Origin of the sequence: Candidatus Tisiphia endosymbiont of Ceraclea dissimilis (assembly GCF_964030735.1) — a bacterium.
GTDB lineage: Bacteria > Pseudomonadota > Alphaproteobacteria > Rickettsiales > Rickettsiaceae > Tisiphia.
The window spans coordinates 1,326,444-1,557,129 of the sequence record NZ_OZ034917.1 but is presented as its reverse complement, the minus strand read 5'-3'; the positions used below and the strand labels follow the sequence as shown (position 1 = coordinate 1,557,129).

At 33.2% G+C, this 230,686-nt stretch carries 207 protein-coding genes, 1 tRNA gene and 5 pseudogenes (2 of these 213 only partly in view); 88 read left to right on the top strand and 125 right to left on the bottom strand.

Annotated features, from left to right (window positions below; translation table 11 throughout):
* Both ACQH1V_RS07360 and murA read left to right on the top strand, forming a co-directional pair.
* On the top strand, positions 1–648 hold the 3' end of the coding sequence (locus tag ACQH1V_RS07360; protein WP_341748974.1) for a 30S ribosomal protein S1. The gene continues 1,083 nt to the left of window position 1, outside the view; 648 of the gene's 1,731 nt are visible here — the last part of the coding sequence; its start codon lies off the left edge, out of view; the stop codon is at positions 646–648.
* Positions 649–1,029: 381 nt separating this feature from the next.
* On the top strand, positions 1,030–2,304 hold the full coding sequence (murA, locus tag ACQH1V_RS07355; RefSeq protein WP_094648791.1) for a UDP-N-acetylglucosamine 1-carboxyvinyltransferase: 1,275 nt from the start codon (positions 1,030–1,032) through the stop codon (positions 2,302–2,304).
* A gap of 105 nt (positions 2,305–2,409) precedes the next feature.
* Here murA and thyX read toward each other — a convergent pair whose 3' ends face one another.
* From thyX to ACQH1V_RS07315, 8 genes are all read right to left on the bottom strand, one after another.
* On the bottom strand, positions 2,410–3,306 hold the full coding sequence (gene thyX / locus ACQH1V_RS07350; protein ID WP_094648792.1) for an FAD-dependent thymidylate synthase: 897 nt from the start codon (positions 3,304–3,306) through the stop codon (positions 2,410–2,412).
* Positions 3,307–3,319: 13 nt separating this feature from the next.
* Complete coding sequence (locus ACQH1V_RS07345; RefSeq protein WP_425360317.1) at positions 3,320–4,300, bottom strand: FKBP-type peptidyl-prolyl cis-trans isomerase; 981 nt, start codon at positions 4,298–4,300, stop codon at positions 3,320–3,322.
* Positions 4,301–4,594: 294 nt separating this feature from the next.
* The gene (locus ACQH1V_RS07340; RefSeq protein ID WP_425360316.1) at positions 4,595–5,695 is read right to left on the bottom strand and encodes a tetratricopeptide repeat protein; all 1,101 of its coding nucleotides are present in this window, start codon (positions 5,693–5,695) and stop codon (positions 4,595–4,597) included.
* A 28-nt stretch (positions 5,696–5,723) separates the two neighbouring features.
* On the bottom strand, positions 5,724–6,719 hold the full coding sequence (gene ruvB / locus ACQH1V_RS07335; RefSeq protein WP_341748971.1) for a Holliday junction branch migration DNA helicase RuvB: 996 nt from the start codon (positions 6,717–6,719) through the stop codon (positions 5,724–5,726).
* Positions 6,712–7,314 (bottom strand): Holliday junction branch migration protein RuvA, encoded by a 603-nt coding sequence (ruvA, locus tag ACQH1V_RS07330; protein WP_425360315.1) that lies wholly within the window; start codon positions 7,312–7,314, stop codon positions 6,712–6,714. Before ruvA ends, ruvB begins: the two co-directional genes overlap by 8 nt.
* Positions 7,311–7,556 (bottom strand): Holliday junction ATP-dependent DNA helicase RuvA, encoded by a 246-nt coding sequence (locus ACQH1V_RS07325; RefSeq protein WP_341748970.1) that lies wholly within the window; start codon positions 7,554–7,556, stop codon positions 7,311–7,313. Before ACQH1V_RS07325 ends, ruvA begins: the two co-directional genes overlap by 4 nt.
* Before the next feature lie 311 nt (positions 7,557–7,867).
* Positions 7,868–9,187, bottom strand: coding sequence for an MFS transporter (locus ACQH1V_RS07320; protein WP_425360314.1), 1,320 nt, complete (start codon positions 9,185–9,187; stop codon positions 7,868–7,870).
* Between the two features lie 407 nt (positions 9,188–9,594).
* Complete coding sequence (locus ACQH1V_RS07315) at positions 9,595–10,455, bottom strand: DUF1189 family protein (protein WP_094649082.1); 861 nt, start codon at positions 10,453–10,455, stop codon at positions 9,595–9,597.
* 193 nt (positions 10,456–10,648) lie between these two features.
* On the opposite strand from ACQH1V_RS07315, the gene ACQH1V_RS07310 reads away from it, so the two are divergent.
* Positions 10,649–12,733, top strand: coding sequence for a transketolase family protein (locus tag ACQH1V_RS07310; RefSeq protein WP_425360313.1), 2,085 nt, complete (start codon positions 10,649–10,651; stop codon positions 12,731–12,733).
* Positions 12,734–12,839: 106 nt separating this feature from the next.
* The gene (locus ACQH1V_RS07305) at positions 12,840–12,998 is read left to right on the top strand and encodes a hypothetical protein (RefSeq protein ID WP_425360312.1); all 159 of its coding nucleotides are present in this window, start codon (positions 12,840–12,842) and stop codon (positions 12,996–12,998) included.
* 25 nt (positions 12,999–13,023) lie between these two features.
* Here ACQH1V_RS07305 and ACQH1V_RS07300 read toward each other — a convergent pair whose 3' ends face one another.
* The 7 genes from ACQH1V_RS07300 to ACQH1V_RS07270 all read right to left on the bottom strand — a co-directional run bounded on the left by ACQH1V_RS07300 (position 13,024) and on the right by ACQH1V_RS07270 (position 18,633).
* Positions 13,024–13,386 (bottom strand): hypothetical protein, encoded by a 363-nt coding sequence (locus ACQH1V_RS07300; RefSeq protein WP_425360311.1) that lies wholly within the window; start codon positions 13,384–13,386, stop codon positions 13,024–13,026.
* Positions 13,387–13,675: 289 nt separating this feature from the next.
* Positions 13,676–14,557: a hypothetical protein gene (locus ACQH1V_RS07295; protein ID WP_425360310.1), complete on the bottom strand. Its 882-nt coding sequence runs from the start codon at positions 14,555–14,557 to the stop codon at positions 13,676–13,678.
* A gap of 120 nt (positions 14,558–14,677) precedes the next feature.
* A complete protein-coding gene (locus ACQH1V_RS07290) occupies positions 14,678–14,818 on the bottom strand; it encodes a hypothetical protein (protein WP_157905652.1) in 141 nt (46 codons plus the stop codon).
* Positions 14,819–14,891: 73 nt separating this feature from the next.
* A complete protein-coding gene (glyA, locus tag ACQH1V_RS07285) occupies positions 14,892–16,163 on the bottom strand; it encodes a serine hydroxymethyltransferase (RefSeq protein ID WP_425360309.1) in 1,272 nt (423 codons plus the stop codon).
* A gap of 135 nt (positions 16,164–16,298) precedes the next feature.
* Positions 16,299–16,952, bottom strand: a complete 654-nt coding sequence (locus ACQH1V_RS07280; RefSeq protein ID WP_094649077.1) for a dienelactone hydrolase family protein — start codon at positions 16,950–16,952, stop codon at positions 16,299–16,301.
* A gap of 189 nt (positions 16,953–17,141) precedes the next feature.
* Complete coding sequence (locus ACQH1V_RS07275) at positions 17,142–17,879, bottom strand: sugar phosphate nucleotidyltransferase (RefSeq protein WP_341748964.1); 738 nt, start codon at positions 17,877–17,879, stop codon at positions 17,142–17,144.
* Between the two features lies 1 nt (position 17,880).
* Positions 17,881–18,633: a YebC/PmpR family DNA-binding transcriptional regulator gene (locus ACQH1V_RS07270; protein ID WP_341748963.1), complete on the bottom strand. Its 753-nt coding sequence runs from the start codon at positions 18,631–18,633 to the stop codon at positions 17,881–17,883.
* Positions 18,634–18,807: 174 nt separating this feature from the next.
* On the opposite strand from ACQH1V_RS07270, the gene coxB reads away from it, so the two are divergent.
* The 3 genes from coxB to ctaD all read left to right on the top strand — a co-directional run bounded on the left by coxB (position 18,808) and on the right by ctaD (position 22,258).
* The gene (coxB, locus tag ACQH1V_RS07265; protein ID WP_425360308.1) at positions 18,808–19,755 is read left to right on the top strand and encodes a cytochrome c oxidase subunit II; all 948 of its coding nucleotides are present in this window, start codon (positions 18,808–18,810) and stop codon (positions 19,753–19,755) included.
* A 138-nt stretch (positions 19,756–19,893) separates the two neighbouring features.
* Positions 19,894–20,511 carry a CatB-related O-acetyltransferase gene (locus ACQH1V_RS07260; RefSeq protein WP_425360307.1) on the top strand — a complete coding sequence of 206 codons (618 nt, stop codon included), beginning with the start codon at positions 19,894–19,896 and terminating at the stop codon, positions 20,509–20,511.
* Positions 20,512–20,692: 181 nt separating this feature from the next.
* A complete protein-coding gene (gene ctaD, locus ACQH1V_RS07255) occupies positions 20,693–22,258 on the top strand; it encodes a cytochrome c oxidase subunit I (RefSeq protein ID WP_425360306.1) in 1,566 nt (521 codons plus the stop codon).
* A 166-nt stretch (positions 22,259–22,424) separates the two neighbouring features.
* Here ctaD and ACQH1V_RS07250 read toward each other — a convergent pair whose 3' ends face one another.
* A complete protein-coding gene (locus tag ACQH1V_RS07250) occupies positions 22,425–22,682 on the bottom strand; it encodes a type II toxin-antitoxin system RelE family toxin (RefSeq protein WP_094649631.1) in 258 nt (85 codons plus the stop codon).
* Positions 22,682–22,927 carry a hypothetical protein gene (locus ACQH1V_RS07245; protein ID WP_133062958.1) on the bottom strand — a complete coding sequence of 82 codons (246 nt, stop codon included), beginning with the start codon at positions 22,925–22,927 and terminating at the stop codon, positions 22,682–22,684. The genes ACQH1V_RS07250 and ACQH1V_RS07245 overlap by 1 nt, the downstream gene beginning before the upstream one ends.
* A 251-nt stretch (positions 22,928–23,178) precedes the next feature.
* Between ACQH1V_RS07245 and ACQH1V_RS07240 the strand changes: the two genes are divergently transcribed.
* The 5 genes from ACQH1V_RS07240 (at position 23,179) to queF (ending at position 29,409) form a co-directional block, all read left to right on the top strand.
* Entirely contained in the window at positions 23,179–24,840 is a 1,662-nt protein-coding gene (locus ACQH1V_RS07240) for a proton-conducting transporter membrane subunit (protein WP_425360305.1), read from the top strand.
* 7 nt (positions 24,841–24,847) lie between these two features.
* Entirely contained in the window at positions 24,848–26,902 is a 2,055-nt protein-coding gene (locus tag ACQH1V_RS07235; protein WP_425360304.1) for a S9 family peptidase, read from the top strand.
* Between the two features lie 563 nt (positions 26,903–27,465).
* On the top strand, positions 27,466–27,831 hold the full coding sequence (locus ACQH1V_RS07230; RefSeq protein ID WP_341748958.1) for a hypothetical protein: 366 nt from the start codon (positions 27,466–27,468) through the stop codon (positions 27,829–27,831).
* 389 nt (positions 27,832–28,220) lie between these two features.
* Complete coding sequence (locus ACQH1V_RS07225) at positions 28,221–28,577, top strand: DUF4870 family protein (protein ID WP_425360303.1); 357 nt, start codon at positions 28,221–28,223, stop codon at positions 28,575–28,577.
* Position 28,578: 1 nt separating this feature from the next.
* Positions 28,579–29,409: an NADPH-dependent 7-cyano-7-deazaguanine reductase QueF gene (gene queF / locus ACQH1V_RS07220; protein ID WP_425360302.1), complete on the top strand. Its 831-nt coding sequence runs from the start codon at positions 28,579–28,581 to the stop codon at positions 29,407–29,409.
* A 50-nt stretch (positions 29,410–29,459) separates the two neighbouring features.
* Here the strand turns inward: queF and ACQH1V_RS07215 are convergent, their stop codons facing one another.
* A complete protein-coding gene (locus tag ACQH1V_RS07215; RefSeq protein ID WP_425360301.1) occupies positions 29,460–30,518 on the bottom strand; it encodes a hypothetical protein in 1,059 nt (352 codons plus the stop codon).
* A 312-nt stretch (positions 30,519–30,830) separates the two neighbouring features.
* Here ACQH1V_RS07215 and hflK point away from each other — a divergent pair, with 312 nt between their 5' ends.
* From hflK to ACQH1V_RS07195, 4 genes are all read left to right on the top strand, one after another.
* Entirely contained in the window at positions 30,831–31,886 is a 1,056-nt protein-coding gene (gene hflK / locus ACQH1V_RS07210; RefSeq protein ID WP_425360300.1) for an FtsH protease activity modulator HflK, read from the top strand.
* Positions 31,887–31,892: 6 nt separating this feature from the next.
* Complete coding sequence (hflC, locus tag ACQH1V_RS07205) at positions 31,893–32,750, top strand: protease modulator HflC (protein ID WP_094649661.1); 858 nt, start codon at positions 31,893–31,895, stop codon at positions 32,748–32,750.
* A gap of 178 nt (positions 32,751–32,928) precedes the next feature.
* Positions 32,929–34,464, top strand: coding sequence for a Do family serine endopeptidase (locus tag ACQH1V_RS07200; RefSeq protein WP_425360299.1), 1,536 nt, complete (start codon positions 32,929–32,931; stop codon positions 34,462–34,464).
* Between the two features lie 179 nt (positions 34,465–34,643).
* Entirely contained in the window at positions 34,644–35,399 is a 756-nt protein-coding gene (locus ACQH1V_RS07195; RefSeq protein WP_425360298.1) for a rhodanese-like domain-containing protein, read from the top strand.
* A 7-nt stretch (positions 35,400–35,406) separates the two neighbouring features.
* On the opposite strand, the gene ACQH1V_RS07190 is transcribed toward ACQH1V_RS07195, so the two are convergent.
* On the bottom strand, positions 35,407–35,544 hold the full coding sequence (locus tag ACQH1V_RS07190; protein WP_425360297.1) for a hypothetical protein: 138 nt from the start codon (positions 35,542–35,544) through the stop codon (positions 35,407–35,409).
* Positions 35,545–35,598: 54 nt separating this feature from the next.
* Between ACQH1V_RS07190 and ACQH1V_RS07185 the strand changes: the two genes are divergently transcribed.
* The 3 genes and pseudogenes from ACQH1V_RS07185 (at position 35,599) to ACQH1V_RS07175 (ending at position 39,064) form a co-directional block, all read left to right on the top strand.
* Complete coding sequence (locus tag ACQH1V_RS07185; protein ID WP_094649174.1) at positions 35,599–35,958, top strand: Na+/H+ antiporter subunit C; 360 nt, start codon at positions 35,599–35,601, stop codon at positions 35,956–35,958.
* A gap of 5 nt (positions 35,959–35,963) precedes the next feature.
* Positions 35,964–37,238, top strand: a pseudogene (locus ACQH1V_RS07180) (proton-conducting transporter membrane subunit); the annotation flags it as partial.
* A gap of 317 nt (positions 37,239–37,555) precedes the next feature.
* The gene (locus ACQH1V_RS07175; protein ID WP_425360296.1) at positions 37,556–39,064 is read left to right on the top strand and encodes a proton-conducting transporter membrane subunit; all 1,509 of its coding nucleotides are present in this window, start codon (positions 37,556–37,558) and stop codon (positions 39,062–39,064) included.
* Between the two features lie 23 nt (positions 39,065–39,087).
* On the opposite strand, the gene ACQH1V_RS07170 is transcribed toward ACQH1V_RS07175, so the two are convergent.
* The 3 genes from ACQH1V_RS07170 to ACQH1V_RS07160 form a co-directional block, all read right to left on the bottom strand.
* Positions 39,088–39,843 (bottom strand): class I SAM-dependent methyltransferase, encoded by a 756-nt coding sequence (locus ACQH1V_RS07170; RefSeq protein WP_425360295.1) that lies wholly within the window; start codon positions 39,841–39,843, stop codon positions 39,088–39,090.
* A 25-nt stretch (positions 39,844–39,868) separates the two neighbouring features.
* The gene (locus ACQH1V_RS07165) at positions 39,869–40,381 is read right to left on the bottom strand and encodes an RNA pyrophosphohydrolase (RefSeq protein ID WP_094649164.1); all 513 of its coding nucleotides are present in this window, start codon (positions 40,379–40,381) and stop codon (positions 39,869–39,871) included.
* 97 nt (positions 40,382–40,478) lie between these two features.
* On the bottom strand, positions 40,479–41,837 hold the full coding sequence (locus tag ACQH1V_RS07160) for a PleD family two-component system response regulator (protein ID WP_094649165.1): 1,359 nt from the start codon (positions 41,835–41,837) through the stop codon (positions 40,479–40,481).
* Between the two features lie 716 nt (positions 41,838–42,553).
* Between ACQH1V_RS07160 and efp the strand changes: the two genes are divergently transcribed.
* The 6 genes from efp (at position 42,554) to ACQH1V_RS07130 (ending at position 46,729) form a co-directional block, all read left to right on the top strand.
* Entirely contained in the window at positions 42,554–43,120 is a 567-nt protein-coding gene (efp, locus tag ACQH1V_RS07155; RefSeq protein ID WP_425360294.1) for an elongation factor P, read from the top strand.
* Positions 43,121–43,126: 6 nt separating this feature from the next.
* On the top strand, positions 43,127–43,858 hold the full coding sequence (locus ACQH1V_RS07150; protein ID WP_425360293.1) for an inositol monophosphatase family protein: 732 nt from the start codon (positions 43,127–43,129) through the stop codon (positions 43,856–43,858).
* A 242-nt stretch (positions 43,859–44,100) separates the two neighbouring features.
* A complete protein-coding gene (locus ACQH1V_RS07145; RefSeq protein ID WP_341748947.1) occupies positions 44,101–44,409 on the top strand; it encodes a DUF2610 domain-containing protein in 309 nt (102 codons plus the stop codon).
* Between the two features lie 402 nt (positions 44,410–44,811).
* Entirely contained in the window at positions 44,812–45,507 is a 696-nt protein-coding gene (locus ACQH1V_RS07140; protein WP_094649169.1) for a phosphatidylserine decarboxylase, read from the top strand.
* 37 nt (positions 45,508–45,544) lie between these two features.
* Entirely contained in the window at positions 45,545–46,309 is a 765-nt protein-coding gene (locus tag ACQH1V_RS07135; protein ID WP_341748945.1) for a CDP-alcohol phosphatidyltransferase family protein, read from the top strand.
* Between the two features lie 105 nt (positions 46,310–46,414).
* Positions 46,415–46,729 carry a hypothetical protein gene (locus ACQH1V_RS07130; RefSeq protein WP_425360292.1) on the top strand — a complete coding sequence of 105 codons (315 nt, stop codon included), beginning with the start codon at positions 46,415–46,417 and terminating at the stop codon, positions 46,727–46,729.
* On the opposite strand, the gene ACQH1V_RS07125 is transcribed toward ACQH1V_RS07130, so the two are convergent.
* Positions 46,686–47,372: a Tim44 domain-containing protein gene (locus tag ACQH1V_RS07125; RefSeq protein WP_425360291.1), complete on the bottom strand. Its 687-nt coding sequence runs from the start codon at positions 47,370–47,372 to the stop codon at positions 46,686–46,688. The genes ACQH1V_RS07130 and ACQH1V_RS07125 overlap by 44 nt on opposite strands.
* Positions 47,373–48,015: 643 nt before the next feature.
* On the bottom strand, positions 48,016–48,915 hold the full coding sequence (locus tag ACQH1V_RS07120; RefSeq protein WP_425360290.1) for an Rpn family recombination-promoting nuclease/putative transposase: 900 nt from the start codon (positions 48,913–48,915) through the stop codon (positions 48,016–48,018).
* A 183-nt stretch (positions 48,916–49,098) separates the two neighbouring features.
* Here ACQH1V_RS07120 and ACQH1V_RS07115 point away from each other — a divergent pair, with 183 nt between their 5' ends.
* Genes ACQH1V_RS07115 through terL form a run of 3 tightly spaced genes read left to right on the top strand, consistent with a single transcriptional unit; the run spans position 49,099 to position 51,925 of the window.
* On the top strand, positions 49,099–50,265 hold the full coding sequence (locus tag ACQH1V_RS07115; RefSeq protein ID WP_425360289.1) for a phage portal protein: 1,167 nt from the start codon (positions 49,099–49,101) through the stop codon (positions 50,263–50,265).
* Entirely contained in the window at positions 50,262–50,525 is a 264-nt protein-coding gene (locus ACQH1V_RS07110; RefSeq protein ID WP_341749493.1) for a hypothetical protein, read from the top strand. The genes ACQH1V_RS07115 and ACQH1V_RS07110 overlap by 4 nt, the downstream gene beginning before the upstream one ends.
* A complete protein-coding gene (terL, locus tag ACQH1V_RS07105; protein ID WP_375333853.1) occupies positions 50,522–51,925 on the top strand; it encodes a phage terminase large subunit in 1,404 nt (467 codons plus the stop codon). Before ACQH1V_RS07110 ends, terL begins: the two co-directional genes overlap by 4 nt.
* Positions 51,926–52,110: 185 nt before the next feature.
* On the opposite strand, the gene ACQH1V_RS07100 is transcribed toward terL, so the two are convergent.
* From ACQH1V_RS07100 to pgeF, 3 genes are read right to left on the bottom strand one after another with little or no spacing between them, the layout of a single operon-like run.
* Positions 52,111–53,445 (bottom strand): hypothetical protein, encoded by a 1,335-nt coding sequence (locus ACQH1V_RS07100; RefSeq protein ID WP_425360288.1) that lies wholly within the window; start codon positions 53,443–53,445, stop codon positions 52,111–52,113.
* A gap of 19 nt (positions 53,446–53,464) precedes the next feature.
* Positions 53,465–54,346, bottom strand: coding sequence for a class I SAM-dependent methyltransferase (locus ACQH1V_RS07095; RefSeq protein ID WP_425360287.1), 882 nt, complete (start codon positions 54,344–54,346; stop codon positions 53,465–53,467).
* A gap of 16 nt (positions 54,347–54,362) precedes the next feature.
* Positions 54,363–55,103 carry a peptidoglycan editing factor PgeF gene (gene pgeF, locus ACQH1V_RS07090; protein ID WP_094649672.1) on the bottom strand — a complete coding sequence of 247 codons (741 nt, stop codon included), beginning with the start codon at positions 55,101–55,103 and terminating at the stop codon, positions 54,363–54,365.
* Between pgeF and ACQH1V_RS07085 the strand changes: the two genes are divergently transcribed.
* Positions 55,104–56,099, top strand: coding sequence for a glutamine synthetase (locus tag ACQH1V_RS07085; protein WP_425360286.1), 996 nt, complete (start codon positions 55,104–55,106; stop codon positions 56,097–56,099).
* A 77-nt stretch (positions 56,100–56,176) separates the two neighbouring features.
* Here the strand turns inward: ACQH1V_RS07085 and ACQH1V_RS07080 are convergent, their stop codons facing one another.
* The gene (locus tag ACQH1V_RS07080) at positions 56,177–57,058 is read right to left on the bottom strand and encodes an Rpn family recombination-promoting nuclease/putative transposase (RefSeq protein ID WP_425360285.1); all 882 of its coding nucleotides are present in this window, start codon (positions 57,056–57,058) and stop codon (positions 56,177–56,179) included.
* Positions 57,059–57,161: 103 nt separating this feature from the next.
* On the bottom strand, positions 57,162–57,338 hold the full coding sequence (locus ACQH1V_RS07075; RefSeq protein ID WP_341748929.1) for a hypothetical protein: 177 nt from the start codon (positions 57,336–57,338) through the stop codon (positions 57,162–57,164).
* 234 nt (positions 57,339–57,572) lie between these two features.
* Between ACQH1V_RS07075 and gyrA the strand changes: the two genes are divergently transcribed.
* Both gyrA and queA read left to right on the top strand, forming a co-directional pair.
* Positions 57,573–60,239, top strand: coding sequence for a DNA topoisomerase (ATP-hydrolyzing) subunit A (gene gyrA / locus ACQH1V_RS07070; RefSeq protein WP_425360904.1), 2,667 nt, complete (start codon positions 57,573–57,575; stop codon positions 60,237–60,239).
* Between the two features lie 114 nt (positions 60,240–60,353).
* Positions 60,354–61,445: a tRNA preQ1(34) S-adenosylmethionine ribosyltransferase-isomerase QueA gene (gene queA, locus ACQH1V_RS07065; RefSeq protein ID WP_425360284.1), complete on the top strand. Its 1,092-nt coding sequence runs from the start codon at positions 60,354–60,356 to the stop codon at positions 61,443–61,445.
* A 191-nt stretch (positions 61,446–61,636) separates the two neighbouring features.
* On the opposite strand, the gene ACQH1V_RS07060 is transcribed toward queA, so the two are convergent.
* Together ACQH1V_RS07060 and ACQH1V_RS07055 are read right to left on the bottom strand one after the other, a co-directional pair.
* Positions 61,637–62,296 (bottom strand): hypothetical protein, encoded by a 660-nt coding sequence (locus ACQH1V_RS07060; RefSeq protein WP_425360283.1) that lies wholly within the window; start codon positions 62,294–62,296, stop codon positions 61,637–61,639.
* Complete coding sequence (locus tag ACQH1V_RS07055) at positions 62,293–64,368, bottom strand: ankyrin repeat domain-containing protein (protein ID WP_425360282.1); 2,076 nt, start codon at positions 64,366–64,368, stop codon at positions 62,293–62,295. Before ACQH1V_RS07055 ends, ACQH1V_RS07060 begins: the two co-directional genes overlap by 4 nt.
* A 382-nt stretch (positions 64,369–64,750) precedes the next feature.
* On the opposite strand from ACQH1V_RS07055, the gene ACQH1V_RS07050 reads away from it, so the two are divergent.
* Positions 64,751–65,485, top strand: coding sequence for an outer membrane protein (locus tag ACQH1V_RS07050; RefSeq protein WP_425360281.1), 735 nt, complete (start codon positions 64,751–64,753; stop codon positions 65,483–65,485).
* Between the two features lie 90 nt (positions 65,486–65,575).
* Positions 65,576–67,144 (top strand): annotated as a pseudogene (locus tag ACQH1V_RS07045) (methyltransferase regulatory domain-containing protein); the annotation flags it as partial.
* A 122-nt stretch (positions 67,145–67,266) separates the two neighbouring features.
* Here the strand turns inward: ACQH1V_RS07045 and ACQH1V_RS07040 are convergent.
* The 8 genes from ACQH1V_RS07040 to ACQH1V_RS07005 all read right to left on the bottom strand — a co-directional run bounded on the left by ACQH1V_RS07040 (position 67,267) and on the right by ACQH1V_RS07005 (position 77,882).
* Positions 67,267–69,813 carry a hypothetical protein gene (locus ACQH1V_RS07040; protein WP_425360280.1) on the bottom strand — a complete coding sequence of 849 codons (2,547 nt, stop codon included), beginning with the start codon at positions 69,811–69,813 and terminating at the stop codon, positions 67,267–67,269.
* A gap of 368 nt (positions 69,814–70,181) precedes the next feature.
* Complete coding sequence (gene mutS, locus ACQH1V_RS07035) at positions 70,182–72,848, bottom strand: DNA mismatch repair protein MutS (RefSeq protein WP_425360279.1); 2,667 nt, start codon at positions 72,846–72,848, stop codon at positions 70,182–70,184.
* A 189-nt stretch (positions 72,849–73,037) separates the two neighbouring features.
* Positions 73,038–73,967, bottom strand: coding sequence for an Rpn family recombination-promoting nuclease/putative transposase (locus tag ACQH1V_RS07030; protein WP_425360278.1), 930 nt, complete (start codon positions 73,965–73,967; stop codon positions 73,038–73,040).
* Positions 73,968–74,086: 119 nt separating this feature from the next.
* A complete protein-coding gene (locus tag ACQH1V_RS07025) occupies positions 74,087–74,329 on the bottom strand; it encodes an HU family DNA-binding protein (protein WP_094649538.1) in 243 nt (80 codons plus the stop codon).
* 3 nt (positions 74,330–74,332) lie between these two features.
* Complete coding sequence (sppA, locus tag ACQH1V_RS07020; RefSeq protein WP_375333903.1) at positions 74,333–75,247, bottom strand: signal peptide peptidase SppA; 915 nt, start codon at positions 75,245–75,247, stop codon at positions 74,333–74,335.
* A gap of 57 nt (positions 75,248–75,304) precedes the next feature.
* On the bottom strand, positions 75,305–75,766 hold the full coding sequence (gene smpB, locus ACQH1V_RS07015) for an SsrA-binding protein SmpB (RefSeq protein WP_425360277.1): 462 nt from the start codon (positions 75,764–75,766) through the stop codon (positions 75,305–75,307).
* A complete protein-coding gene (gene dapA, locus ACQH1V_RS07010; protein WP_094649535.1) occupies positions 75,753–76,631 on the bottom strand; it encodes a 4-hydroxy-tetrahydrodipicolinate synthase in 879 nt (292 codons plus the stop codon). Before dapA ends, smpB begins: the two co-directional genes overlap by 14 nt.
* A 348-nt stretch (positions 76,632–76,979) precedes the next feature.
* Positions 76,980–77,882, bottom strand: coding sequence for a branched-chain amino acid transaminase (locus ACQH1V_RS07005; RefSeq protein WP_425360276.1), 903 nt, complete (start codon positions 77,880–77,882; stop codon positions 76,980–76,982).
* A gap of 53 nt (positions 77,883–77,935) precedes the next feature.
* Between ACQH1V_RS07005 and ACQH1V_RS07000 the strand changes: the two genes are divergently transcribed.
* The 9 genes from ACQH1V_RS07000 (at position 77,936) to ACQH1V_RS06960 (ending at position 86,849) form a co-directional block, all read left to right on the top strand.
* On the top strand, positions 77,936–78,616 hold the full coding sequence (locus ACQH1V_RS07000) for a response regulator transcription factor (RefSeq protein WP_094649533.1): 681 nt from the start codon (positions 77,936–77,938) through the stop codon (positions 78,614–78,616).
* Positions 78,600–79,910: a sensor histidine kinase gene (locus tag ACQH1V_RS06995; protein WP_094649532.1), complete on the top strand. Its 1,311-nt coding sequence runs from the start codon at positions 78,600–78,602 to the stop codon at positions 79,908–79,910. The genes ACQH1V_RS07000 and ACQH1V_RS06995 overlap by 17 nt, the downstream gene beginning before the upstream one ends.
* Before the next feature lie 403 nt (positions 79,911–80,313).
* Positions 80,314–81,003: a polyprenyl diphosphate synthase gene (gene uppS / locus ACQH1V_RS06990; protein ID WP_425360275.1), complete on the top strand. Its 690-nt coding sequence runs from the start codon at positions 80,314–80,316 to the stop codon at positions 81,001–81,003.
* The gene (locus ACQH1V_RS06985; RefSeq protein ID WP_425360274.1) at positions 80,963–81,688 is read left to right on the top strand and encodes a phosphatidate cytidylyltransferase; all 726 of its coding nucleotides are present in this window, start codon (positions 80,963–80,965) and stop codon (positions 81,686–81,688) included. Before uppS ends, ACQH1V_RS06985 begins: the two co-directional genes overlap by 41 nt.
* Entirely contained in the window at positions 81,666–82,007 is a 342-nt protein-coding gene (locus ACQH1V_RS06980; RefSeq protein WP_094649264.1) for an FtsB family cell division protein, read from the top strand. The genes ACQH1V_RS06985 and ACQH1V_RS06980 overlap by 23 nt, the downstream gene beginning before the upstream one ends.
* 9 nt (positions 82,008–82,016) lie before the next feature.
* The gene (locus tag ACQH1V_RS06975; protein WP_341759876.1) at positions 82,017–82,628 is read left to right on the top strand and encodes a ribonuclease D; all 612 of its coding nucleotides are present in this window, start codon (positions 82,017–82,019) and stop codon (positions 82,626–82,628) included.
* A gap of 81 nt (positions 82,629–82,709) precedes the next feature.
* On the top strand, positions 82,710–84,923 hold the full coding sequence (locus ACQH1V_RS06970) for an ATP-dependent DNA helicase RecG (protein ID WP_425360273.1): 2,214 nt from the start codon (positions 82,710–82,712) through the stop codon (positions 84,921–84,923).
* Positions 84,924–85,094: 171 nt separating this feature from the next.
* Positions 85,095–85,373: an RC1041 family protein gene (locus ACQH1V_RS06965; RefSeq protein ID WP_425360272.1), complete on the top strand. Its 279-nt coding sequence runs from the start codon at positions 85,095–85,097 to the stop codon at positions 85,371–85,373.
* Between the two features lie 150 nt (positions 85,374–85,523).
* Positions 85,524–86,849 carry an MFS transporter gene (locus ACQH1V_RS06960; protein WP_425360271.1) on the top strand — a complete coding sequence of 442 codons (1,326 nt, stop codon included), beginning with the start codon at positions 85,524–85,526 and terminating at the stop codon, positions 86,847–86,849.
* A 19-nt stretch (positions 86,850–86,868) separates the two neighbouring features.
* On the opposite strand, the gene ACQH1V_RS06955 is transcribed toward ACQH1V_RS06960, so the two are convergent.
* Positions 86,869–87,531: an HD domain-containing protein gene (locus tag ACQH1V_RS06955; RefSeq protein ID WP_425360270.1), complete on the bottom strand. Its 663-nt coding sequence runs from the start codon at positions 87,529–87,531 to the stop codon at positions 86,869–86,871.
* Between the two features lie 998 nt (positions 87,532–88,529).
* Between ACQH1V_RS06955 and ACQH1V_RS06950 the strand changes: the two genes are divergently transcribed.
* From ACQH1V_RS06950 to ACQH1V_RS06925, 6 genes are all read left to right on the top strand, one after another.
* Entirely contained in the window at positions 88,530–89,789 is a 1,260-nt protein-coding gene (locus tag ACQH1V_RS06950; protein ID WP_425360269.1) for a hypothetical protein, read from the top strand.
* A gap of 3 nt (positions 89,790–89,792) precedes the next feature.
* A complete protein-coding gene (locus ACQH1V_RS06945; RefSeq protein WP_425360268.1) occupies positions 89,793–90,452 on the top strand; it encodes a hypothetical protein in 660 nt (219 codons plus the stop codon).
* Positions 90,453–90,473: 21 nt separating this feature from the next.
* The gene (locus tag ACQH1V_RS06940) at positions 90,474–91,115 is read left to right on the top strand and encodes a hypothetical protein (protein ID WP_425360267.1); all 642 of its coding nucleotides are present in this window, start codon (positions 90,474–90,476) and stop codon (positions 91,113–91,115) included.
* Positions 91,116–91,414: 299 nt separating this feature from the next.
* Positions 91,415–92,743, top strand: coding sequence for an MFS transporter (locus ACQH1V_RS06935; protein WP_425360266.1), 1,329 nt, complete (start codon positions 91,415–91,417; stop codon positions 92,741–92,743).
* Positions 92,744–93,191: 448 nt separating this feature from the next.
* Positions 93,192–93,602, top strand: a complete 411-nt coding sequence (locus ACQH1V_RS06930) for an MFS transporter (protein WP_425360265.1) — start codon at positions 93,192–93,194, stop codon at positions 93,600–93,602.
* Positions 93,603–93,614: 12 nt separating this feature from the next.
* On the top strand, positions 93,615–94,532 hold the full coding sequence (locus tag ACQH1V_RS06925) for an MFS transporter (RefSeq protein WP_425360264.1): 918 nt from the start codon (positions 93,615–93,617) through the stop codon (positions 94,530–94,532).
* Here ACQH1V_RS06925 and ACQH1V_RS06920 read toward each other — a convergent pair.
* Positions 94,495–95,184, bottom strand: coding sequence for an HD domain-containing protein (locus ACQH1V_RS06920; protein WP_425360263.1), 690 nt, complete (start codon positions 95,182–95,184; stop codon positions 94,495–94,497). The genes ACQH1V_RS06925 and ACQH1V_RS06920 overlap by 38 nt on opposite strands.
* A 544-nt stretch (positions 95,185–95,728) precedes the next feature.
* On the opposite strand from ACQH1V_RS06920, the gene ACQH1V_RS06915 reads away from it, so the two are divergent.
* Positions 95,729–96,184 (top strand): hypothetical protein, encoded by a 456-nt coding sequence (locus tag ACQH1V_RS06915; protein WP_425360262.1) that lies wholly within the window; start codon positions 95,729–95,731, stop codon positions 96,182–96,184.
* On the opposite strand, the gene ACQH1V_RS06910 is transcribed toward ACQH1V_RS06915, so the two are convergent.
* A tRNA-Gln gene (locus ACQH1V_RS06910) sits at positions 96,152–96,225 on the bottom strand. The two genes, ACQH1V_RS06915 and ACQH1V_RS06910, sit on opposite strands and share 33 nt — an antisense overlap.
* Positions 96,226–96,422: 197 nt before the next feature.
* Between ACQH1V_RS06910 and ACQH1V_RS06905 the strand changes: the two genes are divergently transcribed.
* Together ACQH1V_RS06905 and ACQH1V_RS06900 are read left to right on the top strand one after the other, a co-directional pair.
* The gene (locus ACQH1V_RS06905) at positions 96,423–97,016 is read left to right on the top strand and encodes an Eco47II family restriction endonuclease (protein WP_425360261.1); all 594 of its coding nucleotides are present in this window, start codon (positions 96,423–96,425) and stop codon (positions 97,014–97,016) included.
* Positions 96,973–97,113: a palindromic element RPE2 domain-containing protein gene (locus tag ACQH1V_RS06900; RefSeq protein WP_341748902.1), complete on the top strand. Its 141-nt coding sequence runs from the start codon at positions 96,973–96,975 to the stop codon at positions 97,111–97,113. Before ACQH1V_RS06905 ends, ACQH1V_RS06900 begins: the two co-directional genes overlap by 44 nt.
* A gap of 108 nt (positions 97,114–97,221) precedes the next feature.
* Here ACQH1V_RS06900 and ACQH1V_RS06895 read toward each other — a convergent pair whose 3' ends face one another.
* A complete protein-coding gene (locus ACQH1V_RS06895; protein WP_425360903.1) occupies positions 97,222–98,043 on the bottom strand; it encodes a DNA cytosine methyltransferase in 822 nt (273 codons plus the stop codon).
* Positions 98,044–98,150: 107 nt separating this feature from the next.
* On the opposite strand from ACQH1V_RS06895, the gene ACQH1V_RS06890 reads away from it, so the two are divergent.
* Together ACQH1V_RS06890 and ACQH1V_RS06885 are read left to right on the top strand one after the other, a co-directional pair.
* Positions 98,151–98,693: a helix-turn-helix domain-containing protein gene (locus ACQH1V_RS06890; protein ID WP_425360100.1), complete on the top strand. Its 543-nt coding sequence runs from the start codon at positions 98,151–98,153 to the stop codon at positions 98,691–98,693.
* On the top strand, positions 98,645–99,202 hold the full coding sequence (locus ACQH1V_RS06885) for an IS630 family transposase (RefSeq protein ID WP_425360101.1): 558 nt from the start codon (positions 98,645–98,647) through the stop codon (positions 99,200–99,202). The genes ACQH1V_RS06890 and ACQH1V_RS06885 overlap by 49 nt, the downstream gene beginning before the upstream one ends.
* Here ACQH1V_RS06885 and ACQH1V_RS06880 read toward each other — a convergent pair.
* A complete protein-coding gene (locus ACQH1V_RS06880; RefSeq protein WP_425360260.1) occupies positions 99,168–99,725 on the bottom strand; it encodes a DNA cytosine methyltransferase in 558 nt (185 codons plus the stop codon). The genes ACQH1V_RS06885 and ACQH1V_RS06880 overlap by 35 nt on opposite strands.
* A gap of 178 nt (positions 99,726–99,903) precedes the next feature.
* On the opposite strand from ACQH1V_RS06880, the gene ACQH1V_RS06875 reads away from it, so the two are divergent.
* The 7 genes from ACQH1V_RS06875 (at position 99,904) to ACQH1V_RS06845 (ending at position 104,048) form a co-directional block, all read left to right on the top strand.
* A complete protein-coding gene (locus tag ACQH1V_RS06875) occupies positions 99,904–100,599 on the top strand; it encodes a VirB8/TrbF family protein (RefSeq protein WP_094649370.1) in 696 nt (231 codons plus the stop codon).
* Between the two features lies 1 nt (position 100,600).
* On the top strand, positions 100,601–101,347 hold the full coding sequence (gene virB9, locus ACQH1V_RS06870; RefSeq protein ID WP_094649371.1) for a P-type conjugative transfer protein VirB9: 747 nt from the start codon (positions 100,601–100,603) through the stop codon (positions 101,345–101,347).
* A gap of 189 nt (positions 101,348–101,536) precedes the next feature.
* Positions 101,537–101,911: an NADH-quinone oxidoreductase subunit A gene (locus tag ACQH1V_RS06865; protein ID WP_094649372.1), complete on the top strand. Its 375-nt coding sequence runs from the start codon at positions 101,537–101,539 to the stop codon at positions 101,909–101,911.
* A 4-nt stretch (positions 101,912–101,915) separates the two neighbouring features.
* Positions 101,916–102,437: a NuoB/complex I 20 kDa subunit family protein gene (locus ACQH1V_RS06860; protein WP_341748900.1), complete on the top strand. Its 522-nt coding sequence runs from the start codon at positions 101,916–101,918 to the stop codon at positions 102,435–102,437.
* Position 102,438: 1 nt separating this feature from the next.
* Positions 102,439–103,053 carry an NADH-quinone oxidoreductase subunit C gene (locus tag ACQH1V_RS06855; protein WP_094649374.1) on the top strand — a complete coding sequence of 205 codons (615 nt, stop codon included), beginning with the start codon at positions 102,439–102,441 and terminating at the stop codon, positions 103,051–103,053.
* A 354-nt stretch (positions 103,054–103,407) separates the two neighbouring features.
* Complete coding sequence (locus ACQH1V_RS06850; protein ID WP_425360259.1) at positions 103,408–103,650, top strand: AbrB/MazE/SpoVT family DNA-binding domain-containing protein; 243 nt, start codon at positions 103,408–103,410, stop codon at positions 103,648–103,650.
* Between the two features lie 23 nt (positions 103,651–103,673).
* On the top strand, positions 103,674–104,048 hold the full coding sequence (locus tag ACQH1V_RS06845; protein ID WP_425360902.1) for a type II toxin-antitoxin system VapC family toxin: 375 nt from the start codon (positions 103,674–103,676) through the stop codon (positions 104,046–104,048).
* Between the two features lie 87 nt (positions 104,049–104,135).
* Here ACQH1V_RS06845 and rsmD read toward each other — a convergent pair whose 3' ends face one another.
* The 4 genes from rsmD to ACQH1V_RS06825 form a co-directional block, all read right to left on the bottom strand.
* A complete protein-coding gene (gene rsmD, locus ACQH1V_RS06840; protein WP_425360258.1) occupies positions 104,136–104,693 on the bottom strand; it encodes a 16S rRNA (guanine(966)-N(2))-methyltransferase RsmD in 558 nt (185 codons plus the stop codon).
* Positions 104,690–105,403: a pseudouridine synthase gene (locus tag ACQH1V_RS06835; RefSeq protein ID WP_341748897.1), complete on the bottom strand. Its 714-nt coding sequence runs from the start codon at positions 105,401–105,403 to the stop codon at positions 104,690–104,692. Before ACQH1V_RS06835 ends, rsmD begins: the two co-directional genes overlap by 4 nt.
* Positions 105,404–105,436: 33 nt before the next feature.
* The gene (locus tag ACQH1V_RS06830) at positions 105,437–106,666 is read right to left on the bottom strand and encodes a multidrug effflux MFS transporter (protein ID WP_425360257.1); all 1,230 of its coding nucleotides are present in this window, start codon (positions 106,664–106,666) and stop codon (positions 105,437–105,439) included.
* Positions 106,667–106,792: 126 nt separating this feature from the next.
* Positions 106,793–107,503 carry a winged helix-turn-helix domain-containing protein gene (locus ACQH1V_RS06825; RefSeq protein WP_094649702.1) on the bottom strand — a complete coding sequence of 237 codons (711 nt, stop codon included), beginning with the start codon at positions 107,501–107,503 and terminating at the stop codon, positions 106,793–106,795.
* A gap of 476 nt (positions 107,504–107,979) precedes the next feature.
* On the opposite strand from ACQH1V_RS06825, the gene rpsF reads away from it, so the two are divergent.
* Genes rpsF through rplI form a run of 3 tightly spaced genes read left to right on the top strand, consistent with a single transcriptional unit; the run spans position 107,980 to position 109,224 of the window.
* Positions 107,980–108,354 (top strand): 30S ribosomal protein S6, encoded by a 375-nt coding sequence (rpsF, locus tag ACQH1V_RS06820; RefSeq protein ID WP_094649701.1) that lies wholly within the window; start codon positions 107,980–107,982, stop codon positions 108,352–108,354.
* Positions 108,355–108,374: 20 nt separating this feature from the next.
* Positions 108,375–108,659, top strand: a complete 285-nt coding sequence (gene rpsR / locus ACQH1V_RS06815; RefSeq protein ID WP_094649700.1) for a 30S ribosomal protein S18 — start codon at positions 108,375–108,377, stop codon at positions 108,657–108,659.
* A 13-nt stretch (positions 108,660–108,672) separates the two neighbouring features.
* The gene (gene rplI / locus ACQH1V_RS06810; protein ID WP_341748894.1) at positions 108,673–109,224 is read left to right on the top strand and encodes a 50S ribosomal protein L9; all 552 of its coding nucleotides are present in this window, start codon (positions 108,673–108,675) and stop codon (positions 109,222–109,224) included.
* A gap of 361 nt (positions 109,225–109,585) precedes the next feature.
* Here rplI and ACQH1V_RS06805 read toward each other — a convergent pair whose 3' ends face one another.
* From ACQH1V_RS06805 to ACQH1V_RS06700, 22 genes and pseudogenes are all read right to left on the bottom strand, one after another.
* Positions 109,586–109,810 carry a DUF2674 domain-containing protein gene (locus ACQH1V_RS06805; protein WP_425360256.1) on the bottom strand — a complete coding sequence of 75 codons (225 nt, stop codon included), beginning with the start codon at positions 109,808–109,810 and terminating at the stop codon, positions 109,586–109,588.
* A 161-nt stretch (positions 109,811–109,971) separates the two neighbouring features.
* Positions 109,972–110,919, bottom strand: a complete 948-nt coding sequence (locus ACQH1V_RS06800; protein ID WP_425360255.1) for a lipid A biosynthesis lauroyl acyltransferase — start codon at positions 110,917–110,919, stop codon at positions 109,972–109,974.
* On the bottom strand, positions 110,903–111,877 hold the full coding sequence (lpxK, locus tag ACQH1V_RS06795) for a tetraacyldisaccharide 4'-kinase (protein ID WP_425360254.1): 975 nt from the start codon (positions 111,875–111,877) through the stop codon (positions 110,903–110,905). Before lpxK ends, ACQH1V_RS06800 begins: the two co-directional genes overlap by 17 nt.
* Positions 111,878–111,972: 95 nt before the next feature.
* Positions 111,973–112,290: a DMT family transporter gene (locus tag ACQH1V_RS06790; protein WP_094648854.1), complete on the bottom strand. Its 318-nt coding sequence runs from the start codon at positions 112,288–112,290 to the stop codon at positions 111,973–111,975.
* Between the two features lie 4 nt (positions 112,291–112,294).
* A complete protein-coding gene (locus ACQH1V_RS06785; protein WP_425360253.1) occupies positions 112,295–113,305 on the bottom strand; it encodes an RP853 family protein in 1,011 nt (336 codons plus the stop codon).
* Between the two features lie 4 nt (positions 113,306–113,309).
* Positions 113,310–113,951 carry a hypothetical protein gene (locus ACQH1V_RS06780; protein ID WP_094648849.1) on the bottom strand — a complete coding sequence of 214 codons (642 nt, stop codon included), beginning with the start codon at positions 113,949–113,951 and terminating at the stop codon, positions 113,310–113,312.
* Positions 113,952–113,954: 3 nt separating this feature from the next.
* A complete protein-coding gene (locus ACQH1V_RS06775; RefSeq protein WP_425360252.1) occupies positions 113,955–115,490 on the bottom strand; it encodes a hypothetical protein in 1,536 nt (511 codons plus the stop codon).
* 232 nt (positions 115,491–115,722) lie between these two features.
* The gene (gene ppdK / locus ACQH1V_RS06770; protein WP_425360251.1) at positions 115,723–118,389 is read right to left on the bottom strand and encodes a pyruvate, phosphate dikinase; all 2,667 of its coding nucleotides are present in this window, start codon (positions 118,387–118,389) and stop codon (positions 115,723–115,725) included.
* A gap of 311 nt (positions 118,390–118,700) precedes the next feature.
* Complete coding sequence (locus ACQH1V_RS06765) at positions 118,701–119,234, bottom strand: acyloxyacyl hydrolase (RefSeq protein WP_425360250.1); 534 nt, start codon at positions 119,232–119,234, stop codon at positions 118,701–118,703.
* A gap of 5 nt (positions 119,235–119,239) precedes the next feature.
* The gene (locus ACQH1V_RS06760) at positions 119,240–120,628 is read right to left on the bottom strand and encodes a S41 family peptidase (protein ID WP_341748886.1); all 1,389 of its coding nucleotides are present in this window, start codon (positions 120,626–120,628) and stop codon (positions 119,240–119,242) included.
* Between the two features lie 7 nt (positions 120,629–120,635).
* Positions 120,636–122,618, bottom strand: a complete 1,983-nt coding sequence (gene parE, locus ACQH1V_RS06755; RefSeq protein WP_341759340.1) for a DNA topoisomerase IV subunit B — start codon at positions 122,616–122,618, stop codon at positions 120,636–120,638.
* Between the two features lie 36 nt (positions 122,619–122,654).
* Complete coding sequence (locus tag ACQH1V_RS06750) at positions 122,655–122,831, bottom strand: HIG1 domain-containing protein (RefSeq protein WP_341748884.1); 177 nt, start codon at positions 122,829–122,831, stop codon at positions 122,655–122,657.
* Between the two features lie 399 nt (positions 122,832–123,230).
* Positions 123,231–123,695: a peptidoglycan-associated lipoprotein Pal gene (gene pal, locus ACQH1V_RS06745; protein ID WP_425360901.1), complete on the bottom strand. Its 465-nt coding sequence runs from the start codon at positions 123,693–123,695 to the stop codon at positions 123,231–123,233.
* 280 nt (positions 123,696–123,975) lie between these two features.
* Complete coding sequence (gene alaS / locus ACQH1V_RS06740; RefSeq protein ID WP_425360249.1) at positions 123,976–126,663, bottom strand: alanine--tRNA ligase; 2,688 nt, start codon at positions 126,661–126,663, stop codon at positions 123,976–123,978.
* A gap of 242 nt (positions 126,664–126,905) precedes the next feature.
* On the bottom strand, positions 126,906–127,217 hold the full coding sequence (locus ACQH1V_RS06735; protein WP_341748882.1) for a type II toxin-antitoxin system RelE/ParE family toxin: 312 nt from the start codon (positions 127,215–127,217) through the stop codon (positions 126,906–126,908).
* The gene (locus ACQH1V_RS06730; RefSeq protein WP_341748881.1) at positions 127,204–127,470 is read right to left on the bottom strand and encodes a type II toxin-antitoxin system Phd/YefM family antitoxin; all 267 of its coding nucleotides are present in this window, start codon (positions 127,468–127,470) and stop codon (positions 127,204–127,206) included. The genes ACQH1V_RS06735 and ACQH1V_RS06730 overlap by 14 nt, the downstream gene beginning before the upstream one ends.
* 149 nt (positions 127,471–127,619) lie before the next feature.
* Positions 127,620–128,192 carry a ribonuclease HII gene (locus tag ACQH1V_RS06725; RefSeq protein WP_425360248.1) on the bottom strand — a complete coding sequence of 191 codons (573 nt, stop codon included), beginning with the start codon at positions 128,190–128,192 and terminating at the stop codon, positions 127,620–127,622.
* A gap of 354 nt (positions 128,193–128,546) precedes the next feature.
* Positions 128,547–130,022 (bottom strand): sensor histidine kinase, encoded by a 1,476-nt coding sequence (locus ACQH1V_RS06720; protein WP_425360247.1) that lies wholly within the window; start codon positions 130,020–130,022, stop codon positions 128,547–128,549.
* A 213-nt stretch (positions 130,023–130,235) separates the two neighbouring features.
* Positions 130,236–131,222 carry an SPFH domain-containing protein gene (locus ACQH1V_RS06715; RefSeq protein ID WP_341759013.1) on the bottom strand — a complete coding sequence of 329 codons (987 nt, stop codon included), beginning with the start codon at positions 131,220–131,222 and terminating at the stop codon, positions 130,236–130,238.
* A gap of 388 nt (positions 131,223–131,610) precedes the next feature.
* Positions 131,611–132,609, bottom strand: coding sequence for an efflux RND transporter periplasmic adaptor subunit (locus ACQH1V_RS06710; protein ID WP_425360246.1), 999 nt, complete (start codon positions 132,607–132,609; stop codon positions 131,611–131,613).
* A 13-nt stretch (positions 132,610–132,622) separates the two neighbouring features.
* Positions 132,623–133,384: a DUF2608 domain-containing protein gene (locus tag ACQH1V_RS06705; protein WP_375329745.1), complete on the bottom strand. Its 762-nt coding sequence runs from the start codon at positions 133,382–133,384 to the stop codon at positions 132,623–132,625.
* Positions 133,384–134,132 (bottom strand): annotated as a pseudogene (locus ACQH1V_RS06700) (alpha/beta hydrolase). Before ACQH1V_RS06700 ends, ACQH1V_RS06705 begins: the two are co-directional and overlap by 1 nt.
* A gap of 16 nt (positions 134,133–134,148) precedes the next feature.
* Between ACQH1V_RS06700 and ACQH1V_RS06695 the strand changes: the two are divergent.
* The 4 genes from ACQH1V_RS06695 (at position 134,149) to ACQH1V_RS06680 (ending at position 137,677) form a co-directional block, all read left to right on the top strand.
* Positions 134,149–135,318: a glycosyltransferase family 4 protein gene (locus ACQH1V_RS06695; RefSeq protein WP_341748877.1), complete on the top strand. Its 1,170-nt coding sequence runs from the start codon at positions 134,149–134,151 to the stop codon at positions 135,316–135,318.
* Positions 135,319–135,527: 209 nt separating this feature from the next.
* A complete protein-coding gene (locus tag ACQH1V_RS06690; RefSeq protein WP_425360245.1) occupies positions 135,528–135,713 on the top strand; it encodes a palindromic element RPE2 domain-containing protein in 186 nt (61 codons plus the stop codon).
* Positions 135,714–135,728: 15 nt separating this feature from the next.
* Positions 135,729–137,537, top strand: coding sequence for an AAA family ATPase (locus ACQH1V_RS06685; protein WP_425360244.1), 1,809 nt, complete (start codon positions 135,729–135,731; stop codon positions 137,535–137,537).
* A gap of 17 nt (positions 137,538–137,554) precedes the next feature.
* Positions 137,555–137,677 carry a hypothetical protein gene (locus tag ACQH1V_RS06680; RefSeq protein WP_425360243.1) on the top strand — a complete coding sequence of 41 codons (123 nt, stop codon included), beginning with the start codon at positions 137,555–137,557 and terminating at the stop codon, positions 137,675–137,677.
* Between the two features lie 37 nt (positions 137,678–137,714).
* On the opposite strand, the gene tyrS is transcribed toward ACQH1V_RS06680, so the two are convergent.
* From tyrS to ACQH1V_RS06645, 7 genes are all read right to left on the bottom strand, one after another.
* The gene (gene tyrS / locus ACQH1V_RS06675) at positions 137,715–138,956 is read right to left on the bottom strand and encodes a tyrosine--tRNA ligase (RefSeq protein WP_425360900.1); all 1,242 of its coding nucleotides are present in this window, start codon (positions 138,954–138,956) and stop codon (positions 137,715–137,717) included.
* Between the two features lie 233 nt (positions 138,957–139,189).
* Complete coding sequence (locus ACQH1V_RS06670) at positions 139,190–139,768, bottom strand: hypothetical protein (RefSeq protein WP_341748868.1); 579 nt, start codon at positions 139,766–139,768, stop codon at positions 139,190–139,192.
* An 84-nt stretch (positions 139,769–139,852) separates the two neighbouring features.
* Positions 139,853–140,521 (bottom strand): glutathione S-transferase family protein, encoded by a 669-nt coding sequence (locus tag ACQH1V_RS06665; protein ID WP_341748867.1) that lies wholly within the window; start codon positions 140,519–140,521, stop codon positions 139,853–139,855.
* A 15-nt stretch (positions 140,522–140,536) separates the two neighbouring features.
* Positions 140,537–141,634, bottom strand: a complete 1,098-nt coding sequence (gene ychF / locus ACQH1V_RS06660) for a redox-regulated ATPase YchF (RefSeq protein ID WP_425360242.1) — start codon at positions 141,632–141,634, stop codon at positions 140,537–140,539.
* Positions 141,635–141,883: 249 nt separating this feature from the next.
* A complete protein-coding gene (locus tag ACQH1V_RS06655) occupies positions 141,884–142,318 on the bottom strand; it encodes a GNAT family N-acetyltransferase (RefSeq protein WP_425360241.1) in 435 nt (144 codons plus the stop codon).
* Positions 142,319–142,321: 3 nt separating this feature from the next.
* Complete coding sequence (gene pth, locus ACQH1V_RS06650; protein ID WP_425360240.1) at positions 142,322–142,966, bottom strand: aminoacyl-tRNA hydrolase; 645 nt, start codon at positions 142,964–142,966, stop codon at positions 142,322–142,324.
* A 331-nt stretch (positions 142,967–143,297) separates the two neighbouring features.
* On the bottom strand, positions 143,298–143,909 hold the full coding sequence (locus ACQH1V_RS06645; RefSeq protein WP_094648826.1) for a 50S ribosomal protein L25/general stress protein Ctc: 612 nt from the start codon (positions 143,907–143,909) through the stop codon (positions 143,298–143,300).
* 138 nt (positions 143,910–144,047) lie between these two features.
* On the opposite strand from ACQH1V_RS06645, the gene ACQH1V_RS06640 reads away from it, so the two are divergent.
* The 5 genes from ACQH1V_RS06640 to ACQH1V_RS06620 all read left to right on the top strand — a co-directional run bounded on the left by ACQH1V_RS06640 (position 144,048) and on the right by ACQH1V_RS06620 (position 150,566).
* Complete coding sequence (locus tag ACQH1V_RS06640) at positions 144,048–146,384, top strand: WH2 domain-containing protein (RefSeq protein WP_425360239.1); 2,337 nt, start codon at positions 144,048–144,050, stop codon at positions 146,382–146,384.
* A gap of 461 nt (positions 146,385–146,845) precedes the next feature.
* Positions 146,846–147,496, top strand: a complete 651-nt coding sequence (locus ACQH1V_RS06635) for a nucleoside 2-deoxyribosyltransferase (protein WP_425360238.1) — start codon at positions 146,846–146,848, stop codon at positions 147,494–147,496.
* A gap of 324 nt (positions 147,497–147,820) precedes the next feature.
* The gene (gene asd / locus ACQH1V_RS06630) at positions 147,821–148,834 is read left to right on the top strand and encodes an aspartate-semialdehyde dehydrogenase (protein ID WP_425360237.1); all 1,014 of its coding nucleotides are present in this window, start codon (positions 147,821–147,823) and stop codon (positions 148,832–148,834) included.
* Positions 148,835–149,084: 250 nt separating this feature from the next.
* A complete protein-coding gene (locus tag ACQH1V_RS06625; protein WP_094649778.1) occupies positions 149,085–149,537 on the top strand; it encodes a 23S rRNA (pseudouridine(1915)-N(3))-methyltransferase RlmH in 453 nt (150 codons plus the stop codon).
* A gap of 84 nt (positions 149,538–149,621) precedes the next feature.
* Positions 149,622–150,566: an LD-carboxypeptidase gene (locus tag ACQH1V_RS06620; RefSeq protein WP_425360236.1), complete on the top strand. Its 945-nt coding sequence runs from the start codon at positions 149,622–149,624 to the stop codon at positions 150,564–150,566.
* Between the two features lie 373 nt (positions 150,567–150,939).
* Here the strand turns inward: ACQH1V_RS06620 and ACQH1V_RS06615 are convergent.
* The 9 genes and pseudogenes from ACQH1V_RS06615 to yidC form a co-directional block, all read right to left on the bottom strand.
* A pseudogene (locus ACQH1V_RS06615) lies at positions 150,940–154,164 on the bottom strand (type IV secretion system protein); the annotation flags it as partial.
* 26 nt (positions 154,165–154,190) lie between these two features.
* On the bottom strand, positions 154,191–156,845 hold the full coding sequence (locus ACQH1V_RS06610) for a type IV secretion system protein (RefSeq protein ID WP_425360899.1): 2,655 nt from the start codon (positions 156,843–156,845) through the stop codon (positions 154,191–154,193).
* 223 nt (positions 156,846–157,068) lie between these two features.
* Positions 157,069–159,978, bottom strand: coding sequence for a type IV secretion system protein (locus ACQH1V_RS06605; protein ID WP_425360235.1), 2,910 nt, complete (start codon positions 159,976–159,978; stop codon positions 157,069–157,071).
* Between the two features lie 337 nt (positions 159,979–160,315).
* Entirely contained in the window at positions 160,316–162,358 is a 2,043-nt protein-coding gene (locus tag ACQH1V_RS06600; RefSeq protein ID WP_425360898.1) for a type IV secretion system protein, read from the bottom strand.
* A 292-nt stretch (positions 162,359–162,650) separates the two neighbouring features.
* Positions 162,651–165,698, bottom strand: coding sequence for a type IV secretion system protein (locus tag ACQH1V_RS06595; protein WP_425360234.1), 3,048 nt, complete (start codon positions 165,696–165,698; stop codon positions 162,651–162,653).
* A gap of 7 nt (positions 165,699–165,705) precedes the next feature.
* Entirely contained in the window at positions 165,706–168,120 is a 2,415-nt protein-coding gene (locus tag ACQH1V_RS06590) for a VirB4 family type IV secretion/conjugal transfer ATPase (protein WP_425360897.1), read from the bottom strand.
* A gap of 26 nt (positions 168,121–168,146) precedes the next feature.
* A complete protein-coding gene (locus tag ACQH1V_RS06585; protein WP_094648608.1) occupies positions 168,147–168,434 on the bottom strand; it encodes a VirB3 family type IV secretion system protein in 288 nt (95 codons plus the stop codon).
* Positions 168,435–168,994: 560 nt separating this feature from the next.
* Positions 168,995–169,603 carry a ribosome biogenesis GTP-binding protein YihA/YsxC gene (gene yihA, locus ACQH1V_RS06580; RefSeq protein ID WP_094648607.1) on the bottom strand — a complete coding sequence of 203 codons (609 nt, stop codon included), beginning with the start codon at positions 169,601–169,603 and terminating at the stop codon, positions 168,995–168,997.
* Positions 169,593–171,284 carry a membrane protein insertase YidC gene (gene yidC / locus ACQH1V_RS06575; RefSeq protein WP_425360233.1) on the bottom strand — a complete coding sequence of 564 codons (1,692 nt, stop codon included), beginning with the start codon at positions 171,282–171,284 and terminating at the stop codon, positions 169,593–169,595. Before yidC ends, yihA begins: the two co-directional genes overlap by 11 nt.
* 400 nt (positions 171,285–171,684) lie before the next feature.
* On the opposite strand from yidC, the gene clpB reads away from it, so the two are divergent.
* From clpB to ACQH1V_RS06560, 3 genes are all read left to right on the top strand, one after another.
* Positions 171,685–174,264, top strand: a complete 2,580-nt coding sequence (gene clpB / locus ACQH1V_RS06570; protein WP_425360232.1) for an ATP-dependent chaperone ClpB — start codon at positions 171,685–171,687, stop codon at positions 174,262–174,264.
* Between the two features lie 15 nt (positions 174,265–174,279).
* The gene (locus ACQH1V_RS06565; RefSeq protein ID WP_425360231.1) at positions 174,280–175,287 is read left to right on the top strand and encodes a mitochondrial fission ELM1 family protein; all 1,008 of its coding nucleotides are present in this window, start codon (positions 174,280–174,282) and stop codon (positions 175,285–175,287) included.
* Between the two features lie 68 nt (positions 175,288–175,355).
* Positions 175,356–176,180, top strand: coding sequence for a TatD family hydrolase (locus tag ACQH1V_RS06560; protein ID WP_425360896.1), 825 nt, complete (start codon positions 175,356–175,358; stop codon positions 176,178–176,180).
* Between the two features lie 232 nt (positions 176,181–176,412).
* On the opposite strand, the gene ACQH1V_RS06555 is transcribed toward ACQH1V_RS06560, so the two are convergent.
* The 23 genes from ACQH1V_RS06555 to ACQH1V_RS06445 all read right to left on the bottom strand — a co-directional run bounded on the left by ACQH1V_RS06555 (position 176,413) and on the right by ACQH1V_RS06445 (position 194,895).
* Positions 176,413–177,072, bottom strand: coding sequence for a GNAT family N-acetyltransferase (locus ACQH1V_RS06555; protein WP_425360230.1), 660 nt, complete (start codon positions 177,070–177,072; stop codon positions 176,413–176,415).
* Positions 177,073–177,332: 260 nt separating this feature from the next.
* Entirely contained in the window at positions 177,333–178,019 is a 687-nt protein-coding gene (locus ACQH1V_RS06550; protein WP_341748849.1) for a hypothetical protein, read from the bottom strand.
* Between the two features lie 63 nt (positions 178,020–178,082).
* Positions 178,083–179,159 carry an undecaprenyldiphospho-muramoylpentapeptide beta-N-acetylglucosaminyltransferase gene (gene murG / locus ACQH1V_RS06545; RefSeq protein ID WP_094648600.1) on the bottom strand — a complete coding sequence of 359 codons (1,077 nt, stop codon included), beginning with the start codon at positions 179,157–179,159 and terminating at the stop codon, positions 178,083–178,085.
* On the bottom strand, positions 179,156–180,304 hold the full coding sequence (gene ftsW / locus ACQH1V_RS06540) for a putative lipid II flippase FtsW (RefSeq protein WP_094648599.1): 1,149 nt from the start codon (positions 180,302–180,304) through the stop codon (positions 179,156–179,158). The genes murG and ftsW overlap by 4 nt, the downstream gene beginning before the upstream one ends.
* Positions 180,297–181,688: a UDP-N-acetylmuramoyl-L-alanine--D-glutamate ligase gene (gene murD / locus ACQH1V_RS06535; RefSeq protein WP_425360229.1), complete on the bottom strand. Its 1,392-nt coding sequence runs from the start codon at positions 181,686–181,688 to the stop codon at positions 180,297–180,299. The genes ftsW and murD overlap by 8 nt, the downstream gene beginning before the upstream one ends.
* 25 nt (positions 181,689–181,713) lie before the next feature.
* Positions 181,714–182,634 carry an Rpn family recombination-promoting nuclease/putative transposase gene (locus tag ACQH1V_RS06530; RefSeq protein ID WP_425360228.1) on the bottom strand — a complete coding sequence of 307 codons (921 nt, stop codon included), beginning with the start codon at positions 182,632–182,634 and terminating at the stop codon, positions 181,714–181,716.
* A gap of 40 nt (positions 182,635–182,674) precedes the next feature.
* Positions 182,675–183,607: an Rpn family recombination-promoting nuclease/putative transposase gene (locus tag ACQH1V_RS06525; RefSeq protein ID WP_425360227.1), complete on the bottom strand. Its 933-nt coding sequence runs from the start codon at positions 183,605–183,607 to the stop codon at positions 182,675–182,677.
* 40 nt (positions 183,608–183,647) lie between these two features.
* The gene (locus tag ACQH1V_RS06520; RefSeq protein WP_425360226.1) at positions 183,648–184,580 is read right to left on the bottom strand and encodes an Rpn family recombination-promoting nuclease/putative transposase; all 933 of its coding nucleotides are present in this window, start codon (positions 184,578–184,580) and stop codon (positions 183,648–183,650) included.
* Positions 184,581–184,759: 179 nt separating this feature from the next.
* On the bottom strand, positions 184,760–185,713 hold the full coding sequence (gene fmt / locus ACQH1V_RS06515; RefSeq protein ID WP_425360225.1) for a methionyl-tRNA formyltransferase: 954 nt from the start codon (positions 185,711–185,713) through the stop codon (positions 184,760–184,762).
* A complete protein-coding gene (gene def, locus ACQH1V_RS06510; protein WP_341748842.1) occupies positions 185,710–186,237 on the bottom strand; it encodes a peptide deformylase in 528 nt (175 codons plus the stop codon). Before def ends, fmt begins: the two co-directional genes overlap by 4 nt.
* Before the next feature lie 131 nt (positions 186,238–186,368).
* Positions 186,369–188,225, bottom strand: a complete 1,857-nt coding sequence (locus tag ACQH1V_RS06505) for a patatin-like phospholipase family protein (protein WP_425360224.1) — start codon at positions 188,223–188,225, stop codon at positions 186,369–186,371.
* Between the two features lie 234 nt (positions 188,226–188,459).
* Positions 188,460–188,906, bottom strand: a complete 447-nt coding sequence (locus ACQH1V_RS06500; protein ID WP_094649503.1) for a DUF2335 domain-containing protein — start codon at positions 188,904–188,906, stop codon at positions 188,460–188,462.
* On the bottom strand, positions 188,893–189,066 hold the full coding sequence (locus tag ACQH1V_RS06495; protein WP_250310584.1) for a hypothetical protein: 174 nt from the start codon (positions 189,064–189,066) through the stop codon (positions 188,893–188,895). Before ACQH1V_RS06495 ends, ACQH1V_RS06500 begins: the two co-directional genes overlap by 14 nt.
* Before the next feature lie 141 nt (positions 189,067–189,207).
* Positions 189,208–189,981 (bottom strand): DUF2163 domain-containing protein, encoded by a 774-nt coding sequence (locus ACQH1V_RS06490; protein ID WP_341759022.1) that lies wholly within the window; start codon positions 189,979–189,981, stop codon positions 189,208–189,210.
* Positions 189,978–190,568, bottom strand: coding sequence for a phage distal tail protein, Rcc01695 family (locus ACQH1V_RS06485; RefSeq protein ID WP_341759021.1), 591 nt, complete (start codon positions 190,566–190,568; stop codon positions 189,978–189,980). The genes ACQH1V_RS06490 and ACQH1V_RS06485 overlap by 4 nt, the downstream gene beginning before the upstream one ends.
* Positions 190,565–190,717, bottom strand: a complete 153-nt coding sequence (locus ACQH1V_RS06480; RefSeq protein WP_157905688.1) for a hypothetical protein — start codon at positions 190,715–190,717, stop codon at positions 190,565–190,567. Before ACQH1V_RS06480 ends, ACQH1V_RS06485 begins: the two co-directional genes overlap by 4 nt.
* A 167-nt stretch (positions 190,718–190,884) precedes the next feature.
* Positions 190,885–191,061, bottom strand: coding sequence for a nucleotidyltransferase domain-containing protein (locus ACQH1V_RS06475; RefSeq protein WP_341748839.1), 177 nt, complete (start codon positions 191,059–191,061; stop codon positions 190,885–190,887).
* Positions 191,062–191,187: 126 nt separating this feature from the next.
* Positions 191,188–191,433, bottom strand: coding sequence for a Txe/YoeB family addiction module toxin (locus ACQH1V_RS06470; protein WP_341759019.1), 246 nt, complete (start codon positions 191,431–191,433; stop codon positions 191,188–191,190).
* 5 nt (positions 191,434–191,438) lie between these two features.
* A complete protein-coding gene (locus ACQH1V_RS06465; RefSeq protein WP_341748838.1) occupies positions 191,439–191,735 on the bottom strand; it encodes a type II toxin-antitoxin system Phd/YefM family antitoxin in 297 nt (98 codons plus the stop codon).
* A 152-nt stretch (positions 191,736–191,887) separates the two neighbouring features.
* Positions 191,888–192,322, bottom strand: a complete 435-nt coding sequence (gp17, locus tag ACQH1V_RS06460; RefSeq protein ID WP_239832760.1) for a tail completion protein gp17 — start codon at positions 192,320–192,322, stop codon at positions 191,888–191,890.
* A complete protein-coding gene (locus tag ACQH1V_RS06455; protein ID WP_094649739.1) occupies positions 192,312–192,650 on the bottom strand; it encodes a phage head closure protein in 339 nt (112 codons plus the stop codon). The genes gp17 and ACQH1V_RS06455 overlap by 11 nt, the downstream gene beginning before the upstream one ends.
* Before the next feature lie 19 nt (positions 192,651–192,669).
* Entirely contained in the window at positions 192,670–193,206 is a 537-nt protein-coding gene (locus ACQH1V_RS06450; RefSeq protein WP_425360223.1) for a head-tail connector protein, read from the bottom strand.
* Between the two features lie 18 nt (positions 193,207–193,224).
* Positions 193,225–194,895 carry a phage major capsid protein gene (locus ACQH1V_RS06445; RefSeq protein ID WP_425360222.1) on the bottom strand — a complete coding sequence of 557 codons (1,671 nt, stop codon included), beginning with the start codon at positions 194,893–194,895 and terminating at the stop codon, positions 193,225–193,227.
* Positions 194,896–195,353: 458 nt separating this feature from the next.
* On the opposite strand from ACQH1V_RS06445, the gene ACQH1V_RS06440 reads away from it, so the two are divergent.
* Entirely contained in the window at positions 195,354–195,617 is a 264-nt protein-coding gene (locus tag ACQH1V_RS06440) for a hypothetical protein (RefSeq protein WP_425360221.1), read from the top strand.
* A 712-nt stretch (positions 195,618–196,329) separates the two neighbouring features.
* Here ACQH1V_RS06440 and ACQH1V_RS06435 read toward each other — a convergent pair.
* Positions 196,330–197,130 carry a polysaccharide deacetylase family protein gene (locus ACQH1V_RS06435; protein ID WP_425360220.1) on the bottom strand — a complete coding sequence of 267 codons (801 nt, stop codon included), beginning with the start codon at positions 197,128–197,130 and terminating at the stop codon, positions 196,330–196,332.
* A gap of 294 nt (positions 197,131–197,424) precedes the next feature.
* Here ACQH1V_RS06435 and ACQH1V_RS06430 point away from each other — a divergent pair, with 294 nt between their 5' ends.
* The 4 genes from ACQH1V_RS06430 to cydB all read left to right on the top strand — a co-directional run bounded on the left by ACQH1V_RS06430 (position 197,425) and on the right by cydB (position 203,396).
* Positions 197,425–198,168, top strand: a complete 744-nt coding sequence (locus tag ACQH1V_RS06430) for a hypothetical protein (RefSeq protein WP_425360219.1) — start codon at positions 197,425–197,427, stop codon at positions 198,166–198,168.
* Positions 198,169–198,173: 5 nt separating this feature from the next.
* On the top strand, positions 198,174–199,688 hold the full coding sequence (locus ACQH1V_RS06425) for a tetratricopeptide repeat protein (protein ID WP_425360218.1): 1,515 nt from the start codon (positions 198,174–198,176) through the stop codon (positions 199,686–199,688).
* Between the two features lie 46 nt (positions 199,689–199,734).
* Positions 199,735–202,293 (top strand): UvrD-helicase domain-containing protein, encoded by a 2,559-nt coding sequence (locus tag ACQH1V_RS06420; RefSeq protein ID WP_425360217.1) that lies wholly within the window; start codon positions 199,735–199,737, stop codon positions 202,291–202,293.
* 83 nt (positions 202,294–202,376) lie between these two features.
* Positions 202,377–203,396 (top strand): cytochrome d ubiquinol oxidase subunit II, encoded by a 1,020-nt coding sequence (gene cydB, locus ACQH1V_RS06415; RefSeq protein ID WP_341749476.1) that lies wholly within the window; start codon positions 202,377–202,379, stop codon positions 203,394–203,396.
* Between the two features lie 119 nt (positions 203,397–203,515).
* Here cydB and ACQH1V_RS06410 read toward each other — a convergent pair whose 3' ends face one another.
* Together ACQH1V_RS06410 and ACQH1V_RS06405 are read right to left on the bottom strand one after the other, a co-directional pair.
* Complete coding sequence (locus ACQH1V_RS06410) at positions 203,516–204,253, bottom strand: 16S rRNA (uracil(1498)-N(3))-methyltransferase (RefSeq protein WP_094649128.1); 738 nt, start codon at positions 204,251–204,253, stop codon at positions 203,516–203,518.
* Positions 204,254–204,591: 338 nt separating this feature from the next.
* Positions 204,592–204,819, bottom strand: coding sequence for a hypothetical protein (locus ACQH1V_RS06405; RefSeq protein WP_425360216.1), 228 nt, complete (start codon positions 204,817–204,819; stop codon positions 204,592–204,594).
* Between the two features lie 386 nt (positions 204,820–205,205).
* Here ACQH1V_RS06405 and ACQH1V_RS06400 point away from each other — a divergent pair, with 386 nt between their 5' ends.
* Together ACQH1V_RS06400 and secF are read left to right on the top strand one after the other, a co-directional pair.
* Positions 205,206–205,442 carry a DUF2312 domain-containing protein gene (locus tag ACQH1V_RS06400; protein ID WP_094649130.1) on the top strand — a complete coding sequence of 79 codons (237 nt, stop codon included), beginning with the start codon at positions 205,206–205,208 and terminating at the stop codon, positions 205,440–205,442.
* A 17-nt stretch (positions 205,443–205,459) separates the two neighbouring features.
* Positions 205,460–206,368 (top strand): protein translocase subunit SecF, encoded by a 909-nt coding sequence (gene secF, locus ACQH1V_RS06395; RefSeq protein WP_425360215.1) that lies wholly within the window; start codon positions 205,460–205,462, stop codon positions 206,366–206,368.
* A gap of 186 nt (positions 206,369–206,554) precedes the next feature.
* Here secF and ACQH1V_RS06390 read toward each other — a convergent pair whose 3' ends face one another.
* The gene (locus ACQH1V_RS06390) at positions 206,555–207,019 is read right to left on the bottom strand and encodes a type II toxin-antitoxin system RatA family toxin (RefSeq protein ID WP_094649132.1); all 465 of its coding nucleotides are present in this window, start codon (positions 207,017–207,019) and stop codon (positions 206,555–206,557) included.
* A 22-nt stretch (positions 207,020–207,041) separates the two neighbouring features.
* Positions 207,042–207,128, bottom strand: a pseudogene (locus tag ACQH1V_RS06385) (DUF1674 domain-containing protein); the annotation flags it as partial.
* Between the two features lie 527 nt (positions 207,129–207,655).
* Here ACQH1V_RS06385 and ACQH1V_RS06380 point away from each other — a divergent pair.
* The 4 genes from ACQH1V_RS06380 to ACQH1V_RS06365 all read left to right on the top strand — a co-directional run bounded on the left by ACQH1V_RS06380 (position 207,656) and on the right by ACQH1V_RS06365 (position 213,452).
* Positions 207,656–208,540, top strand: coding sequence for a M15 family metallopeptidase (locus tag ACQH1V_RS06380; RefSeq protein WP_425360214.1), 885 nt, complete (start codon positions 207,656–207,658; stop codon positions 208,538–208,540).
* A gap of 764 nt (positions 208,541–209,304) precedes the next feature.
* Positions 209,305–210,060, top strand: coding sequence for a M48 family metallopeptidase (locus tag ACQH1V_RS06375; protein ID WP_425360213.1), 756 nt, complete (start codon positions 209,305–209,307; stop codon positions 210,058–210,060).
* Positions 210,061–210,210: 150 nt separating this feature from the next.
* Positions 210,211–212,397 carry a tetratricopeptide repeat protein gene (locus ACQH1V_RS06370; protein ID WP_425360212.1) on the top strand — a complete coding sequence of 729 codons (2,187 nt, stop codon included), beginning with the start codon at positions 210,211–210,213 and terminating at the stop codon, positions 212,395–212,397.
* Between the two features lie 341 nt (positions 212,398–212,738).
* Positions 212,739–213,452 (top strand): HD domain-containing protein, encoded by a 714-nt coding sequence (locus ACQH1V_RS06365; RefSeq protein ID WP_425360211.1) that lies wholly within the window; start codon positions 212,739–212,741, stop codon positions 213,450–213,452.
* Here ACQH1V_RS06365 and ACQH1V_RS06360 read toward each other — a convergent pair.
* The 3 genes from ACQH1V_RS06360 to ACQH1V_RS06350 all read right to left on the bottom strand — a co-directional run bounded on the left by ACQH1V_RS06360 (position 213,346) and on the right by ACQH1V_RS06350 (position 215,311).
* A complete protein-coding gene (locus tag ACQH1V_RS06360; RefSeq protein WP_425360895.1) occupies positions 213,346–214,215 on the bottom strand; it encodes an MFS transporter in 870 nt (289 codons plus the stop codon). The genes ACQH1V_RS06365 and ACQH1V_RS06360 overlap by 107 nt on opposite strands.
* 35 nt (positions 214,216–214,250) lie before the next feature.
* A complete protein-coding gene (locus ACQH1V_RS06355) occupies positions 214,251–214,703 on the bottom strand; it encodes an MFS transporter (protein ID WP_425360210.1) in 453 nt (150 codons plus the stop codon).
* A 431-nt stretch (positions 214,704–215,134) separates the two neighbouring features.
* Positions 215,135–215,311, bottom strand: coding sequence for a hypothetical protein (locus tag ACQH1V_RS06350; RefSeq protein WP_425360209.1), 177 nt, complete (start codon positions 215,309–215,311; stop codon positions 215,135–215,137).
* Positions 215,312–215,647: 336 nt separating this feature from the next.
* Between ACQH1V_RS06350 and ACQH1V_RS06345 the strand changes: the two genes are divergently transcribed.
* On the top strand, positions 215,648–218,527 hold the full coding sequence (locus tag ACQH1V_RS06345; protein WP_425360208.1) for an RAP domain-containing protein: 2,880 nt from the start codon (positions 215,648–215,650) through the stop codon (positions 218,525–218,527).
* A 180-nt stretch (positions 218,528–218,707) separates the two neighbouring features.
* Positions 218,708–220,567 (top strand): AAA family ATPase, encoded by a 1,860-nt coding sequence (locus ACQH1V_RS06340; protein WP_425360207.1) that lies wholly within the window; start codon positions 218,708–218,710, stop codon positions 220,565–220,567.
* A 624-nt stretch (positions 220,568–221,191) separates the two neighbouring features.
* Here ACQH1V_RS06340 and ACQH1V_RS06335 read toward each other — a convergent pair.
* The 8 genes from ACQH1V_RS06335 to ACQH1V_RS06300 form a co-directional block, all read right to left on the bottom strand.
* Entirely contained in the window at positions 221,192–221,641 is a 450-nt protein-coding gene (locus ACQH1V_RS06335) for a type IV secretory system conjugative DNA transfer family protein (RefSeq protein WP_425360206.1), read from the bottom strand.
* A 118-nt stretch (positions 221,642–221,759) separates the two neighbouring features.
* Positions 221,760–223,520, bottom strand: coding sequence for an ankyrin repeat domain-containing protein (locus ACQH1V_RS06330; RefSeq protein ID WP_425360205.1), 1,761 nt, complete (start codon positions 223,518–223,520; stop codon positions 221,760–221,762).
* 348 nt (positions 223,521–223,868) lie between these two features.
* Positions 223,869–224,780, bottom strand: coding sequence for a signal recognition particle-docking protein FtsY (ftsY, locus tag ACQH1V_RS06325; RefSeq protein ID WP_425360204.1), 912 nt, complete (start codon positions 224,778–224,780; stop codon positions 223,869–223,871).
* Entirely contained in the window at positions 224,777–225,763 is a 987-nt protein-coding gene (locus ACQH1V_RS06320) for an L-threonylcarbamoyladenylate synthase (RefSeq protein WP_375333292.1), read from the bottom strand. The genes ftsY and ACQH1V_RS06320 overlap by 4 nt, the downstream gene beginning before the upstream one ends.
* Before the next feature lie 189 nt (positions 225,764–225,952).
* On the bottom strand, positions 225,953–228,049 hold the full coding sequence (gene glyS, locus ACQH1V_RS06315; RefSeq protein ID WP_425360894.1) for a glycine--tRNA ligase subunit beta: 2,097 nt from the start codon (positions 228,047–228,049) through the stop codon (positions 225,953–225,955).
* A gap of 44 nt (positions 228,050–228,093) precedes the next feature.
* Positions 228,094–228,975: a glycine--tRNA ligase subunit alpha gene (locus tag ACQH1V_RS06310; protein ID WP_425360203.1), complete on the bottom strand. Its 882-nt coding sequence runs from the start codon at positions 228,973–228,975 to the stop codon at positions 228,094–228,096.
* Positions 228,976–229,267: 292 nt separating this feature from the next.
* On the bottom strand, positions 229,268–229,726 hold the full coding sequence (locus ACQH1V_RS06305; protein WP_425360202.1) for a DNA polymerase III subunit chi: 459 nt from the start codon (positions 229,724–229,726) through the stop codon (positions 229,268–229,270).
* 184 nt (positions 229,727–229,910) lie between these two features.
* On the bottom strand, positions 229,911–230,686 hold the 3' portion of the coding sequence (locus ACQH1V_RS06300) for an Npt1/Npt2 family nucleotide transporter (protein WP_094649768.1). Its footprint extends 724 nt past the window's final position; the window shows 776 of its 1,500 coding nt (coding positions 725–1,500); its start codon lies beyond the right edge, outside the window; its stop codon occupies positions 229,911–229,913.

The window sequence follows — 230,686 nt, the reverse complement described above, 5'->3', positions numbered from 1 at the left end:
ATATCTTTAAGTATTAAACAATGTCAAGATAACCCCCTTATTGAGTTTGCTAAGCGTAATCCAATAGGTAGTATAATTAAAGCTCCAATACGAAATATTACTGACTTTGGTATGTTTGTAGCACTTGATGACAATATTGACGGCATGATTCATGAAACGGATATAAGCTGGGACGGTAATGGTATTGAATTGTTAAAAACATATAAAAAGAATGACCAAATAGAATGTAAGGTTTTATCAATTGATATTGAAAAGGAACGTATAAGTTTAGGTATTAAACAATTAACTGAAGAGACGCAGCAAGATGAATTTGAGCTGTATAAAAAAAATATGATCGTTACTTGCTTAGTCACTGCAGTTCAAGATGATAGAATAGAAGTGGCTTTAGACGATAAAGTATCGGGCTTCATCAAGAAGGCTGATCTTTCTAGTGAAAAAACCGAACAAAAAACTGAAAGATTTGCCCCTAATGACAGAATTGATGCAAAAATCATCACCATTGATAAAGCATCTCGTAAAGTTACTTTATCAATAAAAGCCCTTGAAATAGACAGGAGAGAAAAAGCTATCAAAGAATATGGTTCTGCTGATAGTGGTGCTAGTCTAGGAGACATACTTGGAGCAGCTCTTGACGATAGTAAAAAATGATAAATTGTTTAAAGTCGAGGTAAAAACACCGACGTTATTGTGCATAAGCGTTGGTTTAAGAAAATAAAGTAGAAAAGTTGTCATTGCGAGCCACCGTAGGTGGCGTAGCAATCCATAAAAGAGTGGATTGCTTCGTCGGCTCACGCCTCTTCTCGCAATGACGATTTTAGCTTCCAACGTCATTGCGAGACCGCGTAGTGGTCGCAGCAATCCAAATTTAATCACTTTTCTGGGTTGCTTCGTCGACCTAAAGCCTCCTTGCAACGACAGTTTTTCAATTATTGTTTTCTTAAACTGACGCTTATGCTTTGGCTTACGCCTTCTCGCAATGACGTCAGTTTGTTATATTCAATTCAGATTATTATATATTAAGGAATTCCTATGGACAGTTTAATAATTAAAGGTGGTATTCCCCTTGAAGGTAATATTAGCATTAGCGGAGCTAAGAATTCGGCATTACCGATTATGACAGCTGCACTTCTTACAGATAAGCTTAGTATTAATAATATTCCAAAGCTTACCGATATTCTCACAATGAAGAAATTACTTGAGAATTTAGGCAGTGTTGTTACGGTAACTGATCATCAAGATTACTTAAGCATGGATATCGATAGTAGCAATATTAATAATTTTACTGCCCCATATGATATAGTACGTAAAATGCGTGCTTCTATTTGGGTTCTTGGACCATTACTCTCTAGATTCTCTAAAGCTAAAGTTTCCTTACCTGGAGGATGTGCTATAGGGGCTCGACAAGTGGATTTACATATAGCAGCATTGCAAGCTATGGGAGCAGATATTGATGTGGATCATGGCTATATTAATGCTAAAATCACAGGCAGATTAAAAGCTGTACATTTTGTTTTTAAACAAATATCTGTTGGAGCAACAATTAATTCTATAATGGCTGCTACTTTGGCTAAAGGGGAAACGATATTATCTAACTGTGCTAGAGAACCAGAAATTGTTGATCTATGCCATTGCCTTAACAAAATGGGGGCAGAAATAAATGGAATTGGTACAAGTGAAATAACAATTATTGGTAAATCTTATTTAAAACATACCAACTATTCGATCATGCCGGATCGTATTGAAGCTGGTACCTACATGATGGCTGCTGCCATTACTAAAGGCAGTTTAAATATTTATGGAATTAACGGCAATATTGTTGAAAATATAGTATTAAAACTCATTGAAGCTGGCATAAAAGTTGAACCCATTGATAATGGTTTAAGAGTTTCTTATGTAGATAAATTAAATCCTGTGGATATTCATACAAGTCCATATCCAGGTTTTGCAACAGATTTTCAAGCTCAGTTTATGAGTCTTATGACCCTTTGCAGCGGGTCTTCTACCATCACCGAAACTATTTTTGAAAACCGTTTTATGCATGTTCCTGAATTATGCCGAATGGGGGCAAATATAATAATTAAAGGAAATAGTGCTATAATACACGGAGTACCTTTTCTGACGGGAGCTGAAGTTATGGCAAGCGACCTCAGAGCATCGGTATCTCTAGTATTAGCTGGACTTGCCGCCAACGATACAACAAAAATACGTCGAATCTACCACTTAGATCGTGGATATCAAACATTGGAAAAAAAATTAAGTAACTGTGGGGCAAATATAGTACGAGTTACAGGAGATAATGTTTAAAAACCAGATATAGTCAATTAATGAGAAGGTGGTGATGTTGCCACTCGTCACTCCTGCTACCCAATTTCCCTGAATTGACTGTATCTAAACACCTCCTTTATTATTTTATCCACCAATAACTTGCATTAATTCATCCCATTCTCTTTTGGTCATACCACTAGACTCTAGCGTGACATCTTCTTTATTAATTAGTCTTTTTATGACAGCCAGTCCTTTTTTAGAAATATTATTACCCTCTAGCCTATATTCCTTAAAGGCATCATAAGTAAAAGGTACCCAAGCTTGTACTATTTCTAGCATTTTTTCTGCATATACTCTGATTTCATATTGGGCATGAGAATCGGCTCGGAGTAGCAGAAAATTTAATAAATTATGCAAATTAATTTTCCAATACCATTCTGTATAATAGTTCAAAGTTAAATTCATTCTTGCCAGTTCCCTAGTAATACCTAAGGTATTTTCATCAATAATATTGCCATGTTCATCCTGATTCATCATTTCAGTATAATGCTGATAGCATATTTTAGCATCTTTTTCTAGTAGCACTAATACTTTATCTGCAATTTTTTCTGGAATTTTTTCATCACTTCTTCCTTGCTTATTTATTGTAGATTGAGCAGCAAGATTCTGTTTCTCTGGTAAATAAAATTCATTTCCTAATATAGAATATCTAGCTGAATATTCATTAACACTAGCAGTTCTATGACGTATCCACTGTCTTGCAACAAAAATAGGTAGTTTAATATGAAATTTGATATCACACATTTCAAATGGTGTGGTATGTTTATGACGCATCAGGTAATTAATTAGCCCCTTATCTTGGCTTAGTTGTTTTGTCCCTTTACCATATGATACTCGTGCTGCTTGTACTATGCTACTATCATCCCCCATATAATCAATAACTCTAATGAAACCATGATCTAGTACTTTTATCGGTTCAAATAATAATTGTTCGAGAGCTGGTACAGTTGCTCTTTTAGTATTATAAGTAGTATCGTGCATTTTTTATCCTCAATTAATCTGTTTGAAAATTTGTTAATTCCAGCATTAAATATTCATCCACAGGAATCTTACTTTGATTAAGCATTTTATTGATATTAGAACCAAGGGCTTTAAATAACTTACCTTTAGCAATTACTGTTCTAGTGCCAACTGGTACTTTACCATGTAGAGCATATGATACAATTAATGGGTAATTAATATCACCAATTTTTATATCTAGCTTTTTCCCTTCTTGTGTCGAGTCATAAAGTACCTGCCCATTCGATAATTTAGTAATCTTTGCGTCAATTCCTACTTTATCTCCACATAATAATGGCATCCTATAAGCTATTTCATCATCAAATATCTTTACTTCATTACTATTAACAAAATTATTAGGTAATATTGAATTTAAGACAATATTAACCCTATAAGGTGCATCATAGTCTTTATTTTCTTCGTTAGAAGATGTATATTTTGTAGGAAATATAGCTTGTCTGGTTTGTCCAACCATCATCCCTACTACTACAGAATCAATTCCTGGCATGATCGCCCTAGAACCAAGAGTAAAGGTTTTAGTATTTTCGCTGAGTAAATTATTGTTAATATCCAATAATTGGTAATGTAATGTAACTACATGACCACAAGTCGCTGGACCGACAGTCCCATTACCAAAGGTGTTAATCTTAAACATTGGCTGAATTAAATCTCTATTAACCTCTATAGTATATTTACCATCAGCAATAGGTTTGTTAGTTGGTTGTAGTAAATTTTCAAAGAATAGTCGACCTTCTTCTGTTTTAAGAGCATTGATCAAAACTTTTGAAACAGTCTTTTCAAGGAAATTACCAGTTAATGGTATATTTGCTTGCTCAGGGGTATTAGTATTGTTATTACTTTCAGCTTCACTTGTCTGAACCTTAGGGGCATTTTCCTCAGGCGGAGATTGCATTTTCATTTGTACAATAGAGTAAATAATTGCGGCAGCAATTATAAAAGTTAGAGCTTTTTGCATATAATATTTCTTCTTTAAGTATCTTTTAGTTTGGTTTTATAGCTAACCATGCCTAACATTATTCCGTCATTGTGAGCCACCGTAGGTGGCGTGGCAATCCATAAAAGAGTGGATTGCTTCATCGGCTTTCGCCTCTTCGCAATGACGATTTTAGCTTCCAAGGTCATTGCGAGGAGCTACTTCAGTAGCGACGAAGCAATCAATTTTTGATCATTTTTTGGATTGCCACGACCTACTTGCGTGGTCTCGCAATGACGGAGTAATGTTAGTAGGGTTAGCATAATTCTATAGTTTTTAGTGTTTTATCTCAAATTGCTCTGCTTTGCTAAATGCTTCCTTTGCCTGCGAGTATTTACCTAGCTGCTTCAAGGCAATACCTTTGTTATAATAAGCATCAGCAAAATCAGGCTTATGTTTAATTGCTAAATCAAAGGAGTCAATTGCATCCTGCAATTTGCCTAACTTGCCTAAAGCAGTACCTTTATTGTTGTAAGCATCAGCAAGATCAGGCTTATGTTTAATTGCTAAATCATATGCTATAATAGCTTCCTGCAATTTACCTAATTCCTTTAAAGCTATACCTTTGTTATAATAAGCATTAGCAAAATCAGGCTTATGTTTGATTGCCAAATCATAAGCAACAATTTCTTCCTGTAATTTACCTAACTTGCCTAAAACTACACCTTTGTTGTAATAAGCATCAGCAAGATCAGGCTTATGTTTAATTGCTAAATCAAAGGAGTCAATTGCATCCTGCAATTTGCCTAACTTGCCTAAAGCAGTACCTTTATTGTTGTAAGCATCAGCAAGATCAGGCTTATGTTTAATTGCTAAATCATATGCTATAATAGCTTCCTGCAATTTACCTAATTCCTTTAAAGCTATACCTTTGTTATAATAAGCATTAGCAAAATCAGGCTTATGTTTGATTGCCAAATCATAAGCAACAATTTCTTCCTGTAATTTACCTAACTTGCCTAAAACTATACCTTTGTTGTAATAAGCATCAGCAAGATCAGGCTTATGTTTAATTGCTAAATCAAAGGAGTCAATTGCATCCTGCAATTTGCCTAACTTGCCTAAAGCAGTACCTTTATTGTTGTAAGCATTAGCAAAATCAGGCTTATGTTTAATTGCTAAATCAAAGGAGTCAATTGCTTCCTGCCATTTGCCTAACTCATACAAAGCTGTACCTTTGTTATGGTAAGCTTCAGCAAGATCAGGCTTATATTTAATTGCCAAATCATAGGAGTCAATTGCTTCTTGCCATTTGCCCTCCATTGTTAAAGTATTTGCTTTCTCAAAATGTTGTTGACTATTGGCAACCACTTTGCTAAAGGGGAGTAAAATTAAAGTCAGCAGGATCGTTAGTTGTTTTATGTTAATTATTTTCATAAATTACTTCTTTATTAACTATAGATTGTTATATTCCCAGATGGTCAAAAGCATTTTTGGTAATAACTCTGCCTCTTGGGGTACGTTGTAATAACCCTATTTGTATTAGATAGGGTTCGATAGTTTCTTCAACAGCATCGCGTTGTTCTGATAGAGCTGCGGCAATTGTTTCTATACCGACCGGACCCCCATCATAATTATCAGCGATAAACTTTAAATATCTATAATCATTACTGTCTAAACCTATTTTGTCAACTTCTAATCGATTCAGCGAGAGATTGGCAATATTCCTATCAATTTCTAGCTGATCATCGACAGAAGCGAAGTCTCTCACCCGTCTAATTAGCCTAAGGGCAATTCTTGGAGTTCCTCTACTACGCTTTGCTATTTCTTCTAACGCCTCATCGGTTACATTAATTGCCAGCAATTTACTAGCTCTACTCAAAACAAGTTTTAATTCAGCCACATTATAAAAATGTAAACGTAGTGGTATACCAAATCTATCTCTTAAAGGGTTACTCAATAGACCTAGTCTAGTAGTTGCTCCAACTAAAGTAAAATTGGGTAAATTGATTTTTACTGACCTTGCGGCGGGACCTTCTCCAATAACTATGTCCAAAGCAAAATCTTCCATTGCTTGGTACAATACTTCTTCAATATTGGTGCTAAGACGGTGAATTTCATCAATAAATAACACATCATTATCTTGCAAATTGGTAAGTATAGCAGCTAAATCAGCTGCTTTTGATATAGCAGGTCCTGAAGTGGATTTAAAATTTACTCCCATCTCCTTAGAAATAATTTGGGCAAGAGTGGTTTTACCAAGTCCAGGCGGTCCATAAAATAAGGTATGGTCTAAATGTTCTGACCTATTTTTAGCGGCTTGGATGAAAATAGATAAATTCTCTTTGATCTGTTGTTGCCCAACAAATTCTTTTAAATAGCTAGGTCGTAGAGAGAACTCTTGATCGTTTGGCAATATATCAGCTGATAAAACATTTTTAGAAACTGGGTTTTTAGACATTGGAACTACGGGCCTTTAGTGCGAGTTTAATTAGCTCATTAATAGAGATATCAGGATCCTTTGCAATAATTTCCTGTACCAAATTATGGGCTTCAGTTCTATTAACTCCAAGTGAGGTTAAAACTAATGTAGCATCAGATGATATCTTAGATAAATCACTATCATTCTTATCGATGGGAAGATTGGTAGTAAGGTTAGTTAAGGCTTTATCCTTTAACTCTATGATAATTCGTTCAGCTAATTTTAGTCCAACACCGGAAACGGCTTTAAAAGCTTCTTTATCCCGCCTAGCTATCGCTGATTGAATTTGCTCAGGTGATAAATTTGATAAAATAGCTAAAGCCATCCTTGTCCCAATACCGTTTACTGATTGTAATAAATTAAAAACAAACTTTTCTTCGAGTGATAAAAAGCCATAAAGATTAATATGATCTTCTCTTACATGCGTTTCGATAAATAATTGACAAAACTCATTAACCACTAATTTATTTAGAGTTTTACTACTACAATACACTAAATATCCAACACCATTAACATCAATAATGACATAATCATTAAAACATGCATCTATTGTGCCTTTTAGTTTACCAATCATAATTTTTTAGTATCAGATTTTGTTTTCAGCTTACAATTTTTCGTACATATATACGTTATCACTGGGGCTGTAGTTACTATCAAAGCCAAAATATAATGTAGTAAGGCTGGAGTTTCGGAGCAGTGACATTGCCCATCATCTGGGAATGTTGATATAAGTATAATTTTTGCGATAATCCAAGTGACCACCCCATATATAAGCAAGTATACTATACATTTAACTTTTTTACAGATATCTTTCATTGTGGCGTCCTCTTCTATTTAATATAATAACAATAATAGAATATTTGAATAAATGATAGAGAAAGTAAACTCTAACCCAGCAATTCTAATTATTCAATAATACACTAAATATTGCACACACTAATACCAATAATGATATAATAAGTAAAATATTTCATTTATTTTACTTTATCACTTACCTTACGCATAAACCCCATGACAATTTAAAAATTCCAGAAAAGTACAAGACGCTATTAGCGAGATTACTACGTGAGATTGCTTCAATGCTACTAAAGTAGCTTCTCGCAATGACACAGGCGGGTTAGCTATAACTACATATTGCGTAATCTCTCTAATGTTTCAAAATGATACAAGCCAAATCCATATGCCACCATGAATGGCACAAAAAACATTGCTATTCCCCAATTACCAAAATATTTTATTAAATAAACTAATCCAAAAGAAACAACAACATACATTATTGCTTTTACCATAGCGAATGAGATGCTGACACATCTAAAACGTTTAAACACAGGAAATTGCTTATAAAATATTGAGGCGGCTGGAAATGATCCTGTCTGAAATAGCAATATAAAAGACTGTAATAATAACAAATAAGAAGGAGAGGGGATATTAGTTAATATATATGGCAAAAATATAATAATACTAGCAAAGATTCCTAATCTTACTTTTAAAATTTTTAGTGGATATATCTTATAACTCAAATAAGTATATAGGATGCTGATAAGTAGCTCTGTTATTTTAACAAGCAAGTTATGGATAATAATTTGTTCAAAACTATAATTGAAGGTGTTTTTAAGTATGATACCACAATAGATATATATCAAATAAAAGATAATTGGAGAAGGCGATTCAATTGCTAAATAAGCTAATATAGTTTTGATATTAACTTTCTCATTTAACATCTGCCAATTGGCACTACCTTCTTTTCCAATAATATCCTTTTTCTTTAAACCAAAAAGTTTCAGGTTATTTATCAATCTTTTGGTTGCATCAGCAAATTCTGGTGTTTCTCTAAGCTGTGTTCTTGCCATCGTTCCCACCATAGCAATCACTGATCCAAATAAAAAAGCATACCGCCAATTAAAGCCATGTGAAGTAGTCAGTACTGCAACACCTAAAGCAAATACTGCCCCTAGATCAGCAAATATTGAAATAAAACCAACAACAGGATATTGTAAGGGTGGTTTGATCATTTCCGTTAAATATAATTCAGCCCCTATTGCTTCTCCTAAGGATGACATACCTTGCATTATCTGACAAATGCTAATTAATATCGAAGCAGTAATACCAATCTGTGCATAAGTAGGTAAAATAAACATCAGTAAACAAGAAAATGCCATCATAAAAGTTGTGATAACTATCGTAACTTTACGACCTATTTTATCACCTATCCAACCAAATAACACAGCCCCAATTGGTCGAAAAACAAAAGTAGCACAGAAGGTGAGAGTCGATAGAAGATTAGCAGTTTGTGGATCACTTTGTGGAAAAAATAACTCATTCAACAATACTGTCATATGTACATAAAGCATCAAGTCAAAATATTCTAAAAATGTTCCAATTGACAACAAATCAATCGCTTTTTTTTGTTCTATTGTTAGAACTCTATGGTCTTGATATACTATCAATTTTTTTACCGTTACTTTAATATTAATAGATTGATAATTTGCTTAATAATGGCAAAAAAATATGAAAAATTGAAAATAATAAATTTTGGGTTATAACAATATCAGTAATACTCAGAAAAATCTAATATGTTCTAAGTAATAAATTTCCCAACTTTAAGGCATAAATTTAAAGGAAATTACGACAGATAGGATAGAGGAAAGATTATAGTCAATTAATGAGAAGTTGGTGACGTCGTCACTCAATGCTCGCCTATTACTTATACTCGATAATCAAGTTTTTTTGCAGATTTTAATAAAATATAGGACAATGCTTGTCACCCCTGCGTAAGCAGGGATATAGATTCCGCACCGAAGCGGGAATGATGAAAAAGTTAGATGTCACCCCTGCGTAAGCAGGGGGCTTATTCCTATTTATTTCGTATTTGCAACATTGCTAAAAGCACTAACAAACTGGTGAACATCTGTATAAAAAATATAATACTACTAAATTCTGGCAAAAATATAACCATCATAGGTTGTAATAAAATTGCTATGCCACTTGAAAATAAGGTTATTCTAATACAGGTTTGCCAAGAGGACTTAGGACCAAAATAGTTAGTTAACAAATATACTAAGATGATAATAAAGCTTTTTTCAAATAAAATTGTTATAAAACGAAAGGCTATTATTATAGGCATTAAAATATAAATAAATATCTTCGGTGCTTGTGTTAGGATTTTGGCAAAATGCTTTTTAATGACTTCTTCAGTGAGGATTTTTTGATCAGGAGTAAATAATTTAGCATATCCAATATTAAACACACTCTTTTTTTTATCGGTTATTTCTACTGTAGTAAGGGTTATATTGTTACTACTAAATAGGACGGGAACTTTAAGTTTTTCCCCATAAGATAATTGATTTTTTGAGTCTATAGCCGCAAGCTTATTGCCATTCTCATCGAATAAATATATAGGTTCATCCTGATCAACTGAAATTTTACTACCATCATAATAGATTTCCGGTAATTGTTTAAATATATATTCGATAGTTATTGTGCCTTTTGTTAAACGATTCTCAGTAAAGTAATCGGTGAGGACTAACAAGTAATTAAATATAACAATACAATAGATCAATGATGATATAAAAGACACAGCAAATATATACTTAATCCCATATCCTTTATATGATTTATAAACATCTTGGTAGAAATTTACTGAACTAATTGATAACCACAATTGATGCAATAACGTGCTAAACCATGAAAAAAAGGGTAATAGTTTTGTTGTCATAATATCTATTTTGATGTAGATTCATAAAAAATTTTTATAATTAACCCCTAACGTCATTGCGAGACCATGTAATGGTCGAAGCAATCCACACTTATTGGATGTTTCGTCGGCTCACGCCTCGTCGCAATGACGCGTAATGTTAATCTGGTTATCTATATCAATATCTTTTAACACAAAATTAATATTTATTATAATGAAGTTTAATAAAATCCCCAAATATTCAGAAAAATATTCTAAATTAAGTAACTGTATTAGAGTTTTAGCAAGTGATAGTATAGAATATGCTCAATCAGGGCATCCAGGTATGGTTCTTGGTATGGCAGATGTCATGACCATACTAGTATTTAATTTTCTAAAATTCAATCCTAATGATCCAACTTGGTTTGACCGTGATCGCCTGGTTCTATCAGCTGGACACGGTTCTATGTTGCTGTATAGTTTTTATTATTTAACAAATTATAAAAATTTTCATCTAGAAGATTTAAAACAATTTCGAAAATTACATTCAAAAACTCCTGGACATCCAGAATATGGGGCATATGAAGCTATTGAGGCTACTACAGGACCTTTAGGGCAGGGGTTTGGTACTTCAGTTGGGATGGCGATTGCCCAAAAAAAATATCAACAAAAATTGGGCAAAGATCTTAGTGCACACAAAATTTATTGTATAATTGGAGATGGATGCCTAATGGAAGGTATAAGCTATGAAGCTGCTTCTTTAGCTGGGCATTTATGCCTAAATAACTTAATAGTTTTATTTGATGATAATAAAATTTCCATCGATGGCTCTACCGACCTTACTGTATCTGAAAACCATCTGCTGAAATTTGCCGCCATGGGCTGGAATACCGAATCTATTGATGGGCATGATTTTGAGCAAATTAATGCCAGCCTAATTAAGGCACAAAATTCTGATAAACCATACTTGATTGCCTGCCGTACTTTAATTGGCAAAGGCTCTATTAACAAGGTGAATTCAAATGCCGCCCATGGCTGCCCGCTTGGTAAAGATGAGGTTAAACTTCTTAAAGAAAATTTAGGTTTTAATGATCAGGCGTTTACTATACCAAAGGAATTACAAGAGATATGGGGTACAGCTTGGTTAAGAAATCAAGCGAGTTATACTAATTGGCAAGAGAAGTTTGCTGATATAACTCCAGAGCAAAAAGCCTATTGCAATAAAGCTGATATAGATTGCTCTTTTCTTGATAATATCCCTATTCCAGAAAAAGCTGAAGCAACCCGTTGTTCATCTGGTAGAGTTATAGAATATCTAACCAAACTATCAGATAAAATTATTTTTGGCTCAGCTGATTTATCATTATCCAACAATATCAAAAATACTGCTAGTAACATAATTAATAAAGATGATTTTACTGGCAATTACATCCATTATGGGGTTCGTGAAAATGTTATGGGGGCTATCATGAACGGACTCGCATTATCAGGCTTCTTACCCGTAGGGGCTACTTTTCTAGTATTTTCTGATTATATGAAGCCAACTATGCGGCTTTCTTCTATTATGCAGCAGCAAGTGATCTACATCATGACCCATGATTCAATTGGGGTAGGAGAAGATGGCCCTACTCACCAACCAATAGAGCATCTAGCATCCTTTCGAAGCTTACCAAATATGATGGTATTACGCCCGGCAGACTATCTTGAAACAGTTGAATCTTGGCGAATTGCTTTAGCTAATAAAGATGGCCCTTCTGTTCTTGCTTTAACCAGACAGTCAGTATCTCAAATAGTTATAGTTAATTCAGGAGGATTTGGTGCTAGGAGCGATGGAGCGACGCCTATAAGTAATAGGCGAGCGACGAGTAACGACGTCACCAACTTTTCCTCAATTGACTATAGCCGAAATATTTCGCAAAATTTATGTTCTAAAGGTGGGTATATACTGTCAGGGAATAATCAAGAAACAGTAGATGTTGCTATCTTCGCCACCGGTTCTGAATTGTCAATAGCATTAGAGGTAAAAGATATACTAAGCAAAAATGGCTTTAGTACCAATGTGATTTCAATGTTATGTTTTGAGTTGTTTTTTAAACAGCAGCCTAGCTATATCCAAAATATCCTATCCAATGCCAAATTAAAAGTTGCTATAGAAGCTGCAAGTAGCTTTGGCTGGCATCGAATCATCGGAGAGAACGGGATGTTCTTCGGAATGGAACAATTTGGACTCTCTGCTCCCTCTAATGATTTATACTCATATTTCGGTCTTACTCCATCAAATATTTCCGAAAAGATTATGGCAAGAATCCAAAAAAATTAGAAATGGATTGCTTCGTCGGCTAACGCCTTCTCGCAATGACGTTATCTGTCATTGCGAGCCACCATAGGTGGCGTGGCAATCTATCTCTATAGTCAATTCAGGGGAATTGGGTAGCAGGAACGATGGAGCGACGCCTATAAGTAATAGGCGAGTGACGACGTCACCAACTTCCCATCAATTGACTATAATCACTTCTCTGGATTGCTTCGTGACCTTACGGTCTCCTCGCAATGACGGTTTCTCAATTATTGTTTTCTTAAACTAACGCTTATGAAATACTAATGGGCTAGCTATATCATAGCACTTTCAGCTCCTGTTAAATTAACAGTGTCGCTGACATCAAGATTAACTGTATTGGGGTAAGAATTAACTTCATCATGGTTAGCAGAATAACCATCATTATGATTAGTTCGAGTAAAAATATCTTTCAAGGAGTCCCAAACTTTTGTACGCCATCCGATTGGTTTTGCTTGTACTACTACCTCATCATCTTCTTCATCTGTTTTTTCTTCATAGTTAATTATTTCAGTTACAAGTGGATATTTAAAAGATACTTTTTTACTTGGAAGGTCTTGCGATTCAATGTAATGTTGGTTCTTATTGAGAGCTTGTATATTAGAGTTAGATTTACTCTTAAATATCTTCCGCTTCATAAACTTTACCTGTTTTAAAACTATTGTAACGGATTGTAAATTGTCATTCCCGCGTAGGCGGGAATCTATATCCCGCACTGAAGCATAAGCGTCAGTTTAAGAAAATAAAGTAGAAAATCGTCATTGCGAGCCACCGTAGGTGGCGTGGCAATCTATTTCTAATAGCTTTTCTGGATTGCTTCGTGACCTTACGGTCTCCTCGCAATGACGGTTTCCCAATTATTGTTTTCTTAAACTGACGCTTATGAAATACTAACGGGTTAGCTATACATTACTACTTACTTAAATTCTAGTCGTTACTCATATCATCCACACACCCTAAAGCATCAGTATCTTCTTGGAACATATCCTCTTTTGTAACATAGAACTTTGAAGAATAGTAGTCCTTAGTAGTATTATGATTAAATAATGAAGTCAATGTATCCTTCATAGTTGTAAAAGCATTAGATATCTTTGCGAAGAACGATGTTGGTTTTATTTTTACACTTTTTATATCATTAGGTGAAATAGTAGCAGGATTTTCTTGGTAACTTGTATAAAAACTTTCTAGTACTACATTTACAGAATTATTTACAGAATCATCTACAAAATCATCTACAGAACCATCTACAGAATCATCTGATAGCAGCGATTCTACCGATTTAGTCAATTCTAGCTCTACTAACCCCTCTTTTGCTTCTTCCGCTTTATCTACTAGCTCTACCACTGGAGCTGCTTTTACTAGCTCTTCTACCACTGGAACTTCTTCTACTACATTGTCTTCTTCTAAAGCTAGTGATGTTGTAGATTTAGATGAATCAGTTAAATCACTTGCTGACTTATCATTTTGCACATTAATAGGTAAGAAATCAGCAAGTTTATCGACTTCTTGTCCTAACCTTTTGCTCTCCTCAATATACCTAAATGCTTCATTCCACGGCCCATTATTAGCCTCGACAACAAGCAGCTCTTTTCTAAGAGCAATCTTTTCTACAAAAAACTTAAGCCCCTTATCAGTAATATTACCATGTTCGCGTGGTAATTGAATGGACCAAACTGTATTGTTATTCTGAAGAACTTTTCCTAAAGCTTCAACTTCCTCATCTCCTATATTCTCCTCCCGTAAGTTAATAATACCCTCAGATGTATTAGAGTTTATTCTTTCTAGCAAATAATTATTAAAAACTGTCATAAATTCTCCTTTAATTAAATCGTTACGAACGGACAATAGCAACTTCCTATAACCTGTCAAGAAGATTTTAAAAAATTATTAAAAATATAAAAAATTACGTCATTACCTATGGGTGTCAACTTAAGAAAATAGTGTTCTTTTAGTTAGCTCAACTGCATTATTATTTATACTCGAAATGGCTTGCAACTCTATAGAACGTGAGTTATCATTGGGAGCTTGTATATCAGATTTAGATTTATTCCTACCTGTATAAAACCTCATAAACTTTACCTTTTTAAAACGTTATAACGGATAGCAATAATTTCTTATAGCCTGTTAACTTATGGTTTATAGCTTAAACGTAAACTAGGAAAGCATCTACTAATCTTTTAACTTGTTGGAAAGTTTTTGTCTCACAATCACTATTATCTTGCCCATCATTTTTATCTTTCAACCCATCCAATACATCGCTAATCATATTACCAACTTCTATAAACTCTTGTTCTTTGAATCCTCTAGTGGTGCATGCTGAAGTGCCAAGCCTAATACCAGAAGTAATAAATGGTGAAGTGGCATCAAACGGTATCGCATTTTTATTGCAAGTTATACCGGCTCTTTCAAGCGAATCTGCTGCCACCTTACCAGTTATACCATATTTTCGTAAGTCCACTAATACTATATGATTATCAGTACCATTAGTTAAAATATCATAGCCTCTTGCCATTAAACTATTAGCAAGAGCTTTAGCGTTACTAACAACCTGTTTTATATAAAGATGATATTCTGGTTGTAAATTTTCCAAGAATGCCACTGCCTTTGCTGCAATAATATGCATTAATGGTCCACCTTGCAACCCAGGAAATAAAGCGAGATTTATCTTCTTACCCAATTCCTCATCATTTGACAGAATAAGACCACCTCGCGGACCACGTAGGGTTTTATGAGTAGTGGAAGTCACAATATGAGCATAAGGCAAGGGACTTGGATGTTCACCTACCGCAACCAGTCCAGAAATATGAGCAATATCTGCTAGTAAATACGCTCCTACTCTATCAGCAATTTCCCTAAATTTAGCAAAATCTAATTGACGCGAATAGGCAGAATAACCAGCTATAATCAATTTTGGCTTATGCTGAACTGCCAATTGCTCTATTTGGGCATAATCAATTAGATAACTCTCCTTATTTACAGAATAGAACACCGAGTTAAACCATTTGCCAGACAAATTAGGTGGAGCACCATGTGTCAAATGCCCCCCTGTATCTAGCGACATACCAAGTATGGTGTCATGTGGTTTTAATAGAGTTAAAAATACTGCCTGATTAGCCTGAGATCCGGAATGAGGCTGAACGTTAGCATATTTACAATTAAATAGTGTTTTTACCCGCTCTATAGCCAAAAGCTCAGCCTTATCAACCTCACTACACCCGTTATAATAACGTTTTCCCGGGTATCCTTCAGCATATTTATTGGTCAAAATCGAGCCTTGAGCTTCTAATACTGCCGGGCTTACAAAATTCTCAGAAGCAATCAATTCAATAAAATCATGCTGACGTTTTTTTTCACCATCGATAATTTGATATATTGCATTATCTGTTTCAGATAATTTTTTAGTAAAGATATTCATTAATTTAACCTACTATTTAATGGGCAGTTTAAAAGTCATAAAAAATAACCGTGCCTACACAAAAACAACATTTTCCGCTTTATAATTCTTAATCACAAAGTCCAGAACATTTTAGCTTGCATGTTTCAAATGATCTCAGTCTATGTAATAACCTATTTTGATAAACTTAATGGCAAACTGTATCCCCCTATCATCAATAGAATGTGTAAGATTTGGTATTTTGTATTTACTATAAGGAATATCATATTTCTCTAGATATTCTACTGTTTCATCCATACTACTTACATCAACCACATCGTCTAATTCGCCATGTATCACGCAAACTGGTGTAGTTTTATTGATACATTCTTGTGGGGCAATTAATCTGCCAGAAAACCCTACCATAGAATCAAAAGGTTCTTTTTGTATAAAATTCAAATATAACCCCATCATGGTACCTTGCGAAAAGCCAATTAGGATAGTATCTTTATTAGTTAAATTTAATTCTGCTTGTTTCTTTTGGATTATGTCAGTAACTAAGCCAGTATTTTTAGCAACTAATTCCCTAACATAATCAGGGTTACGGTTATTTAAACTAAACCATTGTCGACCATAAGGTGCACTATCAAATTTTTCAACGCCATGTGGGGCAATAAAGTGACAATCGGGGAATTCCCTAGACATCAAGGGAGCCAATCCTATTAAATCATTTCCATCTGAACCAAGCCCATGTAACAATACCACAAGTTTTTTACATTGGCTGTCCAAACTTTTTACTTCCGGATAGGATAATATTTCATTTTTAGTCATTTTTTTAAGCTCTTAATTAAGTTATTAATTTAATACCAATCGTCATTGCGAGGAGGCGTAAGCCTCAGAAGCAATCCATTTTAATCGTTTTTTTTGGATTGCTTCGTCGCCCACTAAAGTGGCTCCTCGCAATGACGCTGAAGCTAAATACTAATCGGATTTATAACGTTGCCAATTCAAGTTAATTCACTATATCCCTGCTAACTTAGCAATAGTTCTATTAGCTTCTTCTAGCTCTTGTTTAGTATTTACTCCGACCACTATGTCGTGGTTGGCGGATAGCAAATACGATACTTTTTCGCCATTATCCTTAACGATTTTTACCAGTTCCGTTAAATACAACTCTTTTGATTTATCAGGATTCTTAAAAAAAATAGTAGGTAAATATTTTTTTAACACACCATTGGCAAAAGCCATAATACCAGAATTACAAGTTGTTATAGCTAATTCTTCACTCGTTGCTTGTTTAAATTCAACAATTTTCAAAAAATTTCCTAGTTTATCAGTAACTATTCGCCCATATTGCCCAGGATTATCTCGCTCAAAGCACAAGGTTGTTATGGCAGAATTTGTCGAAACTAGATGTTTTAGTAAATCATTAATAATCTCTGGCGTAATTAAAGGATTATCTCCATAAAGTACGGCTACAATTTTATTGTCATCAATTAAGTCCAAAGCACTATATACCGCATGAGCAGTACCAAGGGGTTCTGGTTGTAAAACAAATTTACAACTATCTTTATAACAAGCAATATGTTTTTCTAATTGCCAGGAGTGGACTAAAATAACTTCATTGCTAACTTGTTGGGCATTGGTTATTACCCTATCAAGCATCGATTTACCACCAACTTTATGCATTACTTTTGGTAAGGTAGATTCCATTCTTCTACCATTACCTGCAGCTAGAACAATAACTTGGCAATCCATATTAAACGTCCTTCATAGTTTCATAAATTGCATCAGATAATTCATAATTACCAAAAACTTTTTGCACATCATCACTTTCTTCTAAAATATCCACTAATTTTAACAACTTCTCGGCTTTATCATTCTCTTCTATAATTATGGTATTTTTAGGCACCCAACCTATGTAAGATTCTTCAGGATGTCCATATTTACTGGTCAGAAATTCAAGAGCTTGCACAAAGTTCTCAATATCTGTATAGATTAAATATGTATCTTCTTCAGAAATCATATCTTTTGCTCCAGCCTCTAGGCTACTTTCAAACATAGCCTCGGTTGTTGCTAAATTTGCTGGATATTGTATTACTCCGAGATGATCAAACATATAGCTGACACTGCCCGTTTCACCTAAATTGCCACCAAATTTGCTAAAAGCCGCCCTAATTTCTGCAGCCGTACGATTTTTATTATCAGTTAAAGCCTCTATTATTATTGCAATTCCACCGGGAGCAAAGCCCTCATATCTAATTTCGGTATAATTTTCGTTGTTATTCGAATCACTTGCCGCACTTATTGCCTTATCTATTCGATCCTTTGGCAAATTTTGACTCCGAGCGGCAGCTATGCTACTCCGCAACCGTGGATTATTACTTATATCAGCCCCTAATTTAGCAGCAGTAATAATTTCTCTAACTAACTTAGTAAAAATTTTTGCCCTTTTTTTATCTTGTGCACCTTTTCGATGCTGGATATTTTTAAATTTTGAATGACCTGCCATGTTGTAATCTTAAATCATTATTGAGTAAGCCGAATGTATCAGAAGGCAATTTAAAGTCAATAGTAAATTCCTCAAGTTTTTTCACCATACTTTATTTTTTACTTTAATAAAACTGTATATCGTTTTATATTGTCTAACTATAACATATAGAATTGAGTCCACTAAGTACTATTTATGAAAAAATTTATAATAGACTTGCTGCATAAGTCAAAAATAGTTGAAGGATTTTTAGGAGAAACGAAGCCGAGTACCGCAGTGTACATAAACGTACATGAGGAGCGAAGGCGAGTTTCGACGACAAAATCATCAACTAGATTGACTTATGTAGCAAGTCTAATTTTATATCTCTTATTTGCTCACGATTGCCTAGCATCAGAACCTCAGGCATGGCAAATGCTGTTACAGACTCCAGCCAGTCATCTTATGGAAGAGCTTCAGGAGTTTCATAATTTCCTACTGCTCATATCAGGAGGAATAGTTGCTTTTATCATTGTTTTATTAATTTATGTTTGCATCAGATTTAATGCCAAAGCCAATCCTATTCCAGCAAAATTTTCTGATAATATATTGGTTGAAATTATTTGGACGATAATTCCTATAGTTATTTTAATTATTATTGCTGTACCATCATTTCGTGTTGCACGTATTGCAGAAGATATTCCTGAAATAGACATGACGGTTAAAGTTGTAGGATATCAGTGGTATTGGCACTATATCTACCCTGATCATAATAATCTTGAATTTGATAGTTGTTTAATTACTGATGAAAACTTAAAACCTGGTCAAAAAAGATTATTAGAAGTTGATAATCGTATTATTATACCAGAAAATACTACCGTAAAATTTTTAATTACTGCAGGGGATGTTATACATAGTTTTGCAGTACCAGCATTAGGTATAAAGCTCGATGCTGTGCCTGGCAGAGTTAACGAAACCTGGACTAAAATTAGTAAAAAAGGTGTGTATTATGGTCAGTGTTCAGAGCTTTGTGGTGTTAATCATGGCTTTATGCCTATTGCCATTGAAGTAGTAAGCAAAGAAGAATTTCAAGATTGGTTGATTGCGGCAAAAACAAAATTTTCTATGAAAGTAAAGACAAACGTTATTGCGATGAAACCATGAGGACGACGAAGCAATAAATTGTCATTTTCGTTTCGGTGCGGAATCTAAGACCCCTGCTTACGCAGGGGTGACACTAAGTCGAGCAGGTATGACACTAAGTCGAGCAAGGATAACATTAACTAAATGAACAAGAGCCATATGGTACACTCCAACAATCACTATCCACATATTTACCAAAAACATGTTAAAGAAATTATATTTTTAAAACATTTTATTCATAATCCTAACATAATGGTAGGTGATTATACTTATTATCATGATCACCGATATCCAGAACATTTTGAATGTAATAACGTTGTAGGATATTATCAGTGTAAATTAATTATTGGTAAGTTTTGTACTATTGCTAGAGGAACTACTTTTATTGCGGATGATGTCAATCACCCAATGGATGGTTTTTCTACTTATCCATTTTTTATTTTCGAAGGTTGGAATAATTATATACCAACTCTTAATAAAGGAAGGAGTACAATAGTTGGTAATGATGTGTGGTTTGGTACTAATGCAGTCATTATGCCGGGAGTCACAATAGGAGACGGAGCAATTATTGGAGCATATGCAGTGGTTACTAAGGATGTACCACCTTACTCTATCGTTGCAGGTAATCCTAGTAGAATTATAAAAAAAAGATTCTCCGATGATATAATTAATGAGTTAGTACAAATAAAATGGTGGAATTGGGATTATGATAAAGTTACTAGAAATATCAAGCTCATAGTAGGAGCAGATATTGAGCAACTTAAAAAGTGTGAATAGGTATAGTCAATTGATGAGAAGTTGGGGACGTTGTCGCTCGCCTATTACTTATAGGCGTCACTCCATCGCTCCTAGCCCCAAATTCTCCTGAATTGACTATAAAACGTAGACGCCTATGCGAAATATGCTACTCTTTATGACTTTTCTGCTATAATAATCTCAAGATAGAAAAGGATAATTTATGAATCAAACAACAGATCATCACCAAACCCCTAAAGGTATAAAAAGATGGATTTTCTCTACCAATCACAAAGATATTGGCATAATGTATATTATATTTGCCATATTTGCTGGGATTGTTGGAGGGTTATTTTCTGTTATTTTTAGGCTAGAATTAGCAATGCCCGGTGGGCATATATTAGGGGCAAATTACCAACTATATAATGTATTAATTACTGCTCATGCGATAATTATGGTATTTTTCATGATTATGCCAGCTTTATTTGGTGGGTTTGGTAATTATTTTGTACCAATTTTAATAGGTGCACCGGACATGGCTTTTCCAAGGCTAAATAATATAAGTTTTTGGCTGCTTGTTCCTGCTTTTATGTTATTAATGCTTTCGGCTTTTGTTGATGGTGGTGCAGGTACTGGCTGGACGCTTTACCCCCCTCTAAGTACTCTAGTGGGACATCCTGGGGCAGCAGTCGATATGGCTATTTTAAGTTTACATATTACAGGACTTTCTTCTATTCTTGGTTCAATCAATATGATTGTTACTATCTTTAATATGAGAACCGATGGTATGGGGTTATTTGAAATGCCTCTATTTATTTGGTCAATTCTGGTTACTGCCTTCTTGCTGATACTAGCAATTCCAGTATTAGGTGGTGCAATAACCATGTTATTGACTGATCGAAACTTTGGTACTACTTTCTTTAAACCTGAAGGGGGCGGAGATCCAGTATTATTTCAGCATTTATTTTGGTTTTTTGGTCATCCAGAAGTATATATCGTAATATTGCCAGGGTTTGGGATAGTTAGTCAGGTTCTTTCTACTTTCTCTCGTAAGCCGATATTTGGTTATTTAGGTATGGTGATAGCTATGGTAATTATAGGGTTTGTCGGTTTTATAGTTTGGGCTCATCATATGTTTACTGTTGGTCTTTCATACAATACATTAATCTATTTTACCGCTGGTACAATGATTATCGCGGTGCCTACTGGTATTAAAATATTTAGCTGGATTGCCACAATGTGGGGAGGATCAATTACTTTTGAAACCCCTATGTTGTTTTCCATAGGGTTTATCTTGTTATTTACTATTGGTGGAGTTACCGGCATAATATTATCAAATTCGGCAATCGATAGAATTTTACATGATACATACTATGTGGTAGCACATTTTCACTACACTATGTCGCTTGGGGCTTTATTTACTGCATTTGCTGGATTCTATTATTGGTTTGGTAAAATATCAGGAAGACAATATCCTGAAATGATGGGCAAAATTCATTTTTGGATTACGTTTATCGGCGTTAATTTGACATTTTTCCCTCAGCATTTTCTGGGATTAGCTGGGATGCCAAGAAGAATACCGGACTATCCGGATGCTTTTGCCGGCTGGAATATGGTATCATCTATCGGAGCAGTTATTTCCTTTATTGCGGCTCTTTACTTTGTATTCATTGTTATTTACACTCTGAAATATGGCAAAAAATGCCCAAATAATCCTTGGGGCGATGGGGCTAATACTCTCGAATGGACAGTATCTTCTCCTCCACCATTCCACACTTTTGACGTATAGTCAATTCAATTCAGGAGAATTTGGGAGCTAGGAACGATGGAGCGACGCCTATAAGTAATAGGCAAGCATTGAGCGACAAAGTCACCAACTTCTCATCAATTGACTATAAAGGGAAAGGCTGAAATTAAAGGTGATATACTTAACCCAATTGATGAAAGGTGGGAGGCTAATGATTATAGCAATCTTTGCGGTGTTGAATTATTAATATCTTAATTGTCGTATCTATTATTTGATAAATCACTCTATAATCACCAATCCTGAGGGAGCGACAACCTTTGAGGCTATGTTTTAAAGGTTTGCCAAATTTTATTGGATCAGATAATAGCTTTTTTTCAATGGTTATTTTTATTAAAGATTTTACTAGTGTAGGAAGCTTAGAGATATCTTTGTGTATAACTTGATCTGAATAAAGAAGATTATACATTATTTCCAACTGTCCATATGACTAATCCATTCCTTAGTATTATCTATTCGTTCATCTGCTAATTTAGCTAATATTTTGTCCTCTTGAAGTTCTAAACTAGTTATAATAAGATCCTTTGCTATTTTAGATAGGGATTCATTGTTGATTTTAGCAATATCAACAATTTCATTAAATATTTTCTCGTCTAAAGACACTAATAATCGTTTAGCTGCCATAAGATCGCTCCAATTGTATTTATTATTCAATAGCATCACATCTGATACAGAATGTCAATAAGGGGAGTTGACATAGCAATTATACGTTAATATGAATTTACTATATTATACGATCAATATACTATATGATTATTAGTATCTGATTAGCTAACCAGAATAAGTTTTTGATACTACTCTAAGCCCCCCTAAACGTCATTGCGAGAAGCAGCTTTGATTCGTTGCTACTAGGAGGAATTATCAAAACCTTAACTGATCAGCTATATAAAACCATAATCTAGTTAATGATGATTTACCCTACCTTACTTATTCTTTTGTTTATCCTGTTTCTCTATTTTAAATTTAGAAAGACATTTTATATTACCTCAATAATCTATCCAATAATTGCTGGTATATTATTAATTAACAACCAAAATGAGGCGGTAATTAATCTATATAATAATAGTTTTATTATTAATTTTAGTAATGAAAATAAATTAATAGCACTTGCTTTTATGGTGATAACGTTGGGGACTAACCTATATGCCATTAGCCAAAACAGAAAATTTGAGGTATTGATAGGTAGTTTATACTCAGCCTCTTCCTTGATCTGTTTATTTGCTGGGGATTTTATCTCGATGTTTGTTGCTCTAGAAATGATGATGATATGTGCCACTTTGTTAATTTTTTACGGTAATTGTAAAAATAGTATTAGGGCGGCAAGACAGTATTTCCTTACGCATCTTATAAGTGGTAGTCTTATCTTAATAGGGATTAGTTATATAATCACCAATAGTTCTAACATACAAATTATTTCTCTTAGCCAATTGATAGAGAACAGAGATGCTTCTTTTATCTTTTATGTTCTAATACTTAGTGGTTGCTTAATTAATGTAGCGAGCATACCTTTTTCCGGATGGATTGTTAATTGTTATCCATTTGTCTCAACTTCAGGGATGATATATTTAACCAGCTTTACTAGTAAAATATCGATCATTATACTTCTTAAATTATTTAGTGGTTTAGAAATACTTAAATTCTTTGGATTATTAATGATTATATATGGTGGGGTTTATGCTTGTATAGAAGATAACATCAAGAGATTAGTCTGTTATCTTACTGTTTCTCAGCTTGGATTCATGGTGATTGCCATTGGCACAAAATCTCAACAAGCAAATTTAGGAATCATAGTTTTTCTTTTTGTCCATATATTGTATAAAGCTTTATTTGGTCTATATGTTGCTATATTAATAGATAAAGGTAATGTAGAAAATTGCTCTGAGATAAAAGGGCTTTACTCATGGAGAAGCCCTTTATTGCTTGGTAGTTCAATAGTTAGTGTATTATTCATTATAGCCTTACCTCCTCTTGCTAGTTTTGTTAGCAAAATTATTGTGACCAATGTTTTGAATCAGGATATTAATTATTATGCTATTTTCCTATTAAAAATTATAACATGTGCGGCTTTATTTTCTACGGTTAAATACAAATCTCTGACTAAGGACTTTTACCCTATAGTGAATATTTTGAGCAAAGTCAGCTTATTGGTCATGCTATCATTTGTATTGGCAACTAATTTCTTTTTAGAGCAAGGCTTAAAATTAGTATGGTCATCTTATCCTGTTGAAACACTTGATATAAATTGGTTGGATATAGTAAAGCAAATAGTAATAATAATAATAGGTATATTGCTTAGTGTGGTTTTTAGTAAAAAGATTTCTAGACGTTCAACTGCTAACATAAATTTAGATTTATTTCAGTTTGTTGAAAATAATTTTCGTCGTATTTATTACAAATATCACTTAGTGGGACACGATTTTAATGATAGACTAGGGGCGGAATACCCTGTTTTGAAAAGAGTAGAAAAAAATGCTTTACGTAAGATAAAATCTTTGCATAATCAATCAACAAGTCTATTAGTCGTAATTATATCGTTAATTACTTTTATAATAATAAGCACTAAATGAGGGCAAAATGCAGCCACCTATAGCCGATAAGATCGATTACAGTTTTACATTGCACGGTAAAAAATTTACAGATCAATATAACTGGCTTAGAGATATCGAATGGCCTAATGTTAGCGATAAAAAAATCATAGAATATTTACAGGCAGAAAATAAATATTCCGAGCAATTTTTTGAGCCATTACAAAAAGAAAAAGATAAAATATTTGAGGAGTTAAAGGGCAGAATTAAACTTGCTGATCAGTCAACTTACGTAAAAAAAGATAATTACTATTATTATACCAGAACTGAAGAAAATGCTGAATATCCTATATATTGCCGAAAAATTGGGTCAATAGATGCTCCGGAAGAAATTATATTAGATATCAATGTTATTGCTAAAGATAATAAATTTACTGATCTAGGTCTAGTATCAATCTCTCCCGATCATATGCTACTAGCTTATAGTGTTGATTTTACCGGGGATGAAAAATATACAATTAAAGTCTATAATTTAAAGACCAAAGAATATTTACCAGATGAAATACATAATGTGAGTCGCACTATAATTTGGCATGAATATCTGAAAGGGTTCTTTTATATGCCGATTAATGAGAATTTTCGTCATGATAAATTAATGATTCACTTCATAGATCATGCAATTTCCGATGATAAGTTAGTACATCATATAACAGATCCATTATATCAGTTGAACGTTAGTAAGTCATCCAGTCGACAATATATTTTCGTTGATGTATCTGGTCATGATGCAAATGAAACATATGTTCTAGCAATGTGGGATCATAGCTTTGAGCCTAAGCTTCTTAGACCTCTAAAGGGAGGAGTTTTTTATGATGTTGAGCATAATGGTGATAATTTTTATATTAATACCAATGAAGGGGCAAAAAACTTTCGCATAGTGTTAGTAAATGTGCGTAATTTTCAAAATGATTTATGGGAAAATAATTATATACCAGAAGACCCAACTAAATATTTAGCTAGTTTTAATATTACTAACAATTATTTAATAGTTAATTATCGTGATCAAGGATTACCAGTTATTAAAATAAAGCATCTTAAAGAGCAGAATGAAAAAATTATTCATTTCCCGGATGCTGCTTTTACTGCTTCAGCCTTCTCTACTAATTTTGATGAAGATGATATTCGAGTAAATTATTCTTCGCTTGCTAGACCGAACACCACTTATAGTTATGATTTTAACAGTGAGCAACTATCAATATTGAAAGTACAGGAAATACCAAGTGGCTTTAATCCTGAAGAATATATGGTGGAAAGAATATTTGCTGATAATGATGGGGTTAAAGTACCAATTACCTTATTATATAAAAAATCATTATTTAACAAGGATGGGAAGAATCCTTTATATTTATATGGTTATGGTTCATATGGTATCAGCATACCAGTATCCTTTAGGAATACCGCTATTTCTCTTGTAGATCGTGGGTTTGTTTATGCTCTTGCTCATATTAGAGGTGGAGACGATCTTGGGCATGATTGGTATCAAGCTGCTAAATTCCTCAATAAAAAAAGAACTTTTGATGACTTTATTGTTTCTGCTAAACAGTTAATTAAAGAAAAATATACTAGCCAGGGTAATATAGTAATTTGTGGGGGAAGTGCAGGGGGGATGTTAATTGGAGCGGTCATTAATGAACAACCAGAATTATTTAAAGCAGCCCTTGCCCATGTGCCTTTTGTTGACGTATTAAATACTATGCTCGATGAAGAACTGCCATTAACCCCTAGTGAATTTAAGGAGTGGGGCAATCCTAAAGAGCTAGATTATTTTAACTATATTAAGTCTTATTCTCCGTATGATAATATAAAAGCTCAAAACTACCCGAGTCTATTTATCACGGCTGGAATTTCTGACCCTAGAGTTGGGTATTGGGAAGCAGCTAAATGGGCAGCAAAGATTCGAGCAACAAAAACAGATAATAACATATTATTGCTAAAAACTAATATGGATTCAGGGCATAAAGGCTCTTCTGGTCGTTTCGATTATCTAAAAGAAGCAGCCGATGAGATAATATTTATATTTAGGGTTTTTGATATAGTCAATTGATGATAAGTTGACTATATTTAAACTTGTCATTCCCGCTTCTTCCCATTGTCATTCCCGCATAGGCGGGAATCTAGACCCCTGCTTACGCAGGGGTGACACTAAGTTATAAATTGTCATTCCCGCGTAGGCACATAGGCGTCAGCTTAAGAAAATAAGTCGTCATTGCGAGCCACCGTAGGTGGCGTGGCAATCTATTTCTAATCACTTTTCTGGATTGCTTCGTTGACCTTACGGTCTCCTCGCAATGACGGTTTTTCAATTCTTGTTTTCTTAAATTGACGCTTATGTGAGTATGTGGCAATCTAAGATCCCTGCTTACGCAGGGGTGACGGTATAGTAAAGCAGGGGTGACAACCATTATCCTATATTTTATTCAAATCTGCAAAAAAACTTGATTATCGAGTATAAGGTGAGTTATACCACATAATATCTATAAATATTAAGATAATTTAAAATATTTACAAATTTTTATCTCGAAACTATTAGTACAACCATAAAAATCATTATACTTCTTAGGTTCTGCATGCAGAACCTAATTGAAATCAATATATGGTAATAAATTTATGGTAAACAAAATAAATATATCTAATGTTATTAAATTCCCTTCCCCATTTGAACGCCTTAAATCATACACTAGTTCACCTGATGTCATCTTACGTAAAGCTATTATTACCCAAGCAATTATTGATGCAACCAATATATCAGAATTACGTGTTGCAAAAAAGCTTGAACTAGAAGCAAAATCATGGATTTTTGGTGGTAGCGAATCTTTTAAGACAACTTGTATGGAAGGTGAGATTGAACCAGCTTTTGTAGTAAAGGTAACCAAGGAAATTATAGAGCTACATAAGAGCAAATCTAACTTTAGAAAGCAATCGCAACAAAAATCAGTAAATAGTAAAAAATCATTATTTAAAACAAAATTATAGGTAGATTTATTATCTATCAAATATTATAATAAATATGTTATAATTCAGGTATAATTACGACTAGAGCCTCGTCTTTTAGTTAATTATCAGTTGGTATAAGCATCTCAGGGTAATGAAGCTGCTTATATTTTAGTTAGAACAATCATCAAGCCATTATAAAAATTTAAAATAATGGCTTGAAATTCATATGATTATATACTAGTTGTATAATTATAGGCAACCCTATTAGCATTACTCTGCTATTAGCGAGGGGGTGATGAAACAATGTTGTTTTGTCTCATACCTGCAGGGATTCCTGCCATTGTTAAGAATGACAACTTACAATTGCTTTGTCAACCTACGCTCTTTCTTGCAATAACGGTAGATATACTAATTTTAAAGAGATGAAAATGGATAAGGAAGTTAGAAAATATATAGCAGCCGGAAGAACTAATCTAGTGGTAATTTATATATTATTTTTGTGTGGAATAGTTGCTCCGTTATTACCTATTATTGGTGCAGTTTTTTCCTATATTAATAAGGATATTAAAAATAAATATTTATCTAGCCATTATATTTTTATATGGCGGACTTTTTGGATAGGATTCGTTGGTATGATGATATCTATAATAACCACTATAATACTAATTGGACCTGTATTGTATATATGTTTGTTGGTGTGGTTTATATTAAGGATTGCTATGGGTTTCAAATATTTATTAAATGGTGTAGAACATCCGAATTACATGACTTACTGGATAAAATAAAATGGATTTTGAAACTATACTCGGCAAGCAAACTGCGTATATAGATGTGTACGATAATAGTTTATTACAGCCAATTAGTCGTAAATTTGCTAGAGAGCAATTACAGATAATAGGTGATTTACCTTTTTATGGCTTTGATATTTGGAATTGTTATGAGGTCTCTTGGCTAAACCAAACTGGTAAACCTGAGATACGGATATTGGAATTTATGGTGAGTAGCGATTCACCTAATATTATAGAATCAAAGTCACTAAAACTTTACTTAAATTCTTTTAGTAATACTAAGCTTAACAGTTCAGAGCAAGTAATAGAGTTAATTACCAGGGATTTAGGTCTAATATTTGGGTCAGATGTAATAGTGTTTTTAAAAGATTTAGAGTCATATGATGGCACTAGGCTGCAGTCTTTTTCAGGTATAAATCTCGATAAATTAGATGTGACAATTACTAGTTTTGAAATTAGTCAAAATTTGCCAAAATTATTGGAAGATAATACGAAGATCGTCGATGAGGTACTATATTCTAATTTGCTCAAATCAAATTGTTTAGTGACTAATCAACCAGATTGGGCATCAGTACAAATTAGCTATCGAGGCAAAAAAATTAACCATAGTTCTTTATTAAAATATTTGGTGTCATTTCGTAATCATAATGAGTTTCATGAACAATGTGTTGAGCGTATTTTTTGTGATATTAGTAAGTTTTGTACACCCGATGAATTAACTGTTTATGCCAGATATACAAGACGTGGAGGCATAGATATTAACCCTATAAGGTCTAGTAGCAATCTAGATGTTACAAAAATTAGCAATTTAAGACATATTCGTCAATAATTACTGAGTAGCTAATGATTTAAATGCACACGATTAAAAAAATATTAGTACTAAACATTTGTTACCCCGTCATCACCAACTAAATCAACAGTAGAATCATTATAATTATCACCATTGCCTGATTTGAAATGTTTATAGCAGCAAGCAGCAATACTACCCAGCAATGCTGCCCCCACTCCCAGAAATGTTAATGTAAGGGGAAGTGAAAATGAATTTGTAGTATTTTGCTTGGATGGGGTTGCTGTAAAATCAAGAAATTCCTCAAGTTCTTTATTAGGCTCTGTAGTATCTGCAGCAGATTCTTGCTGAGTGGTAGAACTTTCTAAAGAATTTGTTTGTTGATGCGATTGTAGTATTTGTTGAATCGCTTTGTATATAGGCAAATTTTTATCAGTTATACCTTTGATATTAAGAGAGATAATATCAGTCTTTTCAACGGCTGATAGAAATTCTCCTGAATTTTCTAGATCGAGTGGATTTATATTGTTTTTTGATACCTTCAATTCCTTAATTTTACTGCCTTTAAGCCCTAATATAAGATTTGTTAGTTCTTGAGCTCTTACATGGGAGTCTGATATCTCTAATGTAGCAATGTTGGTTTTTGCTATTTCTTCAGCAATTTTATACAAATCATGAGTATTTAGACTATTTGGTTTAAAAACCAAGTTAGTAATATTAGTCTTTTGCAATTCTTGTAGAAATTGTACTACCAGTTCTGTGTCTATGTTGGGAATAGACACAGTTAGCTCACTAATTGTAGTATTTTCACACGCTTGTATAATCTGTTTTATTTCTTGGTATCCTAGATTCTCCAATAAAACCAACTTATTAAAAGTGTTATTTTTTACTTCCTTTGTAAAAATCTCTATATTAAATCCATTCTCTCTAATAATTATAGCATGATCTCCGGATTGATGAAATAGCCAATCATTATCTAATGTTTCATGCGTAATTAGCAAGTGAGGGTTATTTTTGGCTATAGCATTAAGGCTATAATTGTCTAGGGTTGTATTATTGGTGAAATTGCTAGAGTTCTTAAAAAACCTTCCGGCAGCAGCATTTGCAACAGCACAGAAGGTGATAAGATAACTAAGGGAAAAATATTTCATAAAAATCGCGTCCTATTTGTAAATATTAATTAATGTTTAATTTAACAAAAAAGTTAACATAAACTATTAAAATTGATAAAATAGCTTTTTTATATAGAAGTCAAGATTTAATTTCAAATATATTATGATCCATTCTTTACTTTTGAATTTATAATTGCTGTTTTTTTTTGGTAACGAACTTGACGCAGTTAGAGATACAAGATATAATTAATTAGTTATCGCAGACCGCCTCCTAATTTATTTTATAAGGTATTAGTGCTAACTATATTTAGTGATATAATATACAAATTAACAAAATAGCAATAGCATAAAATGTTTAATCAAATTTTAAAAAAATCCCCTTGGGGAGATTCTGAAGAGGATGAAAAAGGTGAATATAATATATTTACTAGACCAAGGAAAAAAAATAAGTTTAATTTCCAGGAATTTTTTAATAATTTTGGTTTCAACAACAACATAATGATATTAGTGTGTTTATCATTAGTTGCCATTTGGTTTGCTTCCGGAGTTTATGAAGTTAAGGAGGGCGAAGAGGCAGCCGTAATGAGGTTTGGTCAATTTGTTCGCAAAGGGTCTCCTGGTTTGAATTATCACCTTCCTCTGCCATTTGAACAGGTAGTAGTTGAGAAGGTAAACCAATCTCGGAGAATTGAGATTGGTTATAGATCGGCAAATAACCTTAGATCTAATACGGATAATACAAAAGCTATAATGGCTGAAAGCACTATGCTTACAGGTGATGAGAATATTGTTGCACTAAATTGTGACGTAATGTGGCATATTAGCGATTTGGAAAAATATATTTTTAATATTGTCAATCCAGAAGAGTCGGTAAAAATAGTTGCTGAAAGTGCGATAAGAGAAGTGATCGGCAATACCCCTATCTCTTCAATATTATCAGACCAAAAACAAGAAATTACTAATAAAATTGAGGCTTTAACCAGGGAAATCCTTGTTCATTATAATGCTGGTGTTGAAATTGAAAAAGTACAACTACTAAAAGCTGAGCCACCAGTTGAAGTAATCGATGCTTATAGGGATGTACAAACTTCTAAAGCTGATAAAGAACGGGAAATAAATCAGGCGCTATCCTATAATAATGATATTTTGCCTAAAGCAAGGGGTGAAGCTGCTAGAATATTGCAAGAAGCGGAAGGTTACAGGCAAGAAGTTATCTCAAAGGCTGAAGGGGATAGTAAGAGATTTGCTGCTGTCTATACACAATATGTTGCTAATAAATCGATAACTAAGGATCGTCTTTACTTAGAAGCTATAGAAAAAATTCTAACGGATACCAGTAAGGTTATTATGGGTACTAATGGCGTTTTGCCGCATATGGCAATTCAGCAAAATAAAATTAAGGAGTAGTACTGGATGAAGACAATTTATTATATAAGTTTTGTAGCTCTTGGATTATTCTTAGCAGTTATTAGTGCTTTGTTTACTGTTGATCAACGTTATTCTGCTGTGGTATTTCAATTCGGTGAAGCAGTAAGGACAATTGAAAAACCTGGATTAAATATCAAAATTCCATTTATTCAAAATGTTGAGTTTTTTGATAAACGTATCTTAAACGTAGAGGCAGAGGCAAAGGAGCTAACTGCTTCTGATGGAAAAAGGGTAATCGTTGATGCTTTTGCCAAATTTCGTATTACTGATCCTGTGATGTTTTATAAAACTGTTCATAACTACCAGGGCGTTAAAATTAGGCTTAATAAAAACCTAGAATCTTCAATGAGAAAAGTTATAGGTAGATTACCTTTAACTAGCCTTCTTACCAATGAGAGATCTGAGATAATGTCAAATATCCTAAATCAAGTTAATCAAGAGGCAAGAAATTTTGGACTTGATGTAATTGATGTTAGAATTCTAAGAGCTGATTTACCGAAAGAAAATAGTGCGGCAATTTATCGTCGTATGCAAACTGCTCGTGAAAAAGAGGCAACTCAAATAAGAGCTGAAGGGCAAGAAGAAGGATCTCGAATAAGATCAAGAGCTGATAAAGAAAGTAAAATATTGCTTGCTGAAGCTTATATGCAATCTCAAATTATTAAAGGAGAAGGAGATAGGGAGTCAGCCAAGATATATAACCTTGCTTATTCTGTTGATCCAGAATTTTATAAATTCTATAGATCGTTGGAAGTATATAAAAATACTTTAAAGAAAGAGGATACTTCTTTTGTGTTGTCTCCAGAAGCCGAGTTATTTAAATATTTAAATTTGGGGAAATAATAGTTAATTGATGACGTTTGGTTTACATATATGTCATTGCGAGACCACATAGTGGTCGTGGCAATCTATTTTAATCACTTTCCTGGATTGCTTCGTCGACCTTGCGGTCTCCTCGCAATGACGGTTAGTTATTTTCAGTTTTTCGTAATGACGTTTTACAGTTAATTAAATAGATGATATGGTTCAAAATATTATTAAGTATAATAATTTACTAAAATATTTATTTATAGCTTTTCTGATGAGCCTATGGTTGGCATCATCTGTTTTTGCTGAAAATATTCCATTAAATCAAATTTCGTTAACTAAGGATGCTGCTACTGAGGAATCTAGTGTACCATCAATAAAAGCCTCTGAATCTCCTCGCTATAGTTTTGCCGATATTGTTGAGCCACTTATTCCAGCTGTGGTAAATGTTTATACCGTACAATATAGTCAAAAGTCAGAAGATTTTCATAAAAAATCTTTTGAATATTTTCCGTTTGATTATTTAAATGAACTTTTGGAGCGTTTTAATTTACCTTTTAATTTTGATGAAATGTATTCAAATCCTAAATCTGTTCCGCTTGGTTCTGGTTTTATTATAGATGCGGCTGGTTTTATTGTTACTAACCATCATGTAGTTGCTAATGCGGATGAGATTCACGTAAAATTAACTGATAATAGAGAAATGTTAGCTAAATTAGTAGGTAGTGATCAAAAAACCGATCTTGCTCTTTTAAAAATTGAGGCAGAAAATCCTTTGCCTTTTGTAAAATTTGGGGATTCTGGTAAAGCTAGGGTAGGGGATTGGGTTATTGCTATCGGTAATCCTTTTGGTAGACTTGGAGGAACTGTCACTGCTGGTATCATATCTTCAAAAGGGCGTGATATTGATAGTGGTATAGTAGATGATTTTATACAAACTGATGCGGCTATCAATAATGGTAATTCCGGTGGACCAATGTTTAATATTGATGGTGAAGTTATAGGAGTCAATACCGTAATGTTCTCACCTTCTGGGACTAATATTGGTATTGGATTTGCCATTCCATCTAATACCACCAAATCAATTATCAACCAACTAAGGCAAAATGGAAAAATTAATCGTGGTGGTCTTGGGATAATAATTCAAGAAGTAACTAATGAAATAGCTGAAGGATTTGGGTTAAAAGAAGCCTATGGAGCATTAGTAGTGGAAGTGCAAAAAGATGGTGCAGGTGAGAAATTTGGTATAAAGCCTGGAGATGTAATAATAGAGTTTGCTGGACAACCAGTAAAAAGTTCAAGAAGGTTACAGGTAATGGTTGCTGAAGCTACCGTTGATCAAGAGGTAAAAATTGTAGTCGTACGTGATGGTAAGAATCACGAGCTAAGTGGTAAGATTAGTCAAGAAGAGGAACCAGAGGCTAGAATAGCAAGCGATAAGGTGAGTGATAAAACCTCTATTGTAAAAAATAATATTACTTTTAGTAATTTAACCGATAATTTTAAACAAAAATTCGCCATTGGCAATAAAGCTAATGGTATTATTGTAACTGATCTTGCTAAGGATGGAAAAAATTATAAATTTAAAGTTGGTGATTTAGTAATAGCATGTAATCAACAACCAATAATTTCAGTAGAGCAGTTAAATTTGTTGTATGAAAATGCCAGAGCTATGAAGAAACAAAATATAATCTTATTGGTACAGAGGAGGGGTGTTTCTATGTTTATAGCTTTGCCGGTAACAAATTAGATTTGGTATTTTTATAAAAAGATGTCACCTCTGCTTGACTTAGTGTCACCCCTGCTTCGGTGCGGGGTCTTAGATTCCGCACCGAAGCAGGAATGACAATTTAACTTGGAATTACAATAGTTGTGGGAGACTGTTGGAAATAAATATGCTTTTTAAATTTAAAAAATATAATGTTTACTATGGATAATAATGTTAAAATATCAGTATTAAGTTTTTATAGTTTTACTAAACTAGAAAATCTTGAAGTTTTGCTGCCAAAGATTTTATATCTTGGCAAGAAAAGAGGGGTTAGGGGGACTATTCTTTTAGCTCCTGAAGGGTTTAATGGTTCAATTTCTGGAGCAAAAGAACAGGTAAATTTTTTATTAGATGAAATTATTAGCCTTACGTTAGCGGAAGATGTAAATATTAAAATAAATTACTGTGATATTCATCCTTTTCAAAAATTGAGAATAAAGCTTAAAAAAGAAATTATTGCTATGGCAGTTGGCGATATTGATATTGCCAATCTTAAGGGAGAGTATATTGAAGCAAAAGATTGGGACAAGTTCATTAGCCAAAATAATGTGGTAGTAATAGATACTAGGAATGACTATGAAGTGTGTATCGGTACTTTTAAAGGTGCTATAGACCCAAAAACAGAGACATTTAAGCAATTTCCAAAATGGGTAGAACAAAATAAAGACCTACTTGTTGGCAAGAAAATAGCGATGTATTGTACTGGTGGAATTAGATGTGAAAAATCAACAGCCTATCTAAAGAAACTTGGTTTTAATGATGTTTACCATCTTAAAGGTGGTATCTTACAATATTTAGAAGATACCCATAATCATAGCAATTTATGGCAAGGAGAATGTTTTGTATTTGATGATAGGAGAGCTGTGGCAAGTGACCTATCGCCGGCTGAAGGGCATTGGTTGCAACGCGGTGATTAATATATAGTCAATTGATGAGAAGGAACGTCATCGCTTGCCGTTCTCCTATTACTTTAGGCGTCGCTCCATCGTTCCTAGCCCCAAATTCTCTTGAATTGACTATACGCATGGCATAAAAGTAATAGAAAAAACAACCTGACGTCATTGCAATGATATTGGGTGTATTAATTAAGGAACAATGTTTTTAGAAGCTATATATATCTCAAAAATTTTATATTTTTTAACACTGCTCGTATTAACTAGTGGTTTGTTTATAATGTTAATCAGTGATAATTATGTTCGTAAAATCATAGGGCTTAGTGTTATGCAAAGCTCTGTGCTAATTTTTTACCTGATGCTTGGTAAGGTAAATGGGGGTATTGTGCCAATTGAGCGTAGTTTACTGCAGAATTCTCAGCTTTATGTAAGCCCATTACCTCAGGTGCTAATGCTCACGGCTATTGTTGTTGGTTTTGCTACATTGTCATTAGGGCTTAGCTTGATTTATCGTATTTCTAAGCAATTTAATACTATATCGGAGCATGAAATTAATTTTAGCGAAGCGACTCCGAATGATTGAAATAAATGATATTAATTAAACATTTTCCAGCTTTACAAGTATTGTTGCCATTTTTTGGGGCATTATTTTCAATACTAACTTTTCGTTATGTGCGTGTCACTCGAATTATAGCAGTTATTTCGATTGCACTAAGTTTATTTTTAAGTATTTATGGATTATCGGTAATTAATAAAGGTACCATATCATATGATTTTGGTAATTGGCATGCCCCCATAGGTATTGAATATAGACTAGACTACCTGAATCAACCTATAATTACCTACATTAATGGCGTATTATTATTTTTTCTAATTTTCTGTAACAAATTGCTGGCAACTACCGTACTTAAATTTATTGATCAAAAAAGGCAATCGTTATTTTACGCACTTTTATTATTTGCCCATAGCGGATATCTCGGTATATTGAGTACTAATGACCTTTTTAACCTTTATGTATTTATTGAAATATCTTCATTAAGTGCTTATGCCCTAATAGCACAGGGTAATAACCCCAAGGCTGTTATCGGTGCTTTCGATTATCTTATGCTCGGTACAGTCGGGGCAACTTTGATATTAATAGCCATTGGATTTTTATTGAGTAGTACTGGTAGTCTCAATATGTCAGATGTTTCAATGTTACTTCAAACAAATTATGACTGTAAAATAGTCAAGCTAGCTATTAGTTTTTTTCTAATTGGAGCTATATTAAAAACGGCTTTTTTCCCGATGCATTTTTGGATGATTCGAAGCTATTCTTCGGTTGCTCCGGTCATTTTGACGTATCTTGCCAGTATCTCTAGTATAATGGGTCTTTATATAATATTGAGGTTCATTCATTTTACCATTGATTACAGTATAATCATTAATGATTTAGCAATTTTTATCAAACCGATCGCTTTGGTAACTATTATTTTATGTACATATTTTGCTTGCCGAAGCAAAGAAAAAGTCAGAAATATTGTGATATATTCTTCGGCAGTACAAATTGGTTATATATTTTTGTTATTAGTCGTTCCTAGAGGTGAATTAATCCTAACTCCATTTTTGTTAGCTGATAGCCTTAATAAGATTGCTCTATTTCTAATCATTGCTTATTTTGATACTCATAGCATACCCAGTACCAGTATGTTATGGCGTGTCTTGGTAGTATTTAGTCTAATTTGTAGCTGTGGTTTGCCAATAAGTAGTATGTTTTTCATTAAGCTTTCTATTTTTGAGTTGTTGATTGTTGAAAATCTGTGGCTCGAGTTGGTGATTGTTGTTATCAGTTCTGCTATGTCATTACTTTATCATTATAAGATTGCCAAAAAACTATGTTGGCATCACTCTAATTATACAGCTAACCCGACTAATATCACGCCAAATTCCCAGTTGTCATTGCGAGGAGCTACTTATAGTAGCGACGAAGCAATCCAAGAAAACAATAAATTTGGATTGCTTCGTCGGCTTACGCCTTCTCGCAATGACGCCAGTTTACTATGGTTAAATGCTAATCACTCTAATTATACACTATTACAGTCTAGCACTAAGTATAAATATTATGGGCTAATTTTTGTTAGTGTAATACAACTTCTCCTACCAATATTCTTAAACCAATTACAACTATTAGGAGGGCGTTAATGTACCCTTCTGTTACCCCTAGTTTTTTGATTATATCAACTTTACTTTTAGCTATGTTAAATTTAGTTACACCTTTTATCAGTAATAGTGATAATAATACACGTAACTCTTTATTAATTACCATTAGTAGCTTCTTTTTTGTCAATATTTTAATTATTGATTGGTTATTTCTGAAGGGCGTAAGAGCCAATCTATCAATAACCATCTTTAGTAATTTTGCTATTGGACTGCATTTAGAAGCTCTCAGTCTCATTTTCTTAACCTTACTGAGCTTCTTATGGATTTGTGCATTAATTTACACCACTAAATATTTGGCAATTAATAATATTGATAATTCTAGTCGTTTTCTATTCTTCATTAATCTAAGCGTATTATCTGGGGGGATGGTAGCATTATCTTCAAATCTCTTTACGATGTTTATTTTTTATGAAATATTAACATTATCAACTGCTCCATTAATTGGTCATAGTGGTGGAGATAAAGTTATGGCAGGAGTCTATAAATATTTAAAAATATTGATGATCTCAGGGATATTACTATTCTTGCCAGCTATAATAATTATTTATGCTAAAGCAGGGCATGGTAACTTTACCTCCCAAGGTTTTATCGAGCATTATTTTTCCAAGAATCAAACCATAATTTTGTTATTAATGTTTATTTTTGGCACATCAAAGGCAGCCTTATATCCTTTGCATCAATGGTTACCAGCGGCAATGGTAGCACATTACCCTGTAAGTGCTTTGCTACATGCAGTGGTAGTTGTTAAAACTGGACTTTTTTGTATTTATAAAATTCTGATATATATTTTTGGTCTTAAATATTTACACTCTATTTTTGCCGAATTTAATTGGATCATTTTCTTACCTATTATCACCATATTTTATAGTTCCTTTAAGGCATTAACTAGTGATAATATTAAGAAGATTCTAGCCTACTCTACGATTAACCAATTAGGGATAGCTTTACTTAGTAGCTTGATGTTTACCTCAAAATCTATAGGAGCAGCTATCCTACATTTATCTTCACATTCATTTACTAAAATCTGTTTATTTTATGGAATGGGAAGTATTTATAGCTTAAAGAAGACTAACCAGATATCTAACCTAATCAATGCTGGTAAAGAAATGCCAAAAACTAGCTTTATGGTATGTATTGCCAGTTTATCGTTAATCGGCATTCCCCCCTTTGGTGGTTTTATTAGTAAATTTTATATTATGCTTGCCGCTGCTGAGCAAAATCAAATATTAGTTATGGGAGTGCTAGCTTTAAGTACTTTATTCTCTGCACTTTATTTAGCAAAGCTTGTGATATTTATTTATAAGCCTGTAAATTGTCATTCCCGCGAAAACGGTAATCTAGAACCCCACCTATGTAGGGATGATATGAAAATTTCAGAAAATAAATTGCCCAATTCCATGATGCTTAGTCTAATTATATGTTCATGTTGCATCATATTATTTTATTTTATACAGATTTTTATTAAGAAGTTTTTTATATTTATATGGTAAATATAGCTATGCACTCATTGTAACTATCTATCGTGCTGTTCGTTCTTCTTAGCAACAATCTGAATTTCGATGCATAGGCTAGGAATTAGTTTACCTAATTTATGGTTAAAATCTAACCACCATTTATGATTTTCAAGTGGTCGAAGAATACCTCCTGAAATAACTCGAAATCCTCTATGCTCTAAAATTTCCAATTCAGTATATTTATGAAGTAATTTTGTAAATGTAATTAATGAAAATGCTTGAACATGACCTCTAATTTTTTTTACTCGACATATTTTATCAATTAAAGGCACTAAATATCGACGTACTAAATGTATTCCATGAGGGAAAATTGGAACCCCCAGAAATAACGTCCCGCCAGGCTTTAATACTCTTTCTATCGATTTAAAAGCAAGTTCTAATTCATCTAAATGCTCTAAAACTTGTTCACAAATTACAATGTCAAAACTGTTGCTCGGAACATTTAACATTCCTTGCATTAAATCAGCTTGGTATAAACAACTATAAGATTCCTTCTTATATATATCATCTCTTATTTCAATATCTGCTCCATAATAATCTATTACTTCATTATTTGGTTGATTTTCGATATAACGCCGAGACACACCAGAAGCAACACCAATATCTAATAACTTTACTCTTTGGTTTTTAGATTTAATTTCACTTACAATACGACTAACATCTTTTGAAATAACGTAATATCTACTTTGACGCAAACTATATTTCTCGCATCTACGAGAATCTACACCAAAAGCCAACTGTTTTTTATTAGTCATAATACCAAATTTAATTTCTAATTTCTTACTTTACAGAACATAGTGTATCATTAATGATCGGAGAAAATTCTTTAACTACAGCTTTATAAAGTTTTCGTTTAAAGGGAATTATAATTGACAATAATTCGTCAAATTTAACCCAACGCCATTCCTCAAATTCTGGGTTACTAGTGTTAATATTAATGTCTTCATTAGTGCCTTTAAACCTAATTAAAAACCACTTTTGTTTTTGCCCTCGGAAATTACCATTCCATAATTTAGGTATTAAAATTTTAGGTACGTCATAACTATACCAATATTTGCTTTCTGCAAGAATATCACCTTTATTACAACCTATTTCTTCTAGCATTTCCCTAAGAGCTGCAACACTGGGTGTTTCTCCCAAATCTATACCGCCTTGGGGCATTTGCCAAGCCGATATTTTAGTGTCGATTCTTTTACCAACAAACACTCTATTAGTACCATCAATTATCATCATACCTACACTTGGTCTGTATGGTAATTCATGGTAACATTTACGAAGAGTTTTATTTTTCATATTCTTAAGTTTTGTATGAAAGGCAGATTTGCAAAATGCCCATCTCTCAACCTATTATACCTGATTGCTCTTCATTTGTGTACCTAAATTATTAATCTTAAGTTATTTTAATCACTCTATTTCTCCCTTGTTCCTTTCCTTGATAAAGAGCTTTGTCGGCACGCTCTATAAAATCACTAATAGTTTCTCCAGTTTTATATTCAGTTACTCCTATTGAGATAGTTTTTTTAATAGGATTTTCTTGAGTTTTAACTTTAAACTCAATAGATTCCACTCTTGTTCTTACCCGCTCCGCTACATACATAGCCTCGTCAATTGTTATATCGTTTAACAGGACAGCAAATTCCTCACCTCCATATCTAGCAATTAAGTCTGTAACCCTAAAAATATTCTTCAGAACATTAGCAACGGTTTTTAGCACTACGTCTCCCGCTTGATGACCATAATTATCATTAACTTGTTTAAAATAATCAATATCACACATTAGTAAGCATAAAGGTCTTTTGCTATCATCAGCTTTTTTTACCATTTGCTTTATATGCGTATCAAAATAATGACGGTTAAATATACCAGTCAAACCATCTTTAATAGATAAGTTTACGCTTAATTCTAAATCATTGCGTAATTTATCTTGATAGTGTTTTCTTCTCAGTTGAGTTCTAATTCTAGCTAACAGCTCATTCTTATCTACTGGATACATAAAATAATCATTAATACCCAGTTCTAAACCTTTGATAACTGTTGCTCTATTTTCTTCTTCAGCTTGTAATATCAGCACTATATCATGAAATTTAGTATTAGAGCGTAACATCACGCTTATTCTCAAAGGGTCTCCTTGTTCTAATTGACAGCTAATAATTACTAAATCTAGAGTATCTTCACTATCTTTCTCCAATTCATTGATATCAGATATTATTTTGATATTGGGGGTAAGAGTTAGAAGCATTTTATTGATATTTCTTGCCTGTACTATATCATCGTTAATTAACAGTATTTTACTATCTGAAAAATTATCTTGTATTTCTATGACAGAGCCACCTAATTCAGCATTAGTAGTATTTCTTAGTTTGAGTTCATCAATAACCGCCTTCATTCTAGCAAGAGATCGTACCCTGGCAAAAAGAGCAGTATCATCAATAGGTTTTGTTAAGAACTCATCAGCTCCAGCTTCCAGACCTTTGATGCGATCTTCAGTATCAGAAAGGGCTGTAACCATAATAACTGGTATATGCATGGTAGAAATATTAGACTTAATTCTTCTACAGGTTTCAAATCCGTCCATATCAGGCATCATGGCATCAAGCAATACAATATCAATTCTATTAATGGCAAGAACATTTAGAGCGTCTTTGGCGTTATTGGCAGTAAAGACAGTGTAATATTCCCCTAAAAGTTTAGCTTCCAGTAATTTAATATTTGCTTCTATATCATCAACTACTAGTACATTGGCAGTCATAAAATAAATATATTCTCTTTATGTTTTTTATAATATTAGACCTCTTGCATAACCTAAAGATAATTGAGGAATTTTTAGGAAAAACGAAGTCGAGTACCGCAGCGTACTAAGATGTACGTGAGGAACGGAGACGAGTTTTGACAACAAAATTACCAATTAGATTAGGTTATGCAATAGGTCTATTGTGATTGTATCATAATTTTTTATAGCACTAAGTAATTTTACTAAATTATTATCAGGATAATTTAAAATTTGCAGGAAAGTACAAGACGTCATTGCAAGGAGCTTAAGTAGCATTGAAGTAATCCATAAGAAGTAACCAAAAATGGATTGCTTCGTTGGCTTACGCCTCCTCGCAATGACGAGTTATAGAAGTATACGTCATTGCGAGACCACATAGTGGTCGCGGCAATCCACACATTATTGGATTGCTTCATCGGTTTACGCCTCCTAGCAATGACGTTTTTACCCTGTCATTCCCGCGTAGGCGGGAATCTAGACCCCGCCCCAAAGCAGGGGTGACACAAAAATGGATTGCTTCGTCGCAATGACATCGTTTGTTTTTTCCTACGATTTCTAAACTACTCTGAAATTATATTACTTAAATATACTTGTTTTTATAGCAGTTATTGTATATTCTTCCTAATAAATTCATGTTCTTAATAGTTAATTTGGGACTAGATTTTAGATAAGTATAATAATAAAGTAATAATAATATGAAAATTTCAGCAAATGCTATTAGAGCTGGCAACATTATAGTGTATAATAATGAGCTATGGGTTGTGCATAAAACGCCTGAACATACTAAACCCGGTAAAGGTGGGGCTTATGTACAAGTAGAGATGAAAAATTTTAAAACTGGTACAAAGCTTAACGAGCGGTTTAATTCATCTGATTATGTTGAAAAAGCACAACTTGATACCAAAGATTTACAATTCCTCTATTTTGAGGAAGATAATCTAGTGTTAATGGATAATGAGACCTTTGAGCAAATTTTAATTAATAAGTCAATTCTTGGTGAAAGTTTGCCATTCCTTGAAGATAATATGGTATTAAAGGTACAGTTTTATGAGGAAAAAGCTTTAAGTGTTGAATTACCACAAACCGTTATTGCTGAAATTATGCAAACTGATCCCGTAATTAAAGGGGCTATGGTCACATCTTCTTACAAACCAGCAATTTTAACTAATGGAGTAAAGGTAATGGTACCACCTTATTTAGTGGTAGGTGAGAAAATAGTGGTAAAAATTGAAGATGTTAGCTTTGTTGAAAGAGCTAAGTAATATCTTATGCAACAACCGATAACCAGTTTACTTATTGCTGCTTCACGTAAAGCTGTTAAATTTTTGCATAGAGATTTTTTGGAGCTAGGAATGCTTCAAAGGTCTAGTAAAGGAAATTATGATTTTTGTAATAAAGCTTATGTTAAAGCACAAGATTTATTACGTAATGAGTTGCAAAAATATACAAGTGCGTTATTCTTTCCAGAGGATAAGTTTAAACTAGATAATAGTGAAGAGATGGTTTTACTAATAAATCCGCTGGATGGTTTTAGTAATTTAGAAAAGAGCCTACCATTTTTTGCTGTATCTATAACGTGTTTAAAGAAGATTAATCAAATTTTAACTACGATATGTACGGTGATAAATTTTCCAGCTTTTGATGAGATTTATTATGTTGAAAAAGGAAGAGGGGTATGGTCAGAAAATAATACTAGTAACAATAGTAGATTAAGGGTTTCTGGTTGTAATAGTGTTGATAATTTTCTAATCGCTACCGATGATCTTAATATTAACCCAGTTTTTTTGAAAAATGCTAGGGTTCTTGGTTGTCATTGTTATGGAATGCTACTACTGGCAGCTGGTAAGATTGATGTTGTTTATTGTTCATCATTAAATTATACTTTGAAAGCTGGCTTTGATCTAATCGTCCGAGAAGCAGGTGGAGCAATAATAAATAATGATGAAATGTTTGTTGCTACTAATTATGAACTTTCTAAGAAATTTGAACATTTATTATAGCTAACCTGAGTAGTATGAGTATACAAACCTCAGACATCATTGCGAGACCACGCAAGTAGGTCGAAGCAATCCATTTCTAACCATTTTCTTGGATTGCTTCGTCGGCTCACGCCTCTTCGCAATGACGTTTTTACCATGTCATTCCCGCGTAGGCGGGAATCTAGACCCCTGCTTATGCAGGGGTGACACAAAAATGATTTAGATTTGCTATATAGGGATTTTTAATAATTTGATGTTATATTATGAAGAAATTTACTGTTAATTGTGATTTTGGTGGGCAAATGGCACCGTTTACCATATATGTAGGGCAGCCTGAGCCGGGACATCATCCTTTGCATTTTCAGGATGACTGGTTATCAAAGCAACGTGGTGGAAAAATACCAGCAGAGGTCATGGATGCAATTACTAAACTACAAGAACTGGCTAATAAGAATAATGTATTACTTGAAGAATTATGTGTGTATGCTCTTGGTTCAGCCCAAGAAGAGGACGATAGAGCTGAAAAAAATGAAGAATCAGAAAGTAATAATGATATTAGCGATGATATATGATATATCTGGATGGATTGCTTCGTTCGTGCTTTGCACCTCATCGCAATGACGTTTGGCTAAAATTATTTCCGTCATTGTGCATAGGCGTAGTTTAAGAAAACAATAATTGAGAAACCGTCATTGCGAGGAGACCGTAAGGTCACGAAGCAATCCAGAAAAGTTATTAAAAATGGATTGCTTCACCGCTACTAAAATAGTAGCTTCTCGCAATGACGTTTGAGGTTTATGCACTCTTCGCAATGATGGGTACTTGTCTGCAATTTTTAAATTGCTATGAGGGTTGCATAAGGTGAATAATAAAAAAAAATAAAAATAAAATGCAATTACCTATTAGTGTCATTAATAATATAATGTATAATAACAATATTGCCAAAAGTAAATAATACAAATTAGAGAGTGAGAATGAAGCAATATAATGATTTGTCGAAGATTATTCATCGAGAAGGCTACATATTTATTGTAAGCTTTGCTGTGATAACTTTTTTACTCTTTACTGTCAATAATACCTGTGGGTATATAGGATTGGTTATGACAATTTGGTGTGTATATTTTTTTAGAAATCCGGATCGATTTACCCCGATTAGTGACGATTTGGTGGTTAGCCCAGCAGACGGAATAGTACAAAAAATAACTGAAGCAGTTCCGCCGATAGAACTTGGTCTTGGTGATCAGGAGATGATTAGAGTTAGTATTTTTTTGAATATTTTTAATATTCATGTAAATCGTATTCCAGCTAACGGTAAGATTTTATCTCTACATTATAATCCAGGAAAGTTTTTTAATGCTTCTCTTGATAAAGCCAGTATCTATAATGAACGTCAATCTGTTTTAATGGAAACAAAAAGTGGGCATAAAATTGCTTTTGTCCAAATAGCAGGATTAATAGCCAGAAGGATATTATGTGACTTAGAAGAAGATACTGAGGTTAGAATTGGTGATAGATATGGTATTATCCGTTTTGGTAGTAGAGCGGACGTTTATTTGCCACTTAAAACTGCCCTTTGTGTTACTGAAGGGCAAACTGCAGTTGGTGGAGAAACTATTATTGCTGATTTTAAGAACAAAAAAACATCTGAACTTAAATTTGAAAGAAGGTGAGGCTATTGCTACTTTAATGTAAGTATATAGGTATAAATTGATTAGAATACGCAAAGTTAGAATAACAAAACCAATTCCGTTTATAAAATTGCTTCCTAATTTTATCACTCTATTGGGGCTTGTCATTGGTATTAGTGCCATTAAATTTGGATTGGATGGTATATGGGAAAGGGCTGTATATTGCACCTTAGTTGCTGCTATAATAGATGGAATTGATGGTAGGATAGCACGGATGCTAAATGCTACTAGTCCTTTTGGTGCTGAACTGGACTCATTATGTGATTTTGCTAATTTTGGAGTAGTGCCGGCTTGTCTTGTATATTTATGGTCTTTTCAACAATATGAATATAAAGTATTTTCATGGGGAACTATATTGCTATTTATCGTATGTATGGCATTAAGGCTTGCAAGATTTAATACTGCTATTTTTCATGAGGCAAATAATAAGAAACTAGAATATTTTTTTACTGGTGTACCTGCTCCTTGTGGAGCTTTACTTGCTCTAATTCCCATGATTTTAGATTTTGAAGTGAGTGGCATTTTAGGTATCAATATTCGTACCCATACCATTATAATAGGTCTATATATTGTGGTAATTGCTTTTTTACTGGCTAGTAGGTTGCCAACATTTTCGACAAAAAATATTAAGATAAAACACGAATATTTATCATTAGCTATGATGGTGTTTGCTGTTATCATCATAAGTCTTATTATATATCCATGGTATTTATTACCATTCATTGCCTCTATATATATTTTGTCTATACCAATTTGCTGTTTTATTAGTAAAAGATTTTATTAGGAGCTGTGAACAAATTTATATTTCTCTGCTTTCAAGAATTGGCTAGCAAAAGCAATGAGTGGTGACGTCAGTAATTTCTTATCAATTACTATATAGGTTTATAAAATGCCAAACCCAACAACTTATACAATAGAAAACTTAAGTGATGCACGAGAGTTTTTATCTGAATTTCACGATCCTGTTATTTTAACTAATAAAACTGGTAGTACGAGATATTACGGTATGCTAGTGCTTGATTATATGTTTAAGATATTAACCAAAGAATTCCCCCAAATCGTAAAAATTATTGTTAATGTAGAGAACGATCACCCAGCTTTGTTTACTGTTATCAAACTTAATTACCAAAATATAATTTATACTGGTGAATCATCAGAGGCTAAGAAGTTAGCTGTTCCTCATTTTCTAGGCGAACAACATTAGTTAAAAACCAATCTGTATTTTTAGAAATAAGACTTCTGGAAAACGTCCATTCTTCTTTCATGTTTTTTATCTTACTAGTTACCTTTTTACCTGTGAATAATACTTTTAGAAAAATATTATTCGCAAATGTATAAGCTTCAGAAATTTGGGCATCTAGTACGCTACCATGAACAAATTCTCCATAGGTTTGAGAAAAAATATGAAACTCTTGAATATATCTTTTATCCACTAATGTCAGTAAATCGTCAATATCATCATCGTTAGAAGCTTCAATGATCAGCTCAAAGGCTGCCTTTGCACTATGCAAAAATTTTCTTGCTTGAAATGATGGAAGTTTAGCAGATATAGCTTGAATTCCAGCTATTATAGCCACAGAATCTTCATCAACTATTAATCCATCAAATTCCATAGGATTGATAGGGGCTGGTTTTACCATAGTTTGAGGTAAATTTTTCTTAAAAAAAACACTAGTATCAGCTTTTGCTGTGCAAGTAACGTCTCTGATTCCTGTTTCACCGAAAAAGGAAGATTTACCTTTAGATGGATCTTCATCTGATGTAGAGCCAAGCGTAGCAATTAACCTATTTATAATAAAAAAAGCAATCGCAGCAAAAATTAATAACTCTATTATTTGAGCAGACATTTAATATAACTCATTGTTTAAATTCTTTACATTAATGCATCTTGCATTAATGTTTTAATGTTTGCAACACAACGTCATGGCTCAGAACTACTTTAGTAGCGACAAAACAATCCATAAAGTAACCACAAATGGATTACTTCGTCGACTTTATACCTCTTCGCAATGACGTCAGATTAGCTACAACATTATTTTATACCATAAAATTTCTGACCTTATATTTGGGTTCTATGTTGGCACAAGCAAGCATTGGTACTATCAAAAGAATAGCTGTAAACGAATATTTAAGAGTGCTGAACATATAATAATTGCCTTGATAAAATTGTTATCATTAACACCACCATAACTTATTAGGCTAGTACATACTAATACTTTAATAGAATGGAAACAAAATGACAAGCAATTTTACTAAGTTTGTTGTGAACATTTTTCTTTATAGCTAATTCGACTATAGTCAATTCAGAAGAATTTAGGGTTAGGAGCGATGAGTAACGACGTCACCAACTTCTCATCAATTGATTATAACATTACTTCATCATTGCAAAGCGACGTAAGCCGACTAAGTAATCTTAAATTGTCGTTCCTGCGTATCTTGCCATCGTAGCTTCGGTGCGGAATCTATAACATCTCAGAGCTTTTTGTAAAATTATACCACCAACTCTTCTATTGCTTTTTTAGACAATCCTGTAGATGTAGAGATGATATCAATTGACACACCAACTTTAAGTAAATTTTTAGCTACAGCCATAGCTTTTTTCTCTTCTCCTCTAGCTTCTCCTTCATCGATATATTTTTGTGCAATGGTTCTCATAATATTTCCTTTTTCTTCTTCAGATAAATATTTAGCTAGTAACTGTTCTAATTCCGATTGCTTTTCTTCAGGCAATTTGGCATCAGTATACCATAAAAACGATCTTAAGTAAATATAACCATTCTCTTTATCCACTAATATTTCTAACTTAAACCTTTCTAAAAACTGCTCCCATAATTTTATCATATCTCGCTGATGTATATGCTTCATCACATATTCCATCATCCCTAAATGTTTCTTCTGCACTATCTCATCATCAGACATACTCTGTAAATCTACCAATTGGTAATCTTCCGTCATCAGTTTTTTAGCTTGCTCAGAATCCGTAAATAAATTCCATAAATTCCTTGGAGCATGATATTTATCTACACCATTATACATGATAATCGGACAAATTAATGGTAGCTTATCCTCACTCTTTTTATGCCTTTCACATAATAATAACGTGTACCTCCAAAGTCTTAGTGCCATCCAATAATCAGATGTCGATTGATGATCAAGCAAAACATAGATGAATGCACTCTCATCATTTTTAGTTCTTACCGAATAAACTATGTCACTATATTTTCGTCTCAAACTCTCTTCAATATAACTTTCTTGCTCTATTTTGATCTTGGATAAGTCTATCTTTTCTTTAAAATTATTCGGTAAATAATATTCTAAAAATTCTTGGGCTGCTATTTCATTTCCCATTATTTTCTTAAATAACTGGTCATGTTTTGGTCTTTTCGTCATCTTAATTCTCCTTAGACATATTATTTCTCCTTGTTTATTGGTTAGTTGGTTTATTTGTAATCAAGGGAGGTATGTAATGCAATAAAAAAAATTTAAATATTTGACAAATATTTATGCGTCAACACTTAGTGCAGCAATAAAATAATGTTATAAGTAATTACAAGAAATTTATTTTAGGTAAGTATGATAACAGAATATCTTAGAAAGGTCTTTAAAGCCAAAAATTGTAAATCTCATACATTTATTGATTTTAATAGTTTAGGGAATTCAGAATTTAGGGATGTAAAAGTTGGGATAGAGGCATATCGTAAAAATGTTATAGTTTATCGATGTGTGAATTTAATAGCCCAGTCAGCAAGTCATGTCCCTTGGATAGTTAGTAAAAACAACCGAGGGGCTTTTGAAAAAATGCCAAATCATCCTGTTTATAATTTATTGAAAAAACCTAATCCAGAAAAAGCTGGAGCAGATTTTTTTGGTGAAGTGATAGCAAGTAAGCTGTTATATGGTAATGCTTATATTTTAGTAACATTAATAAATAATCGTCCCCGAGAAATTTACTTATTACCTGCCAATTCGACTGAATTAGTATTAGAGAGGAATTCTCCAGTAGCATATAGATATATAAATAGCAGTGGAGAAAGAATTTATCCTATTTCATCAATTGATCGAATGAGCAAGGTGCTACATTTGAAAAACTATCATCCTACCAACTGTTATTATGGACTATCTTGCCTTGATGCGGCTTCCTTGTCAATCGATCTGCATTTGCAAGCTACTAGCTGGAATAGTTCTTTACTGAGGAATGGAGCTCGTCCAAGTGGAGCATTGATAGTCAAAGAAACTAATGGTTATCTTAGTGATGAGCAGTTTGATAGGTTACACGAGCAACTTACCGAAAAATTTACCAGTAGCAATAATTCTGGTAAGCCTCTTCTTTTAGAAGGTGGACTTGACTGGCAAGAAATGAGTATTAATCCCAAGGATATGGATTTTATCGAGGCAAAAAACTCTGCAGCTAGGGAAATAGCTTTAGCTTTTGGTATTCCCCCTCAATTGTTAGGTATCAATGGTGATAATACTTATAGTAATATGCAAGAAGCTAGATTAGCTCTGTGGGAAGAGACGTTAATTCCGTTGCTTGATAAATTATCAGACGCCTTAGGTAACTGGTTGTCTCACTGGTATCAAGAGGAGATTATTATTGATTTTGATCGGGATAGTATTTCAGCATTGACCGAAAAACGAGAGAATTTATGGGCTAAAATCTCCAATGCTAGTTTTATGACTTTGAACGAGAAGAGATCTCTTGTCGGTCTTAAACCAATAGATGGTGGAGATAGATTATGACAAACGATACAATTACTACATTATATGGTTTTATTGCTAAGATAGTTTCTCTGCTTGAAGATGAAATAGATGAGCTAGAATCAAAAAAATCCAAGGGGGAGATAGTAGTTAAAAAGAATATTACTGAAACGCTGAATAAATTAGTCAATTTAATTATTCAGCTAAATAAACTTAGCAAAGATGAGTATTTAAATGAAAACACCATAATGAAAGAAGAGGACAAAGAAATTATAGCTGAATTTTTGAGTAAATATCAATGACTTATCCGAAGAAGTTATTATATGCAATATTGAGGCAAGATTTTAATAGTTTCATCAATAAAGTATTTAATACCATTAATCCTGGAGTAGAATATCAAGCCAATTGGCATATTGAGCTAATTGCTGAATATTTGCAAGCAGTACAGAATGGAGATATTAAGAGGCTAATCATTAATATGCCGCCTAGGTCTCTAAAATCTGTATGTATTGGAGTAGCATGGCCAGCCTGGATATTAGGACATGATCCAACAAAAAGGATTATGTCCGCCAGCTATTCTCAAGTATTAAGTGTAAAACATTCTTTAGATTGTCGTTTGGTACTTACTTCCGATTGGTATCAGCAAATTTTTCCGAAGACTATTTTAAGTAAGAAACATAATCAAAAAAGTAAATTTCTGACAAATAATAATGGTTTTAGGTTTGCTACGTCAGTTGGTGGTTCGGCAACAGGTGAGGGGGGTGATATACTCATTATTGATGACCCACATAACCCTACTCAAATCAATTCACCCAAAATGCGTAAACGGGTGATTGAATGGTTTGAACAAACTTTTGTCACCAGACTTAACAACAAAAATACCGGAGCAATAGTATTAGTTATGCAAAGATTACATGAAGAAGATTTAAGCGGACATTTATTGGCAAATTCCAATTGTTGGCATCATTTAAAAATTCCAGCTATGGCAAAACGAGAACAAATATTTTCAATCAATAAGTATAAATATCAATATGTTACAGGTGATATTTTGCATAGTTTTCGCGATAATCCTGATTATCTGATAAAATTAGAACAAGAAATTGGTGTGCATAATTATGCTGCTCAATATTTGCAAGAGCCAATATCTAATAATTGTATATTGTTAAATATTGAGGATATTAGTTTTTATGAAACCATACCAAAAAAATTTGATTATTTTGTGCAAAGTTGGGATACTGCCATTAAAATTTCAGAAAATGCTGATTATAGCGTTTGTACCTCTTGGGGTATTTTAGATAAGAAATATTATCTTGTATCAATGTTCAGGCAAAAAGTTACTTATCCAGAGTTAAAGGGGCAAGTAGAAAAACTAGCCAAGAAATATTGTCCTAGATATATATTAATTGAAGATAAAGCCAGTGGTCAGCAAGTTATACAAGACCTAAGATTAGATGGGATTGTTAATATAGTTGCCATAAAGCCCAGACTTGATAAAATTACTAGATTCTCCTCAGTTTTAGCTTTATTCCAATCTACAGCCGTAGTTTTGCCAAAACAATCGGCTTTTAATAGTATATTACTCAATGAATTGTTAAATTTCCCACATTGCAAAAATGATGACATAGTTGATTCAGTTAGCCAATTTTTGAATTTTATCAAAGAGCGATCTAACAAATCAATAGCAAGGATACGGGGGTTTTAATTGGCTATATGTTTACACAGAAAAGAGTCATATATGGACGAGTGAATTTGTCATTCCTACTTCGGTGCGGAATTTAGACCCCTGCCTTCGCAGGGGTGACACTAAGGTAAGCAGGGGTGACATTGAGTCCCTTGTCATTCCCGCGTGTAGGCGGGAATCTAGCCCTCTGCTTACGATAACTCTTTCTAAATTGTCCTAACCCCCTCTTTTTTATTATGTGGAGGTGGTGATATTAATATTTTAGATGAAATATGTGATTTTGCTGCCTGTCCTACAATTTTTGCTTTATCATACAATTGTTCAAGTGCTGCTATCTTGCTTTTATCGTAAGAATATCCGTGCCATTTATTTTTTAAATACTGACAAATTTTTTCAACAAAATTTTTCCTTGGAACTATCACATTCGATGAAGTAGCTCGCTCTTTTACTAAATCTTTAGAAAATTTATTCATTGTATATTTGTCTGGTTGAGCAATAAACTTACTTAACTGATCAACAGTTTCTTTAGCAATATCGTTAATTGACTCTGCACTTAATTTATTGGTTTTTTTATCTTTTTGAGTTTCGATTGCTTGGTCAATTTGTTTTACTAACAAATCAGCTAAAGCCTCTTTAACACCATCTAGTCTTTTTAATGCTGTTATTGCTTTAGTCTCATCTTGTTCAGAATGTAAAATTTCTGAAATTTTTTCTGTTACAGCTTCTTTATATTGTTCAGCATTAAGAGCATCAGCTACTAATTCCTTCGATAAAGCACCATTACTCTTAATAATTGATAAAGGATCTTTGGCAGGACAGGATGCTTTGATTGTTTCTAACTTGCCAATAAATTGATTAGCAACCTCTCCAGTACCAGCTACATCAATTATTACTTGCTGTTTCGGTTCGGCTTCTCCTACTGTTCCTAATGTAGCTGTAATATTTATCGCCATAAAATCTTGGCTATTAAATTTTGTATCTACCATATCTCTAAGGTCTGAAAATGGAGCTAAAACGTACTTACTACAATCAAATATGGCTTTCTGTTCTCCAACATATGATAGATTATTATCTTTATCTATAATAATCTTCGACACAACACCATCTCTTAGCCACTCATTCATTATAACATCCGTACCATCCTTATAGTAGCAATCATCGTATGTTTTTGCTTTTAGTTTGTTAAATCCAGCCATACCACCAGCTATACCAGCTTGATAATTTGCTGCTAAGATATATTCTGTTTGTTGTGTTGACAATTTATAATCATTGGTTAATGCCTTATGCATGTCTTGATAGGTTACTTTATACTCATCATCTTTACCTACCTTACACTGAGCTATTAGGTCTACTAGCCCCCCATTTGGAGTCTCAATATAAAAGACCGCTTTTCGTTCTATATCCTTATTAAATCTACGTTGTACTTCAATCTCATCTTTATAATCTTTGTCATATTTAGGATCAAAGCATTCTGCTATAAATTGTAAATTTTTATCCGAACTTTGTATAGCATCATCAGATGTAAAACTATGTGATTTCATAATATCTCCTTAAATATCTTTAGTTACTTAATTTCTCTGCTATCAAAATCACCGTCTCTCTGCCATCTAGAGACCATGTTTTTGATTTATACTTTAATCCAGCTATTTTACATTCAATTATTCTAAAATTATGTTTTTTAAAGATGGTAGTTAGTACATTTTGATCCATAAACATAAACGGTTCATCATTAATTGACGCAAGCTGGTTAGAGCTAGTAACTGAGGTGTTTAGCCAATTTTTTACAGATTGAACATAACCAGGAAATGGTTCTTTATTTAATACTCTTTTCTCATATTCAGGAATAAACCTTTCATAACGCTTAACATATGGCGTAATAGCAATTGCATAAACCCTTCCTCCATCTTTTAACAGATTAAATATGTTGGCAACTGCCTTATCTAATTGCTCTGGAGAAAAGAAATGTAAAACCCGGGCTATCAGAATAGCATCATACTTATCATGAATTTCTAAGTTTGAAGTAATATCACCAGAGATAAATTTAATTTTATCTAAAGTTGATTGGTTTAATTTTAATGTTTCTATGTTGTGTGCTGCAATAAAAAGATGACGTTCATCAAGATCATTTAAATGGTAAGTAACGTTATGTTGCTTCTTTAGTGTTTCCATCATAGCTTTTCCATAAGCCCCACCGATTTCTAAAACCATCCGGTTTTTTGAAAATTCTATAAATTTCTTTGTTACCTCATCTAATTGTGGTGACATTGCTCCTCTCTTATTAAGAGTTTGAATTCGACCATCATCATCTTCTTTAGGCTGCAATAATTTTAGATCATAATACTTGTTTTTTGCTTCTTCAAAGCTATATTCTGCTGCACATAGCTCATAATTTTTGCATAATACGATTAGTAAAATACAAGATATTTTTAAAATTTTAAACATTTGCTTTATTTACTTCTTAATTACAAATTACAATAGTAGATAATATGGTATGGTTATATAACTCTCCAGTATGGCAACAACGTCGATAACTTATATATTTCTCAGGATTACTATAGGTATCCTCTAATATCCTGGTTATATCTTTAACACCCGCTTCTTGCAATTGAAGTTCTACATAAGCTGGTAAATCAAACATATAATATCCTATTTTCAAGGAATTAATAAAGAATTTTGAATAATCAGCTCGTTGTTTTATAAAATTATCGTAATATTCCTGATCAACTTCATAAGAACATTGTTGAATACTAGGGCAAATAATAGCTTTGATGTTTTTAGCTCCTTTGTTGTGCATTAATTTTACCACATTATTAATGATACCGGCTTTAGCCCCACGCCAACCACAATGAGCAGTCCCTATAACCATACCATCTTCGCTACTAAATAACACAGGAACACAGTCAGCACTTTGTATTGCTAGCACTAGATTTTTTTTTGTAGTAACGGCTCCATCAGCTTCAATATCAGTATCAGTATCAATATCAAGATCAGCATCAATAACTTTGGTACCATGCATTTGCTGCAAAATGATAATGTTATCAGCATTATAATGTTGAACTACTGCTAACCTATTATTTTGGACAATTTCTAAGTTATTAGAAACACCAGACTTATTTTTTTTACTATAAACATGACTAGATTGCTTGAAGCTTTTATCAAAAATTTTATAATATACTTTATTCTTTACTAACTGATGCACATGACAACTCCACAGGATTTTATTTATAAACTATCAGATCATTTGCAAAAGAACAATGCATTGCAAAAAATCATCAACAAATTCCAAACAGACTATTCACTAACCCCTTGTATTGGAGTGGAAATAGAGTTTTATTTGAGCAAAAATATTGCTCCACTCGAATTGCAAACTCTGCTTGGCATAGTAGTTAAGAAAGAAAAAGGTGATAATCAATTTGAGATAGATTTACCACCTTCTACTAACATAATTGAGTATATAGGAAAAATTAGTAGCACTAAGTCTAAAATACAAATTATTGCAAAAAAATTGCAGGGCAAGGTAAATTTTTCTGCCAAACCATTTCCCAACGATTATGGTAGTAGTATGCATTTTCATGTAAATTTTATAGATTCTTCAACGTTATTGAGAGAAGATACTTTAGTAGCAGCGAAGCAAACTCTCCCAAACGTCATTGCGAGATCATGTAGTGATCGTGGCAATCCAGAAAAATTAAATTTGGATTGCTTCGTCGGCTCACGCCGCCTCGCAATGACGAGTTATAATACAAACGTCATTGCGAGATCACGTAGTGATCGTGGCAATCCATATTCATTAGATATAATAGGACAGAGCATCTGTCATTATATGCTCGATAGTTTTTTGGTATTTATGCCGAATGAAGATGATTATCTTCGCTTCGATAAAAATTTTATGGCACCAACTAATGTGTCTTTTGGTAATAACAATAGAACTGTTGCTGTACGTATTCCTGATTCGTTTCCTAGAAGACTAGAACATCGAATAGCAAGCCCACTAACCGATCCTTATTTGGCAATTTTCACTATTTTAAATTCTATATTATTAGGTCTGGAATTTCCTGATAAAATTAATAATATCAGTAAAATATATGGTAATGCTTTTGATCAACAATATAATTTAGTGCCATTACCAAAATCATTAGCAGAAGCATTAGAATTATTTAATTTACAGTTTTTTTTATCTAAACATTTTCTTTAAAAATTCTATAAAAAACTAATATCATTGCAAGAATGCGTTAGCCTAAAAAGCAATTGTAAGTTGTCATTTACTTTTGCTCATAGGCTATTCTTTTTTGACTGTTCTATTTCTTCCTTTAACGCTTTTATTTCCTCAATGGTTAGTTCGGTAAATTCAATGATTTCATCTATTGGCTTTCTTTTAGCCAACATTTTCTTTGCCATGGTTATTTTACCTTCAGCTTTACCCTCAGCTTTGCCTTTAGCTTCACCTTCTTTAAAGCTTTCTTCTAAAGCAATATCTTCCGCATCTTCCTGCAATTTGCATCTTACATATAAGTCGTATTCTGCTGGTGTTAGTCCATGCATCTCGATAACATGGTAAGCTTCTAATACCTTACTACTTTTAATTCCTACAGGGGGGGTATTTTCTTTTGTTGCATATTTAAATAGATGTAACCACTCATCGGCAATACTCAATAATGGTTGCTTAATATCTTTAAATTTTTTAAGCTCTATAAAGACATACGATATATCAAATATGTGTTGCTGTTTCTTAGTTGTGGTCTCAATAGTTTTATGAAAACTTATATATGGTACTTCTTCAGCAAATATTTTTGATTTCATTAATGATATTACTACTATCGGTAATAAATCATTGTGAGTCACCCCTTCTGTAAGTTGTTGAACATATGAATGAGCAGAATAATATTGTAATCTTTTTAAATAATCGGTTTCATTTCTTTTCTGCATCTCGATAATGTACCAATGATCTGACTCATCTTTAACTTTCAAATCAAATACACTTCTCTTACCTTGATGAATTCTAGGTAAATGTTCTAATGAAAGAAAGTTGATTTCCTTAATTCTATGCTTTTCAGGTAAATCAAGAATACTATTAAGAAATTCTTTTAGCCTCTCCAGATCACTAAAGATTTTCTTAAATAGACTATCATTTGTTGGGTCTAAATATTTTTGCATATCAACTACTTCCTTCTATGTTGTTAATTCTATAGTCAACTCAAGAAAATTTGGGACTAGGAGTGATTATATCCCCAACTTCTCATCAATTGACTATACCTTATCAAAAATCATTGAAGTAGGGATATGTATCACTATATCTTTTGTTTGATTCTCCTTTTTCTTCAATTGGTGAATCTGCTCTACCTTCTTTATCAAAAGAATTCCCTGTTGGTATTAGTGACAATTTTTCAAAAATTTCCATCCATGTCAGTTTTTTATTTTGGTTTTTATCGTCCATAAATATTTCCTAAATATACTTACCTCAAATAATTATTATATATCATTAAATATATAATCTCAATCATCTTGAAAAAAATATCTTTCCTAGCTAGCCTATGCTCATTCAACGATAGATTTCTTTCCGAATATGTACTATACTTAAACCATTCGAATATTACTTTAATAAATGTGGGTTCTAACTGTGGCTATTATAGATCATCAAAACTTAATATCTGTTAACATTGAAGATGAGATGAAAGGCTCATACTTAGATTATGCAATGAGTGTAATTGTCAGTAGGGCTATTCCAGATGTACGCGATGGTCTAAAGCCAGTACATCGCAGAATCCTTTATGCAATGTATGAAGCTTCTAACTACTTTAACAAACCTCATCGTAAGTCAGCGAGAATTATTGGTGATGTAATGGGTAAATATCATCCACATGGTGATGCGGCAATTTATGACTCATTAGTAAGAATGGCACAGGATTTTTCTTTAAGATTACCACTAATTAATGGACAGGGTAATTTTGGTTCGAGAGATGGTGATGCACCTGCTGCTATGAGGTATACAGAGTCAAGACTGGCTAAAGTTACTCATACATTACTTGAAGATATTGACAAAGAAACCGTTGATTTTGCTCCAAATTATGATGGTTCTGAGAAAGAGCCTACAGTATTGCCATCAATGTTTCCAAATCTCTTGATAAATGGTACTAATGGTATTGCTGTTGGTATGGCCACCAATATTCCGCCTCATAATCTTGGAGAGATTATTGATGCTTGCTGCCTATATGTTGATAATAATGATATAGAAATATTAGAACTTATGTCAGTGGTTAAAGGTCCTGATTTTCCAACGGCTGGTATTGTACTTGGTACAAACGGTATTAGGTCGGCTTACTTAACGGGCAGGGGGAGTATTCTAACTAGAGGTCGAGCAGAAATTGAAGAGATTGCTAATAATAGACAGGCTATTATTATTACAGAAATACCATATATGGTTAATAAAGCTAAATTAGTTGAGAAAATTGCTGAATTAGTCAAAGAAAAACGGATAGAGGGTATCAGCGATCTTAGAGATGAATCAAATAAAGATGGTATTAGAGTAGTAATTGAAATAAAGAAAGACGTGGTAGCCGAAGTGGTGCTAAACCAAATATATTCTTATACTCAGTTACAAACCAGTTTTGGGGTGATTATGTTAGCTCTAAAAGACGGGCTACCAGAAGTTATGAACTTAAAAGAAGTAATAGCGGCTTTTGTTAATTTTAGAGAAATAGTAATCACTCGGAGAACGATATATTTATTAAATAAGGCTCGGGATAAAGCTCATATTTTATTGGGACTAATTATTGCCGTTAGTAACATTGATGAAGTTATTAGAATTATTAAATCTTCAAGTGATCCGGCAAGTGCTAAAGAGCAATTAATGCAAAGGACTTGGGATGCATCAACTATCATAAATTTAGTAAAACTTGTTGATGATAGAGCGGTGATAGCCGATGATGGTAAGTGTTATTTTACTGAAACACAGACAAAAGCTATTCTTGAAATGCGGTTACAACGTTTAACTGCTATGGAGAAGAATAAATTAGAAAGTGATCTAGGAGAAATTGCTGAGGAAATTACAGGCTATACTGCTATTTTATCATCCCGTGAAAAGCTTTTAGAGATTTTAAAAAACGAGTTAATTAGAATTAAAGATGAATTCGCTACACCACGTCTTACTAGCATTGAATTTGGTGATTTCGATCAGGATATAGAGGATCTTATCCAAAGAGAAGAAATGGTTGTGACCGTAACATTAGGCGGTTATATTAAACGCGTACCTCTTGCTACCTATAGAGCACAGAACCGGGGAGGGAAGGGCAGGTCAGGGCTGTCAATGAGAGACGAGGATATTACTACTCAAATATTTGTTGGTAGTACTCACACACCAATGTTATTTTTCTCAAATATTGGTCAAGTATATAGCTTAAAATTATACAAATTACCGCTCGGTAATCCTCAGAGTAAGGGCAGACCAATAGTCAATATTTTACCTTTAAAAGAAGGAGAGCATATCAATAATATTATGCCATTACCTGAGAATCAGGATGAGTGGGATAGTTTGAATATTATTTTTGCTACAAGCCAAGGTAATATCAGGAGAAATGATTTATCAGACTTTAAACGTATTCAATCAAATGGTAAAATTGCTATTAGGCTTGATGATAATGACCTTTTAATAGATGTTAAAGTTTGTAAAGATGAAGATCATGTGTTACTGGCAACAAAATCTGGTAAAGCCATAAGATTCCCTGCTAGTTCAGTTAGGGTATTTAAAAGCCGCACTTCTGATGGAGTAAGAGGGATGAGACTTGCTTCAGGCGATTATGTTATCTCTATGACCATATTAAAAGGCATCTCCTGCACTATGGATGAAAGAGAAACTTACCGATCAATTCCTCTAGAGGAAAGATTGTTAATAGCTGATGGTAAAGAATTTACTCCAGAAGAATATGGGGTAAATTTAACTAAAGAACAAATTTTGGAAATGGCACTGTCTGAAGAATTTATCCTCACTGTTACGGAAAATGGTTTTGGCAAGAGAAGTTCGGCATATGAGTATAGGATTACTAATCGTGGTGGGAGCGGTGTTGTTAATATGGATGTGTCTAATAAAACAGGCTTGGTTGTTGGCGTAATGCCGGTTAATATATCTGATGAGTTGATGCTAATTACTAATAACGGCAAACTAATTAGGTGTAAACTTGAATCGGTACGTATCACTGGACGTAATACTAGCGGGGTAATATTATTTAAAACTGAGCAAGAAGAAAAAGTAGTTTCTGTTGCGTTGATTGCTGAAAGCCCTGAAACAGAAGAAGAAAATATGCAAGATGGTAGTGATGATGGAGAAGTATTGCCTGAATAGACCTCTTGCCAAGCGTCATGGCTCAGAGCTGCTTTGCGGCGACGCGGCAATCCAAATGGATTGCTTCGTCGGCTACGCCTTCTCGCAATGACGTAAAGTTTTGCAGGAGAACTAATGAAATTATCTGATTTTGATTTTACTTTACCGAGTGAATTAATAGCCCAGAACCCAGCAAAAAAACGAGATGAGTCTAATTTATTGGTAGCTGCCCCAAATAATCACTTAGTGCAGACCAAGTTTCATGATATAATCGACTATCTATGCCCTGGTGATTTAATGGTATTTAATGACACGAAAGTTATTAACGCCAAATTGCTACTGAATAAATCTGGTAAAAAGATCGAATTATACCTAAACAAGGCAATAAGTGATAATTATTGGCATGGTTTTGCCAAGCCATCAAAAAGACTTGCCATTGAAGATCAGTTTGAGTTTGCTGGTAATAAGATTATTATAAGTAAAAAGCTTGGAATGGGACAAGTTGAGGTGGCTTTTGCTCTAGATAATATCTCAATTTTTGAGTTTTTAGAGAAATATGGTGAAATCCCGCTACCTCCTTATATCAAAAGGGGAGAAAGTTTACCAAAGGACGCTAATTTAGAGGATGATATAGGCAATTCAGAAGAATTTGACTATAATAGATATCAAACAGTTTATAGCAAGAACCATGGAGCAGTAGCCTCCCCAACTGCAGGGCTACATTTCTCCGAACAGTTGTTGGCATTAGTTAAAGCAAAAAATATTGAAACTGCCTTTATTACCTTGCATGTTGGGGCAGGGACGTTCCTACCAGTTAAAACTGAAGATATTGATCAACATCAAATGCATTCAGAGTATTATCATATAGATAAAAAAACTGAAGATATGATTAATAAGGCAAAAAAAGAAAATAGACGAATAATAGCCGTCGGCACTACCACCTTACGAGCATTAGAAAGTAACGCCATAGCAAATAATGGGCAAATAACAAATGGTGGATTTGAAACAGCCATTTTTATTAGACCAGGATTTAAATTTCAAATTGTCGATATGTTAGTTACCAATTTTCATTTGCCAAAATCTACATTATTCATGTTAGTTTGTGCATTTGCTGGCTATCAGGAAATAACTAATATCTACAAATATGCTATAGATCAAAAAATGCGATTTTTTAGTTATGGTGATGCAACGCTTCTTTATCAGCACTGTCATTGTGAGGAGCCTTGAGCCTCAACCGTCATTGCGAGGAGCCTTGAGCCGACGAAGCAATTCTGTTCTATGTCATCTCAACTTTATGTCACCCCTGCGTAGGCAGGGGTTTATACTAGATTCCCGCCTACGCGTGAATGACAAGAGTACTCGGAATGACAAATTAATTTATAGCATGTCAATCAAAATTTAAGAATAGAATTATAATATTAATCGGCATCATCATTATCAGAAACCCCTAATGCTTTCATCTCCTCTTCTTGTTGTAAGTGCAGTGCTAATGCTTTCATCTCCTCCAAATCTAACTTTTGTTTATCAGTGCTATACTCAGGCTCTTTTGGAAGAGAAGAGAAATAAGATATTTCATCTGTTTCAATAATTTTTAAACCTTTGCTTAGTTTTACCGCATTCTTTACATCATTATGATTACCTTGCTTGTTAAAATAAATTAAGTATTTGCCTTGAGGATTTTTATAAATCTCATATGTATATAATCGCTCATCACCAGTAATTTTAAGCTCTATCAGTATGTTGGGTATAATTTTTATCCCATTACTCTTATGGTCTTTATCAATTAATCCTTTTAATAAGGCATTATTAAAATTTTCAAGTAGTTGACTATCCATTTTCTCTTTCAACTTTCGATCAACCATCACATAGAAATTTGGTTTATCTTCTACAGAATAAATATCTTGTTGATTAGAGACGTAAGTATCTTTACCAGTATTCCAAGTAGCTGGCTGTTCTTTAGTAGCAGTGTCTAATGACTTTTTAAGTAAAGCTTTTTTCTGGTATTGAAAATAAGCATGTATTGACCTCGGAGTAAGATTACTAATAAACTCATTTAACTTGCCAGGATCCTTGATCAAGTTGATTGAAACAATATTATTCTCTTCTGCAGTCCTATGATAGCAGGCTGGGCTAGGGGGGCTTGTTCCTGCTCTTTTTGAAGTTTTGCTAGTAATGAACTAAGTAGCTTTATTTTAGCTATAGTTGATGAATCTAAACTAGTTGCGTTATTTAAATAACACATGGCTGTGTTAAAATCCTCTTTTTCTACAGCTATATAAAAAGCAAAATCTTGAGCAGAGGATAGTAACAGAGCAGACCTATCGCCTAAGCTAGCATTCTCTTTTAGAAACTGTAAGCAGGGTTCAGATTTTTCTTCCAAACCATTCTGTTTATAAAATATAAATTCTAGATATTTAAGAAGAGGGAAAGTATGATGTCCTAAAATTTCAGGATATTGTTTGTACTGCTGGTTAATAAATTCTAACCCTTCTTGCCATAACCCAGCTTCTTTACAAATTTTTAATATTTTAAATAATTTAATTGGTATATTAAGCTCCTTTGTACAACAAATAGTGATTTCATTGCAACACTCAATGGCTTTGTTAAATTCCTTATGTTGTAAAAAGAATTTTATCCATATTTCTTTATAAATCGCTAAATAATCGTTCTGATGTGTATTATTCTGAAAAAACGTACCTAATTCTGCAAGGGAAGCATCTTGCTTAGATGCAAATTGCAGCATTATTGTAGATAAATTTTGCAGTGCTGGATCTGTTAACGTCTTTGCATGGTTTTCTAATGCTGTTAAAATAGAAAAATTTGGTGCAGACCCAACAATATTAAGCATTATTTGATACAACTCTCTAATAGCACTATCTTTAATTTTTGCTATTTGCCTTGAAATATTGTAAATATCACCATTATTAATATAATGGTTTAATTGTTCCATTATTGCCCCTTGATCATCTGGCGTTAATTTTTCCGCCTGAGAAAAATACTCTAAAGACTTTGCTATATCAGAATGTTTCCACGCTAATCCTAGATTAAATAAGATCTCATATAACGATTCATTATATGTTCCAGCTGGTAGTTTTTTGAAACTCTTAATTAGATAATTATGGGCATATTCAGCATATTTAATGGCATTATTGTCATCTGCTACTCCTAAGCACTCTATACACATTATATTATATAATACTGTCAGAATAGTAGATAACTCCAAGGTTGTAGCTTTATCTATTATATATTTTTGCAATTCAGCACTCTCTTGATATTGATAGTGCTTATATAATCTAATTAACGTTTCTAAGCTGTTAATGACATATGGCATTTCATCAGATGACATCTTCTCAGAAGGTTTTGCTAATTGCTCAAGGAAGCTTTTTATACCATCGATCGCACCTACAAAATATTTTTCGTTATTTTTTTCTGATAAAATAGCTTTATAAAAATCTGCCATTCCTTTGTAAAAGCCTAAGATTTTATCTTCCTCTGGTTGCGGTTCTACAAGTTTAGCTGTTACTTTTCCCTTGTTCTTCAATACCTCTTTGGCGAATGCTACATAATTATAGAATTTACCACTTGGAGCAATTAGCTCTGCTCCGGCTGCTTTTAATTCGTTGACTATTGGAGTATATTCAAGTAAACGTGCGAAATAAAGAGACGCAAATTTTTGATTATCTTGAACATTTAAATCTGCTTTAGCTTTAATGAGTGTAATAACAGTTGGCAAACTATTAGCAATTATTGCTCTATGTACTGAAGTTTGTCCTTGAAAATCTTGATTATTAGGATTAAATCCTTTGCTAAGTAGAAAACTGACAATTTTTTCAGATCCATAGATAGCAGCTTGATCAAGTAAAGTTGCTTTAGCTGCTGAATCTTTTTGTTCTCTGAGATCAACCTTGAACTCATTAATTATTAGTTCTATTATATTTACATTGTTATCATCTTCGACTAATGGAACTAATTCATAAAATAATTCCTTGGAGCTTATTTTTAAACAAGATTTTAAGTTAGTTAACTTAAATAATAATTCAAGTGCCGTAAAGTCCTGAGCTATAATAGAATTTCTAAAAGCTTGATTTAGAAAGTCTTTATCTGATTTGTAAAAATCTAATTCTTCTTTTGTTGTTGTAATTTTTCCCATAAGAACCACTATTTATATTATTCATTTCCACCCACTATTGTCATTTCCGCGAGTTCTTGATAAAAACATCATTGCGATGAGGCATAAGCCGACGAAGCAATCCATGCAGTCAGCTTTTTTACTCACCGAAGCAGGGATGACACTAAAGATAATATACCATAAAATTTAGTGCCACTAATAACAAAAGATATTATTTTTTAAAAATTTTTAATAATATTAATCATATATTAACCTTATTTTCCATAATATATATTATAGAACTATCCGGCTAAAGCAATTACTATAGATTTACCCATTCTTTTCGCAATAGATAAAAATCTTTTATATTGACCTATCAGTGGATAATTATATAATGCTCGCTTTCAATAAGCATAAAATTATAATGAATAAATTAGCAAAAATATTATCTACTATTTATATAGGCTCATTGTTTTTTACCAATGCTCAGGCAGATGAGGTTAATCCTGAGGCTGATCAGAGATTTTTTTATATTGGGACAGAAGCCGGAATAGTACAGCCGGTGGTAAAAAAATTTCGCCATGATTCGGGTACTGACTTTACTTTAAAAAGGTCTAAGATGTATAGCGGTAAGATTGGTTACAGCTTTTATCCGCAAATGGCTATTGAGTTTTCAGCAACACATCATCCACAATACCGGCTAAATTATGTTTTACCCAAACAAGAGGTTGCCGGTTTAATTATACCACAAACTCCGGGTGCCACTAAGATAATTTCCAATTTATATATGCTTAATATTGTATATGATTTTGACAAAATTAAAGAAATGACTCCTTTTGTCATATTAGGTGCTGGAATTGCTCAGGTAAAAGTTAGTTCCGCTTCTTCTCGCTGGAAGTTAATGGATGTAGAATATTTTAGAATTAGAACCACTGATAGTAATTGTTTTGCTTGGCAAGTAGGTCTTGGGCTTTCTAAGGATTTATCTAGTAATTTTAGCGTTGATATAGCAGTAAAATTACAAGCTGCTCATTCCATAAAGATTAATTATGATACTTTGGATATGCAAACTCAGAAATTTATCCCAGCAATTCCTATCAAAAAAACCATAGGGGTTGGAGAATTTGGTATAGGATTTACTTATAAATTACCAATTTAATGTAAAAAGACTATTAGTACATGAAACTTTTTAGTATATAATACATTTAAATTTTAGTGTGGAGAACATATGACTGCTAATTTAGAGCTTGCCTCAACATCTCAGAATACATACGATGAACTGCCTTATGAGAGTTATTCGTATGCCTTAACATCTCCATACCATCTACAAACACTTGCTGTGTTATTTGGTATGCAATCACCAGCAGTTGAGACTGCAAGGGTTTTAGAGCTAGGGTGTGCGGCAGGAGGTAATTTAATACCTCATGCTGTCAATTATCCTAAAGCACATTTTGTTGGAGTTGATCTATCTAAAGTACAAATAGATGAAGCTAATAAACATAAAGAAGGATTAGAACTTAAAAATATAGAATTCCGACATTATTCTATTACGGATATTGATGAATCATTTGGTAAATTTGATTATATAATTTGTCATGGAGTAATCTCTTGGGTGCCAAAAATTGTCCAGGATAAGATTTTTGAGATAGGTAATAAAAATTTATCAGATAACGGCATCATGTATATTAGTTATAATACCCTACCCGGCTGGAATATGATTCGTACTATAAGAGATATGATGCTTTATCACTCAAATGCCTTTAATAACATTCAAGATAAAATTACTCAATCTAGGTTATTACTTGAATTCGTTAATGATAGTTTGGAATCTTCTAAATCGCCTTATTCTCAAGTATTACAAAATGAAGCTAGTTTACTTGCCAAACAAAATGACCATTATTTGCGTCATGACCATTTAGAAGAAGATAATGTACAATATTATTTTCATGAATTTATGGATGAGGCTAAAAAAAATAATTTACAGTATTTGTCTGATTGTAATATTTCCACCATGTATCTAGGAAATATGCCGGCAAAAGTGGTAGAGAAATTACAAGCAATAAATGATATTGTTAGAATAGAACAATATATGGACTTCATTACCAATCGTCGATTTAGGTCAACCTTACTTTGTCACAATAATATTAAATTAAATAGAGCTATCAAAAATGAGGATATTACTAAATTTAATATGACATTTAATATAGTGCCAGAAAAGCCTCTTGTTGATATAGACCTTAATTCATCTGAAGTCGCCAAGTTTTTTCATAATGGTAATAAGGATAATAATTTATCAACATCTTCTCCTTATATGAAAGCGATACTCTATACTTTCTCTGAGAATATCAATAATCCAATGAGTTTTGATAAAATTGCTGTTAGTAGTAATAAAAAACTGCAAGGAGCAAAACTGAATGAAATAAAGGCTGAATTTTTAGCTAATGCCATGAAGTTAGTGTTGCAAGGGTATATTAATATCACCTTACAGAATAATAGGAAAGAAGTAAATCTTGATAAACCTAAAGCATCAAAGCTTATTTCATATCAGGTAACTCATACATCTAATATGTGGGTAACAAACCAAAGATATGAAGTGGTAGCTATTAATCTTTTTGAGAGGTTTGCTCTACGATATATGAACGGTAATAATGACCACAAGCAAATCATTGAACTTGTTATGCAGCATGTTACTTCTGGTGAGATGACCTTAAGTCGAGATGGTAATAAAATAGAGAATATTGATGAAGTCAATAAAGAATTAACATCATTCTTGCCGCCTACATTAACTAAGTTTGTGGCTAATGCTTTGCTGGTTTAATTGTCATTGGACCTTTTGCATAAATTATCTTTAGGTTATGCAAGAGGTCTATTGAGTCCCTTGTCATTCTTAGCAATGGCGGGAATCTAAACTCCCTGCTTTCGCAGGGGTGACAATTATTATTAGTATCCTTCATCCCCAATTATTTCAACACCATCTTGGTCATCCAATGGTTGTTGGTATCCTTCAACTGATAAATGGGCAGATATATCATCTTCTGGTTGCAATGCGGATTCTTGCAATTTATAGTGGTCTGTTGCAAAGTTTTCTATAAGAGGATGTTTTGCTAACATTTTGATTATAAGATCATATTCATCAGATGTTGGTATTTCTCTATTATAATTAGGTAAGTATTTTTTGATTTCTGCAAATGCTGTATTAATCTGTGCTAAAAACTCTTGCTGTTTTATGCTAATATATTGTGGTTTTTCCATATCTATCGTGACGAAATCAAGGTCTGCAAGGCGTTCTTGTAATACTGGTTTGTCTTCAACAAAATTTATTAACTTCTTAGCTAATACGCCAATAAATTCCTGAATATTGTTTTCTGTGATAGAAGTTCTTGCTCTCTCTTCTTCTAAATTTTGTTCTTGCAATTTAATAAATTCATTATAAAAATCTTTATTTATTTCAGTTACACTATTAACAATATCTTCCAATACTCCTTGGGGACAAGCAGTTTTATCTTTACCATATGCGGTTGCGGCAATGTAGATGTTTTCTGCTACAGTAAATGCTTTTTGCTCTCTCCAGGTTTGGTCTATATCTAAATCACTAATACTATTAAACAAATCACCTATTATCTGAGGAGTCTTTTTTATAACAGGATTGCTTGCTAAGAATTTATGACATTTTGTAGAATCTACTAATATTGTTGGTGGAACATCTATGTTTAATTTATCTTGTATTATTCCCAGTTTACTTTCAACTAATTCTGGATTTTGTCTCATTAATGTTACCAACAGCTCCAGTTTTTCAGCAACTGGAATCTCCATAGTATCTATTAATGATTTAACAAGTCCCAAAGATTGGGGAATAGTTATTTTATGACCATCACCATATTTCATTTTATGGGTAGGATATCCTTGATTATAGTGACCATTTGTTTTGGCTAGGTATATTGTTGTTAGTGCTATCTTAGCTTTCTCGATTACGGTAGCAACATAGTCTTGATCACTTGGTGTAGGTTGATTTGCCACTAACGTCTTTTTCATGGTGTCGCGCTTAGCACCATCAGACAAGCTAAGTAATTTTAATTTTATTGAATTTTGATAAACTTGATCCAATTTAGTTAATCCTGCCTGATATTCTTCTGCTTTTACTAGCAACTGTTGTTTATTTTCTATATTACCATAAGCTTTAAATAAATTATCAGTAATAAAATTCACTAATTTTACTGCTTCTGTTGTATGAACGGACTGTGTATCTCGTGCTAATGTCTTAAGCCTATTATCTTGCTCTTGCTTTTGATCTGGTACTGCACCGTGCTGAAAAAGAAACTGTTGCATATCAGGATCGAAAAGATTATAAAAACTTAATAGTGAGTGTCCTTCATTGTCTCGTGAGTTTATAGCAAAGGGGTATTTTTCTGGAGAGTTTATTATATGTTGTATAAGGGGGGCACTATTACACGCATTATACATTCTGGCTGCTTCAAACACTATCTTTTTAATGCTTTCGGACGTAATATTACCACATCGTAGGAACTTCAAGAATAGCTCTTCAATATCCTCCCTATCAGAGATGATAATATTAGTGTTTTCTATTACAGCTAATTTCTCTATTCCGCTATAAGATATCTTACGGTTGCTTTTTAAATCGAGTTTAGTAATCTTCCCCGGGACACTTGCAACTATTTCATCTAGTACTGCATCAGTTATATCATTACACGACATATCTAGCTCGCTAAGATGGAGGTTAGCTATTATTGCCTGCATACCTTCATCACCTATCTTATTAATCTTTATTGCAAGCTTCGTAAGGGGGAGTTTAGCTACTTCAATTGCTCCTTTATCACCTAAGTTGTTACTAGATACATCGAGATCAAAAATATTCGGGATATTGTTGACTATTGCCTTCACCCCTTCAGAACCTATATCGTTCTTTGGTATATGCAAGGTAGTAAGATTGCTGAGTTGAGCTAGTACCTCTGCCTCTTTAGGGCCTAAGTTGTTACCTGATATCTTAAGCTCATTAAGCTTAGTAAGCTTAGTGAGTTCACGAAGATTATTAAGCCTAGCAAGCTCAGTGAGTTCATCTATTTTAACTGCCCATTTATTACTTACTAATGAATTATATGATAGATTAAGAGCGACAAGGTTAGAAAGTGTACTTAGCTTAGCTGCCCCTTTAGTAGTTAATTGGTTGCATGATATATCAAGGGTAATAAGGTTAATGAGTTCAGCTATTTCAGCTGCATCCACATCATATAATTGGTTGTATGATATATCAAGAGTAGTAATCTTGCTCTGCTTTATTGAAGCTATCAACAATTTAATCTTAGCATTATCAATATTACAACCTTTTAGGTTAAGTGCTGTAATATGGGGGTTGTTTTCTAGAAACGAACATAATTTTTCTAAATTATTATGGTCATCTAATATTGTACTCTGGTGTTGAAGATGTAAATAATTACCATTCTTTACATAGTCTTTAAAATCTATTTCCATTGCTATTACTTAATTAAAGTTAATTGTTCTAATGACATACAAATTCATATGCCGTATTGAACGGATTTTTGTTTTATGGTGTGTATTATAGAGAATATAATTAATAGGGCAAGTATTATTTTTATAATCTTAAAGTGAATTAGCTTGAATTGGCAACGTTTTAAGAAAATAAAGTAGAAAAGTTGTCATTGCGAGACCACGAAAGTAGGTCGTAGCAATCCATTTTTGGTTACTTTTATGGATTGCTTCGACCATTACATGGTCTCGCAATGACGTATATGCCCCCCAAACGTCATTGCGAGGAGTGCGGAAACCGCACGACGAAGCAATCCATATAGCCTTGGTGATCTATACGTCATCATAGGCGTTTACTCAACAATCAATCCTTTTAACTTATAGACTAACTCTAAAGCTTGCTTAGGGGAGAGTTGATCAGGATCGATTGTATTAATTTCTTTTTCTAACTTATTGAATTTCATTTCTTTTTTACTTTCTACTGGCAAATTAAATAGACTTAAATTGTTTGATTCGGTATTTAATATATGCTTATTTTTGTACGTTGCACTTTTTTCTAATTTTGCTAAAATGTCATTCGCCCTAATTATAACAGATTTTGGTAGCCCCGCTAAGTAGGCTACATGAATTCCATAAGATTTATCAGCCGCCCCTTCTATAATATTATGCAAAAATAATATTTCTTTTCCTAATTCCTCAATAGCAACTGTATAATTTTTTAGGCTTGGCAAAAAATTACTCATACTGGTTAATTCATGATAATGCGTAGCAAATAAACATCGGCATTTGAGATTATCATGAATATATTCAAGCACTGACCAAGCAATTGATACGCCATCATATGTCGAAGTTCCACGCCCAACCTCATCTAGTATTACTAAGGAATTTTTAGTAGATTGTGCTAAAATAGCTGATGTCTCTAGCATTTCTACCATAAAAGTCGACTGTCCTGCCTGTAAATCGTCCCCTGCCCCTATTCTACTGAATATCTTGTCTACCACTCCTATCTTGGCACTTGTCGCTGGTACAAAACTACCAATTTGTGCTAATATGGCTATTAGGGCATTCTGCCGCAAAAAAGTACTTTTACCAGCCATATTAGGTCCAGTAATTAACCAAATTCTATTAGCTTCGGATAAAGTGCAATTATTGTCAATAAAGCTCTTTTTATCGGTTAATAGGCTTTGTTCAACAACTGGATGACGTCCCTTGATAACTTCAAAAGTTAAATCGTTCGTTAAAACTGGTCTAACATAATTATATTCATCGGCAATATAAGCAAAATTACAGAATACATCAAGCTGACTCAAAGAACAGCTAAGTAATCGCAGAAATACGGTATTATCAATAACTTGCTGGCATATTTTATTATATAATTCCAGTTCAAGACTAATTGCTAAACTTTTGCTATTAACCATATCGCTTTCTAATTTTTGTAATTCAATAGTAGTATATCTACTAGCATTAGAAGTTGTTTGACGATGAATAAATTTTGTGTCTACCATCTTATCACTATGTCTTAGGGTAATTTCAATAAACAACCCAAGCACATTATTATGTGATATTTTGAGAGTTTCAATGCCAGTATCAAGACGATATAGATTCTTTAGCTTCTCTATATGTGATTTGCCATTATTAATTAGATCATATAATTCTTGTAGTTTAGGGTGATAATGATGATTTATTATACCGCCTTCATTGATATTATTTGGTGCATCCTCTCTAATTGCCTGGTCTATTAAAGAATATAATTGTTCATTGCCAGATAATGGTTTGATTAAGTTCTCTATATAATCTGGCAGATTTAGCCCGTAATGAGCAATAAATTCACCCTTTATTTCCAGTGCAGCATTTAACGTATATTTAATATTTAGCAAATCTCGTCCTGAGCCGCGATTCATCATAATTCTAGATAAACAACGTTCTAAATCTCCAGTTTTCTTGAGTAATTTTTTAATATTTCCTACTATGGCAATATTTTTATAAAAAAACTCTGTTATATTTTGTCGAGAATTTATTTGATCAATATCTATTAGTGGTGTAGATAAAAAGTGATATAATAGACGGCTGGCAGCTTTAGTAACGGTATGATCAATAGTAGCAAGGACACTGCCTTTGGTTTTTCCTAATAAATTACTGGTAATTTCCAAATTCCGCCGAGTTGCCGAATCAATTATCATAAAATTATGATAATTAACCAACCGAGGTAAAGGTAGAGAAGGTATATTTTGCTTTTGGGTCAAAGATAAATATTCTAAAACACTACCAATACTACTTATTTGACATTCAGATACTTCACCTATAGCTTTTAGATCATTAATTTTATAAAAATCTAAGATAATTTTATGACATTTCTTACTAGCAAAAAAACTATCAACTTGATATGAGATACGAAAATGCAATTGGTTATTAATATTACTAGCTAATTGATGCCCCCTCAAATTTTCACTAAGTAAAATCTCTTTCGGCTTAAGACGCGATAGTTCATTGATAATCTCATTTTGCGGAATCTCAATAACTGAAATTTCCACAGTAGAAATATCTACGTAACAAATTGACGCTTTGTTTTTTAACAAAACTAAACTTGCCAAATAATTAGGCTCACAAACATCAATTAAAGATTCCTCAGTAATAGTACCTGGGGTGATGATACGCGTTACATCCCTATGTACTACAGCCTTATAACCATCACGTTTTTTTGCCTCTTCGGGTGTCTCTAATTGATCGCAAATAGCAACTTTGTAATTCTCTTCAATTAATTTATTCAAATAGGTCTCAAGAGCATGATGAGGGACACCACACATAGCAATCTCACAATCACCATTAGAACCTCTTTTAGTCAAAGCAATACCTAAAACTTGACTGGCAAGAATTGCATCCTCAAAAAACATTTCATAAAAATCACCCATCCTAAACAATAGAAGACAATCAAGATTAGCAAATTTGATGTCTAAATATTGTTGCATCATCTTGGTTGATTGAGCATAATTATATTTTTGGTGAAATTCTTCTAAAGTCATAACTACAAATAATTATAAAAAATAAACAATAAAGACGATAGGATGTCTTGCAAATAGAACGAGAGGAGAAGTTGGGGACATATCACTCATCGCTCCTAGCTCCAAATTCTCCTGAATTGACTATAGTTATCACAGGAAGATTCCTAACTAATAGAGACAAAGAAACTATCGAAAACATTAACGGGTTAGCTATAACTTCTCTATTTCTTCAATGGTTAGTTCGGTTAATTTACTTATAACTTCTATGGGATAGCTTTCTTTCAGCATTTTTTTTGCCATTGCTATAGTACTTTCTTTAATACCTTCAGCTTTTCCTCTAGCTTCCCCTCTAGCTTCGCCTATAGCTTTTCCTTTAGCTTCAGCATCTTCAATTTGTTGCTGTTCTACCGCTAAATTATCAAAATAGGCTTTTGTTCTTTCCTCATAGGTGTTAAGCTCCGCTTCTGACCAGCTTGCTTGATCTACTGCCTCAAAGGCTCTTCTAATAATTTTATCCTTACCTATTAACTGCTCTATTTCGGCTAATGTTAATGTACTATCTCCTGCATGTTTGAAAAAATACATCCACTTTTCCTCTGTAGTCTCTAGATTAGAGATAATTTTATTAAATTTCTTGAGTTCTAAAAAAACAAAGTAAAAATCTTTTAAATCATTGGCGTAGCTTTCTGTATCTAAAAGACGATGCTCTGACTTCCAATGTTTTTTATCGTCAAACATCACAAAATCTGCTATTGCTAAAAATATAACTCCTTTTAATTTAGCGTATACTGCCAACTTTTTATGGTTTTCATCTTCTTTGAGTATTTGCCTAGAATATGCTTTAGCTGCATAATACTGGGCTCTTTTCTCAAATCCTGGATGCTTACTTATCTGCATCTCTACGATGAATTGATTACCATGTTGATCTTTACATAACACATCAACTATAGACTTTCTGTAAATAGCAATATCAGGGTCTTGGATAGTTGGTAAAAACGTCACCTCAATTATTTTTTCATTTCCTTTACATTTGAGAATATCATTTAAAAAATGAACAAGTATATCCTTGTTCTTTTCAGTGCCAAAAATTTGGCGAAAACAAAAATCATTTTTAGGGTCAAGAAATTTTGATAAAAACATATAATACAACCTCTTAATTCTATATTGATAACTAATGCTATTTTATCATCTTCTCCACTAAAAATCTTGCAATAAATTGATTTTAATAAAAGATGGGGATGAAGAGTAAATTTAAGACCCTATATGTTACCATAATTTTTAGGCATACGATAATAGACGGTTTTATATGATTGCTCACTATTTGAAAATTTCCGCTGCCTAACTGAAAAACTGCCAAAACCTCTAATTTCAATACGGTTTTGCTCAGCTAAGCTAGATTGTAAATAATCCAAAACCAAATCTACCGAATCTTTTATATCCTCCTTAGCAAGATAATTAAGTTCCTCCGATATTTTATTTACTAAGTCAGATTTTTTTGCCATAAATCAAAAGATTGCCCCCAATCCTTGAAATTTATTTTTGAAAAAACTTGGTAAAATACTATCAAAATCTTCCATTATAATCTCAAGGAATTTTGGTTTAGGTTTTATTTTAAATTCTTTTACTTTCAAATCCTTATCGATTTTTTTAACTTCCTGTAACCATTTAATCGCATCATCCTGTGACCCCACAGCATCAACAAGCTTTAGCTTTAAAGCTTGGCGACCAGAATATATCCGCCCATCAGCTAGTTCTCTAACTTGATCAATTGGTATATTCCTTCTTAAAGCCACTAGTTCAATGAAATAATCATAAGTATCTAGTACATTCGACATTATTGCCTGACGAACAGCTTCTGTGACTTTTTCAGTAGGATTAGGAACTGCCTTTAATTCTCCTGATTTAAAATTATTAAAGGTAATACCTAAAGTTTTTGCTAAATCTGTGACTTCTAGAGTTTGAAGAATTACACCAATTGAGCCGGTAATTGTCCCATTATGACTAATTATGTAATCACCTCCTAAGGATATCAAATATCCGCCGCTGGCTGCCAATGTACCCATAACAACCACTACCGGCTTTTCTGCAGATATTTTCCTGAGTATATTATAAATTTTCTCTGAACCAACAACAGTTCCACCAGGAGAATTGACATTAACCACTAAAGCACTAATCTGATCATCATCAATGATTTTTTCCAATCTTGTATCACGTTTTGTATCTTCAAAAATAATATCTTCTATTGAAATAGCAGCTATATATTTACTATTAGTAGTTATATATTCAGATTTTGTCAAATCAAATTGCTTAATCATCACCACAATTAAAACTATAAACATAAAAATTGTTGCTAGCTTCCAAAGCATTAATTTCGTCTTATTTTGCTTTCTTTCAATTAGGTATTCAGCAGTTATTGTCATTAATTTACCATTCGTTAATTTTTTCTTAGACGAAGCAATCTAATCCATTTATGATGGTTAGCACTTCACCCGCATAATTCGCCCTTGATCCCTTTTCCAATCTTGTTCTTTAATTGTCTGTCTTTTATCATGTAATTTTTTACCTTTTGCGATTCCTAACTCAACTTTTACTTTATTTTTCTTATTAAAATATAAAGTAAGAGCTACGAGAGTATAACCCTTTAAACGAATCTTACCAATTATTTTTTTTATCTCACTCGAATTAAGGAGCAACTTACGTGCCCTTCTAGTCGAGTGATTAAACCTATTAGCTTTTTCATATTCCGCAATATGACAATTATACAAAAACACTTCATTTGCTGAATTTTCTGCATGACTATCTTCTATACTGGCTTTTCCTTGACGCAATGATTTAACTTCACTGCCAGTCAATATTATGCCAGCTTCAATTTTTTCTTCAATAAAGTAATTGAAATATGCCTTCTTATTTTGTGCTATTACTTTTTTATATTCCGACATATTCCATAGCTTTATTTATTTTTTCCTCGGTGGCTACACTAGCTGAAGTTAAAGGAAGCCTTAATTCATTGGCACATAACCCCAATCTTGCCGCAGCATATTTTACCGGTATCGGATTGGATTCTGCAAATAATGCTTTATATATAGGTAATAATTGTTGCTGAATTTGCAGAGCTTCCTGATAATTACCATCACGACAATTATCCTGTAATTTCTTGCACAAACTAGGCGTGATATTAGATGCAACAGAAACACACCCTACCCCCGAATGAGCATTGTAAGATAAAGCTAATTCATCATTACCACATAATAAGCTAAAATCTTTAACCATAGACCTAATTCGTAATGGGCGTTCTAAATCGTTACCAGCATCTTTAAGGGCTACAATACGCGGTAGTTTACTGAGCTTAATTATCGTATCATCTGAAAAGTCTGCCAAAGTTCTACTAGGTACTGAATATAGCATTATTGGTAAATTACTGGCATTATGGATAGTCTCAAAATGCCAATATATTCCCTCTTGAGTTGGCTTTACATAAGAAGGAATACTACACATAAATCCATCAACGGCAATTTTTGTACATATTTGTACCATATCTACGGCGGTGCTAGTAGTCATGGCTGAACAACCAGCTATTACTGGTATACGTTTGTTAGTAATTTCGATAACCGCTTGTAATAAAGACTGATATTCCTGCAAAGCTAAACTAGGTCCCTCACCAGTAGAACCAGCAACCACTATCCCATCAACTTTATTAGCAATTTGATAATTCACTATCTTTTCCACAGAAGCAAAATCTAATTTATTTTCCTTAAAAGGAGTTATCATAGCTGTAATGACTCCTTTGAATATATTATTTTCCATAAACACCTGTTAAATTCATATTATTTTTATTCGCCCCCTAATCGTCTATTAGCGAGGAGCTACCTTACAACATTCCGTTATTGCGAGGAGCCGCTTTGCAGTAACGTGGCAATCCAAAAAAGTGACCAAAATGGATTGCTTCGACCACTATGTGGTCTCGCAATGACGGCTACGTTTATAATTAGTCATTGCGAGGAGCTACTTTAGTAGCGACGAAGCAATCCATTTAATCTTTAATCATTTTTGTGGATTGCTTTACTCACATACGTTCGCTCGCAATGACGGTATTGCCAAGCTACTCTTCGCTAATAGACGAAAGTACTTTACATAACCTCAGTATATCACTATTTATTTGTACACTAAGTCATTATATTCTTTTTTTAGCAAATTAGTAATTTTACTATCTTCAAAGATGACATTTCGCTCACCAAGGTTAATCGATTTAATCCCCTTAACTTCTACAGCTGTACCAGTCATAAAACATTCATTAAACTCCCCTACCCTATCTGGAGTTATATACTCTTCTATAACCTTGATATTTAAATCATTAGCAAGTTTTATAATTGTTTGACGCGTTATACCATTTAAAAAACTATCAGCTATCGGAGTGAATAATTGATCATCTTTAACAAAGAAGATATTTGCCGTACTACATTCAGCAACATATCCCCGCCAATCTAATAAAATTGCATCATCGTACCCCAGAGACTTAGCTTCTTTCTGGCATACTATCATCATATTATAATGTCCTGATGATTTACATTGTGGGGGCAATGAGTTTGGATGACATTTTCGCCAACGAGCAATATGCAGACTTAAGGCCCCAGAAGGTCTAAGAGTTGATGGAACAGCAGCGATTAATAGATTAACCGATAAGTTTACATTAGTCAGATTAAGAGATTCACTACCAAACCAAATTAATGGGCGAATATACGCATCTTTAATATTATTTTTTGTTATAAGTAGCTGGTGAGCTTCTATAATATTTTCAAAACTACATGGCACCTCTATGCTTAGACTTTTTGCTGACTCTATCAAACGTTGTGTATGTTCTTCTAATTTAAAAATTTTACCATTATAGGCTTTTTCTCCTTCAAAAACTCCACCAGAATAATGCAAACTATGAGTAAGAGCATGTATCTTGGCTTCCTGCCAAGCAATAAATCTACCATTAATCCAAATATAACCTGATAATTGATTAAGATTTTTAAACGGCTTTTCAGTTAGTATATTTTCTTGTATTATTGTCATTGTTAATATTCTACTATTAAACTATAGTAATTTTTATTACCTAAAATTTATTTATGCAAAGCTCAAAACCCCACATTCTTGTAGTTGATGATGATACTAGAATACAGAAACTTTTAAAACAGTTTTTGTATAAAAACGGCTTTTTAGTATCAACAACACATTCTGTCGAAGGAGCTGAGGAATTATTAAAATCTTCTATTTATGACTTAATTATTTTGGACGTCATGTTACCAAATGTTACAGGACTTGATTTTGCTAAAACTATAAGAGCTACCAAAGACCTTGTACCAATTGTTATGCTAACTGCATTGTCAGAACCAAATGATCGTATCAAGGGCTTAGAAGCCGGGGCATCAGATTATTTAACTAAACCTTTTGAACCGAAAGAATTATTATTAAGAATCAACAATCTATTAAATAGCTATAATAATTATAAAAAACAAGATAAAATCAAACGGTTAGGCAATAATTATTATAATTTCGAATCAAAGGAATTTATAAAAAATAATCAACTGGTACCATTAAGCTCTACAGAGACAAAACTACTAGAAGTACTATTAACCCACATCGGACAAGAAATGAAACGTGATGAGTTATCAAAAATAATGGGAGGACTCAGCCCTCGTTCTATCGACGTACAAATTGTCAGAATAAGGAGTAAGATAGAAGATGATCCTAAAGAACCAAAATATTTAAAAACCATTCGGAATAGCGGATATGCTATCTATACATAAAATTATTCCACAAACATTACTGGCTAGATTTGTACTCATTATCATTGTTCCGACATTAATAGGACAAATTCTAGCAGTGTTTTTGTTCTATGATCGTCACTGGTATAATGTTTCTTACTATACTAGTAATATTATTGCTAATGAGATTATTTCCTTGCTTGAAAAAGACGATAATAATTTATTAGAAAAAAATACCATAGCGACAAATTATTTAAATTTGTCATATCAGTTTTATCCAAAATTAACCTTGCCATCCACGCAACCTAGAATTAGTGAAGAATTAGAGATTTTTAAAAATATTATTAACGTAAAAATTAATAAAAATAATATAGTAAAGCTTAATGATTCAGGAAGAATTGAAGTACTACTTCAATTAACCGATGGTTTAATACAAATAACTTTCCCAGCAAAATTGTTGATGAATCCAACTGCCTATATTTTTGTCTTGTGGTTAATTTTCTTAACCATTTTACTACTTTCTGTTTCCTTAATCTTCTCTAAAAACCAAATTAAATCCATTTTAATTCTGGCAGATGCGGCTGATCAATTTGGGCAAGGAATCACCAAATTACAAACATTTAAACCTTCTGGGGCAAAAGAGATAAGAAAGGCTGGTATTGCTTTTCTTAAAATGAAAGAACGCATTGAAAAGCAAATTAGCAAAAGAACTAGAATGCTTGCTATGATTTCACATGATTTATGTACTCCGTTAACTAGAATGAAGTTACAATTAGAGCTAATGAACAAATCTGAGGAAACAGAAGGTCTTAGGGAAGATATAGTTGCTATGGAGCAAATGATAAAATCATATCTTGATTTTGCTAGAGGAGAAAATGGAGAAGAAGCTCAAATAATCGAATTATCTTCTTGGATGTTAAATGTTACAAATAAATGGTCTGCCAATATTGAGTTAATTACGATAGGGCAACCAGTATACACACAAATTAAGCCTAGCAACTTTGAACGTGCAATATCTAATGTAATAAATAATGCGATAAAATATTCTACAAAAATAAAAATTACTATATGCTCTACCTCTACTAATGTAATAATAAAAATTGAAGATAATGGAATTGGCATAAAGGACGAAGAGAAATTATTAGTATTTAAAGCATTTTACCGTTCAGATAAGTCCCGTTCACTTAATAATTCAGGGAATGTTGGACTTGGTCTTGCTATTACTAAAGAAATAATTATTGATCATAGTGGGACAATATCATTACAGGATAGTAAAGCTTTAGGCGGGTTATTGGTTGAAATTTCACTACCTATAGCTAACCCGAGAAAGTTTTAGCCATCAATTGACTATAGTGTCGTCCCTGTTTCGGTGCGATATCTATAGATTCCGCACCGAAGCGGGAATGAAACAAGGGCAGCTGTCACCCCTGCGAAGGTAGGGGTCTAGAGCATAACTATTGAAAGTTAGAAGAAGCAGTGGTTTTAGATCTGGTAGTTTAAAAGTCGTATATGGCTAACGTCATTGCGAGGAAGACCGCAGGTCGACGAAGCAATCCATAAAAGTAACCAAAGATGGATTGCCACGACCTACTTGCGTGGTCTCGCAATGACAGAAAAGATATCTAAAACCCACATCTTCTTCTAACTTTCGACAATTGCGAGATATAGAGATTCCTGCACCAAAATAGGGATAACATTTAAAAACTTACCAAGATTAGCTATATAATACAAAAGTAAATATGAGTACAATCAACAAAGTAAATCATTTAGCTATCATCATGGATGGTAATGCTAGGTGGACATTAGGGAAAGACCTACCTAAATTTGAAGGACATAGAGTAGGTGCTGATAAAGTAAAAAAATTATTAGCAAATTTTATAGAACTTAATATACCTTACGTTACACTTTATACTTTTTCATTAGAGAATTGGCGTAGATCAAAGACTGAGGTCACATTTTTATTGAAATTATTACGTTATTATCTAAAAAATGAGACTGAGGCACTGCACAAGAATGGGGTTAAAATAAAAATTATCGGTAAATTGGATTTGTTGGATTCTGTGTTACAAAAACAAATTCATGATGCTATGGAATTAACAAAACGTAATAATAAAATAACTCTTTGTCTTGCTTTTAGCTATGGCGGGCGAGCAGAAATTGTTGATGCCTGTCAGAAAATTATCGATTCTGGTAAAACAAATATTGGTGAACATGAGTTTATTAATTATCTGTATGATCCAGAAATGCCAGATGTAGATTTATTAATTCGCACTGGTGGGGTATATAGAATCAGCAATTTATTATTATGGCAAATCGCATATGCTGAACTATATTTTTCACCTAAATACTGGCCTGACTTTGACAAACAAGATTTATTAGAAGCGTTAGATGATTACTCAAAAAGGAAGAGGACTTTTGGTGGCAGGTAAGAAAAAGTCTAATATATTCATGAGAGTATTATCAGCCTTAGTAATAGGACCGGTATTTATTATATCGATAATATCTATCAAGTCGTTATTTTATATATTGATGTTATTAATTGCCGTAGGTATGTTATATGAATGGTATCAGATGACCAAACCATCAATAGCCAAATCGTCCTTTCTTTATGGATTATTTGGGTTGATTATTATTCCCATTCCTATTATATCTTTAGTAATAATTGCTACTGAAGATAAAAATCGGTGGCTATTATTACTCTATTTTACTATAATATGGTCAGTTGATATATTTGCTATGATTGGCGGGAAAAATATAGGCGGTATTAAGCTTGCTCCCAAGATTAGTCCTAACAAAACTTGGAGTGGATTAATCACAGGAGTATTAGCTAGCGGGGTTGCGGCATTTTTATTGAGTTTGCTGCCAGGGTTTGATTTGCCAACTTACTATTTGTTAAACAAACGGCACTTAATTATAGCAGCTTTTTGTTTAGCACTAATAGCACAAATGAGCGATTTATTTATTTCATATTTCAAACGCAAATTTGCTATTAAAGATAGTGGCACTATAATACCAGGTCATGGAGGCGTTTTAGACCGATTCGACAGCATAATTCTCACCGCCCCAATATTATTTTTATTATTAAAATATTATGAATTATCAATATCTTATTGATTTAGTTAAAAGATCCAAAATTATAATATTTAATGTTTTGCTTTCTTTACTATTAGCTTATTTTATTTTCCATTCTATTTATGGTAATAGGGGAATTATTGCTTATTTTACATTAAATCAACGACTGGAAAAAGCCTATAGTGAGCTAGAAACTTTAAGGGCAGAACGTGTTGAACTTGAACATAAAGTAAAACTACTTAGACCAGAATCTCTAGACAAGGATATGCTTGACCAAGAAGCTAGAAGAGTTCTAGGAGTGGCTTCTCCAACAGAACAGGTATTTACCGTAAAATATGTGGTAAGCAATATAAAAGATTAGGAGGTTATTATTAGCACTATAGTTTTTTACAATGATATTCCAGAAAATTTTAATATTGCTGGAGACTTAGCAATCGATACAGAAACGATGGGATTAAAAGTGCATAGGGATAGATTATGTCTTTTGCAAATGAGTAATGGTGATGGTGATGCTTATCTAGTAAACTTTATTGACAAGAACTATGCAGCACCTAATTTAAAAAAATTATTACTTGATAAAAATCGGTGTAAAATATTTCACTATGCTCGATTTGATTTAGCCGCAATAAAGAAATATCTTGAAATTGATTTAGAGAATATCTTCTGTACCAAAATATCTTCTAAATTGGTTAGAACCTACACTGATTCCCATGGCTTAAAAGATTTATGTCGCGAATTGCTTTCAGTGCAAATTTCTAAACAACAACAATCTTCCTATTGGGGAAGAAATGAGCTTACGGAAGAACAAAAAGAATATGCTGCCAAAGATGTCCTTTATTTACATCAGCTACGTTCTATCTTACAAGATAGATTATTAGCCGAAAATAGGCTAGACCTTGCAAAACAAATTTTTAAATTCTTACCTATTAGAGCTAATTTGGATCTGATAGGCTGGAACGATATCGATATTTTTATGCACTAAGATTCCGCACCGAAGCGGGAATCTGGATACCTGCTTTCCCAGGTATGACATTAAAAAGACAAAACTATATAGTAATAAAACATGTTAACTATCAGTAAGTTTTTTTTCCTACCAATTAAATCACATATTAACGTTAGTGATAATATAATTGATGGACTTAAAAGATTGGGGATCATCAATTTAAGAGATTTGCTATTTTACCGCCCTACTTCTTATCAAGTTAAAACAATTTCGCCCAATTTATCTTTACTGAAAAATGGACAGTTAATTCAAGCGGAAGTAACAATTGAAGAAATTCTTGTTCCTAAAAGCAGAAAGCAGCCTTTAAAAATCTTAGTATCTAATGAGACCGGTTCTATTCTACTGATATTTTTTAATAGACCACCTTATTTTCTGCTAAATAAACTTACGATAGGTAGTAAGCAAATAATTGAAGGCAAGGTACAAATATTCTCTAGCTTAGCTCAAATATCTCACCCAATATTTATTTTTGATAAAAAACTTACCAACTCTATACAATCAATTTATCCTTTAACTTATGGAATAATTAATAAGCAACTTTATTCCTATATAATAAAGGCTATTGATTTGCTTGAAAAAGAGTGTAACAGTATCCCTAAAAATTTTCAAGAAATAAAGGATTATATTGAATCTTTATTAAATGATTTAAAAATCATGCATTTATACCAAGTTCATGATACTAAATTACAAACTCAATCCTTAAGACGATTAGCAGCAAGAGAACTATTTGCTAACCAGCTATCATTACAACATCTCCGTCAACAAACAAAATTAAAACAAGGTAATTCATTTACTAAATCCGTTCAGCTACAACAATCAATACTTAAAATATTAGGATTTGAACTAACATATGACCAAAAAAAAGTCATTGAAGAAATTGAAAAAGATCAATTATCTCCTACAGAAATGATGCGTTTACTGCAAGGTGATGTAGGGTCTGGCAAGACCCTGGTAGCTTTATTAACAATAGTCAATGTAGTATATCATAAATTTCAAGCTGCACTAATGGCTCCTACTGATTTATTAGCAAATCAACATTACCAATTCTTTGTTAAAGCCTTAAGTGAAAGCGGAATAAAGATTGGTTTACTTACTGGAAAAATATCTAGCAAAGAACGCAATAAGCTATTATCAGAGCTAGAAAACGGAGATATTGATATATTAATTGGCACTCATGCATTATTTCAAGAAAAAGTAATTTTTAAAAATCTAGGTTATATTGTCATTGATGAGCAACATAAATTTGGTGTACAACAACGGCTTGATTTAATTAATAAAGCTTCATATCCCGATGTTTTAGTAATGACAGCCACCCCTATTCCTAGAAGCCTTACTTTGACTATGTTTGGAGATATGGATATTTCTAAATTAACCAGTAAGCCAAAAAATCGACTACCAATTACTACTAGCATCTTACCCAAAACAAAACTAAATAATGTAATTTCCGTTTTGGATAAAAAACTAACATCTGGAGAAAAAATTTACTGGATATGCCCCCTTATCGAGCAAACTGATGAAGAGTTAGTAACCCAGGAAAAAAACACTAGACCTCTTGCAAAACTCGCTTATGCTGAGGAATTTGAAGGAGACGCGGAACGCAGAACCGCAGCGTACTCTAATGTACGCGAGGATTCGAGTACCGCATCATTGTCCAAATTACCATCAGAAGTAGAGTTAGGCAAGAGGTCTACTGGGCTGACTGACGTTAATACCAGATTCATTACCATTGAAACCGCCTACCCTAACATTACAACTACTATACACGGCAAAATGAAAAATGAACAAAAAGATGCGATTATGCAACAATTTAAGAATGGTAATATTAAAATTCTTATTGCAACAACTGTAATTGAAGTGGGTATTGATGTCCCAGATGCCACCTTAATCGTCATAGAGAATGCCGAGCAGTTTGGTTTAGCTCAATTACATCAGATAAGAGGTAGAGTTGGACGTGGAATGTTACAATCTCATTGTATTCTTCTATATGATCCTCAAAAATTAACTATACTTGCAAAATCTAGATTTGAAGTGATGAGAAATAGTAATGATGGCTTTTATATAGCTGAGCAGGATTTACTGTTAAGAGGTAGCGGAGAAATATTAGGAACAAAGCAAAGTGGTGAGATAAGATTCTTTTTTGCTGATCTAGCTAGAGACTTAGACCTTTTAACTAAAGCTAATAAATTGGCAGAAGAAAGTTCAAATAATCATTCAGAATTATTGACACTTCAAACAAAATTATTTGCTAAAGTAGAATTTAATGAATTAAACTAGGAAATTGCCGAAGATAACTAACTAAAAATTCAATAATATTTACAATAAATTCAATTTAAATTAATATAAGTAAAGATTAAATATTAATTTTATTTAATTTATACTTGTGTATAATTTTTTTATAGTTTAATCTCTAAGTTATTGTAAATAATATTTAATAAAAGGTATAAAATGCTAGAAAACAACTCAGATCAAGATAATTCAGATCAAGAAGATACATGGCGTAATGAATTAGGGGAAACATACGAGGAGCAAGAGGATCGTTTAGATCGTGAAGAATCTATTAGAAAACGCAATGCTATTATATTTGTTTTTATTCCGATGATAATTGGGTTTTTAATATTTACTCATTTTTTTCTTAATTACATAGAAGAAAAGAATAAATTGACGAGACAACAACAATCAACTATCGTCAATAGTAGCCAAGATGCAAAGAAAGAAAATAATTAAATTAGCGAAATCACGTGGTAGTAAAATTACTTCCAGAAAATTCTGAGCTATAGTCAATTGATGAGAAATTGGCAAAAGAGTGTGGTGATTTACCTATTGCTTTTAGAAACTCGGCTACTTATTCCGAAAAAACAATTATTTGAGTTAATTATGAGTGAAATTGTTCAAGAAAATACCAGGATTATTCCTAATCAGCAGACTAGCCTTACCAGAGAACAAAAAGAAGCTGTTGGGTTGCTGTCAATAGGAACGTTACTTGAATATTTTGACTTGATGCTCTACATTCATATGGCAGTATTGTTGAATGAGTTATTTTTTCCACAGAGTGATCCGCACACTGCTACTCTGCTGTCGGCTTTTGCTTTCTGTGCTACTTTTGTTTTTCGACCAATTGGGGCTTTGCTATTTGGTTGGATAGGCGATAAAGTAGGTCGTAAAACTACACTAGTTGTCACAACTTTCATGATGGCATGTTCTTGTTCGATGATGTTTATTTTGCCGACTTATGCCCAAATTGGGATTACCGCTTCGATATTAATCACTATTTGTCGAATAGTGCAAGGTATGTCATCCTTAGGAGAAGCCATAGGGGCAGAATTATACTTAATGGAAATGACCAAACCACCAGTGCAATATCCTGTTGTTGGTGCCATTTCAATATTTGCTGATCTAGGAGCAGTATTCGCTTTAGGTATTGCGGCGATGGTTACTGCATATGGTTTTAATTGGCGATATGCTTTTTTATTTGGTACAATGATTGCCTTGGTGGGAGCTATTGCAAGAATACGGCTTAGAGAAGCTCCAGAATTTGCTGATGCAACCAGAAGGCTGCTAAATAAACTTAAAACTTTCGGTTTTGAGAAAAAAGATATTACTAATCAAGAAATGCTAAATGAAAAAGTTAATATAAAAACTATATTAGCTTATTTATCAATTGAGTCAACTAGACCAATTATTTTTTATCTTGTATATATACATTGTGCTACTATACTGAAAAACACCTTCAATTACAGTACTGAACAAATTATTAATCATAACTTGCTTGTTAAAATAGCAGAGCTACTTATTAGTATTCTATATACTTATTTGAGTTATAAAATATATCCACTAAAAATTTTAAAAATAAAATTAGTAATTTTTGCTAGTATTATTATATTTTTGCCATATTTATTAACTAATCAGTTTCCTTTCTATTTATTATTATTGCAGTTTTTTATATTGTTATTTCAGACAGGATCATTTCCAGCAGCTCCAATATTTTATAAGCAGTTTCCTGTATTTAAACGTTTTAGATGTGTCAGTATCTCATTTGCTGTGCTAAAGGCAACAATGTATATTGTTGTCTCTTTTGGATTAGTTTACTTAATAGAGTATTTTGGTAATTGGGGCATAGTAATATTATTTGTACCTTTCCTTGTGGCATATGGATTTGGTCTGCGTCATTTTGCAATGTTGGAGAAGTTACGCGATGCTTAGTATATGTTTAAATTTGCAATTACAAAACTTCTAGTTCATTGGTATTATGTTCTCTAGATACAGAGTTATGGCATAATTTATACAAATAATTCTCCAAATTTATATAGCCAAAATAAGTGCATACCGCTAGAAAACTCTGTGCTGTTTCACCAACTATCTTCTTAATCTTATCAGGAGATTTTGCACCAATAGTTTGCATATTATGAATTCGATCAAATAGTTTTATTACTAAAATATCTTTCTTATTTTGAGAATATAATATACTCATTGTCTCTGCCGCACTGATTTTTCCATAAGATTTCACCCGAGTCAAATCTACCACTTGACTAGCAACTTGCTCACCAAAAACTCTACCAATCATCTCTTCGGTAAAAGCTGTATCTTCAATAGTATCATGTAGTAAACTGGTAATGATCATATCAGTTCTGTAATATTTTGGCATATTTAGTGCGGTATATTCGGCAACCATATACGCTACCTCTATCGGATGGGAGTAATATAGATCACCGGATTGTCGCATTTGGCTACCATGATACTTTTTGGCGTAATATATACCTTTTGTAATCTCATTAATATTTACAGGTATAGTTACTTGCTGATTTAGCTCAGATAATTTACTTAGTAACCTATCAGCATATTTACAAGATTCATATTTTTCTTGCCAATCATTAATATCTTCCATATAACTCCTATTACATTATTCTAATTATAAAGTATATTAAACTAAAAATTAAAATACTAGCAAATAATTTATTATATGCTTCTTAAAATAATAAGTATTTTGTTATATTTAAGTTACAACCCTATATAAATCAATCAAGTCTTATATATTTCCAATTATAATTTTTTCTGTTGTTCTAACTTATAATATAAAAATATTATCTGTTTTAATTGATTATAATAAATACGTCGGTCTAAATGAACAAAATTTTTATGGATGCCGACAGTCCAATCTAGTTGCCAAGCATTGGCAATTAAATCGCCTTTAACTCGATAATCAAGTTTTTTACAGAGCTATCTTTAAACGCAAAATTTGTCATTCCCGCGTAGGCGGGAATCTAGCCCCATAGCAATACAATTTTTATTCTATAAGTATTAAACAGCATAAAAACGTCATTGCGAGGAGGCGTAAGCCTACGAAGCAATCCATATAGTCTTGATGTATCTATACTAATTCTCATGGATTGCTTCGTCGCTACTAAAGTAGCTCCTCGCAATGACGTTTTTACCCTGTCATTCCCGCGTAGGCTAGACCCCGCACCAAAGCAGGTATGAAACTAAGTTAAGCAGGGATGAAAACCATGATCCTATATTTTATTCAAATCTGCAAAAAAACTTGATTATCGAGTATCAAAAAATTATATGTTAATTTAAATTGAATTCATTGTAAATGACTATTGGGTTGCTGATTAGCTGTAAAACTTTGATATATCAATAATTTAGCTATAGAGAAAATATTACCACACTAATCATCTCCGAAAGAAATAAAAAAAATATTGCTAAAATACCACACGAAATTAAGGGGTACTAACCATCAAAACCATATCTAATGCCAGTGAATTATTGAACATTGTCTTTATTAAGAAAAAATAACTATATTTTAATAAAAAATTAGTTGACTATTTAATGCAGGTTATATTTAATTAAAAATGTAACTATTGCTAACAAGGTTTAAACACGGTGAAAACACGATATATGGCTGATAATTTTGAGGACGATAAAGGGAAGAAGAAAGATAGTGCAGACTTTGCTCAAATAATGAATGTTGTTAATGATATCAAAGGTCGTGTAAAGGACTTGAACCCAGTTACTTTCGAATCATTAAAGTCTGTGCTTGCCAATGTTCTTGATGCTCATCCGGAAGTTGCAGAATTTGCCAATATTAAGGAAATGTTTGAACAATTAGAATTGACTCTTAAAGAAGAAGAACAACGGGTTAAATCAGCAATTGTTGCTTTGATTAATGAAGAAAACAGAGCTGCTGAAGTCAAAAGAATAGAAGAGGAAGCGGCGGCAGCAGCAGAAAAATTACGTGAGGAAATAGAAAGACGTGCAGAAGTAGCAGGGGTATATAAAGCTTTTGATTCTTTTCATAAGGATTATCTCAAGGAACAACAAGAAGAGAGTAAACATTTAGATAATGCAATAAAAGCTATCGAAGAAGGTAGGGAAATTGATGCAGAGACTAAGAAAAAATTAACCAAAACCCCGGCACAAATAGAAGAAGAAAAAAGACGTTGGCAACATATTAAACAAACCGACAAAACAGCCGAAGAGGAGACAAAACTCCATTCTGCTGAAATACAGAACATCAAAAAACTTGAAGAAAAAGTTGCCCATCTACCAGCAAATCATCCAGAAAGAGTTTCTTTGGCTAATACAAGGAAATATCATGAGCATCACCATGGTTTAGCTGAAGTCAAGAAAGCAGAATGTGCAGAACATTATAAGGAGATGGAGAAAGATGTTGAAAAGACTCGTCGAGGGGCAGAACTTGCTAAGAAGGCAGGGCGTAAGAATGATGAAGCATTTTTTCAAAATATTGCTGCAGATATTAATAAGATATGTGGTGTTACTCCAGAAAAACATGATATTACTCCCAAAAAGTTAGTTAAAGAAATATCTACAGAAATATCTACAGAAATATCTCTTTCACCATCGCCAGGGTCTAGGAGTTCAGCACCATTAACATCACCTGCTATGTTACTACAACAAAATTCTGATACAGAGCAAGTAGCTCCCAACTCTAATGAGAAAGAACGTATAAATAAAGTAACGGAACAGGTTGAGCAAATAAAAGAGAAATTAGGCTATGGGCAAAAACAGCCAATAGCAGTAGGAAAAACTGCTATTGGAGAGAAAAATGGAACAATAACACCTAATGAAACTCCTAATGCTAAAGCTCCGGATCCCAAAAAAGGCAGAGCTGGTAGGTGGTAAATTATGACAAAATCAAAAAATGAAGTATTAGTTACAGCAGAAGAATATCAACGTTCAGGGGAGTATTATTATGGATTAGCTGTTGACATGGAAGATAGGAATGAACTGCCAGAAAAAATAAATGCTAGTTGGAGAGTGGCTGCTAAAGGATTTTGGCAAGCTTTAACTTTAGGTAGTAAAAAAGCCCCTCTTTCTTTGTTTAAATGTTTTGGACAAGGGGTAGGTGTAAAAAAAGATGTTGACATAGCTGCTCTAATGTATGGTACAGCATTGCAACTTACCCCGGAATATTGTGCTGATAATATTAAAACTGAAAACAAACCAATAATTTCTAAATCTATGCAGCCTAGGATTGATACGTTGGTAAAACTAGTAAAAGATACTGATGCTAAAATTCCTGCTGAGGGTATAACTATGGAGAAACTCCTTGATCAGATGGATAAATTTAACAATGCTATCAAACTTCCATCTGGCAAGTTAATACAGAGCTGTTTTACTGAGAAAAATACCCAAGATACTTCCAAAGCAAAAGAGCTTAAATCTAAAACATTGGAATTAACAAAGAATCTGTCAAGTAAGAGTAAAACAGCAATAGTTACTAAAAACCATAATTCTAGAAAAACTAACAATGTTACGTCTAGAAACGGTTTTGGCATTTTATAAATAAAATAGGAGGATAAGATTATGGCAAAATCAAAAAATGAAGTCACAACTACTGCAAAAGAATATCAATTTTCAGGAGAACGTTATTATGGGTTAGCCATGGATATGGAAGATAGGTGTGAATCTCAGGAAAAGATAGATGCCTGTTGGAGACTTGCTGCTAAAGATTTTTGGCAAGCTTTAGTTTTAGGTGGTAAAGAAGCTCCTTTTTGGTTGTTTAAATGTTTTGGACAGGGATTAGGGGTAAAGGAAGATGCTGACATAGCTGCTCTATTTTATGGTGTAGCATTGAAGTTTACTCCTAAGGAACTTAAGGGCATTAAAACTGAAAATAAACCAGTAATCCCTAAATATATGGAACCTGAAATTAAGAATCTTATCAAATTAGTAGAAAAGACTCATAAGGAGATTCCTACTAAAGGAGTAGATATGGCAGTAGTTCTCGAGCAGATGGATAAATTTAATCACGCTATCAAACTACCGGGAGGCAAGTTAATACAGAGCTGTTTCACTGAAGAAAACACTGCAGCAACTTATGATGAACATGGGGCATCGACTTCTGCCCATGATACCTCTGCTGACAGCGGGTTGCATGATACGTCGTTTGATGAAGGAAATGTTGCCATGGGTGGAGAGAGTTCTCATTACCCTCATCATCATTAGTGTAAAATGTCATACCTGCGTAGAAGAATTGTCACCCCTGCGTAGGTAGGGGTCTTAGATTCCCGCCTACGCGGGAATGAAAGGGTAAAAACGTCATTGCGAGAAGGCGTAAGCCGACGAAGCAATCCAATAAGTGTGGATTGCCACGACCACTATGTGGTCTCGCAATGACGCCAGAATAAAAATTATTTTTCTTATATCACTTAGTGCAGCGATAAAATACTATATACTAAATATATTAACACAAAATATTGAAAAAATATGAGCCATCAGAAGTCAACAACAAAACCAGGTCAACTATGAGTAAAGTTGTTCAAGAAAATACCAGGATTATCCCTGATCGCCAGAATAGCCTTACCAGAGAACAAAAAGAAGCTGTTGGGTTGCTGTCAATAGGAACATTGCTTGAATATTTTGACTTAATGCTATATGTCCATATGGCAGTATTGTTGAATGAATTGTTTTTTCCAAAGACTGATCCGCACACTGCTACTCTGCTGTCGGCTTTTGCTTTCTGTGCTACTTTTGTTTTTCGACCAATTGGGGCTTTGCTATTTGGTTGGATAGGCGATAAAGTAGGTCGTAAAACTACACTAGTTGTCACAACTTTCATGATGGCATGTTCTTGTTTGATGATGTTTATTTTGCCGACTTATGCCCAAATTGGGATTACCGCTTCGGTATTAATCACTATTTGTCGGATAGTTCAAGGTATGTCATCTTTAGGAGAAGTAATAGGAGCTCAATTATATTTAACGGAAACAACCAAGCCCCCACTGCAATATCCTGTTGTTGCTATTACTTCTATATTTGCTGATTTAGGGGCAGTATTCGCTTTAGGTATTGCAACGTTGGTTACTTCACGTGGCTTTAATTGGCGATATGCTTTTTTATTTGGTACAGTGATTGCTCTAGTGGGAGCTATAGCAAGAACGCGACTGAGAGAAACACCAGAATTTGCTGATGCAACCAGAAGGCTGCTAAATAAACTTAAAACTTTCGGTTTAGAGAAAAAGGATATTACTAATCAAGAAATGCTAAATGAAAAAGTTAACATAAAAACTATATTAGCTTATTTAGCAATTGAATCGACTGGACCAATTTGGTTTTATTTGCTATATGTATATTGTGGCACTATACTTAAAAACACCTTCAATTATAGTGCTGAACAAATTATTGGACATAACTTGTTCGTTGCAATAGAAGAGTTACTTACCGGTATTCTATATGCTTGTTTGAGTTATAAAATATGCCCTCTAAAAATTTTAAAAACGAAATTAATAATTTGTGCTAGTATTATTATATTTGTGCCATATATATTGACTAGTATCCCATCGCCTTTTTATTTATTATTATTGCAGTTTTTTATATTGCTACTTAAAACAGGAACATTCCCAGCAGTACCAATATTTTATAAGCAATTTCCTGTATTTAAACGTTTTAGATGTGTTAGTATCTCATTTGCTGTGATACGGGCAACAATGTATATTGTTACGTCTTTTGGGCTAATCTATTTAATAGATTCTTTTGGTAATTGGGGCATAATAATATTATTTGTACCTTTCCTTGTGGCATATGGATTTGGTCTGCGTCATTTTGCAATGTTGGAGAAGTTACGCAATGATTAGTATATGTTTAAATTTGCAATTACAAAATTTCTAGTTCGTTGGTATTATATTCTCTACATTCAGCATATTTACAATTTACATACTTTGCTTCCCAATCATTAATATTTTCCATTTTAATATCCACCATATTATTTTAATTATAAAGTATACTAAACTAAAAATTAAAATACTAGCAAATAATTTATTATTTGCTTCTTAAAATAATAAGTATTTTGTTACATTTAAGTTACAACCCCGTATTTTGTTTTCTCAAGTTGCTATAAAACTTTAATGCCATATTAAGATCGTGATATTGTTACAACTAGAAATTTGTTATTTCAACTTAAATATATAATTATTTTTCTTATATCACTTAGTGCAGCGATAAAATATTATATACTAAATATATTAACACAAAATATTGAAAAAATATGAGCTATCAGAAGTCAACAACAAAACCAGGTCAACTATGAGTAAAGTTGTTCAAGAAAATGCCAGAATTATCCCTGATCGGCAAACTACCCTTACTAAAGAACAAAAAGAAGCTGTTGGACTGTTGTCAATTGGCACATTCCTTGAGTATTTTGATCTGATGCTATATGTCCATATGGCAGTATTGTTGAATGAATTGTTTTTTCCAAAAACTGATCCTCATACTGCAACTATTCTCTCAGGAGCTGCATTTTGTTCCACTTACTTACTGAGACCTTTTGGAGCTGTTATATTTGGTTGGATAGGTGATAATATTGGACGTAAAGCAACTGTTATCATCACCACTTTTATGATGTCATTATCCTGTTTAGTAATGGCTAATCTACCAACATACGAAAAAATTGGTGTTAGTGCTGCATGGCTTATCACTATTTGTCGTATTCTTTAAGGTATGTCTTCTATGGGAGAAGTTATCGGAGCTCAACTTTATTTAACAGAAATGGTCAAACAATCGACATCGACACGATATGCTACTGTTGCAATCATTGTAACTTGTTCAGCTTTAGGAGCAACAGCAGCCTTAGGTATAGCTTCACTAGTTACTTCTTTTGGATTTAATTGGCGTATGGCATTTTGGTTTGGTGCCGGAATTGCGTTAATTGGTGCAGTAGCAAGAACAGCTCTTAAAGAAACTCCTGAATTTGTCAATGCTAAAAAACGAATAAAAAACATAGTTGAGAAAGCTAATATAGATACAGAAGAGCTAGAATCTAATCCGGCTTGGCAAGAAAAAGTTAACCGAAAAACTACAATAGCTTATTTTTTAATAGAATGTACTGGTCCTATATGGTTTTATATAGGGTATATTTATTGTGGTAATATTCTAAAAAATACTTTTCAATATAGTGCAGAACAAATTATCCATCAGAATTTCATCGTGACTTTAACGGATATATTAGGCTGTATAATAGTCATTTTTCTTGTTTACAGAATACATCCTTTGAAGATTCTTAAAGTACAATTAATAATATTTTCTATTTTTTCTGTTATATGCCCTATTTTATTACAGAATATATCAAGTCCAATAGAGTTATTTTTTATTCAAATATTTTTTACAGTAGTTGCTCCTACAGGCTTTCCAGGTTTTGCTGTATTTTGTATGCATTTCCCAGTATTTAAGCGTTTTACATATACTAGTTTTATATTTGCTTTATCACGTTCTTTAATGTTTGCTGCAGCTTCTTTTGGTATTATTTATTTGGTAGATTATTTTAGTCATTGGGGGTTATTATTCATGATTATTCCAATCCTTACGGGTTATACATTTGCTATCTCTCATTTTAAAAAGTTAGAGATGGCAATTGGAAGTTATAATTAAAAGAAAATCTATAGCTATTGTTGTTCTCCAAAGCATTTAAACATAATTGAGCTAATTCATTTTCTAATTCTAACTCACTAATAGTTGTGGTTATTGACAAAAATGTAATTAAAGTCTCTTTTATTATCTTCTTAATCTTCTCAGGAGATTTTGCACCAATAGTTTGCATATTATGAATTCGATCAAAGAGTTTTATTATTAAAATATCTTTCTTATTTTGAGAATATAATATACTCATTGTTTCTGCCGCACTAATCTTCCCATAAGATTTTACCCGGGTCAAATCTACCACTTGATTAGCAATTTGCTTGCTAAAGATCACAGCAATCATATCTTCGGTAAGAGTTGTATCCTCAATAGTATCATGCAGTAAGCTAGTAATGATCATATCAGTCCTGAAGTATTTTGGTACCTTTAATGCTGTGTGCTGTGCAACCATATACGCCACCTCTATCGGGTGAGAATAATATGGGTCACCAGATTGTCGCATCTGCGAACCATGATACTTTTTGGCGTAATATATACCTTTTTTAACCATATCAATATCTACTGGTATAGTTACTTCCTGGTTTATCTGCATTAGTTTACTTAGTAACCTCTCAGAATATTTGCAATCTTCGTATTTTGTTTCCCAATCATTAATATCTTCCATTTTAATACCCATCACATTATTTTAATTATAAAGTATATTAAACTAAAAATTAAAATACTAGCAAATAATTTATTATTTGCTTCTTAAAATAATAAGTATTTTGTTACATTTAAGTTACAACCCTATATAAATCAATCGAGTCTTATATATTTCCAATTATAATTTTTTCTGTTGTTCTAAAGAGATATAGTGGCTTCGTAACCTCGACCTACCAAGCTAGAGAGTTGGTATTACTAGCAAGAAATTTTATAAGGTTTTGCCAAAGATTTATCGAAATTCGACTTAGAATAGATGAAGAAAAAGAATCGGCAACTAAAGATTGACTTTATTAGGAAGCTGGTTAGAATAACAGTTGGAATGACAAACGTTAGAACATTACGGTATCTTTTGCAATAAAAAATTAATCAGAAATGAAATCTTAAGAGCTTGGAGTCCAGAAGAGCCTAAAAAAGCTATTTGGATCAGGGAAGATGAAATATTAAGGCAAATTGAGGAAGTATTAAAAACCTTACAAATAAAAGATACTGAGATATTAAAACAAACAATGGATTATTTAATAAATGTCAATCAAGGCAAGGCTTATGAATTTAACCGTGAAGTTGGCGAATTAAAACAAGAGCATACCGTTATTCAAAATAAACTAAATAGATTGATGGATTTCTTAGCAGATGGCACCTTAACTAGAGAAGAATTTTTGCATAAGAAAACTCAATTAAAGGAAAGACAATATGAATTAATTGAATTAATTAAGAGTTATGACAAAGTAGATGATAAGCTTTCTAAAAAGCTTGCAGACCTTATATGTATCAGCACAAACGCCTATGAAACTTTTAAAGGTTCGACAATTGTTGAAAAAAGGGAATTATTAAATTTTATGTTTTCGAACCTAACACTCGAGGGCTGTAAACTGCATTACGTTCTGGATTTTCCATTCACAGAATTGCAAAAAGTAGCAAATTGCGCCGAATGGCTGGGGCGGATGGATTCGAACCACCGATGACGATACCAAAAACCGTTGCCTTACCACTTGGCTACGCCCCATCACTCTAAGATAGCTTATAGCAACAAACAATTATCTAGTCAAATAATTTATAACTTATGAGACATTCATGTGTAAGAAAAATTTTGTACGCCTTATTTATTGTCTCCATTATTCAATTAAAAGGTAATTGCATTAAGCATTTAAGTTAAGTATAATTACCAGTTACATTTAATCAAATTTAATCATTTTACGAATAATGTCTTATTTAAGCTTTATAGATGATGTTACACTTGAAAAGGTTGTTAAATTTGTCTTAGATAAAGGCAGGGCAGCAATGATCAAAGCAGAGAAAAAATTTGATCGTAATGTTGTGGATCCGTTTTCTATTATCTTTGAAATGGCTAGTTTTAAAATTAATTCTAGTGAGTGGCTGAAGAGTGAGAAATCCCGTCAATCACAAAAAACTTTATCAAATCACCTAGGTGATTTTCACCAACAAATATTAGGGGCATTTGATGGATGGGAAAGTTTAAGTTCTGGTCAAATGGTAGATATTGTCAATCACGATAAAAAAATCATTGGAGAAGTAAAAAATAAACATAATACTCTTAAGGGTTCAGACAAAGCTTCTATGTATTATAAATTAGAAAATTTAGTAATGCAAAAAGGTCATATGTATAAAGGATATACAGCATATTACATTGAGATAATTCCTAAAAAACCAAAGCGGTATAATATTGAGTTTGTTCCTTCTAACGCTTCCACTGGTGTTATATGCCCAAGAAACCGTTTGACACGACAAATAGATGGTGATAGTTTTTATAGTCAATTCAGGGGAATTTGGTGCTAGGAGCGATGGAGCGACGCCTATAAGTAATAGGCGAGCGACGAGTGACGACGTCACCAACTTCTCATCAATTGACTATATGCACTTGCAACTGGTGTAGATGATGCTCTTGAACAATTATTTGAGATAACCCCAACCATCATATCAAACTTACAGCCAGAATTCAAAATTAATACAGGGCAAAACGATGAGTTTATAAAAAAATTCTTTAAATCTGCGTTTCAGGCAAAATAGTCATGCTAAGAGGATCAAAATAATTTTCTAGCATTGCCACAAGGCATCTACCAATATGATATGCAAGATTAACAGGCACAGCATTACCAATCTGCTTGTATTGCGATGATCTTGAACCAACAAATTTCCAAGAATCTGGAAAACTCTGTATTCTAGCGTATTCGCGTATTGTTAAAGGACGCGTCTGCGACGGATGGCATCGTTCTGTTTGTTTTTGTGCAGGATTACAAGTCAAAGTTAGGGACGGCTCATTCCAAGAAAGTCTTCTTGCCATTCCAGTCTTACCACCACTTAGATGATAGCTAGCACCCATATAATCTCTTTGTAAAACATCAGGCAAATTTCGCCAGTATCCACCTTCTGGTATTAATTCCATTATTTTCTTTTTCTGAGCAGTATAAGTTTGACCATCAGATATTGGAACATCCTTTAGCACTTCAGCTATACTAATAGTATAATCTTGTTCTTTAGGAAATATAATAGAACATGATAAGTCGTTCCTTACCCCTATAATTACTAATCGTTCTCTTTTTTGAGCTACATCTAAATATTGTGCTCTTAGAACTTTATAAGCGATACGATACCCTAATTGACTTAGAACATGAATCATAGTTGATAATGTTCTACCTTCGTCATGCTTTTCCAGTCCTTTAACATTTTCAGCTAGTATAATTTTAGGTTTTATTTGTTCTATTGCTCTTGCATATTCAAAGAACAGAGAACCGCGTATATCTTCAAAACCAAGCCTTTTACCGGCATAACTAAAAGCTTGACAGGGGAATCCACCAGCTAAAATATCTGCATAAATATTCTTGTAACATATTTTACTTATACCAAATCACTATCTATTTAATAATATAGATGCTATAGTGTGTTATTTAAGATAGTATAGTGTTAATTAAGATGTCTAGAGGGTATAAGGTATTAGAAGTTAATGTAGAAGAAGTGAAACAATTAATGAATGAAGCAAAGACTAAAGAAGAATTTAGACGTTATCAATCAATCTATCTAAGAGTGAGTGAAAAAATGCCGACATCATTGATTGCTAAAGTTACAGGATTATCAGAAAGTCATGTTCACAGAACCCATAGTCAATGTCGGAAAAAAGGCTTAAAGGCACTATGTAGCAGGAAGAAAGGTGGGAGATACAGAAGTTATCTAACTCAAGAGCAAGAACGTGAGATGCTTAAAAAGATAGAACAGAATGCCGTTAATGGTGGGATAGTAGAAATTAGCAAGGTGCATAAGATTTTTGAGGAAACGGTTGGTAGTAAAATAGCACGTTACACAGCTTATAGGCTGCTTCATAGGCATGGGTGGCGTAAAATTGCACCAAGACCATACCATCCTAAACAAAAGAAGGATGCGGTAGAAACTTTTAAAAAAAGTGGCCTGATATGGTTAAAGAAGCAAGAGTATCAGCAGCAACTGAAGGCAAGGAATTAAAGATATTCTTCCAAGATGAGGCACGTTTTGGTCGTATAGATTCATTAAGGCGTTGCTGGGTTCCGGCTGGAATCAGGCCTTTACTTAAGAAACAAATTATTCGTGAATATACTTATACTTATGGGGCAATTTGTCCATTTGACGGTGCTAGTTGTTTCCTTATTTTGCCTTTAATGAACCAAGATTGGATGATGTTAATGCTACAAGAAATGGCAAAGCGTTATAAGGATAATTTTCTTTTAGTAGTATGCGATGGAGCTGCTGCACATAAACTCGATAAAGAATTATTACCTAATAATATTAAACTAGCTTACTTGCCACCATATAGCCCACAATTAAACCCACAAGAAAATATATGGGATGATATGAGGGAAAAATTCTTTTATAACCTAGCTTTTGATTCAATGAATGCTATAGAAAATCAACTAATCACAGCATGTAATTATTATGAAAATAATCCTGCAATTGTCAAATCTATATGTGCTTGGAATTGGATAGTATCTTGTTAATTAGATAGTGATTTGGTATTACATCATCATTAATAACATGCCAGCTTGGCATATTAGTTTTTAATGTATCAGCTGCATTTTTATTTATTTCTACAAAAAGAGAACCTTTAAGACCGGAATTATGCAATCCTAAAGCTAAACCACCGGCACCAGCAAATAGTTCTAAAACTTGAAAATTGGTTTTTCTTTCTGATTGTAATATTTTGAATCCTATATTATTATTCCCGGATAATTTTGATTTTAGTCTCTGTAATTCTTCAGATTGAAAAAAACGGTGTTTATTTTTATTTCTGTATGCTTTTACAAGCCCTTTTTTTTCCCACTTTCTGATAGTATCAAACGATACTCCTAACAAAGCACTAGCCCTTGCAATAGTAATTAGGGAATTATAGTCAATTGATGAGAAGTTGGTGACGTCGTCGCTCAATGCTCGCATATTACTTATAGGCGTCGCTCCATCTTTCCTGCTATCTAATTCTCCTAAATTGACTATAGTATCATGTGGCTGATGTTCATTAGACATATAGTAACCCTTTCTTATGTACAGGTTACTATATTATATAAATCATGGTTAATGTCAATCAGTAACCTCAACACTATATAATCAAATTTTTTCGGAGTAGCTATAAAAAAATAATAACTTCTTTGTTAATATGTGCTAGAATCTAATACTAAGTAAGATAATCAATTATTTTAGGCTAATGGATAAGGTATCAAGCTCTGTTCAAGAATATATTAAGTCCGGGGAATATTTTGTTGATGCTAGAAGATGGTATAATTTTGAATATTTATATCCGCTTGTACACAGATCATTTTTGCTGATATTTACGGTAGTTTTCTTGGCATTATTTCTAGGTGTAGTGGTTAGTGTTAACAGTTTATTACCAACAGTTCGTCAGGTAAGATACGCAATTAGTGCTGAATCTCTAAAGAGTGCAACAATAACTAACGCTAATCATATAAAAAGTAATGCAATTAATTCTATTGCAGATATTATGATTAAAAATTATGTGATACACAGAGAATCTTATGATTATGATTTTCTTCGTCCTCAATTTATGTTTATTCAGAATAGTTCTACACGTATAATATTTAGACAATTTGCCAATTTTATGAATATTGACAATTCATTGTCACCAGTTATGCGTTACCAAAGGTCTTTAAGGCGTTCTGTTAATATATTATCAGTGGTTTATCATAAGAATAATAAGGCTGAGGTTATATTTACATCGGTGGCAAAAAATTCTGCTAATGATATTTTGGAAAATATGGTTTGGCAAGCGACAATAAATTTTGAAATAGATGCCATTAATATCCATTTACCTCCTAACTCAAATTTTAATTTTGTGGTTACTGGTTACAAACTTAAATTAATAGAAGATAAAAGTAAGAAATAAAATGAAGCGATTAATAATATTGTTTGTGGTAGTATTTTCTGTAAATACTGCTTTAGCTGTTAGAGAATCTAGACCATTGCCGATCGATAGCAGAATTAGGGTAATGGTGTATAGTCCCGATGATGTATTTAAATTCACCGGATACTACGGTTATCAAGCTAGTATAGAGCTAGCAAAAGAGGAGGAAATAGTTAGTATTTCCATGGGGGATACTACTTCTTGGCAAATAGTACCAGCCGGTCATAGGATTTTCATTAAGCCAATGGAACAAGATGCTACAACGAATATGACGATTATTACTAACAAGCGAACTTACTTTTTTGAACTATATGCTGCAGAAGCTTCGGACATGAGAGATCCAGAAATGGTTTTTAATTTAAGATTTATCTATCCTGATGATGAAAATTCAGGAGATTATTTGCAAACTTATGTTACATCCTCAGCTAACCTTGATTTATCTCATCCGGAGAAATATAATTTTAATTATTCGATAAGTGGTAATGAATCAATTGCCCCAATTAGAATTTTTGATGATGGAGTGTATACTTACTTACAATTTAGAGATAAAAATGCTGAGTTACCAGCTATTTTTGCAGTTGATGAAGCTCTTAGAGAATCGATGGTAAATTATCGACTTGCTCAAGATAATGCTAATATGGTGATTATTGAACAGGTATTTCACAAATTGTCAATACGTCATGGCAAAAAAATAGTATGCGTGTTTAATGAAGCATTTAAACCGTATTAAGCTTTAGAACTAACCCCTAGGAGAGACTGCCTACAATAACAAAAATCTCCTAGAGCAAAGCAATCCATTTCTATTTACTTTTATGGATTGCCGCGTCGCCGCTTTTAGCGGCTCCTCGCAATGACGGCTTGAGGACGTGAGGTTCCAACTGTTGAAAGTTAGAAGATATATTTTTTAAGGTAATTACTAATGTTGGAAACATCGCACATATTACAAGAATATTTGCCTATAGTGGTATTTTTTGCTATAGCATCAGTTTTGTCGTTGATAATAGTTACATTACCGAGGCTTTTGAGTCCTCGGAAATATAATAAGGCTAAGCTGGATAGTTATGAATGCGGATTTGACCCTTTCGGTGATGCTAGGAGCAAATTTGATGTACGTTTTTACCTAGTAGCTATTTTATTTATTATTTTTGATTTAGAAGTAACTTTTTTGATACCATGGGCTATTACGCTTGGGAAAATTGGTAAATTTGGTTTTTTTTCAATGATGTTTTTCTTATTTGTACTTACTGTTGGTTTTATATATGAATGGAAAAAAGGAGCATTAGATTGGGAGTAATTACATGAAAGCAGAAATAGATTTATATGATCAAGACAAGCTACTTGCAGAAGAAATCTCAAATCGAGGATTCTTGATAACTAAACTTGATGATTTGCTAGGCTGGGCTAGAGCTAATTCACTTTGGCCTATGAGCTTTGGTCTTGCCTGCTGTGCAGTAGAAATGATGCAAGCTGCTTCCAGCCGTTATGATATGGATCGTTTTGGTATGTTGTTTAGACCAAGCCCCCGTCAATCTGATTTAATGATAGTTGCAGGAACCTTAACCAATAAGATGGCTCCGGCTCTTAGAAAAGTTTATGACCAGATGACTGAACCTAAATGGGTTCTATCAATGGGAAGCTGTGCCAATGGTGGTGGCTATTATCATTATTCCTACTCAGTAGTGCGTGGCTGTGATCAAATAGTACCAGTAGACGTATATGTACCAGGTTGTCCTCCGACGGCTGAGGCTTTGATTTATGGCTTAATGCAATTACAAAGGAAAATTAAAAGAACTACTAGATTTAAGAGTGCTAGTGTATAATATGGAAGAGATTATTGATAAATTGATAAAAAATCAAGGGCTTGAAATAGCTGTGTTACCTGTACAGTCAAATGGTTCAAATATACATTTTGCTGCTTATAAATCTACTATAGAAAGCTTGTTGCCATTTTTATCGTCAATTAAGCAATCTGAGAATTTACGTTTTACCGTGTTGACAGATTTATTTGCTGCTGATTTTTTAGACCGTTTGAAACGGTTTGAAGTAGTGTATAATTTACTAAGTCTTAAATTAAATAAACGTATACTAGTCAAAGTTGAGGTTGGAGAAAATGACATAATTCCTTCAATTACCAAAATCTTTAGTGCTGCCTGCTGGTATGAGCGTGAAGCATATGATATGTTTGGGGTAAATTTTGCTGGGAGCCATGATATTCGCCGTATTCTAACAGACTATGATTTTGTTGGTCATCCTCTTAGAAAAGATTTCCCATTAACTGGGTACGTACAAGTTAAATATGATGAAACTCTAGCAAAAGTAGTATATGAGCCAGTTAAGCTCGATCAGCCATATAGAGAATTTGATTTTTCATCAAGTTGGAAAGGAGCTAGTTATATATTACCTGGGGATGAGAAAGCAAATAAACGTATTTTATAACAGCAATTATAAATTCAAAAATAAAGAGTTAGGTCATAATATATTCCAAATAAAATTTTTATGGTTAGGGATTAAAATCTGGTTGTTTCTTTATGAGAACTACAAATAAAAAAATCACTAAGGAAAATTATCTTACCTGATGAATTTTCACTCCAGTTACGAGGATGCGGATTTTAAGTCATCAAACCTCTAATATTTTGCTGCTAATTTATATATCTCCTGTTTTATTCATATCTATAGTCAACATAATATTTTTATGATTCAATTATTTATTAAATTGACCATTTTTATAATTTTAGCTAAACTGTATATAGTTGTAGATTTATATTAATCTTAATATTATAGGTATATATCATGACAGCACTAAAAAGTTATATAGATAGCAATGGCAGACTTGCTATCCCAGCTAAGATTAGAAAAAAGCTACAACTTAAAGCAGGTGATGAAGTTTCTATTAAATATAAAGATTTTGAATTAATAGTTTTAACTTTTCATGCTAATGTAGAAAGAGCCAGAAATATTTTAAGTAAATACAAGGATATTGACTTGCAAAAAGAGTTGGAAATTATGAGAAGTGAAGATGTCAACAGGTTCTAAACCTTTGATCAAGACAAAAAAATATTTACACATCAGCAATCATTGCCTTATTAAAAAAAGAACCAGGTTATAAAATATTAGAGGATGTTATCGCAAGTAGTAGTATAGCATCAATTAATTTAAGTGAATTAGTTTCTGTCCTGACTAGGTCTAATATAGCAGAAAATGAAATTGATATAATCGTAGCAGATATAGTACCAGAAATCATACCATTTTGCGAAAATATAGCTATCAAGACCGGTAAGTTAAGTCGATTAACAAAGGATTATGGTCTATCTTTAGGTGACAGAGCATGTATAGCAACTGGTTGCTATTATAACATGGAGATTTATACTACTGATAAAATTTGGTTAAAAGTAGCTGATAATATTACCACAAAAATCATTTTAGTACGTTAGTTTAAGAAAAGCATACCCTATAATTTTTATAACAGCATAAAAACGTCATTACTACTTATTTATAGCATTCTCACGATGACGTTTAAGTTAGGATCGTAAAATAAGCAATTTACTATCACCATATATTTTCTCTTTAACCATTTCTAAAGAATCGTCTGTAAGATGCTCATTTTTAGCAAATTCAACGACAATAATTGTTCCATCTTTTAACCATTGACCTTTTTTCAAAGCATTTACTGCCTTTGATACAAGATTTTGATAGTATGGTGGATCAATAAAAATTAGATCAAAGCTATTTTTACATTTTGGCAAAGCTGTAGCATTGATATTTAGGAAAGTCATTTTATCCATTTCACCTATTTTACTAGCAAATGCTTTTGCTGCCCGCAAATAATCAGCATTTATATCAATTACTGTAATATCCCCTGCCCCTCTAGAACAACTTTCAAAAGCTAGGCTACCAGTGCCGGCAAATAAATCGAGAACCTTAGACTCCTTGGTAAATAACCTACCATCACTAAATTCTCCTGAAGTTAATATACTAAAAATCGCTTCTCGAATTTTGCCGGTGGAAGGACGATAATTAGAGTTTTTTAAGGTGGATATTATCCGATTTTTATGCTTGCCGGCGATAATTCGTATCATAAAAATTTCTTAAATTCCTCAAATGGCATTTCTTTATACTGATTTGGTTGCAAATCACCTAATATAAATCCCCCATAACTAATTCTAATTAACCGGTTAACACTTAAACCAAAATATTCAAATATCTTCCTAATTTCACGATTTTTTCCTTCAGTTAAAATTACTTCAAACCAACAATTAGTTTTTCCTGATTTTATTAATTTAATTAATTTAGGATCATAACGTATTTGATCAATCTCTATATTCTTATAATTTTTAAGCAATGAGCTTGGGTTACCGTGTGCTCTGACTTTATATATACGTTCAAGTTTACTTGATGGTAACTCAAACTTCCTTGCTAAGTCACCATTATTGGTAAGTAATAGTAATCCTTCACTATTTATATCTAATCGCCCGATTGAAATTACCCTAGGCAGATTCTGTAATACCAGATTTTCAAAGACAGTTTCTCTACCATAATTATCTTTATGTGAGGTAATTAAGCCAACAGGTTTGTAATATGTCCATAAACGCGGAGTTTGTTGTTGATTTATTAGTTTTCCTGATACTTCAATAATGCTAGTATTATCAACCAGGGTGGCAGGTGAATCGATGATCACCCCATTTACCTTTACTTCACTATTTTTGATAAGCAGCTCTGCAGCACGCCTTGAACATACTCCTGCATTACTAATAGCTTTTGCCAGCCTTTGTGTACTATCCTGTTTCAAATAAACAATCCTATATTTTTTATTTATAACTAACTATCCTGATATCTGTTTCTTATTAATGGCAATATAAAATACTAACATCATACTAATTGCAATGATCAGTATAAATAATGGTAATTGTATCAATGTTCCGTCATGCATATATCCCATTAGCATTGTGAAACCTGCGATAATTACATAATACATAAAACCAAAAAGTGAGGCAGCAGTACCAGCAAATTGACCATAATTTTCCAAAGCTTGGCTAAAGCAATTGGTCATTACCATCATGGCACCAGTGTTAATCATGCCCATCCATAATAAAGTTTGGAATACAGAGCAGATTACATCATCTTTATTAATTAAACTAAAATAGCTAGATGAAAAGAATAGCAGAGCTCCTAAGCACATAAGCTTAACACCTACAAAAAGAATATTGTCAGATGTTATTTGCAATTTGTGCATCCTTTTAGATATAATCCCACCTAAAATTGAAGGAATACATAAAAATAATGCTATCATACCAAATGATGAAGCTGCCATATTTAGTCCTGAGATAAAATAAAAAGGTGCTTCAGCAAAATAGCCAAATCCAATACCATTTACTGCTCCAATTAAAAATACGAAACCGAGCAATCTTATATCTCTGATCATTTTATTAAAACATTCTTGATACAATATAATAATCGAGCGTTTAGCCTCTAGATTTTGGTTAGTTTCTGGAAGTTTAGCTGATACTAACAACATAATTAATATTGCCATTACGATTAATACAAGAAATACAGCTGACCAATGATAAAATTTTATTACCAAACTACCGATAATTGGTCCTATAGCAGGAGCAAAAGCTATAGCAATACCTATAGTTGAGAATATCCTGCCACGATCTTGCGGGTTTATTGCATCTCTAACTATGGTTTGTCCTAATACTGACCCAACACTAGCCCCAAAAGCTTGCATAAATCTTGCAGCTAGTAACATATTTATATTATCTGATAGATAACAAATGTAGCATGATAAGGCATAAATTAAAAATCCTATAAGTAGACAAGGCTTACGTCCATAAGAATCAGATAAGTTACCCCATAGTAACACCCCAACAGCAAAACCAAACAAATAAATAGTAAGGGTATATTCAGCTAAATTAGCACTAATTGCTAAATCTTTGGCTAAGCTAGGAAGTGAGGGAGTATAAATAGTTTCGCTTAGTATCGGTATTGCAATAATTAATATAATAATGTATAATGGTATAATGAGGGTGTTTTTAATTTTATCTGATTTCATAACAACTAATCTATTGGTTTGTACTTTATATATTAAAATATTCAGAACATTACACCAAATTTTTAAAATTGCAAGTTGTATATCTTTTGCAAGAATTATATAAGAAATTTTTGATAATTTCTTACTTTAATCTTGAATATCTGGTAAATCAAGGCAATACCCTGTGGAACGAACAGTTTTTATAAATACTTCAGAGTTTTTGTTATTTAGAGATGCTCTTATTCTATTTATATGTACATCAATAGTACGTAAGTCAATAACCGCATCCTTTCCCCACACTTTGTTTACAATATCTTGACGAGAAAATATTACTTTAGGGGATTTTATGAAAAGTTGTAAAATCTTAAATTCTGTTGGCCCTAAACGAATTACCCTACCGTTATTAGTTACTTTATAAGTGGTAAGATCCATACTTACTTCTTTATACTTTATAACTTTATCTTGTAGAATTAAATTAGAGCGTCTTAATAAAGATCTTATTAAGAGCATTAATTGATCTGATGTGAATGGTTTAATGAGACAAGCGACAAAGTTGCTATCTTCTAAAGCGTAGCCAGACAGAGATTCTCCTGGATGTAACAAAAAAATTATTGGAACTCTCACTAAATCATCAATTTCTCTTATTTTACTTGCTATCTCTGTAGCAAGTTTATCTTGTACTATCGAGTCAATAATAATTATATCAGGAGGATTAATAGCAGAAAGAACTATTGCTTTTTCTACTGTATTAGTCTTAATAAGGTTAAACCACGCTCTCTCCATGACGTTAGACAGAGAAGCGTTGACGCTTTTAGTTGATTCTATAACAAGAATTCTCGGTGGTAATTTATCAAACATGCTAATACTTAATTAAATGAAGATTTTAGGCATAACTAAATTCTTGTATTGTCTATCCAAATGGTTTGAAAAATTGGAGCATAAACAAAAGGTGGAGTTAAGACAACGTATACAGCTATTAAGCATAAGTACATCAATATCCAAAGTTTTGTGAAACCAATTCTAAAGCAAAAGAGTATCCTTTAGTTATGCAAGAGTCTAATGTTACATTATTGTAAATTATTGTAATGATTATTAAACTTAACTTTTTAAAGTGCAATATTATCGAATTAATTAATAAATTTCTACTAAATTTATTAACATAAGTCTACTAATTTAATTATTTGTTTACAGACCGTAGAAAACGGTTGTAATTATGCAATTATTAGAGATATTTTAGAGATTCATTAATTATGCCTTGTAGTAAAGATAACACTTGAATTAAATGTTTTTTGTTGTTATAAATAACTTTATTTTGTAGCTGGAGATTCTTATATATGGCTTTTTACGAATCAGTTTTTATCATACGGCAAGATATTTCGTCTGCTGATGTAGATAAAATTACCGATGATTTTACTAAAATTGTTGAAAATAGTAATGGTGAAGTTGTTAAAACTGAATATTGGGGTTTAAGAAGTTTAGCCTATAAGATTGGTAATAACAAAAAAGGACATTATGTTTTTATGGGGCTTAAAACTGACTTTTCAGTAATAACTGAAATGGAAAGGAAAATGAAGCTAAGCGAAAATATTATTAGGTTTATTAATATAAATGTTGACTCAATAAGCACTGAACCTTCACCGATTCTAAGAAGCAAAAGTTTAGATCATGAAGAAATAGTGGATGTAACAATTAATAAAGACTCAATGTAATAAAATTGGAAAAGATTAAAATGTTTGAAAATGATGCTACTGACTCTAAGTCAATGACTAAAATGGCTGATAAAAATAATAAAAGGGTGTTTTTTAGAAAACGTAAAGGTTGCCCTCTTTCTGTTGCTAATGCTCCAATAATTGATTACAAGAACCCTGACTTGTTAATAAAATTTGTATCAGAAGGCGGTAGAATGCTACCTAGCCGAATCACTAATGTATGTGCCAAAAAACAAAGAAAACTAAAAAATGCTATAAAAATTGCTAGAATTCTAGCATTATTGCCTTTTGTGTTTCAAGTTTGAGCAGAGGAATAAAATGGAAGTTATTTTAATTAAACCCGTAAGAAAGCTCGGGAAGATTGCAGAAATTCTTAAGGTAAAAAGGGGTTTTGCTCGTAATTATCTTATCCCTAGAAAATTAGCAATTAGAGCAACAGAACTCAATAAACAGCTCATAGAAACTCAAAAACATGATCTTGAGGAAAAAGACCTAAAAATAAGAGCTGAGGCAGAAGCTATTAATACTATTATAAGTAATAAAGAATTAGTATTTATTAGACAGTCTGCTGATGATGGCCGATTGTTTGGGTCAGTGAATAATAAAGAAATTGCCGAAAGTTTGTCTAAGGCTTCTTCACAGTCAATATCACATTTAAATATTATTCTTAAGAAGCCGATAAAATCAACCGGTGCCTTTGTCGTAGAGGTTAGGTTACATGCTGATCTTAGCACAAATATAACAGTAATTGTCGCAAGGTCAGAATCTGAAGCACAGGATTACGCAAGAATTAATAAGCAAGATGCTGCTAGCCCTCCTGAGGGTTTTGATCAACAAGAAGTCTCTATTAACGATATAGAGCAGTTATAGTCAATTCAGGAGAATTTGGGGCTAGGAGCGATGGAGCGACGCCTATAAGTAATAGGCGAGCATTGAGCGACAACGTCCCCAACTTCTCATCAATTGACTATATACTAGATTCCCGCTAGAAAAGTAGTCATTGCGAGGAAGACCGCAGGTCGACGAAGCAATCCACAAAAGTAACCAAAAATGGATTGCCACTACCTACTTGCGTGGTCTCGCAATGACGAAAAAGCTATCTAAAATCCGCTCCACCTTCTAACTTTCAACAGTTGTGGCTTAGTTTCATCCCTGCTTCGGTGCGGGATCAAAATTCCCAAATTCCCCTGAATTGACTATAACACCGTCATTGCAAGAAGCCACTTTAAAATTAAGTAAAAATGATCTTTTTTCTTGGAGGTATATAAACAGTTTGACCTTGGGCATTTATGGTATTGTCATGCTGCATCTTTTCCATGACGCCAATAAAATAATTACCATATGGCATTAATTTTACTATTGCCCAATCGTCCTTAATAAATTGAGCAATTTTATCTAGGTCAGATTTATTTTCAGCAAAAGATATAATTTTTTGAGGAGGTGTTACCCTTATCATAACATTATTTTTTTATTAAATTTTTATAAAAATGCAAGTTTTACCTACGACTCACATTTAACTGTAAAACAAGGAATGTGCAGACGAATATCTCCGCAGGTATATTTGCGGTATCAATTCTTCAAAGCAGGAGAGTATACATATTTATTAAGTAATTGCAATTACTTAATCTTGGAATATGCATTTTTAGAATATTTATTATTATTCTTCTTCCATCTATTATGAAACCAGAACCATTGTCCTGGGTTTTCTTTAACCCAATTACCTAAAATTTGGTTAATAGTAACCATTATATTATAACAATCTGTTTGATTATTATTAGTTTTTTGTAATTTTATTGGCGGATGAATAATAATTTTAAAATAACTGTTATTACTATTAGTGCGAACCACTTGTAATGGTATAATTGGGTAGCTGAACTGTAATGCAATTTTAGCAATTGCCTGAGCAGTCATGGCTGGCTGCCCTAAAAATGGTACTTCAATACCATTATTCATTTTTTGATCTACCAGCATACCAATTGCATATCCTGATTTAATAGCAGATATTAGCTCTCTTACCCCTTGTGTTCCTTTGGGAATTAGCTTTATATCATTACTTATACGCGTATCGTTAATTAGTTTGTCAACATAAGGATTATTTAATTTGCGGTAGATAATAGCAAATTTATGATAAAATTTATTGCTAATTTTAAGAGCAAAATCCCAATTAGCAAAATGTCCAGTAAAGAATAAGAATGGTTGCTGTGATTTCTGGAATTCTATTATATTCTCAAGACCACTTATCTCTATTCGTCTAGATAATTCTTCCTCTGACATCTTATTAATATATGGAAATTCTCCTATAAAACTGCCAAAATTATCCCATACTTGATTAACGATTGCTTGAGAATTTATGGATCCTTCATTTGTGTATAGATTATTGCCAAGAATATTTTGAATATTTTCTTTTGCAACTTTATTAACTGGTAACAAAGGACCTATTTTCCTTGCTAAGGATCGACAAATATTTACAGATTTGTCAATACCCAATGCCCCTAGTATTTTTAGTACTATTAAAACAAAAAAATATTCAAGTAAATATATAATATTTTTAAATAATTTTTTCATATATTAAATCTACTAATAATTGTTGATTATTTAATAATAAATGCACATCGCAACATATTACGGACAGATCAGTATCGCATATTCTTACGTAATCTTTTCTAGTGGTTATTAGCAGAGAGTTAGATTTTTTTGATTGTTCTTTTAAATATTCTAAATCTTCTGCAGAATATTGATGATGATCAGGGAAAATCTTATGACCGATTAACTGCAATCCATAATTTTCTAATGTAGAGAGAAACCTTTCAGGATTTCCTATACCACTAAAGGCAAAATAATTTTTTGTCTTGTCGATATTTATAGAGGGAACTATTTGAGCTTGTATACTCTTCTGCTTTGAGTATAGAAATGGATACTTCTTATATGAGAGAAAAGAATCAGAACCTACTGAAATAACTATATCGGCTTTGTCAATAGCTTGTTTGGGGTATTGACGCAGAGGACCAGCTGGAATTAAGAACCCATTGCCAAATAATCTATTAGCATCAACTGACAGAATAACAATATCCTTATGAAAATTAGGATTCTGCATCGAGTCATCTACTATAATCACCTTTGGCTTAATCTTTTCTATAAAAGGCTCTATATCTTGAATTTTCTTTGCGGCAATGACTTTACCATATTTTAACAGCATTACTGTTTCATCCCCGACATCTGCTACTGTATGGTGTGCTTCAACTAACAATGCTTCTTGAAGATTACTACCATAACCTTTAGTGATAATTATAAAATCAATATTAATAGCTTTCAATAGTTGAGCAAGGAAGATTACTATTTGAGTTTTACCAGTACCCCCGATGCTTATATTACCAACGCAAATTACTTTACAAGGAAATATTATTGGGCGAGCTGTGATCCTTCGTAGATAACTAGCAAAAAGATATAACCAGCTTAATGGTAATAATAAATAGGCAATAATATTTTTACTTTGCCAAAATTTAGGGTAAATAAGCCTGATCATAGTTATTATAAGTAATATTGCTCAAAGTCATTGCTAGGAAGCCCATAGGTCAACGAAGCAATAAATTGCCATGGATTATACCTAAGGTAAACGGGTTAAGATAACTTCAAACCTATCATGGAAATTATCATAGTACTAATAAAGAAAACTCGCATAGCAGAATATGGCTCATTAAAATACACTATTCCTACTATGACTGTTCCTACCGCTCCGATACCAGTCCATAGAAGATAAGCAGTGCCAAGAGGTAGCTTATCTAGAGTTTTACTAAGACAAATAAAGCTTAATATTGAAAAGCCAATAAAAGCTATAATAGGTTTTATTTTGGTAAACCCATCTGATAATTTCAACGATATAGAAAAACCTATTTCAAATAATCCGGCAAATATAAGGAGAATCCAAGTTACTAGCATATTATTACCTTTGTTTAACATGTCCTGAGGACTTGCTATTTTGCAAAGAACTTTTATTAGGCAAGTTGGGCTGTAGCTGAGTCTTTATTGTACTATATTTTTGATTAACTACAGACTTTACCCCACTACTCAATAGATGTTCCTTTGCAACATTATGCTCTACAGATTGTTGTTTGGTCAAAAATTCTTTATTATTTTTTAACAAATTAGTTTTTAGAGTAGTAATTTTTTGTTCTTCCTCACTCATCGATTTATCAGCACTAAGAATCATCCCCCCCATCTTCTCTCCTATTTTGGGAGCATATTCTATTGCTAGAATAGAAGCCGGGACTACCATAAAAGCAAATGTAGCCCCGGCTGTTGCAACACTAATCGCCCCAACTGCTAAAACACTAATAGCAGTTATAATTTTGCTAGTTGCTTGTTTAAATATTTCCATTTTCTTATTATGTTTTGCTGCAACAGTTACTATTCTATTAATTTCCAATTGAACATTATCACTTACCTCTTTAGGCTGTTGATATTTTTTTACCGCATGCATTACTGTTGTACGAAATATTTCTGGTTCAACTTGAATAAAGTTTGTTAATTCATAATTATTTTTTGCTGCCAACAAACCTTTTAGCACTTGTTTGATTACTCCCCTCTCTTCAGAATTTGTATCACCAAAATTTGTATTTATTAGTGTATCAACTACTATATCTTCTGATTTGTTTAGAATATTATCTCTATCCTGATAGTCTACTGCATCTGCAGAGATTGCTACCGAAAACAACATTAATACTGTTGAAAAACTATCATCAGTAATAACTTTTTGACCAAAAAAAGTTCGTAATTTACCAATGCAATTACCTATATGCACATTAATTTCAGGTATTGATTTAAGTCTAATTTCATAATCAATAGCTATGACATTAGCAAGTGTTAAACATGTTTGTTTTGTTATATTATTAATTAACTCTTCACATATGCTTTTTCTGCATATAGAAATATTTGTACTGTTGAAGATGTTCATAATTTTATTTATTTGTTGTTATTTCTCTTATACGCATGTTGAGTTTTGTAAAAATCACATCAGGGGTTCTTTCTGTTGATAGTTTATAAATAACCTTGGGCTCCAATACATCTTCTTTTTTGACGTCTATAGATAGTACAATAGTATTTTCCGGCATACAAGAGTATATTTCTTTTATGATTGTCGAGAATGTTACAAAATCTTTAGTAGAGAATCTTATGTAAACATCATAATTCTTTATCTTTATAGTATCTTGCTTTGTTCCCATATCTGATCTAATACCACTTAAGAATTCTTGTTTAATCGATATAGTAATCGGCTCATTTAGGTTGTATTTTTTTGACAAACTATCAATTTTCATTATTAACCTTGCTCTCTCTAAACAACTTTGTCTAGCAGAAATAGATAATAATTTCGTATATCTTGCATAGGTCTCTAGTATTTTATTTTTTGAATTTATTATAGAATATAGCTTTAACGTTTCTTGAGCTAGGGATTCTGCAATATTGTTATTCTTGCTAATCGACTCCATATAATCTTTATTAAGACTTTGCAGCAACCATAAAATGCTAGAAATACACAAACAACATATAGCAAACTTAAAAAATATAACATTTTTTAGATGAATAATAAAATTTTTAAGCATCTTTTACCCTTTCTTTTTAGTAATAATAACCGATGCCGGTATTACCACTCTATTAGGTAAATCTAATATTTGGTCAGTAAATATTGTAAATTTAATATCCATATTGCTAAATATTTTACTAAAATTTGCAATTTCTTGTTCTAAAAATTTAGTAGCCTCTTCGACTAATATATCATTAACTATAAGCCTCAATGATATTCCAATTTTTATATACTGATTAGAGGATGATAACGTATTATCTAGATCCAACCTTTGCCATTTAACCTCTTCTATATGAATACTAGGTGGTAAATTTGTTACAAACTTTTCTAACAAATCAAATGGTATTGGTGCTGGAATTTGTAATAATGATTCAAAGACGTATAAATCAGCTAAATTAGTAGCGTTTTGAAGATATGGATAGGTCTGCTTAACATTATAATAATCCTGCTCAGTACTAAAATAATGTGAATTTAAAATATCTAACTTTTTGTAATTTGCTACGGTTTTAACTTTGATAATAGATGCGGCAAATATCAATATTATTATTATAGTAATAAGTGGTTTAAAAACTAAAGAGCTGATAAGATTGAGTTTAGCTATCGATTCTAAATATTGATTAGAGGCTAGAAAGCTTTTTTGTTCATTAAATAATTTAACGATCATCCCATCTGAAAATTTATTATCCAATTCCCCTGAATTGACTATACATATTACTGGATGTCCAGCAAAATTGGATTGTTCTAATAGCAACTTTAAATTTTGGTCTACTATGAAAATTATACAAACTCTAAGGGCTAGATTAGCAATATAATTTTTACAAGATATCAAACAATCTTCCACTTCTTGTTCGATTATACCCTGAATATATGAATCTGACTTATCAGCTGGATAGTCCAATGTTTGTTTTGAGATTATATTACCTTGGTGTTTAACAACAAGTTTAATGCCGCTGCTATTTAAAATACATACAAAAATTTGTAAATATTCACTATATTTATTATTCTCAACATTTTTTACAATTTTATCAATAATTGTTTGCAACTCTAAAGATAAAAAATAAATCCCACCAAATTTTTTGCTATCACTTGCCAGCAAATTTTCAAGTAGTTTACTTAAAGGAGGAGTATAAGGACTAGAGACAATCAAACTATTCCACACCTCACTAGGCTTGGTATTGATGTTATAAACACTATAACCAACTATATAATCTGCAGGAAAATACTCTTCAATAAACTTCTCCACAGGATTGTTTGTTACTATTGAATGTAGTACAGGTACTAGCTCATGACGTAATTGACATTCAGAACCGCTTAATAAGAAGAAAACATAATGTTTCTTGAATTTAGCAAAAAATTCTTTATAGGAATCTAATTCATTTTGCTTTTTATCAGGGACAAATAAACTACCTACAACTTTATCGTGAACCAAAGCACAAAGAAATGTACCTTTATCTCCTATTAGGATAATAATATTTTTTTTATACAAAAAATACGCTATAAGCTTGTGCAACATTTTTATAAAAACTTGCATTTTTAATCGATTGAGTATATTAATCATAGATTAGCACTTAACTTATAGTTAGTTAGATTATATTTTACCTTACGTATAACAAATATCACCCTTACCCGACTTAGTGTCACCCCTGCGTAAGCAGGGGTCTTAGATTCCCGCCTACGCGGGAATGACAAAGGGAAGAAGCGGGAATGCCAAGGGAGTCAATGTCATATATCGTAATATATCATAAAAATTAACTACACTAATAGATATATGCAAATTATTTAAAAAATTGTCAGATATAATCATCAGCTTTTATTGTTGCCTGAGCTGCGGCAACCCTTGCTATAGGGATGCGGTATGGTGAACATGATACATAATGCAAACCAACTCTATAAAAGAACTCTATAGAATGAGGATTACCAGCATGCTCTCCGCATACGCCAAGTTTTAATGTAGGGTTGCTCTTTAAACCACGTTTTATAGCAATTTTTATTAACTCCCCTACCCCTTCCTCATCTAATTTACTAAAAGGATCAAATGCAAAGATTTTTTTCTCCAAATAATCCGGGAAAAATGAGGCTACATCATCTCGAGAAATGCCGTATGTTGTTTGGGTCAAATCATTAGTACCAAAACTAAAATAATCTAGCTCTTCAGCAATCTCTCCAGCTTTTAAAGCTGCTCTTGGTAGCTCAATCATCGTACCAAGAGTAAAATCAAACTTGCATTTGTTAATATCTTCCATGTTAGTAATAACATCTTGTATGTGTATTTTTAAGATTTTCAGTTCATTAACATCACTAATTAAAGGAATCATTAACTCCAGAATAGTATTGATATTTTCTTCAACTTGTAACTCTCTGATAGCAGTAAAAATTGCCCTTATTTGCATTTGATAAATCTCAGGATAAGAAATACCGAGGCGACATCCTCTATGTCCAAGCATAGGGTTTACTTCATATAATGCATGCAAGCGTTGCTCCACAACAGCTAACGGTAGATTCATCACCTTTGCTAAGTTTCTTTTATCATCCTCTGTTGTTGGTAAGAATTCATGTAGAGGCGGGTCAAGCAATCTGATATTTATCGGTTTACCCTGTATAATTTTAAATAATGCCTTAAAATCTTGAATTTGTAAGGGCAATAATTTACTAATCGCATGTTTCCTTCTCTCTAGATCAGGAGCAATGATCATTTCTCGTACTAATGGTATTTTATCATGGTCAAAAAACATATGTTCTGTTCTGCATAAGCCAATTCCGCTTGCCCCAAATTTTAGGGAAACACCTGCATCTAAAATAGTTTCGGCATTGGCTCTAACTTTTAAAGTAGCAAATTCATCTGCCCAATCTAGAATTGTTTGAAATTCCTTAGTAAAAGTAGGCTGAATCAATGGCACCTCCCCTAAGAAAATTTTCCCAGTTCCGCCATCTATAGTTATTAAGTCACCATAGTTGATGATAGTATTACCTATTTTAAACATCTGTTTTTTTTCATCTATTACCAAATCATTTGCCCCGCAAACACATGGTTTTCCTAACCCTCTAGCAACTACCGCAGCATGAGAGGTCATCCCACCTCTGGCTGTCAGAATACCGGCTGAAACATACATACCGTTTATATCTTCAGGGCTAGTATCATGGCGTACCAAAATCACTTTATGGTGATGCGACATTTTCTCAGCATCATAAGGAGAAAAAACTACTATACCAGTAGCAGCCCCTGGAGAAGCTGGTAGCCCTTTAGAGATATGGTCTAGAGTATTGCTATAATCAATAGCCGTATGTAAAAGCTGCGTTAACGATTCCGGCTCTATACGCATTATTGCTTGTTGTTTAGAAATCAGCCCTTCTTGCACCATATCCGTAGCAATTTTAATGCTGGCTAAAGCTGTTCTTTTGGCGGTACGTGTTTGCAAAATATACAAAACTCCGTTTTGTACGGTGAATTCAATATCTTGTACGTCCAAGTAATGTAACTCTAACTTCTTACAAATCTCTTGTAATTGCTCAAATATTTGTGGCATAACTATTTGCATTGAACAATCTACATCATGCTCGTTGGTAATAGGGCTGGGGGTTCTTGTCCCTGATACCACATCCTCACCTTGAGCATTTACTAAATATTCACCAAAAAGCTTATTTTCACCAGTTGCAGGACAACGCGAGAATACTACGCCTGTAGCAGAATTACTTCCTTGATTGCCAAAAACCATTGACTGGACATTAATCGCCGTACCCCAGTTATTGGGTATATTGTGTAATTTTCTATAAGTTACCGCCCTATCCCCTGCCCAAGATTTTAATACGGCTTTTATTGATTGTTCTAATTGTTTATATGGGTCAAAAAGTGATTCTTTACCATGAGATTCTTCACCATGATTAAAAATTATTTTTTTAAACTCTTCAACTATTATTCTTAAAAAATCTCCTGTAATTTCTTTCTCTTGATAGATATTACATTTAACCTTATGCATCTCAAATGCATTTTTAAATAAACCATTTGAAATTGATAGCACCATTGATCCATACATTTCTAAGAATCGTCGATAGCTATCAAGAGCAAAAATCTCATTTCCAGTAATATTTGATAGTGCATCGCAAACTTGATCATTATACCCAAGATTAAGTATAGTATCCATCATACCAGGCATCGAAGCTCTTGAACCTGAGCGAACGGATAATAATAATGGATTATTATGATCACCAAAAACCTTGCCAGTAGAATTTTCTAAATTTTTAATAGCTATCACTAAATCATTATTAAAATTCTCAGGCAAACTGTAATTATTTTTATAAAAATAATTACAGAGTTCTGTAGTAATAGTAAAACCATCAGGAATAGGTAAATTTAAGTTAGACATCTCGGCAAGACCAGCTCCTTTACTGCCAAGCACGTCTTTCATTTGAGCATTACCATCCCCACCTTTAGTACCAAAATAATAGATCCATTTGTTCATAAATACCAAAACAATTTACTTTTTATGTCACCCCTGCTTCGGTGCGGGGTCTAGATTCCGCACCGAAGCACATAAGCATCAGTTTAAGAAAACAATAATTGAAAAACCGTCATTGCGAGGAAGACCGTAGGTCGACGAAGCAATCCAGAAAGGCGATTAGAGATGGATTGCCACGCCACCTACGGTGGCTCGCAATGACGACTTTTCTACCTTATTTTCTTAAACTTACGCCTATGTACCGAAGCAGGAATAACAGGGAAGCCAAGAACCTGACAAAGTAGCAAGAACGACCAAAGCCCCCTACCCCACCGTCAAAATTTGTAACCATATCGTACACCTAAATTAGTTAAACCAGGGTTAAGTTTTACAATCTTAGCGTTAGATAAGTGGTCAATAATTAAGGAAACAGCGTGCTTCTCTTGAATTACTACACCTAAACTAAGGCTTTCTCTAAATAAAAATCTTGTTCCTAAGGCTCTTCTTCTTTGATTTAATTTTTCTATTTCCCCATTATGAATGGCAAATCCAAAACTTGCTTCAAAAAATACACATTTCGTCATATCAAAATGCCAAGTAATCCCAGTATAGATATGGCTAGTATAGCTATCACTGTTAATACTTGTCCCTATATGAGGATAAGCATATAAAAATTTGTATTTTTCAAAAAGCCATTCTAAATTAAAATCACAACCCTTCTCAATACGTTCTCTTGATCTACCACTCAGTCCAAATTTATACCCTAAATCATGTCTTAATACTCCAATTCTCATTTCGTCAGCCATAGTTCTTGAACCAATTAATAAAAGAATTAGAAAAATTAAGTGCTGTATTTTTTTATATTTCATATAACTCAATGCCCTTTTGCTTTATTAGTTAAAATTAATCCCATAATCAAATCATAAGCTCTAGCAAATTGATAATCTTTTTTATAAAGATCAGATAGTTGGTCTAAAGTATTTTTTGATTCAGTCGTTTTTGTTTTATCTTTATCTTTTGTAGTATCATCTGTTTTCTTAATAGCCTCTTTATCTTTATTTGTAGAGTCTAGTTTTTTATCATCATTTTTTTTGTTATCGTTTTTTAAGTAATTTTTTAAAGAAGCTTCAGAGAATCTTCCATCTATCATTTTTGTTTCGGGATATTCAACTTTTACCATCTCAACAAATATGTCAGGTTCGATACCCTCTGCTTGAATTGAACGATCATTAGGGGTGTAATATTTAGCCGTAGTAAGCTTTACAGCCGCTCTAGGACTGATTACCGAAAAGCTTTGTACAGATCCTTTACCGAAAGATTTTGTGCCAAGTATTATCGCTCTTTTATGATCTTGCAAGCTACCTGCTACAATTTCTGCAGCTGAGGCAGAGCCAACATTAATAAGAACAATCATCGGAACTAATGGAGCTTTTTCTGCAGATTTATTGCTATTAAATACCGCATTACTATTCTTGGTTCTTCCCTTGGTAGTAACAATTACTCCAGAATCAATAAAATATTCGCTAACAGCAACAGCCTGCTCTAACAAACCACCAGGATTATTACGTAAATCTAGAATAATACCCTCTATGCTATTTTTACTACCATCTTTTAAAGTTTTCATAGATTTTTTTAATTCTTCAATGGTGTGTTCATTAAAAGCCCCTATTCTTATATAAGCTATATTATTTTTTTCTAAATGAGCTTTTACTGGGGTAATGGTAACTATTTCGCGGATAAGTTCAATTTCTTTTGGCTTAGATTCACCTTCTGTAATCACCAGTAATTTCACTTTTGTTCCTGGTTCTCCACGCATCTCTTTGACAGATTTATGAAAACCTAAAGTTGATACAAACTCATCATTAACTCCTACTATATAGTCTCCAGCTTTTATACCCGCCTTATAAGCTGCTAGATCATCAATAGGGGAAATGACTTTGATGGCACCATTATCATACTGCACTTGAACACCAATACCGCCAAACTCTCCTTTAGTCTCATTAAGAAAATCTTTTAGATCATCATCAGTAAAATAGCTAGAATGGGGATCTAGCGAAGTTAACATGCCTTCGATAGCAGCATCGGTCATTTTTTGTTTTTCCGGTTCTTGAACATAGTCTTTATTAATACGCTCAAAGACCTCTTGAAATTGTTTGAGATAAGCTGTATCTGATAATTCGTTCTTTTTTTTCGGTTCTTCCGCAAATGTGATATTGGCACAAAAGATAAAACTTGATAATAACATTATAAAGCGTATGAACATAGTACTCCTAAATATCTAAATTGTTTATAATTGTATCCATCTTAATTAAAGCCTGATTATAAATGAACTGAAAACGTTTTTCTGGTTTTTTGCCCATAAGATCGTCTACTATCTTAGCAATATTATCAAAATCATCTATAGTAACTTTTAGAATGGTTCTATTTTTTGGGTTCATTGTTGTTTCTTTTAACTGAGCTGGCATCATTTCACCTAACCCCTTAAATCGACCAATATCTATTTTAGCCTTACTATTTTTTAATAATTTAGCAGTTAAATCAGTTTTTTGTTGATCATTTACTGCATAGTAAGTTTTATTAGATTGGGTTAATCTATAAAGAGGTGGTTTAGCAAGATATAAATGACCTGAAGATATTAACTTCGGCATACGAAGATAAAAGAACGTCATTAACAATGAGGCGATATGAGCTCCGTCAACATCAGCATCTGTCATAATTATTATTTTTTCATAACGCAAATTCTCCTCTCGATAATTTTTAAGACTACCACAGGCTAATGCCACCTCTAAATCTTGAATTTCTTGGTTGTTAGTAATTTTCTCGAAAGTTGCATTGGCAACATTCAAAATTTTACCTCTAAGAGGTAAAATAGCTTGTGTTTCTCGATCTCTTGCCTGTTTAGCTGATCCCCCGGCAGAATCTCCTTCAACCAAGAATAATTCCGTCCCATTAGGAGAGGTTCTTGTACAATCTGCTAATTTACCTGGTAATCGCAATTTTTGTGTAGCAGTTTTACGTGAAATATTTTTTTCGTTACGCTTATTTATTCGGTATTCCGCAATATTAACTATATGTTCAAGCAGCTGGTTGGCTACGAGTTTATTACTACTCAACCAATGATCAAAATGGTCTTTAACAATGTTCTCTACTATTTTATTAATCCCAGGCGAAACCAATTTTTCTTTTGTTTGTCCTTGAAATATTGGCTCTTGGATAAATACAGAAAAAACAATAGAAGAAGTTTCTAGAATATCCTCAATAGTAAGTAAAGTGGTTTTTTTATTACCGGTCATTTCACCATATACCTTTATACCACGCAGTAATGCACTACGCAAACCTTGCTCATGGGTTCCACCAAGAGGGGTAGGAATAGTGTTGCAATAGGATTGGATAAAAGGCTGGTCTTCATTTTTATGCCAAGCAATTGCCCATTCCACTTTTATGTGATCCTGGTCCCACTCAATATTACCACAAAAAATCTCTCCACTAACTAAATCTTCCAAATTTATTTTAGAAATTAAATAATCTTTCAAACCATCTGGAAAATGGATGAGAGCTGTTGCTGGAACATCGCTTTTAGTTTCAACTTCACATTGCCACTCTATCGTTACCCCTCTATACAAATAGGCTTTTGATTTGGCTAATTCATATATTCTTTTTGGTGAAAAGGATGGTTTCTCTCCAAAAATTTCTGGGTCAGGATGAAAATTGATAGATGTTCCCCTTAATTTTTTGGCAATATCTTCACTGGTTAAATCATTCAATTTTTGTCCTTTGGAATAAGATTGCTTGAATAATTTACCCTGCTTATATACTTTAATTTCTAAATAGTCGGATAAAGCATTAACAACCGAAATGCCAACTCCATGTAAGCCACCTGCTGTTTGATAGACATTATTTGAAAATTTACCACCAGAATGAAGGTGAGTTAAAATTACCTCAAGAGCAGATTTATCAGGAAATTTGGGATGATTATCAACAGGAATCCCTCTACCATTATCAGAGATAGTGATACTATTATTTACATGCATCTTTATGGTGATAACGCTAGCAAAACCAGCAACAGCTTCATCCATAGCATTATCTAGCACTTCCGAAACAAGATGATGCATAGCATTCTCGTCCGTCCCGCCAATATACATACCAGGACGCTTGCGTACAGGCTCAAGCCCTTCTAATACTTCAATATCTTTTGCTGTATACGAATTATTAATTTTGGGCTTTTTTTCATTAAAGCTAAATAGATCAAGCATATTATGATGTTAACTTACAAGTTTTTGATGAATATACTATTTTGAAAGATAGAGAAAAGCAAGAACACATACAGCAAATGCTTGAAATATAACCCGTAACGACATTAATTTGGAACTAAATTTTTTGTCAATTTTCCCGCCAATAGCCATAGAGACAACACCTAGCACTAAGATTAATGTAGTCAAACTTAAAGCAATTAATATATATACCACAAAATTATCTCTAAAAATTACTTTATTATATAGTCAATTAACCTGAATTAGTGCCGAATAAGCCATAGTACCCTACAATTTTTATTCTATAACTCACCTTACGCACAAACCACATGACAATTTAAAAATTCCAGGAAAGTGCAAAATGTCATTGCAAGACCACTACGTGATCGTGGCAATCGACATTTATTAGATTGCTTCGTCGACCTTACGATCTCCTCGCAATGACGATTTTTTAATTATTGTTTTCTTAAACTAACGCTTATGCGTCATTGCGAGGAGTGCGGAAACCGCACAACGAAGCAATCCATGTAGTCGATGTATCTATACTAATTCTCATGAATTGCTTCGTCGCCACTAAAAGTGGCGACTTTGCTAAACTTAGTAACGTTGTATACTTTATTTTATAGAAGTTACAGCCCTACGGTTCTGTGCCCAAGCTGCTTCATTATCACCAAGAACAGCTGGTCTCTCTTTACCATAAGAGATAGTATCAAGCCTGCTCTCCTCAACTCCTAGATTATTAGTCAAGTATTTTCGAACAGCCTCTGCTCTTCTTTCACCAAGCGCCAAGTTATACTCTCTTGTCCCTCTCTCATCACAATGCCCTTCAATAGTGGCTGTTACTTTAGGATGGCTTTTTAACCAATTAGCTTGTTTACTTAGCTGTTCTTTTGCTTGAGGCGAAATATCTGATTTATTAAAAGCAAAAAACACCCTGTCACCAGCACGTCTTTCAAAATCAGAAGCTAGAGAACTTTCCTCAACTTCATTAGTTATACCCGTATCTATCGGTTTTTTCTTTGCACCACACCCAGAAAGCATAAATAGTGCTAAAAAAGCTATTGTGGTTTTTTTTAGTATCATAACAAACTCCTTAAATTATTAAATAAGCTACTGATTTACATTTGCCTAACAAAAAATTGTCAAACACCCATTGCCTGCATTATATACTATCATATCACTACTTAAAAGCATAAAATTATTCTAATATTACATTTTAAACTCTTTAGTATCTGTGTCAGAAATACCATATATCTATAGTCAATTGATGAGAAGTTGGTGACGTCGTCACTCGCCTATTACTTATAGGCGTCGCTCCATCGCTCCTAGCATCAACTTCTCCTGAATTGACTATAATCCGTTAAAGTTCTGATAACACCCCCTTTATCATATCTGGTAACTTTCCTAGTTTACTTACATCAGTACCACCTGCCTGAGCTATATTCGCTTGACCACCACCGCCACTACCGCCAAGGAATATAGATATTTCTTTAGCTAAATTACCAGCATGAACCTTATTACTGATTTTTTTACTAACAGCAACTGTAATCGATAATTTGCAAGTATTATGCCCTGTGCTACCACTAACCTCTTTAGATTTTTCCGGCATAGCTATGTATATAACTACAAGATTATCAGACTTATCAACTATTCGTTCAGCAGATAAGCGTAATATTTTACTATCTATATTATGTACTAGCTTGTAAACAAACTTTATATCAGAAACACTGACTGATTCTTTGGCAATTTGTTCAATATTCAAATCAAGCATCGAGACCTGCAGAGATACTAACTGATCTTCTAATTGTTTCTTACTAGCAATTAGACTATTCACCTTATCAATAAGTTCATTCTTACCTATTTTTAAAGCGGCAGATATATTTTCAATCATCGCATCATTCTGCCTAATTAGTTTTAAGACAAATTCACCGCAAACCGCTTCTATCCTCCGAACGCCAGCTGCAATAGCATTTTCACTGGTAATTTTAAACATCCCAATATCACCGGTTCTAGTAACATGTGTACCACCACATAACTCAAGTGAATTTAGTTCGAGCGAATTCATCGCTACTACCCGTACTTCAGAATCATATTTTTCACCAAATAAAGCCATAGCCCCTGCTTTAATAGCGTCGTCTGTTGACATTAATGTTGTGGTAACTTTTGAATTATCAGTAATAATCTGATTTACTTTATCTTCTATCAAGATAATTTCTTTTTGGGTTAATGCCGCCATATGACTAATATCAAAACGTAAACGATCATATGCTACCAGCGATCCTTTCTGCGTTACGTGTTTACCCAGTACTTGATGTAATACTGCATGTAATATATGAGTTGCCGAATGATGAATTCTTAAATTATTACGATATTTGACATCAATAGCAAAATCGGCACTATCTCCAACCTTAATGGTGGTTCCTTCCTGCCAAATACATATATGAGCAATTATTGAACCAAGATATTTTACCGTATCTACTACTCTAATTTTACTGTTGCTAGATTTGATATAACCTATATCCCCCATCTGTCCACCAGACTCCCCATAAAAAGGAGTTTGATTACTAATTAGAATGAATTTCTCCTGACTAGTTTCTATAGTATCAACTAATTTATTATCTTTAATAAGAGCTAATATCTTACCTTCCGCCTCATTCAAATAATAACCCAAAAATTCGGTACTACCAAATTCTGCTTTAATATCAAACCACATCTTATCTGTTTTAGATTCATTCGAACCTAACCAAGATTTTCTTGCCCTATCTTTTTGCTCTTGCATCTTATTATTAAAGCCATCAAGATCAATGGAGATTTGTTTAGATTTTAATATATCTTCAGTTAAATCGACAGGAAAGCCGTATGTATCATATAATTTAAAAACTATTTCTCCTGAAAGCTCTGAATTTTTACTAAGATGGTTTGTTTCATCATCAAGTAATTTAAGACCTCTTTCAAGAGTTGCTTTAAATCTTATTTCCTCTTGTTCCAGGATATTACTGGCAAAATCCTCAGCCCTTCTCAGTTCGGGATAAGTTGTTCCCATAATCTCTACTAATTTAGGAAGCAGTCTATACATTAAAGGTTCACTACTACCAAGTATATGGGCATGCCTCATACTCCGACGCATAATACGCCTAAGTACATATCCTCTACCTTCATTTGAGGGCATGATGCCATCACTAATTAAAAAAGCACAAGCTCGTAAATGATCTGCAATAACCCGGTAAGAAAACTTAGCCTCTCCTTCTACCTTAACTTTTACTATATTCTCGGTATAGGCGATTATTTCCTTAAATAAATCTGTGTCATAATTATTATAGACATTTTGCATCACAGCACTAATACGCTCCAACCCCATACCAGTATCAATGGATTTTTTAGGCAATTCAATCCTAGTATCACTATCGACTTGTTCAAATTGCATAAAGACCATATTCCAAATCTCAATGAAGCGATCACCATCTTGCTCTTGCGTTCCTGGCAACCCGCCTTGTATCTGCTCTCCATGATCATAAAAAATTTCTGAACATGGTCCACAAGGTCCAGTATCTCCCATTGACCAAAAATTATCAGTGGTTTTTATTTTAATAATTCGCTCATCGCTTAAATTAGCAATTTTTTTCCAATAGGTAGCTGCTTCTTCATCAGTATGATAAACCGTTACATATAGTTTTTCTTTAGCTATAGCAAATTCCTTGGTTAAAAGATTCCAAGCATGATATATTGCTTCTTCCTTAAAATAATCACCAAAAGAAAAATTGCCCAACATTTCAAAGAATGTATGATGTCTTGCAGTATAACCAACATTCTCAAGATCATTATGCTTACCACCAGCCCGTAGTGATTTTTGACTAGTAACCGCTCTTTGATAATTTCTATTTTCCTGACCGGTAAAAACGTTTTTAAATTGTACCATCCCAGAATTAACAAACATTAAACTAGGATCATTATGAGGAATAAGAGAACTAGCTGGAACGTGTAAATGATTATTGGCAACAAAATAACTTATAAATTTATTTCTAATTTCTTCAGTGGTAAGTTTAGTCATGAGTAAATGATCCTTGGAAAATGTTTAGTTTAATGTTTTATTTAATTTTATATCACATAAATATATCTACACTAAGTGTATTAACTCATTTTATTTACAATAAATGTATTTTTATTTTGAATATATATAGTCAATTGATGGGAAGTTGGGGACGTCGTCCCTCGTCGCTCCTAGCCCCAAATTCTCCTGAATTGACTATAATTAATTATCGCAGACAGTCTCTTAAAGGGATAATTGATATTTTATAACTTATTTAGGTTTGGAAAATTATGGAGTTTATGGCACATATGTTTGTGTAATATTCTAACAACAATTATACCTTCCTCCTGCTTTATATAATAAAGCACATGTTTCTTTATAGGAAAGCTTAGTAACGCATGATATATGTCGGCACGCAAAGTACCTATACTAGGACTGCTGCTTAAAGTAATAATTTTACTATATATCTCGTCTAGATATTTTATGGCTTGTTGTTTTCCCCAATATTTTAGAGTATAATTTGTAATATCTTCAAGATCACGTCTAGCACTATCAGTAAACTTACATTGAATCATTGATCTTCATTTGTAGGTTATTAAAAACATCCCTATAATCATATATTTTATTTTTTGTTATGTCGTCTAATCCTTCAGCAATAGCAAGTTTTAATAGCTGTTCTTTAAAGGCTTCCAATTTTTGAAATTCTTTATCAGAAACTATTACAGCTATAGGCTTACCATTTTTTCTTATACTAATAGGTTCTACTTGAGCTTTAATAAGTAATTCACCAAATTCACGTTTTGCATCAGTTGCATTTAATTGTTCCATAACAATAATTATTTTAATTAATATGCTCAATTAAAGCATAAGTTACTAATATAGTCAAATTAATAACAATATAGTCAATTGATGGGAAATTGGGGACGTCGTTACTCGTCGCTCCTAGCCCCAAATTCTCCTGAATTGACTATATATGGCTAAAAGCTTTTTATCTTAAAAGTTTTTCTATGGTAAGGTGAAAAACCATGAGAATGTATAGCATTTAGATGTTCTTTTGTCCCATATCCAAAGTTCTTATGCCACATATATTCTGGAAATTCTTTGGCATACTCAAGTAATAAACGATCTCTAGTAACTTTTGCAATAATAGATGCCGCTCCAATAGAAATCGATAAATTATCACCATTTACTATACTAATAAATCTTGAATCGGCAAATTTCATGTTACCATCTACTAATATTGTATCCGGTTTAACAGAAAGATTTGCTACTGATATAGTACAAGCCTTTTTAGTCGCTTCAAGGATATTAATTATATCTATCTCATCGTGATACACTATACCAACAGACCAAATATAATTCTGTGTTATTTGTTCATATAACAAATTCCTCTTTTCTCTAGTAAGTTTTTTAGAATCTTTGATACCATTTATGATTCTTGTTTGATCAATGATGACAGATGCAGCTACTACAGGCCCCACTAACGGCCCTCTGCCAGCTTCATCTACTCCAGCTACTAACCCAAAATATTTTTGCTCTAATTCAAACATAATATTCTCCTATTTTAATATGACATCTGACTTTTTCGTCATTCCCGCTTCGGTGCGGAATCTAGCCCACAACTGTTGAAAGTTAGAAGGTAAAGCGGGTTTTAGATAGGTTTTCTGTCATTGCGAGACCACGTAGTGGTCGTGGCAATCCATCTTTGGTTACTTTTATGGATTGCTTCGTCGACCTAAGGTCTTTCTCGCAATGACGTTGACCACATACGATTTTTAAACTATCCGGTCTAAAACCGCTTCCTCTTCTAACTTTCAACAGTTGTGGAATCTAGCCCCCTGCCTACGCAGGGGTGACATCTGACTAAGTAGCTCCTTGCCATGACGTTTGGGGTAGGAAGTTTATTAATCATAAGCAAAAGTTAATGTTACAGTAGTGCCTATGCCTATTTTACTTTGTAACTCAAATTTACCTTTCATTAATTCAACCAACTTGCGAGTAAGTGGTAAACCAAGACCGGTTCCTTGGTATTTTCTGCCAACGCTACTATCAATCTGCCCAAAGGTTGATAGTACTTTGGGAATATCTCTCTCATCAATTCCTATACCAGTATCTATAACCTGTATATAAACTAGCCCTTTAGGCTCATCTTTCTCAGCATAAATTGTTATAGTACCTGATGCTTTGGTGAACTTTATAGAATTAGATAAAAGGTTAAAAAATACTTGTTTAAGTCTTTTGGGATCTGCTTTTATCACGATATGATCTTTTGGTAATTTTTCAATTAATTGCACTGATGCCTGATCAGCTCTTGGCTTCATTATCCTTACAGTAGAAGTAATTAATTTATTGAGATCTAACTCAACAAAGTCAACTAATAGCTTGTCAGCCGATGCTTTTGATAAGTCTAATATATCAGTTATTATACTGAGCAAATGCTTGCCTGCGTCATTAATATCTTTTATATAATTACCATGCTCTTTATTGTAAGGCGTGGACATCATAATTTCTGAAAAACCTATAATAGCATTTAGAGGGGTACGTAGTTCATGACTAACATTGGCAAAAAATTTAGTATGAGCAGAACTTTCGTTTCTAACCTTAATTACCGCTTCCTCTAACGCTTTATTAGCCTCAAATTGTTGATCTATAATCTTCTGTGCATAATTTGTGTTGCTAATTACGATAATTAAGAATATTAGCATAATGATAAAAAATGTTAGTAATACTTTTTTCTCCAGCTCTATAATACTTGACCATAAACTAGTAATATTAGTATTAATCTCTAACACACCATCAACAGGATACCTAGATAAGTCGCGGTTTATTATTGGAATATAACTTGTTATACAGGATGCTTTCTCTACTTTCCCTGACATATGGAATAGAGCCCTAGGAATTAATATATGACTTGTCATTCCTTTAAAAGCTTTGTTAAAGGCTTGCTCTACAACCAGCTCTTTTAAAAAATATTTGTCAAATTGGCTAATAATTCTTTGATACAAAGTATCTTCAGGAAAATTCACCTGACTTGTTATTTGAATTGGAGAGCTGGTTATAATTTTATGACCTTGTAGATCATATAAAGAAATATAGGCATTGAGATTAACAAAAATATCAACTGAAGTAGTTGCAAATTTAATAAAATCGGCATCTTGCAATAAATTTATATAACCAAATTCATGTAATTTATTTACAGCCGTTTTATTCCTATTCCAGACATTTTTTGTATAAACACCAGCTATTTTAATATTTGCTTCTCCAACTTGCTTTAAAATCATTTCTTCAATAATGAAGTAACGATAGTAAATCATGTTGACAATGATATTTATAAATAACCCAAAGAATGCCAGTCTAACAATATACTTATTTTGAATCATTAGATTTGCACATATTATTTAGAGGTAAGCGTTCACAGGAAAAAAGTTAAAGTACAAGACGTCATTGCGAGGAGCTACTTTAGTAGCAACGAAGCAATCCAAGAATAATGGATTGCCACAACCACTACGTGGTCTCGCAATGACGCTTGGCTTTTATTCATCATAAGAAAATAGCAAAAAAACCGTGAACGCTCATTATTAGAGTATAGCAGGTTATTCACTAGCACTAAGTTTTTTCTTTGTAGATGATTCCTTTATATTTGATTCCTTAGGCAATTTCTTATCACTCGCTGATTTCAGCTGATCAAAAATACTCAAAGCTTGAGTTATAAAGCTTCCTGGTTCAGAAAGATTTGCCGGCAAAATTACTGTATTACTATCCTTAGCTAACTCACCAAAAGCAGATATATATTGTTCAGCGATTTTTAAAGATACTGCATCGTTTCCTCCAGATTTCTGAATAGAGGCTGCTATAAGTTCAATACTTTTAGCAGTAGCCATGGCTACTAATCCTATTGCTTCAGCCTCACCCTTAGCCCTATTTACTTGATCAATATAGGAAGCTTCAGAATTTAATACAACTTGAGCCTTCTCGCCTTCCGCATGGTTTATTTTTGCTTGTCTATTACCTTCTGAGTCTAAAATTTGGGCTCGTTTTTGACGTTCTGCCGCAACTTGTAACTCCATCGCTTTAAGTATTGTTTGTGGTGGCTGAATGTCTTTAATTTCATAACGCATACATTGTATCCCCCAATTGACTGCCGCTTGGTTAATAGCAGAAACAATAGCGATATTCAAGGTTTCTCGTTCTTCAAAAGTTCTGTCTAATGGTAACTTACCTATTTCTGAACGCATAGTGGTCTGTGCAAGCTGAGTGATAGCATAATATGGACTATTAACCCCATAAGATGCAGCAACTGGATCGACAATTTTTACATATAACACACCATCTATTAGTAACGTAACATTATCATTGGAAATGGCTGTTTGAGCAGTCACATCAATTGCTTCTTCCTTTAAAGTGTGTTTGTAGGCTACTTTCTGAATCACTGGTATCAAAATACTCAAGCCAGGCTGCAAGATGCTATCAAATTTCCCAAATTTTTCAACAATCCATGCTTGTTGTTGTGGCACAACCTTAACCATCTGTATAATAATAAGGATCGCCACGATACTACAAACTAATAATATATATTCCATATTTTCTCCTTTTTAAATCTATAACTAACCCGATTAGTATTTACCCATACAAACCGTCATTGTAAGGAAGCCCGTAGGTCAACGAAGCAATCCAGGAAAGTGAATAAAAATGGATTGCTTCGACTACTACGTAGTCTCGCAATGACATTTAAGATGCATACACGTCATTGCGAACGAACATATGTGAGTGTGGCAATCCATTTTTATTCACTTTTGGATTGTTTCGACTACTACGTAGTCTCGCAATGACGTTTGAGATGCATACACGTCATTGCGAACGAACATATGTGAGTGTGGCAATCCATTTTTATTACTTTTATGGATTGTTTCGTCGCCTTCGGCTCCTCACGTGAAGTCAGTTCACATGGCTAAAACCTTTTTTGGGTAGCTATAATAATTTCACTATGCTACCGTCATTAATCTTAGTAATTCCTTCCACTACTACCATATCTCCTTCTTTGATTTCGTCTGAAATAATCTCTGTTAGACCATTTAGACTAGTACCTAGCTTAACATAAAGTTGCTGCACTTTGTTATCATTAAGTTTATATATAAAATACTGACCTTTACTATTACTCTGCACTGATTGACTAGCTACTGCTAAATTCCGATGTTTGTTAATAATTAAGTCTATAGGTACATAGCTTCTATGTAGCATATTACTATTAGAATCAACAATAACTTTAGCACCTATAGTACCATTATCTGAAACATATTGTGAGATTTCAGCAATTTTTCCATTAATCTTATCACCATTATTATCGGTTATCACTAAATCAGTAGATACTGACACCTGATTATAAAGCTCCTCAGGTAACTCCATTAAAATACTCTTAGTGGTAGAATTTTGAGCAATAATGCTAAAAAGATAATTTTTTTGTTCTACCTTATCCCCTTTTTTTAGCTTTATTATACCAATATTTCCATCAAATGGTGCTACGATAACCATATCGTTGTAACTATTCATTGCTTTGGAAAAAGCAAGCTTAGCTGTTTCTAAATCACTATTTGATTTTTCTAGTACATCACTACTAATATATTTTTTGGCAAATAATGCCTTATCACGTTCATAAGCAGTCATCGCCGTTTTTAAAGAGATTTCTGCTTGTGACTTAGTTGACGTAGCTAAATCTTTGTCAATAATAAGCAAAATATCTCCTTTATTAACCTTACCATGAGAATCAGATACTACATCAACCGTACCAGAAATATTAGCATAATAATCCCGGCTTGCATCATTTTTACATTGTCCGACAACGCTGAAAACATTATGCAAATCAGCCATTTGCACTTTACTGGCTTTTACCGGAATGCCCTCTTGTTTTTCAGCGATAGCACAGCAAGAAATAATGCATACACTTACAAAAACAATTAATTTATTCAACATTTCAAATACCATATTAAAGTTTTAAATCTGTTAGCCAACGATGTTCATTCTCTAAAATTTCAAAACGAATTTTTTCACTTTTTTTATCAAGCTCTGCTTCCGGTACTAAAGAAGCTCCGCTAAATTCAAAACCATAAAAATTAATCTGTAATTTAGTACATATTTTTTCCACCGACTCAATATTTTCTAAAACATCATCAACGAATATTATGGTTTTAGGGTAGTAATTTTTCTTGTGTAAAATATTCTCTAATACTACACCTTTATCAATATCGGCAGTAAGAATCACCCCTTCTTCCATCATCGGCATACCATTCTCACTATGTAATTCATCAATTAATATTTCCTCTTTTATTGGAGTAGATTTCATAAAATCTATATTTATTCCTTTAAGCTCTTTTAAACGCCAATTGGTAAAATCTTCAATAACCCCGAATCTACCTGTATATAGCTTGGTTAAAGCAGCAGTTGGAATTTGCCTCTCCCATAATTTACTCAATATATCATTTATATTGGGGTTCACTAAGCGAATAGTACGATTTTTTAGAATAATACTAAAAAAAAGTTGCCTTTCTTTTCTAGTAAAGCGTTTTTTGCTTTCAACACACCATTCACGTCTATAAGGATGAGTTAAGCGATATTCATCTTGAGCCATGATCAGTACGTCATCCACATCAAAAAGCACCAAACTATCTTGATCTAGCTTATCTATTACTTCTGCAACTTTTAAAAAATCTGAGACTTTAGCTGTTTTAGCAAATTTATGGTTATTCATTAGTTTTTATATTTTATTATTTCTTCCAAAGAATTAGCAATTATAGCCAAATCTGATTCTCTTGAGAGATTGTGATGCCCATCTTTTATTAATTTCATTACTACTATATCACTAGTAATTTTTTCTACTAACTTATTTGAAATATTATAAGGTACATCAATATCTAACATCCCGTGAATTAAATGAACAGGTTTCTTAAGATTAATACTATTTGAGTTTAGTAACAAGTGATTTTTGGCTTCAAGTATTAATTGATAGCTTATTGGGTATGTATTATTGCAATTACGCCCACTAACATCAAGCCATTTTTGCTGTTGCATTTGTTTTTTTTGACTTTCAGTTAAATTTTCCCAAATGTTTTCTGTAAAATCTATTGCTGGAGCAAGACCAATAACGCTACAAATAATTTTATAGCAGCCAACATAGCAAGCCAGGCACCCATACTGGAACCAATTATAATAGTTGGCTGCAGGACAAGTTTATTTAACACCATCTCAACTTCCATAAGCCAAGAGCCAATAGTTTCATCAAGAAAATCACCTGACGATATTCCATGACCAAAATTATCAAATGTGATAAAATTATAATCTTGTTTTTTACAGTAATTTTCAAGGAATACAGCCTTGGTACCATTCATATGTGACATCAAGCCATGTAAAAACATTACGGAAGGCATATTTTTTTTACTACTTTTATAATGATTATAAGTGATAAATTTTTTATTTTCTGTATTATATATTTTATTCATTTAAATTAGTTAATTAATGATTTCATCAGATTCACCCAAACGATACCATAAACCAACCATTTTGCAAGTAGTTCCAGCTTTATTCTCTGGTGGAGTAGAGCGAGGGACAATTGAAGTGGCTAAAATGTTAAAAAAAGTTGATTATAATGTTATTGTAGTCTCCTCTGGTGGTTCATTAGTTGAAGAATTAATAGCTGCAGATATACCGCATATTTCTATGAATAGTGCTACTAAAAATCCTTTTTCAATATGGAAAAATGCAAGATTTTTATCAGAAATAATCAAGGAATATGACGTAGATATAGTACATGCAAGATCAAGAGCTCCGGCTTGGAGTTGTTATATGGCAGCAAAGGCTACTAATACTAAATTCTTAACAACATTTCATGGCATTTACAACATCTCAAATTTGTTCAAACATTTCTATAATAGCGTAATGACCAAAGGCGAGAAGGTTATAGCTGTATCTAATTTTGTAAAGCAGCATATAGTAACTAATTATAAAATTTTAGAAGAACAAATTGTGGTAATACGTCGAGGGGTAGATTATCGCTATTTTGATCCCCAAAATGTCACAGAAGAAAAGTTAGTAAAATATAAAAAGAAATACGGTCTATCTAATAACACTCCTCCCATAATATTATTACCATCAAGAATTACCAGTTGGAAGGGTCACCTTACCCTTGTTGAAGCACTTGGTAAACTAAAACATCTAGATTTCTATTGTCTGATGGTTGGGGATTTATCTAAACACCCAAATTTCACAAATCGAATAAAATCTCTTATAAACTTATTGAAACTACAAAGTAAAGTTCAAATTTTTGGTAATGAAATTGATATGCTCGGTCTTTATGGCATTTCAGATATAGTGTTATCTACTTCAATTGAGCCAGAAGCATTTGGTCGTACTATAACTGAAGGGCAATCAATGGAAAAGCTAGTAATTGCTACAAATATTGGTGGAGCTATTGAAACAATATCAGATACAAAAACTGGATTTCATGTTAAACCAAACGATCCAAGCGATTTAGCAGAAAAAATTGAACATTGCTTATCCATACTTAAAACCAATGAAGGTAAAAAGATACAACAAGCAGCAAGAAAAGCCGTAATCGATAACTTTTCCCTTGATTTAATGCTAAGTAAAACCTTAGATTTATATAAGGAAATGCTTAAGAAAACATAATATTTTCTAGGTTTGATAAAGCCCCAGCCACCTTTTTAGCCTTTCTAAATTTTGTTGGAGCTTTAATATGGTTACGTTAAAAATTTTGTCAACAGAACCTAAACAAAAAAATCCCTAAAATACTTTATTACGCAAATTTTGGATAAGAAGTTAAAAATTTTATAATTTTTTACTGATAAATAGTTAGTGCAAGTTATTATTATGTTATAATGAAATATATAGTCAATTCAGGAGAATTTGGGGCTAAGAGCGATGGAGCGACGCCTATAAGTAATAGGCGAGCATTGAGCAACAACGTCCCCAACTTCTCATCAATTGACTATATAAGCAAGTTATTAGTAAATACCATGTTCATGAGTTGTCATAAATTATTTAGATATAAGAGTGAATTTTAGTTGATTGAGTAAAGTATGAAAGAACAAACCCACAATAATTATCAGCCAAGAATGTTTGTTGGTACCGATGACTTCTACGATTTGTTGATTAATAGCGATATATTTGTTGATAAAAGTCTAATGATCAAGGAATTGTTAGAAGATAGTGGTAAAGTCACCTTAATCACCCGTCCAAGGCGGTGGGGGAAGAGCTTGAATATGGATATGGTGCGGAGATTTTTTGAGATAGAAGTGGATGAGCAAGGGCGGGTTCTACCACAAGAACAAAAGGTGAATTATAAACTATTTACTGGTGGAGAGGTAGATTTAGGATTTGATGAGACTAAAGAACTAAAGCCATTAAAAATTGCTAATGTAGCAAATTCTATGAAACGCCAAGGTCAATTCCCAGTTATTATTATAAGTTTCAAGGGCGTTAGAGGCAGTAGTTATCAAGAAATTGAGGTGGGAATTAAAAGTCAAATAATTAATTTATTTGCCAAGCATCGTTATTTAGAACGTTATATAAAACAAGATGAAAAATTATTGATTGATGCACAAAAGGAAATATTACAAAGATATTTTACAGGCAAGTTAATAGAAGATGACATTAAAAATAGTTTGAAATTTCTAAGCGACTTACTTTATAAACATTTTAATCAAAAAGTTTACATACTAATTGACGAGTATGATACGCCAATTAATAGTGCCTATATGAAATTTGGCAATAATTCAGAAGAGTTTGAGGAAGTATTAGCTCTATTCCGGGCAATATTTGGCAATAGTCTTAAAACCAATGATTCATTACAAAAAGGTGTTATTACCGGCATATTGCGTGTTGCTAAGGCTAATTTGTTTTCAGATTTGAATAATTTAACTGAATGTAGTCTACTAGATGAGAATTTTACAGACATCTATGGCTTTACTCAAGCAGAAGTTGATGAATTATTAACCAAAGTACCTCTTGAAACCAATCCAGAACAAATTAAAAATTGGTATAATGGCTATAATTTTGGTGGAGAAGTCATTTATAATCCTTGGTCAATTATGAGATGTTTAGCTCAGAAGGGCAAGCTGGATCATTATTGGATTGATAGTGGTGGGACTGGTTGGATTGATCATGTATTGCTCTCAGATGAGATGCAAACAGATATCCAGGCTTTAGCTGCGGGTAAAACTATTACTTCTTCTATTACTAAACATATAAATTTTGCTGATATTAACCAACCAGAAGGGTTATTTAGCTTATTATTATTTAGTGGTTACCTAAATACAACTACCAAGATGCCAGAAAGAGATATTTATGATTTATCTGCTCCTAACTACGAGGTGAAATATATTTATGAAAAAAGAATGCTACAATGGGTTACTAAACAAATAAAAATTGATAATTCTGGATATTATTCTTTTGTTACTCTATTACCAGATGGTAAAATAGAGGCATTTAAAGAGCGTCTGCAAGAATTATTACTTAATTCTACTAGTTTTCATCAAACAGGAGAGAAAAAAGCCGAATTATTTTATAGTGGCTTTATGCTCGGCTTTATTAATATGTTAACTCCTAATTATATAATATCAAGTGAACAAGAATCAGGGGATGGCAGAGCTGACGTTGTGATGATTCCAAAAATTGGCAAAGGTGATAAAGCGATGATTATCGAGTATAAAATCGCTAAATCCTCAGAAGAGCTAGCAGATATAGCTAAATCTGGTTTACAACAAATTATTAATAAAAAATATGATAGTAAAATAAAAGAGCATTCACATGTAAAACAAATATTAAAAATTTCGATGGCATTTTGTGGAAAAAATATGGAGTTAGAATATGAAATAACGAAGCTCTAATAATAGAGCGTAAGCACTTGTATAATAAGCAATTGGGTATAGTCAATTCAGGGGAATTGGGTAGCAGGAACGATGGGGCGACGCCTATAAGTAATAGGCGAGCATTGAGCGACGAACGTCACCAACTTCTCATCAATTGACTATAGCTCATCTAGGAGGCTGCCTGCGATAGATTGATTATGCAGAAAGTTTAATTAACATATGTTTCTTCTTACCCGCAGATATCTTAATAACTTGGTTGTCCTGCATAAAAGTCAAGTCAACCATCATATTTTCATCTTCGATTAGTTGATTATTGATTTTAGCCCCAGCCCCTCTAATGAGTCTACGCCCCTCAGATTTTGATTCAACAAGACCCAACTCATGAAGCAATTCATATACTGAAATGCCTAGAGTTAAACGACTCTGTTCAATATAGATAGTTGGTAAATTTACGTCAATTTCTCCTTGTTCAAAAACCTTTGTAGCTGTTTCTAAGGATGCTATAGCCGCTTGTTCACCATGACAAAGTTTTGTTAAATTAAATGCTAATTGCTTCTTGGCACCATTAATATCAGACTCAGCAAGTACAATAAACTCTTGCATCTTATCTTCCTCTAACTCGCTATATAATTTAGCAAATTTGACTACATCTTGATCTTCACAATTCCGCCAATATTGATAATAATCATATGGAGTTAACATATCTTCATTTAACCACACCGCCCCACCAACAGACTTGCCCATTTTATTGCCAGAAGCAGTTGTTAATAATGGCGTAGTCATACCAAAAACTTCATTACCAGTTAGTTTCCTGGTAAAATCAACGCCCATTATGATATTACCCCATTGGTCACTACCACCTATTTGCAAAGAACAGCCATATACTTTATTTAAATGATAAAAATCGTAGGCTTGTAGCAACATATAGTTAAATTCTAAAAAACTCATATGCTGCTCTCTTTCCAAACGTAATTTCACCGAATCCATAGATAACATACGATTCACAGAAAAAAAACTACCAAATTTGCCAAGAAAATCTAAGTAATTTAACGATTCGAGCCACTCTGAATTATCAATTAATATTGCATCATTTTTCCCAGTACCGAATTTAATAAATTTTGATAATGATTTTTTTATACCTTCAGCATTTTTGGCAATTTCTTCTTTTGTTAAAGATTTTCTTGCCTCATCTTTACCAGTAGGATCACCAATTTTACTAGTCGCCCCTCCCAGGATTACTATTGGTTTATGACCATATTGTTGCAATAGACGCAAAATCATAATTTGCATCAGACTCCCAACATGTAAAGATTGAGCTGTACAATCAAAGCCAATATAAACAGATATTTTACTATTGTTCATTAGTGTCGTTAGTTTTTCTAAATCAGTACATTGATATAAAAAGCCTTTATTCTCAAAATCTTTAATAAGCATAATGATTTACAAAATAATAAAATTAAACAAAAAACTATATAGCAGTTACTTACTAACCTTACACATGGCATTTAAAAGTCATATAGAAAATAGCTTGGCGTCATTGCGAGAAGCTACTTTAGTAGCGACGAAGCAATCTATATGTGGATTGCCACGCTCACGTACGTTCGCTCGCAATGACGTTTTGTACTTTTCCGAAATTTTTAAATTGTCATGGGGTTTATGCGTAAGGTGAGTTACTTACTCATTGATTGTTGAGTCCCTTTACCCATAGCAGCCTCTTTTATTGCCGAACCTAGATTAACAACACTCTTGGCAACGTCTCCCATGGCTATAGCATTGTTTAAACTACTTTTAACCATAGTACTAACTGCCTTACATGAACATTTTATTACATTCACCACCGCATTTAAAATCTTATTATCTTTGATGGCATTAATGGGTGCCTCAAATATTTTTTCAACTTTTTTTAATTGTTCTGTAGCAAAATCTTTTAAGCGACCTGTAAGAGTTAGTGAAGAGCTTAATTTATCTAGAGGTTTTTTATGATCTACACTATCAGCGAATTCCTTGAGTTTTTCAAATGAACTCATAAATTCCTCAAACACCTTTCCTGCTTTCTCAAATTCTAATTTCTTTACCCCAGAAAAAGCCTTACTAGCAGTACCAGAAAAACATTTACGTGCTTCCTCCAGATTCTTTTTTACTTCTTCTAGTTGTTGCAAGGCTAGAAAAGTACCAGGCATTTCTCCTACATGACTCTTTAGCTCTTCTGCAGACAAACTCTCTTGAACTTCATCTACTTTTTTACCCATAATTTCCTCTGATTATTTAATTAAATTTTTTATCCATGGAACTTCACTAGAAATTGTAGCAGAAAATTCCTCTTATCTCAATCATTAAAAATCTAAATCGGCGTAGCATGTGGGTGGAGTAAAACCTGGTATTTTGTCTTGTAGTAGAGAGCGAAAGCTAGGTCTGGATTTGACTATTGCATACCAATGACGAATAGATGACCATTTATCCCAGTTAACTTCACCGAAATAATCTAGAACGGAGATATGACAGGCGGCAGCTATATCTGCACAGCTTAAGGAATTTGATGCAATAAAGCTACGTAACTCCAATAAATTGGACATATAGTTCAAGTGATGCGACAAATTAGTCTTTGCTGCTCTAAGAAAATCGGTTCTAGGTCCTCCTAATTGGCAGGATGGTCTTACTATTTTTTCATCGATAATAATTTTTGTTACTTCGCGGTAAAATTTTTCATTAAACCAACTGAGTAATCGACGGATTTCGCATCTAATATCAAAATCTTCGTCCATAAAATTAAAATTTGGATATTTTTCATGGAAATACTCAGTGATCGGATAAATTCCTGCTATAATTAAATTGGATGCCTCTTGTAAGACCGGTAAAGTACCCGCCTGATTTAAAGACAAAAATTCCTGATTCCTCTGCCAATAATCCTCTTTAACCATAGTAAATTGAGCATCTAGTTCTTTTAGCAACACCCGAACCTGACGTGATAATGGACAAATAGGATAATGGTATAATTTTCTCAATTAACTACCCTTGATTTAAACATTGAACCTAAAATGCACTACATCTCCATCTTGCATTTTATACTCTTTACCTTCTAAACGCATTTTACCCATTTCTTTAGCTTTTACTTCCCCATTAAACTTTATATAATCCTGATAGCTAATGACTTCAGCCCGAATAAAACCTTTCTCGAAATCAGTATGAATAATACCAGCTGCTTTAGGAGCCAGTGTACCATTACTAAAAGTCCAGGCATGTGTTTCTTTCGGTCCAACAGTAAAAAAGCTTTTTAGATCTAATAAATTATACATTTCTCTTATAATTTTACTCAGACCTGTTTCCGCAAGCCCTATACTATTTAAGAACTCAATTTTTTCCTCTTTACTTTCCAAAACTGCAATATCCGCTTCAATTTTCGATGAAATGAGGACATGTTTTGCCCCTTCTTCTTCAGCTTTTTTTGCTACAAGCTCGGTAAATTTATTACCAGTAATCGCCTCATTTTCCAAGACATTACAAGCATATAAAACTGGCTTAGAAGTCAATAATTGCAATTGATCTAACATTTCTTTGCTATAAGCCTTGCTGATGCTGCGTACTGGCTTACCTATCGCTAGAGTTGCTTGAATTTCTTTTAATAACTCTACTTGATCTTTTAAAGCTTTATCGCCTGTTTTTAAACGTTTCTCAGCATTCGTTAAACGTTTTTCTACCGATTCAAGATCGGCTAAAATTAATTCTGTTTCTATTATTTCAGCATCATATATTGGATCAATCTTATTATGCACATGAGTAATATCTATATCCTCAAAACAACGTAATACGTGCAAAATAGCATCGACCTCTCGTATATGAGATAAAAACTTATTACCAAGCCCCTCACCTTTACTAGCCCCTTGTACCAAGCCAGCAATATCGACGACTTCTATATAAGTAGGAATAATTTTAGTAGAATTAGCAACAATTGCCAACTCATTTAGCCTAATATCCGGTACTGATACTATAGCCGAATTTGGCTCTATAGTGCAGAAAGGATAATTAGCCGCTTCTGCTGCAACACTGGAAGTTAAAGCATTAAACAAAGTTGATTTTCCTACATTTGGCAAACCAACAATACCACATCTTAATGTCATAAATCTAATATCATAAATTTCTATTCATATAGTTAACCCAATTGGTATTTACCATGGATTGCTTCGTTGCCACCAAAGTGGCTTCTCATAATGACGCTGGGGGTATATATACGTCTATTAGCGATATTATATTTAAACGTCATTGCGAGAAGGCGTAAGCCGACAAAGCAATCCATTTCTAACCATTTTCTTGGATTGCTTCGTCGCCACCAAAGTGGCTTCTCGCAATGACGAAGTAATGCTAGGAAGCTATAAATCTTTCCTCAAATAATATACTTCCGAATCTTTAGCATAGCCACTTCTTACAAACTCTAATTTAAAGCCTAATTTTTCATAAAATGGTCTGGCTTGCCAATCGGTAGTGCATACAGTCATAAATTTACAATTACGCTCTCGTGCTACATCTTCCACCTTTGCCATCAGTAAAGTACCATAATTTTGACCACGAAAATTCTCAGAAACCCATAACATGTCAACATACAAACAATCATAAAAACTCTTGCCATCTACACCAGCAACAAAGTTTTTATCATTATCAAAACAGGCAAAGGAAAATGATTTTATAACATCAAGCCCCTTCTTGACTTTAGCCTGCTCATTTAAACCATTCTCCATTACCTTCATGTATTGTGTATCTATGCTATTATCTGCATAGATTATCTGTAAATTTAATGGTTTCTCCATGATTTAAATTACACTCCTGTTAAATTCTTCCACTTTGCCTGAAAGCAATAAATGGAAATTATTGGTTATTACCTCAATGGAACTGATAATAATTTTATATTCTTCTTTAGAGAAAGGAGCTAAGACGTAATCCGATACATCATCATACGCCGATGGTCTTCCTACCCCAATTCTGATACGGTGATAATCATTCCCTATACACTGATCCAATGATTTTAAACCATTATGCCCACCACTACCACCAGCTAATTTATATTTTATTCGACCAATTTCTAAATCTATATCATCATGTAAAACGAAAATATTTGGTGGGTTGATATTATAGTAAGAACATATGGCTTGTACTGCTTTACCGGACAGATTCATATAAGTTACAGGTTTTGCCAATAGTAATTTCTGTCCGTCCACTATCCCTTGTGCCAGTTCTGCATGAAGTTTGGATTTTGTATTCCAAGAAATTTTATAGTATTCTGATAAATAATCGACAGCTATGAAGCCAACGTTATGACGAGTATTTTGATACTCCTTGCCTATATTTCCCAAACCTACAACAAGTACACTCTTCTGATTTGAATATATATTTGAAGGCTTTGAAGAATTGGCTTCGCCAATAATTGAGGGATATTCATGCGTTTTTGATAATGTCATTATTACGACCTTTTGTCATTTCCACCCACTATTGTCATTTCCACCCACTATTGTCATTTCCACCCACTATTGTCATTCTCGCGTAGGCGGGAATCTAGACCCCTACTTACGCAGGGGTGACACTAAGGGCAGATATAACACAAAAACGGATTGCTTCGTCGTCATAAAACGACTCCTCGCAATGACGTTTGAGATGCATACACGTCATTGCGAGCGAACATATGTGAGCGTGGCAATCCATAAATTGTCATATGGATTGCTTCGTCGACCTACGATCTTCCTCGCAATGACGGCTAAAGCTTACACACTTCTCGCAATGACGGTTATATAATTATTTTGCTTTTACTTCTTCAGTTGCAGTTTCTTCAGTTTCTGCCTTACTACCCTTACGCCCAATGATAGTAGCAATAATAAAATCACTTTTACTAGCTAGCTGAGTTCCTTCAGGTAATTTAATGCCTTTAGCTTTTAAAGACTGACCTATTAGCATATTGCTAACATCAATATTAATATTTTTAGGTATATTATTGACATCACATAAAAGAGTCATAGTTCTTTTGATGATATTAAAGAACCCTCCCCTTTTAACTCCTAAAGCTCTTTCTTTACCTTCGTAAACTACTGGAACTTCCATTGTTTGGGTTTTTTCTTCTAAATGGACAAAATCAACATGCCTAACTATGTCAGTAATCGGATGCAATTCTACAGCTTTTGGTAATACTTTATGGGTTTTGTTCCCCACTTTAATTTGAACAATGGATGATATAAAACCAGGCTTTCTATAGTGCTTAGTTATTTCTTTTTCTTCAATAGAAACAGCAAGTGGCTGTTTATTTGCTCCATAAACCACAGCAGGAACCATACCTCTTCTGCGTAGGTCTCTTGCAGCTCCTGTCCCAAATTTCTCCCGCATTTCCGCTGCAAGTTCTAATAGTTCACTCATCTTTTTCTCCCAAGAGATTTTAATAATATTAGGTAATGATAGTACTAAATGCTAAAAAATTCAAGTATTAATTTGACAAGTTGTTTGTCAATTGGTTACTATAGACGTTCATAGTAAAGTTATATAGGGAGTATTTGCATGTCAAAAGATCAAAATCAAGATCAAGGTCAACAAGAAATAGAAGCTGTATTATTAAAAGAAACCGCTGCATTAACAAAGATGCAGAATGTTATAGGTGGACTCCTCGAGGCTAATAAACAACTGGAGGACAGTATACAGTTAAAACAAGAAGTGGAAAAGCTAAAAAAAGAAGCACCATCTTTACCTTGGTTTAAAAGACTTGTGCAAATTATTCCACAGATAAAATATCTTTTTATAAAAAATGATGAGCAGATCTCTGCAGAGAAAAGAGAAATTAACAGAGAGATACTTACAGATGTTGACGATACATTAAAAAAAATAGGAAAAAAATCTTCATCGTTACAAGTAATCATCGATAAAGAATTACAGAAAGGGTTGGATAAGATTTTGCAAAAAGAGTTATCGGATAAACAAAAAGAAACAGCAGCAGAATTACAAGAACAGTTGAACAACTTAGCTGTATCCCAAGAAAATTTTAGGGAAATTGTACCAAAAATTTATAATGCTAATGAAGCTGTAGCATTAATGCACGAAAGAACACAACTAACCCAAATACAAAAAGACATCACCAAACTGGTAAATGCTAATGATAAAGTGCAAGGGCTGATTGCTATAAAACAACAATTAGCAAAATTGCAACAAGAATTACCATCAACTTGGTTAGATGGTCTTAAACAAATTGTAACAAAAATCAAGCATATTTTTGTAAGTACTCCGGAAAAAATTCTAGAAAAAACCGTAACCAAAAACAATGAAACGTTACGTCATATTGATAATGCTTTAAAATTCACTGGTAAGAACATAGAGAGTTCAAAACTAGCTAGAAAAGATAAGTTGCATAAAGAATTAGAGAAGTTGACAGAAAGAAAGTTATCAAACGAGCAGTCCAATGCAGTGAAAGTTTTAAGTAGTAAAATTGATTTAGCTTTTTCCAGAACAGTTTCTATTTCAGAACCATTACTAACTACGATTGGTCAAGAGCAGACTCAGTCGCAAACCTTGCACTCATCAATGCCTAATCTACAGACGGTGCCACTACGTCAAGCCCCGCCACCACCTCCTTTAGCTAACGCTTCATTACCAAACCAAGCTGTTCAGCAACAAAACACAATACCACCAGCACCGCCTCTACCTCCTGGGAGTATAGGTTCTCAGCAAGCAGCCGGCTCTATACCACGACCAACACGTCCAGCTCCACCGCCACCTTCTACACATACTACTTCGTTGCCGGATATAAATGCTCCACAACCAGAAGAACATGCTAGACGAGCATCTATGCCATCGTCAACAAAACGGCATGCTCCACCTCCACCTGTACGTACTACGTCGTTGCAGAATCTAGCTGACCCACAACCAAATATTGCAGCGGAAATACCTCCAACACCACCGCCGCCACCACTACATGTACCAGGCTTACAACAAGGGGCTCATCAAGAACCCCAAATAATACCACTGCCACCACCATTGCCACCGACAGCAGCCCAACCAGCTCCGCCGCCTCTACCAGATGGAGGGTTTTATCAACCGCCACCACCACCTCCTCCACCACCGCCGCCACCTGGTCAAACTAACAACCCGGCAGCAGCAAACCCAATAGAAGGGCAGGAGAATCGTGGGCAGCTATTAGATGAAATTAATAAGGGAATACAACTTAAATCAGTAGTAGTGCCTAAGGAGAAACAGCCGGCAGTAGCAGTGCCTGAGGAGAAAGATGAAAGAGGTACTCTATTAGCTGCAATTAGAGCTGGAGTAAAACTTAAAAAGGTAGATGATATAGATAAACAACACAAAGATGCTGTAGATAAAACTAAAGAAGGAGAGGAACCTTCTATTGAAAAATCTCTGAAAGACGCAATACTTGCTAGAAGACATGCATTCCAAGATGATGACGATGATGAACACCCACATGCTGACCTTGTGGAGTTTATTGAAAATAAAGATATCGATCAATCTGCTCTTATTAAGACACTTCATGCTGAACTTCCGGAGACTAAAAATATTGAGACCAAAAAAGAGCTAATTGAATTTATTGGGAAAGATTTCAGGGAGGAAGATTTTGAGGGATGGGAAGAAGTTGATCAGGAAAAGAAACAAACAGATATCGTTGAAAAGCTAAATGAACTTAAAGAGAACTATGATAATAAGACTCTTGACTTATCAGCTAAGCCTGTTGTTGAAGTGGCAGCAAAAAAAGAAGAGCTCCCTAAAGAGCTTCAGGCAGAAGTAAAAGCTATTGCAGCCACTATCCCTAAACCCGAGAATGTTACAGGAGCCAATAAGCTCCCTCCTACACCGCCTCCTCCCCCTAAACGACCTGTAGGACATGGTAAATAGGCTGACAACCATTAAGACAGTCTAGGATTGGATTGCCTTCAATGGCACTAAAGTGGCTTCTCGCAATGACGGTATGGCGAGAAGCTAAGCCCCCTGCCTACGCAGGGGTGACAACTACCCTTCTGTCATTGCGAGGAGGTCGCCAGACCGACGAAGCAATCCATTTTAATCGTTTTTTGGATTGCTTCGTCGACCTAAGGTCTCCTCGCAATGACGACTTTTCTACTTTATTTTCTTAAACTAAGTCAATTCAGGGGAATTGGGTAGCAGGAACGATGGAGCGACGCCTATAAATGATAGGCGAGTAACGACGTCACCAACTTCTCATCAATTGACTATATCTATAGCAACTAATTCATTGAACTTATACTAAAGAAAATTTAGAAAAAATTATTTTCTTTTGTCTTGATTTCTTGCCCACTATACTTTAAATTATCTCTAACTAAATGGGTTTTTAATATATGATCAATCATCATTCTGTAGAATCTTCTAATAACAGTGTAACTAAGAAATCTTATAATCTGTATTTTGCAGGTCCATTATTTACTAATAAGGATCTTATAGGTAATTTATATTTAGCTTCTGCCATAGAGGAGGCATCTAGTGGTAAGTATAAATTTATACTACCTCAAAATTTAGAGCAAAGGGATACCCATGCTAAACACATAAAAAATAATGATTTAAAAGCTATAAAAGAAGCTGATGGAGGCATATTTAGTTTTGACGGCACAGACCCAGATTCTGGTACAATAGTAGAATTTATTCAAAGTAAATTTTTAGATAAACCTGCAGTATTATATAGAAGTGATATTAGATTAGGGGGAGATCAGAAAAGGACTCAGGGTAATCCTTGGAATCTGATGATGTCAAATTATCCGCGTGCTAAAGTTGTTATAATTGAAGATATAGTGATAAAATATCAAGACTTCCATAAGCAGCATTCAGGTGATGTACACAGTATATCAAAAGCATTATCTCTTCTTATAGCTCAGCCTATTATTAAGGCATTAGATGAAGTATTTGCTACACTGCCGTTAGTGTTGCCTGATAACTTAGATAAGAAAATGCTAGATAAGCACTTTCATATACTTAATGATTTAGATACACACTAGGAGCCTGTCGGAGAATAGAGAATTTACCCTAAATACGGTCAATTTTTATTCTTCGACAACCTCCTATAGTCAATTCAGGAGGATTGGGTAGCAGGAGCGATGGAGCGACGCCTATAAGTAATCATAGTACCCTACAATTTTTATTCTATAAGTATTAAGCAGCATAAAAACGTCATTGCGAGGAGGCGTGAGCCTACGAAGTAATCCATATAGTCTTGGTGTATCTATACTATAGTCAATTGATGAGAATTTGGCGCTAGGAGCGATGGAGCGACGACGTCACCATCAATTGACTAATGGATAAAACAATTAAATTAAGTAAATATGACAAAAAAATATAATATCGCAGTGGTTGGGGCAACAGGTAATGTTGGGCGAGAAACTCTAGAAATTTTATTTGAGAGAAGTTTGCCAATTAATAATATCTATGCTATAGCATCGAGTGAATCTAATGGTAAAGAGGTTAGTTTTGGAGATGGTACTATAAAAATAGCTGATATAGATAGTGTAGATTTTAGTAAAATTGATATTGCTTTTTTTTCAGCCGGATCAGAAATATCAAAGAAATATATACCCATGGTTACCAAGCAAGGCTGCGTAGTTATCGATAAATCATCATTTTTCAGACTTGATCCTGATGTTCCTTTGATAGTTCCAGAAGCTAATCTGGCTAGCCTAAAAGATTATACTATTAAAAATATTATAGCTAATCCTAATTGCTGTACTGTTCCCATAGCTACCGCGTTAAAGCCTTTGGATAATGCCGTAAAGATTAAGAGACTGGTTATATCAACCTATCAGTCAGCTTCTGGAGCAGGCAAAAAAGGAATGGAAGAATTGTATGAACAAACCAAGGCAAAATATGTTTTTAAGGACATTGAACCTAAAGTTTTTCCACATCAAATAGCTTTTAATTTATTCCCGCATATAGGTAGCTTTAATAAAGATGGTTCTACTAGTGAAGAATCTAAGATCGCCCTGGAATTAGAAAAAATTATAGGAACACACGCTAAAGCTAGTGTAACTTGTGTTAGAGTACCGGTGTTTGTTGGTCATGCTATTTCAGTTAATGTTGAATTTAGTGGGGCAATAAATGCGGAAGAAGTAAAAGAGATTCTTAAAGAATCAGACTCTATTGAGGTTAATTGTCATTTAGATCCAATACAATATGTCACTCCCAAAGATGTAGTAGGTACGGATATGGTCTATGTCTCACGAATTAGACAAGATCATAGTCAAAAAAACACCATTAATTTATGGATTACAGCTGATAATTTACGTAAAGGAGCAGCTTTAAATGCTGTGCATATTGCTGAAGAGCTAATCAAGTATATTTGACAAATAATCAGAATAAATTGTGGATAACTTTGTGGGTAAATAAAAAATACTTATTTTGGGTAACTATGCTAAGGTCAGTTTTATATGTTATTGATAGCCAAGATATGTTGCCATAATTGCTTAAAGTATAGATTAAAGCTCGTTAACATTTTAATTAAAAATATATAAAAAGTCAATATAAATTTCTAACTTTTACTTAGTGCATAACTTTTTTGGTGTATAATTAAATTAATTAATCAATAATAAAATAATGAGACAAATACAAATAATTTCCGTTGGTAAACTTAATAATTATTATCAGCCAATTGCCAGAGATTATCAAAAATTGATAAAGTATAATATAAAATCCACAGAAATTTGTTATTCAAAAAAATTACCAGCTGAACAAATCAAACAATTTGAAGGTAAATTAATTAATGAATTTTTAGAAGAAAAATCCTGTAAAATAGTACTAAACATTATTGGTAATGATTATAATAGTCATGAATTTACAAAATTAATAACAAATAATTTGCAATCAGGTAAAAATATACAATTTATTATTGGTGGTGCATTCGGTTTAGATAAATCGATTCTTGAACAAGCAAATATCCATCTTAGCCTTTCAAAAATGACTATGCCCCATCAAATGGCAAAAATAATATTATTAGAACAAATATATCGGACTCAGACCATAATAGAAAACCATCCATATCATAAATAGGTATACTACTCTATGAAATTTAACAATTATCTTTTACATATTAGGCTCCTAACAATTCAGACAATCTTCCTACCAGTTATTTTTATGTCCTTATCAGCATTTGCTAATTCAGAGTTCAACAAGAATAATGCAGAATTTATTAATTTATTGAAAGATACAAAAATTACTGTTGTTGCTCCTGCTTCAGGAGTCAGCAATGAAATATTATCTAATTTGAGAAATATTACTTCGTTAAAACTAAACATTCCAAATGATTGCTTTAAAGGAAAAAGCCTATTCCATTCTTCCGATGATCAAACAAGATTATTATGTTTGGAAAAGGCCTTAACTGATCAATCAAATAACGTAATATGGGCTCTTCGTGGGGGGTATGGTTCAGCTAAATTAATTCCTGACTTACAACGCTTAAAGAAACCGATAAAGGAAAAGTTTTTTATAGGATTTAGTGATATGACAGCTTTACATATTTTCTTTTCGCAAGAATGGGGTTGGAAGACAATTCATGGTAATGGTATCGTTGAAATACTTAAGCCAACTAAAGATCGTCAAAATTTTATAAAAATAGCAAAAATAATTTCTGGTAAAGAAACTCAAGCTAAAATTAAAGGATTATCCGCACTTAACCTTGCAGCAAAATCCAGTAAAATCGTTACAGGTAATCTTACGGGCGGTAATCTAAGCATTGTACAAACATCTATAGGTACATCATGGCAAATAAAAACGGCAAATAAGATACTTTTCTTGGAAGATGTTGATACAAAGCCATACCAACTAGATCGTATCTTATATCATTTAAAACAAGCAGGGCTGTTAGAACAAGTAAACGCTATAATATTTGGAACTTGTGGAAATGATAACGAGACCATGATTAGGACTCTTACTGATTTTGCAGCTACCTTAAAAACCCCAATATTTAAGACCAATAGATTCGGTCATGAACGAGTTAATGATCCAATTATCTACAACACTGATACAAAAATTATTGTTACTGATGATAATCAGTTTGAATTAATAATGCAATGCTATTAAATAACCCCCCTCTCTCTTGTCACCCCTGCTTACGCAGGGGTCTCAGATCATAGCACCCTACAATTTTTATTCTATAAGTATTAAACAGCATAAAAACGTCATTGCGAGAAGGCGTGAGCCTACGAAGCAATCCATATAGTCTTGATGTATCTATACTAATTCTCATGGATTGCTTCGTCGCTACTAAAGTAGCTCCTCGCAATGACGCTTAGCAGTCAGCTTTCTTACTCATCATAAGGAAATAAATAAAAAATTGTAGGGTGCTATGCTCAGATTCCCACCGTTGCTAAGAATGACACAAGACTTTCACAGAAATGACAAAAAAGTTAGATGTCATAAAGGATGAACAGCTGGGTTAGCTATAATCATTTTCATATTTAGACATTTTAGCAGCTAAACGATATTGATTGATCCCATCAACATGCGATTTCACTTCACTTTTAATAAGCTCTTTTCTTTCTTCTATTTTCTTCAGTACTGCTTTACTATATTCTAAAGATTGACTATCACCATTACTTTCGGCTTTCTCACGCATAATATCATAATGTTCTTGTCTACGTATATATCTATCCTCATCAATCATTCTTTGCTCAATCTTATGGGCATTGTCAATCATTTCACGAGTTTGAGTATCTGTTGCTTTCTCTCGCATAAATCTTTCTCCCATTAATACTGGACTTTCTCCATCATTTTCACCTTGAGCAAGAGCATTATATACCTGAAAGGAAAGACCTTTGTTGGTTAATTGTTCATAATAATCAATATCTGCTATTCTACCCTGTAATTCAAGTTTAGCTAGATATTCAGGAGATGCGATATCTTCCTGAACAGCTATAGTTTCTTTATTGATTTTTGTCTTAAGTTTTTGATGTTCCAAAGCTCGTTGATCATCCTTAAGTGATTCATTATGGGTTCTAAGTCTTGGATCATTATAGTTAAAATCTTCCCACTCAGCCCCAGTCAAGTTACCCTCAAAAGCATCACGTAAATCCTTACCAACAACAGCCGTCAGAGCTTCCCGCTTTAACCCTTCATAACCAGCATATATTTTCTCCCCTATATTCCTACGTTTTCTATCCCGTAACGCTCTCTTTTCCTCAACACGCTTGTTCATATCTTGCCAACTTCTGAGAGGAGCTATATTTTTACCAAATAATCCTACTCCTCTTTTTGACATTTCTTGATGCGAATTCATATAAGCTTGCTGGAAATCTTTGGTAAACTTTGCATCACTGGCTAATTCTCGTAAACTCTTACCATCTTTAGTTTTCATTGACTCATTAAGTTGTTTCTTTTGATCTTCATTAAGAGAATCATATTTTTTACCTTCACCAAATTTAAGAGCTGCTAAATGATCTCGAAGTGCTGAATAACTATTGCCAGTAAATTCTTTAACTGGTTCATCAGGTTTAATGGTTTTCATAACCTCGTTAATAGCTCTGTGATAATCACTTTCAGCTTTAACATTAACGTCTTTATAATCTATACCGTAATTTCTTTTTACTTCACTTAAAACACTCGAATTTACTGATTTGGGGTCAAGTGCTTCTTGGGCAACACCCCCCATCTTCCAATCTTCATACTTACCGGCAAAAAACATACTTACCTTCTCAACTTGTTGATCCGCCCTTTTCTTGACAGCCCCAAAAGCATAGTTTGTAGGTCTCTCTATTTGTTGCTGAATAGGGGCAAAAGCAGCTTGTCCAACCGCTTGTAAATTTGTTAGATTACCCGATGTGCTAGATAAGAATTTAGCACTTGAAACAGCTATATCATTAAATTTACTTAGTAAATAAACACATACAAAAATTAACAATAATCCATCCAGCTGAACAAATTTACCATTAAAAAAGTTGTTAATTCTTGCTAAATCTTTGACTGGATCTAAAAATGGTAACTCAATATATCTATTCTCCTGACATTCATAAGCTGAACATAGTCTACCCTCCGGCGAACGACCTTCTGGTGAATTATCCCTTACACGATGATCAACAGGTACTAATATATCAGCTCTTGCTTTACTAAATTGGTTACCTTTCATTGGAGATGGAAACCACCAATAAAATATCGAGTCTCCAAGACTAGTATCTAGGTCTTCATTAATACTACCAAATAGTTCATTTATCGGACCTAAATTTGGGAAGTCATACTTACATACACCAAAACCAAGTGAAGAATATATTTCTGTTCTGATAATCATTGAAATAAATGCTAAACCAGTAAATAATATAATCGGTTGTATAGCATATGATATTAGCTGCCTTAACCAGTTCTCAAACAATGAACGGGTAATACCAAATAACATAAAGCAGATGAATATTGGTGCCATTATGATAATCATCCCAATAATTATCAATGCCGTAAGATATATAACAGTAGCCTTAAATACCATCATGAAGATATAATAAAGAGCTATCAGGAATAGAATTATATATATAAACCCTAATGGATCAACGAACAGTAATGAAAATAATTTTGCCATAGTTTGTGGAGCAATCATCAAGCCTATTATACTCCAAGAACCTGGCCCGGTCGCAGCAGTTTGTTTAATTATTTGTAATATTTGTTCTACCCCTTCTACAAAAAACACAAACAAATAATCATGGAAAAATTGCCAACTAATAGTAGAACTAAGTAAAGTAGATACTATACTAATTTTTACTATTCTAATTATTAGCTCAGTATGGGTGAGATTAACATTGCCAATTAGAAAAGAAAAGCCTGTAAATATAACATACAAAGTCAACAAAGCCGAAACAGATAAACGATATCCTGGTTTTTTAATAATATTCTCGTAAATCTTCCTAACTAACCCATGTTCCTCTCCTTTACCAAATAACTCAACTTTTATTAAATTTACTAAAAAGTCAATAGGATCTGGTCTAGTATCATTAACCCCAGATTTAATAACTACACGATACTGACCATTATTATCATCGTAAAACTTATCTAAAATCTTGAAATATAATGGAGATTTATCGTAATCATCTTTGTTGACATTTTCATAATTATAACTTATCCCTCCAGCTTTTACTAACTCACCTCTTTTAGTAAGGTCATACAGATTAACAGTAGGCTCACCAAGATGGGCAGTAATACCATCTGGTGCACGTTGTTTCTGAAATGAAATATTAGGGTCTGTATCATACTCAGCAATCAATAAATATAACCCCACTCCATTTTTAAATAAGCATGGGGCATTACTAACTTTTGCATCCTTAGTATTAGTACACATTATGCCATCTATAAATTGGCATTGTTGTAATCTCTTGCAAAATTCAGATAAAGTATTGGTATTATTTTCCTGACCATACCATGCACACCAAGCTGATAATTCTGAAGGGCTATTTTTATCTCCTTTAGCAAAATCCCAAGTTTTTACTAATATAGTAAGTGGTTGACCATTTACACTATATCCAGTATCGATCCAAGGAGCTGATTGATTATCTTTTTGTTGCTCACTTAACTGTTCTTTTTTGTATCTTGAAGAAATTACAAATTTTATAAAACCAAAATCATCTGCATCAATACACCTATCTCCAGTACACCCTGAAAGACAAAATATAGAAATTAACAAAATAGTACAAATATTCTTCATTTATAAAACCTAGGCTTAAATAGTAATTATTCCTGTTTAGTAGGTGGTGTGCCACCTGCTCCACCACCATCTGAATCATGTCTTGAGGCAAATATTTTGCCTGTATATTCTTTTTTATTTTCAGAGTCCTCTCTACCCTTTGCTCTATAATTTTGATCGATTACCTTGTCTTTAAATATTCTCGCTGGGGCAAGAGCTACATCCTTAATAGGTTTTGCTACAGTTCCCATATCCTGCATAATAGATTTTGTAGGATTATCAGGCTCTTGGAAATTCCCCTCCCGCCTTGCAGGTTGTACATTAGTCAATAGGACAACCACTTTAGTAACATAATCCACAAGCCCATGAGCCATTAGGCAATAAGCATAGAATAACAAACAACTGGTAAATATTACCAAAAATGTACCTGTAGAATTTAATAAATCGTTTAAATCATTAATTTCTGTAACTGATGGACTAAAAAAAGGTATCCCAGGTAAAAATGGCAAACTAAAAGAAAAATTAATTGGTATATCTATATGTGTTAAATCTAAACCTATAGCTATTGGTAAGAATCCTGGATTCCAACATGCTCTAACTACAATTTTTAAAAGTTGATCCGACATCACTTGATCTATTAATAAAAAGAATATTAATAATATGCTTGGTTGCATCATATAACTAAATAAAGTAGATAGCCAGTTATCAAAGATACTTTTCGTTTTTTCAAATAGTACCAAGATTATAAAGAATGGTGCTAAAGATATCATCACTGAAAGACCAATATATGCTATAACGTAACCTATGATAACTTCCAAAATAGCTCTAAAATATAGTGTAAGAGAATAAATAGTTATGATAGCAACAACAATAAGACCATTATGGATTTGTAATAGCTGTATGAACAATAATAACCAAAATCTACCATTGGTATATTTGTCAAATATTGGATCAATAAAACCAAAAATATTAGACTTAGAACTAGTGAGTCCTGATACATTGCTCATTATATAGTCAGTACCCTCAATAAAGGCACTAAATAAATAATCATTAAAAAAGCTCCAACTATTTTCTCCTAGTAGCACTGCTACCAAAGCTATTTTTATAAACCTAGTTAATAAATCTTTAGCCGTTATCTGGGTAGCACCTGCTAAAAAGGTTAACGCATATATCATTACATAGAGAACTAATGCTGATTTGATGATTCGTCGTAACGTTACGTTTTTAGTTAGTTTAGTATAGAAATGCCAAGTAGAATTATGAAAACTATCAGTAATAGGTTTAACGGCTCCTTTATATACAATATCTGAGAACCAAGTACTTCCAGTGTAATTAGCATAATTTACACTAATTTCTCCCATCACCTCTTTATTAGGATTCTTGACTCTAATCCATAAATAGCCATCTTTTTCAGCATCAATTGAAAAATCTTGGGCAATTTGTGTTCCAACGGTCGATTTTTCATCTGGCGTTCCACCATCTTCCATTATAGCATATTCAACTTCTATGTTTTTTTGTTGAGTATTACTAATAGCCTTATCACCATTACCTACTTCTACAATCATAATGTAGCGTCCAAAATGTAAGAATTTAGCACTCAAATCTACAGTAGAACCATTAATATAAGAACTAAGCTCACCAAAACTAGAAAAGCTAGTCCAATCACTCATTAGAGGCTTATCCAGAGCAGTAAACATACCTTGAATTGACCAATTAGTTGAAAAATCCAAATTACCGGCAACGCTAGACTTGTAATATAAGAAATTCTTTTTTAAAGATTCAGAATATACAAAACTTTCTGCTTCTCCCTTTATGACATTCCCACCTAGCGATATCTTCATTCCTCTTCCTTGATCATAGAAGCATACTGGATCATTATCATTAACAGAATTAGGACAATTTGTAACAGATAAGTTATTCATACGGTCTATAGATGATTGAGTTAATGGCTTACCAACTAATATTAGCTTATCTAATGTCTTATATTTGGTATTTGCTCCAGTACCACTACACTCTAAGCTTCTTAAGGGATCAATAACATTACATAATTTTTCTGTAGTTGAATATAATATTTTATTATCAATGTTACTATTAGTGTAAAGTGACGCTATTCCCAGCGTATTACTCTCAAGTTCTGTTTTTAATATATCTTTGTCAGTAGCTGCACTAAAAAACTCTCCCGCTGCTGCAAGAGTTATGTTTATTACATCACCTTGTTCTATATGAATTTTTTGTCTGTTTTTAGCAAAATTAAAATAGTCTACATAATTTTGTATTTTATTAAATGCTAAAGTTGCATAATCTTTCGTTTGGTCAGTTGACTTAAATCCTGGAAAATCACTAGCTTCATACTTATTAGTTAAATAATTAAAAGTTTTAATAAATATTTGAGGTTTATTGAACCTTGGATCTATACGGTAAATCACCAAATATTTTCTTGGATTACTTACAGCTCCCCTAGTACTCCATTCAAACTTAATTGCTCTATCTTTTTTAACGTAGTTACCGGTAGAATTCCATGTATTGGGTTTTGCCAGGTCTAAAGAAATTCTGCCTTCTTGCATACCATTAAATTTTGGTACTTCTAGACATGTCGCAAATAAAGCACCAAGCCCACTTAAAGTTGAATTCATCCAATCATATTTACTATCATCGGCTTTGGCAGAATGAAAGGCTAAGAGAACTAGTAAGGCAATAAATATTTGCCCCTTAAATAGTAGACTTCCTGCATAAGTCAATCTAGTTGGTGATTTTGTCGTCAAAACTCGCCTCCGCTCCGAACAATCGTCTATGTACGCGAGGGTAGCAGGCTTCGTTTTTCCTAAAAATCCCTCAACTATCTTTGACTTATGCAGGAAGTCTAGTAAATCTACCAACAAAATTAAATACCTAAAATTTCTCATCCTATTCACTTATTTTCAATTATTATTTCGGACTCGTATTAGAAGCACTTTCACCACCACCTTCACTATTATTTGAACTTTCAGCCTTATTGTTACCATCACTATCCTTGGTATCAATTTTTGATCTAGCTTTATTACCCTTATCAAGGGCTTTATTCCTATCTTTTAATCTTTTACTAGCATCTTGCTTGATTGCGTCTCTTCCTTGTTTGTCTAAACCAACTTTTTTCAAAGCTCCTTGCTCCATTGCCGATGACATATTTTGCCCCATAGAGGTAGCAGAAGGTCCAGCAGTACTAGTCAATTTTGCCACCATTTGCCCAGAAAATTCAACATAACCATACATTCCATAGGAAATAATAATCAAGGCAATATAATGTTGCATATTCAAGCCCATCATCCCAGAACGAGGATCCATCCCCCAAGGTGCAAACCAATTGATACAAAAAATCTCTAAATTAGAGAAAATTGCAGGAAGACCCGGAATGGCAGGGAATGGAATTTTTATTGGTAAAGCACATTTCCAACACACACTATAACCAGTTGTAAAATCCAAGTAAATTGTAAACAACTGAGTAAGTATAATAATTCCTGCCATTAAGATTACTGGTTCTATCATATATCTAAAAGTAAATCGCACCCAATTATCAAATAAATATCTCGTAAAATCAAATAGCATAAATGTAAGAAATAGTGGAGCTATGCCGATTAATAAAGCTGTTGCCATAAATGCCATAATATAAACTGCTACCGCCCGAAGAACGGTAATGATTACTATAATTACACTAATAAATAGTATAACAAAATAAATCAGTCCACTAAGGCCCATTGATAATAAAGATAGCACTTGACCAGCAAAAGTTTTACTAAATAATATTTTACTCATTAATGCATCTAAGAACATAAAAGGATTTGATATCTTATCCGTAGATGAAAACATACTATAACCACTCATATTAGAGATGATCCCATCTGAAAAATTAGTGATAAAATCAAATATATATTCATTAAAAAATCTAAAAGTACTCTCATTCATTAATCCACTAACTATGGCAATTTTTGCTATCCTAATTACCAAATCCTGTTGATTGATTTTAACCATACCTAGTAAAAACATTGCCCCATATAACATAACGTAAAGAATTAACACTGCTTTTATATAGTTAAAAAAGTTACTACAAGTAGTAGTTCCACCACCATAGCAAGTCATGTTCTTAAAAATTGTTACCGCAGCATCCTTGATTTTTCCTTTTAACAACTCAAATAAAGGATTTAGAACATTAAAAGTAAAGCTACCCACCTTTTGTGATGTACGAAATTCTACTTTGTACCTACCATAACTTTCTTTATAATCCTCTTTTGCATTGTAAATTCTCATCCATAAATATCCAGTATCATTCGCCGTAATTTTTGCATTACCATCGGCATCTTTCACTTGAATATTAGTAGTGCTATAAATTGTACTAGTTTTATTAGGATTTTCACCATATGGCATTATTAAATACTGTACTCCACCACGATTCTCTATAACATCATCAAAACTATTACCATTACTTCTTCGACATTTAGTTTGCTTAATATTTAACACATAACCACCAGTATTTTGGCTATAGTCAGAATATTTTGACCAAAAACGATATTGTAAATAGCTTTTTGCTGTAGCGGTTATAATATCGTTAAAAATAATTTGATATTTACTATTAGCCACCTTACTATCATTTCCCGAATCATTCCCCTTGTCTTTATCATTTATTTTAGCAACCATATAGGCTGTTCCTAAAGATTTAGATGGAGTTCCACTATTATCGATTCTGTATAATAAACCTGTTGGAGCAGCATACCAAAAATGTCTTTTTTTCTGGTAGTCTCCTTCTATATAAGCTTTATCTTTAATACTATGATCAACATCTGGGCATGTACGAGATGAGGCACTAGAATTGTAAGAACATTCCGGATGAAAATCCGTAAATAATTTTCTAACGTCACTAGACCAAGGAGATGTAAAAAAACCATCATCTCGATAAGGTTCTGGTGCCTCCCCCATAACATTAGCCCAAAAAGGAGTCTTATCACATATTGTTCTCCAATAACTAGCTAAATGGGCTCCATCTAGTATGCACACCCCATAACCTAATTCACGGTCTTCTGGTTTACTCCAACACACCTCATGTGGGGTAACATTAATACAATCGTTTGGATTATTACAATTTTCTGCAAATCTACAACCACTAACATACTCTCCATAATATATTGAATATCTACCACATAATGGACTGTATTTTCTCTTGCCTTCTGAGCAATCTGCTGTTTCTATAAAATTTTTAGATTCACCATCTTGCTTAACAAACTTAAAGATATTTTTTACACTAACATTAACCATATTTGGCAATTTCTTTTGATCCGGCAAAATTGATATTACAACCTCATCATTAACAAATAATTCAGCTATATTTCGCCATTCATCAGTTTTAGCATCAAAAATTAAAGATAACGGTTCCACATTAGTTTCTTCAACCCTAGGAATGGCAATTCTGTTACCATTACTATCCAAATCTGAAAGTTGTTGGATATTATTTGGGGGAATATAAGCCCTGCAGAGACTTATATTGCCTTTTATTGAAAACTGAATCTCCTGCCCATTTGTAACAGCTAGGTTAGTATTTAACCATTCTCCGTAATGCTTAGGATCATATTTAGTATTGAGCGAACCATCTGGGTTTGTTTCAGTAATAACAGTATAGTTTCCTGTTGCGTTAAGCATTACCGTATTAGTAATATAATCGGTATTACCACCCTGTGTGTCATCATATCTCATAAGACAACCATTAGTAATTTTTACTGATCCTATCATCGCAAGCACTACCATAACAAGGCTAACCAATAAAGCAATTAGACCTAGTAACATTATAAGTTTTGATAAATTTCCTTTCATATGATAATATCCAAGTTATAGCTAACCCCATTAGTATTTATCCATAACAAATTGACGTAATTACAAGAAGGTGTGAAGTCCAAACAAAGTAATCTACCTTGTGGCGTCATTGCGAGCGAGCGTATGTGAGCGTGGCAATCCATGAAGTTTGTATGGATTGCTTCGTCGATCTTACGACCTCCTCGCAATGACGTTGGGGTAGAAGTGTTTCCGTCATTGCGAGACCACGTAGTGGTCGTGGCAATCCATTGTTCATTGAATGCCATATATGACATTAGGGGTTTTTGTACTCCTCGCAATGACGACATCATAATGTTATTATGGTTAATTCTAGCCATTACCCAGCACCACCAGGACTCATACCACCACCGCCACCACCTGCACCCATATCGCTACCACCGCCACCCATACCACCACTACTAGAATCTTTTGCTTCTTCCCCTCCTTTCCTTGGTTTTTCTACGGGATCTTTTTCGGGTACTTTTCCGCTTGATTTTTCTGAAGCATCGGCAATAAAGTCTATCCCTTTCTTAACCATGTCAACTATCTTAGTAGGACTGGCTGTTACAGAATCCATGATCGGACCACCAGTAAGCTCAGCTGCAAACTGACTAATTGATTTTGAGAAATAATAAAAAATAATTGAGAAAACTAATACATATAGTAAATCTATCATCAATGAGAAGATATCTGTAACAATTGATTTAATTGGGAAAAAACTTAAAAGATGCTTTTCCCAACCTACTCCTGAATAATATTGTAATAATTTATACCCAGCACTATTTCTACAATCTTCAGGCTTATCTATTGGCAATCTAAGCTCAAAAGTACTAAACTGAACCTCATTATGTACATAGTCATGCCTCATAAACTGACAATTCTTGTATATTGCCGAATCGTACATAGTAAGCAGCAAGGCAATAAAACCAGCTATTACCGCAGGCTGCAATGCACAAGATATACAAATTTTTAGCCATGCGTCAAAATATGCTTTGGTTCTAGTAAATAAAGCCATAGGAATAAATATAGGAGAAATATAGGTCATGACATATATGGTAACTAAACATACTAAGTAATGGGTTAAAAAATATAAAATTATTGAGATAAATATTACAGAAAATATTAACCCAGATACTACTATTATGATATTACCAGCTAATAAAAAGCCAAATAATACAGTAAAAAATCTGAATGCCCCTACCTTACCCAAATCATCCGGAGCTTCACTACCAGGTTTTTTAAAATCTTCAATAGCAGTACCTTTATTGCTATTGCTGTCCGACACAGTACTAGGAACGTTATTTAAAATAGCTTCTGTATTATAGATTAACCCCATACCCAAATAATAAGCTATCCGACAATCAACAGCATCCCAAAGGGCATAAAAACTATAACCATTTTTATATTTCTTAGCATCAAATTCACATAACCCTCTAGAACCACCAGAATTAAAAACTATTTGGGCAAATTGTGGAGTAAGTTCAGTAAGTAACGGTAAGCCATACTGCAACATCCCATTGTCAGTAGTTTCTTTACCACCCTTAAAATAAGCTGGTCCAATACCTGTAGCAAAATAAGTCACCATTATTAGTTTCATAACAAAAGTTGCTATTTTATCTAAATTACCATATTCCTTGCTTAGAATCATATTAACAGCAAAAAACATAATATATAATATTAACGCTGCCCTAATAGATACTTTCAAAGATTCTTGAAAGGTCGAGAATGGATTAAGGGCAACCAAACTAACTTTATCATTTTTTGGGTTACAGTTACTATAACGGAAAAAAACTTTATCCAGAGTTTCCTTCATGCAATCTACAGCTAACCCAGAAAAATTAAATAACGACTGACTTCTGGTAGTACCCATATAACAAGTTTTACCTATATTCCGACATTGTTCATCTGGCGGCAATGGCGGAGCTGGTGTGGTAGTATTCTTACAAGCCAATGGAAATGGTCCTTTTGAAGTAGACATGACCAGGCACAATAAGCGTCTATCAACAATTTTTACTGTCAGAATAATATCCTTCAACAAACTGTTTCCACCTAAATCAGGATTATCAGCACTTAACTCACCGAGAGTCTTAGAGTCATTTAAGTTAAGAGTAATAACTGTACATTCTTTAGGACTCCCTTTTTTATTTTTTAGACAAAATTTAAATCTTGCATCACTTGGATCGCAAGCATCAGGAGCAAGAGGGTTGGTCATATCAATACTATACATAATATGACCGTAAGCAGTACTTTTCTTTAAATAATCATCGGTTCCAAATGAGACTGATGGACACAGCTCTCCATAACCAGCAAAAACCTCAACTGCAAAAAATATTAAGCAAAATTGTATAAAAATTTGTATGGCTTTACTCACTTTACACATGGCATTTAAAAGACATAGGAAAAATAGTCTGACGTCATTGCGAGGAATGCGGGAGCCGCAAGACGAAGCAATCCATTTTTGGTTAGTTTTATGGATTGCTTCGTCGGTTACACCTCCTCGCAATGACTTCTTGGTAAGAGTACTGGTCATTGCGAGACCACGTAGTGGTCGTGGCAATCTATTTTTGATCACTTTTTGGATTGCTTCTTGGCTCGCACCTCCTCGCAATGACGTCTTGTACTTTTTTGCAATTTTTAAATTGCTACTAGGTTTATGCGTAAGGTGAGTGGCTTTATGAATTTTCATCAGAGCCATCTTTTTTTACTTTTACATTAGCACTATCAGCTATAACTTGTCTAGCTGCTCTATTTTTAATAGATTTTGCTTTGAAATCTTTAAATGCTTGTTCCTCTAATTTAGCATTTCTATCTTTTATTTCACGATTTCTTATTTCTTGTTTAACGTAACCAGTATCTCCAGGTTTTAAGGTGTGATTCTCCATTTCTTTCGAAGTTTTAGAAAGTACTCCAGAAGCACCAGAAGCATTTTGCTCTTTTGCCAATGCTGATGCAGGAGTTGCTGATGCAGCAGGAGTTGCCTTTTCTAAGGGCTTACCTAATTCCTGTTTATTAGTAGCTAGCGGTGGTGATTTATCAATAGGACTATCTGTTGCTGCTATTGTAGTAGTTGCCGCTAAAACAGGACTTTCACCAACACTCGTCTCTAAATTACTTCTTGCTTCCTGTGAAGCCCCTCCTCCACTTGAAGAACCGCCTTCATTAACAGCAGCTACAGTAGCTTCTGCAATGCGACGAATTGGCAAAGAAGCTCCAGTACCTCCTAAAGATTTCGTTCCACCTCCTGCTGAGCCAGTAGCTCCAGCTGAACCACTGGTACTTACGCTATCTCCTACTGATTCATCACCAGTAGTACTATTACTATCTCCAGCTAATTCACCTTTATCGCCACCTTTACCACCACCAGCCAAATCCTTAGCTCCCCCTCCTCCGGCTGCTTTATCTCCTGCCATGTTTCCAGCTGCTCCAATAGCAGCCATACCAGCTTTAAATATTGCTTGCGGATGAATGGCAACACTACTAAGTGCCACACCCTCGGTCATATCAGCCGCAAATTCTGCTAACTGAGCACTAAGGTGATACATTAAATACAAAGTAAAGCAGGCAGTAATTAACGCTAGCACAATATCTTTAATTTTTTCAAAAATTAATTTTGGTGATACAAAGAACATACCGGGCCCCATAACAACACCCTGCAGAAACTGAAATTTAGATAAATAACTATCTGTACTACCACTTCCTGGCTTTTCTTTAAGCATCTCATTTAGGTTATCTTTAGCAAAATCAACAACTGTTGCAAGTGGATTATTAAGCATATAACCTAGGCTATTCTTACAACTTTTAACTTCGTCTTTAGTATACTTACTCCAATCATTATTAACAAAAAATATTTTCACAGCTCTTTTTCCGTCGCCACCACTTTCTATACTATTGTTTATGGTTTTACTTGTATATTTACAGTGACCATAAAAACCAACATCGTAAACCGAAAACATCATAATCATAAAGGTCACCACCACCATAGGCTGTAACAAAAATGATATTAGCAATTTTACCCACGATTCAAAGTAACCTCGTGTATATTCAAATAAAAACATTGGTACGAAAAGAGGTGCTAAAACACCCAATATTACTATAGATATCATGCACATCACTGTAGCATTCACCATAAATGCTCCAACAGAAATCACTAATAAAGGATAAGAAAGTGCTAAAGATACAAGAGTCATGTTGCCTGAAATAATAGCAGGAATCAGTAAATATACATAAGGTGGGGCTGAGAAACTAAAGAAGTCAAAACTCTTGAAATCATGATTTCTATATTGATTTTCTACCATCATCGTTGATAGTATATCTAATCCCAAATAATGACTTACCCGACAATCTAATGCATCCCATAATGGCAGATAAGAAAGACTTTTATCGCTATAATCTTCAGGGTTAAATTTACACAAATCTGATGGGGCAGAATTCATAACCCAACCACCAAGCGTATCTATTCCTCCTAATAACAAAGGAAAAGCCCATTGCACCATACCATCTAGTCGATTATAGTCAGAACCACTATTGGGAGTAATATTTATACCTACAGAGAAATAGGTTACAAATAACATTTTTAATACAAAATTAATTATTTCATTTTTAGGTAGAATTTCACTAGAAAGTATGATTTTAAAACCAAAGAAAATTACATATATAGTTAATAAAGCAGTGACAGTTCTGTGCATATTACGCTGAAATTGAAATAATACACTACTCTCCCTTTTACTAGAATTAACCACTTTATTAACATCATCAAATGTACAAACATCTTTACTAATCAGTAATCTTGCGGTCATTTCTTTAATACATTCGATTAATGGAGCAGAGATAACTATAGCTGTCTTAGAATTATTATAAGCCCTTTGGTAACAACTAGAGGATGATAAACCACAATCAACTATTGCCATTGGATCAGTAGCAGTTTTGTTAGAACCATTTTGAGAATTATCACCAAGATTCATAAAAGACGCATATATAGATTCAGGGTGGGGTTCTCTAATATACTTACAACCAACCGGCACCCAATCTGCTAATATAGTAGGAGCAGCTACACACATAGTATCCTTTTGCCTTACTACTTTAAAAACAACTGGCAAAAGCACGTCTAACATTACACCGGTATCACCATCTTTTTGATCCTTATAAATAACATGAAATTCGCCCTTATTATCTTTCCAAGCCTCCATAATATCATGCCATGGATCAGAACCGGTTAATACGGCTTTAGCAATAGCAATGGCAGAAATACCTATTGCCTTTATCCTAGCAGTTTGTAGCTTAATATTATTGCAAAATGCAAAGGTTAATTTGGGATCGTTTGGATCAATTTTATTATTTCTTGCACACTGCCCCCCAGGGTAATCTCCATCAAATAATTCATGATCATTTATTTTAAGACGCAGCATCGTATTAGCATAAACCCCTGGCGAGATTATATTCGCAGTAGCAAAGGAAAAAAACGACCCTGGTATACAAGTGTGAGAAAATTCTGTACGTAATAAGTCACCCACACCCCGAGTTTCACAGGTCAACCTTGAAAGAGTAGTAATTATAGTACCTAAAGCATCTTCTTCTTCTGCATAACTATTATGGATAGCAGTAATATTGAGTATACTACATAAGATCAGTATCCTACCAAATGCTTTAACACTATACAATAAGCCACTGACACTAAAGTTACAGTATAACAGGGTTAATAATTTTCTATGTTTGTAATGCATAAATTAACTAAAGTGACTTTACTTCCTCATAAAATATAGGTAACCATTTTTCAGGATCATCACCATATTGCTCTCTAATCTTATTCAACAATAACACCGTTTCAACCCGACCAGAAAGAACATTAATAATATCATTCATACCATCTAGGCTTATTTTAGCAACAACCGCATCTACTCCCTGTTTTATTAAAAAATAACGCGATGTTGGATCAGTAGTTTTTATTAAAATATATTCCCGTTGACTAAGAATAAAGGCACTACGATAAATATCAGTTGCCTTAAGATTGGGTAAAAATATTTGGGTTGCAGTTTGTTGAATCAGAGTATCGCTGATTCTGCTTTTAGCTGCATCTTCAACGCTTTGGGTAGCAAAAATTACAAAAGTATTTAACTTACGCAAAACTTTTAGCCAGTCCTTAATTTTCGGAGCAAATACCGGATTATCAATCAAAGCCCATGCCTCATCAAGAACTATCATAGTTCTCTGACCATCTAAAGAAATACTAATTCTATGGAAGATGTATAATAATACAGGAGCAAGACTAACTGGATCTTTTAACAACTCTGTCATATCAAAACCAAATACTCGAGCTTTCTGTAAATCGATATTATCTGTCTCATTATCAAATATTCTGGCATGCGAACCTCTCCCAACCCACATAGCAATTCTACCTGCCAAACTATTAGGACCATCAATGCCTAAAAATGCTACAACATTTTTTAACCTTCTATCTTTCTTTTCTAGCTTAAAATTACCGCTTACTGCTTGTGATAGAGTCTTATTATCTTCGGATGATAACGACTCTCCATTAGAAGTAACCAATACTTTAAGCCACTCTAATATAAATGTTCTATTCTCTCCAGTATCATCAAGTTGTAAGGGATTAAAGTTACATTCTCCCCCCGGATCAATGGTGGTATAAATCCCGTTAAGGGATCTAATAAATATTTCTGCACCGTGATCTTTATCAAAAAAGAACATTCTTGGTTTAAATTTTTGTGCTTGTGCACATAAAAAATTCATTAATACTGTTTTACCAGCCCCAGTTGGACCAATAATCAAACTATGCCCAACGTCCCGAACATGAAAACTGAAATAAAAAGGAGTACCCGAAGTAGTATCGAGTACAGTCACATATTCTCCCCAATGATTATTAAAAACCTTACCTAATGGATAATTATGCATAGATGCAAAACTAGCCATGTTTAAAGTATTGATAGTCGAACCTCTTACTATATAATCCATATTCCCAGGAAGCTGTCCCCAATAACTCGGTTCCATATTAATTTTTTCTCTAACAGGTTGAATTCCAGAATTAGAGAGTTCAACAGAAGCCATAGATAAAGTATCTTCAAGAGATTTTAAATTACTATCAGAGCAGAGAAGTGAAAAATGGTGTTCTCCAAAACCAATATCACCACTGGTAGCCATATCAAGTGCTCGAGAGATTTCGGCAACTTGTGATACAGCCTTATCGTCTGATTGAATCATCCTATTTTGTTGTAGTTGCATTTTATTAATTGCCACCGTTCTATTAGCAAAAATAAAACTCTGAGTCATAACAAATTCAAAAGGCATTTGTAAAAAGCCATCAAATATCCCAGCTGATGTAGATGGTCCATATTCTAAAATACTTAGTATCCCAGCATATCTTCTACCCGCTGGACCACGTGCTTCTATGGATCTAGAACCAAAAAATAATCTATGGGTTGGAAGATATTGGTCTATTGAACTTCTGGGAACAACCATTTGCATTGAAGAACCACAATTTACCAGAGTACCAAGAAACTCCATAATATCACAACAATAGCCACTACTAGATTTGCGGACGCCAAGTAGCGTAGCACCATAACTATGGAAAGTGTTAACTACTCTTGAGGACATTTCTCTTAGACTGTCCTGCATCTCTCGCATGTCATTTTCCCAAGCCGATTTATTAGACTTTTGCATCAACTTCTTAACAAAGTACTCGATTACAGCAACTCCAGCTTTATCTGGTCGATAAAGAATACTAACATACAACTCATTAAAAAAAGACCTAGAACCGGCATGTTTCTTACGCCATTCATTTGATAAATAAGTTGTGAAATCATTAGGTACTTTTATGGTAGGATCAGAGGTATATTCCAGCCCATCAAAAATCACTGGTCTACGCCTCCTGATCGTGTGGAAATACATCACAATGTTGCCTGATGACATATTTTTAAGCAAAGAATTCCTGATATTTTTTTTAATATCTAAATCTTCATCATCAGCTGTTTCAAAGGAAAACCCCCCTATCTTTACTACTTGTAATAATTCATTATTTTTGGTTAGGATAGTATTACTATCCCAATGGCACTTATAAGGAATAAAATGAGAAGTAGGTTTTTCTTTCCTAGAACTCGATTCTTTTGCTGCTTTTGTTACAGATAATTTTATCATTTTGTCATTTTATAACTGTTCTTTTAAATACCGTATGAGTTCGCTCCATAGAATGATTTATTAGGACACTGGCTACATTTAGAAGATTTATTTAAGAACAATTCTATAAATCTTGGTTCTTTAAAACATATTACATACCCTATCATATGAATTACAAAAGCAACAAGCAAATTCATAATACTATTACTTTGAATAAATAATGACATCGATATGATCATATTAAGTGCTGCAAATTTTATACTCACGCCAAATATCATTGCAGGTCTTGTTAAACCAACAAATAACGGATCTGATACTAAACTACCTGACATAAATTAATCCCCTTTAACTCCAATTCGGTTATATCTGTAAATATATAGTCAATTCACCTGAATTAGTGCCGCACCCATCATGCTGTCATTGCGAGGAGGCGTAAGCCTCCGAAGCAATCCATTTTAATCGTTTTTTTGGATTGCCACGACCACTACGTGGTCTCGCAATGACGCTGAGACTAAATACTAATCGAATTTATAACGTCGCCAATTCAAGTTAATTCACTATAGCAGATTTTTATGCTCCACTAATAGATGTTTTCATTATTTTTGTAATATTAGTTATTTTTTTCATTAACGTGAGTTGCCAATTAAAACGTCATTGCGAGCAAACGTACGCATAAGCGTCAGTTTGAGAAAACAATAATTGAAAAACCGTCATTGCGAGGAGACCGTAAGGTCGACGAAGCAATCTAGAAAAGTGATTAGAAATGGATTGCTACGCCACCTACGGTGGCTCGCAACGACGACTTTTCTACTTTATTTTCTTAAACCGACGCTTATACAATGACGCCAAGCTATTTGCTATATGACTTTTAAATGCCATACGTGAGGTGAGTTTATAATTTAATGCATTTTGCCAAACTAAACTGCAATTCTTTGGCCCCTTCTTTACTCCTACTACTTGTATAAATTACATTACAGGAGTAGCCCAAAGTTGCAAGAAAATTCTGTGCTGTCGCCGTTAGGTTTTCTTTATCTGTTACCTTATCTGACTTGGTGAAAACAATTTGGAAATCTTTATTGCAAGAAAGTAACAATTTAGCAATTTCCATATCATTTTGCTTTACTCCTCTTCTAGCATCAATCAACAAATTTACTAATTTGAGATTTACACTCATTCTGAGATAGTATGTTATTAATACTTCCCACTGTTGTTTGATATATATTGGCACTTCAGCAAAGCCATATCCAGGAAGATCAACTAAAATAAGTCTATCGATAAGGGAGAAAAAATTTATTTGCCTAGTGCGACCAGGAGTATTAGAAACCTTAGCAATACTTGAATTATTACAGATACTATTAATCAAACTCGACTTACCAACATTTGATTTACCAACAAAGGCAATCTCTGGTACAGATGTATTAGGGAACTGATTTATTTTTGCCACACCAGCTATAAATTTTACCTCTTGCCGAAATAGTTTTGTAACCTTATCAACCGACATTCTTATCTAGCTTATTAATGTAATATTGCTGAGCTATTGATAAAATATTACTCCAAGACCAATAAATCACTACTCCCACTGGAAAACTACTAAACATTACTAAAAAAACTAGCGGCATAAATTTCATTACTTGAGCTTGAATTGGATCGGCTGACTGTTGTGGAGTCATCCTTTGCTGTAAGAACATAGTAAGAGCCATAAAAATAGGCCATACACCAATCATTAGGAAGCTTGGGCAGGCAAATGGCAGTAACCCGAATAAGTTAAAAATTGATGTTGGATCGGGAGCAGACAGATCTTTTATCCAACCAAAAAATGGTGCCTGACGCATCTCAATAGTTACGTACAACACTTTGTAAATTGAGAAAAACACCGGAATTTGTGCAATAATCGGTAGACAACCAGCAAGGGGATTAACCTTTTCTCTTTTATACAACGCCATAACTTCTTGGTTAAGTCTCATTTTATCATCAGCATATAACGCTCTAATCCTCTCTACTTCAGGCTGAATATTTTTCATTCTCTTCATAGAACGATATGATTTATTAGCCAAAGTAAACATTAGCAGTTTTATAATAACAGTTACAATCAAAATACTAATGCCAAAGTTACCAACATAGTGATAAAAAAAGTTCATAGCATTAAAGACTGGTTTAGTGATTATATAAAACCAACCAAAATCAATTGCCCGGTCAAATAATTTAATATTATATTGCTTTTCGTATTTGTCTAATAAGTCAACTTTCTTTGCTCCGGCAAATAATCTTTGCGATATAGTGAGTTTTTGTCCTACTTCTATAGTCTGAGTTGAAGAAATGAAGTCGACCTGGTATTTTTCAACACCGTTTTTCATTGCATAATTGAAGTTGGAACTATATATACTAGCTTTATCTGGAATTAAGGAAGATAACCAATATTTATCGGTTATACCAACCCAATCAACAACAGTTTGTGGAAATTTCTCAATTTTCTTATCTTTTAAATCGTCAAAAGAATGTTCTTTAAGCCTACCATCAATAACACCGATTGGTCCTTGATGTAGTATATTAACTGATTTTTCTTTACCAATATATTTACGGTTAATTAGTCCATAATATTGCACTGAAATTGGTTCTTTGCTATCATTCACCGTAGTTTGATCTATGGTAAATAAATAATTACTATCCATACTTATCGTAACCAAGAATTTAACCCCATCTTTGTTGATCCATGACAAATTCACAGGGTTTGTAGGCGTTAACTGATCATTATCAGCCTGCCACAGAGTTTCACTATCAGGAAGAATAATACTATTATCCTTGTTAAACCAGCCTATTTCAGCAAAATAAGCTTCTTCTGACTGAGAATGGGCAAATAACACAACAGGTTTACTGTCTGGTGATAAATCTTGCTTATATTTCAACAAAATTAAATCATCAAACCGGAGTCCTTTTAAAGCAATCGAGCCAGAAAGAAGTTCTGAGTCTATCCGAATTCTCTTGGTAGAAACAGGTGATTCAGCTTCTTTAGGGGGTGCTACTTGAGTATTCTTTTTCTTTAACTCTTGAACTTGCTTGTTATATATTTTATTTTGCTGTTCTAATTTTTGTAATCTTGGTTTATCATAAAAATATTGCCATCCAAAAATAATCCCAAGGGACAAGACAATTGCAGCTACCAAGTTAACTATGTTATGATTCATTACCGGTCTAAAAAATAATTTATATTATATAAAATAAAATAGAATACCCTAAATTTAGGGTATTCATTATACTACTCCTATGAGTTCTATAAGATTTAAGTAAATTAATCAAGAAATTTGATTTATTGATTTAATATACCATCAGCATCTCTTGTATTATTATTCACCATTAATTATATATTAAAGTACTTAGTGGAAGAAAATATTATGATATATTTATAGTATAGCTCATAACAAACTAACGTCATTGCGAGAAGACCGCAGGTCGACGAAGTAATCCAAAAAAGTAATTAGAAAGGATTACCACGCTCACATATGTTCGCTCGCAATGACGGAGTAATACTAATCGGGTTGGCTATAATAAACTTTGAGTTAATTTAAAATTTATGAGGTTATGGCAATGAACATAGATAAATTTACTACCCAGGCAAAATCTGTATTATCTAATGCCCAAAGCATAGCAGCAAAAAATGATCATCAGCAAATATTGCCATTACACATATTGGCGAGTTTATTAAACGATGATAGTGGAGTTATTGATAATCTTATTAATACTTTAGGTACTAGCTTCGATGATTTGAATAGAGCTATAACCGTAGAATTAAACAAAATCCCAAAAGTGCAAATAGAGGGAGGAGGACAACTTTACCTATCATCAGAAGCACTAAAATTACTTGATAAAGCATCAGAGCTTGCAAAGAATAATGCCGATAGTTTTATAACTATTGAGAGAATTTTTGAGGCATTATCATATGATAAAACCTCTGCTGGTAAGATTTTATCAGAGAATGCAATAACTAATAAAAAAATAAACGCAGCAATTTTACAGTTAAGAAAAGGTAAGACAGCAGATAATAACTCTTCTGAAAGTAGTTATGACGCCCTAAAAAAATATGGTAGAGATGTAACCGAGCTAGCAGAACTTGGTAAACTTGATCCAATCATCGGTAGAGATGAGGAAATTAGAAGAACCGTGCAAGTTTTGTCAAGAAGAATGAAAAATAATCCCGTGCTAATAGGAGAGCCAGGAGTTGGTAAAACAGCCATAATAGAAGGGTTAGCCCAAAGAATATTTAGCCAAGATATTCCAGAAACTCTAGCAAATTGTCGAATCATTGAACTTGATATGGGAGCTTTAATTGCTGGGGCTAAATATCGTGGTGAATTCGAAGAACGACTAAAAGCTGTATTAAATGAGATTAAGCACTCTAGTGGGGAGATTATTTTATTTATTGATGAGCTACATCTTTTAGTAGGAACTGGTAAGACAGACGGAGCCATGGATGCATCAAATTTACTAAAGCCAATGCTTGCTAGAGGAGAACTTCATTGTATCGGTGCTACGACTTTAGATGAATATCGCAAATATATCGAGAAAGATACCGCTCTTGCCAGAAGATTTCAAGCAGTTTACGTTAATGAACCAACAGTAGAAGATACTATTTCGATTCTGCGTGGTATTAAGGACAAATACGAATTACATCATGGCGTAAAAATTGTTGATAGTGCTATAGTTGCCGCTAGCACTCTATCTAACAGATATATTACCGATCGTTATTTACCAGATAAAGCTATTGATTTAATCGATGAAGCATGTAGTCGGCTAAAAATAGAATTATCTAGCAAACCGGAAGAATTAGATGAGCTTGATCGTCGTATCATTCAAATAAAAATTGAGCTAGCAGCTCTAAAAAAAGAAGATGATGAATATTCAAAAAAGAAAATTATCCAATTAACAGACGAATTAACTAAACTTGAATCTCGTTCTTACGATATGAATGCTAGCTGGCAAGCTGAAAAATCCAAAATACATATTGAACAGAAATTAAAAGAAGAGCTAGAAAAAGCTCGTTTAGAACTTGAAAGAGCAGAAAGAAGTAGTGATCTTGCCCGAGCTAGTGAGTTGAAATATGGTATTATTCCTGATTTGACTAAGAAACTACAACAAGCAGTAGAAGGGGGAAATAACAAATTATCAAAAGAAGTTGTATCAGAAAACGATATAGCTATAATTATTTCCAAAATTACTGGTATACCGATTGACACAATGCTATCAAGCGAACGTGAGAAGTTATTAGCGATGGAAGATAAACTACGTCAATCGGTAATCGGTCAAGATGAAGCTATAAAAGGAGTCAGCGATGCTGTGCGTCGTTCTCGTGCTGGAATACAGGATCATAATAGACCACTTGGATCGTTTTTATTCTTAGGTCCAACTGGTGTTGGTAAAACGGAACTAACCAAAGCTTTGGCACTTTTTTTATTTGACGATCGTAATGCCATTCTCAGAATTGATATGTCTGAATATATGGAAAAACACTCTATATCACGTTTGATTGGGGCTCCTCCAGGCTATGTTGGTTATGAGCAGGGAGGAGTTTTAACAGAAGCGGTACGTAGGAGACCTTATCAAGTTATTTTATTTGATGAGGTAGAAAAAGCCCATACGGATATTTTCAATATCATGTTACAAATTTTGGATGAAGGGCGTCTAACTGATAGTCAAGGAATAACTGTTGATTTTAAAAATACCATCATTGTTCTTACTTCCAACCTTGGGGCTGAAATACTTATTAATCAACAGCAAGATGATGACCAAGATGCAATTAAAGAACAAGTAATGCAACATGTACGAGCAACATTTAAACCTGAATTCTTAAATAGGCTAGATGAGATTATTCTATTCCATAAACTAACTCGTGCTGACATACATGATATTGTCAAAATACAACTAGATAATTTGAAAGAAATTCTTTCACAACAAAATATTACATTGCAATTTGATCAATCGGCAATAAATTACCTGGCTGATAAAGGTTATGATTCAATGTTTGGTGCTAGACCATTGAAAAGAGTTATTCAACGAGAATTACAGAATAATTTCGCCAAAATGATTCTTTCTAGTAGAATCGGTAGCGGTGATATTGTAAATATAAAAGCAATAAATAATGAATTAGCTATTGATAAAATGATAACTTAACAATAATTATGAAAAATGCACAATATTAAACCCAAAATTTGGGTATTAGCTGACAGCAGGGTGGGTAATGTCAATCAAGCTATAGCTCTAGCAGAAAAGCTTGGTCTTGGTTATCAATTAAAACCTATTGAATATAATTTTTGGGGTAAATTACCAAATTTTTTACTAGCCCTTAGCCCTATCCATGTGAAAAAGCAGCTATTACAATCGTGGGAAATGGAAGGCTTCCCTGACTTAATAATTTCTGCTGGAAGAAGAACCGCTTCTTTAGCGAGTTATTTAAAACATAAATCTGCTGGGAAAGTAAAAATTATTCAAATTATGCACCCCAACCTACCATTTAAGCAATTTGACCTAATTATTTTACCGCATCATGATAAGGTTAGCAGGGAAGAACTATGCACGAATGACAAGAATATATTGAGAATTACTGGAGCTCTTAATAATGTTCAAGCAAAAATACAGGATGGCGGTATTGAGTTACGCAAAAATTATCCAGATCTTAAGCAGTTTATATCGGTAATTATTGGTGGTAATAGCAAAAATTATCAATTTACCGACGAAAATGCTCGCGAATTTGCTGCAATATTATCTAATCTTACTAAGACCCAAGATGAAAAACATACCTTGTTTATTAGCTTTAGTCGACGTACTCCTAATTCAGCAAAACAAATTATCAAAAATAAGGTACCTTCATCGGCTATTATTTACGATCCAACAGAGGAAGAAGCTAAACCTAATCCTTATTTTGGGATGTTGGCACAGGCAGATTACATAATTTCTACGGCTGATTCGATTTCTATGTGTAGTGAGGCAGCTTCCACTGGTAAACCTCTTTATATATTCTGTCCTAGTAATTTTAAATCACCTAAACATCTAGCATTTACACAAAATTTGCTAGAATTAGGAATAGCTAAAATACTAGACAAATCTGTAATTCAGCTTGAAAACTATAATTATGCCCCTCTTAATGAAGTAGAAAAAATTGCTAATATCATAATTACAAAAAATTGGATAAAATGATGATCCATAATTCGACAACAAAATCACCAACTAGCCTGGCACCAACTAGCCTGGCTTATGCAGAAAGTATATTAATTGATTCTCATTGTCACCTCAACATGTTAAAAGAAGATTTATCAGCCATAATAAGCAGAGCTGAGAATAATAATGTTAAGTACATGCAGACTATATGTACTACCATTGAGGAATTGCCGGATATTTTAGAAATAGCCGTAAGATACGGTAATGTCTTTGCTTCGTGTGGAGTTCACCCCAATGAAGTGAAGGAAATTGTCTCGTGCGAAACTATTATGGAATATTGTAATCATCCAAAAATTATTGGCATTGGTGAAACTGGTCTCGATTATTATTACCAGACATCAGACAAACATCAACAGATTAGTTCTTTTGGGCAACATATACAGGCATCTCAAAGTACCGGGTTGCCAATTATAGTCCATACAAGAGAAGCCGAACAAGATACTATTGATATTTTAAGTAGCGAAATGCAAAATACCGCGTTTCACGGTCTTATTCATTGCTTTACCGCTTCAAGGCATTTGGCAAAAAAAATGCTTGACCTTGGTATGTATATATCGATTGCTGGAATTGTAACCTTTAAAAACGCCACCGATTTACAGGATATAGTACGTTATATTCCACTAGACCGGTTATTAATTGAAACAGATTCTCCTTATCTTGCCCCTGTTCCGATGCGTGGCAAACAAAACGAACCAGCTTTTGTCAAATATGTAGCAGAAAAAATAGCTGAAATAAAAGAAACAAACCTAGAAACAGTAGCAAATGCTACTACCACAAATTTTATATCTTTATTCAGCAAAACCCATCTAGTTGTAAATTGTAATTCCCGCCCACTATTATCATTTCCTCCCACTATTGTCATTCCCGCGTAAGCGGGAATCTAGCACAACTGTTGAAAGTTAGAAGGTAAAGCGGGTTTTAGATAGGTTTTCCGCTATTAGCGAGACCACGCAAGTAGGTCGTGGCAATCCATCTTTGGTTACTTTTGTGGATTGCTTCGTCGACCTAAGGTCTTTCTCGCTAATAGACGTTGACCACATACGACTTTTAAACTATCCGGTCTAAAATCGCTTCCTCTTATAACTTTCAACAGTTGTGGGGAATCTAGCCCCCTGCTTCTATAGAGCCTGAGCAATCAGAAAAGTTTTTTAACCGTAATTTTGTATCCCACTCATCTTTAAGTATACTATAATATACTGTATCTCGGCGTCTATCATCAGGCATAAGAGTGTGGCTTCGCAATACACCTTCTTCAGTTGCTCCAATTTTAATTAGCCCACCTTTAGCTCTTACATTAAGTGCATCTGTTTTAAACTCTACCCTTTCCATATTAAGGTAATCAAAGGCAAAATGCAATAAAAGAAACTTGGCATTTTTGTTAATACCACTTCCTTGAAACAATGTTTCTATCCAACTCCAACCTATTTCTATCCTTCTATCTTTTGGAGAATAATTGCCAAAAGCCGTTGACCCAACAATTTTTCCTGTTTTCTGCTCTTCAATAGTAAAATGATATCGTAAACCCATTTTCCTTTGTTGTATAGCATCATCAACGTAGTCGTTCATATCTTGTACTTGAGACATTTTGATAGCAAAATATTTCCAAACTGCGTAATCATAATGGAACCGAACAAACTCAGGCATATCATCTGCGTTTAATGGTCTTAATCTTACTAACTCATTATTACAGATAATGTCATGCTCAAAAAAGCTGCCATTATTCTTAGCTAACGCTAACTTAAAATTAGCGGATATATTGTTCATATTTACTCCTACTATAGTTGACGCCTGGGTAAAACCCTTCCGTCATTGCAAGGAATGCCCAAACCTCAGCCGTCATTACACATAGGCATCAGTTTAAGAAAATAAAGTAGAAAAGTCGTCATTGCGAGCGAACGTATGTGAGCGTGGCAATCCATTTTTAATCATTTCTGGATTGCTTCATAGACCTAAGGTCTCGCAATGACCTCGCAATAATGTTAAGTAATAAGCAAGCAACGAGTGACGACGTCCCCAACTTCTCATCATTTGACTATAGCATCAGTGGTCTTTATATCATCATCTTCACTAAGAAATTTCTTTTGCATCTCTGACTTGCCAAGTGGCTTGTTAATTTTATTATTCTTACTGGCTTCGACTTCCTTAATTTTTTTACTACTACCTGTTTTAGCTTTATTTGGTAAAACTTTATCAACAGTTTGTTGGTTAGTAGTTTGTCGTGCAGGACATCTATATTTTTCTAAATCTTTCTTAGTTTCACGCAAAATAGCTTTAATTTGCTCTAGCTCTTTGTGCAAATTATTATTTGCTTGATCATTCTTATCATTATTTTGTTTCTTCAGCTTATCATTTGCCGAATTCAATGAAGGATATTCTTTTTCTTGATTTTGCTTACGTTTTTCATTACGTTCCGCATCTTGTTTTACCATCTTAAGATACATTTGACGATTTCTTAAAGTTGGATTGATTGTTTCAGTATCATATTCACTAAACAAATCCCCCTCATCATCATCAAAATTTTCTTCCATAACATTTCTTTTTGCCATCGCTATATATTTCTTATTATAAAGCGGTGGACGTTTGCCACCGGCAAAACCTTTACTATCTATAATTTTATTATTAGCAGATTTTTTGAAATATCCTCTAAACCCATCAGTACAACCTGAAAGTAGGGATAATCCCAAAACTATAATAATAACTTTTTTTAACATAAATTAGTCCGATAATTTTATAGTAACATAATTAATGACACAAAATCACCCAAGTTGCAAGAATCAGTTTACTATTTCTTCTACTGTATCAGCTAAAATATTACTACCGTCATTTTTACGCTTTAATAATTCACAAGATGCCCGCTCCAGTATATCACGATTTTTTATTAGCACTAAGAGTTTATCGGCTAATTTTTCTGCAGTAATTTTATTTTGTTCAAAACACCACCCTGCCCCACTATCTTCCAGTGCCTTGGCATTATAGAATTGATGGTTTTCAGTAGCAAAAGGTAGCGGAATAAAAATTGCCGGCAAGCCAATATAGCTAAGCTCAGAAATAGTTGATGCCCCAGCCCTTGATATTACTAGTTCTTGATTGGCATATTGCTGATCCATATCATAAAAAAAATCGGCTATTTTATGTGGGATGTTTAATTCACTATAAATTTTAGCAATATTGTCTAAATCTTCTGGAGGAGCTTGTTGGGTAATATGTAGTTTAATATCAGGATTTGATTGCACTAATATCTTAATCGCTTCCGGTATTAAAGTAGAAAACACCTTTGCTCCCTGACTTCCACCAAAAATCAATATTCGAAAAATATCATTGCTAAAATTATCCTTAACTTTCAGCTTTTTAACATTATCCCGTACTATATTTCCTATAACTAATTTCTTATTATAGTCAACAATATTATAATTTTTAGTTTCCTCATAGGTAAGCGCAACTCTTCTGGCCCATTTTAAGAATAATCTATTGACCTTACCAATAAAGCAGTTTTGTTCATAAATTACGATAGGAATACGTAACAATACAGCTGCTATCAAAGGAGGAGCAGAGGGATAGCCACCAAACCCAATTATAACACAAGGTTTGACCTGCACTAATAGCAATAACATCTTAAAAATCATAAATAATAAACAAATTAATAATTTAAACTTATTAAACAACCCTTTCGGTGGCAATCTAAAATTTATTATATGTGGAATGAGCGGTAAATCTTCAGTTAAATATTTTTGGCATCTAACGTCAGTAATAAGGTGTAATTTATACCCGCGTTTCACCAATTCTTCAGCCAAAGCAATAGCGGGAAATAGATGACCTGCCGTACCACCACCAACAACAATTATACTCTTCATATGTCAATATCTTGAATTTTATAGTTAGTAAGGGAAGTTTTATGTTTGGTAAAACCAAGCAGCATCCCTGTAGCAATAGCTATGGCAAAAGTTGAAGAACCACCATAGCTAATAAATGGTAATGTCATCCCTTTGGTTGGTAATAAATTCAAGGTAACACCTATATTAATTAAGGCTTGTAAACCTATCTGTGCAACAATACCACTTGCTGCCAATTGAACAAATTTATCTTCTTCGTTAATGAGTTTCAGTAAACTACGAATCACTATAAAAGCAAATATTCCTATAATTATCAAGCAGATAATCGCCCCAAATTCCTCACCAGCAACAGCAAAAATAAAATCAGCATGAGAATCCGGCAATACTTGTTTTACCGCTCCTTCACCAGGACCACAACCATATAAACCACCATGCTCAAATGCTCTGATTGACTTACTAACTTGATAATTACTAATACTCTCTGGATCAAAAAAACTATTAATCCTTTTCGCTACATGAGGCAGCCAAAAATAAGCTGCTGTAACACCAAATAACAACATAAAAGCAGCAAGCATAATCCAAAATATTGGCATACCAGCAACAAAAAGCTGAATACCAAAAACTGCAGTAACCATCACTAACATACCAAAATCTGGCTGGATAATTAATAATAAAGCAATGATACCATACAGAACTATACAAATAGAAAAACTTGGAAATTCCCCCTCAAATTTCAATGATAATATCCAACCTGCAACTACCGCAAAAAATGGTTTTATAAATTCTGAAGGCTGCATCGAAAAACCTAAAATATTAATCCAGCGAATAGCCCCCTTAACTTCATAACCATAGAATTTAACTAAAATTAATAACAATATGCTGACAATAAATCCTAAAATTGACAATCTCTTTAACCATTTTTTGGAAAAAAGGGAAAAAAGAATGATCAATAGCGATGCACTAGCAAGATAAAATAATTGTCTAGAGGCAAAATAATGCTCATTGAGTCCTATTCTATTTGCTATTACTGGTCCAGCTGTAGTAACCAACATCATACTAAAAACAAACAGGATTACTAAAGCAATAATCATTTGCTGGTCGATACTACGCCACCACCATTTTAGGTAATTGTTAGATAATTCATTATTATGATTATCTTTAATCATGGTTAGCAATAATATTATATAATTCTATAAATAGATTTCCGCGTTCTTCAAAATTTTTAAATTGATCGTAAGAGGCACAAGCTGGAGCTAACAAAATATTTTTTATGCTCCCTATATCTTGCATTGCATCTCTAACTGCAACATTAAAAGCCTCCTGCAAATTTTGACAAATTTGAAAATTTACTCTACCCTTAAGTGACGATGCAAAAAGTTCTTTATCTTGACCAAAAAGATAAGCCTTATGAATTTTATCAAACCATGGAGCTAAATTTGTTATTCCTCCTTCTTTTGCCACTCCTCCAGCTAGCCAATATATATTATCAAGTGCAGCAAGGGATTTAGAAGCAGCAATGCTATTGGTAGCTTTGCTATCGTTATAAAATTTTATCATACTCGAATGATCTGAGTATATTGTACCAACATATTGCATCCTGTGCGGCAACCCCTTAAACAACTCGATAGCAGCAATTATTTGTTCTGGTCTTACCCCTATAATCCGACAAGCCGCATAACTGGCAACAATATTTTCCTGATTATGGATGCCTTGTAGATAGCTATTATTTGGCAAATTAATAGTAATTGGTTCAAAAATATTGTCATAAACAACATTATTACAAATTGATACTCCTTTATCAAGGATTTTACCAACAGAGATTGGTATTAAATTTGTGGTATTCTCCTTTTGTAACTCTAAGAAAATATTGTTGGTAATTTCATTATCAACACTAATTATGGCAAATGAATCTTTATCCATTCGATCAAAGATTTTCTTTTTAGCGACAATATAGCCTTGCATATTATTATGCCGATCTAAATGATCCTCGGTAATATTAAGTAGCACAGCAATTTTAGCTTTAAAACTGCTTAATAAGTCTAACTGAAAGGAAGATAGCTCTAATACATACCCTTGACAATCTAATCCCATACTTAAGGCAGGAACACCAATATTCCCGCCAACTGGATAATCAAAACCACAAAACTGTAAAATATGACCAGTTAAAGCAGTGGTAGTACTCTTACCATTAGTACCAGTTATACCGATAAAATTAGCTTTCTTCCCACCTCTAAACTTAACTTCCTCAAATAATAAGTCTATATCTGAGGTTATTGATATATTACGGACATTCGCCATGGTAACAATGTCATGCGATAAGGGAACACCTGGACTCAACAATATCTTATCAATATCCTGCCACCGCTGATCAGAAAAGCTAACCAAATTATCGTTTCCATAAATTTTACTGAAAGCATCCCTACTACTACCTAGTTGATCATAACAAATTATCCTAGCTACTTTATTTAGCGATTGATAAGCAGCCATACCAGTCTTACCTAGACCAACTATCCCTATAGTCTTGTTTTTTTGTGAAAGAAATAATGACATAATTTTTAGTTTAATAATCCATTATTTACTGTACTTTCAATAGTTCATTGATTCTTGTAACAGATAATCTAGTCATTCTCGCTACTTCTTCAATAGAGCTACCATTATTTATCATCATTTTTATTAATTTAGCTTCTCCTTTAGCTTCTCCCCTAGCTTCTCCGATTTGAATCCCTTCTTCTTTCCATACTTGAGCTATACTAGGCATAAGTTCTTCTCCTTTTTCTTTAGTTAAACTATTTTTTAATATTTTTTCTAACTCTATTTTATCACTTTGCTCAATAAAGGTCAAAGTATAGCTCAATAGATTTCTTATGTGGTCATGACCTATTGTTATTTTACTCAATTTAGGCAAGAGATGAGAAATTTCCTGCCATCTTTTCAGTAATTGACGTTCGTGGATGTGTTTGAGGAAAAATAACAAAATCCCAGACCATACTTTTTTCTTTAGCTCCTCATCGGGGATATCATGTACGTTAATAAGCTGACAATCATTTGTCCAAAAGCCTCTGGCTAAATCTGGATGGCTAAATAAATTCCATATATTAAGAGGTGCGTTATATTTCTTCTTGCCATTATAAATTATTAGGGGATAAATTACTGGAAGGCATTTAGCTTTAGGATTAGTAGTTAAATATCGATCACAAATATTAATCATATATTTAAATAACCTAAATGCCATCATTTTATCAACAGTACTTTGATGCTCCAATAGCAAAAAAATATAGCCATCCTGATCATTAAACTTAACAGAAAATAATACATCTGAAATAGTTTCAGAAAGGTCTGACTCAATAAAACTATCTTTTTCTAATTTTAAAGATGTGCTATCGATTAAAGCCAACACATCTTTCGGCAAATGAGTTGCCAAAAATTCTTTAGCAACTATTGGATTCTCCATAGATTTGCGAAAGATTTCGTCATGTTTTGGCTTGTCTGAAGTCATAATAAAATTTGCTTATATAGCTAATCTAATAATTCATTACTTACTGTACTTTCAGTAATTCATTGATTTTAGTAATAGATAGTCCAGTAATTCTCGCTACTTCTTCAATAGAGTTACCATTTTTTATAATCATTTTTATTAATTTAGCTTCTCCCCTAGCTTCTCCGATTCTAATACCATCCTGTACTCCGATTTGAATCCCTTCTTCTTTCCATACTTGAGCTATACTAGGCATAAGTTCTTCTCCTTTTTCTTTAGTTAAACTATTTTTTAATATTTTTTCTAACTCTATTTTATCATTTTGCTCAATAAAGGTCAAAGTATAGCTCAATAGATTTCTTATATGGTCATAGCCTATTGTTATTTTACTCAATTTAGGCAAGAGATGAGAGATTTCTTGCCATCTTTTCAGTAATTGACGTTCGTGGATGTGTTTAAGGAAAAATAACAAAATCCCAGACCATACTTTTTTCTTGAGTTCTTCATCGGGGATGTCATGTACGTTAATAAGCTGATAATCATTTGTCCAAAAGCCTCTGGCTAAATCTGGATGGCTAAATAAATTCCATATATTGAGCGATGCGTTATATTTCTTCTTGCCATTATAAATTATTAGGGGATAAATTACTGGAAGGCATTTAGCTTTAGGATTAGTAGTTAAATATAGATCACAAATATTAATCATATATTTAAATAACCTAAACGCCATCATTTTATCAACAGTACTTTGATGTTCCAATAGCAAAAAAATATAGCCATCTTGATCATTAAACTTAACAGAAAATAATACATCAGAAATAGTTTCAGAAAGGTCTGGCTCAATAAAACTATCTTTTTCTAATTTTAAAGATGTACTATCGATTAAAGCCAACACATCTTTAGGCAAATGAGTTGCCAAAAACTCTTTAGCAACTATGGGATTCTCCATAGATTTGCGAAAGATTTCGTCATGTTTTGGCTTGTCTGAAGTCATAATAAAATTTGCTTATATAGCTAATCTAATAATTCATTACTTACTGTACTTTCAGTAATTCATTGATTTTAGTAATAGATAGTCCAGTAATTCTCGCTACTTCTTCAATAGAGCTACCATTATTTATCATCATTTTTATTAATTTAGCTTCTCCCCTAGCTTCTCCGATTCTAATACCATCCTGTACTCCGATTTGAATCCCTTCTTCTTTCCATACTTGAGCTATACTAGGCATAAGTTCTTCTCCTTTTTCTTTAGTTAAACTATTTTTTAATATTTTTTCTAACTCTATTTTATCATTTTGCTCAATAAAGGTCAAAGTATAGCTCAATAGATTTCTTATGTGGTCATGGCCTATTGTTATTTTACTCAATTTAGGCAAGAGATGAGAAATTTCCTGCCATCTTTTCAGTAATTGACGTTCGTGGATGTGTTTGAGGAAAAATAACAAAATCCCAGACCATACTTTTTTCTTGAGTTCTTCATCGGGGATGTCATGTACGTTAATAAGCTGACAATCATTTGTCCAAAAGCCTCTGGCTAAATCTGGATGGCTAAATAAATTCCATATATTAAGAGGTGCGTTATATTTCTTCTTGCCATTATAAATTATTAGGGGATAAATTACTGGAAGGCATTTAGCTTTAGGATTAGTAGTTAAATATCGATCACAAATATTAATCATATATTTAAATAACCTAAATGCCATCATTTTATCAACAGTACTTTGATGCTCCAATAGCAAAAAAATATAGCCATCCTGATCATTAAACTTAACAGAAAATAATACATCTGAAATAGTTTCAGAAAGGTCTGGCTCAATAAAACTATCTTTTTCTAATTTTAAAGATGTACTATCGATTAAAGCCAACACATCTTTAGGCAAATGAGTTGCCAAAAACTCTTTAGCAACTATGGGATTCTCCATAGATTTGCGAAAGATTTCGTCATGTTTTGGCTTGTCTGAAGTCATAATAAAATTTGCTTATATAGCTAATCTAATAATTCATTACTTATTGTACTTTCAGTAATTCATTGATTTTAGTAATAGATAGTCCAGTAATTCTCGCTACTTCTTCAATAGAGCTGCCATTGTTTATCATCATTTTTATTAATTTAGCTTCCGATTTGGATGCCTCCCTCTTTCCATACTTAAGCTATACTAGGCATAAGTCCATCCCCTTTTTCTTTAGCTAAACTAATTATAGGGCTTTGTAAGCCACGCATAAATTCTTCGGCGTTCAAGATTTTTCTTCCTTCTTGCTGTAATCTCTGGATGATCAAAGTACCTTTACCACAAGCTACCTCCAAAACACTATTATTAACTACGGTACCAGGTGGCAAATTAATATCCAAATCGTTATAATACGCTTCTAGAATCTTTATAACTTTACCTCTATATTCAAAATATACACCAGGCCAAGGATTCATACCTCGAATTTTACAATCTATTTTGTAGGCAGTCTCACACCAATCTATCTTCCCTTCTTCTTTCTTAAGTTTATGAGCATAAGTTACGCCATTCTTATCCTGGATAATTTTTGGTAAATTATCAATATTATCTAAGGTTTCAATCAATAAATCTGCTCCTATTTTTGCACATTGGTCATGCAAAATTGGTAAAGTTATTCTAGGAGAAAGTGACAATGAATGCTGCAATATAATATCACCAGTATCTAGCCCTTCATCCATCTGCATTATACATACAGAAGTTTCTAAATCACCTTCTATAATAGTACGCTGTAATGGAGCTGCCCCCCTATGACGCGGCAAACTTGACGGATGAATATTAAGACATCCATATTTTTTAGCTTGCAGGATAACTGTTGGTATTAAAAACCCATAAGCAACTACTACTATTATATCCGCCTCAATTGAATTAATTAAATTGGTTATTTCTTCGGTTCTTAAGGTCTTAGGAGTATAAGTTGCAATATTATATTTTGATGCCAAAAGATGTACTGGAGATTCCACCTCATTGAGTCCTCTCCCTTTAGATTTTGCAGCTTGAGTAAATACACCAACCACCTGGTGGTCGTTGCTGTTAATTAACTCCCTAAGAGTGGGTACGGAAAATTCTGGCGTACCCATAAAAATTACTTTCATAAATTATTATTTTTTAGCTTTTTTAATTTACGTAATGCTATATCCTTTTTTATATTACTCAAATAATCAACTAATAACTTACCGTCTAAATGATCCATCTCATGTTGAATAACCCTAGCAAGCCAACCATCAGCTTTTAATTCTTGCTGTATATTGTTATAGTCTAAGAACCTTATACTTATAGACTCAGACCTTGCTACTTCAACATGTTGCTCCGGTAAAGATAAACACCCTTCTAATGCTACAACTAACTCTTTAGATTTATCTATTATTTCTGGGTCTACAATAAATAACGGATAAAAACCCTCTGCTCTTTCTGTATCATCACTATTCTGTAAGTCAACCACTAATATACGCTTAACTATTCCAATCTGAATTGCTGCAAGTCCTACCCCATGATCATGATACATGGTTTCAACCATATCATCCATCAACTTTCTTATAGTATCATTGACTGTACCTACGGGCAAAGATTTTTGTTTTAATCTTGAATCCGGAGCAGTTACAATAGGTAACACAGACATAATTTTTAAACCACCAAATTATTTATAGTAAATTTAGGAGAATTGGCTAGCAGAGGCGATAAAGCAACGCCTATAATCAATAGGCGTCACTCGTCGCTCCCAGGAGACTAGCGACAATAACTAATTCAGCGTTATCCACCTTTAGCCCGCCCTACTCCTTTCCCTTGACTACTAATACGAAAAGCTTCACTTTTATTTTTGCTTAAAAAACCACTAAAATCTTCTTTCGTAAATTTAAACTCCGCAATATTCTTTGCTGGACTTTTTTCTGTATTCAATCTTTTATCTTGTTTTTTATCAATAGATAGTAATTGTATAAAATCTTCTTTAATTTTACTTGATGTTGTTGGAGAGTTTAAAGTCTTAATCAGCGATTCTAATGCCTTGGTATCATTTCTAACTTCTTTATTGCGGTTAGTTGCTGCAAGTATAACATAATCTTTTAAGGGACTCTTATTATCTTTTCCTTCCCAACGTTCTGAAGTACAAAAAGATAAAAGTGCCTCAGCTTTTGCTTGATGACTTCGAGTAGCATCACGATCTTGCCAACTTTTCTCAGTTGGCTTTGCCGGAATTATATGGTCTAACATTTTATGAGCAAATGTTTTATTCAAATTGTCATTATCATAAACCTCATAGACGCTTAGAAGGAATTTTTGCTGTTCAAAGTTTTTATCTACTCCCTTACCTAACTCGTAATTATCTAAATATTCCAACGTCTGAAAACGTCCTTTAATATGCAAGTAACCTGCATATTTCTGAGCATCATCAAAATCAAGAGTGGATATACCTTGAGTATCTAATGTCACCGTGTTTAATGCATTCTCACGTAAATTAGTAAGAGTAGCTTTATCAGTTTCCGTATATTTAAAATGTCCACCAACTTGAGCCAGAGTTTTATATACTACATCCATTAAAAATTTTATTAGAACACTTGGACTGTCAAAAGGCTTGGCACTATATATTGCCACATTTGTTGAAGCATCCATACCACTACCAAAAGCAAGAGCCAGTACCCTACCCTGTTTTTTTGCTAGAGCAACATTATCAAAACCATCTAATTCTTCGGCAGAATCCACTTTACTCTCATTTTCAGGAAAATATCCAATAGGTACATTGTCCCTATATCCCCCATCAACATATTCAACCCCATCAATTGTTGCCGGTTGGAAAACTATAGGAATTGAAGCAGAGGCACGACAAGCTAAAGCAATTTCAACATCAGGGCTATTTTCCGCACTAAAAATTTGCAACGTACCATTATCTCGCCTTACTGCAGTAATTAATAAATCTTTAAATTGCTCTGAGTCAACAAGTCTTAAAAGAGCTAAATCCTTAAAAAGGATTTTCCCACCAGCTTGGCATTTTTCCATTAATTCACTGAACTCTTTACCATTAGAGTCTATGATAGTTTGAATTTTATCAAATTGCTTATTTAGCTGTTGTTTTTGAAAATCCAATCCTTGAATATTCTCATTTATATCACTAATCTGTTGACTATTATCACCATGTTGTTGTTTTAATTGTTCAATCGAGTTTAAAAGCTCTTGCTTTTTTTGCTCTAACTCTTCTTGCTGTTGTACAATCCTATCACGACCTGACTGACAAAGCTCCCCAAAGTTCTTGCCCTTCAAAAAATTAAATACCCCTGTTCTGATTGTTTTATCTAAAAGACCATATAATGGGGTACCATCCTTGCCAATCTGCACCGGACCAGCTGAAAATCCTTGCGTACCAAGTAAACCTTTAAGATTAGTCTCTTTTGAAATTTTCTCAAATTCTTCAGGGGGGATACCACAGGCAACCATCGCCGCACTTATCGCCCCAGCAGATGAGCCTGCAACCGCCTTAACCATTCCAACTGCTCCAGATTCTGCCAAGGCTGAATAAACACCGGAATATATTGCCCCTTTGGCTCCTCCCCCACTAAATACCAAATACTCAAAAGGAGTTTTTTGCCTTTCCAGCATTTCTTCTATATTACCCATAAATTTTACTCAATATTTAATTTTACCACCTTACTCATGACATTTACAGATCATGTATATCTCGTCATTGTGCATAAGCATCATTGCGAGGAAGCCCTTAGATCGACGAAACAATCCAAGAAAGTAATTAGCAATGGATTGCCACGCTCACATACGTTCGCTCGCAATGACGAGTTATAGACTTATAGTCATTGCAAGGAGTACGGAAACCACAATTTTTCAGGGTAGCTATTGTCATCTTCTATGATAATCTTTCTGCCTGGTAAATTTAGTAGAAGATATGAATAATCCAGCTCCTATAACTAAAAATACTGAAACAGTAAAAATACTAGCTATCATAAAATGCCCGAACATTGCTAAAATTAGCGTAGTAATACAGACCATTATCATAAATATAACCGCACTAACTCTCCCTTTTTTTGTTATGTTTTCATAAACCTCAATACTTTTAATATCCATTTGCTGTCTATGCGTTTGTTCTTTCTCTGCCATAACAATTAATTTTGCCAAGGTGCCTGGATGAAGATTTTCATATTCTTCCATTAAATCTATAGGCGGCATAACATGCTCAAACTTCTTACGATAGAAGCTATTATCTTTTTCTCTAGGATTATTGTTAATTTTTGAATATCCTTTATTCAATCTATTATTACTAGCAAAGAAGCTTTTACTCTCTTTCATATTCTTTTTTTATTTCTTGAAATGTTGAATTAATATATTTTTCTATTTTAACAAAATACTCAGACAAATCTGTCTCTGGCTTCTTTCTTATTGTTGTTTTAGATATTTTAAATATACTAAAAAAACCAGTTAGGAAATGCCTTACAAAATCTTTACTCATTTGGTTTTATTCATTTAATTTTCATATTTATTACGTCATTCCCGCCATTGCGAGACCATGTAATGGTCGTAGCAATCCACACTCATTAGATTGCCGCATCGCTACTAAAGTAGCTCCTCGCTAATAGACGATTAAATTCCTCTAAATCACTTTTATAAAATTATCATCAGGAATCAATGGCTCTCCTCTGAAATTTACTGCATTGTTGAATTTATTGCAACAAGTTATAAAGTTTTTATCACAACCTATAGTAAGATCAACCGTTTTATTACACTTCATACTATCAGGAATTAATTGATCCAATATAATTACATTTCCAGAATGACTAATTATCTTACTATAAAATTGACCATTAGCTAAAATAGCATCCCCATAATTAAAATAACCACTTTCTTTATCAATATCTGAAATGACTATAGTTCTGCCAAATATTTCCTGAATATTATATATCTGACTATAAACTGTTTTATCTATTTTGCATTTTAAATCTCCAAAATTAGCACGACATTTTTTACTAAAAGATTGCAGTAACGACTGATTATATCCCATATTTGGCTCTAAACGTAAAGTAAAATCTAAATCCCTTTTAGTATAAAGGCTACAGCAATAAGTAACAAAATGCTTATAAGAATCAGCACAACTAGTATAAATTCTGACCATAGCCTGGGTCAAATCATAATGTTGCTCTACTCCATTATTCTCAAAAACTCCTTCTAAGATAATGTAATTCTGTGCGGAATCATTAAAAACCCCTTCCTTTAAAGTTATTCCAGAATTTGGCATAAATCTTATCCCATCAATTGACAAAGATTTATCAGATTCAGTAAGATACAACTCCAAACCGTCTTGTAGCGTGATATGGAAACAATAAGTAAAATTATGTACCGCTATGGAATTATCAATATATTCTGTCATATAACCTCCATTAACTCTATTTGCGATAATTCTATTGACCCATCAGAAGAATACGAATATTCAAAACTATCATTAGCAAATCGTACAGCTACATCAAAAGTAAAACTACCTGTCAAAATTTGCTCCCTATCTAATGGGTTTGGTAAAGTTATTAATCCAGTATTATAATCAAGCTGAACATCCAAATTTACACCATTAACATAAAATTCTTCGCTACCAGCTACCGGTTTATTAATTGTTCTAGCATAGGGTAAAATTGGGTCATCATATAATTTAATCAGTTGATATTGGGTTAATTTTCCATCGCCTTCAGCAATGAATTGCCTTGATACTTGATGATCAACATTATCTCTGAAGCGAAAAGAAAAACTCCCTCCCCTTCTTGCTCTGAAGAAAGAGCTAAATTGCTCAAATTCAAAACTACTCAGACGACAATTTTTAATCAAATATCTTTGTCTAGCATATTCTCTATCTAAATTTCTTACTTCTCTACCTGATAATGTCATAGCACAAGAAATAGCAAATTCCGGTTTACCAACAGCAAAAGTTTCAATAAATTCCGGCATACGTATATCATGAAAATTCATAATTCAATATCCCTTGCTTTACCCTGAACTCTTTCAAATAATTTCTCCTCATCATTATAGTCAATTAATAAGAAGTTGGTGACGTCGTTGCTCCTGCTAGCCAATTCTTCTGAATTAAATATAGCTTCTTGTAATTGCCATTTTTTCATAATCTACCTTTGATTTTATTAATTAATTAGCGTAGGCAGTCTCCTAACCTATATCATTCTAATAGCATAAGATCATTTTTTATTAGCGACCTAAAATCCTTATCCATATCAACAAGCCATCTTTTTATATCCACTTTAATAGTTAAATCAGATTCCTCCAATTCTTCTTACAACTTACACAATTGTTGATCACTTACTGCTTCCATAATACAAAGGTCAAGATCAGAAAATTTTCTATGACGACCTTTAACACGTGAACCGTATGCCTTAAATATATAAGGATATTTTTTAAGATAGATTGCAATATAGTCAATTGATGAGCAGTTGGGGACGTTGTTGCTCAATGCTCACCCATTATTTATAGGCGTCACTCCATCGTTCCTGCTACCCAATTCTCCTGAATTGAATTGACTATAGTTTCTATATCCTCATTCTTGGCAATAGAAGTTTTTCAAACTTATAGTTCTTAATTATCTCCATAATGACTCCACATGCGTAGTATCTTTATCTACCTCATAAAATAATCTATGTTGCAAATTAACCCTTCTCGAATAAGCTCCCAAATACATACCCCTTAACTTTTTAAAAGGTGGGGGATTTTGAAATGGATCATTGCTTATAATTTCTAGTAATTTGTATATTTGTTTCTGCAAAGGTGATTTCTTAATCTTTTTAAAATCTTTACAAGCATCGCTAGTAAAATACAAACTATACATTTAAGCTAATCCACCAATTTTGTCTTACAATCTTTAAAATCAGTAGTAAGACCTTTGATTATTGATTGACTTAATTCTTTATTTTTTGCTACCAATAATGTTTCTTGAATATCTTCCCAGTCTTGTTTTGAAATTAAAACTGCTGTATTTCTTTTGCCTTTTATTATTGTTGGCTCATGCTCCTCTGCTACCATATCTATTAATTTATATAAGTTCTTCCTAGCCTCACTAGCTACCAAATATGCCATAATTATTCCTATAAAATGTTGATTAACAGTACTATATATGGCACTGTTAATCAATAGACCTCTTGCCTAACTCTACTTCTGCTGGCAATTTGTACGTGATAGCGGTACTCTGCTCCTCACATACACTAGAGTACGCTGCGGTTCGAGGTGAAGCGTCTCCTTCAAATTCCTCAGCATAAGCGAGTTTTGCAAGAGGTCTAATATCTTTAACCCCCTTTATTGCAATTTTTGCTAATTCTGTTCTCCTTTAACAATGCTTTGTAATCTATGGTAAGCTTAGTAGTAATAAGGTCAGAACTACGCTGAAAATTTATATTACAAGCTTTCATACCAGCAACAATGTAATCTTGAAGAATACACGAATTAGCTGTTAATTTATTAGTAATTTTCTCCGCCAGTAAAGTTAAAAGCCCCTGATTTTTATCCCTAGCAAAAGCACTTATCTCAAATTCCACTTGGTAAATATCCTGCCCTAATCTTGAAATATTTTCAACTTTCAAAATATTTACTAGTAAGAACGGATATTTTGCATCTTGGACTACCGATATGTAAATCCGGTCAACACTAAGCCTAATATCCGGCTCCCCAGATAATAAGTTATATATGCTCATGTGAAAATCATGAATAAAATTAACAGACATATATTTCTAACCCTATAATATTCAAGAATTTACTTCTTTCTTCAACATTAATAATCCGCTTAATTTCAAATTGCCTATCTCTAAATGATATACGCATTTTGGTGGTAATGCCGGTGATAAATCTCATTTTAAACACATAAAACCCTTCAGTCATAATATGACCAAAATTCAAATGTTCTATCGAGGTAAATCGATTATCAGAAATAGGTTTTATTTCAGCATAAGTAGAAAGTTTCTCTTGCCATTTTTCTTGTTCTATCTCACTTACAGAAAAATTCTCTAGAATTTTCACCTGATGTTGTAAAGTACGTGCTATTGATTTTTTCATTCTTACCTTTCCAAAAGCCTTATATTCTTAATTGCCTATACGCTAGATATAGATTCTTAATTTCTGTTGATAAAGAAGTAGCATTTTGCCTTTCCCTATCATACATTTCTGCTATATGCATTAATATGCCATGCTTTATTGAAGCTGGAATATGCATTTTATCATAACCCACAATATATTCAACCATTAATTGATAATTTTCTAATTTTTTATTCAAACATAATAATGATCGATCGTGATCTAAGTAATATTGATCAGATTGCAGCTTCATAGATTGACTGTTATTTGTTAGAGTAATCTTCACTAATTCCTTTATCGGCTGGTATTTTAACTGAAAATTTTGTTGATTTTTAATATTACAAACAAACTCTACCCGCCTTGTTATTATTGTAAGTTTAGTAAAATTCTCAGCAGCCATAATTGCAGCATCTATCAAGCTGCTAATTAAATCATCATCATAATCGCCTTCTATTCTCATATAGTTCTTAACTTCCACTAGAGTCCAAATAGCCTGAGGCATTAATTCAGTAATCCTAAAAGTATTTTTTTTATACATATAACTACTTCACATAGGTTAACTAAACATAGCCAGCTTAATAGCACTATGATTCACTACGTCGCCCCCTACCCTTTTAACTGCGTAAAATTTGACAAATGGCTTATCAGTATAGGGATCTCTCATTATACTAATACCACCACGATCTATGATTTTATAGGCTGATTTAAAATCACCTATAGCAATTGCCATATTACCTTCCTTGATAGGCGGCATCTCAGAACAGCAAAGCACCGATATACCAAATATTGTTTGCTTTAAAGAATCAGACAGTGACTGTTGCCAAATAAACCGACCATTATTATCTTGAAGTTTTTGAATTTCTGATAAAGTAGTACGATTCATCAAAAAAGTAGCATTTGCCAAATATTCTTCATCAAGTAAATTAATGAAATCTAATAATTTTTCGGCAGTAACTTGTCCCCCCATCTCAAATAGCTCTATTTTATCACGAGCTCTTGATAAGATACCTCTTGGCTTTTTCTTACCGTCACCATTAATAAACGCCTCATTTTCTGCTTTAACAAAACTATCTCTTAATCGTTCTATCAGCCAATTCTCTATCCGAATAGCTGAGTCATCTATCAAAGTTTGACTAGCTTTTGGCTGAGCATAAAGCTCATGCACAAAGATTCTCTGTTGCTTTAGCCGAGAGGCAGTTGTTTCTTCTCTTGCTTGCAAATCACCAACCCAACCACTAGCAAAACTCCCCTCTTCAATTACTATATCAAGGGCATTACTAGAAATTGTTTCGATTGATGCTAATTGTCGCATAGGTGATCTAGCGTTAATCTCAGTAATGATACTATTATATAAAGCCGGTACTAACAATACTCCACCTTCCTCAGGTCCGCTATTTAAAGATTTTTCGATTAATTCACTTTGGCTACCTTTGCGAATATAATTATTAAAAGCAGTTTTATGCTCAATATCTTGCATCCCCCCTATTTCTGGACGAGATAGAAAATTTTCTAAATTATAAACTTTTTCTTGTAACTCACTAATTTTTACTTCATTGTTATTTTGTTTTGTTATTAATTCTGTATGCATTTTATTCTCCATTAAAATTGAATGTTTTACATTTTTTTGTTTTAAAGAAAAGCTATCGCAAATTTGCTGATTACTAGCCCGTTGCTTATTGCCCAAATTATAAATTGACGAGAAATCGCTCCTGCTACCCAATTCCCCTGAATTGACTATATTCAAATCATTTAAGTATCTTTGTTTAGTGATATGCGAAATTTTGGCATGGTAATTGGCTGGAAAAGTTACGATACTCACCTCAATTAATTCCGCTTCAGTGATTATTCTTTGGTTTAAGTTATTGTAATTTGCTAATTTTATATTAAAACCAATGGAAAGACCATCAACGGCTCCTTGGCGAACAAGCTCTATAGCTTCTTTACCTTTGTCGATTTTATTATTAATTATAGCTTCAACTTTTAAGCCGTAATCATCTTCCGTCAAAGACTTAATCACCCCTATTGGCTGTTGCCAATCATGTTGCCAAAGAAACTTGATACATAAATGATTGGCTGAGGCAAAAGCCCCTTTAGCAATTAGGTCATTATGCTGATCAGAAATATTATAAACACTAGCATAACCTGAAATAACTACGTTATTATCTGTAACAGATTTTATGATTAAATTTTGAATGGCTTGATTTTGCTGTAAGTTTTCAATATACATATTACCCCATAATTGCAATAACTATAGGTAATATATACTAAAAATCTCTAGCACTAAGTATTTTAGAAAAAAAATATTGATTTTTATCAAATATTTTTAAAATATATTCAATAAACGTTTATTAATAAGGAAAACTATAGAAGAAAAATCTTCTGCCTAAGGATGCCATCCTACTCGACTTATTGTCATACCTACTCTCCTGTCACCCCTGCTTTGGTGCGGGGTCTAGATTCCCGCCTACTCACATAAGCGTCAGCAATTAAGAAAACAACAATTGAAAAACCATCATTGCGAGGAGACCGTAAGGTCACGAAGCAATCCAGAAAAGTGATTAGAAATAGATTGCCACGCCACCTACGGTGGCTCGCAATGACGACTTATTAATAAAAATTAATCTTGTGTTTTTTACTAAATATTATACAATCTCTCTTTAACAATTATAATACGAGACTTTATATATGCGAAATAACACCAATAACTTACCCCTTCCCAATCATGTTACCCCAGCAACGCTTCTTGCTGCCTTAAGGATGGCTAATGGCATACGCCTACCTATACCAGTTAATAACAATTTGGATATGCCAAATCTTGATACCTCTGTTGTTAATAACAATTTAAACGTTACAACCTCTGATCTATCAACTCCAATCCCTAATAGTACCGCCCCTGATGCTCACCCACCACTGCTAGGAGCAGAAGTTCAGCAGCCCCCTACAGAGTAAGATAACTTCACCACTTCAAAAGCTGTTTTTACAGCTTTTGAAGTTTAGTTACAAATATTCAGTTTAATATTTAGCCTCAGCGTCATTGCGAGCTGATGTATCCCCCACAACTGTTGAAAGTTATAAGAGGAAGCGGTTTTAGACCGGATAGTTTAAAAATCGTATGTGGTCAACGTCATTGCGAGAAAGACCTTAGGTCGACGAAGCAATCCATAAAAGTAACCAAAGATGGATTGCCACGACCACTACGTGGTCTCGCAATGACAGAAAACCTATCTAAAACCCGCTTTACCTTCTAACTTTCAACAGTTGTGATGTATCCCCACGAAATTGTTGCAAAATAGCAAGAATCGATAGAGATAGTAGGTTATGGATGTAAAAACAGTTTAAATCGAAGTAATAAAAGAACATTGTCCTTTTATACATAATAATCGTTTAAATGCGTTACTTGATGTTGCAGGAGACTTGACAGTAAAAGATAAAAAGATTTATTCGTATTTTATCCTTGGGAAATTTATTATTGAATTTAATTATTTGCATGCCATAAAACCATTGCTAGAACCCCTGGCATCTATTATAAAGACAGAGCTTTGTCATGCTTAATTTCGTGGGGATATATCAGCTCATAATGACAGTTTTTCAATTATTATTTTCTTGCTGACGCCTATGCACTCCATCGCTCCTAGCCCCAAATTCTCCTGAATTGACTATATCAATGGTTATTATAATTTCTAATGAAATCAAATTTATAATTCTTCTTGCGTAATGCATTAATTAGATTTCGTAAATTTTCTTTACCATTGAAGCAATCTTGGAACATCTCATCATGCATTAATAAAATTAATTTATTAGGTAATGCAGTATCTTTTTTTGCAAATTTAGCATCTATCTCTTCTACTAGACGCTCAACAGATTGTATAGGGCAACCATCATTATAGTGAGTCCATTCTAAATCCCATCCATATAGGTAAAAACCATTCTTGTACATAGCATTATCATCTATCTTTTCAACTTGATCTTCCTGTTTTGAAATATACGGATCATCTCTAGTTAAGTTAGGGAGACGGAATACATTCCTCCCAGGAAGTCTAGTATCAATATGGGAACCTTTTAAACCTAGCGTATCATTATTCTTTTTAAGATCATTAATTACCGATGGAATATCGCGATAAAATTGCTGATAGCGATTATAAGCATGAGAATAACTGTGATTCCCTATCTGAATAAAAGGACTCTTCTTAGCTAAATTCACAACACCCTTTGACCAACTACTAGAATCGTAGTGGAATCCTACCATAAACATGGTAACGGGTATCTTTTCTCCAGTCATAACCGCAACGACATTTTCTGTTCCTCTAAGCGGTCCATCGTCTGAAGTGATATAAATGGTATAACTAGCGTATGAAAAGCCAGCATAAAATATACTTGTTATAAATAACAATAAACAAAAATGGTTTAATCTTACAAGAGTTCTTAGTATGTTCATATATTCCTCAGTTAATCTGTTTGGCATAAAAATATAGCTAACCTTTAGTATTTATCTATAACCAACAGAAGTCATCGCAAAAAAGCATAAACCAACGAAGCAATGGCGTTAACCAAATATAGAATTACTTTTAGTTATTAGACCTTATATCACATTTTCAAGATATAAGGTCTATTGTAAGCAGCCTCCTATTGTACCAAAAGAAATATTGAATGTCTATACCAAATAATATGCAACCGTAGAATCAATAGTTGACAATAATCAAAGAGTATAGTTAAATAAATTGTGAGGCAACTATATAACTTATAAATAGCAAAAGAAATGAGTAAATATTTTATATTACTACTGATATTTATAATGCCTCTTAATTCATTAGCTCAACAACAAATATCTAACCAGGTATCTAATTTTGTTGCACCAGTTACTTATTTTGTCGATCATACTAAACAACTAAAGCTACTCAAACATAATTTAGATAAACATCGACAAGCAAGTATTATAGGAACTAGTGGTATGGGGAAAACCCAACTTGCTAGAATGTATTGTTATGAGAATCAAAATAATTATAAACTCATATGGTTTATTGACTGTAATTTAGATATTAATCAAGAGTTTCTAAAGCTAGCTCAAGCTATTAATAGTACTGCTAAATCTAATCTAGTATCAGAAGATATGAGGTTAGTACAACAAGAAGTAATAAGCTATTTATCGAATCAAGATAAATGGTTATTGATATTTGATAATCTGAAAGTCAGTGAAAATAAAAAAGTTCAAGAATTTGTTGATTGGGAAAATAACGGGCATGTTATATTTTGCTCCCAAGATAGTGAAAGATTACCTAATATAATTAAAATGACTGCCTTTACAAAAAGTGATGCGATTACACTTGCTAATAATATTCTAGAAAACAATGATCCAAAAATAGTAAAATTCTTGAGCAAAGAATTTGCTGGCTATCCTATCCTGATAGCACAAGGTGTACAATTATTAAACAATGTACAAGGTTTAGATATAACAGAATATAAGAAAAAAAAACCCAACGAGCAGCAGATAAAATTCAATTGAACATTATGTTAACTATCAATGAATTAAAGCCAAGTGCTAAAAAATTACTAAATAAAATAGCCTTAATAAATAATCAAGGTTTCTCGAAAGAATTTTTAAAAATTATTACTGATGATCAAAGTACATTGAATGATGATCTTTATCAATTGTCTAAATTTGCCTTAATATCTAACATTGATTCTAATGAAAATAATCCGATCTTTGAAATGCACGATGTTATTGCTGAGAAAATAGCTGAGATTAATTGTAGCGAAGGTAATAAAGCTTATTTAGAGGATATTATTACCAAATTAATAAATTGTATACCAAAGAGTGCATTACAGGCTCGTATTTTCAGAAGTGCTAAAACTATACAAGAAAATCTTGAAATAATTTTAAAAAATTCAGAGAAATATAACACAAATATATATAAAATTATGGCACTTAATTTACAATTAATAGTTCAGTACAATGATTCTCTTAATAGTTATTGTGCAGAAAAAAAGGTTAACTGGTTTAACAAAGCTAATCAAGAAGGAAAATTTAAATTATGGTTAATGAGTAATGATGAAAAGCGTACTTATGCAGGTTACTTACAATCAATAGGGGGGTATCATAGGTATTCTAATTATAAGATAGCAATAAAATATTATATAAGGGCGAAAGAAGTATTCGATAATGTGAAAGGGTATGAGTCTTTAAAAGGGAATCTATTTTTTGTTTTAGCAATATGTAATATTGCATTAGGACAGATTCAAGAAGCCGAAAAGAACGTTCAAATTATAGAAAAAATGTTTAATGAAGGTTTAATAGATAAAAATGACATAAGTTATATACATAGTGCTAAGGCAAGGTTATTATTTATACAGGGAAAATATATTGAATCATTAGAGCAAGTTAATAAAACTATAGAAACATGTATTAAAAATGGGCTAAGTCCTGATGACATAGTTCTTGTCCATCCTTATTTACTTAAAGCAGAACTATTAAATTATCTTAAAGAATACCCAGAAGCATATGTTCAAGTTGAGAAATTATACAATTTGTGTGAATCTTCCCAAAAAATACCTCCTGAAATATTAGGTCGCATTCTTACCCAAATGGCAAGAAGTGAATTAGGGCTAGGTAAGCTAGAGCAAGCCTCAGATCATGTTAATAAAGCCATTTCCATATTTTTAGCCGATGAACTAAGGAATCCCAAAGATGCAGATTATTCGGAAGATCCAGATTTAGCGGTTAGTTATGTAGCACAAGGTGATATTTTATTTGCTCAAGATAACATAAAAGAAGCTATGGAATCCTATAATAAAGCTTATACCATATATTATTATTTATATAGAGATAATCGAAAAAATGTGGCTCAAGTTAGTTACTTATATACTCAAGGAGCTAAAGCGGCATGTAAAGCAAAAGACTTATCTAATTATAAATTTTTTGGTAAACCGCAAGTAAAGGAGTTTGGCATAAATTATCCTAATACTGTATCTATGTTTGAGTATTGTAAACAATATGATATGGATTTATGGGCAAAAGAAAAATAAAAGAGCTGTATATTTTTGCTTTAAATAGTAGGACTCTTTTTATAAAATGAATGAATTACAACAACAAGCATCAGATCCCCAATATTCTGTTTGGGTTTCTGCCTCAGCCGGTACAGGCAAAACCAAAATTTTAACAGATAGAGTACTCAGATTGCTGATTGAAGGGGTGGCATTTAACAAAATTTTATGCCTAACTTTCACTAATGCAGCTGCCCTTGAAATGCAGAGTAGAATTAGAAATAAGCTTGCTAAATTTGCTGTAGATGGAACTGCTAAATTGACGAAAGAGTTAAGTTTATTACTTACTAGGGAGCCTTTAGAAAGTGAGGTGCAATATACCAAGACTTTATATTACAGACTACTAAACTCTGAAGATGGAATTAACATTTATACTATTCATGCTTTTTGTCAAAAGATGCTTAAATTATTTCCTTTGGAATCGAGTATCAATCCAGAATTTCAGATTCTTGATGATATTACAGCACAAGGGGTTATTAACAAAATAAGAAACCAAATCTATTTAGATCCAACTTATAATGAGCTGATTAGTTTCTTTTTGACAAACTTCCATGAAGTAACCATCAATGATATTTTTTCTGAAATAATCCAGCAAAAGATTAAGTTTAAGAAACTATTTGCCAAGCAAGTGGATTACAAAGAACATCAAACTATTAATTCTTATGTTCCTGAGCAATTATCAGAACTTTATAGCCATGCTCGGCAATTACTGGCAAAATACTCAATAGCTATTAACCTAGATCAAGAAATTCAACTATTTTTTCTTACTAAAGAAGGTACTAAGCGTAAGAATATGTTGCCCAAATCTATAGCAACAAACTATCCAAAATTATTGAATGAACTTGAATATATTCAAGAAAAAGTTTTTCAGTTAGGGCAGCAAACTAAAATGCAAGATATGGAAAATTATTCAAATTTGTTGTGTAATTTGGCAAAAATTTTTCTTGATAAATATGAGTCCTATAAAACTGAGAACAGCTTACTGGATTATGATGATTTAATTTATTTGACACAATTATTATTAACAGATGATACTACCAAAAATTGGGTGTCATATAAACTTGATGGTGGAATTGAGCATTTGCTTGTTGATGAAGCACAAGATACTAGCCCTGAACAATGGAGCATTATCACTGCAATTATAGCAGAGTTTTATTCTACCACTAAGCATAAAAAGAGTACTATTTTTGTTGTGGGTGATGAAAAACAGTCAATTTTTAGCTTCCAAGGAGCAAATCTTAGCTCTTTTAATTCTGTTAATGCAAATTTATGTAAAAAATTCTCTGAGGCAAATAAAAATTTCAAAAATATTACTCTTGAATGGTCATATAGGTCTACTGAAAAAATTATCGATATTGTCTATCTAATTTTACAACAAATTAAAAACACTACCCCTCAATTATTTACCTCTGAGAATCCTAAAATTTTACCATTTCGTCAAAATGATAAAGGTATAGTAGAACTCTGGCCACTAGTTAGAGGAGAGAAAGAGACTAAATTATTTTGGCCCTTACCAGAAGAGCATAATAAATCCAAATCTGCTCAGCAAGTACTTGCGGAACAAATCGCTAATTTTATAAAAAGCCAGATAGCAAGCCAAAGAATCTTACATGCCACTAATTCCGAAGTTAAAGAATCAGATTTTATGATTTTGGTACGTAAGAGAGATGAGTTGGTTTTTGAAGTTATTAATTGTCTTAAGCAACATGGTTTACAAGTAGAAGATGTTGACCGAATCACTTTAGATAAAAGTTTATCAGTATTAGACTTAATAGCCATAGCAAAATTTGTGCTACTACCTCAAGACGATTTGAATTTGATTGGTCTATTAAAATCCCCAATAATCGGCATGAGTGAACAAGAACTACAGTTGCTTGCAGTTTCTCGTGGCAAGAATTCTATATGGGAATATCTGCAAAATATACCAGAATATACAAATATATATAATAAACTATGTTATTTTCTACAGCTATACAAAGTTGCCAATTGTCGGAATTTTTTCTCATTGATTGTCGATTGTTGGGATATTAGAAAAATTCTAGTTGAATCTAATGGATTTGATAGTAATGATGTAATAAATGAATTGATATATTTAAGTGTAAATTATGCTAATAATATCGATAGCTCGCTGCAAAGCTTTGTTTATTGGTTTGAAAATAACAAAATTGATGTTAAAAGAAACTTAGAATCGTCAAGTAAGATAAAAGTCATGACTGTTCATGCTTCTAAAGGGCTACAAGCACCGATTGTTATCCTGTGTGATACTAGCTCAGTGCCAACTAACAGCAATAAATTTATTTGGGATCAAGATGGTAAGGTGTTCTCTGTCCCCCAATCATCTAATAGCCCAGAATTTTTTAAAGCTCTCAAGGAACAGGAACAACAAAAAGACTTACAAGAATATATCAGACTACTTTATGTGGCAATGACCAGGGCAGAAGATCATTTAGTGATATGTGGTTACCAGTCAAGTGGTAATAAGCTGCCACAAAATTGTTGGTATGAGTTAGTTTCTAGAGCAATGAATATGCATGGTAAGCTACATGATAATGGGATTATAGTTTATGAAATGGTTATTTCTGAGTAAAATTTTAACACAAGATAAAGGTAGCATAGGCTCTAAAATTCAGGTATAATAGCTGTTATAGTCAATTGATGAGAACAACAACCATGCTTAACTTTGCCCCCTATATAGATTTACCTTTAGTTTGGGGTGGACTAATTGTCATAGCAATATTTCTGTATGTATTACTAGATGGTTTTGATCTGGGGGTTGGTATATTATTTCCATTTGCTCCTACTCAAGATTGCCGCAATAAAATGATGAATTCCATAGCACCATTTTGGGATGGTAATGAAACTTGGTTAGTTTTAGGTGGTGGGGGATTATTTGTTGCGTTCCCACTGGCTTATGCAATTTTAATGTCAGCCTTCTATATACCAATTATCGCAATGCTTTTGGGCTTAATTTTTCGCGGGGTAGCTTTTGAGTTTAGATTTAAAGCCACTCCAAAGGATCGTTACATATGGGATTATTCTTTCCATTTTGGTTCTATCATTGCCGCCTTATTTCAGGGAATTATGCTGGGAGCTTTTATCCAAGGCATTAAAGTGGATGGCAGGGTATTTGCTGGCGATGCTTTTGATTGGCTCACCCCTTTTTCTCTGATGACCGGTATTGCTCTGGTATTTGGTTATGCCCTACTTGGTTGTACTTGGCTTATCATGAAAACTGACAAAGATACGCAAATATGGGCTCGTAAATCTGCAGCATATGTATTAATTTATGTTATGTTATTTATGGGATTAGTAAGTTTATGGGTACCATTTTTAAACGAGAGAATTCGTATATTTTGGTTTACTATGCCTAATTTTGCATATCTCTCATTCATTCCTATTTTAACTATTTTTACCTTATTTATGTTATTCACCACTCTTTATAAAAATAAAGAATACCAACCTTTTTGTTACTCAGTTTTACTTTTTACTCTGGGCTATTTAGGGCTAATTTTAAGCATCTGGCCTTTTACCGTACCATATCAAATATCTTTATGGCAATCGGCAGCAATAGCCGAATCACAATCTCTAATGTTGGTAGGAGCTGCGTTACTTTTACCGATAATATTAGGTTATACAATTTATTGTTATTATATATTCCGTGGAAAATCAACTCATCACCCAATGTATTAGTAAATTGAAAAAAATTTTTATTTCTCAGAAATGCAAACAATGGCTTTGGTTTGTAATTTTATACTTAGTGGGGCTAATATTTGTGCTATCATTATCCTGTATAATTAAAGCTATCTTTTTTATATTTGGCTAGGAAACTGGGTAAATAATTTAATCTGTGCTAGACACGCTGCTACGGCAGTTTCAGTTCGCAAAACATTCACTCCTAGACTTATTGATAAACTATTAGGTCTCAATGAAAGTATCTTAAGTTCATTCGGTGAAAAACCTCCTTCTGGACCGACAATAACTGAAATATTTGAGTATGATGTAGGCATTATTTTTAATAATGTATTATTTTCATCTTCATTTTCATTAGCATATATTATAGAATTATTTAGGTTCTGATCGAGGAAAAGACTAAGTGATGTTAATGGCATAAGAATGGGCGGGATCAAACGTTCGGATTGTTCTGTAGATTCAATAATACATTTCATCAATTTTTGATTATTAACATTACGAAATTGAGACCTTTCTGTAATTAATGGAATAATTTTTGTCACCCCAAGCTGTACAGCCATATCTATGGCATCTAACATTCTATCACTTTTAATAATCGATATCCCTAAAGTAAGCTCAGGTTCGATTATTGTTTTTCTTAAAATATTAGTAAGTTCAACATGTAAATTATTTTTTGTTATATCGGTAATTTGGGCTATAAACTCACCATCTATACCGTTAAAGATTCTAAAATGATCACCAATTTTTAACCTTAATACTGTTTTAAGGTAGTGGCTATGGTCTTCTGCAAGATTTAACGAATAATTTTCAATTAGTTTGATATTGCTATATATTCTATGAAGACGAGAAATTTTCATAATTTTAACTCCAATGATCAATTATCATAGTACTCTACAATTTTTTATTTATTTCCTTATGACGAGTAAAAAAGCTGACTACTAAGCGTCATTGCAACCTGATATATCCCCCACAACTGTTGAAAGTTAGAAGGTAAAGCGGGTTTTAGATAGGTTTTCTGTCATTGCGAGACCACGCAAGTAGGTCGTGGCAATCCATCTTTGGTTACTTTTATGGATTGCTTCGTCGACCTACGGTCTTTCTCGCAATGACGTTGACCACATACGACTTTTAAACTATCCGGTCTAAAACCGCTTCCTCTTCTAACTTTCAACAGTTGTGATGTATCCCCACGAAATTAAGCACGACAAAGCTCCGTCTTTATAATAGATGCCAGGGGTTCTACCAATGGTTTTATGGCATGCAAATAATTAAATTCAATAATAAATTTCCCAAGGGTAAAATACGAATAAATCTTTTTATCTTTTACTGTCAAGTCTTCTGCAACATCAAGTAACGTATTTAAACGATTATTATGTATAAAAGGACAATGTTCTTTTATTACTTCATTTAATTTTACATCCATAACCTACTATCTCATCATTAAATAATGATGATATTCTATCAATTCTTGCTATTTTGCAACAATTTCGTGGGGATACATCAGCTCGCAATGACGAAGCACTTTTCTCAAACGTCATTGCGAGGAATAGCTTTGCTATGACGAAGCAATCCAAAATAAGTAGAAATGTATTGTCACAACCATACAGTGGTCTCGCTAATAGACAAAAATTTACTATGGATAAGTGCTAATCGAGTGCATTTTAAAGATTTTTCTAGCATTTATAGCAAAATTATCTATAAATTACTTAGTGGCTAATAAAAATAATATATACTATAGGTAAACCGAGAAGGGTTAACTAAATATATGGTATAATTATGATGTCTTGATAAACAAAAAAATTTAATTTTATGACAGAAGTGATAGCTAAAGAACAATTAGAACAATATATAAATCAAATAGAAGGGCTTGAACAAGAAAAAGCTGAATTATCTGAAGCAATAAAAGATGTATTTGATGCAGCCAGCTCCAGTGGTTTTGATACCAAGGCTATGAAGTCTGTGTTAAAACTAAAAAAACTTGATAGAAATAAGCTGGCTGAACAAGATGCAATCTTAGAATTGTACAGGCAAGCTTTAGGTATATAAATTAAAGATATTTAATAATGAAATTATATCCGTTAAGACTATTACCTGAGCAAGTTAATTTTGATTTTATCAGATTTAAAAAAGTAAGCTATACGATGTCCATTATTTTGTCTCTTGTGAGCATTATATGGATAGGAATTTATAAATTTAATTTTGGTATTGATTTTTCTGGTGGAATTGTTATAGAAGTACGGCTTGATCAATCGCCTGATTTAACCAAAATGCGTGAAGTACTTAATAACCTTAAGATTGGTGAAGTAGTATTGCAAAATTTTGGTAACCAGAATGATTTGTCGATACGAGTTGGTAGCAATAGTGAAGACACTTTAATGCACAATATTGAGCTGATCAAATTGACTTTAAGCAACCAATTTCCTTATAAATTTGAATATCGTAAAGTAGATTTTGTTGGTCCACAAGTTGGAGCTCATTTGATAAAATCAGGAATAACGGCTCTAATTCTTTCTTTTCTTGCCATAATGGCTTATACTTGGGCTAGATTTGAGTGGTATTTTGGGCTTGGTATACTGATAGCTTTGCTACATGATGCCATACTAAGTTTAGGTTTTATGAGTGTGATGAGGTTAGACTTCAATCTAACTTCCATAGCGGCTATTCTTACCATAATAGGTTATTCTGTCAATGATTCAGTAGTTATCTATGATAGAATTAGAGAAAACTTACGGAAATCATATCAGAAAACAATGCAACAAATTATTAATCAGAGTATTAATGAGACTTTGTCTAGAACCATTTTAACAGTTGTGACAACCTTGTTGGCAAACCTAGCTTTAGTAATATTTGGTGGAGAAGCTATTCATAGCTTTAGCTTATTAGTATTTTTTGGGATAATAGTTGGTACATATTCTTCTATCTTCATATCTGCTCCGATACTAATGTTATTTGTTGCCAAGAAATTTAGATAGCGAGAACAAGGAGGCAATGAATAGTGGATTGCTTCGTCGGCTTACGCCTTCTCGCAATGACGCTTGGGTTGCATACACGTCATTGCACATAGGCGTTAGTTTAAGAAAATAAAGTAGAAAAGTCGTCGTTGCGAGCCACCGTAGGTGGCGTGGCAATCCATTTCTCATCAATTGACTATAGTGATTTCAAGAATTGTTAGAACCCACCTTACTCAACATAGTATCGGCTCTTTTTTCAAATGCATCGACCATTTTTTCAGTAGCATCAGTAAAAAATATACCAACTAATTTGTCAACTATGGCAAACTTCATTTTGAAATCAATAAAGAACTCTACTTTACTACCAGTATCTTCTTGAGAAAATTGCCATAAATTTTTTAAATATTTAAATGGTCCGGAGATTGCCTCGACTTCAATGGAGTATCTCTGCTTATTTAAATCATTTGAGTAGATAATTCTTGATTGATAATTGTCTGAAAAACCTTTTAACTGAATTACTAACTCAGCTATAATTTGATTCTCATTTTCTGAGATGATTCTAGCAGCCCTACACCATGGTAAGAATTCAGGATATGACTTTACGTCAAGAACTAAGTGAAATAATTCTTGGGCATTATATGGTAGGAGTTTGATTTGATGAAAACTTGGCATAAATTAATTTACAATTGCAGCATTAAAAATCAGTTACCCTGCCTTTATGCTGACAATCTCCATGGATAGTTGGTTCTTGACCTTTAAAACCACCTATTTCTTCTGGCTTTTCTTTTTTATCTTTTATGGTAGTATCTTTTTTGTTATCCATAAATGTACTAATCCTCTGTATTACGTCTTTTTATTTGTATAGTCAATTAATTTGAATTAGCAACGTTATAAATCCGATTAGTATTTAGCCTCAGCGTCATTGCGAGGAGCCACTTTAGTGGCGACAAAGCAATCCAAAAAACGATTAAAATGGATTGCAGGCTTACGTCTCCTCGCTAATAGACAGCACGATGGGTGCTTATTCAGCGCTAATTCAGGTTAATTGACTATATCTATACATGTTGAAACTTCAGTTGCCGATTTCTCCAATTCTTGCATTAGGTTATGCAAGAGGTCTATTTGCTAAGCCTGGTGCAAAAAAACCATCGGCTCCAACTGCTGCATAAGCTTTGCTTCTTCCTTAATAATATATTTTTACTTAAAGCACAATTTTAATTATCAAAATCTGTCGATAACAATAAGTGCTTGACTCTTTTATTGGGTTAGGATACTCTCAAGATACATTAACTAATTTTTGATACTATTATGTATAGATTGTTATTATTATATATTTTTTTTATAAATATATCGCAAGTAAATGCTGCTGATTTTACCATAGAACCTTTATCTGAATCATCGAAACAAGAGATGATCAAGAAAAAAGTGTGGCATGATGGATGTCCAGTTGCTCTAAATCGATTGAGAGTTATTAAATTCCCTTATTATGATTTTAATTCTGTAATACATCATGATGGAAAACTAGTTGTTTTTGATGCTGTTTCTGAGCGTGTTGTCGCCATTTTGAAAAAAATATATGATTTAAAATATCCTATTGCTAAAGCGCGTACTATTGAAGATTATGATGGTGATGATGACAGAAGTATGGCAGATAACAATAGTTCTAGTTTCAGTTGTCGTGAAATTACAGGAGGCGGTTTACCTTCAGTACATTCATACGGTCTTGCGATTGACATTAATCCAATTCAAAATCCTTATATTTCTATTCCAAGTGACATAAGTCAAGCAGGGCTTGTTACTGTAAAACCTTCAGAAGGATCAAGTTATCTCAATCGAACCAATATTAGACCTGGGATGAGTGAAGTAATAATTGATCTTTTCGCTGAAAATGGTTTTAGTGTTTGGGGAGGAAAGTGGAACACTCCTATAGATTGGCAGCATTTCCAAACGTCTCGAGCTATGGCACAATTATTAGCCATTATGAACTATAATGATGGGTGTACTCTTTTTGAGTTCTACACTAAAACCCCGCAAATGCTTAACAAAATTGATCCTAATAATAATCAATTTGTTGAGCTTTATAAAAAAGACTCTAAGATGTTTATGCAATGTTTAAAAAAATTACCAGAAATATTAAGCCTAACGCCAGATCAGGCATATGAGATTTTATCAAAATGTATTGTAAATAAGTGATTAATACAACCCTTTCTTCTTATTATAGAAATTTTGTTACTCCACTAAGTTAACTAAGAATTTTGTTAACTTAGTATAGGCAATTGAGAAGTTGGGGGTGTTGTCGTTCAATGCTCGCCTATTACTTATCATAACACCCTACAATTTTTATTCTATAAGTATAAAACAGCATAAAAACGTCATTGCGAGCTGATGTATCCCCACGAAATTCTTGCTATTTTACGCGAGTTGCCAATTAAGTTAGCTCATAAAACCTAGATGTCAAGCAGTTTACGAACTATTTGACACGTGAAAAGTATAATCAAAACGCTATGTATTTTAAAAAATTTCTAATTTTAAGAATTTATTGCATTTTTTGACCTGATTAAATGTTCTTGAAACCTTGTGAAGTCTAGGGTTTACTAAAATCAATTAATTGGCAACTCGTGTTATTTTGCAACAATTTCGTGGGGATACATCAGATTGCGAGGAGGTGTAAACCTCCGAAGCAATCCATAAATTGTCCCCTGTTCGACTCAGTGTTACCCCTGCATAAGCAGGGGGCTAGATTCCGTACCAAAGCGGGAATGACCGCTTCCTTTGTGGCTCTATTTTTTTATTTTATTTGTTGACAAATTCACTCGTCCATATATGACATTGAGTTAAGCAGGGATGACCAACTTATCATCGCTCACTATCCTCCCTTGAATTAACTATATATAGTCAATTCAGGAGGAGTTGGTGCTAGGAGCGATGGAGCGACGCCTATAAGTAATAGGCGAGCATTGAGCGACAACGTCACCAACTTCTCATCAATTGACTATATCTTAAATATGAATAATCAACCGCAACTAATACCAAATTTTATTACTTTAAATAAGCTCGGTCATGATATTGACATTCCAATAAGATGTAGTAATAAAGCTAAACGCATTGCCATTAGAATAAACCATAAAGGAGTTGAACTAGTTCTGCCTAATAAAAATTTTAATACAGGATATAAATTTTTACTAGAAAAAGAATCTTGGATTAGGCGAAAATTATCAGATGTTTCAAAACAAGAACCCATAGATAATAATACTATAACAGTCTTTGACAGAATATACTCATTACTACATATTGATGCAGATTATAATAAAGTGCAAATGGCAGAGGATATTATTCAGATATATTCCCCACCTTCTCAACATAAGAGTACCTTAATAAAATTCTTGAAAGATAGACTGTTACTAGAAGCAATAAACCTGGCTACTCTTCTGGGTAAAGAATATAATATAAACTTTAGTACAATAAAAATTACAAATAATAAGAACAAATGGGGAAGTTGTTCCAGTTATGCTGAACTTACTTTTAATTGGCGACTTATTTTTGCTCCAAAAAAAATACTGAAATACTTAGTGGTACATGAAATATGTCATATAATGGAAATGAATCACAGTAAACATTTCTGGCATTTAGTGGCAAAACTCTATCCTGATTATAAGTTGGCTAGATTATGGCTTAAGAAAAATGGCAATAAATTGCATCAATATCTACAATAAATGGTATCAATTTACAAATTGAGATTATAAAATAATCGCTTTATAAAAATAATATTTGCATTAATAATTACAGTTGATATAATGTGCGACATAAAATAATAGCCCGTTTAATACGGCATAAAAATTATATAGCCAAAAAAAGAACATTTCATGTCAAAAGAAAAAAAACTGCAAATAATACCAAGTTCAGAATTAAAGAATCCTTTGAATTCTCTGTTACTTATTGCACAATATAAAGAGAAAGATTTTACGGTTAAGAAATTTACTCCTAAACACCAAGAATTCTTAGAGCGTCTTTGTCGATATGGTCCAATTGATGATATAGTAAAAATATTTGGAAAAAATATACTAAAGGAGTATGAAAAATTTACAATGCCAGCCTTGCTTTATAATTTGTGCCTTTCACGAGAGGAAAAGAACGGAGTATACAGAGATTACGATAAGAATATTGCTAAAAATATTAAAGATATTTTTGGCATTAAAAATATTTGGGTACCAGATAATAACAAAACTCCAGGCATTATCTATCAAATGCCAGGAGAACATGTACAGAGAAAGATACAATGTGATGATAATATTAAGACTACTCAAATTGCTTGGGCAGCTTACACTAAAGCTAGTGGTATATTATATTTATACAAGATAGGAAAACCTATACCTTCACATAAGATAATAGAGTCATTTCTAGAACTAATAGCATCAATCGATCAAAATAGTTTTATAATAGAAATATTTTGTGATTACACTAACATTATTAAATCTATAACTACAGATATCTTAAATGCTATTGTTAATCAGCCATATTTTAAGAAATCAATGGCTCTCTCTCAGAAGATAACAGAATTTCTGATTAATACTGGTAATATAAAAGAAGCATATGATTTTTTAAATATTACATGTCAACTCATTAAAGATGCACAAGAAGATTCATCAAAATTAGACCCATTGGATAAAAAGTCTGATTTATCTGAATTTATTATGAATCATTATTGGAACTTAGGAATAATAAATAAGGCTCTAGGTAATTTACCAGATGCTGAGATATGCTTCAAGAGATATTATGAAAAAAATCCAAATTGTAAAGATGCTGTTCTAGAGTTATACGTTATCTATTCAAGGTTGGAGGATAAGGACAAATCACGAACTCTAGCTGAAGAACATAAGGATTCAGTACCTCACCTTTTAATAATAGACAAAATCATTAATAATGCAATATATCCTCCAAAATCATCTATTATACATCTTTCTTATCAGGAGAAAGCATATGTAGTAATTACTGCCTTTAATAAGGCTATATACTCAGATAACAAAGCACAAACCCAATATTACAAGCAAATAATATTAAAGGAGATACTGCGTGACAAAGAATTTAAAAATACTTGTTCTTTAGCAAAACAAATAAAAACACAAATTTTATGCGGAAGTATAAATTTTAATGCTGATATTCTAAAACAACTTCCTTCTGACGAGATACCTAAGCTACTTCTAGAACTATCTATAATGTATTCATCCCCCTCTACTTATAAGACGGCTTTAGAATATATCAACTTAGCTCGAGAATATGATCCCAATAATCTAACATACTTATTTCACCAAACGATACTAACTGTTGCTTTAAACCTTATTAATCAATATGAATCATTATCAATAGAATCTCAGTCATTAGTAGCAACTCTACCACCAGTAGTGCAAGATTTACCTACAGCAAATGCAGCAGTAGTAAACTCAGAAAATACATCAGCAATACCAGAATTAAGGCAACAAAGTTCAGTAAAATATTATTATAATATGCCTGATCTTATTGAAGCATGTAATACTGGAGAGCCAAATGCAATACATCAATACTTTCAAGAGATAAAACAAAAGTCTTTACATGGGAGTCTCGATCTATACCAATCGCCTGGGTGGTATATTAATGAAACAACCCCTATTAAGTCTTCAGAGGCAACTAATGTATTACATAATTTATATGCAATTATTAGCCCTACATTAAAAGAACAACTTAATGACGATGAATATACTAGATGGCAAACTATTTTAGAAAAGGGTTTTGCTAAGAACGACAAAGGTGCAGCAGGGATAAAATTTTTAAAAGGAAAAACAGGAAAAATTTATGAATTAAAAGACCCTTCAAAGGATGCTAGGTTAATGGCGGCGGAAATATATAAAAATAAAAGTGGTGAATCCCTAATATTATTTAAGGGAATAAAGTATCATGGTTATATAAGAGACTATTTGGACAGAACTGAGAGCGAAATAATCCCATGCGAAGATTATTATGAGTTAATGGGGAAGTCCAATCATCTATTGGATAATTTTGATATAATGGCATTGTAACGGGATGTAACTTAAATACTCACCTTACGCATGGCATTTAAAAGTCATATAGAAAATAGCTTGGCGTCATTGCATCAGCGTCATTGCGAGAAACCACTTTAGTGGGCGACGAAGCAATCTATATGTGGATTGCCACGCTCACGTACGTTCGCTCGCAATGACGTTTTGTACTTGTTCCGGAATTTTTAAATTGTCATGGGGTTTATGCGTAAGGTGAGTTAAATATAGCAAAGTATAAAAATCACTCTTTTTTTTAAACTAATATATAATAAACTATTGCAAGAATTTTTATTTTTAGTTATTATTTACTTTATTATTAAAATAATGGAATGGATACTTAAATGGAAGATATTAATGATTGGGAAGTCAAATACGAAAATTGTAAATATGCTGATAGGTTACTAACTAAACTAATGCAGATGAACCAGGAAGTAAACCGACCAATAGATATTAAAGAAGTCAAAAAAGCTATTTATTATGCAAAAAAATACCATGGTAGTCAAATGCGACAATCAGGTGAACCTTATTATTCGCATCCAATAGAGGTAGCGTATATGACTTCTGATTATCTTTTTAGAACTGATATTATTGTTACTAGCATACTGCACGATACTATAGAGGATACAGAACTTTCCAAAAGTATGATTGCAAGCATTTTTGGAGAACAGGTTGCTAGTCAGGTGGAAGACTTGACTAGGGTTAAATCATATGGAAAGATCAGTGCAGCAGAGACAATAGAGTTACTATTTCAACAAAAGAAAAAAGATATATTGTTGATTAAGTTATTTGACAGACTGCATAATATGCAAACTATTGGTGCCAAATCTCCTGAGAAGATTAAGAAAATTGTAGAGGAGACTTTAAGAGAGTTTGTAGTCCTCTCTATATATTTAGGGATGCCAGAAATAAAGTACCATTTTATAAAAATGTGCTTTCAACATCTAACAATCACACATTGTCCAACACCAGATTTATACCAGTTATTTTCTTTGGATAATTCCCAGCCTCTTTTTCCAACTTTTCAAAATGACGCAGACCCCAAGTGTATCCTATAATTAATGGTATTACTATAACTAATAACCCATAATTACCAAAAGTTTTTACAAGATATACAGTGCCAAAAGATGTAACAATATACATAGCAGTATGTGCTACTGCATATGTTACGTTGGCATAAGTAAAGCGTTTAAAAACCGGGAAATGCTTAAAGAATATTGGCATAGCTGGTGTTTGAGAAGGACCAAATACTATAGGTACTAATTGAATTAATAGTAGCATGAAAGGACTGGTGACATGATCTAATACATAAGGAGATATTAGTATTGCAATAGAAAATATTATTAATTTAACTCTAAGAATTATTAATGGATATATTATGTAGCTCAAATACACTAATACAAAGTAGCAAATTAATCCGATTATGGAAATAATAAAATTTTGATGAATAACTTGTTCAGCAGTGTAATTAAAAGACTTTTTTAAAATATTACCACAATGCATGTAAGAAAAATAAAAACATATTGGCCATCCACATAATGTTAAAAAATTAGCAATCACAGTTAATATATTAACTTTCTCTTGTACAATGGCATTAGTTTTTAAAGAATTACTTAGTCCACTCTTTTCTAATACATTTTTCATTTGTCTTTTTGCATCAGCAAATTCTGGGGTTTCCCGAAGAGCCGTTCTTGCAATAACACCAATCACTGCTATACCAGCACCAATCCAAAATGCCATACGCCAATTAAAGCCTTGCGAAGTAACCAATGACGCAATAGCTAAAGCAAAAGTTCCTCCTGCAGCAGATAAACACCCAATTAAGGTTACAGCTGGATATTGTATCGGTGGTTTGGTTATTTCAGTAATATAATACTAGCTCCTACTTTTTCTCCCATTGAGGTAATACCCTGCAATATTCTACATGCTGTAACTATCCAAACAGCTCTAATACCAATTTCTTCATAAGTTGGTACATTAGCCATAATTACACAAGAGAGAGACATTAATACGGTGGTAATGATAACCGTAGATTTTCGCCCTATATTATCGCCCAGCCAACCAAAAAGAAAAGCCCCTAAGGGTCTAAGTGCATAAGTAGAACAAAAAGCAGCGGCAGATAAAAATGCTGCAGTATCAGGATCGGTTTTTGGGAAAAATAACCCGTTAAGCAGCACTGCCATATGAACATATAGCATTAAGTCAAAATATTCTAAAAATGTTCCAATTGAAAGCAATCCAATAGCTTCTTTTTGTTCTTTACGTAATGATGAAAATGTTCCGTCGCTATGTCTTACATATTTGGTCATCTTTAATTTGTCCTTTGATATTTCAAATTTTTAGAATATTTCATGAGTGATCTTTGAATTTAGTTAATTAAAATTGTTAACTTCAAATTATCCATACCACTCCGGTGATTATTTCCATCCGCTTGAATAAATTTACTCATAATTGACTCAAATAATTGTTTTTTACTAACTAGCTAAACCCTTACAAACAGCTATGCTCCTATGACTTAGAGGATAACCGCCACATTCTTTTGCCAATCTATCAAAATAAAAGGTAGCTGTAACCCCTATCCATGTAATGGTCGAAGCAATCTATTTCTAATTACTTTCCTGGATTGCTTCGTTGTGCGGTTTTCGCACTCCTCGCAATGACGTTTTTACCCTTAATAGTTACAATTATAATTAAATATAACCTGCTTTAAATAGTCAAGTAATTTTTTATTAAAATATTTTTATTTTATCCTATAAGAAATGGATCGGTCTAAATTTATGGTGGGTGTTATATAACAATGTACTCTATTATTAATTTGTTCAAGAATAATATAGTCAATTGATGGGAAGTTGGTGATGTCGTCGCTCAATGCTCGCCTATTACTTATAGGCGTTGCTCCATCGTTCCTGCTACCCAATTCCCCTGAATTGACTATAATTACTAAGTTAGGAAATGAAAAAATAAGCAATATCGCAAAAATAATGAAAACAGCTATTAGTGGAGCAAAAAAATCTGTTATATTATAGATATACTCAAATGATTTGAAGAATTGGAACGTAAAACAAGGGGTGAGCGAGCCGAGCGTACAACTAGTACGTGAGTACGCGAATACCCCGAAGTTTTGCGGAGCCAATTCTTCAAAGCAGAAGAGTATATAACCGAATTTGGAATAACTTGTTATATCAAATTCAGGTTAATTAGGTTGCTGTAAAAGATTCAAGTACAGTTTTAAAATTCCAATAAGGTATTATCAATGAGTAAATCTAATTTTAACCTATATGCTAAGATGGGGTCAATCAAATTATGTCAGACCTTAAAAAATATTACAGATGTTAATAATTTGAAGTTAGCTCAGGACAGAGCAAGGGAAATTATGTGGGATCAAGCAGATGGTTATAAATATGGCTTTAACGCTCGTGGGCTTAGTACGATAATTACTATGTTCAGCAAGTTGGATTATTTCAAACCATCTGTAGATTTTTTGAAGGACTGGTGCTATACAGCTATCCGGTGCAGAGAAGAATTTACCCCTCAAGAATTGGCTAATAGTATTTATGCTTTTGGCACATTAAATATACAACCTTCAGAAGAATTTTTGAAAGTTTGGCAGATAGAGGCTGTAAATCAGATACGAAACTTTAATAACCAAAATTTGGCTAACAGTATTTATGCTTTAAGCAAGTTATACTCGAATGATTTAAATAATATGGACGACAATAAACAAGAGGTGAACGAGCCGAGTGTTAATTTAGTAGATGAACACTCAAATGCAAGTGCCTCAGAGTTTTATAGAACCAATTATTTAGATAATTCCAGTAGAACTCTTTTAATAGAATTCTTGGAAGTTTGGAAAATAGCGACCATAAATAAAATGAACAATTTTAATGCACAAGAATTAGTCAATTCTTTGTCTGGTTTCTGTAAGTTAGATACATATTTGAATAAATCTCTTGCAAAACTCGCTGATGCACAAGGAGTTGAAGGAGATGCTTCATCTCAAGCCGCAGCACACTCTAGCTCTAGTGTATGCGGAGATTCTAGTACCGCATCATTGTCCCAATTAGTACCTGAGCAAGCAAATACTTCGGAACTTTGCGAGATTAATTCCTCAAAAAAATTTCTGAAGAGTTGGGAAACAGCAGCTATAAGAAAAATCTACCAATTTACCCCACAAGGACTGGCTAATAGTGTTCATGCTTTTAGTCAATTAAAAGACAGACAACCTTCACAAGAATTTTTGGAATGTTGGCAAAAAGAGGCTATAAATAAGATAAAATGCTTTAAAAGCCAAGAATTGGCTATTAGTATGAATGCTTTTGGTAAATTAAAGCTACAGCCTTCAAAAGAATTTTCGAAAGTCTTGCAGATAGAGGCTATAAATAAAATCAATGATTTTAATGCCCAGGGATTGGTTAATATTATCTATGGTTTTGGTAAATTAAAGCTACAGCCTTTAAAGAACTTTTTGAATAGTTGGGAGAAGGTGGCTATCAATAAAATTAACGAATTTAATACACAAGGACTGACTAATGCTATCTATGCTTTTACTCAATTAAAGGTACAGCCTTCAAAGAACTTTTTGAATAGTTGGGAGGCGGTGGTTATCAATAAAATTAACGAATTTAATACACAAGGACTGACTAATGCTATCTATGCTTTTACTCAATTAAAGGTACAGCCTTCAAAGAACTTTTTGAATAGTTGGGAGAAGGTTGTTATAAGTAAAATCGATAAATTTAATGCACAAGAGCTAACTAGTATTATCTATACTTTAGGTCAATTAGAGGAACAATCTTTAGAAAATTTATTGGAAGTTTGGTCGGAAGCGGCTGTAAAGCAGATGCAAAACTTTAGTAGCCAAAATTTGGCTGTTATTATCTGCGCTTTGGGTAAATTAAAAGTGCCGCCTTCAGAGGATTTTTTGGAAAATTGGGAAAAGGCGGCTATCAATAAAATTGACGAATTTAATACACAAGATCTAACTAATATTATCTATACTTTTAGTTCATTAAAGGTACAACCTTTAATGAATTTTTTGGAAAATTGGGAAAAGGCGGCTATCAATAAAATTGACAAATTTAATGCCCAAGGTCTGGCTAATGCTATCTATGCTGTGAGTCAATTAGAGGATCAATCTTTAGAAAAATTCTTGGAAGTTTGGCAAGAAGCGGCTGTAAAGCAGATACAGACCTTTAACAGCCAAAATTTAGCTAATAGTATATATGCTTTGAGTCAATTAGGGGTTCAACTTTCAGCAAAATTCTTGGAAGCTTGGCAGGAAGCGGCTGTAAAGCAGATAACAACCTTCAATAGTCAAAATTTAGCTAATAGTATGTATGCTTTAAGTCAACTAAAAATACAACCTTCAACAGAGTTATGGGAAGTTTGGCAGGTAGCGACTATTGGTAAAATCAATGAATTTACTACACAAGAACTAACTAACAGTATTTATTCTCTTACTATACTCTCTGCGTTAACACAAAATAATTACCTATCAACAGTGAAAGTCTTACGAGATGCAATAAACAAACTTGACTTTAATCAGTTGTCTATAGAAGGGGTTATACAAATTTGGACAGGAACAAATTTGTTGCAAGCATTATTTAATGATCAATTATTAGAGGAAGAGAAGTATAAAAGTATTAGCGAAATAATAAATTCGAATCCATTAAATCCGATGACATCAAATTTACAAGAATCTATGTTTAAGGTTATTGCTAATAAATATAAAGGCACACCAACAAAAATCTGTTCAGAATACTGGATACCAGAATTAGCTACTAGAGTAGATATATGTGTTGTGTTTGAAAATAATGAAAAATTAGTAATACAGATAGATGGACCTTCTCATTTTATTGGCAATGGTAAGCAACATAATGCCGCAACAGAAATTAATACTCTCTTTTTAAACATACTAGGTTATACGACAGTAAGGATACCTTATTATAATGTGGATAATACAAATAATAGGACAGACATTCTAACGAAACTATTCCATTATCTAGATAATTTCACAACTTCTGAAGAAACAAAGTTTGACCAACATTCATTATCAAATAATTCTGAGTTATTTTCAGAAGTACCATTAAGTGCAGAAGATAGTTCTTATTTTGACAACAAAATTACCAATTAGATTAGGTTATGCAAGAGGTCTATTTTTTTATTTTGAATTTTCTCTACTATTTATAATTAATTGGGGCAATAATTTAAAAAATCTTACATGTGATATAAGAAATTTATTTTACGTAATCTACTGGCTATGCTAGCTTGTTTGTGTTATTATTTCCTAATAAAGTTTATAATAATTTTTAATATGACAGTAGAATTTTTTGATAATATATCAACCAAAAAAACTAATATTGTTAAAGATAACAATAAACCACCAAGAATGAGGATAGGTACCGATGAATTCTATGACTTGCTAGTTAATAGTGATGTCTTTGTTGATAAAAGTCTAATGATCAAAGAATTATTGGAAGATAGTGGTAAGGTTATATTGATCACCAGACCAAGACGATGGGGTAAGAGCTTGAATATGAACATGCTCCAGAAATTTTTTGAGATAGAGGTGGATCAAAATGGCGTTCCTTTACCTATAGAAGATAGGGTTAATCGCATTCTCTTTATCGGTGGGGAAATCAATTTAGGTATTAAAGGAAAAAGGACTTTAAAGCCTTTAAAGATTAACAGTAATGAATATGCCATGACTCAACAAGGTCAATTTCCGGTGATTTCCATAAATTTTAAAGATGTTAAAGGCAGTAATTACCAAGAAATTGAAAGTGGGATAAAAAATCAAGTAACTAATTTATTTACAAACCATCGATATTTAAAGCGTTATATAACAACAGATGAAAAATTACTAGATGAGGCACAAAAGGAAAAGTTAAATCGATATTTTACAGGAAAGCTTGATAAGGAAGACTTAAAAGATAGTTTACGGGTTTTGAGTGAAGTATTGTACAAACATTTTGGTCAAAAAGTTTATATATTGATCGATGAATATGACACACCGATCAATAGTTCGTACATTGAATTTGGTGATAAATTAAAAGAATTTGACGACGTACTAAAAATATTCCGTGGGATGTTTGGCAGTAGTTTAAAAACTAATCCTTATTTAGAAAAAGGGGTAATAACCGGCATATTAAGGGTTGCTAAGGCTAATTTATTTTCGGATTTAAATAATTTAAATAATGTTCGTGAATATACTCTGCTAGATGAAAATTTTGCTAAATTTTATGGTTTCACTCAAGCAGAAGTTGATGAGTTATTAACCAAAGTACCACTTGACACAAGTCCTGAAAAAATTAAAGCTTGGTATAATGGCTATAGTTTTGGTGGTGAGGTAATTTATAATCCATGGTCAATTATGTTATGCTTAGATACTAGAGGCAAACTTGATCATTATTGGCTTGATAGTGGGGGGACGGCTCTTGTTGATAAAGCATTATTGTCAGATGGAATGCAGGAAGATTTACAGAGCTTAGCTGCCGGAAAGGCTATTATCTCACCGATTGTCAAACAAATTAGTTTTACTGATATCAACAAGCCAGTAGGATTATTTAGCTTGTTGTTATTTAGCGGTTATTTAAACCCTGTTGCTAAAAAACCAGAAGAAGATATTTACAAATTGTCGGTACCAAATAAAGAGGTACGATATATATATAATGCCAGAATGCTCCAATGGGTAACTGATCAGTTGCAAATTGATCATTTTCGATATTATTCTTTTGCTACTTTGCTGCCGGCAGGTAAAATAGAACAGTTTAAAGAAAGATTGCAAGAATTATTGTTAAATGCTACTAGTTTTTACCAAACTGGCGAGAAAAAAGCTGAGCTATTTTATAGTGGTTTTATGCTAGGTTTGATTAATACCTTAGCTTCTGACTACATAATAGACAGTGAAAGAGAAACCGGTAGCGGTAGGGCTGATATTATGTTGATACCTAGAGCTGGAAAGCAAGACAACGCCATTATTATTGAATATAAAATATGCAAGTCTCCAGAAGAGTTAGAATCTGTTGCCAGAGAAGGGCTAGAGCAAATAGCAAAAAAACGATATGAGGCTAAAATAAAAGAATACTCTCATGTTCAGAAAATCATCAAAATCGCTATGGCTTTTTGCGGTAAGGAAGTGGCATTAGAATACCAAATAGATAAGGTATCTTAGGCATATAGTCAATTGATGAGAAGTTGTGGACGTTGTCACTTGTCGCTCGCCTATTACTTATAGGCGTCGCTCCATCGTTCCTAGCCCCAAATTCCCCTGAATTGACTATATAGGCTTATACGTCATTGCGAGGAGAGCGTAGGTCGACGAAGCAATCCAGTATGTCGTACCTGTTCTGCTTAGTACTACAGTTGTAGTTTAGATGTGAGCATTCACGATTTTTTTGTGATGAATAAAAAAACCTGATCACCAAGAGTCATTGCGAGGAGACCGTAAGGTCAACGAAGCAATCCATTTCTAATCACTTTCCTGGATTGCTTCGTCGGTCTGGCAACCTCCTCGCAATGACATCTTATACTTTAACCTTTTTTCCGTGAACACTCACATTCAATCTACAACTGTAGTATTAGTGTCATACCTGCGTAGGTAGGGGGCTAGATTCCCGTCGTTGCTAAGAATGACAATAGTGGACGGGAATAACAATTTATTGCTTAGTCTCTACCAAAGTGGCTCCTCGCTAATGACGGCATAATGCCAACCAAGTTAGCTCTACAAATCACCACAACACCGCTGGAGCAATAATTTTTTTCTTCATTTCCTCGTCATCATAATAGAAAACTTTTTTTAAATTACAGGTTGTTCTTTGTCCATTAAAATAATTTGAGAATCTACTGGCAAACTCATGACTTGCTCCCAGGATAGCAGTTCTGTATTTTTTTCCCGATCTTGGCATATTTCAGATATAAGATTTGCCGTTTTATAATTATTAGCCCCAAATGCTATTTTACACGGACAGTCTGATATAATATTTTTAGTTTCATTTTCACCATAAACTTCCTCTATTTTGCCAATATTTGACGATATCAAGAATAGTTTAATTTTGTAACCACGAAAATAAGGCAAACATGATGTAAACATTTCCAATTTGCCAACTGAATAAAACTCATCCATCAATAAGCATACCCCTTTACCAGAGCCATGTGGTGCTAGTAATAAAATATGTTGATAACCTTTGGCATATAGAGGTTTGCCATTTTCATGGTTACCTAAAAATATTGCATTTTCAGAGGACATTTTGTAAACCGGAATTAAAGATTGCAAGTAAGTAAAAATATCATACGAATTTTATTCGTCCACCCAAATATTTTAGGATATAAACTCGGGGGATAAAAGCAATCATAATCATGATCTATCACGATTTGATAATTTGATCTTCCTTATTTTTTATAGTTTTGATTGCTGATATTGGAGTTATTTTTTTTATATTACTATTATCATTCTTTACTTGATAATCTTTGCGGAGTTTTTGTAATTCAGTTATAATATTCTTGTCATTTAATATATTTTTAAATTTTTGTTCTCTCTTGTTAAAAAAGATTTTTGGCAATGCGTCCTTTATAATATCACCTATTTCTGCAATTTTCTGTTTCCAATCTAATTTTTTATCAGCAATTTTAGCGGACTTTCTAACTATCGATCCGGCAACTTCTGTAATATCATAATACTTTCCATTTTTTGTAATCATAGGAGATAATATCGCTATTACATCCTTTTTCATTTCATTCTGATGAGCCGTAGTAATAACTTCCTTACCTTCCATCTGTGTTTTAAAATATTTTGCTAATTGTTCTTTAGCTGATTCAAAATATTCTTTCTCTAGAATATTAACTGCTAAATTGTTGCCACGTCTATTAGCAATTTCCAAAGGAGTATCACCGTTAAAGTCTTTTTTGGTTAAAAGCTCACGTCCTACAGGATATTTTAGTATTTCAGTTATTATATCAGTATTACCAAATGCGGCTGATATATGCAAGACAGTCGGTATTAAGTTAGATGGTTGTTGTTTTAAAGATTCCTGCATATTCGGATTATTAAGCATCGTTTTTACAATATCTGTTTTACCTTGAGAAACGGCATAATCTAAAGGTCTCATTTCATAAAATTCTTTTCTATTGGTAATCCCAGAGTCCAATAATTTTTGCATAGAATCTGGTCTACCAGAATTTAGAATCGAAATTGTTAGATCAGATACACTATAAATTTTAGGCTTCTGTTCAGAATCGACCACGGATAGGCTAACCATTGGCTGCTTTAGCCCTTCTACTAATTCTTGTTGTTTTTCTTTAGTTAAATTTGCTATAATGTTTGGTAAATTCGCTTCATTACTAACAATCTTTATCGAAACAGCATTTTTTAGATTTTCTGTATATTCTTTTATTTGTTTAATTCTTTCATTTCTAAGTTCTTGATTTAGCGGTATACCATTAATAGTAGGTTTCTCCATCATTTCTAAAAATTCACTCATTTTCATATTATGAGTAGTTTTGTTATAATAGTTGATTTTAGAATCTGGAGTAAAAATTTCTGGCATTAATTTTTGTAATTTTTTAATTCCTCGGTACATATCTAATGGTTCAGGGGCATAATGACCACTATCGCTACTAATCATATCTATCTTACCATTCTCATTAATACTAATCGTTCCTGCCAATTCTGCTGGTCTACCACCTAAAAATGAAGCATGCGTTAGAGTAGGCTCTATTGGACTATATTGTCCTTTGTGGTTACCAATATAAAGCGATCCATCTTTTGCCATTACAAAAGCTTGAATGTTTTTAGTATTTTTACTTTCCTTACCAAGGGTAGTGGCGGTTTGATTGCTATTATCAACTAAACTATTCGATTGTGTATCATAAAATAGTTGATGATTTCTTAACTCAGTTTTGTTCATTCGTAGAATTGGATATTCATTACCGTCAAGAGTTTGCTTAGCTTGAGCAATTTCTTCAAGATATGGCATAATGCTATCTTGCTGTATAGTACCTGACACCCTTACTCTAACACAGTCAACTAATCCATCGTGATCATGTCCCTCAGGTATTATTGCTTGTTTAAACTTCCCTATTGCATCTTTCCAGCGTTGTTTAGGATTTGTTTGAATAGTATCTGCCACATTGTGCCTGTTAATTAGTAATTATATCGAATTAACTATAACCTGAATTCGATATAACAAGTTACTCTAAATTCGGTTATATCTATAATATAACAGATTTTTTTGTTCCACTAATAGCTGTTTTCATTATTTTTGCGATATTGCTTATTTTCTTTCATTTCCTAGGAGGTTGCCTGCAATAACTAATTAATTAGTTATCGGAGACAGCCTCCTAAAGCTAAGCAATCCATAAATTGTCGTTCCCGCTTCGGTGCGGAATCTTAGACCCCGCACCGAAGCAGGGGTGACATCTGGATTTTTGTTATGGATTGCTTCATTGTTCTAAAAGCTCCCCGCAATGATGCCAATTTAATTCCCTACTAAACTACTAGCAAATGCAGCCGGATCAAACGGCTTTAAATCATCTACCTTCTCTCCTATCCCTAAAAAACATACTGGTAAGGCGAATTTTTGCACCACACCAACCACTACACCAGCTTTTGCCGTACCATCTAATTTAGTAACTATCAGACTTGTTATATTAGCAATAGCAGTAAATTGCTTGACTTGGTTATAGATATTTTGTCCAGTAGTTGCATCAATTACTAATATACTATGGTGGGGAGCTGTATCATCAATTTTCTTAATAACTCTAACAATTTTGGCAAGTTCTTCCATCAAATTCTTCTTGTTATGTAACCTACCAGCTGTATCAATAAATAATATATCCACATCATTTTTTATGGAAGACTGCATAGCAAGATAAGCAACACTAGCAGGTTCAGCTGATTCTTCGCCGGTGATAAACATTGAACCACTTTTATCAGCCCAGCTAGATAATTGATTAACAGCGGCGGCTCTAAATGTATCACAAGCGGCAATTGCTACTTTCTTACCTTGTTTACGATAAATACTAGCCAGCTTACCTATGGTGGTAGTTTTTCCTGAACCATTAACGCCACAGACTAGTATGACATTAAGCTTTTTATCGTGTAATTCAAAATTTTTACTAGCCTTGATCAATAATTGCTCGATAATGTTGGCAAGCTGCTCTTTTATTACCAAGCTACTTACTTCTTTATCAAATTTGATAGTTCTTAGTTTATTGACCAGTTCTATTGCCACAGAAGCAGTTATATCTGCCGATATTAACAACTCCTCTAATTCACTTAAAGTTTGCTCATCTAGTTTTTTTTTATAAAATATTTGGTCAATGCCCGAAGATATTTTATTGGAACTATTGACTAATACCTGTTTTAATTTAGTAAATATAGAGGTCATTTTATTGCCGCTCTTTTAAGTCTGTCATTAATTGCAACACCGATACCAATTTGTGGGATAGAGGCAACGGCAATTGCTAATCCATTTAATTCTGCATAATTATCCAATATTCTAAGACTGGCAAATAAGTTGCTAGCAGCGATAATTAAGTCTCCAGTTAAACTTAAATTAAGCGAGAAATTGCCATCCAGCTTACTATTAGCAAAATTAAGACCTACCTCATTAGCTTCCAAACTCTCTGCATTCAGTCTCATTTTCACTTTTGGTGAGTAATGTTTATTGATCATCCCTGGGGCTTTAATTTGTATCAAGGAAGGAGCTTTGTCTATTTTCTTACCAAGAACCTTCTCTAACGCTTCCAACGTAATAAAACCGTCTCGCAAAATAGTTAAGTTATTAGTAGTACTATCTACTATGGTTGATTCTATACCATATTGACACTTATAATCACTCGAATTATCTTCTAAAATAAAAACATCTTTCTCACCTGAAAAATGCTCTTTTACATGATCTAGAGTAGTAGCACTAATGTAACCTGATGGGTTAGCACTAGGTGCCGCTATCGGTGTGTCAGATTTTCTTATTAGCTCCAAAGCAATATTATGCGATGGTATACGGAGTGCAACCGTTGTTAGTCCGGCTAATACTGATTTAGCGATATTGGCTTCACTTTTTAATGGCACAACAATCGATAAAGGTCCAGGCCAAAATACTTCACTTAATTTAAGAGCATCTGCATTAAATTCCCCGATAGTTTTAGCTTGGCTCATGGTTGCCACGTGAACAATCAGAGGGTTTATGCTTGGACGTTTTTTTACCTTAAAAATTTTCTGACAAGCTTGCTCATTACTAGCATCTGCTCCAAGTCCGTATACTGTTTCTGTGGGAAAGGCTACTATATTACCAGATTTAATAAACTTGGCAGCCTGATCTAATAGACTTGCTACATAACTCAATTTAGTGGGTAATTTTGTCGTCAACATTTATCTCCTTTCCCTAATTGCCTAACTTAAAGGTCATTGCGAGCGAACGTACGTGAGCGTGGCAATCCATGAAGCTTATCATATGGATTGCTTCGTCGCCACCAAAGTGGCTTCTCGCAATGACGATTGAACCAAAAAACGACTCCTCACAATGGCGTTTAAGACACCAATCTAATTCATTTGTACTAATCATAAAACACTAAATTTTGCTAATTTATTAAATAATTGTCTAACCATTTTTAATAACAATAAACGATTATTAGCAATTGTACGATCTTCATCTTTAACCATCAAATTATCAAAAAAATCATTGATAGGTTTCAACATTTCCAGTAGTCCTCTCAATGCTTTAGTAAAATCCTTTTCGGCAATGGATATGTCTATTTGCTTAGAAACGTTTCCCAACGATAAAAATAATTGTTGCTCATATGGTGAAATAAAAGCCTCCTGATTAACATCTCCTGCTATATTATTACCTTCTAATATATTATTTGCTCTTTTGTAAATAGTTAATAAATTCTTACCCTCAGATCCAGCTAGAAACTTTTGTAAAGCACTAAGCTTTATTTCGCTAATCATTAAATCTCCTTCAATATCAAAATCAAGCACGGCATTAATTAACGATAGATCATAATGATTTTTGAAATAATACTTGGCTCGCTCTTCTAAAAACTCTAAAATTATCTGACTACTTTTATTATATGTTATGTTCTCTTCAGAGTATAGCTGAATTACATACGCCACTAATTGCTTAATATTAATAGTTAGTTTATTAGCTAAAATTGTCCTAATAATACCTAATGCTTGTCGTCTAAGTGAGTAAGGATCTCTTGAGCCACTTGGTTCTTCTCCTATTAATATCAAACCTACTAAACTATCCAATTTATCGGCAATAGCCAATATTGCAGTATCCCCCATTGGTAAACTATCCGATGGACCTTGTGGTTTATAATGGTCTCTTATTGCCAAGGCAATCTGATCATTTAACCCTTCAGATTTGGCGTAATAATATCCCATAATACCTTGCAATTCGGGGAATTCTCCTACCATTTCAGTTGTTAGGTCGCTTTTACAAATTCTAGCTGCTATTTGCAAATCCTGACTTCCTGGATAAGTCGATCTAGTTGGTGATTTTGTCGTCGAAACTCGCCTCCGTTCCTCACGTACGTCTATGTACGCTGCGGTACTCGGCTTCGTTTCTCCTAAAAATCCCTCAACTATCTCTGACTTATCCAGGAAGTCTATTATATAATTACAAATATTAGCGATTCTCTCCGTTTTTTGTCTTATATTACCAATCTTTGCGTGGAAAGTTATCTGCTCAAGTTTTAATAATCTAGATTCTAAGCTGTTAGACAAATCCTGCTGATAAAAGTATAAAGCATCAGATAATCTAGCAGCCAATACCTTTTCGTTACCACTTACTATAATATTTTGATCATGTCGCATATTACTAACAAAAAGAAAATAAGGGGCGAAATTACCAGCCTGGTCAAAAGTACTAAAATATTTCTGATGGGTACGCATTGAGCTAATCAGTACTTCACTAGGTAACGTTAAAAATATCTCAGGTATTTTACCGACCATAACTACTGGCAATTCTACTAGCCCTGTTACTTCTTCTAATAATCTCTCATCATCTTTTATTACTAAATTAAGTGGTTTGGTTATTTCTGATAGCTGATTTTTTATTATCTCCTTGCGTTCTTGTTGATCAATAATGACATTACTTTCCCGTAGCTTATTCTGGTATTCAGAAAAACTGCCTATAACAATCGGTTCGGAACTAAGAAACCTATGCCCAAAAGTAATATTATTTGCCGTCAAATGCCCATATTTAATTGCTAGTATTTCACCATCAAATATACATAAAATATTCCTAACCGGTCTAATCCAACTTATATCATAATTCCCCCAATACATAGATTTTAACCAAATATACTTACTAATTGCTTTAGGAATTATCTCTTGCAATAATATTCGTATATCGGTTTCTGCGGTACTCTTTACTATTATATAATATAATTGCCCTTGCACTAATAGCGTAGACAATTTATTTTGCTCAATATTATTTGCTCGACAAAATCCTTCTATAGCTTGTTGTGCTGCCGAAACTTTTGGTCCTCTTATGATAATTTCTTTTGCTGGTATAAATTTCGGTAAATTTGTAATATATATAGCAATACGCCTAGGTCCAATAAATACCTGAACATCAGCAACAATCTCACTTTCCTGTAAGATTGTTGTAAATATAGTTTTATAAGCTTCGGCTGCATTTTTTTGCATCAAAGCTGGTATCTCTTCGCTAAAAAGCTCTAATAATAACTCACTCATATCAACTCTTCTTTATCTTCTAGTTCTAACCATTTATGACAGCATATTTTTGCCAAATTACGTATCCTGAGTATGTAAGAGGCTCTCTCTGTTACGCTAATTACTCCCCGAGCATTTAACAGGTTAAAAAGATGGCTAGCTTGAATACAATAATCATAGGCTGGTAACGGTAAATCTGCGGCAATTAATTCATTACATTGTTTTTCACTATCAATAAAATGCTGAGATAATATTGCTGTGTCAGCTAATTCTAGATTAAACTTAGAACATTGCTTTTCAGCAGCAAAATCTACTTCACCATAGGTTAAAGCTTTTTCTCCAACCTGACCATTCCAGTCAATATTTTTAACTTCATTGATACCTTGTATATAAAGTGCCAGACGCTCTAAACCATAGGTAATCTCACCAGCCACTGGGCGACAATCAATACCACCAATTTGTTGCATATAAGTAAATTGCGATACTTCCATACCATCACACCATACTTCCCAACCAAGTCCGGCAGCTCCAAGACTAGGAGACTCCCAATCATCTTCAACAAACCTAATATCATGTTTTTGCAAATCTATACCAAGACATTCAAGGCTTTTTAAATATAGTTGTTGTATATCGTCAGGAGATGGTTTTAGTATAACCTGAAATTGATAATAATGCTGCATTCTATTAGGATGCATGGCATATCTACTATCATGAGGACGCCGAGAAGGTTGAACAAAAGCTACAAACCAAGGTTTTTTACCAAGAGTTCGTAATACAGTGGCAGGGTGAAAAGTGCCAGCTCCAACGTGAGCATCATATGGTTGTAAAATTGCACAGCCATAATCCTGCCAATAATTTTGCAAGGTCATGATAATTTGTTGAAATGATAATTTTTGCATATTGGTAAATTTATTTGTTCCTTCAAAAAAATAATATAGCTAACCTGATTACTATTAGTTCGTCATTGCGAGGAGCCGCTTTGCGGCGACGAAGCAATCCAGAAAAGAGATTAAAAATGGATTGCTTCGACCATTACATGGTCTCGCAATGACGAATTATAGGTACATACGTCATTGCGAGGAGCTACTTTAGTAGCGACGCGGCAATCCTTTCTAATCTCTTTTATAGATTGACGCGTCGCCGCAAAGCAGCTCCTCGCAATGACGAACTAATACTAATCAGGTTAGTATATTAAATCTTACTCCACGTTCCCATTGGACTCTGTTTATAACAATCAATTATCGGTGTTGCAATAGTTAGTTCATTTATTGTTTTAATTATTAAACTTAAATTATCTAAAGCATCGTATATTATAATTACTCTCTGAAAATGTGCAAAATTTTTGTTATTAAGAATTTCTTGTATATCAAATGGGGCAATAATTATTAGGATGGTAGCCTGATTAGGATTCTCTAACTGGTGAGTAATATAGACTGGTTGCTTTTCTGGTAATGGATCAAGTTTACTACCATGCGGAATAAACTGTTTTCTAGAATAAGTCCATATCATCTTATTTAGTGATTCTTGTACTTCAATATCTGGAACTAAAACCACAATTCTCAAATTGCTATGGTAAGATTTTTCTACTAAAAGACAGCTTGTCTTATATATTAATCCTTCAGTAGTGTGATAAAAACTAAATTGTTGCATGATTTTTCTCTTTTAAGGCTTAGAAAACAAATCTTTTGTAATTATCCTAGGAGACAGTTTTCTAGCACCAAATTCCCATGAATTGACTATAGTATGCTGCGGTACTCGACTTCGTTTTTCCTAAAAATTCCTCAATTATCTTTAGGTTATGCAAGAGGTCTATTATATATAAGAACCTGATAGATTAGACAATTTTCTTATACTCAAAATATATTTTTCTTACCGAGTAAATCCAGGTAATACAAACAACGATAAATACTACCATTAAAAATGGTGAAATAGAACTAAAAGTTGCTGTTGGTACTAATGTAAAAATAACTGACTGTATTAATCCGCTCGAAGATTTACCAACTTTCGAGCTAATAACGTCAACAGCTGCTTTACCCTTGGTTTTTAGCTCCTTGTCTAGAGGGATATATAGCATCTCTTTAGAGGTATCCCAAATTGAATATTTAGTACCTTTCACTAGAATGTTCTGTAAAGCACCAATTGATACCGCAAGAGCAAGTGGGGTCATAAGAATAGCACTGTCAAATAGAGACAATATTTGATGGTCAAACACGATTAAAATAAAGAATAATGTACCAGTAACCATCATGATAATTGGCGAAATTACAGCCGCCACAAACCAGCTATGACTACGCATTATATTGTTGCCTATTATAGTCATTATCATGATAGTAACCCCAGTCCAAAGAATATAAAGACTATTAAATTCTGCATAACTATTAACAGTGGGGTATAATTCTTTTATTTTTGCTTTCCATACGGCTTCTACCAAATTCATTGATAAACCAAAAGCAGCAGAGCAAATTAGCATTAACCATAAATATTTTGATCTTATGATATATCTAAAACTTTCGATTAATCCCATTCCATCTTTAGTCGATCTAGCAGATTTAGCCTTTGCATAAAATGTTGGATTGGTAAAAACATTTTTGCTAATAAATCTTACAAGTA

Excerpts from the sequence above, each read along its gene's own strand:
- murA (WP_094648791.1), top strand. The coding sequence starts at position 1,030 with ATGGACAGTTTAATAATTAAAGGTGGTATTCCCCTTGAAGGTAATATT.
- thyX (WP_094648792.1), bottom strand. The coding sequence starts at position 3,306 with ATGCACGATACTACTTATAATACTAAAAGAGCAACTGTACCAGCTCTC.
- ACQH1V_RS07345 (WP_425360317.1), bottom strand. The coding sequence starts at position 4,300 with ATGCAAAAAGCTCTAACTTTTATAATTGCTGCCGCAATTATTTACTCT.
- ACQH1V_RS07340 (WP_425360316.1), bottom strand. The coding sequence starts at position 5,695 with ATGAAAATAATTAACATAAAACAACTAACGATCCTGCTGACTTTAATT.
- ruvB (WP_341748971.1), bottom strand. The coding sequence starts at position 6,719 with ATGTCTAAAAACCCAGTTTCTAAAAATGTTTTATCAGCTGATATATTG.
- ruvA (WP_425360315.1), bottom strand. The coding sequence starts at position 7,314 with ATGATTGGTAAACTAAAAGGCACAATAGATGCATGTTTTAATGATTAT.
- ACQH1V_RS07325 (WP_341748970.1), bottom strand. The coding sequence starts at position 7,556 with ATGAAAGATATCTGTAAAAAAGTTAAATGTATAGTATACTTGCTTATA.
- ACQH1V_RS07315 (WP_094649082.1), bottom strand. The coding sequence starts at position 10,455 with ATGACAACAAAACTATTACCCTTTTTTTCATGGTTTAGCACGTTATTG.
- ACQH1V_RS07310 (WP_425360313.1), top strand. The coding sequence starts at position 10,649 with ATGAAGTTTAATAAAATCCCCAAATATTCAGAAAAATATTCTAAATTA.
- ACQH1V_RS07300 (WP_425360311.1), bottom strand. The coding sequence starts at position 13,386 with ATGAAGCGGAAGATATTTAAGAGTAAATCTAACTCTAATATACAAGCT.
- ACQH1V_RS07295 (WP_425360310.1), bottom strand. The coding sequence starts at position 14,557 with ATGACAGTTTTTAATAATTATTTGCTAGAAAGAATAAACTCTAATACA.
- ACQH1V_RS07290 (WP_157905652.1), bottom strand. The coding sequence starts at position 14,818 with ATGAGGTTTTATACAGGTAGGAATAAATCTAAATCTGATATACAAGCT.
- glyA (WP_425360309.1), bottom strand. The coding sequence starts at position 16,163 with ATGAATATCTTTACTAAAAAATTATCTGAAACAGATAATGCAATATAT.
- ACQH1V_RS07280 (WP_094649077.1), bottom strand. The coding sequence starts at position 16,952 with ATGACTAAAAATGAAATATTATCCTATCCGGAAGTAAAAAGTTTGGAC.
- ACQH1V_RS07275 (WP_341748964.1), bottom strand. The coding sequence starts at position 17,879 with ATGGATTGCCAAGTTATTGTTCTAGCTGCAGGTAATGGTAGAAGAATG.
- ACQH1V_RS07270 (WP_341748963.1), bottom strand. The coding sequence starts at position 18,633 with ATGGCAGGTCATTCAAAATTTAAAAATATCCAGCATCGAAAAGGTGCA.
- coxB (WP_425360308.1), top strand. The coding sequence starts at position 18,808 with ATGAAAAAATTTATAATAGACTTGCTGCATAAGTCAAAAATAGTTGAA.
- ACQH1V_RS07260 (WP_425360307.1), top strand. The coding sequence starts at position 19,894 with ATGGTACACTCCAACAATCACTATCCACATATTTACCAAAAACATGTT.
- ctaD (WP_425360306.1), top strand. The coding sequence starts at position 20,693 with ATGAATCAAACAACAGATCATCACCAAACCCCTAAAGGTATAAAAAGA.
- ACQH1V_RS07250 (WP_094649631.1), bottom strand. The coding sequence starts at position 22,682 with ATGTATAATCTTCTTTATTCAGATCAAGTTATACACAAAGATATCTCT.
- ACQH1V_RS07240 (WP_425360305.1), top strand. The coding sequence starts at position 23,179 with ATGATGATTTACCCTACCTTACTTATTCTTTTGTTTATCCTGTTTCTC.
- ACQH1V_RS07235 (WP_425360304.1), top strand. The coding sequence starts at position 24,848 with ATGCAGCCACCTATAGCCGATAAGATCGATTACAGTTTTACATTGCAC.
- ACQH1V_RS07230 (WP_341748958.1), top strand. The coding sequence starts at position 27,466 with ATGGTAAACAAAATAAATATATCTAATGTTATTAAATTCCCTTCCCCA.
- ACQH1V_RS07225 (WP_425360303.1), top strand. The coding sequence starts at position 28,221 with ATGGATAAGGAAGTTAGAAAATATATAGCAGCCGGAAGAACTAATCTA.
- queF (WP_425360302.1), top strand. The coding sequence starts at position 28,579 with ATGGATTTTGAAACTATACTCGGCAAGCAAACTGCGTATATAGATGTG.
- ACQH1V_RS07215 (WP_425360301.1), bottom strand. The coding sequence starts at position 30,518 with ATGAAATATTTTTCCCTTAGTTATCTTATCACCTTCTGTGCTGTTGCA.
- hflK (WP_425360300.1), top strand. The coding sequence starts at position 30,831 with ATGTTTAATCAAATTTTAAAAAAATCCCCTTGGGGAGATTCTGAAGAG.
- hflC (WP_094649661.1), top strand. The coding sequence starts at position 31,893 with ATGAAGACAATTTATTATATAAGTTTTGTAGCTCTTGGATTATTCTTA.
- ACQH1V_RS07200 (WP_425360299.1), top strand. The coding sequence starts at position 32,929 with ATGGTTCAAAATATTATTAAGTATAATAATTTACTAAAATATTTATTT.
- ACQH1V_RS07195 (WP_425360298.1), top strand. The coding sequence starts at position 34,644 with ATGGATAATAATGTTAAAATATCAGTATTAAGTTTTTATAGTTTTACT.
- ACQH1V_RS07190 (WP_425360297.1), bottom strand. The coding sequence starts at position 35,544 with ATGACGTCAGGTTGTTTTTTCTATTACTTTTATGCCATGCGTATAGTC.
- ACQH1V_RS07175 (WP_425360296.1), top strand. The coding sequence starts at position 37,556 with ATGTACCCTTCTGTTACCCCTAGTTTTTTGATTATATCAACTTTACTT.
- ACQH1V_RS07170 (WP_425360295.1), bottom strand. The coding sequence starts at position 39,843 with ATGACTAATAAAAAACAGTTGGCTTTTGGTGTAGATTCTCGTAGATGC.
- ACQH1V_RS07165 (WP_094649164.1), bottom strand. The coding sequence starts at position 40,381 with ATGAAAAATAAAACTCTTCGTAAATGTTACCATGAATTACCATACAGA.
- ACQH1V_RS07160 (WP_094649165.1), bottom strand. The coding sequence starts at position 41,837 with ATGACTGCCAATGTACTAGTAGTTGATGATATAGAAGCAAATATTAAA.
- efp (WP_425360294.1), top strand. The coding sequence starts at position 42,554 with ATGAAAATTTCAGCAAATGCTATTAGAGCTGGCAACATTATAGTGTAT.
- ACQH1V_RS07150 (WP_425360293.1), top strand. The coding sequence starts at position 43,127 with ATGCAACAACCGATAACCAGTTTACTTATTGCTGCTTCACGTAAAGCT.
- ACQH1V_RS07145 (WP_341748947.1), top strand. The coding sequence starts at position 44,101 with ATGAAGAAATTTACTGTTAATTGTGATTTTGGTGGGCAAATGGCACCG.
- ACQH1V_RS07140 (WP_094649169.1), top strand. The coding sequence starts at position 44,812 with ATGAAGCAATATAATGATTTGTCGAAGATTATTCATCGAGAAGGCTAC.
- ACQH1V_RS07130 (WP_425360292.1), top strand. The coding sequence starts at position 46,415 with ATGCCAAACCCAACAACTTATACAATAGAAAACTTAAGTGATGCACGA.
- ACQH1V_RS07125 (WP_425360291.1), bottom strand. The coding sequence starts at position 47,372 with ATGTCTGCTCAAATAATAGAGTTATTAATTTTTGCTGCGATTGCTTTT.
- ACQH1V_RS07120 (WP_425360290.1), bottom strand. The coding sequence starts at position 48,915 with ATGACGAAAAGACCAAAACATGACCAGTTATTTAAGAAAATAATGGGA.
- ACQH1V_RS07115 (WP_425360289.1), top strand. The coding sequence starts at position 49,099 with ATGATAACAGAATATCTTAGAAAGGTCTTTAAAGCCAAAAATTGTAAA.
- ACQH1V_RS07110 (WP_341749493.1), top strand. The coding sequence starts at position 50,262 with ATGACAAACGATACAATTACTACATTATATGGTTTTATTGCTAAGATA.
- terL (WP_375333853.1), top strand. The coding sequence starts at position 50,522 with ATGACTTATCCGAAGAAGTTATTATATGCAATATTGAGGCAAGATTTT.
- ACQH1V_RS07100 (WP_425360288.1), bottom strand. The coding sequence starts at position 53,445 with ATGAAATCACATAGTTTTACATCTGATGATGCTATACAAAGTTCGGAT.
- ACQH1V_RS07095 (WP_425360287.1), bottom strand. The coding sequence starts at position 54,346 with ATGTTTAAAATTTTAAAAATATCTTGTATTTTACTAATCGTATTATGC.
- ACQH1V_RS07085 (WP_425360286.1), top strand. The coding sequence starts at position 55,104 with ATGACAACTCCACAGGATTTTATTTATAAACTATCAGATCATTTGCAA.
- ACQH1V_RS07080 (WP_425360285.1), bottom strand. The coding sequence starts at position 57,058 with ATGCAAAAATATTTAGACCCAACAAATGATAGTCTATTTAAGAAAATC.
- ACQH1V_RS07075 (WP_341748929.1), bottom strand. The coding sequence starts at position 57,338 with ATGGACGATAAAAACCAAAATAAAAAACTGACATGGATGGAAATTTTT.
- gyrA (WP_425360904.1), top strand. The coding sequence starts at position 57,573 with ATGAAAGGCTCATACTTAGATTATGCAATGAGTGTAATTGTCAGTAGG.
- queA (WP_425360284.1), top strand. The coding sequence starts at position 60,354 with ATGAAATTATCTGATTTTGATTTTACTTTACCGAGTGAATTAATAGCC.
- ACQH1V_RS07055 (WP_425360282.1), bottom strand. The coding sequence starts at position 64,368 with ATGGGAAAAATTACAACAACAAAAGAAGAATTAGATTTTTACAAATCA.
- ACQH1V_RS07050 (WP_425360281.1), top strand. The coding sequence starts at position 64,751 with ATGAATAAATTAGCAAAAATATTATCTACTATTTATATAGGCTCATTG.
- ACQH1V_RS07040 (WP_425360280.1), bottom strand. The coding sequence starts at position 69,813 with ATGGAAATAGATTTTAAAGACTATGTAAAGAATGGTAATTATTTACAT.
- mutS (WP_425360279.1), bottom strand. The coding sequence starts at position 72,848 with ATGACTTTAGAAGAATTTCACCAAAAATATAATTATGCTCAATCAACC.
- ACQH1V_RS07030 (WP_425360278.1), bottom strand. The coding sequence starts at position 73,967 with ATGTTTTTATCAAAATTTCTTGACCCTAAAAATGATTTTTGTTTTCGC.
- ACQH1V_RS07025 (WP_094649538.1), bottom strand. The coding sequence starts at position 74,329 with ATGGCAAAAAAATCTGACTTAGTAAATAAAATATCGGAGGAACTTAAT.
- sppA (WP_375333903.1), bottom strand. The coding sequence starts at position 75,247 with ATGACAATAACTGCTGAATACCTAATTGAAAGAAAGCAAAATAAGACG.
- smpB (WP_425360277.1), bottom strand. The coding sequence starts at position 75,766 with ATGTCGGAATATAAAAAAGTAATAGCACAAAATAAGAAGGCATATTTC.
- dapA (WP_094649535.1), bottom strand. The coding sequence starts at position 76,631 with ATGGAAAATAATATATTCAAAGGAGTCATTACAGCTATGATAACTCCT.
- ACQH1V_RS07005 (WP_425360276.1), bottom strand. The coding sequence starts at position 77,882 with ATGACAATAATACAAGAAAATATACTAACTGAAAAGCCGTTTAAAAAT.
- ACQH1V_RS07000 (WP_094649533.1), top strand. The coding sequence starts at position 77,936 with ATGCAAAGCTCAAAACCCCACATTCTTGTAGTTGATGATGATACTAGA.
- ACQH1V_RS06995 (WP_094649532.1), top strand. The coding sequence starts at position 78,600 with ATGCTATCTATACATAAAATTATTCCACAAACATTACTGGCTAGATTT.
- uppS (WP_425360275.1), top strand. The coding sequence starts at position 80,314 with ATGAGTACAATCAACAAAGTAAATCATTTAGCTATCATCATGGATGGT.
- ACQH1V_RS06985 (WP_425360274.1), top strand. The coding sequence starts at position 80,963 with ATGATTACTCAAAAAGGAAGAGGACTTTTGGTGGCAGGTAAGAAAAAG.
- ACQH1V_RS06980 (WP_094649264.1), top strand. The coding sequence starts at position 81,666 with ATGAATTATCAATATCTTATTGATTTAGTTAAAAGATCCAAAATTATA.
- ACQH1V_RS06970 (WP_425360273.1), top strand. The coding sequence starts at position 82,710 with ATGTTAACTATCAGTAAGTTTTTTTTCCTACCAATTAAATCACATATT.
- ACQH1V_RS06965 (WP_425360272.1), top strand. The coding sequence starts at position 85,095 with ATGCTAGAAAACAACTCAGATCAAGATAATTCAGATCAAGAAGATACA.
- ACQH1V_RS06960 (WP_425360271.1), top strand. The coding sequence starts at position 85,524 with ATGAGTGAAATTGTTCAAGAAAATACCAGGATTATTCCTAATCAGCAG.
- ACQH1V_RS06955 (WP_425360270.1), bottom strand. The coding sequence starts at position 87,531 with ATGGAAGATATTAATGATTGGCAAGAAAAATATGAATCTTGTAAATAT.
- ACQH1V_RS06945 (WP_425360268.1), top strand. The coding sequence starts at position 89,793 with ATGACAAAATCAAAAAATGAAGTATTAGTTACAGCAGAAGAATATCAA.
- ACQH1V_RS06940 (WP_425360267.1), top strand. The coding sequence starts at position 90,474 with ATGGCAAAATCAAAAAATGAAGTCACAACTACTGCAAAAGAATATCAA.
- ACQH1V_RS06935 (WP_425360266.1), top strand. The coding sequence starts at position 91,415 with ATGAGTAAAGTTGTTCAAGAAAATACCAGGATTATCCCTGATCGCCAG.
- ACQH1V_RS06930 (WP_425360265.1), top strand. The coding sequence starts at position 93,192 with ATGAGTAAAGTTGTTCAAGAAAATGCCAGAATTATCCCTGATCGGCAA.
- ACQH1V_RS06925 (WP_425360264.1), top strand. The coding sequence starts at position 93,615 with ATGGGAGAAGTTATCGGAGCTCAACTTTATTTAACAGAAATGGTCAAA.
- ACQH1V_RS06920 (WP_425360263.1), bottom strand. The coding sequence starts at position 95,184 with ATGGAAGATATTAATGATTGGGAAACAAAATACGAAGATTGCAAATAT.
- ACQH1V_RS06915 (WP_425360262.1), top strand. The coding sequence starts at position 95,729 with ATGGATTATTTAATAAATGTCAATCAAGGCAAGGCTTATGAATTTAAC.
- ACQH1V_RS06905 (WP_425360261.1), top strand. The coding sequence starts at position 96,423 with ATGTCTTATTTAAGCTTTATAGATGATGTTACACTTGAAAAGGTTGTT.
- ACQH1V_RS06900 (WP_341748902.1), top strand. The coding sequence starts at position 96,973 with ATGGTGATAGTTTTTATAGTCAATTCAGGGGAATTTGGTGCTAGGAGC.
- ACQH1V_RS06890 (WP_425360100.1), top strand. The coding sequence starts at position 98,151 with ATGTCTAGAGGGTATAAGGTATTAGAAGTTAATGTAGAAGAAGTGAAA.
- ACQH1V_RS06885 (WP_425360101.1), top strand. The coding sequence starts at position 98,645 with ATGGTTAAAGAAGCAAGAGTATCAGCAGCAACTGAAGGCAAGGAATTA.
- ACQH1V_RS06880 (WP_425360260.1), bottom strand. The coding sequence starts at position 99,725 with ATGTCTAATGAACATCAGCCACATGATACTATAGTCAATTTAGGAGAA.
- ACQH1V_RS06875 (WP_094649370.1), top strand. The coding sequence starts at position 99,904 with ATGGATAAGGTATCAAGCTCTGTTCAAGAATATATTAAGTCCGGGGAA.
- virB9 (WP_094649371.1), top strand. The coding sequence starts at position 100,601 with ATGAAGCGATTAATAATATTGTTTGTGGTAGTATTTTCTGTAAATACT.
- ACQH1V_RS06865 (WP_094649372.1), top strand. The coding sequence starts at position 101,537 with ATGTTGGAAACATCGCACATATTACAAGAATATTTGCCTATAGTGGTA.
- ACQH1V_RS06860 (WP_341748900.1), top strand. The coding sequence starts at position 101,916 with ATGAAAGCAGAAATAGATTTATATGATCAAGACAAGCTACTTGCAGAA.
- ACQH1V_RS06855 (WP_094649374.1), top strand. The coding sequence starts at position 102,439 with ATGGAAGAGATTATTGATAAATTGATAAAAAATCAAGGGCTTGAAATA.
- ACQH1V_RS06850 (WP_425360259.1), top strand. The coding sequence starts at position 103,408 with ATGACAGCACTAAAAAGTTATATAGATAGCAATGGCAGACTTGCTATC.
- rsmD (WP_425360258.1), bottom strand. The coding sequence starts at position 104,693 with ATGATACGAATTATCGCCGGCAAGCATAAAAATCGGATAATATCCACC.
- ACQH1V_RS06830 (WP_425360257.1), bottom strand. The coding sequence starts at position 106,666 with ATGAAATCAGATAAAATTAAAAACACCCTCATTATACCATTATACATT.
- ACQH1V_RS06825 (WP_094649702.1), bottom strand. The coding sequence starts at position 107,503 with ATGTTTGATAAATTACCACCGAGAATTCTTGTTATAGAATCAACTAAA.
- rpsF (WP_094649701.1), top strand. The coding sequence starts at position 107,980 with ATGGCTTTTTACGAATCAGTTTTTATCATACGGCAAGATATTTCGTCT.
- rpsR (WP_094649700.1), top strand. The coding sequence starts at position 108,375 with ATGTTTGAAAATGATGCTACTGACTCTAAGTCAATGACTAAAATGGCT.
- rplI (WP_341748894.1), top strand. The coding sequence starts at position 108,673 with ATGGAAGTTATTTTAATTAAACCCGTAAGAAAGCTCGGGAAGATTGCA.
- ACQH1V_RS06805 (WP_425360256.1), bottom strand. The coding sequence starts at position 109,810 with ATGATAAGGGTAACACCTCCTCAAAAAATTATATCTTTTGCTGAAAAT.
- ACQH1V_RS06800 (WP_425360255.1), bottom strand. The coding sequence starts at position 110,919 with ATGAAAAAATTATTTAAAAATATTATATATTTACTTGAATATTTTTTT.
- lpxK (WP_425360254.1), bottom strand. The coding sequence starts at position 111,877 with ATGATCAGGCTTATTTACCCTAAATTTTGGCAAAGTAAAAATATTATT.
- ACQH1V_RS06790 (WP_094648854.1), bottom strand. The coding sequence starts at position 112,290 with ATGCTAGTAACTTGGATTCTCCTTATATTTGCCGGATTATTTGAAATA.
- ACQH1V_RS06785 (WP_425360253.1), bottom strand. The coding sequence starts at position 113,305 with ATGAACATCTTCAACAGTACAAATATTTCTATATGCAGAAAAAGCATA.
- ACQH1V_RS06780 (WP_094648849.1), bottom strand. The coding sequence starts at position 113,951 with ATGCTTAAAAATTTTATTATTCATCTAAAAAATGTTATATTTTTTAAG.
- ACQH1V_RS06775 (WP_425360252.1), bottom strand. The coding sequence starts at position 115,490 with ATGATTAATATACTCAATCGATTAAAAATGCAAGTTTTTATAAAAATG.
- ppdK (WP_425360251.1), bottom strand. The coding sequence starts at position 118,389 with ATGAACAAATGGATCTATTATTTTGGTACTAAAGGTGGGGATGGTAAT.
- ACQH1V_RS06765 (WP_425360250.1), bottom strand. The coding sequence starts at position 119,234 with ATGAAATATAAAAAAATACAGCACTTAATTTTTCTAATTCTTTTATTA.
- ACQH1V_RS06760 (WP_341748886.1), bottom strand. The coding sequence starts at position 120,628 with ATGTTCATACGCTTTATAATGTTATTATCAAGTTTTATCTTTTGTGCC.
- parE (WP_341759340.1), bottom strand. The coding sequence starts at position 122,618 with ATGCTTGATCTATTTAGCTTTAATGAAAAAAAGCCCAAAATTAATAAT.
- alaS (WP_425360249.1), bottom strand. The coding sequence starts at position 126,663 with ATGACTAAACTTACCACTGAAGAAATTAGAAATAAATTTATAAGTTAT.
- ACQH1V_RS06735 (WP_341748882.1), bottom strand. The coding sequence starts at position 127,217 with ATGATTCAATGTAAGTTTACTGATAGTGCTAGACGTGATCTTGAAGAT.
- ACQH1V_RS06730 (WP_341748881.1), bottom strand. The coding sequence starts at position 127,470 with ATGGAACAATTAAATGCAACTGATGCAAAACGTGAATTTGGTGAATTA.
- ACQH1V_RS06725 (WP_425360248.1), bottom strand. The coding sequence starts at position 128,192 with ATGTTTGAATTAGAGCAAAAATATTTTGGGTTAGTAGCTGGAGTAGAT.
- ACQH1V_RS06720 (WP_425360247.1), bottom strand. The coding sequence starts at position 130,022 with ATGATTCAAAATAAGTATATTGTTAGACTGGCATTCTTTGGGTTATTT.
- ACQH1V_RS06715 (WP_341759013.1), bottom strand. The coding sequence starts at position 131,222 with ATGGAATATATATTATTAGTTTGTAGTATCGTGGCGATCCTTATTATT.
- ACQH1V_RS06710 (WP_425360246.1), bottom strand. The coding sequence starts at position 132,609 with ATGTTGAATAAATTAATTGTTTTTGTAAGTGTATGCATTATTTCTTGC.
- ACQH1V_RS06705 (WP_375329745.1), bottom strand. The coding sequence starts at position 133,384 with ATGAATAACCATAAATTTGCTAAAACAGCTAAAGTCTCAGATTTTTTA.
- ACQH1V_RS06695 (WP_341748877.1), top strand. The coding sequence starts at position 134,149 with ATGATTTCATCAGATTCACCCAAACGATACCATAAACCAACCATTTTG.
- ACQH1V_RS06690 (WP_425360245.1), top strand. The coding sequence starts at position 135,528 with ATGAAATATATAGTCAATTCAGGAGAATTTGGGGCTAAGAGCGATGGA.
- ACQH1V_RS06685 (WP_425360244.1), top strand. The coding sequence starts at position 135,729 with ATGAAAGAACAAACCCACAATAATTATCAGCCAAGAATGTTTGTTGGT.
- ACQH1V_RS06670 (WP_341748868.1), bottom strand. The coding sequence starts at position 139,768 with ATGGGTAAAAAAGTAGATGAAGTTCAAGAGAGTTTGTCTGCAGAAGAG.
- ychF (WP_425360242.1), bottom strand. The coding sequence starts at position 141,634 with ATGACATTAAGATGTGGTATTGTTGGTTTGCCAAATGTAGGAAAATCA.
- ACQH1V_RS06655 (WP_425360241.1), bottom strand. The coding sequence starts at position 142,318 with ATGGAGAAACCATTAAATTTACAGATAATCTATGCAGATAATAGCATA.
- pth (WP_425360240.1), bottom strand. The coding sequence starts at position 142,966 with ATGACATTATCAAAAACGCATGAATATCCCTCAATTATTGGCGAAGCC.
- ACQH1V_RS06645 (WP_094648826.1), bottom strand. The coding sequence starts at position 143,909 with ATGAGTGAACTATTAGAACTTGCAGCGGAAATGCGGGAGAAATTTGGG.
- ACQH1V_RS06640 (WP_425360239.1), top strand. The coding sequence starts at position 144,048 with ATGTCAAAAGATCAAAATCAAGATCAAGGTCAACAAGAAATAGAAGCT.
- ACQH1V_RS06635 (WP_425360238.1), top strand. The coding sequence starts at position 146,846 with ATGATCAATCATCATTCTGTAGAATCTTCTAATAACAGTGTAACTAAG.
- asd (WP_425360237.1), top strand. The coding sequence starts at position 147,821 with ATGACAAAAAAATATAATATCGCAGTGGTTGGGGCAACAGGTAATGTT.
- ACQH1V_RS06625 (WP_094649778.1), top strand. The coding sequence starts at position 149,085 with ATGAGACAAATACAAATAATTTCCGTTGGTAAACTTAATAATTATTAT.
- ACQH1V_RS06620 (WP_425360236.1), top strand. The coding sequence starts at position 149,622 with ATGTCCTTATCAGCATTTGCTAATTCAGAGTTCAACAAGAATAATGCA.
- ACQH1V_RS06605 (WP_425360235.1), bottom strand. The coding sequence starts at position 159,978 with ATGAAAGGAAATTTATCAAAACTTATAATGTTACTAGGTCTAATTGCT.
- ACQH1V_RS06600 (WP_425360898.1), bottom strand. The coding sequence starts at position 162,358 with ATGTGTAAAGTGAGTAAAGCCATACAAATTTTTATACAATTTTGCTTA.
- ACQH1V_RS06595 (WP_425360234.1), bottom strand. The coding sequence starts at position 165,698 with ATGCATTACAAACATAGAAAATTATTAACCCTGTTATACTGTAACTTT.
- ACQH1V_RS06585 (WP_094648608.1), bottom strand. The coding sequence starts at position 168,434 with ATGTCAGGTAGTTTAGTATCAGATCCGTTATTTGTTGGTTTAACAAGA.
- yihA (WP_094648607.1), bottom strand. The coding sequence starts at position 169,603 with ATGTCGGTTGATAAGGTTACAAAACTATTTCGGCAAGAGGTAAAATTT.
- yidC (WP_425360233.1), bottom strand. The coding sequence starts at position 171,284 with ATGAATCATAACATAGTTAACTTGGTAGCTGCAATTGTCTTGTCCCTT.
- clpB (WP_425360232.1), top strand. The coding sequence starts at position 171,685 with ATGAACATAGATAAATTTACTACCCAGGCAAAATCTGTATTATCTAAT.
- ACQH1V_RS06565 (WP_425360231.1), top strand. The coding sequence starts at position 174,280 with ATGCACAATATTAAACCCAAAATTTGGGTATTAGCTGACAGCAGGGTG.
- ACQH1V_RS06555 (WP_425360230.1), bottom strand. The coding sequence starts at position 177,072 with ATGAACAATATATCCGCTAATTTTAAGTTAGCGTTAGCTAAGAATAAT.
- ACQH1V_RS06550 (WP_341748849.1), bottom strand. The coding sequence starts at position 178,019 with ATGTTAAAAAAAGTTATTATTATAGTTTTGGGATTATCCCTACTTTCA.
- murG (WP_094648600.1), bottom strand. The coding sequence starts at position 179,159 with ATGAAGAGTATAATTGTTGTTGGTGGTGGTACGGCAGGTCATCTATTT.
- ftsW (WP_094648599.1), bottom strand. The coding sequence starts at position 180,304 with ATGATTAAAGATAATCATAATAATGAATTATCTAACAATTACCTAAAA.
- murD (WP_425360229.1), bottom strand. The coding sequence starts at position 181,688 with ATGTCATTATTTCTTTCACAAAAAAACAAGACTATAGGGATAGTTGGT.
- ACQH1V_RS06530 (WP_425360228.1), bottom strand. The coding sequence starts at position 182,634 with ATGACTTCAGACAAGCCAAAACATGACGAAATCTTTCGCAAATCTATG.
- ACQH1V_RS06525 (WP_425360227.1), bottom strand. The coding sequence starts at position 183,607 with ATGACTTCAGACAAGCCAAAACATGACGAAATCTTTCGCAAATCTATG.
- ACQH1V_RS06520 (WP_425360226.1), bottom strand. The coding sequence starts at position 184,580 with ATGACTTCAGACAAGCCAAAACATGACGAAATCTTTCGCAAATCTATG.
- fmt (WP_425360225.1), bottom strand. The coding sequence starts at position 185,713 with ATGAAAGTAATTTTTATGGGTACGCCAGAATTTTCCGTACCCACTCTT.
- def (WP_341748842.1), bottom strand. The coding sequence starts at position 186,237 with ATGTCTGTGTTACCTATTGTAACTGCTCCGGATTCAAGATTAAAACAA.
- ACQH1V_RS06505 (WP_425360224.1), bottom strand. The coding sequence starts at position 188,225 with ATGGGTAATATAGAAGAAATGCTGGAAAGGCAAAAAACTCCTTTTGAG.
- ACQH1V_RS06500 (WP_094649503.1), bottom strand. The coding sequence starts at position 188,906 with ATGAAAGAGAGTAAAAGCTTCTTTGCTAGTAATAATAGATTGAATAAA.
- ACQH1V_RS06495 (WP_250310584.1), bottom strand. The coding sequence starts at position 189,066 with ATGAGTAAAGATTTTGTAAGGCATTTCCTAACTGGTTTTTTTAGTATA.
- ACQH1V_RS06490 (WP_341759022.1), bottom strand. The coding sequence starts at position 189,981 with ATGACAGAATATATTGATAATTCCATAGCGGTACATAATTTTACTTAT.
- ACQH1V_RS06485 (WP_341759021.1), bottom strand. The coding sequence starts at position 190,568 with ATGAATTTTCATGATATACGTATGCCGGAATTTATTGAAACTTTTGCT.
- ACQH1V_RS06480 (WP_157905688.1), bottom strand. The coding sequence starts at position 190,717 with ATGAAAAAATGGCAATTACAAGAAGCTATATTTAATTCAGAAGAATTG.
- ACQH1V_RS06470 (WP_341759019.1), bottom strand. The coding sequence starts at position 191,433 with ATGTATAGTTTGTATTTTACTAGCGATGCTTGTAAAGATTTTAAAAAG.
- gp17 (WP_239832760.1), bottom strand. The coding sequence starts at position 192,322 with ATGTCTGTTAATTTTATTCATGATTTTCACATGAGCATATATAACTTA.
- ACQH1V_RS06455 (WP_094649739.1), bottom strand. The coding sequence starts at position 192,650 with ATGAAAAAATCAATAGCACGTACTTTACAACATCAGGTGAAAATTCTA.
- ACQH1V_RS06450 (WP_425360223.1), bottom strand. The coding sequence starts at position 193,206 with ATGTATAAAAAAAATACTTTTAGGATTACTGAATTAATGCCTCAGGCT.
- ACQH1V_RS06445 (WP_425360222.1), bottom strand. The coding sequence starts at position 194,895 with ATGTATATTGAAAACTTACAGCAAAATCAAGCCATTCAAAATTTAATC.
- ACQH1V_RS06440 (WP_425360221.1), top strand. The coding sequence starts at position 195,354 with ATGCGAAATAACACCAATAACTTACCCCTTCCCAATCATGTTACCCCA.
- ACQH1V_RS06435 (WP_425360220.1), bottom strand. The coding sequence starts at position 197,130 with ATGCCAAACAGATTAACTGAGGAATATATGAACATACTAAGAACTCTT.
- ACQH1V_RS06430 (WP_425360219.1), top strand. The coding sequence starts at position 197,425 with ATGAGTAAATATTTTATATTACTACTGATATTTATAATGCCTCTTAAT.
- ACQH1V_RS06425 (WP_425360218.1), top strand. The coding sequence starts at position 198,174 with ATGTTAACTATCAATGAATTAAAGCCAAGTGCTAAAAAATTACTAAAT.
- ACQH1V_RS06420 (WP_425360217.1), top strand. The coding sequence starts at position 199,735 with ATGAATGAATTACAACAACAAGCATCAGATCCCCAATATTCTGTTTGG.
- cydB (WP_341749476.1), top strand. The coding sequence starts at position 202,377 with ATGCTTAACTTTGCCCCCTATATAGATTTACCTTTAGTTTGGGGTGGA.
- ACQH1V_RS06410 (WP_094649128.1), bottom strand. The coding sequence starts at position 204,253 with ATGAAAATTTCTCGTCTTCATAGAATATATAGCAATATCAAACTAATT.
- ACQH1V_RS06405 (WP_425360216.1), bottom strand. The coding sequence starts at position 204,819 with ATGGATGTAAAATTAAATGAAGTAATAAAAGAACATTGTCCTTTTATA.
- ACQH1V_RS06400 (WP_094649130.1), top strand. The coding sequence starts at position 205,206 with ATGACAGAAGTGATAGCTAAAGAACAATTAGAACAATATATAAATCAA.
- secF (WP_425360215.1), top strand. The coding sequence starts at position 205,460 with ATGAAATTATATCCGTTAAGACTATTACCTGAGCAAGTTAATTTTGAT.
- ACQH1V_RS06390 (WP_094649132.1), bottom strand. The coding sequence starts at position 207,019 with ATGCCAAGTTTTCATCAAATCAAACTCCTACCATATAATGCCCAAGAA.
- ACQH1V_RS06380 (WP_425360214.1), top strand. The coding sequence starts at position 207,656 with ATGTATAGATTGTTATTATTATATATTTTTTTTATAAATATATCGCAA.
- ACQH1V_RS06370 (WP_425360212.1), top strand. The coding sequence starts at position 210,211 with ATGTCAAAAGAAAAAAAACTGCAAATAATACCAAGTTCAGAATTAAAG.
- ACQH1V_RS06365 (WP_425360211.1), top strand. The coding sequence starts at position 212,739 with ATGGAAGATATTAATGATTGGGAAGTCAAATACGAAAATTGTAAATAT.
- ACQH1V_RS06355 (WP_425360210.1), bottom strand. The coding sequence starts at position 214,703 with ATGACCAAATATGTAAGACATAGCGACGGAACATTTTCATCATTACGT.
- ACQH1V_RS06345 (WP_425360208.1), top strand. The coding sequence starts at position 215,648 with ATGAGTAAATCTAATTTTAACCTATATGCTAAGATGGGGTCAATCAAA.
- ACQH1V_RS06340 (WP_425360207.1), top strand. The coding sequence starts at position 218,708 with ATGACAGTAGAATTTTTTGATAATATATCAACCAAAAAAACTAATATT.
- ACQH1V_RS06335 (WP_425360206.1), bottom strand. The coding sequence starts at position 221,641 with ATGTCCTCTGAAAATGCAATATTTTTAGGTAACCATGAAAATGGCAAA.
- ftsY (WP_425360204.1), bottom strand. The coding sequence starts at position 224,780 with ATGACCTCTATATTTACTAAATTAAAACAGGTATTAGTCAATAGTTCC.
- ACQH1V_RS06320 (WP_375333292.1), bottom strand. The coding sequence starts at position 225,763 with ATGTTGACGACAAAATTACCCACTAAATTGAGTTATGTAGCAAGTCTA.
- glyS (WP_425360894.1), bottom strand. The coding sequence starts at position 228,049 with ATGCAAAAAAATGCAGCCGAAGCTTATAAAACTATATTTACAACAATC.
- ACQH1V_RS06310 (WP_425360203.1), bottom strand. The coding sequence starts at position 228,975 with ATGCAAAAATTATCATTTCAACAAATTATCATGACCTTGCAAAATTAT.
- ACQH1V_RS06305 (WP_425360202.1), bottom strand. The coding sequence starts at position 229,726 with ATGCAACAATTTAGTTTTTATCACACTACTGAAGGATTAATATATAAG.